General features: G+C 50.9%; 243 protein-coding genes, 3 tRNA genes and 5 pseudogenes (2 of these 251 running past the window's edge). 86 read left to right on the forward strand and 165 right to left on the reverse strand.

Features of this window, described 5'->3' with window-relative positions; all coding sequences use genetic code 11:
• From HV311_RS13840 to HV311_RS13850, 3 genes are all read left to right on the forward strand, one after another.
• Positions 1-1,177, forward strand: partial view of a thiamine ABC transporter permease gene (locus HV311_RS13840; protein ID WP_191220087.1) — the 3' portion only. The gene continues 359 nt to the left of window position 1, outside the view; only the last 1,177 of its 1,536 coding nucleotides appear in the window; its start codon lies beyond the left edge, outside the window; the stop codon is at positions 1,175-1,177.
• Entirely contained in the window at positions 1,177-1,809 is a 633-nt protein-coding gene (locus HV311_RS13845) for an ATP-binding cassette domain-containing protein (protein ID WP_047417900.1), read from the forward strand. The genes HV311_RS13840 and HV311_RS13845 overlap by 1 nt, the downstream gene beginning before the upstream one ends.
• An 86-nt stretch (positions 1,810-1,895) precedes the next feature.
• On the forward strand, positions 1,896-3,203 hold the full coding sequence (locus HV311_RS13850; RefSeq protein WP_047418447.1) for a sulfurtransferase: 1,308 nt from the start codon (positions 1,896-1,898) through the stop codon (positions 3,201-3,203).
• 100 nt (positions 3,204-3,303) lie between these two features.
• On the opposite strand, the gene HV311_RS13855 is transcribed toward HV311_RS13850, so the two are convergent.
• Together HV311_RS13855 and HV311_RS13860 are read right to left on the reverse strand one after the other, a co-directional pair.
• Positions 3,304-3,927, reverse strand: a complete 624-nt coding sequence (locus tag HV311_RS13855) for a CDP-alcohol phosphatidyltransferase family protein (RefSeq protein WP_047358607.1) — start codon at positions 3,925-3,927, stop codon at positions 3,304-3,306.
• Entirely contained in the window at positions 3,920-4,489 is a 570-nt protein-coding gene (locus HV311_RS13860; protein ID WP_016156315.1) for a carboxymuconolactone decarboxylase family protein, read from the reverse strand. The genes HV311_RS13855 and HV311_RS13860 overlap by 8 nt, the downstream gene beginning before the upstream one ends.
• A gap of 79 nt (positions 4,490-4,568) precedes the next feature.
• Between HV311_RS13860 and HV311_RS13865 the strand changes: the two genes are divergently transcribed.
• Positions 4,569-4,982 carry a pyrimidine (deoxy)nucleoside triphosphate diphosphatase gene (locus tag HV311_RS13865; RefSeq protein ID WP_032947020.1) on the forward strand — a complete coding sequence of 138 codons (414 nt, stop codon included), beginning with the start codon at positions 4,569-4,571 and terminating at the stop codon, positions 4,980-4,982.
• Here the strand turns inward: HV311_RS13865 and HV311_RS13870 are convergent.
• Positions 4,942-5,217, reverse strand: a complete 276-nt coding sequence (locus HV311_RS13870) for a YnjH family protein (RefSeq protein ID WP_016152834.1) — start codon at positions 5,215-5,217, stop codon at positions 4,942-4,944. The genes HV311_RS13865 and HV311_RS13870 overlap by 41 nt on opposite strands.
• 237 nt (positions 5,218-5,454) lie before the next feature.
• Here HV311_RS13870 and gdhA point away from each other — a divergent pair, with 237 nt between their 5' ends.
• On the forward strand, positions 5,455-6,798 hold the full coding sequence (gene gdhA / locus HV311_RS13875; RefSeq protein WP_016152833.1) for an NADP-specific glutamate dehydrogenase: 1,344 nt from the start codon (positions 5,455-5,457) through the stop codon (positions 6,796-6,798).
• 63 nt (positions 6,799-6,861) lie between these two features.
• On the opposite strand, the gene topB is transcribed toward gdhA, so the two are convergent.
• From topB to HV311_RS13890, 3 genes are all read right to left on the reverse strand, one after another.
• The gene (gene topB, locus HV311_RS13880) at positions 6,862-8,808 is read right to left on the reverse strand and encodes a DNA topoisomerase III (protein WP_191221197.1); all 1,947 of its coding nucleotides are present in this window, start codon (positions 8,806-8,808) and stop codon (positions 6,862-6,864) included.
• A 4-nt stretch (positions 8,809-8,812) separates the two neighbouring features.
• Entirely contained in the window at positions 8,813-9,856 is a 1,044-nt protein-coding gene (gene selD / locus HV311_RS13885; RefSeq protein ID WP_016152831.1) for a selenide, water dikinase SelD, read from the reverse strand.
• A gap of 116 nt (positions 9,857-9,972) precedes the next feature.
• Positions 9,973-10,524 carry an NAD(P)H nitroreductase gene (locus HV311_RS13890; RefSeq protein ID WP_016152830.1) on the reverse strand — a complete coding sequence of 184 codons (552 nt, stop codon included), beginning with the start codon at positions 10,522-10,524 and terminating at the stop codon, positions 9,973-9,975.
• A gap of 175 nt (positions 10,525-10,699) precedes the next feature.
• Here HV311_RS13890 and sppA point away from each other — a divergent pair, with 175 nt between their 5' ends.
• The 5 genes from sppA (at position 10,700) to yajD (ending at position 16,233) form a co-directional block, all read left to right on the forward strand.
• Positions 10,700-12,556, forward strand: a complete 1,857-nt coding sequence (gene sppA, locus HV311_RS13895) for a signal peptide peptidase SppA (protein ID WP_016156312.1) — start codon at positions 10,700-10,702, stop codon at positions 12,554-12,556.
• Between the two features lie 55 nt (positions 12,557-12,611).
• Positions 12,612-13,628: an asparaginase gene (gene ansA / locus HV311_RS13900; protein WP_016156311.1), complete on the forward strand. Its 1,017-nt coding sequence runs from the start codon at positions 12,612-12,614 to the stop codon at positions 13,626-13,628.
• A gap of 14 nt (positions 13,629-13,642) precedes the next feature.
• Positions 13,643-14,281 (forward strand): bifunctional nicotinamidase/pyrazinamidase, encoded by a 639-nt coding sequence (gene pncA, locus HV311_RS13905; RefSeq protein ID WP_046275890.1) that lies wholly within the window; start codon positions 13,643-13,645, stop codon positions 14,279-14,281.
• Positions 14,282-14,541: 260 nt separating this feature from the next.
• The gene (locus HV311_RS13910; protein WP_191220088.1) at positions 14,542-15,795 is read left to right on the forward strand and encodes a glycoside hydrolase family 18 protein; all 1,254 of its coding nucleotides are present in this window, start codon (positions 14,542-14,544) and stop codon (positions 15,793-15,795) included.
• Between the two features lie 93 nt (positions 15,796-15,888).
• Positions 15,889-16,233 (forward strand): HNH nuclease YajD, encoded by a 345-nt coding sequence (gene yajD / locus HV311_RS13915; protein WP_003832478.1) that lies wholly within the window; start codon positions 15,889-15,891, stop codon positions 16,231-16,233.
• A 44-nt stretch (positions 16,234-16,277) separates the two neighbouring features.
• Here the strand turns inward: yajD and HV311_RS13920 are convergent, their stop codons facing one another.
• Together HV311_RS13920 and msrB are read right to left on the reverse strand one after the other, a co-directional pair.
• Positions 16,278-16,553: a YeaC family protein gene (locus HV311_RS13920; RefSeq protein WP_191220089.1), complete on the reverse strand. Its 276-nt coding sequence runs from the start codon at positions 16,551-16,553 to the stop codon at positions 16,278-16,280.
• Between the two features lie 42 nt (positions 16,554-16,595).
• Entirely contained in the window at positions 16,596-17,009 is a 414-nt protein-coding gene (gene msrB / locus HV311_RS13925; RefSeq protein WP_016152816.1) for a peptide-methionine (R)-S-oxide reductase MsrB, read from the reverse strand.
• 341 nt (positions 17,010-17,350) lie between these two features.
• Here msrB and gapA point away from each other — a divergent pair, with 341 nt between their 5' ends.
• Both gapA and HV311_RS13935 read left to right on the forward strand, forming a co-directional pair.
• Positions 17,351-18,346, forward strand: coding sequence for a glyceraldehyde-3-phosphate dehydrogenase (gene gapA / locus HV311_RS13930; protein WP_003030697.1), 996 nt, complete (start codon positions 17,351-17,353; stop codon positions 18,344-18,346).
• A gap of 199 nt (positions 18,347-18,545) precedes the next feature.
• Positions 18,546-19,430, forward strand: a complete 885-nt coding sequence (locus HV311_RS13935) for a D-hexose-6-phosphate mutarotase (protein WP_181628772.1) — start codon at positions 18,546-18,548, stop codon at positions 19,428-19,430.
• A gap of 95 nt (positions 19,431-19,525) precedes the next feature.
• Here HV311_RS13935 and HV311_RS13940 read toward each other — a convergent pair whose 3' ends face one another.
• From HV311_RS13940 to HV311_RS13955, 4 genes are all read right to left on the reverse strand, one after another.
• Complete coding sequence (locus HV311_RS13940; RefSeq protein WP_137352128.1) at positions 19,526-20,380, reverse strand: aldo/keto reductase; 855 nt, start codon at positions 20,378-20,380, stop codon at positions 19,526-19,528.
• Positions 20,381-20,558: 178 nt separating this feature from the next.
• Positions 20,559-20,912 carry a hypothetical protein gene (locus tag HV311_RS13945; protein WP_191220090.1) on the reverse strand — a complete coding sequence of 118 codons (354 nt, stop codon included), beginning with the start codon at positions 20,910-20,912 and terminating at the stop codon, positions 20,559-20,561.
• Positions 20,913-20,922: 10 nt separating this feature from the next.
• Complete coding sequence (locus tag HV311_RS13950; protein ID WP_019076610.1) at positions 20,923-21,165, reverse strand: hypothetical protein; 243 nt, start codon at positions 21,163-21,165, stop codon at positions 20,923-20,925.
• Between the two features lie 578 nt (positions 21,166-21,743).
• A complete protein-coding gene (locus HV311_RS13955) occupies positions 21,744-22,490 on the reverse strand; it encodes a MipA/OmpV family protein (protein WP_016152811.1) in 747 nt (248 codons plus the stop codon).
• A 434-nt stretch (positions 22,491-22,924) separates the two neighbouring features.
• On the opposite strand from HV311_RS13955, the gene yeaG reads away from it, so the two are divergent.
• Together yeaG and HV311_RS13965 are read left to right on the forward strand one after the other, a co-directional pair.
• Positions 22,925-24,859, forward strand: a complete 1,935-nt coding sequence (yeaG, locus tag HV311_RS13960) for a protein kinase YeaG (protein ID WP_016152810.1) — start codon at positions 22,925-22,927, stop codon at positions 24,857-24,859.
• Positions 24,860-24,982: 123 nt separating this feature from the next.
• Complete coding sequence (locus HV311_RS13965) at positions 24,983-26,266, forward strand: YeaH/YhbH family protein (RefSeq protein WP_016152809.1); 1,284 nt, start codon at positions 24,983-24,985, stop codon at positions 26,264-26,266.
• A 75-nt stretch (positions 26,267-26,341) separates the two neighbouring features.
• Here HV311_RS13965 and HV311_RS13970 read toward each other — a convergent pair whose 3' ends face one another.
• From HV311_RS13970 to HV311_RS13980, 3 genes are read right to left on the reverse strand one after another with little or no spacing between them, the layout of a single operon-like run.
• The gene (locus HV311_RS13970) at positions 26,342-26,980 is read right to left on the reverse strand and encodes a CatB-related O-acetyltransferase (RefSeq protein ID WP_016156305.1); all 639 of its coding nucleotides are present in this window, start codon (positions 26,978-26,980) and stop codon (positions 26,342-26,344) included.
• Between the two features lie 35 nt (positions 26,981-27,015).
• On the reverse strand, positions 27,016-27,426 hold the full coding sequence (locus HV311_RS13975; protein ID WP_094761885.1) for a hemerythrin domain-containing protein: 411 nt from the start codon (positions 27,424-27,426) through the stop codon (positions 27,016-27,018).
• A gap of 14 nt (positions 27,427-27,440) precedes the next feature.
• Complete coding sequence (locus HV311_RS13980; RefSeq protein ID WP_016156303.1) at positions 27,441-28,211, reverse strand: class I SAM-dependent methyltransferase; 771 nt, start codon at positions 28,209-28,211, stop codon at positions 27,441-27,443.
• A 165-nt stretch (positions 28,212-28,376) separates the two neighbouring features.
• Between HV311_RS13980 and dgcJ the strand changes: the two genes are divergently transcribed.
• The 3 genes from dgcJ to HV311_RS13995 all read left to right on the forward strand — a co-directional run bounded on the left by dgcJ (position 28,377) and on the right by HV311_RS13995 (position 30,999).
• Positions 28,377-29,867, forward strand: coding sequence for a diguanylate cyclase DgcJ (dgcJ, locus tag HV311_RS13985; RefSeq protein ID WP_181545689.1), 1,491 nt, complete (start codon positions 28,377-28,379; stop codon positions 29,865-29,867).
• A 44-nt stretch (positions 29,868-29,911) separates the two neighbouring features.
• The gene (locus tag HV311_RS13990) at positions 29,912-30,415 is read left to right on the forward strand and encodes a YbaK/prolyl-tRNA synthetase associated domain-containing protein (protein ID WP_049041633.1); all 504 of its coding nucleotides are present in this window, start codon (positions 29,912-29,914) and stop codon (positions 30,413-30,415) included.
• A 137-nt stretch (positions 30,416-30,552) separates the two neighbouring features.
• Positions 30,553-30,999 (forward strand): DUF441 domain-containing protein, encoded by a 447-nt coding sequence (locus tag HV311_RS13995; RefSeq protein WP_016152803.1) that lies wholly within the window; start codon positions 30,553-30,555, stop codon positions 30,997-30,999.
• Here HV311_RS13995 and HV311_RS14000 read toward each other — a convergent pair.
• Positions 30,976-31,774: pseudogene (locus HV311_RS14000) on the reverse strand (AraC family transcriptional regulator). The gene HV311_RS13995 and the pseudogene HV311_RS14000 overlap by 24 nt on opposite strands.
• 99 nt (positions 31,775-31,873) lie before the next feature.
• Between HV311_RS14000 and HV311_RS14005 the strand changes: the two are divergent.
• Positions 31,874-33,061 (forward strand): CynX/NimT family MFS transporter, encoded by a 1,188-nt coding sequence (locus HV311_RS14005; protein WP_191220091.1) that lies wholly within the window; start codon positions 31,874-31,876, stop codon positions 33,059-33,061.
• A gap of 37 nt (positions 33,062-33,098) precedes the next feature.
• Here the strand turns inward: HV311_RS14005 and HV311_RS14010 are convergent, their stop codons facing one another.
• Positions 33,099-33,806, reverse strand: coding sequence for a CTP synthase C-terminal region-related (seleno)protein (locus tag HV311_RS14010; protein ID WP_016156299.1), 708 nt, complete (start codon positions 33,804-33,806; stop codon positions 33,099-33,101).
• 198 nt (positions 33,807-34,004) lie between these two features.
• Between HV311_RS14010 and HV311_RS14015 the strand changes: the two genes are divergently transcribed.
• Positions 34,005-34,352 (forward strand): DUF488 domain-containing protein, encoded by a 348-nt coding sequence (locus tag HV311_RS14015; protein WP_016152799.1) that lies wholly within the window; start codon positions 34,005-34,007, stop codon positions 34,350-34,352.
• 7 nt (positions 34,353-34,359) lie between these two features.
• Here the strand turns inward: HV311_RS14015 and HV311_RS14020 are convergent, their stop codons facing one another.
• Positions 34,360-34,608, reverse strand: a complete 249-nt coding sequence (locus HV311_RS14020) for a putative hemolysin (protein WP_016152798.1) — start codon at positions 34,606-34,608, stop codon at positions 34,360-34,362.
• Between the two features lie 186 nt (positions 34,609-34,794).
• On the opposite strand from HV311_RS14020, the gene HV311_RS14025 reads away from it, so the two are divergent.
• Genes HV311_RS14025 through yoaJ form a run of 3 tightly spaced genes read left to right on the forward strand, consistent with a single transcriptional unit; the run spans position 34,795 to position 36,043 of the window.
• Complete coding sequence (locus HV311_RS14025; protein WP_080858684.1) at positions 34,795-35,820, forward strand: sensor domain-containing diguanylate cyclase; 1,026 nt, start codon at positions 34,795-34,797, stop codon at positions 35,818-35,820.
• A gap of 47 nt (positions 35,821-35,867) precedes the next feature.
• On the forward strand, positions 35,868-35,966 hold the full coding sequence (locus HV311_RS14030) for a YoaK family small membrane protein (protein ID WP_032941789.1): 99 nt from the start codon (positions 35,868-35,870) through the stop codon (positions 35,964-35,966).
• 2 nt (positions 35,967-35,968) lie between these two features.
• Positions 35,969-36,043 (forward strand): protein YoaJ, encoded by a 75-nt coding sequence (gene yoaJ / locus HV311_RS14035; RefSeq protein ID WP_101700011.1) that lies wholly within the window; start codon positions 35,969-35,971, stop codon positions 36,041-36,043.
• 49 nt (positions 36,044-36,092) lie between these two features.
• On the opposite strand, the gene HV311_RS14040 is transcribed toward yoaJ, so the two are convergent.
• The gene (locus HV311_RS14040) at positions 36,093-36,341 is read right to left on the reverse strand and encodes a GlsB/YeaQ/YmgE family stress response membrane protein (protein ID WP_016152796.1); all 249 of its coding nucleotides are present in this window, start codon (positions 36,339-36,341) and stop codon (positions 36,093-36,095) included.
• 359 nt (positions 36,342-36,700) lie between these two features.
• Here HV311_RS14040 and fdhF point away from each other — a divergent pair, with 359 nt between their 5' ends.
• Positions 36,701-38,848 carry a formate dehydrogenase subunit alpha gene (gene fdhF, locus HV311_RS14045; protein WP_181628783.1) on the forward strand — a complete coding sequence of 716 codons (2,148 nt, stop codon included), beginning with the start codon at positions 36,701-36,703 and terminating at the stop codon, positions 38,846-38,848.
• Between the two features lie 49 nt (positions 38,849-38,897).
• On the opposite strand, the gene HV311_RS14050 is transcribed toward fdhF, so the two are convergent.
• The 10 genes from HV311_RS14050 to HV311_RS14095 all read right to left on the reverse strand — a co-directional run bounded on the left by HV311_RS14050 (position 38,898) and on the right by HV311_RS14095 (position 46,722).
• The gene (locus HV311_RS14050; protein ID WP_016156293.1) at positions 38,898-39,545 is read right to left on the reverse strand and encodes a hypothetical protein; all 648 of its coding nucleotides are present in this window, start codon (positions 39,543-39,545) and stop codon (positions 38,898-38,900) included.
• 215 nt (positions 39,546-39,760) lie between these two features.
• On the reverse strand, positions 39,761-39,943 hold the full coding sequence (locus HV311_RS14055; protein ID WP_191220092.1) for a DUF1869 domain-containing protein: 183 nt from the start codon (positions 39,941-39,943) through the stop codon (positions 39,761-39,763).
• Positions 39,944-39,946: 3 nt separating this feature from the next.
• Positions 39,947-40,309 carry a DUF1971 domain-containing protein YeaR gene (yeaR, locus tag HV311_RS14060; RefSeq protein ID WP_005120376.1) on the reverse strand — a complete coding sequence of 121 codons (363 nt, stop codon included), beginning with the start codon at positions 40,307-40,309 and terminating at the stop codon, positions 39,947-39,949.
• Positions 40,310-40,482: 173 nt separating this feature from the next.
• A complete protein-coding gene (gene leuE, locus HV311_RS14065; protein WP_016152793.1) occupies positions 40,483-41,121 on the reverse strand; it encodes a leucine efflux protein LeuE in 639 nt (212 codons plus the stop codon).
• A 140-nt stretch (positions 41,122-41,261) separates the two neighbouring features.
• A complete protein-coding gene (zinT, locus tag HV311_RS14070; RefSeq protein WP_230330239.1) occupies positions 41,262-41,873 on the reverse strand; it encodes a metal-binding protein ZinT in 612 nt (203 codons plus the stop codon).
• Positions 41,874-41,997: 124 nt separating this feature from the next.
• Positions 41,998-42,588, reverse strand: coding sequence for an ATP-binding cassette domain-containing protein (locus HV311_RS14075; protein WP_101699982.1), 591 nt, complete (start codon positions 42,586-42,588; stop codon positions 41,998-42,000).
• Positions 42,572-43,366, reverse strand: a complete 795-nt coding sequence (locus tag HV311_RS14080) for an ATP-binding cassette domain-containing protein (RefSeq protein ID WP_191220093.1) — start codon at positions 43,364-43,366, stop codon at positions 42,572-42,574. Before HV311_RS14080 ends, HV311_RS14075 begins: the two co-directional genes overlap by 17 nt.
• The gene (locus tag HV311_RS14085) at positions 43,360-44,172 is read right to left on the reverse strand and encodes an ABC transporter permease (RefSeq protein ID WP_191220094.1); all 813 of its coding nucleotides are present in this window, start codon (positions 44,170-44,172) and stop codon (positions 43,360-43,362) included. The genes HV311_RS14080 and HV311_RS14085 overlap by 7 nt, the downstream gene beginning before the upstream one ends.
• Positions 44,162-45,136: an ABC transporter permease gene (locus HV311_RS14090; protein WP_016152788.1), complete on the reverse strand. Its 975-nt coding sequence runs from the start codon at positions 45,134-45,136 to the stop codon at positions 44,162-44,164. The genes HV311_RS14085 and HV311_RS14090 overlap by 11 nt, the downstream gene beginning before the upstream one ends.
• Positions 45,136-46,722, reverse strand: coding sequence for an ABC transporter substrate-binding protein (locus HV311_RS14095; RefSeq protein ID WP_191220095.1), 1,587 nt, complete (start codon positions 46,720-46,722; stop codon positions 45,136-45,138). Before HV311_RS14095 ends, HV311_RS14090 begins: the two co-directional genes overlap by 1 nt.
• Positions 46,723-47,154: 432 nt before the next feature.
• Between HV311_RS14095 and HV311_RS14100 the strand changes: the two genes are divergently transcribed.
• On the forward strand, positions 47,155-49,242 hold the full coding sequence (locus HV311_RS14100; RefSeq protein ID WP_046275917.1) for a TonB-dependent receptor: 2,088 nt from the start codon (positions 47,155-47,157) through the stop codon (positions 49,240-49,242).
• 284 nt (positions 49,243-49,526) lie between these two features.
• Here HV311_RS14100 and htpX read toward each other — a convergent pair whose 3' ends face one another.
• The 4 genes from htpX to HV311_RS14120 all read right to left on the reverse strand — a co-directional run bounded on the left by htpX (position 49,527) and on the right by HV311_RS14120 (position 53,949).
• Positions 49,527-50,408 (reverse strand): protease HtpX, encoded by an 882-nt coding sequence (htpX, locus tag HV311_RS14105; RefSeq protein WP_003034964.1) that lies wholly within the window; start codon positions 50,406-50,408, stop codon positions 49,527-49,529.
• Between the two features lie 192 nt (positions 50,409-50,600).
• Positions 50,601-52,649: a carboxy terminal-processing peptidase gene (gene prc / locus HV311_RS14110; RefSeq protein WP_029139508.1), complete on the reverse strand. Its 2,049-nt coding sequence runs from the start codon at positions 52,647-52,649 to the stop codon at positions 50,601-50,603.
• Positions 52,650-52,668: 19 nt separating this feature from the next.
• Positions 52,669-53,355: an RNA chaperone ProQ gene (proQ, locus tag HV311_RS14115; RefSeq protein WP_003833781.1), complete on the reverse strand. Its 687-nt coding sequence runs from the start codon at positions 53,353-53,355 to the stop codon at positions 52,669-52,671.
• A gap of 96 nt (positions 53,356-53,451) precedes the next feature.
• Positions 53,452-53,949, reverse strand: a complete 498-nt coding sequence (locus HV311_RS14120) for a GAF domain-containing protein (RefSeq protein WP_016152783.1) — start codon at positions 53,947-53,949, stop codon at positions 53,452-53,454.
• 128 nt (positions 53,950-54,077) lie between these two features.
• Between HV311_RS14120 and yebS the strand changes: the two genes are divergently transcribed.
• From yebS to HV311_RS14145, 5 genes are all read left to right on the forward strand, one after another.
• On the forward strand, positions 54,078-55,361 hold the full coding sequence (gene yebS / locus HV311_RS14125; RefSeq protein ID WP_016152782.1) for a membrane integrity lipid transport subunit YebS: 1,284 nt from the start codon (positions 54,078-54,080) through the stop codon (positions 55,359-55,361).
• Entirely contained in the window at positions 55,330-57,963 is a 2,634-nt protein-coding gene (locus tag HV311_RS14130) for a PqiB family protein (protein WP_019076590.1), read from the forward strand. Before yebS ends, HV311_RS14130 begins: the two co-directional genes overlap by 32 nt.
• Before the next feature lie 116 nt (positions 57,964-58,079).
• Positions 58,080-59,468, forward strand: a complete 1,389-nt coding sequence (gene rsmF, locus HV311_RS14135; protein ID WP_326928897.1) for a 16S rRNA (cytosine(1407)-C(5))-methyltransferase RsmF — start codon at positions 58,080-58,082, stop codon at positions 59,466-59,468.
• 100 nt (positions 59,469-59,568) lie between these two features.
• Positions 59,569-59,805: a YebV family protein gene (locus tag HV311_RS14140; RefSeq protein WP_029139506.1), complete on the forward strand. Its 237-nt coding sequence runs from the start codon at positions 59,569-59,571 to the stop codon at positions 59,803-59,805.
• 102 nt (positions 59,806-59,907) lie between these two features.
• The gene (locus HV311_RS14145; RefSeq protein ID WP_016152779.1) at positions 59,908-60,099 is read left to right on the forward strand and encodes a YebW family protein; all 192 of its coding nucleotides are present in this window, start codon (positions 59,908-59,910) and stop codon (positions 60,097-60,099) included.
• On the opposite strand, the gene pphA is transcribed toward HV311_RS14145, so the two are convergent.
• A complete protein-coding gene (gene pphA, locus HV311_RS14150) occupies positions 60,100-60,741 on the reverse strand; it encodes a protein-serine/threonine phosphatase (RefSeq protein ID WP_075847284.1) in 642 nt (213 codons plus the stop codon).
• A gap of 109 nt (positions 60,742-60,850) precedes the next feature.
• Between pphA and HV311_RS14155 the strand changes: the two genes are divergently transcribed.
• The 3 genes from HV311_RS14155 to HV311_RS14165 all read left to right on the forward strand — a co-directional run bounded on the left by HV311_RS14155 (position 60,851) and on the right by HV311_RS14165 (position 63,164).
• Entirely contained in the window at positions 60,851-61,831 is a 981-nt protein-coding gene (locus HV311_RS14155; RefSeq protein WP_064349473.1) for an IS5-like element IS5 family transposase, read from the forward strand.
• A gap of 544 nt (positions 61,832-62,375) precedes the next feature.
• Positions 62,376-62,729: a gp53-like domain-containing protein gene (locus HV311_RS14160; RefSeq protein ID WP_191220096.1), complete on the forward strand. Its 354-nt coding sequence runs from the start codon at positions 62,376-62,378 to the stop codon at positions 62,727-62,729.
• Between the two features lie 9 nt (positions 62,730-62,738).
• Positions 62,739-63,164, forward strand: coding sequence for a tail fiber assembly protein (locus HV311_RS14165; RefSeq protein ID WP_191220097.1), 426 nt, complete (start codon positions 62,739-62,741; stop codon positions 63,162-63,164).
• Here HV311_RS14165 and HV311_RS14170 read toward each other — a convergent pair.
• The 25 genes and pseudogenes from HV311_RS14170 to HV311_RS14285 form a co-directional block, all read right to left on the reverse strand.
• A complete protein-coding gene (locus HV311_RS14170) occupies positions 63,136-63,549 on the reverse strand; it encodes a tail fiber assembly protein (RefSeq protein WP_326928866.1) in 414 nt (137 codons plus the stop codon). The two genes, HV311_RS14165 and HV311_RS14170, sit on opposite strands and share 29 nt — an antisense overlap.
• Positions 63,549-64,241: a glycine-rich domain-containing protein gene (locus HV311_RS28265; protein WP_442780722.1), complete on the reverse strand. Its 693-nt coding sequence runs from the start codon at positions 64,239-64,241 to the stop codon at positions 63,549-63,551. Before HV311_RS28265 ends, HV311_RS14170 begins: the two co-directional genes overlap by 1 nt.
• Positions 64,239-64,529 (reverse strand): annotated as a pseudogene (locus HV311_RS14175) (hypothetical protein); the annotation flags it as partial. The gene HV311_RS28265 and the pseudogene HV311_RS14175, both read right to left, overlap by 3 nt.
• Before the next feature lie 51 nt (positions 64,530-64,580).
• A complete protein-coding gene (locus HV311_RS14180) occupies positions 64,581-65,174 on the reverse strand; it encodes a YmfQ family protein (protein ID WP_001515583.1) in 594 nt (197 codons plus the stop codon).
• A complete protein-coding gene (locus tag HV311_RS14185; RefSeq protein ID WP_016237005.1) occupies positions 65,171-66,313 on the reverse strand; it encodes a baseplate J/gp47 family protein in 1,143 nt (380 codons plus the stop codon). The genes HV311_RS14180 and HV311_RS14185 overlap by 4 nt, the downstream gene beginning before the upstream one ends.
• A gap of 1 nt (position 66,314) precedes the next feature.
• Positions 66,315-66,752, reverse strand: coding sequence for a phage GP46 family protein (locus tag HV311_RS14190; RefSeq protein WP_001279799.1), 438 nt, complete (start codon positions 66,750-66,752; stop codon positions 66,315-66,317).
• Positions 66,749-67,333, reverse strand: coding sequence for a phage baseplate assembly protein domain-containing protein (locus tag HV311_RS14195; protein WP_023568807.1), 585 nt, complete (start codon positions 67,331-67,333; stop codon positions 66,749-66,751). Before HV311_RS14195 ends, HV311_RS14190 begins: the two co-directional genes overlap by 4 nt.
• Positions 67,330-68,415 carry a phage baseplate assembly protein gene (locus HV311_RS14200; RefSeq protein WP_001515585.1) on the reverse strand — a complete coding sequence of 362 codons (1,086 nt, stop codon included), beginning with the start codon at positions 68,413-68,415 and terminating at the stop codon, positions 67,330-67,332. The genes HV311_RS14195 and HV311_RS14200 overlap by 4 nt, the downstream gene beginning before the upstream one ends.
• On the reverse strand, positions 68,412-69,815 hold the full coding sequence (locus tag HV311_RS14205; protein ID WP_191220099.1) for a DNA circularization protein: 1,404 nt from the start codon (positions 69,813-69,815) through the stop codon (positions 68,412-68,414). Before HV311_RS14205 ends, HV311_RS14200 begins: the two co-directional genes overlap by 4 nt.
• A 343-nt stretch (positions 69,816-70,158) precedes the next feature.
• A complete protein-coding gene (locus tag HV311_RS14210) occupies positions 70,159-72,018 on the reverse strand; it encodes a hypothetical protein (RefSeq protein WP_191220100.1) in 1,860 nt (619 codons plus the stop codon).
• 141 nt (positions 72,019-72,159) lie between these two features.
• Positions 72,160-72,438, reverse strand: coding sequence for a phage tail assembly protein (locus tag HV311_RS14215; RefSeq protein ID WP_000807719.1), 279 nt, complete (start codon positions 72,436-72,438; stop codon positions 72,160-72,162).
• Position 72,439: 1 nt separating this feature from the next.
• Positions 72,440-72,811 carry a phage tail tube protein gene (locus tag HV311_RS14220; RefSeq protein ID WP_000896638.1) on the reverse strand — a complete coding sequence of 124 codons (372 nt, stop codon included), beginning with the start codon at positions 72,809-72,811 and terminating at the stop codon, positions 72,440-72,442.
• A gap of 3 nt (positions 72,812-72,814) precedes the next feature.
• Positions 72,815-74,317 (reverse strand): phage tail sheath subtilisin-like domain-containing protein, encoded by a 1,503-nt coding sequence (locus HV311_RS14225; RefSeq protein ID WP_001568795.1) that lies wholly within the window; start codon positions 74,315-74,317, stop codon positions 72,815-72,817.
• Positions 74,314-74,511 carry a DUF2635 domain-containing protein gene (locus tag HV311_RS14230; RefSeq protein ID WP_000497745.1) on the reverse strand — a complete coding sequence of 66 codons (198 nt, stop codon included), beginning with the start codon at positions 74,509-74,511 and terminating at the stop codon, positions 74,314-74,316. The genes HV311_RS14225 and HV311_RS14230 overlap by 4 nt, the downstream gene beginning before the upstream one ends.
• 3 nt (positions 74,512-74,514) lie before the next feature.
• A complete protein-coding gene (locus HV311_RS14235) occupies positions 74,515-75,060 on the reverse strand; it encodes a hypothetical protein (RefSeq protein WP_001083242.1) in 546 nt (181 codons plus the stop codon).
• Entirely contained in the window at positions 75,057-75,416 is a 360-nt protein-coding gene (locus HV311_RS14240) for a head-tail joining protein (protein WP_000537794.1), read from the reverse strand. Before HV311_RS14240 ends, HV311_RS14235 begins: the two co-directional genes overlap by 4 nt.
• 4 nt (positions 75,417-75,420) lie before the next feature.
• Entirely contained in the window at positions 75,421-75,801 is a 381-nt protein-coding gene (locus tag HV311_RS14245; protein ID WP_001118869.1) for a hypothetical protein, read from the reverse strand.
• A 1-nt stretch (position 75,802) separates the two neighbouring features.
• Complete coding sequence (locus HV311_RS14250) at positions 75,803-76,852, reverse strand: major capsid protein (protein ID WP_000427679.1); 1,050 nt, start codon at positions 76,850-76,852, stop codon at positions 75,803-75,805.
• 97 nt (positions 76,853-76,949) lie between these two features.
• Positions 76,950-77,354, reverse strand: a complete 405-nt coding sequence (locus tag HV311_RS14255; RefSeq protein WP_000371937.1) for a head decoration protein — start codon at positions 77,352-77,354, stop codon at positions 76,950-76,952.
• The gene (locus HV311_RS14260; RefSeq protein ID WP_191220101.1) at positions 77,354-77,944 is read right to left on the reverse strand and encodes a hypothetical protein; all 591 of its coding nucleotides are present in this window, start codon (positions 77,942-77,944) and stop codon (positions 77,354-77,356) included. Before HV311_RS14260 ends, HV311_RS14255 begins: the two co-directional genes overlap by 1 nt.
• Before the next feature lies 1 nt (position 77,945).
• Positions 77,946-78,812 (reverse strand): S49 family peptidase, encoded by an 867-nt coding sequence (locus tag HV311_RS14265; protein ID WP_001052909.1) that lies wholly within the window; start codon positions 78,810-78,812, stop codon positions 77,946-77,948.
• A complete protein-coding gene (locus HV311_RS14270) occupies positions 78,809-80,446 on the reverse strand; it encodes a phage portal protein (RefSeq protein ID WP_001045359.1) in 1,638 nt (545 codons plus the stop codon). Before HV311_RS14270 ends, HV311_RS14265 begins: the two co-directional genes overlap by 4 nt.
• Positions 80,446-80,709: a gpW family head-tail joining protein gene (gene gpW, locus HV311_RS14275; RefSeq protein WP_000483309.1), complete on the reverse strand. Its 264-nt coding sequence runs from the start codon at positions 80,707-80,709 to the stop codon at positions 80,446-80,448. The genes HV311_RS14270 and gpW overlap by 1 nt, the downstream gene beginning before the upstream one ends.
• 8 nt (positions 80,710-80,717) lie before the next feature.
• Positions 80,718-82,841, reverse strand: a complete 2,124-nt coding sequence (locus HV311_RS14280; RefSeq protein WP_191220102.1) for a phage terminase large subunit family protein — start codon at positions 82,839-82,841, stop codon at positions 80,718-80,720.
• Positions 82,783-83,352 (reverse strand): hypothetical protein, encoded by a 570-nt coding sequence (locus HV311_RS14285; protein WP_000210383.1) that lies wholly within the window; start codon positions 83,350-83,352, stop codon positions 82,783-82,785. The genes HV311_RS14280 and HV311_RS14285 overlap by 59 nt, the downstream gene beginning before the upstream one ends.
• A gap of 290 nt (positions 83,353-83,642) precedes the next feature.
• On the opposite strand from HV311_RS14285, the gene HV311_RS14290 reads away from it, so the two are divergent.
• The gene (locus HV311_RS14290; RefSeq protein ID WP_001472855.1) at positions 83,643-84,146 is read left to right on the forward strand and encodes a hypothetical protein; all 504 of its coding nucleotides are present in this window, start codon (positions 83,643-83,645) and stop codon (positions 84,144-84,146) included.
• Between the two features lie 10 nt (positions 84,147-84,156).
• Here HV311_RS14290 and HV311_RS14295 read toward each other — a convergent pair whose 3' ends face one another.
• From HV311_RS14295 to HV311_RS14315, 5 genes are read right to left on the reverse strand one after another with little or no spacing between them, the layout of a single operon-like run.
• Positions 84,157-84,795 (reverse strand): hypothetical protein, encoded by a 639-nt coding sequence (locus HV311_RS14295; RefSeq protein ID WP_191220103.1) that lies wholly within the window; start codon positions 84,793-84,795, stop codon positions 84,157-84,159.
• 59 nt (positions 84,796-84,854) lie between these two features.
• A complete protein-coding gene (locus HV311_RS14300) occupies positions 84,855-85,148 on the reverse strand; it encodes a hypothetical protein (RefSeq protein WP_001548472.1) in 294 nt (97 codons plus the stop codon).
• A gap of 30 nt (positions 85,149-85,178) precedes the next feature.
• Complete coding sequence (locus HV311_RS14305) at positions 85,179-85,721, reverse strand: hypothetical protein (protein WP_001548471.1); 543 nt, start codon at positions 85,719-85,721, stop codon at positions 85,179-85,181.
• A complete protein-coding gene (locus tag HV311_RS14310) occupies positions 85,721-86,293 on the reverse strand; it encodes a lysozyme (protein WP_326928867.1) in 573 nt (190 codons plus the stop codon). Before HV311_RS14310 ends, HV311_RS14305 begins: the two co-directional genes overlap by 1 nt.
• Positions 86,265-86,543, reverse strand: a complete 279-nt coding sequence (locus tag HV311_RS14315) for a phage holin (RefSeq protein ID WP_016150496.1) — start codon at positions 86,541-86,543, stop codon at positions 86,265-86,267. The genes HV311_RS14310 and HV311_RS14315 overlap by 29 nt, the downstream gene beginning before the upstream one ends.
• A 248-nt stretch (positions 86,544-86,791) precedes the next feature.
• Here HV311_RS14315 and HV311_RS14320 point away from each other — a divergent pair, with 248 nt between their 5' ends.
• Positions 86,792-87,202, forward strand: coding sequence for a hypothetical protein (locus HV311_RS14320; protein WP_181498268.1), 411 nt, complete (start codon positions 86,792-86,794; stop codon positions 87,200-87,202).
• A 157-nt stretch (positions 87,203-87,359) separates the two neighbouring features.
• On the opposite strand, the gene HV311_RS14325 is transcribed toward HV311_RS14320, so the two are convergent.
• The 20 genes and pseudogenes from HV311_RS14325 to HV311_RS14415 form a co-directional block, all read right to left on the reverse strand.
• Positions 87,360-88,190 (reverse strand): antitermination protein, encoded by an 831-nt coding sequence (locus HV311_RS14325; RefSeq protein ID WP_057064561.1) that lies wholly within the window; start codon positions 88,188-88,190, stop codon positions 87,360-87,362.
• The gene (locus HV311_RS14330) at positions 88,187-88,327 is read right to left on the reverse strand and encodes a YlcG family protein (RefSeq protein WP_001568781.1); all 141 of its coding nucleotides are present in this window, start codon (positions 88,325-88,327) and stop codon (positions 88,187-88,189) included. The genes HV311_RS14325 and HV311_RS14330 overlap by 4 nt, the downstream gene beginning before the upstream one ends.
• Entirely contained in the window at positions 88,324-88,932 is a 609-nt protein-coding gene (locus HV311_RS14335; protein ID WP_032931972.1) for a recombination protein NinG, read from the reverse strand. Before HV311_RS14335 ends, HV311_RS14330 begins: the two co-directional genes overlap by 4 nt.
• Positions 88,929-89,348, reverse strand: a complete 420-nt coding sequence (locus tag HV311_RS14340; protein WP_032931576.1) for a hypothetical protein — start codon at positions 89,346-89,348, stop codon at positions 88,929-88,931. Before HV311_RS14340 ends, HV311_RS14335 begins: the two co-directional genes overlap by 4 nt.
• A 2-nt stretch (positions 89,349-89,350) precedes the next feature.
• Positions 89,351-89,557 carry a hypothetical protein gene (locus tag HV311_RS14345; protein ID WP_181640983.1) on the reverse strand — a complete coding sequence of 69 codons (207 nt, stop codon included), beginning with the start codon at positions 89,555-89,557 and terminating at the stop codon, positions 89,351-89,353.
• Positions 89,557-90,159: a DUF1367 family protein gene (locus HV311_RS14350; RefSeq protein ID WP_191220104.1), complete on the reverse strand. Its 603-nt coding sequence runs from the start codon at positions 90,157-90,159 to the stop codon at positions 89,557-89,559. Before HV311_RS14350 ends, HV311_RS14345 begins: the two co-directional genes overlap by 1 nt.
• Before the next feature lie 34 nt (positions 90,160-90,193).
• Complete coding sequence (locus tag HV311_RS14355; protein ID WP_001568777.1) at positions 90,194-90,442, reverse strand: hypothetical protein; 249 nt, start codon at positions 90,440-90,442, stop codon at positions 90,194-90,196.
• A gap of 117 nt (positions 90,443-90,559) precedes the next feature.
• Positions 90,560-90,793 (reverse strand): DinI family protein, encoded by a 234-nt coding sequence (locus HV311_RS14360; RefSeq protein WP_016236996.1) that lies wholly within the window; start codon positions 90,791-90,793, stop codon positions 90,560-90,562.
• Between the two features lie 145 nt (positions 90,794-90,938).
• Positions 90,939-91,037, reverse strand: a pseudogene (locus HV311_RS28270) (DNA methyltransferase); the annotation flags it as partial.
• A gap of 62 nt (positions 91,038-91,099) precedes the next feature.
• Positions 91,100-91,267: a hypothetical protein gene (locus tag HV311_RS14365; protein ID WP_071845320.1), complete on the reverse strand. Its 168-nt coding sequence runs from the start codon at positions 91,265-91,267 to the stop codon at positions 91,100-91,102.
• 296 nt (positions 91,268-91,563) lie between these two features.
• Positions 91,564-91,938: a CDI toxin immunity protein gene (locus HV311_RS14370; protein ID WP_016150400.1), complete on the reverse strand. Its 375-nt coding sequence runs from the start codon at positions 91,936-91,938 to the stop codon at positions 91,564-91,566.
• A 216-nt stretch (positions 91,939-92,154) separates the two neighbouring features.
• Positions 92,155-92,316 carry a hypothetical protein gene (locus HV311_RS14375; protein WP_167469983.1) on the reverse strand — a complete coding sequence of 54 codons (162 nt, stop codon included), beginning with the start codon at positions 92,314-92,316 and terminating at the stop codon, positions 92,155-92,157.
• Positions 92,317-92,732: 416 nt separating this feature from the next.
• Positions 92,733-93,215 carry an ImmA/IrrE family metallo-endopeptidase gene (locus HV311_RS14380; RefSeq protein ID WP_048214406.1) on the reverse strand — a complete coding sequence of 161 codons (483 nt, stop codon included), beginning with the start codon at positions 93,213-93,215 and terminating at the stop codon, positions 92,733-92,735.
• Between the two features lie 17 nt (positions 93,216-93,232).
• Entirely contained in the window at positions 93,233-93,586 is a 354-nt protein-coding gene (locus HV311_RS14385) for a helix-turn-helix domain-containing protein (protein WP_048214407.1), read from the reverse strand.
• Between the two features lie 146 nt (positions 93,587-93,732).
• On the reverse strand, positions 93,733-94,161 hold the full coding sequence (locus HV311_RS14390) for a hypothetical protein (RefSeq protein WP_191220105.1): 429 nt from the start codon (positions 94,159-94,161) through the stop codon (positions 93,733-93,735).
• Positions 94,158-94,469 (reverse strand): hypothetical protein, encoded by a 312-nt coding sequence (locus HV311_RS14395; RefSeq protein WP_191220106.1) that lies wholly within the window; start codon positions 94,467-94,469, stop codon positions 94,158-94,160. Before HV311_RS14395 ends, HV311_RS14390 begins: the two co-directional genes overlap by 4 nt.
• Positions 94,470-94,487: 18 nt before the next feature.
• Positions 94,488-95,237 (reverse strand): ATP-binding protein, encoded by a 750-nt coding sequence (locus HV311_RS14400; RefSeq protein WP_191220107.1) that lies wholly within the window; start codon positions 95,235-95,237, stop codon positions 94,488-94,490.
• A 2-nt stretch (positions 95,238-95,239) separates the two neighbouring features.
• Positions 95,240-96,175, reverse strand: a complete 936-nt coding sequence (locus HV311_RS14405; RefSeq protein WP_191220108.1) for a DnaT-like ssDNA-binding domain-containing protein — start codon at positions 96,173-96,175, stop codon at positions 95,240-95,242.
• 167 nt (positions 96,176-96,342) lie between these two features.
• Positions 96,343-96,882 (reverse strand): toxin YdaT domain-containing protein, encoded by a 540-nt coding sequence (locus HV311_RS14410; RefSeq protein WP_191220109.1) that lies wholly within the window; start codon positions 96,880-96,882, stop codon positions 96,343-96,345.
• Between the two features lie 11 nt (positions 96,883-96,893).
• A complete protein-coding gene (locus tag HV311_RS14415; RefSeq protein ID WP_191220110.1) occupies positions 96,894-97,112 on the reverse strand; it encodes a transcriptional regulator in 219 nt (72 codons plus the stop codon).
• A gap of 72 nt (positions 97,113-97,184) precedes the next feature.
• Here HV311_RS14415 and HV311_RS14420 point away from each other — a divergent pair, with 72 nt between their 5' ends.
• The 3 genes from HV311_RS14420 (at position 97,185) to HV311_RS14430 (ending at position 99,011) form a co-directional block, all read left to right on the forward strand.
• On the forward strand, positions 97,185-97,610 hold the full coding sequence (locus HV311_RS14420) for a helix-turn-helix domain-containing protein (protein WP_191220111.1): 426 nt from the start codon (positions 97,185-97,187) through the stop codon (positions 97,608-97,610).
• A gap of 394 nt (positions 97,611-98,004) precedes the next feature.
• Entirely contained in the window at positions 98,005-98,595 is a 591-nt protein-coding gene (locus tag HV311_RS14425; protein ID WP_191220112.1) for a type II toxin-antitoxin system HicB family antitoxin, read from the forward strand.
• Between the two features lie 5 nt (positions 98,596-98,600).
• On the forward strand, positions 98,601-99,011 hold the full coding sequence (locus HV311_RS14430; protein ID WP_123969791.1) for a hypothetical protein: 411 nt from the start codon (positions 98,601-98,603) through the stop codon (positions 99,009-99,011).
• A gap of 27 nt (positions 99,012-99,038) precedes the next feature.
• Here the strand turns inward: HV311_RS14430 and HV311_RS14435 are convergent, their stop codons facing one another.
• The gene (locus HV311_RS14435) at positions 99,039-99,236 is read right to left on the reverse strand and encodes a hypothetical protein (RefSeq protein WP_040078467.1); all 198 of its coding nucleotides are present in this window, start codon (positions 99,234-99,236) and stop codon (positions 99,039-99,041) included.
• Positions 99,237-99,693: 457 nt separating this feature from the next.
• Here HV311_RS14435 and HV311_RS14440 point away from each other — a divergent pair, with 457 nt between their 5' ends.
• The 8 genes from HV311_RS14440 to HV311_RS14475 all read left to right on the forward strand — a co-directional run bounded on the left by HV311_RS14440 (position 99,694) and on the right by HV311_RS14475 (position 106,815).
• Positions 99,694-99,900: a phage encoded cell division inhibitor protein gene (locus tag HV311_RS14440; RefSeq protein ID WP_032935469.1), complete on the forward strand. Its 207-nt coding sequence runs from the start codon at positions 99,694-99,696 to the stop codon at positions 99,898-99,900.
• 11 nt (positions 99,901-99,911) lie between these two features.
• Positions 99,912-100,073, forward strand: a complete 162-nt coding sequence (locus HV311_RS14445; RefSeq protein ID WP_049259698.1) for a YdaE family protein — start codon at positions 99,912-99,914, stop codon at positions 100,071-100,073.
• 11 nt (positions 100,074-100,084) lie between these two features.
• Positions 100,085-100,582, forward strand: a complete 498-nt coding sequence (locus HV311_RS14450; protein WP_024192363.1) for an HNH endonuclease — start codon at positions 100,085-100,087, stop codon at positions 100,580-100,582.
• Positions 100,583-100,713: 131 nt separating this feature from the next.
• Entirely contained in the window at positions 100,714-104,046 is a 3,333-nt protein-coding gene (locus tag HV311_RS14455) for a RecE family exodeoxyribonuclease (RefSeq protein WP_191220113.1), read from the forward strand.
• A gap of 11 nt (positions 104,047-104,057) precedes the next feature.
• The gene (locus tag HV311_RS14460) at positions 104,058-105,143 is read left to right on the forward strand and encodes a RecT family recombinase (protein WP_191220114.1); all 1,086 of its coding nucleotides are present in this window, start codon (positions 104,058-104,060) and stop codon (positions 105,141-105,143) included.
• A gap of 38 nt (positions 105,144-105,181) precedes the next feature.
• Positions 105,182-105,424, forward strand: coding sequence for a DUF4060 family protein (locus tag HV311_RS14465; RefSeq protein WP_047415379.1), 243 nt, complete (start codon positions 105,182-105,184; stop codon positions 105,422-105,424).
• 64 nt (positions 105,425-105,488) lie between these two features.
• Positions 105,489-105,761, forward strand: coding sequence for an excisionase (locus HV311_RS14470; protein WP_016156226.1), 273 nt, complete (start codon positions 105,489-105,491; stop codon positions 105,759-105,761).
• The gene (locus tag HV311_RS14475) at positions 105,730-106,815 is read left to right on the forward strand and encodes a tyrosine-type recombinase/integrase (protein WP_191220115.1); all 1,086 of its coding nucleotides are present in this window, start codon (positions 105,730-105,732) and stop codon (positions 106,813-106,815) included. The genes HV311_RS14470 and HV311_RS14475 overlap by 32 nt, the downstream gene beginning before the upstream one ends.
• 336 nt (positions 106,816-107,151) lie before the next feature.
• Here the strand turns inward: HV311_RS14475 and HV311_RS14480 are convergent, their stop codons facing one another.
• The 3 genes from HV311_RS14480 to yobA are packed head-to-tail and all read right to left on the reverse strand — an operon-like array spanning position 107,152 to position 108,761.
• The gene (locus tag HV311_RS14480) at positions 107,152-107,490 is read right to left on the reverse strand and encodes a YebY family protein (protein ID WP_003833793.1); all 339 of its coding nucleotides are present in this window, start codon (positions 107,488-107,490) and stop codon (positions 107,152-107,154) included.
• A 20-nt stretch (positions 107,491-107,510) separates the two neighbouring features.
• The gene (gene copD / locus HV311_RS14485; RefSeq protein ID WP_191220116.1) at positions 107,511-108,383 is read right to left on the reverse strand and encodes a copper homeostasis membrane protein CopD; all 873 of its coding nucleotides are present in this window, start codon (positions 108,381-108,383) and stop codon (positions 107,511-107,513) included.
• Positions 108,384-108,386: 3 nt separating this feature from the next.
• Complete coding sequence (gene yobA, locus HV311_RS14490) at positions 108,387-108,761, reverse strand: CopC domain-containing protein YobA (protein WP_046276426.1); 375 nt, start codon at positions 108,759-108,761, stop codon at positions 108,387-108,389.
• A 143-nt stretch (positions 108,762-108,904) separates the two neighbouring features.
• Between yobA and HV311_RS14495 the strand changes: the two genes are divergently transcribed.
• The 3 genes from HV311_RS14495 (at position 108,905) to exoX (ending at position 110,584) form a co-directional block, all read left to right on the forward strand.
• Positions 108,905-109,135, forward strand: a complete 231-nt coding sequence (locus HV311_RS14495) for a DNA polymerase III subunit theta (protein ID WP_003034925.1) — start codon at positions 108,905-108,907, stop codon at positions 109,133-109,135.
• 106 nt (positions 109,136-109,241) lie between these two features.
• Entirely contained in the window at positions 109,242-109,898 is a 657-nt protein-coding gene (locus HV311_RS14500) for a nitrilase-related carbon-nitrogen hydrolase (RefSeq protein WP_191220117.1), read from the forward strand.
• 23 nt (positions 109,899-109,921) lie between these two features.
• Positions 109,922-110,584 carry an exodeoxyribonuclease X gene (gene exoX / locus HV311_RS14505; RefSeq protein WP_191220118.1) on the forward strand — a complete coding sequence of 221 codons (663 nt, stop codon included), beginning with the start codon at positions 109,922-109,924 and terminating at the stop codon, positions 110,582-110,584.
• Here the strand turns inward: exoX and ptrB are convergent.
• The 4 genes from ptrB to yebG form a co-directional block, all read right to left on the reverse strand.
• A complete protein-coding gene (gene ptrB, locus HV311_RS14510; RefSeq protein WP_181012487.1) occupies positions 110,566-112,641 on the reverse strand; it encodes an oligopeptidase B in 2,076 nt (691 codons plus the stop codon). The two genes, exoX and ptrB, sit on opposite strands and share 19 nt — an antisense overlap.
• An 86-nt stretch (positions 112,642-112,727) precedes the next feature.
• On the reverse strand, positions 112,728-113,387 hold the full coding sequence (locus HV311_RS14515) for a tellurite resistance TerB family protein (protein ID WP_016156220.1): 660 nt from the start codon (positions 113,385-113,387) through the stop codon (positions 112,728-112,730).
• A 101-nt stretch (positions 113,388-113,488) separates the two neighbouring features.
• Positions 113,489-113,842, reverse strand: a complete 354-nt coding sequence (gene yebF / locus HV311_RS14520; protein WP_016152770.1) for a protein YebF — start codon at positions 113,840-113,842, stop codon at positions 113,489-113,491.
• Between the two features lie 121 nt (positions 113,843-113,963).
• Complete coding sequence (gene yebG, locus HV311_RS14525) at positions 113,964-114,254, reverse strand: DNA damage-inducible protein YebG (RefSeq protein WP_003833810.1); 291 nt, start codon at positions 114,252-114,254, stop codon at positions 113,964-113,966.
• A 132-nt stretch (positions 114,255-114,386) separates the two neighbouring features.
• Between yebG and purT the strand changes: the two genes are divergently transcribed.
• Positions 114,387-115,565 (forward strand): formate-dependent phosphoribosylglycinamide formyltransferase, encoded by a 1,179-nt coding sequence (gene purT, locus HV311_RS14530; protein ID WP_046276424.1) that lies wholly within the window; start codon positions 114,387-114,389, stop codon positions 115,563-115,565.
• A 66-nt stretch (positions 115,566-115,631) separates the two neighbouring features.
• On the opposite strand, the gene kdgA is transcribed toward purT, so the two are convergent.
• From kdgA to zwf, 3 genes are all read right to left on the reverse strand, one after another.
• Complete coding sequence (gene kdgA / locus HV311_RS14535) at positions 115,632-116,273, reverse strand: bifunctional 4-hydroxy-2-oxoglutarate aldolase/2-dehydro-3-deoxy-phosphogluconate aldolase (protein ID WP_016152768.1); 642 nt, start codon at positions 116,271-116,273, stop codon at positions 115,632-115,634.
• A 34-nt stretch (positions 116,274-116,307) separates the two neighbouring features.
• The gene (edd, locus tag HV311_RS14540) at positions 116,308-118,119 is read right to left on the reverse strand and encodes a phosphogluconate dehydratase (protein ID WP_191220119.1); all 1,812 of its coding nucleotides are present in this window, start codon (positions 118,117-118,119) and stop codon (positions 116,308-116,310) included.
• Positions 118,120-118,351: 232 nt separating this feature from the next.
• The gene (gene zwf, locus HV311_RS14545; protein WP_003034896.1) at positions 118,352-119,827 is read right to left on the reverse strand and encodes a glucose-6-phosphate dehydrogenase; all 1,476 of its coding nucleotides are present in this window, start codon (positions 119,825-119,827) and stop codon (positions 118,352-118,354) included.
• 368 nt (positions 119,828-120,195) lie between these two features.
• Here zwf and HV311_RS14550 point away from each other — a divergent pair, with 368 nt between their 5' ends.
• Positions 120,196-121,065, forward strand: a complete 870-nt coding sequence (locus tag HV311_RS14550; protein WP_019076523.1) for a MurR/RpiR family transcriptional regulator — start codon at positions 120,196-120,198, stop codon at positions 121,063-121,065.
• Positions 121,066-121,183: 118 nt separating this feature from the next.
• Entirely contained in the window at positions 121,184-122,626 is a 1,443-nt protein-coding gene (gene pyk, locus HV311_RS14555; RefSeq protein ID WP_016152765.1) for a pyruvate kinase, read from the forward strand.
• Positions 122,627-122,671: 45 nt separating this feature from the next.
• On the opposite strand, the gene lpxM is transcribed toward pyk, so the two are convergent.
• The 3 genes from lpxM to znuA all read right to left on the reverse strand — a co-directional run bounded on the left by lpxM (position 122,672) and on the right by znuA (position 126,042).
• Positions 122,672-123,643 carry a lauroyl-Kdo(2)-lipid IV(A) myristoyltransferase gene (gene lpxM, locus HV311_RS14560; RefSeq protein ID WP_185654377.1) on the reverse strand — a complete coding sequence of 324 codons (972 nt, stop codon included), beginning with the start codon at positions 123,641-123,643 and terminating at the stop codon, positions 122,672-122,674.
• Positions 123,644-123,762: 119 nt separating this feature from the next.
• Positions 123,763-125,082 carry a murein DD-endopeptidase MepM gene (gene mepM, locus HV311_RS14565; RefSeq protein ID WP_016152763.1) on the reverse strand — a complete coding sequence of 440 codons (1,320 nt, stop codon included), beginning with the start codon at positions 125,080-125,082 and terminating at the stop codon, positions 123,763-123,765.
• Between the two features lie 15 nt (positions 125,083-125,097).
• The gene (gene znuA, locus HV311_RS14570) at positions 125,098-126,042 is read right to left on the reverse strand and encodes a zinc ABC transporter substrate-binding protein ZnuA (protein WP_019076521.1); all 945 of its coding nucleotides are present in this window, start codon (positions 126,040-126,042) and stop codon (positions 125,098-125,100) included.
• Positions 126,043-126,120: 78 nt separating this feature from the next.
• Between znuA and znuC the strand changes: the two genes are divergently transcribed.
• From znuC to roxA, 5 genes are all read left to right on the forward strand, one after another.
• On the forward strand, positions 126,121-126,876 hold the full coding sequence (znuC, locus tag HV311_RS14575) for a zinc ABC transporter ATP-binding protein ZnuC (RefSeq protein ID WP_191220120.1): 756 nt from the start codon (positions 126,121-126,123) through the stop codon (positions 126,874-126,876).
• Complete coding sequence (gene znuB / locus HV311_RS14580; protein ID WP_016152760.1) at positions 126,873-127,658, forward strand: zinc ABC transporter permease subunit ZnuB; 786 nt, start codon at positions 126,873-126,875, stop codon at positions 127,656-127,658. The genes znuC and znuB overlap by 4 nt, the downstream gene beginning before the upstream one ends.
• Before the next feature lie 153 nt (positions 127,659-127,811).
• Positions 127,812-128,483, forward strand: coding sequence for a two-component system response regulator PhoP (gene phoP, locus HV311_RS14585; RefSeq protein WP_003846709.1), 672 nt, complete (start codon positions 127,812-127,814; stop codon positions 128,481-128,483).
• Positions 128,483-129,946: a two-component system sensor histidine kinase PhoQ gene (gene phoQ / locus HV311_RS14590; RefSeq protein WP_191220121.1), complete on the forward strand. Its 1,464-nt coding sequence runs from the start codon at positions 128,483-128,485 to the stop codon at positions 129,944-129,946. The genes phoP and phoQ overlap by 1 nt, the downstream gene beginning before the upstream one ends.
• 92 nt (positions 129,947-130,038) lie before the next feature.
• Complete coding sequence (gene roxA / locus HV311_RS14595) at positions 130,039-131,160, forward strand: [50S ribosomal protein L16]-arginine 3-hydroxylase (RefSeq protein ID WP_016152697.1); 1,122 nt, start codon at positions 130,039-130,041, stop codon at positions 131,158-131,160.
• 104 nt (positions 131,161-131,264) lie between these two features.
• Here roxA and pepT read toward each other — a convergent pair whose 3' ends face one another.
• A complete protein-coding gene (gene pepT / locus HV311_RS14600; protein WP_016152696.1) occupies positions 131,265-132,491 on the reverse strand; it encodes a peptidase T in 1,227 nt (408 codons plus the stop codon).
• A gap of 250 nt (positions 132,492-132,741) precedes the next feature.
• Here pepT and potA point away from each other — a divergent pair, with 250 nt between their 5' ends.
• Positions 132,742-133,878, forward strand: coding sequence for a spermidine/putrescine ABC transporter ATP-binding protein PotA (potA, locus tag HV311_RS14605; protein ID WP_016152695.1), 1,137 nt, complete (start codon positions 132,742-132,744; stop codon positions 133,876-133,878).
• A complete protein-coding gene (gene potB / locus HV311_RS14610; RefSeq protein ID WP_016150058.1) occupies positions 133,862-134,725 on the forward strand; it encodes a spermidine/putrescine ABC transporter permease PotB in 864 nt (287 codons plus the stop codon). The genes potA and potB overlap by 17 nt, the downstream gene beginning before the upstream one ends.
• A 502-nt stretch (positions 134,726-135,227) precedes the next feature.
• Here the strand turns inward: potB and HV311_RS28275 are convergent.
• Positions 135,228-135,404, reverse strand: a complete 177-nt coding sequence (locus HV311_RS28275) for a YnfU family zinc-binding protein (protein WP_213083733.1) — start codon at positions 135,402-135,404, stop codon at positions 135,228-135,230.
• Positions 135,405-135,557: 153 nt separating this feature from the next.
• Between HV311_RS28275 and HV311_RS14615 the strand changes: the two genes are divergently transcribed.
• Positions 135,558-135,791 carry a hypothetical protein gene (locus tag HV311_RS14615; protein WP_029139493.1) on the forward strand — a complete coding sequence of 78 codons (234 nt, stop codon included), beginning with the start codon at positions 135,558-135,560 and terminating at the stop codon, positions 135,789-135,791.
• A 19-nt stretch (positions 135,792-135,810) separates the two neighbouring features.
• Here HV311_RS14615 and HV311_RS14620 read toward each other — a convergent pair whose 3' ends face one another.
• Together HV311_RS14620 and HV311_RS27865 are read right to left on the reverse strand one after the other, a co-directional pair.
• The gene (locus HV311_RS14620; RefSeq protein WP_191220122.1) at positions 135,811-144,393 is read right to left on the reverse strand and encodes a GH36-type glycosyl hydrolase domain-containing protein; all 8,583 of its coding nucleotides are present in this window, start codon (positions 144,391-144,393) and stop codon (positions 135,811-135,813) included.
• Positions 144,394-144,549: 156 nt separating this feature from the next.
• On the reverse strand, positions 144,550-144,714 hold the full coding sequence (locus HV311_RS27865; RefSeq protein ID WP_175299807.1) for a YnfU family zinc-binding protein: 165 nt from the start codon (positions 144,712-144,714) through the stop codon (positions 144,550-144,552).
• Positions 144,715-145,073: 359 nt separating this feature from the next.
• Between HV311_RS27865 and HV311_RS28280 the strand changes: the two genes are divergently transcribed.
• Complete coding sequence (locus tag HV311_RS28280; protein ID WP_367397984.1) at positions 145,074-145,139, forward strand: hypothetical protein; 66 nt, start codon at positions 145,074-145,076, stop codon at positions 145,137-145,139.
• Positions 145,140-145,401: 262 nt separating this feature from the next.
• Here HV311_RS28280 and HV311_RS14625 read toward each other — a convergent pair whose 3' ends face one another.
• The 5 genes from HV311_RS14625 to HV311_RS28285 all read right to left on the reverse strand — a co-directional run bounded on the left by HV311_RS14625 (position 145,402) and on the right by HV311_RS28285 (position 147,012).
• The gene (locus HV311_RS14625; protein ID WP_016152691.1) at positions 145,402-145,575 is read right to left on the reverse strand and encodes a GnsA/GnsB family addiction module toxin; all 174 of its coding nucleotides are present in this window, start codon (positions 145,573-145,575) and stop codon (positions 145,402-145,404) included.
• Between the two features lie 206 nt (positions 145,576-145,781).
• Positions 145,782-146,012: a hypothetical protein gene (locus HV311_RS14630; RefSeq protein ID WP_019076503.1), complete on the reverse strand. Its 231-nt coding sequence runs from the start codon at positions 146,010-146,012 to the stop codon at positions 145,782-145,784.
• 73 nt (positions 146,013-146,085) lie between these two features.
• Entirely contained in the window at positions 146,086-146,274 is a 189-nt protein-coding gene (gene ymcF, locus HV311_RS14635) for a cold shock small protein YmcF (protein ID WP_103766489.1), read from the reverse strand.
• Between the two features lie 10 nt (positions 146,275-146,284).
• The gene (gene cspG, locus HV311_RS14640) at positions 146,285-146,497 is read right to left on the reverse strand and encodes a cold shock protein CspG (RefSeq protein WP_016152690.1); all 213 of its coding nucleotides are present in this window, start codon (positions 146,495-146,497) and stop codon (positions 146,285-146,287) included.
• A gap of 284 nt (positions 146,498-146,781) precedes the next feature.
• Positions 146,782-147,012 carry a DUF2514 family protein gene (locus HV311_RS28285; protein ID WP_220131815.1) on the reverse strand — a complete coding sequence of 77 codons (231 nt, stop codon included), beginning with the start codon at positions 147,010-147,012 and terminating at the stop codon, positions 146,782-146,784.
• An 826-nt stretch (positions 147,013-147,838) separates the two neighbouring features.
• Here HV311_RS28285 and HV311_RS14645 point away from each other — a divergent pair.
• On the forward strand, positions 147,839-148,924 hold the full coding sequence (locus HV311_RS14645; protein WP_047359316.1) for an FUSC family protein: 1,086 nt from the start codon (positions 147,839-147,841) through the stop codon (positions 148,922-148,924).
• 203 nt (positions 148,925-149,127) lie between these two features.
• Here the strand turns inward: HV311_RS14645 and HV311_RS14650 are convergent, their stop codons facing one another.
• From HV311_RS14650 to cspE, 3 genes are all read right to left on the reverse strand, one after another.
• Entirely contained in the window at positions 149,128-149,298 is a 171-nt protein-coding gene (locus tag HV311_RS14650) for a hypothetical protein (RefSeq protein ID WP_223307937.1), read from the reverse strand.
• Positions 149,299-149,640: 342 nt separating this feature from the next.
• Positions 149,641-149,829, reverse strand: a complete 189-nt coding sequence (ymcF, locus tag HV311_RS14655; RefSeq protein ID WP_071600303.1) for a cold shock small protein YmcF — start codon at positions 149,827-149,829, stop codon at positions 149,641-149,643.
• A gap of 428 nt (positions 149,830-150,257) precedes the next feature.
• A complete protein-coding gene (gene cspE, locus HV311_RS14660) occupies positions 150,258-150,470 on the reverse strand; it encodes a transcription antiterminator/RNA stability regulator CspE (RefSeq protein WP_005127641.1) in 213 nt (70 codons plus the stop codon).
• A 552-nt stretch (positions 150,471-151,022) separates the two neighbouring features.
• On the opposite strand from cspE, the gene HV311_RS14665 reads away from it, so the two are divergent.
• Complete coding sequence (locus HV311_RS14665; protein WP_016152687.1) at positions 151,023-151,235, forward strand: KTSC domain-containing protein; 213 nt, start codon at positions 151,023-151,025, stop codon at positions 151,233-151,235.
• Between the two features lie 139 nt (positions 151,236-151,374).
• Here the strand turns inward: HV311_RS14665 and HV311_RS14670 are convergent.
• Positions 151,375-151,482 (reverse strand): annotated as a pseudogene (locus HV311_RS14670) (antitermination protein Q); the annotation flags it as partial.
• 238 nt (positions 151,483-151,720) lie between these two features.
• On the opposite strand from HV311_RS14670, the gene potC reads away from it, so the two are divergent.
• A complete protein-coding gene (potC, locus tag HV311_RS14675) occupies positions 151,721-152,500 on the forward strand; it encodes a spermidine/putrescine ABC transporter permease PotC (protein WP_003030794.1) in 780 nt (259 codons plus the stop codon).
• Between the two features lie 27 nt (positions 152,501-152,527).
• On the forward strand, positions 152,528-153,574 hold the full coding sequence (potD, locus tag HV311_RS14680; protein WP_046274797.1) for a spermidine/putrescine ABC transporter substrate-binding protein PotD: 1,047 nt from the start codon (positions 152,528-152,530) through the stop codon (positions 153,572-153,574).
• A 51-nt stretch (positions 153,575-153,625) separates the two neighbouring features.
• Here the strand turns inward: potD and cobB are convergent, their stop codons facing one another.
• The 5 genes from cobB to lolC all read right to left on the reverse strand — a co-directional run bounded on the left by cobB (position 153,626) and on the right by lolC (position 158,653).
• A complete protein-coding gene (gene cobB / locus HV311_RS14685) occupies positions 153,626-154,447 on the reverse strand; it encodes a Sir2 family NAD+-dependent deacetylase (protein WP_016152685.1) in 822 nt (273 codons plus the stop codon).
• Positions 154,448-154,462: 15 nt separating this feature from the next.
• Positions 154,463-155,374: an N-acetylglucosamine kinase gene (gene nagK / locus HV311_RS14690; RefSeq protein ID WP_191220123.1), complete on the reverse strand. Its 912-nt coding sequence runs from the start codon at positions 155,372-155,374 to the stop codon at positions 154,463-154,465.
• A gap of 141 nt (positions 155,375-155,515) precedes the next feature.
• Positions 155,516-156,760, reverse strand: coding sequence for a lipoprotein-releasing ABC transporter permease subunit LolE (gene lolE, locus HV311_RS14695; RefSeq protein WP_016152683.1), 1,245 nt, complete (start codon positions 156,758-156,760; stop codon positions 155,516-155,518).
• On the reverse strand, positions 156,760-157,461 hold the full coding sequence (lolD, locus tag HV311_RS14700; RefSeq protein ID WP_003832278.1) for a lipoprotein-releasing ABC transporter ATP-binding protein LolD: 702 nt from the start codon (positions 157,459-157,461) through the stop codon (positions 156,760-156,762). The genes lolE and lolD overlap by 1 nt, the downstream gene beginning before the upstream one ends.
• Positions 157,454-158,653: a lipoprotein-releasing ABC transporter permease subunit LolC gene (gene lolC / locus HV311_RS14705; RefSeq protein ID WP_003030806.1), complete on the reverse strand. Its 1,200-nt coding sequence runs from the start codon at positions 158,651-158,653 to the stop codon at positions 157,454-157,456. Before lolC ends, lolD begins: the two co-directional genes overlap by 8 nt.
• Before the next feature lie 261 nt (positions 158,654-158,914).
• On the opposite strand from lolC, the gene HV311_RS14710 reads away from it, so the two are divergent.
• The 3 genes from HV311_RS14710 to ldtC all read left to right on the forward strand — a co-directional run bounded on the left by HV311_RS14710 (position 158,915) and on the right by ldtC (position 164,658).
• A complete protein-coding gene (locus HV311_RS14710) occupies positions 158,915-159,979 on the forward strand; it encodes an acyltransferase family protein (RefSeq protein ID WP_191220124.1) in 1,065 nt (354 codons plus the stop codon).
• Positions 159,980-160,097: 118 nt separating this feature from the next.
• Positions 160,098-163,544 carry a transcription-repair coupling factor gene (mfd, locus tag HV311_RS14715; protein ID WP_016152681.1) on the forward strand — a complete coding sequence of 1,149 codons (3,447 nt, stop codon included), beginning with the start codon at positions 160,098-160,100 and terminating at the stop codon, positions 163,542-163,544.
• Between the two features lie 148 nt (positions 163,545-163,692).
• Positions 163,693-164,658 (forward strand): L,D-transpeptidase LdtC, encoded by a 966-nt coding sequence (gene ldtC / locus HV311_RS14720; protein WP_016156209.1) that lies wholly within the window; start codon positions 163,693-163,695, stop codon positions 164,656-164,658.
• A gap of 84 nt (positions 164,659-164,742) precedes the next feature.
• On the opposite strand, the gene bhsA is transcribed toward ldtC, so the two are convergent.
• Positions 164,743-165,000 carry a multiple stress resistance protein BhsA gene (gene bhsA / locus HV311_RS14725; protein WP_029139491.1) on the reverse strand — a complete coding sequence of 86 codons (258 nt, stop codon included), beginning with the start codon at positions 164,998-165,000 and terminating at the stop codon, positions 164,743-164,745.
• Between the two features lie 243 nt (positions 165,001-165,243).
• On the opposite strand from bhsA, the gene comR reads away from it, so the two are divergent.
• Both comR and HV311_RS14735 read left to right on the forward strand, forming a co-directional pair.
• Positions 165,244-165,879: a TetR family copper-responsive transcriptional repressor ComR gene (gene comR, locus HV311_RS14730; RefSeq protein ID WP_016156207.1), complete on the forward strand. Its 636-nt coding sequence runs from the start codon at positions 165,244-165,246 to the stop codon at positions 165,877-165,879.
• A gap of 255 nt (positions 165,880-166,134) precedes the next feature.
• Positions 166,135-168,315 (forward strand): TonB-dependent siderophore receptor, encoded by a 2,181-nt coding sequence (locus HV311_RS14735; RefSeq protein ID WP_019076496.1) that lies wholly within the window; start codon positions 166,135-166,137, stop codon positions 168,313-168,315.
• A 57-nt stretch (positions 168,316-168,372) separates the two neighbouring features.
• Here the strand turns inward: HV311_RS14735 and HV311_RS14740 are convergent, their stop codons facing one another.
• From HV311_RS14740 to hinT, 8 genes are all read right to left on the reverse strand, one after another.
• The gene (locus HV311_RS14740; protein ID WP_003030814.1) at positions 168,373-168,912 is read right to left on the reverse strand and encodes a glycine zipper 2TM domain-containing protein; all 540 of its coding nucleotides are present in this window, start codon (positions 168,910-168,912) and stop codon (positions 168,373-168,375) included.
• A gap of 167 nt (positions 168,913-169,079) precedes the next feature.
• Entirely contained in the window at positions 169,080-170,384 is a 1,305-nt protein-coding gene (gene ndh, locus HV311_RS14745) for an NADH-quinone dehydrogenase (RefSeq protein ID WP_191220125.1), read from the reverse strand.
• A 236-nt stretch (positions 170,385-170,620) separates the two neighbouring features.
• On the reverse strand, positions 170,621-171,163 hold the full coding sequence (gene ycfP, locus HV311_RS14750; RefSeq protein ID WP_003030817.1) for an alpha/beta hydrolase YcfP: 543 nt from the start codon (positions 171,161-171,163) through the stop codon (positions 170,621-170,623).
• 21 nt (positions 171,164-171,184) lie between these two features.
• The gene (nagZ, locus tag HV311_RS14755; RefSeq protein WP_047359323.1) at positions 171,185-172,210 is read right to left on the reverse strand and encodes a beta-N-acetylhexosaminidase; all 1,026 of its coding nucleotides are present in this window, start codon (positions 172,208-172,210) and stop codon (positions 171,185-171,187) included.
• A 10-nt stretch (positions 172,211-172,220) separates the two neighbouring features.
• Entirely contained in the window at positions 172,221-173,045 is an 825-nt protein-coding gene (gene thiK / locus HV311_RS14760) for a thiamine kinase (RefSeq protein ID WP_191220126.1), read from the reverse strand.
• Positions 173,026-173,667 (reverse strand): penicillin-binding protein activator LpoB, encoded by a 642-nt coding sequence (lpoB, locus tag HV311_RS14765; RefSeq protein ID WP_016152673.1) that lies wholly within the window; start codon positions 173,665-173,667, stop codon positions 173,026-173,028. Before lpoB ends, thiK begins: the two co-directional genes overlap by 20 nt.
• A gap of 13 nt (positions 173,668-173,680) precedes the next feature.
• Positions 173,681-174,055 (reverse strand): YcfL family protein, encoded by a 375-nt coding sequence (locus HV311_RS14770; protein WP_019076489.1) that lies wholly within the window; start codon positions 174,053-174,055, stop codon positions 173,681-173,683.
• A 2-nt stretch (positions 174,056-174,057) separates the two neighbouring features.
• A complete protein-coding gene (gene hinT, locus HV311_RS14775; RefSeq protein WP_016156204.1) occupies positions 174,058-174,417 on the reverse strand; it encodes a purine nucleoside phosphoramidase in 360 nt (119 codons plus the stop codon).
• Between the two features lie 348 nt (positions 174,418-174,765).
• On the opposite strand from hinT, the gene fhuE reads away from it, so the two are divergent.
• The gene (fhuE, locus tag HV311_RS14780; protein ID WP_191220127.1) at positions 174,766-176,952 is read left to right on the forward strand and encodes a ferric-rhodotorulic acid/ferric-coprogen receptor FhuE; all 2,187 of its coding nucleotides are present in this window, start codon (positions 174,766-174,768) and stop codon (positions 176,950-176,952) included.
• Positions 176,953-177,050: 98 nt separating this feature from the next.
• Here the strand turns inward: fhuE and HV311_RS14785 are convergent.
• Positions 177,051-177,126 (reverse strand) — tRNA-Asn (locus HV311_RS14785).
• Positions 177,127-177,286: 160 nt separating this feature from the next.
• On the opposite strand from HV311_RS14785, the gene HV311_RS14790 reads away from it, so the two are divergent.
• Complete coding sequence (locus HV311_RS14790) at positions 177,287-178,774, forward strand: EmmdR/YeeO family multidrug/toxin efflux MATE transporter (protein ID WP_317985456.1); 1,488 nt, start codon at positions 177,287-177,289, stop codon at positions 178,772-178,774.
• Between the two features lie 99 nt (positions 178,775-178,873).
• Positions 178,874-178,949, forward strand: a tRNA-Asn gene (locus tag HV311_RS14795).
• A gap of 42 nt (positions 178,950-178,991) precedes the next feature.
• Here the strand turns inward: HV311_RS14795 and cbl are convergent.
• Complete coding sequence (cbl, locus tag HV311_RS14800; RefSeq protein WP_016152661.1) at positions 178,992-179,942, reverse strand: HTH-type transcriptional regulator Cbl; 951 nt, start codon at positions 179,940-179,942, stop codon at positions 178,992-178,994.
• 101 nt (positions 179,943-180,043) lie between these two features.
• Positions 180,044-180,961, reverse strand: coding sequence for a nitrogen assimilation transcriptional regulator NAC (nac, locus tag HV311_RS14805; RefSeq protein WP_016156200.1), 918 nt, complete (start codon positions 180,959-180,961; stop codon positions 180,044-180,046).
• A 60-nt stretch (positions 180,962-181,021) separates the two neighbouring features.
• On the opposite strand from nac, the gene HV311_RS14810 reads away from it, so the two are divergent.
• The 7 genes from HV311_RS14810 to HV311_RS14840 all read left to right on the forward strand — a co-directional run bounded on the left by HV311_RS14810 (position 181,022) and on the right by HV311_RS14840 (position 187,650).
• The gene (locus tag HV311_RS14810; protein ID WP_191220129.1) at positions 181,022-181,174 is read left to right on the forward strand and encodes a hypothetical protein; all 153 of its coding nucleotides are present in this window, start codon (positions 181,022-181,024) and stop codon (positions 181,172-181,174) included.
• Positions 181,175-181,287: 113 nt separating this feature from the next.
• Positions 181,288-181,363: transfer RNA gene (locus tag HV311_RS14815), tRNA-Asn, on the forward strand.
• Positions 181,364-181,524: 161 nt separating this feature from the next.
• Positions 181,525-182,787, forward strand: coding sequence for a tyrosine-type recombinase/integrase (locus HV311_RS14820; protein ID WP_046481272.1), 1,263 nt, complete (start codon positions 181,525-181,527; stop codon positions 182,785-182,787).
• A 498-nt stretch (positions 182,788-183,285) separates the two neighbouring features.
• The gene (locus tag HV311_RS14825; RefSeq protein WP_046481273.1) at positions 183,286-184,329 is read left to right on the forward strand and encodes a nucleotidyltransferase domain-containing protein; all 1,044 of its coding nucleotides are present in this window, start codon (positions 183,286-183,288) and stop codon (positions 184,327-184,329) included.
• The gene (locus HV311_RS14830; RefSeq protein WP_046481274.1) at positions 184,326-186,062 is read left to right on the forward strand and encodes a ThiF family adenylyltransferase; all 1,737 of its coding nucleotides are present in this window, start codon (positions 184,326-184,328) and stop codon (positions 186,060-186,062) included. Before HV311_RS14825 ends, HV311_RS14830 begins: the two co-directional genes overlap by 4 nt.
• A complete protein-coding gene (locus HV311_RS14835; protein WP_075212272.1) occupies positions 186,055-186,525 on the forward strand; it encodes a Mov34/MPN/PAD-1 family protein in 471 nt (156 codons plus the stop codon). The genes HV311_RS14830 and HV311_RS14835 overlap by 8 nt, the downstream gene beginning before the upstream one ends.
• Before the next feature lie 27 nt (positions 186,526-186,552).
• On the forward strand, positions 186,553-187,650 hold the full coding sequence (locus HV311_RS14840; RefSeq protein ID WP_191220130.1) for an HNH endonuclease: 1,098 nt from the start codon (positions 186,553-186,555) through the stop codon (positions 187,648-187,650).
• 45 nt (positions 187,651-187,695) lie between these two features.
• On the opposite strand, the gene HV311_RS14845 is transcribed toward HV311_RS14840, so the two are convergent.
• Positions 187,696-188,619 (reverse strand): IS5-like element IS903B family transposase, encoded by a 924-nt coding sequence (locus HV311_RS14845; RefSeq protein WP_001118619.1) that lies wholly within the window; start codon positions 188,617-188,619, stop codon positions 187,696-187,698.
• Positions 188,620-188,719: 100 nt separating this feature from the next.
• Here HV311_RS14845 and HV311_RS14850 point away from each other — a divergent pair, with 100 nt between their 5' ends.
• On the forward strand, positions 188,720-189,211 hold the full coding sequence (locus tag HV311_RS14850; RefSeq protein WP_191220131.1) for an SAVED domain-containing protein: 492 nt from the start codon (positions 188,720-188,722) through the stop codon (positions 189,209-189,211).
• 122 nt (positions 189,212-189,333) lie between these two features.
• Here the strand turns inward: HV311_RS14850 and mobH are convergent, their stop codons facing one another.
• The 4 genes from mobH to HV311_RS14870 form a co-directional block, all read right to left on the reverse strand.
• Positions 189,334-191,148, reverse strand: a complete 1,815-nt coding sequence (gene mobH, locus HV311_RS14855) for a MobH family relaxase (protein WP_065366073.1) — start codon at positions 191,146-191,148, stop codon at positions 189,334-189,336.
• Between the two features lie 12 nt (positions 191,149-191,160).
• Entirely contained in the window at positions 191,161-191,373 is a 213-nt protein-coding gene (locus HV311_RS14860; RefSeq protein WP_191220132.1) for a toxin-antitoxin system HicB family antitoxin, read from the reverse strand.
• Positions 191,374-191,430: 57 nt separating this feature from the next.
• The gene (locus HV311_RS14865; RefSeq protein WP_046481277.1) at positions 191,431-192,060 is read right to left on the reverse strand and encodes a ParA family protein; all 630 of its coding nucleotides are present in this window, start codon (positions 192,058-192,060) and stop codon (positions 191,431-191,433) included.
• A 317-nt stretch (positions 192,061-192,377) separates the two neighbouring features.
• On the reverse strand, positions 192,378-192,860 hold the full coding sequence (locus HV311_RS14870; RefSeq protein WP_046481278.1) for a JAB domain-containing protein: 483 nt from the start codon (positions 192,858-192,860) through the stop codon (positions 192,378-192,380).
• A gap of 271 nt (positions 192,861-193,131) precedes the next feature.
• On the opposite strand from HV311_RS14870, the gene HV311_RS14875 reads away from it, so the two are divergent.
• On the forward strand, positions 193,132-193,473 hold the full coding sequence (locus tag HV311_RS14875) for a DUF3742 family protein (protein ID WP_046481279.1): 342 nt from the start codon (positions 193,132-193,134) through the stop codon (positions 193,471-193,473).
• A 4-nt stretch (positions 193,474-193,477) separates the two neighbouring features.
• Here HV311_RS14875 and HV311_RS14880 read toward each other — a convergent pair whose 3' ends face one another.
• The 5 genes and pseudogenes from HV311_RS14880 to HV311_RS14900 form a co-directional block, all read right to left on the reverse strand.
• Positions 193,478-194,974 carry a conjugal transfer protein TraG N-terminal domain-containing protein gene (locus HV311_RS14880; RefSeq protein WP_046481280.1) on the reverse strand — a complete coding sequence of 499 codons (1,497 nt, stop codon included), beginning with the start codon at positions 194,972-194,974 and terminating at the stop codon, positions 193,478-193,480.
• Positions 194,971-195,288: a hypothetical protein gene (locus HV311_RS14885; protein WP_046481281.1), complete on the reverse strand. Its 318-nt coding sequence runs from the start codon at positions 195,286-195,288 to the stop codon at positions 194,971-194,973. Before HV311_RS14885 ends, HV311_RS14880 begins: the two co-directional genes overlap by 4 nt.
• Before the next feature lie 2 nt (positions 195,289-195,290).
• A pseudogene (locus HV311_RS14890) lies at positions 195,291-196,648 on the reverse strand (integrating conjugative element protein).
• 33 nt (positions 196,649-196,681) lie between these two features.
• Positions 196,682-197,611: a TIGR03756 family integrating conjugative element protein gene (locus HV311_RS14895; protein WP_046481282.1), complete on the reverse strand. Its 930-nt coding sequence runs from the start codon at positions 197,609-197,611 to the stop codon at positions 196,682-196,684.
• Positions 197,608-198,021, reverse strand: a complete 414-nt coding sequence (locus HV311_RS14900; protein ID WP_046481283.1) for a TIGR03757 family integrating conjugative element protein — start codon at positions 198,019-198,021, stop codon at positions 197,608-197,610. Before HV311_RS14900 ends, HV311_RS14895 begins: the two co-directional genes overlap by 4 nt.
• Positions 198,022-198,049: 28 nt before the next feature.
• On the opposite strand from HV311_RS14900, the gene HV311_RS14905 reads away from it, so the two are divergent.
• Positions 198,050-198,283, forward strand: coding sequence for a hypothetical protein (locus tag HV311_RS14905; protein ID WP_148675904.1), 234 nt, complete (start codon positions 198,050-198,052; stop codon positions 198,281-198,283).
• Positions 198,284-198,629: 346 nt separating this feature from the next.
• On the forward strand, positions 198,630-199,181 hold the full coding sequence (locus HV311_RS14910; protein WP_182279903.1) for a hypothetical protein: 552 nt from the start codon (positions 198,630-198,632) through the stop codon (positions 199,179-199,181).
• Positions 199,182-199,289: 108 nt separating this feature from the next.
• On the opposite strand, the gene HV311_RS14915 is transcribed toward HV311_RS14910, so the two are convergent.
• Both HV311_RS14915 and HV311_RS14920 read right to left on the reverse strand, forming a co-directional pair.
• Entirely contained in the window at positions 199,290-199,478 is a 189-nt protein-coding gene (locus HV311_RS14915) for a hypothetical protein (protein ID WP_046481285.1), read from the reverse strand.
• Between the two features lie 265 nt (positions 199,479-199,743).
• Complete coding sequence (locus tag HV311_RS14920) at positions 199,744-200,061, reverse strand: hypothetical protein (RefSeq protein WP_191221222.1); 318 nt, start codon at positions 200,059-200,061, stop codon at positions 199,744-199,746.
• On the opposite strand from HV311_RS14920, the gene HV311_RS14925 reads away from it, so the two are divergent.
• A complete protein-coding gene (locus HV311_RS14925; RefSeq protein ID WP_064349473.1) occupies positions 200,060-201,040 on the forward strand; it encodes an IS5-like element IS5 family transposase in 981 nt (326 codons plus the stop codon). The genes HV311_RS14920 and HV311_RS14925 overlap by 2 nt on opposite strands.
• 37 nt (positions 201,041-201,077) lie before the next feature.
• Here the strand turns inward: HV311_RS14925 and HV311_RS14930 are convergent, their stop codons facing one another.
• The 18 genes from HV311_RS14930 to HV311_RS15015 all read right to left on the reverse strand — a co-directional run bounded on the left by HV311_RS14930 (position 201,078) and on the right by HV311_RS15015 (position 216,033).
• Positions 201,078-202,100 carry a hypothetical protein gene (locus HV311_RS14930; RefSeq protein ID WP_326928868.1) on the reverse strand — a complete coding sequence of 341 codons (1,023 nt, stop codon included), beginning with the start codon at positions 202,098-202,100 and terminating at the stop codon, positions 201,078-201,080.
• Complete coding sequence (gene gapS4a, locus HV311_RS14935) at positions 202,090-203,016, reverse strand: GapS4a family protein (RefSeq protein ID WP_046481287.1); 927 nt, start codon at positions 203,014-203,016, stop codon at positions 202,090-202,092. Before gapS4a ends, HV311_RS14930 begins: the two co-directional genes overlap by 11 nt.
• A 194-nt stretch (positions 203,017-203,210) precedes the next feature.
• Positions 203,211-205,913 carry a conjugative transfer ATPase gene (locus HV311_RS14940; protein ID WP_046481288.1) on the reverse strand — a complete coding sequence of 901 codons (2,703 nt, stop codon included), beginning with the start codon at positions 205,911-205,913 and terminating at the stop codon, positions 203,211-203,213.
• The gene (locus HV311_RS14945; RefSeq protein WP_046481289.1) at positions 205,913-206,314 is read right to left on the reverse strand and encodes a TIGR03751 family conjugal transfer lipoprotein; all 402 of its coding nucleotides are present in this window, start codon (positions 206,312-206,314) and stop codon (positions 205,913-205,915) included. The genes HV311_RS14940 and HV311_RS14945 overlap by 1 nt, the downstream gene beginning before the upstream one ends.
• Positions 206,314-207,735 (reverse strand): TIGR03752 family integrating conjugative element protein, encoded by a 1,422-nt coding sequence (locus HV311_RS14950; RefSeq protein WP_046481290.1) that lies wholly within the window; start codon positions 207,733-207,735, stop codon positions 206,314-206,316. Before HV311_RS14950 ends, HV311_RS14945 begins: the two co-directional genes overlap by 1 nt.
• Complete coding sequence (locus tag HV311_RS14955) at positions 207,735-208,565, reverse strand: TIGR03749 family integrating conjugative element protein (RefSeq protein WP_046481291.1); 831 nt, start codon at positions 208,563-208,565, stop codon at positions 207,735-207,737. The genes HV311_RS14950 and HV311_RS14955 overlap by 1 nt, the downstream gene beginning before the upstream one ends.
• Positions 208,562-209,203 carry a PFL_4703 family integrating conjugative element protein gene (locus HV311_RS14960; protein WP_046481292.1) on the reverse strand — a complete coding sequence of 214 codons (642 nt, stop codon included), beginning with the start codon at positions 209,201-209,203 and terminating at the stop codon, positions 208,562-208,564. Before HV311_RS14960 ends, HV311_RS14955 begins: the two co-directional genes overlap by 4 nt.
• The gene (locus HV311_RS14965; protein ID WP_046481293.1) at positions 209,200-209,559 is read right to left on the reverse strand and encodes a TIGR03750 family conjugal transfer protein; all 360 of its coding nucleotides are present in this window, start codon (positions 209,557-209,559) and stop codon (positions 209,200-209,202) included. Before HV311_RS14965 ends, HV311_RS14960 begins: the two co-directional genes overlap by 4 nt.
• A complete protein-coding gene (locus HV311_RS14970) occupies positions 209,559-209,897 on the reverse strand; it encodes a TIGR03745 family integrating conjugative element membrane protein (RefSeq protein WP_046481294.1) in 339 nt (112 codons plus the stop codon). The genes HV311_RS14965 and HV311_RS14970 overlap by 1 nt, the downstream gene beginning before the upstream one ends.
• Before the next feature lie 27 nt (positions 209,898-209,924).
• Positions 209,925-210,158, reverse strand: a complete 234-nt coding sequence (locus HV311_RS14975; RefSeq protein ID WP_046481295.1) for a TIGR03758 family integrating conjugative element protein — start codon at positions 210,156-210,158, stop codon at positions 209,925-209,927.
• Positions 210,155-210,466 carry an integrative conjugative element protein, RAQPRD family gene (locus HV311_RS14980; RefSeq protein ID WP_226991638.1) on the reverse strand — a complete coding sequence of 104 codons (312 nt, stop codon included), beginning with the start codon at positions 210,464-210,466 and terminating at the stop codon, positions 210,155-210,157. Before HV311_RS14980 ends, HV311_RS14975 begins: the two co-directional genes overlap by 4 nt.
• 143 nt (positions 210,467-210,609) lie before the next feature.
• Positions 210,610-211,311: a TIGR03747 family integrating conjugative element membrane protein gene (locus HV311_RS14985; RefSeq protein WP_046481296.1), complete on the reverse strand. Its 702-nt coding sequence runs from the start codon at positions 211,309-211,311 to the stop codon at positions 210,610-210,612.
• The gene (gene traD / locus HV311_RS14990) at positions 211,304-213,415 is read right to left on the reverse strand and encodes a type IV conjugative transfer system coupling protein TraD (RefSeq protein ID WP_046481297.1); all 2,112 of its coding nucleotides are present in this window, start codon (positions 213,413-213,415) and stop codon (positions 211,304-211,306) included. The genes HV311_RS14985 and traD overlap by 8 nt, the downstream gene beginning before the upstream one ends.
• A complete protein-coding gene (locus HV311_RS14995) occupies positions 213,412-213,900 on the reverse strand; it encodes an integrating conjugative element protein (RefSeq protein ID WP_046481298.1) in 489 nt (162 codons plus the stop codon). The genes traD and HV311_RS14995 overlap by 4 nt, the downstream gene beginning before the upstream one ends.
• A gap of 26 nt (positions 213,901-213,926) precedes the next feature.
• Positions 213,927-214,457, reverse strand: coding sequence for a transglycosylase SLT domain-containing protein (locus tag HV311_RS15000; RefSeq protein ID WP_046481299.1), 531 nt, complete (start codon positions 214,455-214,457; stop codon positions 213,927-213,929).
• The gene (locus HV311_RS15005) at positions 214,433-215,116 is read right to left on the reverse strand and encodes a TIGR03759 family integrating conjugative element protein (RefSeq protein WP_077259939.1); all 684 of its coding nucleotides are present in this window, start codon (positions 215,114-215,116) and stop codon (positions 214,433-214,435) included. Before HV311_RS15005 ends, HV311_RS15000 begins: the two co-directional genes overlap by 25 nt.
• A 10-nt stretch (positions 215,117-215,126) precedes the next feature.
• The gene (gene pilL2, locus HV311_RS15010) at positions 215,127-215,615 is read right to left on the reverse strand and encodes a PFGI-1 class ICE element type IV pilus protein PilL2 (RefSeq protein WP_075212271.1); all 489 of its coding nucleotides are present in this window, start codon (positions 215,613-215,615) and stop codon (positions 215,127-215,129) included.
• A 133-nt stretch (positions 215,616-215,748) separates the two neighbouring features.
• A complete protein-coding gene (locus tag HV311_RS15015) occupies positions 215,749-216,033 on the reverse strand; it encodes a hypothetical protein (protein ID WP_046481300.1) in 285 nt (94 codons plus the stop codon).
• 333 nt (positions 216,034-216,366) lie between these two features.
• Between HV311_RS15015 and HV311_RS15020 the strand changes: the two genes are divergently transcribed.
• Positions 216,367-217,380, forward strand: a complete 1,014-nt coding sequence (locus tag HV311_RS15020; RefSeq protein ID WP_046481301.1) for a DUF4917 family protein — start codon at positions 216,367-216,369, stop codon at positions 217,378-217,380.
• A gap of 292 nt (positions 217,381-217,672) precedes the next feature.
• On the opposite strand, the gene HV311_RS15025 is transcribed toward HV311_RS15020, so the two are convergent.
• The 3 genes from HV311_RS15025 to HV311_RS15035 form a co-directional block, all read right to left on the reverse strand.
• Entirely contained in the window at positions 217,673-219,475 is a 1,803-nt protein-coding gene (locus HV311_RS15025; RefSeq protein WP_046481302.1) for a DNA topoisomerase III, read from the reverse strand.
• Positions 219,476-219,634: 159 nt separating this feature from the next.
• On the reverse strand, positions 219,635-219,808 hold the full coding sequence (locus tag HV311_RS15030) for a hypothetical protein (RefSeq protein WP_155403988.1): 174 nt from the start codon (positions 219,806-219,808) through the stop codon (positions 219,635-219,637).
• Between the two features lie 162 nt (positions 219,809-219,970).
• Positions 219,971-222,205, reverse strand: a complete 2,235-nt coding sequence (locus tag HV311_RS15035) for a DEAD/DEAH box helicase (protein WP_306463071.1) — start codon at positions 222,203-222,205, stop codon at positions 219,971-219,973.
• A 258-nt stretch (positions 222,206-222,463) separates the two neighbouring features.
• On the opposite strand from HV311_RS15035, the gene HV311_RS15040 reads away from it, so the two are divergent.
• Positions 222,464-223,692 (forward strand): IS3 family transposase gene (locus HV311_RS15040; RefSeq protein ID WP_163428417.1). Its coding sequence is split into 2 segments (ribosomal slippage): positions 222,464-222,779 and positions 222,779-223,692, totalling 1,230 coding nucleotides; the frame shifts between segments, so codons are not numbered across the junction.
• 286 nt (positions 223,693-223,978) lie between these two features.
• On the opposite strand, the gene HV311_RS15045 is transcribed toward HV311_RS15040, so the two are convergent.
• The 4 genes from HV311_RS15045 to HV311_RS15060 form a co-directional block, all read right to left on the reverse strand.
• Entirely contained in the window at positions 223,979-224,281 is a 303-nt protein-coding gene (locus tag HV311_RS15045; RefSeq protein ID WP_049106072.1) for a hypothetical protein, read from the reverse strand.
• A gap of 15 nt (positions 224,282-224,296) precedes the next feature.
• Positions 224,297-224,563 carry a hypothetical protein gene (locus HV311_RS15050; RefSeq protein WP_046481306.1) on the reverse strand — a complete coding sequence of 89 codons (267 nt, stop codon included), beginning with the start codon at positions 224,561-224,563 and terminating at the stop codon, positions 224,297-224,299.
• Positions 224,564-224,607: 44 nt separating this feature from the next.
• Positions 224,608-225,711: a DUF6094 domain-containing protein gene (locus HV311_RS15055; protein WP_046481307.1), complete on the reverse strand. Its 1,104-nt coding sequence runs from the start codon at positions 225,709-225,711 to the stop codon at positions 224,608-224,610.
• A gap of 70 nt (positions 225,712-225,781) precedes the next feature.
• Positions 225,782-225,964 carry the 3' portion of a hypothetical protein gene (locus HV311_RS15060; RefSeq protein ID WP_182279900.1) on the reverse strand. Its footprint extends 432 nt past the window's final position, so 183 of the gene's 615 nt are visible here — the last part of the coding sequence; the start codon falls outside the window, past its right edge — the gene reads right to left on this strand; its stop codon occupies positions 225,782-225,784.

Consider the following 225,964-nt stretch of genomic DNA (forward strand, 5'->3'; position numbering starts at 1 on the left):
GCTCCCGTTTCTCAGCTCCCAACCTGACCGCTACGGCATTGGGCTTGGCGTGACGCTGGCGGTAAAAGAGAGTGCCTTTTTGTTATGGATCCTCTCAGCTCTGCTGAGTGAAAAACAGCTTTCGCAGCAGGTTATCGTCCTGGATTCGCTGGGTTACAGCCGACTGCAATGCCTGAACTGGCTGGTTCTGCCCTCTCTCGCCCCCGCGTTAGGCAAAGCCATGCTGGCGATTGTCGCCTGGTCGCTCTCGGTAGTGGATGTAGCAATCGTCCTTGGTCCCGGAAACCCACCAACGCTTGCCGTGTTGAGCTGGCAATGGCTCAGTCAGGGCGATGCCGAGCAACAGGCTAAAGGAGCACTCGCCAGCCTGCTGCTGGTACTGCTGCTACTCATCATCGCGCTGGCGGGGTATCTGCTCTGGCGCGCCTGGCAACGCACTATTCCCGCAGTAAACGGGGAACGCCTGCGTTTTTCATCCTGTACAATCGGACGTTCGCTGGTACAACTTTTGCCCTTTGGCGGTGTGGTGTGCGCGCTGGTTCTGGCGCTGATCGCCAGCTATTCGTCGCTAAATAGCGAGGCGCTCAGCACTAGCCTGCAACTGGGGTTTCTCTCCAGCGTGCTGGCGCTGCTGATACTTTTTGCCTGGCTGGAATGGGGTCCGCAAACCGGACACCGTTGGGTCTGGCTACCGCTCATTTTGCCTGCGCTGCCGCTGGTAACTGGACAGTATCTGTTGGCGTTATATGCCGGACAGGATGGGCTGATGATAACCATTGTCTGGGGACACCTGCTGTGGGTGATGCCATGGATGCTGTTTGTGCTCAAACCGGCGTGGCAACGCATTGACCCACGATTGATTTTGATTGCGCAAACGCTGGGTTGGACCCGGGGCCGCATATTCTGGCAAGTAAAATGTCCGCAGCTGGCGCGCCCGGCGCTGGTTGCCTTCGCGGTAGGGTTCTCAGTCAGTATCGCCCAGTATATGCCGACGCTGTGGTTAGGCGCCGGGCGCTATCCCACGCTGACCACCGAAGCGGTGGCATTAAGCAACGGCGGTAGCACTGCCATTCTGGCAACCCAGGCGCTATGGCAGCTTCTGTTACCGCTTATAATTTTCGCACTGGCGGCGTTCCTCGCTGCGTGGATTGGCCGCTTTCGACAAGGACTCCGCTAATGCTCATTGTACAAGGCGTTTCGTTGTACCAGGGTACGACAGCGCTACTGAAGGACGTTAATTTCCAGGTTAATAAAAGTGACATTGTCACCATTATGGGACCTTCCGGCAGCGGTAAGTCTTCGTTATTTTCGTGGATGATCGGGGCGTTGTCTCCTCAGTTTCAGGCGTCAGGCGAACTGTGGCTCAACGAACAGCGCGTAGACACACTGCCTACCGCGCAGCGCCAGATTGGCATTCTGTTTCAGGATGCGCTGCTGTTTGACCATTTCAGCGTTGGGCAGAATTTACTGCTGGCCTTACCCGCCAGCGTGCAAGGTCCCGCCAGACGCCATGAGGTGGAAAGCGCCCTCGCACGCGCGGGCCTGGCAGGATTTTATTCACGCGATCCGGCTTCGCTCTCCGGCGGGCAACGCTCACGTGTCGCCCTGCTTCGCGCGCTGCTGGCGCAACCCCAGGCGCTGTTACTCGATGAACCCTTTAGCCGGCTGGATGCGTCGCTGCGCGATACCTTTCGCCAGTGGGTCTTCACCGAGGTACGTAAACTGGGTATTCCGGTGGTACAGGTTACCCACGATGCGCAGGACGTTCCGCCAGCAGGTCGCGTATTACAGATGGAAAACTGGGCGTGAATGTGGCGATATGCTGCGTTAACGCAAGGTTTTTACTTAACTGGCGGCACAGAATGTCGTCCTCTTTTTCAACGTCGGGCTATTCGATGAAACGTGTTTCTCAAATGACCGCGCTGGCACTGGCTTTAGGGCTCGCTTGCGCTTCTTCCTGGGCTGCTGAAACAGCACAGACGCTCACCCTCAACCAGTTACAGCAAAAGCAAGGCGCGGCGATCGATACCCGTCAGAGCGCTTTTTATAACGGCTGGCCGCAATCGCTTAATGGTCCTTCAGGACACGAGCCTTCCGCACTGAACCTGTCTGCCGCCTGGCTCGACAAGATGAATGATGAACAACTCAGCGCCTGGGTTAAGGCACATCACCTGAAAACCGACGCGCCGGTGGCATTGTATGGCAGCGATACTGACATGCAGGCCGTCAAATCCCGCCTGCAGAAAGTCGGCTTTAACGCTATCTCAACCCTCAGCGATGCGCTTACGGACCCTGCCCGCCTGCAACGTCTGCCGCACTTCGAACAGTTGGTTTACCCGCAGTGGCTGCACGACCTTCAGCAGGGTAAAGAGGTGACCGCCAAACCGGCCGGTGACTGGAAAGTGATTGAAGCCGCCTGGGGCGCGCCGAAGTTGTATCTGCTCAGCCATATCCCTGGCGCGGGCTACATTGATACCAACGAAGTCGAAAGCGAACCGCTGTGGAATAAAGTGTCCGACGCGCAGCTCAAAGCGATGCTGGCGAAACACGGCATCCGCCACGACACCACGGTGATTTTATACGGCCGCGATGTCTATGCCGCCGCGCGCGTGGCGCAAATTATGCTGTATGCAGGTGTGAAAGATGTTCGTCTGCTCGACGGCGGCTGGCAGACCTGGTCTGACTCAGGTTTACCGGTCGAACGCGGTACTGCACCAACGGTGAAGCCTGAACCTGATTTCGGCGTGACGATCCCTGCCCAACCGCAACTGATGCTGGATATGGAACAGGCTCGCGGTCTGCTGCATCGCCAAGATGCGTCTTTGGTGAGCATTCGTTCATGGCCGGAATTTATCGGTACGACCAGCGGCTATAGCTACATTAAGCCAAAAGGTGAGATCGCAGGGGCGCGTTGGGGCCATGCAGGCAGCGACTCCACCCACATGGAAGATTTCCATAATCCGGATGGCACCATGCGCAGCGCCGATGACATCGCCGCCATGTGGAAGCAATGGAATATCCTGCCAGAGCAACAGGTCTCATTCTATTGTGGTACCGGCTGGCGTGCTTCGGAAACGTTTATGTATGCCCGCGCAATGGGCTGGAAAAACGTCTCCGTCTACGACGGCGGCTGGTATGAGTGGAGCAGCTCTCCGAAAAACCCGATCGCCAGCGGTGAACGGGGTCCGGACGCCAGCAAGTAAGATTGCCATTGTTGCCGGATGCAGCGAGAACGCTTTACCCAGCCTACATAAACCATCGTTGTAGGCCGAATAAGCGAAGCGCATCCGGCAACGCACTGCGTTACGCCTGACGCTGGACCGCTTTCAGCGTCAGATATCCGCTCCAGATCCGGGTGAACGTCGTCATCCAGCACAGCGCGCCAAAGACCCACGCCATTACGGCAAAATATTCCGGGAACAGACATCCCAACACAAACAGCAAAATCGTCTCGGTTCCTTCGGTCAGTCCGCCCAGATAATAAAACGATTTATGCGCATAACCGGGGTTATCAATCTGATGCTTTGCCGCCAGCGCGGCGAAGGCCAGGAAGCTGCTGCCGGTGCCAATAAACGCGAACAACAGCCAACCGCCTGCCAGCGCATTTTGCGCCGGCGCAGCAAGAATAAAACCAAACGGCACTAAGGCGTAAAACAGAAAATCGAGCGAGATATCGAGAAATCCTCCCGCGTCCGTTAGTCCTCTGCGCCGTGCCAGCGCCCCATCCAGCCCGTCAAACAGCCGATTGAGTACAATGGCCACCAGCGCCGCCATATACCAGCCTAACGCCAGAAATGGCAACGCCAGCACGCCAATAGCAAAACCGACCAGCGTAAGTCCGTCCGGGGTAATCGCCGGTTGATCAATGATGCCCACGCAGCGATGCAAAAGCGGTTTTAATCGCGGATGAAGATGGCGGTCAAGCATGCGGGCGTCCTTTAAAACTGTCGCACAGTCCCTGGGAGGGAATATCGAGAGCGGCATTAAAACGCGCCGAGAGATTTTGAAACGCAATCAGCGCGGTCATTTCAGTAATGGCGTCATCGGTAAAATACTGCTTCATCTGCGCTTTCAGCGCATCGTCAACCTGTGGTGGCGTTGCGGTGACCGCATCAGCATAGGCCAGCCCTACACGTTCTTCTGCGCTAAATAGCGTCGATTCTTGCCAGTTGGCAACCTGTAAGACTTTATCCAGCGCGCCGCAGCGTTCAGCCAGCCGTAAACTGTTGGCGTCAACGCAGAAAGCGCAGTGGCACACCTGAGAAACGCGGGTCATCAACAGCGCGCGCATCACCGGCGACAGGCGCGCCTTTTTACGCTCCAGAAACCCGACAAACAGCGCCACCAGCCAGAACAGGAACGGCATCCGCCCCCACCAGCGTGTGGGATGCAGCACATCACCATAATGTTTTTTCTGCGTAGCAACGAGCGGTTGCAAACTGGAAGGGATACGCGTTAACGGTTTTACCCACGACTGAGGATCGTTCAACGGTGGCTCCTGAATACTTTAGATAAAACAAAGATAACGATAGTATGTCATTTTCTGCCGTTAGATATTGATGAATATAATGAAAACCCTCGACGTGGTCGCCGCTATCATTGAACGTGATGGCAAAATTTTACTGGCTCAACGCCCGCAGCATGCGGATCAGTCAGGTATGTGGGAGTTTGCTGGCGGTAAGGTTGAGCCGGGGGAAAGTCAGCCAGAGGCGCTGGTCCGTGAACTGCGTGAAGAGTTGGGCATCGAGGCGGTCGTTGGGCGCTACATTGCCAGCCATCAACGCGAGGTTTCAGGCCGACTCATTCACTTACATGCCTGGCATGTACCGTCATATCAGGGGGAGCTGAAAGTGTATGAACATCAGGATATCGTCTGGTGTTCACCCGAAGAGGCGCTGCGTTATCCGCTGGCGCCTGCCGATATCCCGCTATTAGAAGCGTTTATCCTTTTACGCGACGCCAGACCAGCGGATTCGTGCTGATCGTTTTATCATCACGCTGGCACTGAAGCAAAACGCCATCCGCTTTAATCACCGCCCCTTCTGAGTAGTTTTGATCCTGATAAATACAGCACTGACTACAGGGTTGCGCCCGCTGACCGCTGGAACTGAACACTTCCGGCGGGACATTCACCTGCACGTCCGGGCGATAGAGCTGATTTGCCAGCGTCGCGCTGGACACCAGTGCCAACGCTCCTGCCATGATTATACGGCGCATATTCTTTCCTTTTTGACTGACAGTTATGCTCAGTATAACGGTATAAACCGGCAGAAACTTTAGCCCTTGCCATCATCGCTTTTGGTTATGACCCACGCCGCAATATTAATTTACTTAGCGCGGTTAATTTTTTCTTGCGTCCCGTCACACTGCTGATGTTATAGTCAAAAACTGCAAAACACTTAACACAAAAATCAAAAATATAACCATATCAATACATAAGAGGTACTTATATCTATGGATCAGACACGTTCTCTGGAGTCATTCCTTAACCATGTGCAAAAGCGCGACCCGAATCAGACCGAGTTCGCGCAAGCCGTTCGTGAGGTAATGACGACACTGTGGCCCTTCCTCGAGCAAAACCCGCGTTATCGTCAGATGTCGTTGCTGGAACGTCTGGTTGAACCGGAGCGCGTGATCCAGTTCCGCGTCGTCTGGCTGGACGATCGCAATCAGGTGCAGGTCAACCGCGCGTGGCGCGTGCAGTTTAGCTCCGCCATTGGCCCATACAAAGGCGGGATGCGTTTCCACCCTTCCGTGAACCTGTCGATCCTGAAATTCCTTGGCTTCGAGCAAACATTTAAAAACGCCCTCACCACGCTGCCAATGGGCGGGGGTAAAGGCGGGAGCGATTTCGATCCTAAAGGTAAAAGCGAAGGCGAAATCATGCGTTTTTGTCAGGCGCTGATGACCGAACTGTTCCGCCATTTAGGACCCGATACCGATGTTCCGGCGGGCGATATCGGCGTAGGCGGTCGTGAAGTCGGCTTTATGGCCGGGATGATGAAAAAACTGTCCAACAACAGCGCCTGCGTCTTTACCGGTAAAGGTCTCTCTTTCGGCGGCAGCCTGATTCGCCCGGAAGCTACTGGCTACGGTCTGGTGTACTTCACCGAAGCGATGCTCAAACGCCATGGCCTGGGCTTTGAAGGCATGCGCGTGGCCGTCTCTGGTTCCGGTAACGTGGCGCAATTCGCCATTGAGAAAGCCATGGAGTTTGGCGCGCGAGTAGTCACCGCCTCAGATTCCAGCGGTACCGTGGTCGACGAAAGCGGATTTACCAAAGAAAAACTGGCGCGTCTGTGCGCGATCAAAGACAGCCGCGACGGCCGCGTGGCGGATTACGCCCGCGAATTTGGCCTGACCTATCTGGAAGGCCAACAGCCGTGGTCGGTTCCGGTTGATATCGCCCTGCCGTGCGCCACCCAGAACGAACTTGATGTCGATGCGGCACGTGTGCTGATCGCCAACGGCGTGAAGGCTGTCGCCGAAGGCGCAAACATGCCTACCACCATCGAGGCCACCGATCTGTTCCTGGAAGCGGGTGTATTGTTCGCGCCGGGTAAAGCGGCCAACGCGGGAGGCGTAGCGACATCCGGTCTGGAAATGGCGCAGAACGCCGCACGTCTGGGCTGGAAAGCGGAGAAAGTGGATGCGCGCCTGCACCACATCATGCTGGATATTCACCATGCCTGCGTCGAGTACGGCGGCGAAAGCAAGCAAACCAACTACGTACGTGGCGCCAACATCGCGGGATTCGTGAAAGTTGCCGACGCGATGTTGGGCCAGGGTGTGATTTAATTCAGATCTGTTGTTCCCGTAGGCTTGATGCGGCACACATGCCTTATCCAGCCTAAGAGCGCATTACAGGCCCGCCTCTTCAGATGGCGGGCTTTTTTTCGCCGTGCGTTTCCGCGGCGCGCTCTTTTTCTTGTCACCACCACTACTACCCGGTGCGGCAATACCACGGAAGCGTCGTACCGGCGTGCTGCGCGCCTGATCGATTAGCTGATACAGCGTCCCCACCAGCGGCTGCATGAAATCCTGATATCGACACTGCTTTTCGCTGATTTGGGTCAGGATAGATTCCCAGTGCGCAGTCATATCCGGACGCGTCGCCATTTCAGGCAGCGAATGAAACAGCGCTTTTCCGGCATCGGTAGAATGGATATAGCGCCCCTTCTTCACCAGGAAACCACGCTTAAACAGCAGCTCGATAATCCCGGCGCGCGTCGCTTCCGTTCCCAGTCCGTCCGTTGCGCGCAGGATCTTTTTCAGATCTTTATCCTGCACAAAGCGCGCGATTCCGGTCATCGCTGACAGCAGCGTGGCATCGGTAAAGTGCCGCGGAGGCTGGGTCTGTCGTTCAACCACTTCGCCTTTTTCGCACAGCAGCTCGTCGTCTTTTGCCACCACCGGCAGCGGCGTCCCGTCGTTATCTTCGTCGCGCTCTTTGTTGCCTAGCAGCGTACGCCATCCGGCCTCCGCCAGAAAACGGGCTTTGGCGACAAACTTACCTTTCGCGATGTCCAGCTCAATAACGCACTTCCTGAATACCGCATCCGCGCAAAACTGCATCAGATATTGACGGGCAATCAGGTTGTATATCTTCGCTTCATTATCGTTCAGGTTGATGGACGAACTGCGCGCAGTTGGAATGATGGCGTGGTGCGCATCCACTTTTTTATCATCCCAACAGCGGTTTCGCGTATCGGGATTGACCGCCGGTTGCGGAAGCAGATCCGGCGCATGGACGCTAATCGCGTTCAGCACCGCGTGACGTCCGGCAAAGTGTTCTTCCGGCAGATAACGGCTATCCGAACGCGGATAGGTGATCAGTTTATGGGTTTCATACAGCTTCTGGCAGATATCCAGAACGTTTTGCGCACTTAAGCCAAAGCGTTTCGCCGCTTCAATCTGCAACGCCGACAGCGAAAACGGCAGCGGCGCGGATTCTGATTCCCGTTTATCGTTATAGCTGGTGACGATCGCCGGCTGACTGTTAATGCGGTTTACCACGTGTTCAGCCAACGTGCGGTTTAGCAAGCGCCCTTCTTCATCCTGATACGGCTCACACGCTTCGCTCGGCTGCCAGATAGCGGTAAACCGCTCATCGGCGGGCGTCACGATATGCGCTTTCACCTCGAAGAAGTCTTTGGCAACGAAGTTTTCAATCTCTTCATCGCGACGCACAACCAGTCCGAGCACCGGCGTTTGCACGCGCCCGACCGAAAGTACGCCCTGATAGCCCGCGTTACGCCCCAAAATGGTATAAGCGCGCGTCATGTTGATACCGTACAGCCAGTCCGCCCGCGCTCGCGCCAGTGCCGACACGCAAAGGGGGATGAACTCACTGTTGGCGCGCAGACGCTCAATCGCCCGCTCGACGGCCTGCGGGTTGAGGTCGTTAATCAGGCAGCGTTGCACCTGCTGGCGCTTTTCAGGGGCCAGTTGCAGGTAATCCAGCACTTCATCCACCAGCAGCTGTCCTTCACGATCGGGGTCACCTGCGTGAATGACTTCACTGGCCTCATGCAAAAATCGCTTAATAACGTTGAGCTGTTTGGTCACCGAGGGACGCGGCTGCAGTTGCCACTTTTCCGGGACAATCGGCAGATCAACCAGACTCCAGCGAGCATAACGACTGTCATAGGCATCAGGCTGCGCCTGCTCAAGCAGGTGACCAATACACCAGGTCACCACTTGCCCGTTTCCGCACTCGATAAAACCGTCACCTTTGCGATGCGGCTTCGGCAGCACATCGGCGATAGCGCGCGCCAGACTCGGTTTTTCGGCAATAAACAACCGCATCGAGTTAACGGATCTCAACCATGGCGCGACCGCCACGAGCTTCCACTAACTCACCAATCGCAGTGAGGTCGATGCCAAACTGCGCCGCTGCCGCTTTAACTTCGGCTTCAGCTTCCGGCGTTACCGCTAACAGCAGACCACCGGAAGTTTGCGGATCGCAGAGCAGATCGCGAACCGACTGCGGCATTTCACCCATCAGATGTCCGTAGCTGGCAAAGTTACGCTGGGTACCGCCCGGCACCGCGCCCTGCGCGATGTATTCTTCAACACCTGGCAGCTTAGGAATAGCCTGGTAGACGATCTGCGCCTGAACGCCGGCCCCCTGACACATCTCGCTCAGATGCCCCAGCAGCCCAAAACCGGTAACGTCGGTCATGGCTTTCACGCCGTCGATATCGGCAAATGCCGCCCCGGCAATGTTCATCCGGCACATCACTTCCGTCGCCAGCCCTTTGTGCTCGTCCTTCAGCAGCGATTTTTTCTCTGCGGTGGTCAGGACACCAATACCCAGAGGCTTGGTCAAAAACAGCTTGCATCCCGCCTCGGCGGTGCTGTTTTTCTTCACGCGTTCGGTTGGAACAACGCCGGTTACCGCAAGACCAAAGATAGGCTCAGGGGCATCGATAGAGTGCCCCCCCGCCAGCGCGATACCCGCCTGACGGCAGGCAAAGCGTCCGCCTTCGGTTACTTCGCGGGCGATTTCCGGCGCCAGCTTATCAAGCGGCCAGCCCAGGATAGCAATTGCCATAATCGGTTTGCCGCCCATGGCGAAAATATCGCTGATGGCGTTGGTGGCGGCGATGCGGCCAAAATCAAACGGATTATCGACAATCGGCATAAAGAAATCAGTGGTGCTGATTACGCTGGTGCCGTTCCCCAGATCGTATACAGCCGCGTCGTCGCGGGTTTCATTACCCACCAGTAAGTTTGGATCAACAAACTTCGCCTGCTCACTGTGCAGGATGGTTTCCAGCACTTTTGGGGAAATTTTACAACCGCAACCGGCTCCGTGGCTGTATTGCGTTAAACGAATAGCTTGCTCGCTCATGGACATCTCCTGTCATTGCAATCCGGATATGGTAGCGCTCATTCCATGATGTGGTAAGAGTGACTGTCTGAATTCGGGTGCCTTTGCTCATAATCCAGACAGTTTTGCCGTTGATATCAGAAATAACGGACGAATGCGCTCGGATCGGCAAGGGTAATCGTCGTGGAAGCTTTCAACTGTGGTGTGCCCAGATAGAGAAAACCGACGATTTTATCCTGTGGGCGACAGTCAAACGCTTCGCGGACGACCTCACTTTCGGTTAATGCGCCACTGCGCCAGATACCGCCAAAGCCCTGGGCAATGGCAGCCATCTGCATGGCCATCACCGCACAACCGGCAGACATTTCCTGTTCCCATAGCGGAACCTTGTCGTTTGCTTCACATTTCGCTACCACGGTAATAATCAGCGGTGCGCGAAACGGCGCGCTGCGCGCTTTTTCCTGGGCCTTCTCATCGCTGCCAGATGCAATAGCGCCTTTTTCAAGCACGGCGGCAAAGCGTTCACGCCCTTCGCCCTCAATGACAAAGAATTGCCACGGTTGCAGCGTTTTGTGGTCCGGCGCGCGCATTCCCGCACGCAGAATATTTTGCAGTTGCTCTCCTGCCGGGGCCGGTTCGACGAGACGAGAGGCGCTACGACGGGTCATAAGTAATTCAAGTGCATCCATTTGCTTAACTCCAACAATGAAATTTGTTCACAAAATTAACACGTGAGCGGATTTTGTTACAGCACAGGCGGTGATTCCTGCTGACAAGTGCCTGTCGGGTCATTACGATAGCCTCATCTTATCGCCTTTCTCCGGGATTTCGGGGTGGCGTGTTGTTAATTGGTAGGGAGAATACATGCGAACCCTGTGGCGATTTATTGCCGGATTTTTTAAATGGACATGGCGATTACTCAATTTCGTCCGTGAATTTGTGCTTAACCTGTTCTTCATCTTTTTGGTGCTGGTTGGCGTGGGCATCTGGATGCAGGTCAGCAGCAGCAACACCAGCGAACACGCTGAGCGAGGCGCGCTGCTGCTGGATATCTCCGGGGTGATTGTCGATAAGCCTTCGAGCACCAGTCGTTTAAGCGTTATTGGCCGTCAGCTGTTTGGCGCCAGTTCCGATCGTCTGCAGGAAAACTCTCTGTTCGATATCGTGAATACGATTCGCCAGGCAAAAGATGATCGCAACATCACCGGCATCGTGATGGATCTGAAAAATTTTGCCGGGGCAGACCAGCCTTCCATGCAGTATATCGGCAAAGCACTGCGGGAATTCCGCGACAGCGGTAAACCGGTCTTTGCCGTGGGCGATAACTTCAGCCAGGGGCAGTATTACCTCGCCAGTTTTGCTAACAAAATTTACCTCTCTCCGCAGGGTTCCGTTGATCTGCACGGCTTTGCCACCAACGGTCTGTACTACAAGTCCCTGCTCGATAAGCTGAAAGTTTCCACGCACGTATTCCGCGTCGGGACCTATAAGTCTGCCGTAGAACCGTTTATCCGCGATGATATGTCTCCTGCCGCGCGTGAAGCCGATAGTCGCTGGATCGGCGAGCTGTGGCAGAACTATCTCGACACGGTCGCCGCCAACCGCCAGATCCCAGCTCAGCAGGTGTTCCCTGGCGCACAGGCGATGCTGGACGGTTTGACGAAGGTCGATGGAGATACGGCGAAATATGCGCTCGACAACAAACTGGTGGATGCACTCGCCTCCAGTGCCGAAGTCGAAAAAATGCTGACCAAACAGTTTGGCTGGAGCAAAGCGGATAAAAACTATCGCGCCGTCAGCTATTACGATTATTCGCTGAAAACACCGGCGGATACCGGAGACAGCATTGGCGTTATCTTCGCGAACGGCGCGATTATGGACGGTGAAGAAACCCCAGGAAATGTGGGGGGCGACACCACTGCCGCACAAATCCGCGAAGCGCGTCTCGATCCGAAAGTGAAAGCTATTGTTCTGCGCGTGAACAGTCCTGGCGGCAGCGTCAGCGCCTCGGAAGTCATTCGTGCTGAGCTGGCTGCGGCAAAAGCGGCGGGTAAACCGGTTGTCGTGTCTATGGGCGGCATGGCGGCCTCCGGTGGCTACTGGATCTCCACCCCAGCCAGTTACATTGTGGCAAACCCCAGCACTTTAACCGGTTCAATCGGGATCTTTGGTGTGATCAACACCGTAGAAAACAGCCTGGATTCCATTGGTGTACATACCGATGGCGTGGCCACTTCCCCGCTGGCGGATATCTCCATAACCAAAGCGTTACCGCCTGAAGTGCAGCAAATGATGCAATTGAGCATTGAAAATGGCTATAAGCGCTTTATCACGCTGGTCGCGGATGCACGTAAGACAACCCCTGAGCAGATTGACAAAATCGCGCAGGGTCACGTCTGGACCGGTCAGGATGCGAAAGCCAACGGACTGGTAGACAGCCTCGGTGATTTTGACGACGCCATCGCGAAAGCGGCTGAGCTTGCCAAGCTGAAACAGTGGCACATTGCGTATTATCAGGATGAACCGACATTCGTCGATATGGTAATGGACAGCATGTCAGGCTCCGTTCGCGCCATGCTGCCCGAAGCTATTCAGGCCATGCTCCCGGCGCCGCTTGCTTCTGCGGCCAGTGCAGTTAAAGCGGAAAGCGATAAGCTGGCCGCGTTTAACGATCCGCAAAACCGATATGCGTTTTGCCTGACCTGCGCCAACGTTCGCTAACAATTGCCCCCTCTTCGGGATGAAGAGGGGTTTTCATTGAGACAGAAGAAAAGTCATGCAAAAGAAATCGATTTACGTTGCCTATACCGGCGGTACCATTGGTATGCAGCGCTCAGAACAGGGTTATATTCCTGTTTCTGGTCATCTCCAGCGTCAACTGGCATTGATGCCTGAATTCCACCGCCCGGAGATGCCAGACTTCACCATCCACGAATACGTCCCGTTGATGGATTCCTCCGACATGACGCCGGAAGACTGGCAGCATATTGCGGAAGACATTAAAGCACACTACGACGATTACGATGGTTTTGTCATTCTGCACGGCACCGACACCATGGCGTTTACGGCTTCGGCGCTCTCTTTTATGTTGGAGAACCTGGGTAAACCGGTCATTGTGACAGGGTCACAAATTCCGCTGGCAGAGCTACGTTCAGACGGGCAAATCAATCTGCTCAATGCGCTGTACGTTGCGGCAAATTACCCGATCAATGAAGTAACCCTGTTTTTCAACAATCGACTGTTTCGCGGCAACCGTACCACTAAAGCGCACGCCGATGGCTTTGACGCCTTTGCCTCACCCAACCTTGCGCCGCTACTGGAAGCCGGGATCCACATCCGTCGACTGGGAACACCGCCAGCACCGCACGGCGCTGGTGAACTGATTGTTCATCCTATTACTCCACAACCGATTGGCGTGGTCACCATTTACCCAGGTATCTCCGCTGATGTGGTGCGTAACTTCCTGCGCCAGCCGGTGAAAGCGTTAATTTTGCGCTCCTACGGCGTGGGCAATGCACCGCAAAATAAAGAGTTTCTGCAAGAACTTGAAGATGCGAGCTCACGTGGCATTGTTGTGGTGAACCTGACCCAGTGTATGTCCGGCAAGGTAAACATGGGTGGCTATGCGACGGGTAATGCCCTCGCCCACGCTGGCGTGATTGGCGGCGCGGATATGACCGTCGAAGCCACGCTCACCAAATTGCATTATTTACTCAGTCAGGGACTGGATGTGCAGAGCATTCGTGAAGCTATGACGCAAAATCTGCGCGGCGAGCTCACCCCGGACGAATAAAGGAGTCTATGCCCATGGCCCGAGCCTTACTGTTGGTCGATTTACAAAATGACTTTTGTGCCGGCGGCGCTCTCGCTGTTCCGCAAGGCGACAGCACAATCGAGATTGCCAACCGTCTGATTGACTGGTGCGCCCTACGCGGCGACACGGTTGTTGCCAGTCTGGACTGGCATCCGGCTAATCACGGTAGTTTTGCCAGCCAGCATCAGGTCGCCCCCTACAGTCAGGGACAACTGGATGGTCTGGCGCAAACGTTCTGGCCCGATCATTGCGTGCAAAACAGCGAAGGAGCGGCCCTGCATCCGCTGCTGAACCAGCGTGCGATAGCGAAAACCTTCACCAAGGGCGAGAACCCGCTGGTCGACAGTTACAGTGCGTTTTTTGATAACGGTCGTCGTCAGGCAACCGCGCTGAACGCCTGGCTGCTCGAACACCGTATTGCTGAGCTTATTATCATGGGTCTGGCTAGCGACTATTGCGTTAAATTCACCGTTCTGGATGCGCTCGATCTTGGTTATACCGTCAGCGTTATTACCGACGGCTGCCGTGGCGTCAATATTCAACCCCAGGACAGTGCAGAGGCGTTTATGGAAATGGCCGCAGCGGGCGCAACGCTGTATACGCTTGATGACTGGCTGGAAACCCATCGCTAATACTTTAAAACGCCTTATCCGGCCTATTGAATTTGTGCATGTATGCAAATCTGTAGGCCAGAAAAGGGACTTGCGTCAACACTCAGTAATGTTTGCCCCAACCGATACAACCTACCAGAAATGGTTTGCCGCTTCGCCGACATGACGTGAACCTCTTCGCATTTTTCCTGTTATGAAACTGTTAACCTGCAGATGCTGTTTTTTTCGCCACGCCATTTCCGTGGCGTGTTTGCTTGTTTAAATGTCAAAGAGGAACACCGATGAAACTATTGCCTTTGTTGGCAGCATTACCCCTGCTTTGCGCCAGCGTTGTTTCCGCCAGTTCACTGATGTCAGTTGGCTACTTCAATGGTGGCGGCGACGTCACTGCCGGTCCTGGTGGTGACATCAATAAACTGGATGTTCGCCAGATAACCCATCTCAACTATTCGTTTGGCCTTGTCTACAACAACGAAAAAGACGAGACCAATGACGCCTTAAAAGACGCCGGCAAGCTGCATCAGATTTGGCTTTCACCGAAAGTGCAGGATGATTTACTGAAAATTCCACAGCTGCGTAAACAGAATCCGAACCTGAAAGTATTGCTTTCCGTCGGTGGTTGGGGGGCTCGTGGATTCTCCGGCGCGGCAGCAACGAAAGAATCGCGGGCGGTGTTTATTGAGTCTGCTCAGGAGATAATTGCGAAATATGGCCTTGATGGCATCGACCTCGACTGGGAATATCCGGTCAACGGCGCCTGGGGACTGGTCGAAAGTCAACCGGCCGACCGAGCTAACTTTACCGCGCTGTTAAAAGAACTCCGCGCCGCATTGGGGCATAAAAAACTACTGACTATCGCCGTGGGCGCAAATGTGGAAAGCCCGAAAAGCTGGGTGGATGTGAAAGCCATTGCGCCATCGCTCGACTACATAAACCTGATGACCTATGACATGGCTTACGGTACGCAGTATTTCAACTCGAACCTGTACGATTCGACACAATGGCCGACAGTCGCCGCGGCGGATAAGTACAGCGCTGATTTTGTGGTCAACAACTATCTTGCTGCCGGTCTAAAAGCGAGTCAGATGAACCTGGGCATTGGTTTTTATGGTCGCGTACCGAAACGCGCTGTTGAGCCAGGCATTGACTGGAGCAAACCTGACGCACAGAAAAATCCTGTTACCCAGCCCTATTTCGAGCCCGCGCAAATTGAATTGTTCAAATCACTGGGCGTCGATCTGAGCAAAGATACCTATGTGAAGTACAACGATATCGTGGCGAAATTGATCAACGATCCGCAAAAGCGCTTTAGCCAGCATTGGGATGATGAAGCAAAAGTGCCGTGGCTGTCAGTGCAGTCTGTGGATGGAAAAGCGCTCTTTGCCCTCTCCTATGAAAACCCGCGCTCGGTAGCGATCAAGGCTGACTATATCAAGAGCAAGGGGCTGGGAGGCGCCATGTTCTGGGAATACGGTGCGGATGACCAAAACCAGTTGGCGAAGCAGTTAGCCGATTCGTTAGGCATCAAACACTGATCCCAACGCCTGACACAATAGGTTATGATTATCGCATTCTGCTGCGCCAGCTTTTGGCGCAGCTTTTCATTTTCTACTGGAGGCATGAGCTTTATGGCTTTTATCCCTAAAAATTACGCCCGTCTGGAAGTCGGTTACCGGGAAAAGGCGCTTAAACTCTTCCCCTGGGTCTGCGGACGTTGTTCCCGTGAGTTCGTGTATTCAAATTTGCGCGAATTGACGGTACACCATATCGATCACGATCACTCCAATAACCCGGAAGATGGTAGCAACTGGGAAATGTTGTGCCTGTACTGTCACGATCACGAACATTCCAAATATACGGAAGCGGACCAGTATGGTTCAACGGTGGTTGCAGGCGAAGATGCGCAGAAAGCGGTGGGCGAAGCGAAATATAATCCGTTCGCCGATCTGAAGGCGATGATGAACAAGAAATAACTTCAACTGCGGGCCCGACATAGATGTTTGCCGGGCCTAAGTAATCAGGATTTAAACGTCGCAATGGTTTCGGGCGTAATACCAAACTCCACTTTCAACTGCTGCTTACTCTTCATCACCATCTCACCATTGGTATCAATCGTCATATGCTGCGCGTCAATATTGTTTCGCGCCTGCCACAACATCACCAGCTGTAAGCAGTTCTCTTTTTGTTCTGCCGTTAGCGCCACGCCATCCGGCCATTTTCCGAGTTCAACGGCAGTTGATAAGCGCTGATAAACTTCCGGCGTCATGCTGTTGATCATCTCATCAAGATTCATGTTAAATCCACTCTCCGTAGAATAATTTGCTGAATCGTTTCTTCAGCCTTTGGTCTGCTCACCGTTTTCACCATCGGTGAAGTTCAAAGACGCAGAGTTAACGCAGTAACGTTCACCTGTAGGTTGCGGACCATCCGGGAAGACATGCCCCAGGTGCGCATCACAGTTACCACAGCGGATTTCAATGCGCTGCATACCGTGTGAAGTATCTTTAATGTAACGGATAGCCTCTGCGCTGACAGGCTCGTAAAAGCTGGGCCAGCCGCAGCCAGAGTCATATTTTGTCTCGGAACGAAATAGCGGTTTGTCACAGACCAAACAGTGGTAGATTCCGTCACGCTTGTTGTGCAGCAAACGCCCGGTAAATGGCGGTTCTGTCCCGTGATTCTGCGTCACGTAGAACTGCATTTCGGTTAAATTTTTTTTTAGTTCTTCTGGAGAAGGTTGATTAGCCATTTGCTCACATCTCGCTTTATCTAAACTCACATCGCGAGACAGATTCTAACAAAACATTAACACCAGAGTGCGAACTTTTGTTCTAAACTTGATCCGTGCGAAATGGCAGCCTGCAATTCGTGATCACAATCACGTTTTTATCTTGATTGCCCTTTAAAATTCGGGCCGCCGACCCCATGTGGTTTCAAGCCCAAAGGAAGAGTGAGGCGAGTCAGTTGCGCAAAGCTTAAGCAGCAGATTGATTTGTCGCAATGATTGACACGATTCCGCTTGACGCTGCGTAAGGTTTTTGTAATTTTACAGGCAACCTTTTATTCACTAACAAATAGCTGGTGGAATATATGACTATCAAAGTAGGTATCAACGGTTTTGGCCGTATCGGTCGCATTGTTTTCCGTGCTGCTCAAGAACGCTCTGACATCGAGATCGTTGCAATCAACGACCTGTTAGACGCTGACTACATGGCTTACATGCTGAAATATGACTCCACTCACGGCCGTTTCAACGGTACCGTTGAAGTGAAAGACGGTCATCTGATCGTGAACGGTAAAAAAATCCGTGTTACCGCTGAACGTGATCCGGCTAACCTGAAATGGGACGAAGTTGGTGTTGACGTAGTAGCTGAAGCTACTGGCCTGTTCCTGACAGATGAAACCGCTCGTAAGCACATCACTGCTGGCGCGAAAAAAGTGGTTCTGACTGGTCCGTCCAAAGATAACACTCCGATGTTTGTTAAAGGCGCTAACTTTGACAAATACGAAGGTCAGGACATCGTTTCTAACGCTTCCTGCACCACTAACTGCCTGGCTCCGCTGGCTAAAGTTATCAACGACAACTTCGGCATCATCGAAGGTCTGATGACTACTGTTCACGCGACCACCGCTACTCAGAAAACCGTTGATGGCCCGTCTCACAAAGACTGGCGCGGCGGCCGCGGCGCATCCCAGAACATCATCCCGTCCTCTACCGGTGCTGCTAAAGCTGTAGGTAAAGTACTGCCAGAACTGAACGGCAAACTGACTGGTATGGCGTTCCGCGTTCCTACCCCGAACGTATCTGTTGTTGACCTGACCGTTCGTCTGGAAAAAGCTGCTTCTTACGAAGAAATTAAGAAAGCAATCAAAGCTGCTTCCGAAGGCCCGATGAAAGGCGTTCTGGGTTACACCGAAGACGACGTAGTATCTACCGATTTCAACGGTGAAGTTTGCACTTCCGTGTTCGATGCTAAAGCTGGTATCGCACTGAACGACAACTTCGTGAAACTGGTATCCTGGTACGACAACGAAACCGGCTACTCCAACAAAGTTCTGGACCTGATTGCTCACATCTCCAAATAAGTTGAGATGAAACAGTAATCTGTAAGAGCGACTCAGGTCGCTCTTTTTTTTGCCTGAAGATACCCGTCATACTTCAAGTTACCGGTGTGTTGGCAATGCTCTCTCACCCGAATCACTTACTTCTGTAAGCTAATCGGGATCGTTCACTTGCCGCCGTCCTGCAACTCGAATTATTTAGGGTAAAAAAAAGGATTGCATAATGATTAATAAAATTTTTGCACTTCCGGTAATCGAACAAATTACCCCGGTCCTCTCCCGCCGCCAGCTTGATGAACTTGAGATTCTTGTGGTCGATCATCCACAGGTTAAAGCATCTTTCGCACTGCAGGGCGCACATTTTCTTTCCTGGAAACCCAACGGCGAAGAGGAAGTCCTGTGGCTAAGTAACAATACCCCGTTTAAAACCGGCGTAGCGCTGCGTGGCGGCGTACCAATTTGCTGGCCGTGGTTTGGTCCGGCTGCTCAGCAGGGCCTGCCTTCTCATGGTTTTGCCCGCAACCTGCCATGGACGCTGAAAGCGCACAACGAAGACGACAATGGCGTGGCGCTAACGTTTGAATTGCAAAGCAACGCTGAAACGCGTCAGCTATGGCCGCACGAGTTCTGCCTGCTGGCCCGTTTCAAAGTAGGTGCCACCTGTGAAATGGAACTGGAAGCCCACGGTGAATTTGAAACCACCTCTGCACTGCATACCTATTTCAACGTCGGTGACATTGCGGCAGTAAAAGTCAGTGGACTTGGCGATCGCCTGATCGACAAAGTGAATGATGCTAAAGAAGATGTGCTGGCTGATGGTATCCAGACCTTCCCGGACCGCACCGATCGTGTCTATCTGAATCCGCAAGCGTGCAGCGTTATCCATGATGATGCGCTCAACCGCAATATCGACGTCGTCCATCACCACCATCTGAATGTCGTGGGCTGGAACCCGGGTCCGGCGCTGTCCGTTAGCATGGGCGACATGCCGGATGACGGCTATAAAACGTTTGTTTGCGTAGAGACGGCTTACGCGACCGCGCCGCAGAAAACCCGCGAAGAAAAACCATCACGCTTGGCACAAACTATCCGCGTTGCTAAACGCTAAAATTGTGTCTGTAGCCTGACGGAACTTGCGCCTTATCCGGCCTACCAAACATTGCGTTGGCCGGATAAGAAGCGTGAGCATCGCCATTCGGCAAATCAGGCCATATCCAGCGCCGTTTTACCCTTTGGCGCTGGATATGCCTTATCTAACTGCTTCAGCTCATCAACAGAGAGCGTTATCTCCAGCGCGGCGGCATTTTGTTCGACATGCGCTACGCTTGCCGCTTTTGGAATCGCCATCACGCCCGGCAGACGAATCACCCATGCCAGCAAAATCTGCGCAGCACTAACATTGTGCGCGTGCGCGATGTCGTTCACCACAGAGTGAGAAAGCAAGTCACCGCGCAATCGCCCCGCCTGAGCCAGCGGACTGTAAGCCATGACCGGCATCTGCTGCTGCTGGCACCACGGCAGTAAATCATATTCAATACCGCGCGATGCTAAATGATAAAGCACCTGGTTAGTGGCACATTCCCGCCCACCTGTGACTTGCCATAACGCCTGCATGTCATCGTAATCGAGATTAGAGACGCCCCAGCGGCGGATTTTCCCCTGCGCAATGAGTGCTTCCATGGCATCAACGGTCTCAGCAAATGAAAAACTGCCCGTCCAGTGGAGCAAATAGAGATCCAGATAATCGGTTTTTAGTCGACGCAGGCTCGCTTCACAGGCGGCAATGGCTTTCTGACCACCGGCATTCCAGGGGTATACTTTCGAGACTAAAAAAGCGCTATCACGACGCCCGATTAATGCTTCACCCACTACCTCTTCCGCTGCACCATCTGCATACATTTCGGCGGTATCGATCAGCCGCAGACCGAGATCCAGACCAGCCCGCAGCGCAGAAACCTCTTCCCGACGTCGGCCAGGATCCTCGCCCATGTACCATGTTCCCTGCCCAATAGCAGGCAGCGATACCTGCTTTGTAAACATCACCTGTTTCGCTGTCATCGCACCCTCCTGTGTTAATGCACCACAGTAAAGCAAAACAACTGGCATGTGTCCTGTTAGGGTGCACAAATTGCACCTTCTAAGATTGGAAGTTGACCGCTATGGCAACGGCAATAAAAAACCCGGGAACAAACAATGCTCCCGGGCCGAATGACAGAAAATCTTAACTGCACTGCGGTTATTTTAAGCGACCTAAATATTTCCCTTCTTTCATCGCGTTAATTTTCCCGTTTTTATAGACAATGACGGAAATCAAGCCCACGCTATACGACTGAGCGTCTGCATTGTTCTCATCATTTGCCGCAGCTTTGCCATTAATATAAGCAATACCATCAGCGCCACGTTTAAAGTCTACGCCCAGTTTATTCACATGCACGGGTGTGATTTTACTGGCGTGCACCGGAGCATTAGCATCGCTGACCATCATTTTATGTTCATGCTGTAACTGCTGACGGTAAGCCTCGCTGATGGCATAGGCTGGTGCAGCCGCAGATGTTGCGACCAGTGCAGCGATAATTATTAATTTCTTCATAAGTTACACCTTAATAATTATTGTGTTTGTGGTGATGACTGGAATTAGTATCATTTGAGTTATATACGTTTTGCGCGTTCTCCATAGCTTGTTTTTCAGCTACGGCATTGATTGTCGCCTGACGGTTTTGCTCAGCGATATAGCAGGCATCGCGGCTCACGCCCTTGCTTTCGCAAGCACTCATGCGTGAAGCCTCGGTGGAACATCCCGTCAGAATCCCACCCATCACTGCTATCATGATTAACTTTTTCATTATCTCTACCAGGTTTATTCGCAAGAAAACCACATGACATTTAATATCTGAGCCATGCAGCGTTACTGTCTTTACTTATTAAGTTGGAGTAATATCTGCAATCGCTTATTTAATGTCAATTTTAATTTTTTCAGATAAATACCTAAAAGATGTAAAATAAAAATTAACTTAATGATTTTATTTTTTTCAAATGAAAGTTAACTTTCATCGTCACACAAAAATAATAAAATAGTTATCTTGCTATTTTTAGTGGCGAGAGTTTCACGATAAAATTATACCGTGATTATAAAATAGAATATTATCAATATATTGCGAAACCAGAAATCACTCTCCCAGAACAATGATTCGTGAAACTGTACAGATACTCCTCCATTCACAAACGAATAGATTTCAGTCTCATCAAACAACAGGTTTAATTTTGGTAATTGCGGCAGGAAAAATACGTTAACTATTTGTTGCGGCCGATGTAATGCCAAAACAGCACAAAAAATCAAATCACATGTTTTGGATCAATATTCATCTCTGATATGCACAAAAAGCCCGCATCTCTGCGGGCGACTGTTTGACACACAGTGGTATCAGAACTTGTAGGTAACACCCGTTGAAATCAGACCCGTCCAGGATTTGTCCACCATCGGGCTGTCTGTCACTTCATCAGACAGGCGGGTATAACGCGCAGTACCGTATACGCTCCAGTTGCCCAGGAAGTTATAGTTTGCGCTGAGCTCCAGATACGGGTTCCAGGAGCTTTCAGGATCGTAACTACGCAAACCGCTACGGGCAGATTCATGGCGTGAAACACCATAATAGTATTCATTCTGGTTTTCACTGTTCCACTCGACACCAATCCCCGGAGTCAACGTCAAACCGCCATTGGTATAGCGGTATAACCACGCCAGATCCCATACAATACCATTGCTGTTATCCAGCGTATCGCCTGCAAGGCTGGTACGCAGGAAACCGTATTGCGTGTTGTGAATGTAAGAAAGGCCAGCCATCATGGTGCTCTTACGTTTATCCAGACTACGCAGACGGTTGTCGTCGCTGTCACCCGGTTTGAAGTACATTGGCGACCAATAGGCCATCACCGACAGCTTATCGGTATCGTCATTCCACAGGTAGTAACCACCGCCCAGACCACGGAACCAGAAGTTATCGCTTTCATAAGTCACAACCGGGACCGGGTAAACGTCACTATCGTAATCTTTGTAAGGGTGCTCAACCACACCAACGCCTGCGCCCAGCGTCAGGTTGCTCTCTGCCTGTGCGACGTTAGCGGAAGTGGCGATAAGCACGCTAAGTGCCAGAAGTTTGAGTTTGGTCACAGTCAATAATTCCTTATTTAAATGTGTAGCGGTCAAAGTTTAACCGTCAATACGCTTCAGCCCAACTATTTTACGGATTCGCCCCAGAATGTAACCCCCTAATTTCTCAGCGAGTGATGACATTTTGCTTGCAGGACAGTGAACACCGCATGAATCCTGCCCCATAGATTTACAAAAGATGTGCTTTTTTTGCTGATGAGTTATTGATATGCCATTGAAATTCATTTGCGCACACAGGCAAGTTTTGCAAATGCCATCTACGCTTAATTTTAGAAGGTGTATCACCGAATACGTTGATCTCCTGACCACCACAATGGCATGAGAGTTGCTTATTTCTTCAGCAGCGACGTCGTTCAGTTTACCTCTTCAGGGGCCTCTACTATTCATATGAACGGCTCTTAACATGTGCTAAAAAAACGAAAGGACGGCATACCATGAATATATTCGATCACTATCGCCAGCGTTATGAAGCTGCCAAGGACGAAGAGTTCACGCTGCAGGAGTTTCTTACCACTTGTCGGCAAGATCGCAGCGCTTATGCCAATGCGGCAGAGCGGCTATTAATGGCTATTGGTGAGCCTGTCATGGTCGACACTGCCCACGAACCTCGTCTTTCTCGACTCTTTTCGAATCGGGTGATTGCACGATACCCCGCTTTTGAAGAGTTTTATGGCATGGAAGAGGCCATTGAGCAGATTGTTTCTTATTTGAAGCATGCGGCTCAGGGTCTGGAAGAGAAGAAGCAGATTCTGTATCTGCTGGGGCCTGTGGGAGGGGGGAAATCATCTCTTGCTGAGCGGCTGAAGTCGCTGATGCAGCGAGTACCGATTTATGTCCTGAGCGCCAACGGCGAGCGTAGCCCGGTAAACGATCATCCGTTATGCCTGTTTAACCCCCAGGAAGATGCGCAGATCCTGGAAAAAGAGTATGGGATCCCGCGTCGTTATCTCGGTACGATCATGTCGCCCTGGGCTGCAAAACGTCTGCATGATTTTGGCGGGGACATTACAAAATTCCGCGTTGTCAAAGTCTGGCCGTCTATTCTGGAGCAGATCGCTATCGCCAAAACGGAGCCTGGTGATGAAAACAACCAGGATATCTCTGCGCTGGTCGGGAAAGTGGATATTCGTAAACTCGAACACCACGCCCAGAACGATCCTGATGCCTACGGTTATTCGGGCGCACTGTGCCGCTCAAACCAGGGGATTATGGAGTTCGTTGAGATGTTTAAAGCACCGATTAAAGTGCTGCATCCTCTGCTGACCGCAACCCAGGAAGGAAACTACAACGGGACAGAAGGTATCTCTGCCCTGCCGTTTAACGGAATTATTCTCGCCCACTCGAACGAGTCCGAATGGGTGACGTTCCGTAATAATAAAAACAATGAGGCGTTCCTTGACCGTGTTTACATCGTCAAAGTGCCTTATTGCCTGCGGATCTCCGAAGAGATCAAAATTTACGAAAAACTGCTTAACCACAGTGAGCTGACCCATGCGCCTTGCGCACCGGGCACGCTGGAAACGCTCTCTCGCTTTACCATTCTTTCTCGCCTGAAAGAGCCTGAGAACTCGAGCATTTACTCGAAGATGCGTGTTTACGATGGGGAAAGCCTGAAAGATACCGATCCAAAAGCGAAGTCCTATCAAGAGTATCGGGATTACGCCGGGGTCGATGAGGGAATGAACGGTCTTTCCACGCGTTTCGCGTTTAAGATTCTCTCACGCGTCTTTAACTTTGACCACGCCGAAGTGGCAGCTAACCCGGTGCATCTGTTCTACGTACTGGAGCAGCAAATCGAGCGCGAACAGTTCCCGCAGGAGCTGGCAGAACGTTACCTTGAGTTCCTGAAAGGCTATCTGATCCCGAAATATGCTGAGTTCATTGGCAAAGAGATCCAGACGGCTTATCTCGAATCCTATTCCGAATATGGACAAAACATTTTCGACCGTTATGTCACTTATGCGGATTTCTGGATTCAGGATCAGGAGTATCGCGACCCGGATACCGGTCAGTTGTTTGACCGCGAGTCGTTGAACTCAGAACTGGAGAAAATTGAGAAACCGGCGGGTATCAGTAACCCCAAAGATTTCCGTAACGAGATCGTCAACTTTGTTCTGCGTGCCAGAGCGAATAACAGCGGTCGCAATCCAAACTGGACCAGTTACGAAAAACTGCGCACGGTCATTGAGAAGAAAATGTTCTCCAATACCGAGGAGCTGCTGCCAGTCATTTCGTTCAACGCCAAAACCTCAACTGACGAGCAGAAAAAACACGACGATTTTGTCGACCGGATGATGGAAAAAGGCTACACGCGTAAGCAGGTACGTTTACTGTGCGAATGGTATTTGCGCGTACGTAAATCGTCTTAAAAAAAGTGCCCGGAGGCGTGTACGCTTGCCGGGCCTACAATACACATCCGTAGGCCGGATATGCTCAGCGCATCCGGCGTTACTGATGTAGCATAAAGTTGGCAAATGCAGTACGGGGGGCTTATGACCTGGTTTATTGACCGGCGTCTTAACGGCAAAAACAAGAGCACGGTAAACCGCCAGCGCTTCTTACGCCGTTATAAATCGCAAATTAAACAGTCGATCTCCGAGGCCATTAACAAGCGTTCGGTGACTGATGTGGATAGCGGCGAATCTGTCTCTATTCCGACTGATGATATTAGCGAACCGATGTTCCATCAGGGGCGTGGCGGCTTGCGCCATCGCGTGCATCCGGGTAACGACCATTTTGTGCAGAACGACCGCATTGAACGCCCGCAGGGCGGCGGCGGTGGTTCAGGAAGCGGACAAGGCCAGGCCAGCCAGGATGGCGAGGGTCAGGATGAATTCGTCTTCCAGATCTCTAAAGATGAATATCTCGATCTGTTGTTCGAAGATTTAGCACTTCCTAACCTGAAGCAGAATCAGCAGCGTCAGTTAACGGAGTACAAAACGCACCGGGCAGGTTTCACCTCTAACGGCGTGCCTGCCAACATCAGCGTGGTGCGCTCCCTGCAAAACTCACTGGCGCGCCGCACAGCGATGACGGCAGGTAAGCGTCGCGAACTGCATGCGCTCGAAGCGGATCTGGAAACCATCGCGAAAAGTGAACCAGCGCAGTTGCTGGAAGAGGAACGGTTACGCAAAGAGATTGCCGAACTACGGGCAAAAATCGAACGCGTGCCGTTTATCGACACCTTTGATTTACGCTACAAGAATTATGAAAAACGGCCCGATCCTTCCAGCCAGGCAGTGATGTTCTGTCTGATGGACGTCTCCGGTTCAATGGATCAGTCGACCAAAGATATGGCCAAGCGTTTTTATATCTTGCTGTATCTGTTCTTGAGTCGGACCTACAAAAACGTGGAAGTGGTTTATATTCGCCACCATACCCAGGCGAAAGAGGTGGATGAGCACGAGTTCTTCTACTCTCAGGAAACCGGGGGAACTATTGTCTCCAGCGCGCTGAAGTTAATGGATGAAGTGGTAAAAGACCGTTACGACCCGGCCCAGTGGAACATCTATGCCGCACAGGCCTCGGACGGTGATAACTGGGCGGATGATTCCCCGTTGTGTCATGAGATTCTGGCGAAAAAACTGCTGCCGATGGTGCGATATTATAGCTATATCGAAATCACCCGCCGCGCGCACCAGACCTTGTGGCGTGAATACGAACATCTGCAATCAACGTTTGAAAACTTTGCGATGCAGCATATCCGCGACCAGGATGACATTTATCCGGTATTCCGCGAACTGTTTCATAAGCAAAGTACAACCAGCAATAGCTAACCACATACATAAATCAGCCAGAGGTTATCTCCTCTGGTTGATTTTTATGACCTCGCGTTTCGACCACATGTTATGTCATTTAGCATTTTGTCTCAGGCTAGCCACTTCCACTTCGAGCGCGGAAATATCGCCAGAAGACAACAGCGGTTGCATTTTCACGAGCGACTCTTCCGGAAGTTGATACAAATTAAGGGCCAGTATTCGTTCAATATCCCCCACCGGCAGGCGATATTTTATTATTTTTGCCGGATTGCCGCCGACTACCGCATACGGTGGCACATCTTTAGTCACCACCGCACCTGCTGCGACAACAGCGCCCTCCCCGAGCGTAACGCCTGGCATGATCATGGCGCGCATGCCTAACCAGCAACCATCATGCAACACCGTGTCACCCCGAAACTCGTAGGCATCTTTGATCGACGCCATAAAGGGATAAAGACTGATCCAGTCAAGCCGGTGCGTACTATTTCCCCCCATCAGAATAACGCTCTCAGCGCCAATGCAGACGAAATTCCCAATAATCAACTTATCCAAATGCCCAAGCGGTTCCCAGTCCCGGCTGATCTCATCACCGAGTAAATACCGCACCACCGAACGTTCGAATCCATGATCCCAGCAGTCACTGTAATAGCTATGCGTACCCTTAATAACTATATTAGGGTTGGTTACTGTCTGATGAAGGTACTCCATTCTCGACCAGTGTTTTTCTGACACTTCGCCATCCTTTTATCATTGTGTTTTAAAACACCCTACATCCTTTCCACCAGCGGATAGAAGTCTTTATTTTCTTTTTGCATACGCACATACACTTTGCGTAGAACATTGTTGGCATCACGTCTGAATGCCTCATCATTACCTTTTAATTTACTGGCAATATTCCAGCGCCGGGAAAAAACTTCATATTCGCTGACGATATCCGTCATTTCACGTTGAAATTTTGAGCTAACCTGTCTGAGCGTACTATTTCCATCCTGCTCAATATGTGGATAAAGGAACTGATCTTCAGCAGACAAATGTGTTTTTATAATGGCACTCATGCTAACGATCGCAGTTGCAATTTCCTGGGCATTGGATGATACGCCTGCATGGCTCAACGTACGTAGAAATGATATTTTTTCCAGAATTTCAACATGCTGATCTTTCATTTTATCAATATTCATCCGTTTATCCTTTTTTATTTTCCCTTTACGGAGCAGCAGGCAATGTAGTTTAGCTGGTGACGTTGCGAACGGAAGAAGCGAAACATTTTCAGGAACCGGCGACGATTTTCGCGTGTGCGTAAGCCGTTAAACACAATTTTAACCGCCCCAGTCAGCCCTTCATCACGAATTAATCCTCGCGGCGACATCAGCGACATATCGCCATTCTGCTGCAAGACCTGTGCAAACCCACCGTTCAGAAATAAATCGCGCCAGCCTTGTCTGGTCATCGGGCTAACGTTTGATTTCACTACCTCTACAAGCTGGCCCTGCTCGCCCGCGCCCAGTTTTTGTGCGGTGAACATAATGTCGTGAGTTAACAGACGCCCGCCGGGCTTCAATACGCGATAATACTCGGCAATTAACTTCGCCTTCGCTTTATCAGCATACATTGTCAGCATGGCTTCGTTGATCACAACGTCGAAACTGTTATCCGCAAATGGAAGGGTGTTAGCGTTAGCTGCCATAACGTGAATGTGATTTTCCAGACCATTTGCCGCCACGTTATTTCTGGCGTTTGCCAGTGCGGTTTTATCCATATCAATGGCGTATACCGTACAACCAAAACGTTGAACTAACTCTATCGCCGTCGTGGCCATGTTACACGCCACTTCCAGCACCTGGCTGTCGGGCGTCAGTTGTGACTGGCTGAACAACCACTCTGTTGCTTCAACGCCCCCCGGACGCAGACGGGTTTTGCCCAGGCTGGCTAAGAACGTATGGCCCGCTTTATCAGTCGCGCTCATCTGCTTGTCTCCTTTCTTATAAGTTGCATTATAAATACAACAATAAGAGTTAAAGGTGAAGCACGCGAATGATTTTTATTACAAAATGCCCTTCCCAGTAGCGTTAGAGCGGATGTATGCCGTGTGATAGACTGAAGTATCAGACTTACAGGGCTGTACATCATTATGCAATTGCATCATAAAGCGCTCAGGCTCTTTATCTCCGTCAGCGTAGTTGTTTTGACATTTTCTTTTTTGGTTTATGAGCTCATTGCCAGCGATAAAGCAATGAATGCGTACATGCGCTATATCAATGAGAAAGCCGACTCATCGTTTCTCTATGATAAGTATACTAATCAAAGTATTGCAGCCCATCTGATGCGCACATTTTCATCCCCCCAGGAACCCGCTTCTATCGAGCAACAAAAAGCACTTTGCAACGCTTTCGACAGCGTTAACGGCACTCATGGGCTTAACCTCACCCAGCATAACTACCTACCATTACACGGTACGTTGCAAACCCCCACCACAAAATGTAGCGAGAAACTTGAAGACATATTTCTACTGCCATCTTTTGACCGGGCGGTAAACGTTAATCGTGAGCAGAAAGATTACGGTCATGGTTTAGGTATGCAGGAGTATAAATTTCGATATTACGTCGATCTCAAAAATAATTACGTCTATTTCTTTGATCTGGTCGACTCGCGGAAATTTGCGATACACAACTGGTCGTTTTTGCAAAAAGGAAACCTGGGTATCAACCAGAATGATATTGACGGTATTTTCACTGGCCGCACGGTAATCTCCCGTATTTATGAAGATAACCTGACCGAGAAAAAAGTGATGAGCTTTTTAACACCGGTCTACTATGCCGGTAAGTTAAAAGGCGTGGTGATGGTGGATATTAACAAAGAGAATTTAAAGAATATTTTCTATACCAGCGACCGCCCTCTCGTCTGGCGCTATCTTAACGTGACGCTTTCGGACATCAACTCAGGTAAAGAGATACTCGTTCACCAAAGTGAGAACAATCTGTTTAGCTATGTTCACTACCAGGAGGACATGCCCGGCGGTATACGCATCACCTTATCGCTTGATTTTATGTACTTTATTGTCTCCTCCTGGAAAGTATTCGCCTTTTATCTGCTGGCGACAATACTGTTGCTGAATATGGTCAGAACGCATTTTCGGCTGTATCACAACGTCACGCGTGAAAATATCAGTGACGCGATGACCGGGCTCTACAACCGCAAAATTTTAACGCCGACGCTCGAACAGCGTTTACAGCAGTTAGTAAACGCGGGAACCCTCGTGACCTTTATTGCCATTGATTGCGATAAACTAAAAGTCATTAATGATACGCAGGGGCATAAGGAAGGCGATCGCATTATCACCATTCTGGCTAGAGCCATTCAAACCTCGATTCGCAAAAACGACTATGCCATCCGCCTCGGTGGGGATGAGTTTTGCATTATCCTCATCGATTACCCCGCTGAATTAACGCCTCGTCTGCTGGAGAGGATTCGCTATAACTTACAAATTATTGCGCAAGATAGAGCAATCAGCTTCTCCGCAGGGATTTATAATATGCAGCCAAACGACACCATTGATGATGCCTACAAAGCATCCGATGCACAGCTCTACCTGAACAAACAGAAAAAACGCGCGGATGCGTAATCATTTTTCTGACAGGATTTTCATTGTTGTACCAGGAGTAAGTCATGACGGAAGTGAACAAAGGTAACGCAACGCATCAGCGTTTAATTTCGCTGTTGTCAGAACAAGGCGCGACGTATCGCGTGGTAAGTCATGAAGCGGTCGGCAAATGTGAAGCGGTTTCTGAAATTCGCGGTACCGCACTGGGCCAGGGAGCAAAAGCGCTGGTTTGTAAGGTCAAAGGCAACGGCGTTAATCAGCATGTCCTGGCGATTCTTTCTGCCGACCAGCAGGCCGACCTGAGCCTGTTAGCCAGTCATATCGGCGGGTTAAGAGCATCACTTGCCAGCCCGGCGGAAGTCGATGCACTGACTGGCTGCGTATTTGGCGCTATCCCACCGTTTAGCTTCCATCCAAAACTTAAGCTGGTCGCCGATCCGCTATTGTTTGAGCGTTTTAATGAAATTGCGTTCAATGCCGGAGTGCTGGAAAAATCCGTGATCATGGATACCGCAGATTACCTACGTATCGCGAAACCGGAATTACTCCCGTTCCGCCGCGTACAATAGCCGCCCGAGTCAGGTGTAAAAGCGTAGCATCGTGCATTAGCCCAAAAAAAATCATAATCATTAAAAAAAGCCTGTTCCGTCACGCGTTTACGCGTACAGTAAGCAGGCTTATTTTTTCTTTTGGCAAGGAAACTACGATGTTTGATGTCACTCTGCTGATCCTGCTCGGACTGGCAGCTCTGGGCTTTGTCAGCCACAACACCACTGTCGCTGTTTCAATTCTGGTGCTGATCATTGTTCGTGTTACCCCTCTGAATACTTTCTTTCCATGGATAGAAAAACAGGGCCTGACCGTCGGGATTATAATTCTAACCATTGGCGTCATGGCGCCGATCGCCAGCGGAACGCTCCCCCCCTCCACGCTCATCCACTCCTTTGTGAACTGGAAATCACTGGTCGCTATTGCCATCGGGGTATTCGTCTCCTGGCTTGGCGGGCGCGGTGTCACGCTCATGGGTAGCCAGCCTCAGCTTGTGGCCGGTTTACTGGTGGGTACGGTACTGGGCGTGGCGCTATTTCGCGGTGTGCCGGTGGGACCGCTCATTGCGGCAGGTCTGGTGTCATTGATTGTTGGGAAGCAGTAGCCAGTCCAGCCAGATAACGGCCTGGCGTCTGTCCCAGGCCTTTTTTGAACATGGTGATAAATGCCGTGGTCGAATCGTAACCGAGCATGTGCGCAACCTGTTGCACGTTATGACCATCTATCAGCGCCTGCAGCGCCAGAATCAATTGAAGCTGGTGACGCCAGCGGCGAAAACTCAACCCCGTTTCTTTAACGACCAGACGGGCAAGGTTCCGCTCACTCATCGCAAATACGCTGGCCCACTGTCCCAGCGTCTGCCACTGCGCGGGCTCCCGCGCCATCGTCGCGACCATTCTGCGGATTTTCGGATGATCTGAAACCGGCAACTGCATTTGCTCCTGCGGCTGCTGCGGGAGTTCATCAAATAACACTTGCGTCAGCCGCTGGGTAGACGGCTCCAGCCGTTGATCATCCGTTTTGGACGCCAGCGCCAGAATGAGCTCCCGACATAACGGGGCGATTTTCAGGGTGCAGCAGCGTTCAGGCATCACTACTGCCTGCGGCTCAATAAACAAAAAGCACAGTTGCGCCCCAACGGTAACGTGGTTGCTGTGTGGAATTTCACCGGGGATCCATACCGCATATTGTGGAGGCACCATCCACATAGCATTTTCAACCTCACAGGTGATCGCGCCATGCAAGGCCAGAATCAACTGCCCCTTACGGTGCTGATGCAGCGGACTGAAGAGTTCATCTTCCCGGGCCTGTATACAAAACGCCACCGCCGCATCGTGGTAAAGGTCGGGCTCATACCCATCCAGCCTCAGTCCTAACATAAAAATGTCCGTTTTTAGCGATAAACTGTCATTTTAGCTTGATTCATCCATTGAGTAAAAACGCTAAAGTATCGCCTCGCCTGACGATATGAGAAAAAAATGACAAATATGCCTTCCTCCCGCGGCAAAAACGCAGCCTGGCTGATCGCGGGGATCCTGATGATTGCCACCACGCTGCGCGTCACCTTTACCGGAGCCGCCCCGTTGCTGGATGCAATTCGCACCGACTACGGCCTGAGTACCGCCCAGACGGGACTTCTGACCACCCTGCCGCTGCTGGCCTTCGCACTGGTATCGCCTCTGGCCGCCGCCGTTGCACGCCGTTGGGGTATCGAACGCAGCCTGTTTGCCGCAATGCTACTGATTTGCGCTGGTATTGCGATACGTTCTCTGCCCACGCCAGGTTTCCTGTTTAGCGGCACCGCTATCATTGGTTGCGGAATCGCGCTGGGAAATGTGCTGTTACCTGGGCTGATTAAGCGTGATTTTGCTCAGCATGTGGCAAAACTCACTGGCGCATACTCGCTGACTATGGGCGCAGCGGCGGCACTGGGTTCAGCTATTGTGGTTCCGCTGGCGCTGAACGGGTTTGGCTGGCGCGGTGCGCTGATGGTACTGATGGTCTTTCCGCTGCTGGCGCTGATTATCTGGTTACCCCAATGTCGCCAGACGGCCAATGCCAGTTTGAGCAACTCGCGCGCGTTGCATTCCCGCGCGATCTGGCGCTCGAGCCTCGCCTGGCAGGTGACGCTGTTTCTCGGGATCAATTCACTTATCTACTACGTGATCATTGGCTGGCTACCCGCCATTTTAATCAGCCACGGCTACAGCGAAGCGCAGGCCGGTTCGTTGCATGGTTTACTGCAACTGGCAACCGCCGCGCCGGGGTTATTGATCCCTCTCGTCCTGAACAGATTTAAGGATCAGCGCGCCATCGCCGCACTGGTTTCGTTAATGTGCGCCGTCGGCGCAGCGGGATTCGCGGTAATGCCCGGGCAGGCTTTGCTGTGGACCTTACTGTTTGGCTTTGGCTCAGGCGCCACGATGATCCTTGGTTTGACCTTTATTGGCCTGCGCGCAAGCTCAGCGCATCAGGCCGCGGCCCTGTCCGGCATGGCACAGTCCGTCGGGTATTTACTGGCTGCCTGTGGGCCACCGCTGATGGGTAAGATTCACGACCTCAATGGTAGCTGGCTGATTCCATTAGCTGGGGTCGCCGTGTTAGCGATACTGATGGCAGTGTTTGGTCTGTGCGCAGGGCGTAATCGGGAGATCGCAAGCGCATAATGCAGCGGGCAGGTTTGAGTATAACCTGCCCGTTTTTTTATCCTCGCGCAGCGCGCAGCATTGCCTGAACTAACGGCACGGGTTTTCCCGCCAGCGCTCCACGTTCATGCTGAAAGAGTGTGCCGACAAAAAAAGGATGCGTCACCAGCTCAATGGCACGGATATCACCAGCCTCATCCCAGCCAGTCACACGAAGATCACCGCTCTCAAGCTCGGCGGCAAAATCTTCCGATACGCCATAGTTACAGTGATACCCCTCGGAGATAACACCCCGTCCGTAGGCTTTGGCAATCAGCGTATTGGCCCTCAGTTCAATATCATCCGTTTTTTCTACCAGCGAGCAGGTCAACGGTGCGATGACCATCCGCCCCGTGGTATCCGTTTCCGCATGGGCAGCATCACTCCAGCCCAGCACGTTGCGGGCATACTCCAGAATCGCATGTTGAAAACCGCCACAGGTCCCGAGGAATGGGATGCTGTTTTCACGCGCGTAGCGTATCGCGATCAGTGCGCCTTCCAGGTGCCGATATGGACTGCCAGGAACGACCCAAATAGCATCATAGCCAATCAGATCTTCACTGCTGCTAATATCAGAGGTGGTTAGCCAGTCATAATCAGCCACTAATTCCAGAACGGCAGCGGCATCATCGATAGCAAGAGGAATGGCCTGATGCGCCACAATATCAGGGCTGTAATCACCCACCAGCGCAATGCGAAGCGTATCTTTAAACGGGGAAATTTCCATTAAGCTTTCCTTATGTCCAGACAATGAGGGACAATATAAGGAGCCTCAGCCTACCGATTTTTTGTTGGTATCACAATCCCTTAAATTGGGAGTCAGGACGGGCAGAATGTTACAATTGTCACGTTTTACGATCTTATTTAACCGTAATAAAGGTGTCGAAATATATCAAAGCAGTGGATTAATGGAGCGGATGAAAAGATGAAAATTCAATGTAAACGCGTATATGACCCAGCAGAAAAAAATGATGGTTATCGCGTACTGGTCGACAGGTTGTGGCCTCGCGGGGTAAAAAAGACCGACCTTATTTTTAACGAATGGAATAAAGCGCTTACGCCGTCATCTGATTTACGCAAGGCGTTCCACGCAGAATTGATTGATTTCACACACTTTTCCGAGCAATATCGCGCTGAACTCGCCCTACAGCAGCAGGAAGGAAAGCGTCTCGCAGAGATTGCCCGACAGCAAACCTTAACGCTACTGTATGCGGCGAAAAACACCCAGCAAAACCACGCGCTGGTGCTGGCTGAATGGATACGTCAATGCTAACCGGATTTCATTTGCCCGTTGTCGGATGATCTCTGCGCCAGAGCGCCCATTCATCAATCACTTCCCCGCCCGGTAATTTGCAGTCCGACCTTACGCCTTGCGGGGTCTGCACCGCAATCAGCGAGCCGCCCTTTTGTTCGCAATATACCGATGCCGGATTCGCCAGACCAATCTTCGGCGGTTTGGGGGCTTCGGGCTGAGTGGTACATCCCGCTAACACCAACAAGCCGGGCAAAATAATAGACGCCAGTTTCATATCGACTCCTGTTAAAAACCTTATCCCGGCAGGTTACCCCGACTTTCCATCTATCTCCATGTTTTACTGCCGGCTTTCAATTTAATGTTTAAATTTTGAGCGGGATGGCGTGTTTCATCTTTCATCTTGATGTTCTATCATGCGGGCCACGTTAGCCCAGTCATTACTCAGGAGCATTTACACCTCATGTCGGACATGATCCTTGCCAGAGTCTCACAATCCTTAGCCACGGAGCAGTCAGTTGAGAGCCTGGTTCGGCAACTTCTGGAGATGCTGGAAGTGGTGACTGAGATGGAATCCACCTATTTAACCAAGGTCGATTTAGATGCCCGCCTGCAGCATATTTTGTATGCGCGCAATAGCAAGCAGATGCAGATCCCTGAAGGGCTGTCCGTACCCTGGGATGAGACGCTATGCAAACGCGCCATAGACGAAAACTGTCTGTACAGCGACAACGTCCCCGCTCGCTGGCCGGAGTGTACCGCCGCCCGCGCGCTGGAGATAACCACTTTCCTGAGCACGCCGGTTCATCTTCCCGACGGAACGTTTTACGGTACGCTCTGCGCCACCAGTCGCCATCAGCACGCATTAAGCCAACGTGGCGAACAGGTGTTACATCTGTTTGCGGGCCTGATCGCCCAGTCAATTCAAAAAGAGTCGCTGGTTGCTCAGTTACGCGAAGCGAATGCCGCGCTGATTGCGCACTCTTACACCGATGCCCTGACCGGATTACCGAATCGGCGCGCCATTTTTGAAAATGTTGAGACTCTTTTTTCCCTTGCCCGACATCTCAGGCAGAAGATTATTTTTGCCTATATTGATTTGGATGATTTCAAATTGATCAATGACCGCTTTGGCCACGAGGTTGGCGACCAGTTTCTGATCCAGATTGGTCAGCGTCTGCTTCGCGAATGCGGTGACAATGATATCCTTGGGCGACTGGGTGGTGACGAATTTTTAGTCGTGAGCCTGTCACCGGAAGATGACAGGGATCCGCGGGACCGCCTGCAGCAGGTGAAAAATCAGCTACAACAGCAAATTTGCGGTGACTACCACCTGGGTGACATTCATCTATTTTATCCTGGCGCCAGTCTTGGCATCGTGGAAATTAATCCGTTGGAGACTGATGTAAACTGCGCGCTTCACCTCGCAGACAGCGCAATGTACAAGGATAAAAAGCGTCAGGATAAAACCACTTTTGTCGTACATTAAGCCCTGCTATGCTAACCCGTCTTTAAATAACTCTGGCAGATAATCGTATGCGACTCGGTATTATTTTCCCCGTCATCATTTTCATTTCCGCTGTCGTTTTCTTATCCTGGTTTTTTATTGGCGGCTACGCTGCGCCGGGAGCATAACGATGAAAAAAACAACGCTTATTATGATTGGCGTGGCTATCATCGTCGTTCTGGGAACAGAATTCGGCTGGTGGTGACCTAAGAAAAAGGCCACATATTAGTGGCCTCTATTGTCTGTATGTTTACTTAGCTTTTGATTTTTCTGTAGATAAACAACACCACAATCGCACCGATCACCGCCACGGCGAAACTGCCGAAGTTGAAACCATCGACTTTACCAAAACCAAAGAAGGTGCTGATCCAGCCACCCACTACCGCACCGACAACCCCTAAGATAATGGTCATAAAGAATCCGCCGCCATCTTTACCCGGCATAATCCATTTTGCCAAAATCCCAGCAATAAGACCGAAAACCACCCATGAAATAATGCCCATAATTTCCCTCACTTATGTTTTTAAATTAACGATTCACTCGTCGTATAAAAGCATAGCATAGCGCTGAAAAATTAAAATTTGTGATCGCTATCACTTCTGTTTTTCATCTTTTTCTGATGTTTCATAAGGTTACACCGCTGACCGGCAGACTAATTTTGTCGCGCCTCGTCATTAATGTCGAATCGTCAGTCATTCTGCTTAACGCTTTGGCCGTCAGCCCCTGCTATTGCTGGGTTTTCACTTCTGGCACACTTTATGCTTAAACAGCCCGTCACTACGACACATCGTAGTCCGCGATGCGTATCGCGTGACTGCGTCTACAATTCGCGCTATTTCAGCATTTAACAGGTCTGTTATTGATGAAAAAAATCACCAGTGTATGCCCATACTGTGGGGCCGGGTGCAAGCTCAAGCTTGTTGTTGAGAATAACAAAATCATCCGCGCTGAGGCCGCAGAGGGTGTAACGAACCAAAATCAGTTATGCCTGAAAGGCTATTATGGTTGGGACTTTCTTAACGACACTCGCCTTCTGACTCCCCGTCTGACCCGCCCGATGATCCGTTATGAAAAAGGTGGAAAATTCACTCCCGTTAGCTGGGATGAAGCCATTCGCTACACCGCAAAACGCTTAACTGAAATCAAAAATACCTATGGCCCTCGTGCCATCATGACCACCGGATCTTCCCGTGGAACAGGGAATGAGACCAACTACGTGATGCAAAAATTCGCACGTGGCGTGCTCCATACCAACAATGTCGATTGCTGTGCCCGCGTCTGTCACGGCCCTTCCGTGGCCGGGTTACAGGAAACGTTAGGCAATGGCGCCATGAGCAATTCCATCAGCGACATTGAAAACTCAAAATGCCTGCTGATCTTTGGTTATAACTGTGCCGATTCACACCCAATTGTGGCCCGCCGGGTAATTAAAGCTCGCCAGAACGGCGCAAAAATCATTGTCTGCGACCCACGCCGGATTGAAACTGCCCGTATCGCTGACCAACATTTGCAGTTGAAAAACGGTTGCAATATGGCGCTGGTCAACGCGTTTGGCCATGTTCTCATCGAGGAGCAACTCTACGATCGCGAGTATGTACAAAAGCATGCGGAAGGACTGGAAACATACTGGGAAACCGTTAAGGAGTATGCGCCTGAAGACGTTGAACATTTAACCGGTGTTCCCGCACAGCAGGTTCGTCAGGCGATGCGTACATTTGCTGCGGCGCCATCGGCCACCGTGATGTGGGGGATGGGCGTCACCCAGTTTGGTCAGGCCGTTGACGTGGTTCGTGGTTTGTCGAGCCTGGCCTTGCTAACCGGAAATCTGGGACGCCCTAACGTCGGTGTTGGCCCGGTGCGCGGGCAAAATAACGTGCAGGGCGCGTGCGATATGGGGGTGCTGCCTAACCAGTTTCCAGGGTATCAGGACGTAACCGATTTCGCCGTCAGGGAGAAATTTGCCGCCGCATGGGGTATTGACGTTAATCAGATGGATGACAAGGTTGGAACCCGCATCACCGAAGTTCCGCATCTGGCTATCGAAGGCAAAATCAAAGCCTACTACATCATGGGAGAAGATCCGCTGCAAACCGAGGCCGATTTGGGTCTGGTCCGCGAAGGATTTAACGCGCTCGATTTTATCGTCGTGCAGGATATCTTCATGACCAAGACGGCGGAAATGGCCGATGTCCTCCTGCCTGCCACCTCATGGGGCGAACACGGTGGCGTCTTTACCTGCGCCGATCGCGGTTTCCAGCGTTTTGAGAAAGCGATTGAACCCACTGGTGATGTAAAGCGTGACTGGGAGATTATCAGCCTGCTGGCCAGCGAAATGGGCTATCCAATGCAGTATCAAAATAACCAGCAAATCTGGGATGAGATGCGCGAGCTGTGTCCACTGTTCTACGGCGTGACCTATGAGAAAATGGGTGAGATGGGTCATGTTCAGTGGCCATGTCCGGATCTCGATAGTCCTGGTACACCCTACCTTTACGCGCACAGCCAGTTTGATACCGCCAATGGCAAAGGCAAACTGTTTGCCGCACCGTGGCGAGCGCCAGCAGAAGCTCCTGATGAACAATATCCGCTGGTTCTGTGTACCGTGCGTGAGGTTGGGCACTACTCCTGCCGTTCGATGACCGGTAACTGCGCAGCGTTGCAAGCACTGGCAGACGAGCCTGGGTATGTGCAAATCAATACCCATGATGCTGAAAAATTGGGTATTCGTCATCGCGATCTGGTATGGGTCAGCTCGCGCCGCGGTAAGGTCATCAGCCGTGCGGATGTCTCCGAGCGCATCAATGCCGGAACGGTCTATATGACCTATCAATGGTGGATTGGCGCGTGTAACGAGTTAACCCAGGACAATCTCGATCCTATTTCGAAAACGCCGGAAACCAAATATTGCGCCGTAAATATTGAGCACATTACCGATCAGGGTTGGGCAGAAAAATATGCCGCACAAACGTATAGCGATATGAAGTCACGTCTGTGTGAGGCTATTGCGTAAGTCACCGCCATCATCGCCTGAGTCTGGCTTTCCAGACTCAGGCCTTATCTCATGACTTCGCCAGCTGTGGTTCACTGAAGCGGATGGATGCAGCTTCCTCCTGCTTATCCCGCCGCATAAAGCCGAGATTCATCAGAAACAATCCCGCCATAAACGGTAGTTCGTACAGTTCTTCAATCAGATCGCCATACTGAGCATTGTGCAGAAAGATGGGAGCCAGCAGACGATGATGCTCTACCGTATCGGAGATCAAAAATGCACAGGTGGTGATCGCTAACAGCCACAGAGGTAGCGGTTCATTGCGAAAGCGACGGGCAATATCCTGGCGTAAGCGCTTCGAAATCAGCACTGGCAGAATAATCATGGCAATCAATACCACTGAGATAGCCCGGAACAGGAGTTTAGGATGCTCAGGAAAATAATCGCGGCCCCAACTTGTGCTTCGGCCCAGTAATACCAGCCACCACGCTGCCGCCCAAAGCCAAAATTGCTTCTCGCCTTCGGGACGTGATAAGGGCCTGATGTAGCTGAGTGTAAATATGGCACCAAACAGCAGCCATAGCGCCTGGCCATTTTCAATCCAGCTGACGACAGTACCGTTGAGTAGCGGGAGATGCCAGTTCGCGGCGAACGGGATCGCCACGATGGCTAATCCGAGAATGATTGTGGGTAATGTAAGTCGGGTATTGAGTTTCATAAGCGCGATGTTCTGTTTTATATCTGTTTCGCGATCATAACCCCTGTGAATGATCAACTATTAGCAATCAATGCGAATCTCTTAAGGTATTCTTAAGGAATCCTTTCTGGATATTTCCCTGTTTCGCCCACAAAAAAAACGCACTGCGCCGTCAAAGCGCAGTGCAGTTTTTAGATTAAAAACTAATATACTCAATCAGTAGCAGTGACTAATGCCTACCACCCGCAGACTTCGTGCTCATTTTCGGTATCGTACGAACGCACGGTATTGACCAGATCTTTGACCACTTCAGCTGCCACATCCGACACCAGTAATGTCATTGGCGTCTCTGTTTCATAATCAACAGAAACACCGTTGCTGTTATTGGTCACGGTTACGGTATAGGTTGCTTTACCCATGATTTACTCCTTGCCGGTGCGCACGACTTTTCGTTGATTTGCACTCTCCATCAGAACTTCCGGGGCGACGAAAAAATCGATATTAAAGTAAGTGTCGTCGGTCATCACTTCGATGTTATGCCATTTTTCCGGTGGAAAAACGCCAAACTGACCGGCTTCAATAATCATCACCTCTACTGGCTCCGGACTGTGTTCGTCTGCGTATCCGAGATATTTGACCGCCCCCTGCATAACCGAAAGTCGAGGATAAACCCCGGCACGGGTCCCTTTATCAAGGTGGCGTTCGAAAATTCCGGCAGGCGCCGTTTCTTTGTTCCAGAATGGCGTAGAGCGTGTATGGATATGATTCTGTGGAATTTGAAGCATTTTTCTTCCCTTTTCCAGTCGACAACCAGCGAGTCATATTGAACCGCTGCTGTACACAGGGTACGCCTCAAAATATACATTTAAAATACCATTTATTGGTTATAACCCTACGATTATAAATGAAAAGCAGAGCGCAATATTAAAGGCCCGCCGCACTCAGCGGGCCGATGGCATCACGATTGAAGCGTGGCCAGACGGGCGGCAAAACCAACGAAAATCAGGCCGATAAGGGAATTCCCCACTTTCGCCAGTTTCTTCTTCGTACGGATATATTGCGTCACAAACGCGCCGGAGAAAATAAGGAAGCTCAAATAGAAAAAGCTCACTATCTCAAGCGTAATAGCCAGAATAAAGAATGACAGCCCTGAATGCGGCGCATTGACATCAATAAACTGCACGAAGAATGACACATAAAACAGAATAGCTTTGGGATTGGTCAGGCTCAGGATTAATGCGCGCTTAAAAATAGCGCCAAACGGGACTTCCTCAGGCGCGGCGTCGCTTGCTTTCGATTTCAGTGTTGCATACAGGATCTTCGCGCCAAGATACAGTAAATAGAAAGCGCCAAGATAACGAACGATATTGAACAAAACGGGCGTTGTTTTAATCAATGCAGCAACACCGGCATAGGCCAAAAACATCAACACGGCATCACCAATAAACACACCGCTGGCGGCGAGATAACCCCCCTTTACTCCCCTACCGACGCTGTTTTTCAGCACAAATATCGTATTTGGCCCCGGTACCAGCACGATAAAAATAGCCCCCACCAGATACGTCCAGTAATTCAGAACTCCATACTCTGCGAACACGTTAACCTCTTCCTTAAAAAACACATGCACTTGCTGCGATACAATATGCTAACGAATGCGACAGGTGATGGAAAGAGCAGGTTATTAATTAAAAAAACCCGCCACTGGTGGCGGGTGTGTACAGATAAGGTTAGCCCAGATTAATGGTGCAGCATCTCATCCACTACTTCTTCGCCCTTTAGCTGATAAGGGTAGTAGGTAGGCCAGTTTTCCATCTCCTCAAGCAAGGCGGCCTGCGAGGTATTTCCCATAAAGATATGGAAGTGGCTCGATTTACGCGGCGCGATAATATGATCGCTGAATTGCACGTATTTAGGCGCTTTGCTGTCAGCGGCTTTACACTCAAACAGATACCGTACACCTTTCTTGCCTGATTTATAGTGCAAGATTTTATACCCGGCATAATCGTATTTGCACGATGCGACCTGATTACCGGTGTGAAATTCCATCACGCCATCTTCGATGCCGATGGTGTCTACATTGGTTGCATAGCCTGTACGGTAATAAGCTTTAATTTGTTCTGCCGTTTTGCTTTTATCTTTCTCCGCTTTCTTTTTGAAAACCGGATCAAGTTCGCCACTGACCAGATACGGATAGACAGATTGCCACATGCCATCCCAGTCGGACAGCGCCCGGTTCTGCACCTGGTTATCATCAAATACCCCTTCCGACGCCTTTTGTTCTGCTTCACTCATCGGCGCACCATGGGAATGATGACCATGCGCCAAAACCTGCCCACTGACTAAAAGCATCCCCAGAGCGATTGTCAGTTTGTTAAAACGAATAGCCAAAATTTCACCCTCAAATCGTTTGCGAGTGAATTGTTATAATATAACATAACAATTTAATCAATAGACATTACTGCACGTTATTGCCTCACGCTTCAATGAGTTTTCTGGAGCAGATCTGATCAAGCAGAGCCTGCTGATGGCTGATAATGAGCATACCTAATGGCCGACGCTGGCACTCTTCAAGCAGCAATACCCAGATATCTTTTTGAATGGAAGGATCGAGCTGGGCGGTAATTTCATCGGCAATAAGAAAACGTGTCCGCGGATCCAGCGCGCGAAGTAAAGCAATTCGCGCCAGTTCACCGCCAGAAAGCTGTCCGGGACGGCGAGTTAACCACTCAGGGTTGATGTGAAGACGGGTAAGCAGTTCAGCATCAGGTCGCCAGGCATCATGAACCGCATCGCCGGTGCTACGCCGCGGGTTAAAGGTTAATTCCGGATGCTGTGGCACCAGTTGCACCGGGCAATACTGGTGCAATGGCAGCGGTTGGTCATCAACCAGAATGTCACCCGAGGTCGGTTTTTGCCAGCCCGCCAGTACGCGTCCCAGCGTTGTTTTGCCGGTTCCGCTGGGTGCACAAACCCCAATGCGTTCTCCGGGGCGCAGAGAGAAGGTCAGATTTTGCCATAGCACCTTTCCTCCCTGACAAATCGTCACCTCACGACAGCACAGCATCGCGCTCTCCAAAAAGTTGATTTCTTTCAGGCAGCGCACGCCATTGGCGTTGCAGATGCTCGCTGATCTCTCCGCGTAACAGCTGTTCCCGGCTGACGTTATCCGACACCCTTCCCTGATGCAGCGCGACAATGCGGTCCGCGTGGCGAGCGGCCAGCGTGAGGTCGTGCGTTACCCATAAAACGCCAGCCCCTTGCTCACATTGCTCACGTAGCTGTTCAAGCAGTTGATTAGCCAGCGGTGCATCAAGCCAGGCGGTAATTTCATCAGCCAGAATATAGCGAGCCTGGCTCAGCGACGCGTGACAGGCCAGAACACGTTTCGCCATCCCCCCCGAAAGCTGGCGTGGGAAGGCATCTAATACGCGACTTTCCAGTTGGCTACGCTGGAGCAATCGTTCAATTTTTCCGGCATTCCAGGCCTGGCCGGAGAGCTGACTTGCCCTGCGCAGATGCTTTTCAATCGAGAGCAGCGGGTTAAGCGCCTGAACACCTTGCGGGACATAGCTGAAAGTATTGCCACGACATTTGCGAATATCATCACTGTCCAGCGTTTTCCCTTCCAGGGTGATGAAGCCGTTGAAACGCAAATTGTCCGGTAAGAGATCAAGCAGACATTGCAGCAACAGGCTTTTACCTTCCCCACTTCCCCCGACTAACGCCACCATCTGACCAGGCGCTACGTCGAAAGAGATATCCTGCAACAGCGAAGACCAGTTTCTCGCGCCGTACCAGCGATAACGCGCCACGTCCAGCGAGACCTGTCTTAAACTCAACATGCGTCACCTCGTAACCATAAACGATGCACTGCCCTTGCGAGCTGATCGAATAACATAACCAGACTGAATAGCATCAGCCCGGGAAACAGCACTAACCACCAGTCGCCATGACTGATAAACCTCAGCGCATCAGCCAGCAACAGGCCCAGCGATGGTTCATGCGGTGCCAGCCCAAAACCGAGGAAGCTCAACGCCGCGCTGTGCAACACCGCGTGGGGAAACATCAGCAAGGTTCCCGTTAACCACTGGGGTAACAATGCCGGGAGATAGTGATGCCGCCAGCAGTAAAAATGTCCGTGCCCCAGACGCCAGGTCAACATCAGATAGTCACTGTGGGCCACGCGCTGCGCTTCGGCACGCAGGATTAACGCCAGACGCGGCCAGTGGGTCAACGCAACCGCCATAATCACCCCATTTTTTCCGCCGCCCAGCGTGAAACAGATCAATATGAGCAACAGCAGATGCGGCATTGACAGCATGGCATCGGTAATCAGACGCATTAGAACATCCAGACGCGGATGTATACGTGAAACCGCCGCCATCAGTAATGCGATGAAGCCGCTGCAAAACGCTGCGCCAATACCAATTTGCAGACTGGTTAACGCGCCCTGAAAGCAACGAATCCACAGATCGCGACCGAGGTTATCGGTGCCAAACCAATACAGCGCATCAGGCGGTAAATGACGGGCAAGCAGATTAACGCTCAATGGGTTATCCAGCGTCGCTGCGCCATACACCGCAATGCATAGCAGGCAGCTAAAAGAGAGCAGAAGACGAATCAGCGTCGGCGTCGGATTATAGAGCATCAGGTCGCTCCAGAGCACGGTTCAACACATGGACAAGCCAGGTAGACAGCGAGTTGCCAATGAACACCAGTATGGTACTGAACAACACAATTCCCATCAGTAACGGCAGATCGCCGCGTAATCCGGCATCAATAGTTGCCTGTCCCAGTCCCGGATAAGCAAAAACTTTTTCCGCCAGCAGTGCGCCGCCCAGCAATTCTCCCAGCGAGGCAAACTGCAGGCACAGCGCGGGCGTGATAGCATGGCGCAGAACCTGATGACGCAGCAGCGACCAGCCTTTATCTCCCTGAGAACGCGCAAAACGGACAAAATCGCTTTTCATCACGCTGGCGATACTTTCCCGTGTATGAAGTGTAATTTGGCCAAGTCCCAATAAACTTAGCGCGCAAACGGGCAGCACTAAATGGCGCAGACGCTCAGCCAGCGTGGCCATATCACCACTGTTGCCCGGCTCCCACGCGCAGCAGACCGGAAATACCGGCCAGCGCACGGCAAATAACGCCAGCAGCAGCATGCCAATCCAGAAGGTCGGCAACGACGAAAGCAGATAGCTGAGTCGACAGATTGCTTTATCCGGCCAGCGATTCAGATAACGACCCGCGACAAACCCCATTGCCGTTCCCAGTATGCCGGAGAGCAGCCACGCGCCGCCAAGCAAGGCAAACGAAGTCGCAAAGCGCTCCTTGATTACGCTGGCAACCGGTGCATTAAACAACATTGAGTAGCCGAGATCGCCCTGCAATACACGTATAAACCAGTGACCAAAACGCTCCCATAACGGCTGGTCTAATCCCCAGCGAGCAGCGATACGCGCATATTGTTCCGGCGGCACGTGCAGGAGATCGTTGCCGATATAGGCGCGAATCGGATCGACAGGAGAAAAGCTGAGCAGCATAAAAGTGCCAGCCGCAACCAGCACTAATAACACTATCAGCCGTAGAAAATGGCCTACAACAGACTTCATCAACGGCAGGTCCAGGTCCATTCATCCAGATTATTGAGCAGGGACCAGCTACCGTGAATCTCCGGCGCGCCTTTGCCTAAGTCAATACACGGATTTGCCAGATAAGTGTGCTGAATGTTCAGCAGCCATGCCCAGGCGGCATCGCCCTGCACCCCAGCCCCTTGCTTGCCATCCCACTCCACCTGTTGCCAGAAAGGCAACGCTTTTTGCCAGTCCGGAGCATCAATGGCCTGTTTAAGATGTTGTTCAACGACGGGATTGCTGTAATAGCCTGGATTGTAGTATTCCACGCCCGCGGCCTGATTGCTGTAGTGATGGAAAAGCTCCATCGGATCCAGGCTTCCCCAGCCAAACAGCGTCGGATTCGAATGCATATGCCGCTCAACGGTTTCCCAGCTTCCGGATTGCAGCGAGACCTGAATACCCACGGGCTCCAGCATCGCACGTACGGCCTCGGCTAGATCCCGGCGCGTACTGTCACCGCTGGCGTACCACAGAGTCAGGCGAGCCTCTTTACCGTCTTTCACGCGTACGCCGTCTTTCCCCACCTTCCAGCCGGCTTCTTCCAGAATCATCCGCGCTTTTTCGCTGTCGCCATCTTTGAACGCAACTGACTGTCCCTGCCATGGCAGGCCCTGAACCGCGCTATACGCCGGAATCGCATGACCTTCCATGACCTGATCGGCAAGTTGTTTACGATCGATGGCGTAGTTGATGGCGCGTCTGATGGCGATATCAGCCGTAATATCGTTACCGATCGGATAACCATTGGCGTCTTTTTTACCCGCAGGAACCATCGGGAACACAATGCCACGGTTTTCCACGCTGTCGCGTACCCAAAGCTTCAAATTCTGCTGTTGAGGGGCGACCGCCATCGAAGGCGCGATACGCACGAGTCCCAGTTGACCACTGCGCGCTGCGGCATAAGCGTTATCTTCATCAAGGAAGACAAACACCAGCTTACTGAAATCATTTTTCTTACCGGCATACCAGAGGTTCGCCTCCACGATCAGCTGTTGCCCCGGCTGAAAACTCACCAACCGATAAGGGCCCGCGCCAATCGGATTTTTGGCGAATGTTTTTTCGTCATACCGTTTTTCCGGAACAATACCCAAAGAGCCCAGCACGTTCACAAAGGTGCTCTGCGGGCTGCGCAGCGTGATTTCTACCGTGCGGTTATCTTTCAGGCTGGCATGAGTAAAGTTACCCATGTCGATTTTGCCGCCGCTCTTTGCGGCTTTATTATAGGTGAACACCACATCTTCAGCGGTTAGTGGGGAACCATCGGAGAATTTAAGGTCGGGTTTTAACGTCAACGTCCAGGTTTTGCCGTCAGCACTGGTTTCAACTTTTTCCGTCAGCAGGTTACCCCAGCTCATATCTGCGTTTTGTTTTAATAATGGTGCATGCAAAAGCAAATAGCTGCCATGACTCCAACCCAGCATCGGGTCAAACCCTTCCGTTGGCTCAGGTCCAATTGCCAGCTTCAACGTCTGCCCCTCGCTCACATTTTGCGCGGCGAGAAGTGGTGAGGTTAATGCGAGAGTCAATGCGCACGTAAGCAGTGCCAGCTTGCCTTTAATCATTATGTTATCCAGATTTGCGTTATTTTTATGCCGCTCAACGATTCATTGCCGTTAAACGGTCTCCTGGGGAAGGGATTATGGCGGACTGAAATGACGAAAAAAATGATGCGGCGCAGAAAAGTATGACGATTCTCTAAAATTATCATACTTTTTTCTGATACTCCTAATTGAGTACCCTCTGAATCACAGAAAATAGATTAAATGTTAGCCATTCAATTAATGGCAAATTAATTACAACCTAATGATTACAAATACTAATTATTGGTCATTTCAGCTATTTACTTAGCTAAAATTAATGACAATTTATGTATATTTATTCAAGAAAAACACCAGAAGTGATAAGTTATGTAAATATATAATGATAATTATTTTTATTATCATTCCCATCAATTATCTTACTTCCTTTGAATTTTTAACAAAGGAAGTTTGACTATGCGCTTAAAACCTGTTGCTTCTGTTGTTCTGTCCTGTTTAGGATTTTCCAGTCCCCTGGCCTTTGCTGAAGATGTTATGGTGGTAACCGCTTCCGGTTACGAAAAGAAAATCACCAACGCTGCCGCCAGCGTCTCCGTTATTTCACAGCAAGAGTTACAAACCAATAAATATAATGATTTAGGCGAAGCCTTGCGTTCTGTTGAAGGGGTGGATGTCGAAAGCAGCACCGGTAAAACCGGTGGTCTGGAGATCAGCATTCGTGGCATGCCCGCCAGTTATACCCTGATCCTGATTGATGGTATTCGTCAAAACGGCAGCAGCGATGTGACGCCAAACGGCTTCTCAGCTATGAATACCAGCTTTATGCCTCCACTGGCGGCAATCGATCATATTGAGGTGATCCGCGGCCCGATGTCGACGCTTTATGGCTCCGACGCAATCGGTGGCGTGGTGAATATCATCACCAAAAAAAGCACCGATAAATGGAGCACCTCCATCAATACCGGCGTTAACCTGCAAGAGAGTAATAAATGGGGTAACAGCACGGTCGCCAACTTCTGGTCAAGCGGCCCGTTAATCGCTGGCGTACTGGATATGCAGGTTCGGGGTAGCACCACCCAACGTCAGGGTTCCAGCGTTACCTCCCTGAGCGATACCTCCTCCACCCGCGTACCTTATCCTACCGAGTCAGAAAACTATAACATCGGCACGCGACTCGACTGGAAAACGAATGAAAGCAATACGCTATGGTTAGATCTCGACTCCGCCAGACAGCGCTATGATAACGATGACGGTCAGTTGGGTAACCTGACGGGGGGTTACGATAAAACGTTGCGCTATGAGCGTAACAAAGTCACCCTCGGCCACGATACCGCCTTAACGTTCGGCACCTGGAAATCCTCACTCGGCTGGAATGAAACTGAGAACAAAGGACGACAACTGGTCTCCTCCGCACTCACGCCAGAGAACGCAGGCCGGGCCGGTGACGCACGTGAACTGAAGAACACTAACGTCATTCTGGACTCAGTACTGCTGACGCCATTAGGTGATTCGCACCTCTTAACCCTCGGCGGGGAATATTGGGATGCGCGCATGAAAGACGGTGTGGTGCTGGCCAATACCGGCGAAACGTTCCATCAAAAAACGTGGGCAGCCTATGTAGAAGATGAATGGCATATTCTCGACTCGTTGGCCTTAACCGCAGGGACACGCTACGAGCATAACGATGTCTTTGGCGGTCATCTCAGCCCACGCGCGTATATGGTTTGGGACGTATCCGACGAATGGACGCTCAAAGGCGGCGTGACGACAGGTTATAAAGCGCCATCACTGAGCCAGTTACATAACGGGATCAGCGGCGTAACCGCGCAAGGAACCGTGAATACGGTCGGTAATCCGAACCTAAAACCTGAGGAAAGTATCAGCTACGAAACCGGGCTGTATTACGAGAACGACACCGGGCTGAACGCCAACATTACCGGCTTCTATACCGAATACAAAAATAAAATTGTCTCGTATTCTATCGATGATAATACCAACAGCTATACCAACAGCGGCAAGGCAAGGACCGATGGTGTTGAATTTGCCAGCACCTTCCCTCTGTGGTCGGATGTGCTGACTTTATCCCTCAACTACACCTACACCCAGAGCAAGCAAAAAGATGGTGACAATAAAGGCGCGCCGTTAAGCTACACGCCAAAACATATGGCTAACGCTCGCCTGAACTGGCAGGCAACGGAAGATATGAATGCCTGGCTGAGCGCACGTTATCGCGGTAAAGCTCCACGCTTTACCGAAAATTACAACAACCTCAGCGCAGTACAAAAGGCCGTCTATGACGATAAAGGCGCTGATTTAAAAGCCTGGACCGTTCTCGACATGGGAATGTCTTATAAGCTGACCAAAGATCTGACGCTGAATACGGCGGTCAATAACGTGCTGGATAAAGACTTTAGCGAGGTTAAACTTTACCAGGTGGGCCGTAATAGCACCTACGCAGGAGATTACTATCAGACTGCACAATCCACTACCGGATACGTAAACCCGGGCCGTAACTATTGGGTATCATTAAACTACCAGTTCTGATTTAGTTTTTTCCTACCAGACGGGCTGTCAATGATAGCCCGTCTACCACTGGGTTTCATCAAATGCCTGGCACTGTTCTTTTTGGCAGCCAGCGGGGCTCTAATGTTTTTACCAGAGATAAAGCGACAAGGAATATTTTCGTTCCCGGCAGAGAAAAATGACGGAATGAGAGGTAAAGCTGAACTGGGACAGAATAGTCTGGGCGAGGCTTTAATCGATAGCTTTAAATAGCCATTATGTTTTATGAGTCACGGAGCAACGAGTGCCCCGTGACAGTCATTAACTTACTTCAAATACTCTCCGCTGCGCAGCGCTTCAATACGTTTATCCAACGGCGGGTGAGTCATAAACAGCTCACTCAACGACTTGGATTTACCGTTGATGCAGAACGCCATCATGCTGGTCGCTTCCTGCGGCTCATAGCTGGTTTTCAGACGCTGCAGCGCGGCGATCATTTTCTCACGCCCCACCAGTTTTGCTGAACCGGCATCCGCATGGAATTCACGATGACGTGAGAACCACATGGTAATAATGCTCGCCAGAATACCAAACACCAGTTCCAGCACCGTCGCCACTGCGAAGTAGATCAATGGGTTGCCGTTACTGCCCTCACCCTCATCGCGGTTTCCGCCCATAAAGCCAGCGGCAATTTGCGCCAGAATACGTGAGATAAAGATAACGAAGGTGTTCACCACACCCTGAATGAGCGTCATGGTAACCATATCGCCATTAGCAATGTGGCTGATTTCATGCGCGATAACGGCTTCGGCTTCGTCCGGGCTCATGTTTTGCAACAGGCCTGTACTCACAGCCACCAGCGAAGCATCCCGGCGCGCACCGGTAGCAAACGCGTTAATATCTGGCGCATGGTAGATTGCAACCTGCGGCATAGCGATCCCAGCCTGGCGAGCCTGATTCGCTACCGTATTCATCAGCCAGCGTTCTCTTTCATTGCGAGGCTGTTCGATCACTTCCCCACCAACGGATTTTAACGCCATCCATTTGGACATCAGCAGCGAAATGAAGGAACCACCAAAACCAAACAGCAGTGCCATGATCAACAAGCCTTGAACGCTGCTTGACTGAATCCCTGTCAGGCTCAATACCAGCCCGAAAACGACCATCACAGCCAGGTTCGTCAGCAGGAAGAGCGCGATTCGCATCATAATTTTCTTTTAACCTCAATTTAACAAAACGCACTATGCGATTACCCATATCGTATGGGTCTTATGGCTATTTTCAAGCATCCATAGGTGCTAAGTCACCAGAAAGACACAACTTTACATTTTATCGTATCACACTGACGTCTTCATGCGTTTGTTAAAAAAACAGGCACAATTTCTTGTGCCTGTTGGAGGTTATTTACTGGTTGCGGGCTGTTCCGCTGGCTTTTCTTTTTCAAGATGCGCCAGGTCAAGCGCTATTTTTACCGTTTCATCCAGGTAGGGATCTGGTTCCTGGTAATCCTTCGGTAAATCGTCCAGTTTTTTCAGCGGCGGCTTACCTTCTCGCTTAAACCGATCGTTGATACGCGCCAGACGCATTGCGTCATCTTCGTTATTCTCTTTCTCACGCTGAGCGTAATTGAGAGAAGCGATGTTGCGTTTATCCTTCATCGCATTGAAACGCGCAATATCCTTCATGATGTACTGGAACTCAGGATCGTTGGCAATACGTGCATTGTGCTCTTTTAACAATTCAGGTCCGAACGGCGTCAGATTCTCTGATTTGGTGTAGGTCGCAGCATCAATGCTATCCCACGGCAGCGCGTTATCTTCAAACTTCTCACCGGTTTCCGTTTCTTCATTACCTGTCGGCATGATGATGTCCGGCGTAACGCCCTTACGCTGTGTACTGCCACCGTTTACACGGTAGAATTTCTGGATCGTATACTGAACAGAACCCAGCGCCGGCCATTCCGGACGCAGCATCTGATCATAAATACGGTTCAGAGAGCGATACTGCTGTACAGTGCCTTTCCCGAAAGTCGGTTCACCAACGATCAGCGCACGACCATAATCCTGCATTGCCGCAGCAAAAATCTCTGATGCCGAAGCACTGAAGCGATCGACTAACACTACCAGCGGGCCTTTGTAGTACACAACGCCGTCGGTATCGCTGTCTTCACGCACTTTACCGTTATTGTCACGAACCTGAACCACCGGGCCGGAAGGAATGAACAGACCGGAGAGCGAAACGGCTTCGGTCAGCGCGCCGCCACCGTTAGTGCGCAGATCGATAATGATGCTGCTGACGTTCTGTTTTTCCAGCTTCTGCAACTGAACTTTGACATCATCCGTCAGGCCAACATAGAAGCCAGGGATATCCAGTACGCCGACTTTTTCTTTGCCAACGGTTTTCACGGACATTTTCACGGCGCGGTCTTCGAGACGAATACGTTCACGCGTTAACGTGACGGTACGCGTCTTAGTACCTTTACCGGCAGGCAGGATTTCAAGGCGAACTTTGCTGCCTTTGGGTCCTTTGATCAGCGCAACAACGTCATCCAGACGCCAGCCAATCACGTCGACCATTCCCTTACCGGTCTGACCCACGCCGACAATACGGTCGCCAACGCTTATTGCTTTGCTCTTGGCTGCCGGGCCGCCCGCCACCATGGAGTTAATGACGGTGTAGTCATCATCCATTTGCAAAACCGCGCCAATACCTTCCAGAGACAGGCTCATTTCAGTATTGAACTGTTCGGTATTGCGTGGAGAGAGATAATTAGTATGCGGATCGATCTCACGGGCGAAAGCCGTCATCGCCAGAGAGAACACATCTTCGCTGTTGGTCTGCGCCAGACGACGAATCGCAAACTTGTAGCGACGCGTCAGCGTTTCACGAATTTCCGCATCGGTTTTGCCGGTCAGCTTCAGGCTGAGTTCGTCAAATTTAACCTTGCCGTCCCACAGCGCGTTAAGCTCTGCTTCGCTCTTCGGCCATGGCGCTTTGCTCCGGTCGAGGTTAAAGGTGTCGGTACCGGTGAAATCCATTGGACGTGCCAGTACGCTTAAAGCGTACTGATAACGTTCAAATCGGCGTTTTTGCGCCAGATTATAGAGATCGTAAAAGACATCCAGCTTGCCGGTACGCAGTTCATCGCCAAGGACCGTTTTCTTTTTTGCATACTGTTCGATATCGCTCGCCAACAGCACGTTGTGGCTGTAGTCGAGCAGATTCAAATAGCGGTCAAAAATTTTTGCCGAAAACGCCTGATCCAGATCGAACTGGCGATAGTGCGAACGCGTAAAACGCGATGTCACACGTTCACTTACCGTCGCATGCTGGGTTTCTTCCTTTAAAACGGGGATTTGATCGGCACGCGTGATATCTTCCACAGCAAGTGCCTGGCCTGCTAATGCAAGCAGACCAGCTAACGCAGTAAGCCTAAAAAAAGTGTTCATGCCAGGCCTGGCCTCCGTTTCAGAACACCAGGTGTTCTGCGCGTACAATCAAAGACATACCCGAATTCAGCTGTACACGGACGCCATCTTTGGTGATTTCTAATACGGTGGCATCCATCGCATTATTACCTGCTTTCACCTTCAGAGACTGCCCTACCGTCAGTACTGAAATATCAGATACCGGGGTATGCTGTTCTTCACGAGGAGCACGCGGTGCTTTTGCTGCTGGTTTCTCAGCGCGAGGTTTACGCTCAGCGCCTTCTTTACGACGCGGTGCGGGACGCGGCTTACGCTCGCGACGCGGTGCGTCTTCTTTTTCACCGGCAGCAGCGGCTGCTTCGCGTTTTTTCGCCTGTTGCTCTGCACGTTGCGCCTGAACGCGGGCTTTAGCTTCTTCCAGCTGTTTGCGAGCATGTTCAACGTGCTGCTCATCCAGCTCACCACAAGGGTTGCCGTCGAGATCAACACGCGTTGCGCCCAATTTAACGCCATACAGATAGCGCCAGCTTGAAGTATAGAGACGTAAGGCAGAGCGGAGCTGAGTCTTGCTGAGGTTCATTTCGCCCTCAACACGCTCTACCAGATCCTGAAAAATGCCAATTTTCAGTGGGCGCGCTTCGCCTTCCGCACTAAAACACTGCGGGAAGCGTTCGGCCAGAAACGCGATGACTTCTTTACTGCTATTCAACTTAGGTTGATTTTCCATGAAATTTCCTGATTACAACGGACGTAGCCAACAAGCGCAGGCATGAACAGGCGACATTATAATGACGTCATCAGTAATTGCTACGTTATCCGTTGATTATCCTGCGACGCGCGCAAAGAATTTTTTGTAATCCGTCGTTGCAAGCACGGTTTCAAGCTGTGCCACCAGCGTTCGCAGCCCCTGTTCATCCTCGTCAGTAAAGCGGCCAAACGCCGTGCTATCGATATCCAGCACGCCGATTATCTGATTTTCGACGGTGATTGGCAGGACGATTTCAGCGTTGCTGGCGGCATCACATGCGATGTGTCCGTCAAAAGCATGAACGTCCTCAATGCGCTGAACCTGGTTCTGCGCTACTGCGGTCCCACACACCCCGCGTCCTACCGGGATCCGCACGCAGGCGATTTTTCCCTGGAAAGGCCCCAGCACCAGCGTATCGTTTTCGAGCAGATAAAAACCGGCCCAGTTTACTTCTGCAAGACGTTCGTACAACAACGCGCTGGTATTTGCCAGCGTTGCCAGAAAACTGGTTTCACCTGCCATTAATGCCTGAAAGTCACGGTTCAGATCCGTGTATAGCTCTGTTTTGTTCATTATGTAATCACTTAGTTGTCTTACTTAAAGCTGCAGCCTACTAAAATAAACATTAAATGCGTTAATGCTCAAGATCATTCCCGTCATGAGTTAAGATAACATTACTTCAACAATTTGATTCGCGATACATGGCCTTAACGACACCACGCATCACGCCGACTAAAAAAATAGCCATCAGGTCCATTGGTGATGCACTCCCTCGTGCGCATTACCATCGTTGCCCTGAATGTGACCTGATCTTTAGCTTGCCTAAAATGCGTTCGCACCAAAGTGCATTTTGCCCACGCTGTCAGGCAAAAATTCGTGACGGACGCGACTGGTCATTAACACGACTGGCGGCTATGGCTTTCACCATGCTGCTGCTGATGCCCTTTGCCTGGGGAGAACCACTCCTGCACATCTATTTATTAGGTGTGCGCATTGACGCCAATGTGCTACAAGGCATCTGGCAAATGACCCGACAAGGAGACCCACTCACCGCATCCTTTGTACTCTTTTGCGTTGCCGGCGCGCCCATCATTCTAGTGACCTCAATCGCTTATCTGTGGTTTGGCAATATTCTTGGGATGAACCTGCGCCCAGTGCTGCTAATGCTGGAAAGGCTCAAAGAGTGGGTGATGCTTGATATCTATCTGGTGGGCATTGGCGTCGCATCAATCAAAGTTCAGGACTATGCTTTTTTGCAACCCGGTGTAGGTCTGTTTGCTTTTATTGCGCTGGTGATCCTCAGTGTTTTGACGCTGTCGCACCTTAACGTTGAGCAGCTTTGGGACCGTTTCTACCCGCAAAGACCAGCCCGTCGGCCCGATGAAAAACTTCGCGTCTGCCTCGGCTGCCACTTTACAGGTTATCCGGACGCCCGAGGTCGCTGCCCTCGCTGTCATATCCCGTTGCGCTGGCGCAGGAATCAAAGTATCCAAAAGTGTTGGGCTGCTCTGCTGGCCTCGATCGTCCTGCTTTTGCCTGCTAATCTGCTGCCCATCTCGGTAATTTATGTCAATGGCGGCCGCCAGGAAGACACGATCCTGTCAGGCATAATGTCCCTGGCGAACAGCAACGTTGGCGTAGCGGCGATTGTTTTTATTGCCAGTATTCTGGTGCCATTCACCAAAGTGATTGTGATGTTTACGTTGCTCATCAGCATCCATTTTAGATGTGAGCAAGGATTGCGTACCCGCATCAAACTGCTGCGTATGGTGACCTGGATTGGTCGCTGGTCGATGCTGGATCTCTTTGTTATCGCTTTAACCATGTCGCTGATTAATCGCGATCAGATACTTGCTTTTACTATGGGGCCAGCTGCGTTTTATTTCGGCGCAGCGGTAATATTGACTATTCTTGCTGTGGAATGGCTGGACAGCCGCTTACTTTGGGATGCACATGAGTCAGGAAACGCCCGCTTCGCAGACTGAAGCGCAGATTAAAACTAAACGCCGTATCTCTCCGTTCTGGCTGCTGCCGTTCATCGCGCTGATGATTGCAGGATGGCTTATCTGGGGAAGCTATGAAGATCGCGGCAATACCGTAACCATTGACTTTATGTCTGCTGACGGCATTGTGCCGGGCCGTACTCCCGTTCGTTATCAGGGCGTTGAAGTGGGCACCGTGCAGGATATCAACCTCAGCGAAGATCTACGCAAAATTGAAGTACGCGTCAGCATCAAATCGACCATGAAAGATGCTCTGCGCAAAGATACCCAGTTCTGGTTGGTCACGCCGAAAGCGTCGCTGGCGGGGGTTTCTGGTCTGGATGCGTTGGTTGGCGGCAACTATATCGGCATGATGCCCGGAACCGGCGAGCCGGAAGATCATTTCGTCGCCCTCGATACGCAGCCCAAATATCGTCTGGATAATGGCGATTTGATGCTGCACCTGCGCGCCCCTGACCTCGGGTCGCTCAATAGCGGTTCGCTGGTTTATTTCCGCAAGATTCCGGTGGGCCGGGTGTATGACTACACCATCAACCCAAATCATCAGGGCGTAACCATCGACGTGCTGATCGAGCGTCGCTTTACCAACCTGGTGAAAAAAGGCAGCCGTTTCTGGAACGTGTCCGGTGTGAATGCGGATGTCAGCCTCAGCGGAGCGAAGATCAAGCTGGAGAGTCTGGCGGCGCTGGTCAATGGCGCCATTGCTTTTGATTCGCCCGAAGACTCTAAACCCGCGGTGGCCGATGACACGTTTGGTTTGTATCAGGATCTCGCGCACAGCCAGCGGGGAGTGATCGTCAAGCTTGATTTACCCAGCGGCGATGGACTCAAGGCCGGCTCAACATCGCTGATGTATCAAGGATTAGAAGTCGGGCAACTGACCAAACTGGATTTAAATCCAGGCGGTAAAGTGACCGGCGAAATGACAGTCGATCCCAGCGTCGTAACGCTGCTGCGCGACAATACGCGGATTGAATTACACAGCCCTAAATTATCGTTAAACGATGCCAATATCAGTTCGCTACTGACGGGCAAAACTTTCGAGCTGGTACCTGGCGAGGGCGAGCCGCGTAACCAGTTTGCGGTTATTCCTGCTGAGAAGTCGTTGTTACACGATCCGGGCGTCATGACGCTTACGCTGACCGCGCCAGAGAGTTACGGTATTGATGCCGGTCAGCCACTGATTCTTCACGGCGTACAGGTCGGTCAGGTGATTGATCGCACGCTCTCTGGCAAAGGTGTTTCATTTACCGTTGCCATCGAACCACAGCATCGCGCCCTGGTGCAAGGTGACAGTAAGTTTGTGGTCAACAGCCGCGTTGACGTCAAGGTCGGGCTTGATGGCGTGGAATTCCTTGGCGCCAGCGCCAGCGAATGGCTCAGCGGCGGCATTCGTATTTTGCCCGGTACCAAGGGTGAAATGAAAAAAAGCTACCCGCTGTATGCCAACCTGGAAAAAGCGATTGAAAACAGCCTGAGCGATCTGCCAACTACCACGCTCAGCCTGAGCGCCGAAACGCTGCCTGATGTGCAGGCCGGTTCGGTGGTGTTATACCGCAAATTCGAGGTCGGTGAAGTGATTAGCGTTCGCCCACGCGCCGATGCGTTTGATATCGATCTGCATATCAAACCGGAATATCGCAACCTGCTGACCAGCAACAGCGTATTCTGGGCCGAAGGCGGGGCAAAGGTTCAGCTTAACGGTAGCGGATTGACCGTACAGGCATCTCCCCTGTCGCGAGCGCTCAAAGGGGCGATTAGCTTCGATAACCTCAGCGGCGCCAGCGCCAGCCAACGCAAAGGCGACAAGCGTATTCTGTATGCTTCCGAAACCGCTGCACGTGCGGTGGGCGGTCAGATAACCCTGCACGCGTTCGATGCCGGTAAACTCGCGGCCGGCATGCCAATTCGCTACCTGGGGATCGATATCGGCCAGATCCAGACGCTTGAGCTGATCACCGCCCGTAACGAAGTTCAGGCAAAAGCAGTTTTGTATCCGGAATACGTGCAGACTTTTGCCCGTAGCGGTACCCGCTTCTCCGTTATCACACCGCAAATCTCAGCGGCAGGCGTCGAGCATCTGGATACGATCTTACAGCCGTATATTAACGTTGAACCAGGACGCGGTAACCCGCGCCGTGATTTTGAACTGCAGGAAGCCACCATTACCGACTCTCGTTACCTCGATGGTCTGAGTATTGTGGTAGAAGCGCCGGAAGCAGGTTCGCTTAATATCGGTACGCCAGTCCTGTTCAGAGGCATTGAAGTGGGGACCGTCACCGGGCTGACGCTGGGCTCGCTTTCTGACCGCGTGATGGTGGCGATGCGCATTAGCCAGCGCTATCAGCATCTGGTGCGGAACAACTCCGTGTTCTGGCTGGCATCCGGATACAATCTCGACTTTGGTTTGACCGGCGGCGTCGTGAAGACCGGTACCTTCAATCAGTTCATTCGCGGCGGAATCGCCTTCGCGACGCCACCGGGTACGCCGCTGGCCCCGAAAGCACAGGCAGGTAAACACTTCCTGCTGCTCGAAAGCGAACCAAAAGAGTGGCGTGAATGGGGAACCGCCCTGCCACGTTAATCTCTCCCCTTGCTCCGGCGTACATACTCGCGCCGGAGCACTTATGCTACACTGCGCACCTGTTTTTTTGCCGGTGGTACCAAGTGGCTTATTTTCCCGACGCCTTTCTAAACCAAATGCGTGAAGCAATGCCTTCCACGCTCTCATTTGATGATTTTCTCGCTGCCTGCCAGCGTCCGCTGCGTCGCAGCATCCGCGTCAATACGCTGAAAATCTCCGTTGCCGACTTCCTCACTCTGACAGCACCTTACAACTGGTCGCTCACTCCGATACCCTGGTGCGCTGAAGGTTTCTGGATCGAACGCGATGATGAAAAGTCAGTACCGCTCGGCAGTACCGCGGAACATTTAAGCGGCCTGTTTTATATTCAGGAAGCCAGCTCAATGCTGCCGGTCGCCGCGCTGTTTGCCGATGGTAACACTCCGGATCGCGTGATGGATGTCGCGGCAGCCCCCGGCTCCAAAACCACGCAAATTGCCGCAAAAATGAAAAATCAGGGCGCGATTCTGGCAAATGAGTTTTCCGCCAGTCGCGTCAAAGTCCTGCATGCCAATATCAGCCGATGCGGGATAGCCAATGTCGCGCTAACCCATTTTGACGGGCGGGTATTTGGCGCAGCGTTGCCAGAAGCCTTCGATGCCATTTTGCTGGACGCGCCGTGTTCCGGTGAAGGCGTGGTGCGTAAAGATCCCGATGCGCTAAAAAACTGGTCGCCAGAAAGTAATCTGGAAATTGCCGCAACCCAGCGCGAACTTCTCGACAGCGCCTTTCATGCCTTGCGTCCCGGCGGCACGTTGGTTTACTCGACCTGCACGCTGAACCGTGACGAAAATGAAGACATTATGCAGTGGCTGATTGAGACCTACCCGGACGCCGTCGAGTTTTTACCACTGGGCGATTTATTCCCGCAGGCTGAACGCGCCCTGACCCCGGAAGGATTCCTGCATGTGTTCCCGCAGATCTACGATTGTGAAGGTTTTTTCGTCGCGCGTCTGCGCAAAACCGCCGCGATCCCTGCACTACCGACGCCAAAATACAAAGTCGGTAACTTCCCGTTCAGCCCGCTTAAAGGGCGTGAATCCGCGCTTGTCACTCAGGCCGCTAACGCCTGTGGATTGCAGTGGGAAGACACTCTGCGCCTGTGGCAGCGTGATAAAGAGATTTGGCTATTCCCAACCGAGATTGAACCCCTGATCGGCAAAGTCCGCTTTTCCCGACTCGGCATCAAACTCGCTGAAGCGCACAATAAAGGGTACCGCTGGCAGCATGAAGCCGTCATTGCTCTCGCCAGCACAAATCACAGCCATGCGTTCGAACTGACCCTTGCCGAAGCCGAAGAGTGGTACCGCGGACGGGATGTCTACCCGCAGACCGCACCGACCACCGACGATGTGCTGGTTACGTTCCAGCATCAGCCGATTGGCCTGGCGAAACGTATTGGATCGCGATTAAAGAATAGCTACCCGCGCGATCTTGTCCGGGATGGCAAACTCTTTACAGGATAACGCACGTTTTTACTGGCGCTTTTGCTAACGTTGACTACGCTGAAAAATGGACGGCCTAACTGGTCGTACCACAACCAGCAAATAAACGGAGAGCACGATGATGAAAACCAGTGTGCGCATTGGCGCTTTTGAAATCGACGACGCCGAGTTACATGGCGAATCGCCAGGGGACCGAACGTTAACCATTCCATGTAAATCCGATCCGGATTTATGCATGCAACTTGATGCCTGGGATGCCGACACCAGCGTCCCGGCCCTTCTTAACGGAGAACATTCAGTTCTATTTCGCGAGCACTACGATCGTAAGTCAGATGCCTGGATCATGCGCCTTGCCTGATTCAAAAAGAACCCGTCGCCAGACGGGTTATTTCTTGGTTAATTTCCCTCATCTATCAACATCTTCTACACTACAGATATGGCTTTACCATTTGAGGATGGAATGTTCACGCTGGTTCTTTTTGTGTGCTACCTGGGTGGCGGTTGTGAAGATATCGTTGTTGATGTCTACAAAACTGAGCAGCAGTGCCTGATATCGATGGACGATCAGCGTATTCGTAACGGCGGATGTTTACCCGCGGATGACTACATAGACAGCTTCTGGCGTCCGGCCCAGGAATACAGCGATTTTTGATTATTGCAGTTGCACCAGCGTCAACTCGCCACCAAACACCGCACCGGTATCAATATAGTGCAGATTCTCGTGATCCAGCCGCTGACGCAGAGGCGTATGGCCAAACCAAAAGTGATCCGCGCCGCGAATGCCGTTGCCTTTATTCATCAGCCTTGTGCGATCCCACAGTACCCGCTGTAAATCGACCTCTTTTTGCCACTGATAATTATCATCAGGGTAATCTGCGTGAGCAATAACGTGTATGCCGTTCTGGCAACGCAGCTCCAGAATCCAGGGTAATTGCCGACACGTTTCAAGAGCGGCTGTCGCCGTTGGCTGCTCCGCCTGCGCAAACCACGAACCGCCATTCATAAACCACAGGAATTGCTCCCCGGTTGCCAGCGCGTCCAGCCCCATCTGTTCATGATTCCCTCTGACCGCGATAATCCAGCGTTTACGCAGTAGTTTCAGGCAACGCAAACTGTCAGGTCCGCGGTCGATAACATCCCCCACTGAAACCAGCAGGTCCTGCCACGGATCAAAATGACACAGGCGCAATTTCGCCATCAATAATGAGAAGCAACCGTGGATATCCCCGACCACCCAAACATGTCGCCAGCGCGTCGCTTCCACTCTTTGATAAGCATTGTCAGGTAGTCCCATTTGACCTCCTGTACACAGTTCTCATGCAACTTTAATTTTAGGGAAGGTGCGAACAAGTCCCTGATATGAGATCATGTTTGTCATCTGGAGCCATGGAACAGGGTTCATCATGAGTCATCAACTTACCTTCGCCGACAGTGAATTCAGCAGTAAGCGCCGTCAGACCAGAAAAGAGATTTTCTTGTCCCGTATGGAGCAGATTCTGCCATGGCAAAACATGGTGGAAGTCATCGAGCCGTTTTACCCCAAGGCTGGTAATGGCCGGCGACCTTATCCGCTGGAAACCATGCTACGCATTCACTGCATGCAGCATTGGTACAACCTGAGCGATGGCGCGATGGAAGATGCTCTGTACGAAATCGCCTCCATGCGTCGGTTTGCCCGGTTATCCCTGGATAGCGCCTTGCCTGACCGCACCACCATCATGAATTTCCGCCACCTGCTGGAGCAGCATCAACTGGCCCGCCAATTGTTCAAGACCATCAATCGCTGGCTGGCCGAAGCAGGCGTCATGATGACTCAAGGCACCTTGGTCGATGCCACCATCATTGAGGCACCCAGCTCGACCAAGAACAAAGAGCAGCAACGCGATCCGGAGATGCATCAGACCAAGAAAGGCAATCAGTGGCACTTTGGCATGAAGGCCCACATTGGTGTCGATGCCAAGAGTGGCCTGACCCACAGCCTAGTCACCACCGCGGCCAACGAGCATGACCTCAATCAGCTGGGTAATCTGCTGCATGGAGAGGAGCAATTTGTCTCAGCCGATGCCGGCTACCAAGGGGCGCCACAGCGCGAGGAGCTGGCCGAGGTGGATGTGGACTGGCTGATCGCCGAGCGCCCCGGCAAGGTAAGAACCTTGAAACAGCATCCACGCAAGAACAAAACGGCCATCAACATCGAATACATGAAAGCCAGCATCCGTGCCAGGGTGGAGCACCCATTTCGCATCATCAAGCGACAGTTCGGCTTCGTGAAAGCCAGATACAAGGGGTTGCTGAAAAACGATAACCAACTGGCGATGTTATTCACGCTGGCCAACCTGTTTCGGGCGGACCAAATGATACGTCAGTGGGAGAGATCTCACTAAAAACTGGGGATAACGCCTTAAATGGCGAAGAAACGGTCTAAATAGGCTGATTCAAGGCATTTACGGGAGAAAAAATCGGCTCAAACATGAAGAAATGAAATGACTGAGTCAGCCGAGAAGAATTTCCCCGCTTATTCGCACCTTCCTTAGATTGTTGTAGCAGGCATAAAATGCCGCACAAAGAATTTCGTGTGTTTTGGCACCGTGCTTTCTAACCTTTTGGTTTTTAAAGTACATAAAAAGAGACCGAATACGATTCCTGTTTACAACTCAAACCGTAATAATCCATATACTTCAGTAAGTTAACACCAAAAACCCACTAAAAAACACCTCCTGATACTTACTATTGCACCCATTCAAGATCAATAAGTTGCCATTGGTTTCGTGGCACCGTCGGGAAATCTTCGGGATCAAAACTCCAGAACAGAAATTTCTATGGCACACCGTTACGCATGCCATCGGCAATATGAAAAATCAGTGGGCCGAGCTAACACAACCAATATGACTGCACGCGCCCATTCCATCAAAGGTTGGTCTGGGAGAATTGGCTCTGGCAGGGACGATCACCGGCGTTTTTGATACCAATGGCTACCTGAAAATCCCTGTAATTATTGGCGGTGCTAAGCGAACCCTGATGGTCCAGTGGGGCAACGCTGGAAACGCAGCTTCAGCAACTACAGAAACGTTTTATCCAGTCCCGTTCCCGAACAAGGTTTTTCAGGTAATAGCTGGCGGGTTTCAGGTCGGTGGTAATCAGCAGGCATACGTGACAGTTAACAGTTCGAACCCTTTGAACAGATTTGCGTGGAACGGCTTTTACGCCAATGGCGGACAAGCACCAATCCTCAGCACCGTTGCTAATCAGGTTGGTTGCCAATACATCGTTATCGGGTGGTAAGGAGAAAATATGTTTCAGTATTCACCATCAACAAATTCGTTTTATCCGGATGACTTGCTTTCTGTATATGAAGAAGCAGGGACTCTACCGAATGATTTGATCCCAGTTTCTGAGGATGTATTTCATGAGTTCACCGCCACGCCCGAACCGGGCAAAATTAGAGTTGCAGGCAGTGACGGCCTGCCTGCATGGGGTGATATTCCTCCTCCCACTCATGAAGAATTGATCACCATCGCCGAACAGGTGCGCCAGCAACTACTGACTCATGCTGACGCGGTAATGCTCGACTGGCGAACGGAACTGATGCTGGGTGAAATCAGCGACGCCAACAGAGCGAAACTGTCGGCATGGCTGGCTTATAAAAACAAAGTTAAGGCGGTTGATGTGGCAACCGACCCTAAGCATATTAACTGGCCTGCTCCCCCGGAGGCGTAAGCCATTCGATATCGGGTGCGGTGCTGATATCTATTGCTGTCAGCGCATCGATATAGTCCATCCAGGCGTTAAGGCTGGCAAATTCATCATCCGTTAGCTTACGCCCCATCAGCAGCTTGGTTTGCCAGACGACAATTCGGCTGGTCGCCGCATCAATACGGGCGCGTTTTTCTGCTTCAGCCTCTGCGACTAATTCATTGTGCGATTTTTCTTGTTGTGGTGGGGCAGAAAACTGGCCGTTCGCATAAAACCAACCGATACCCACTTCAGGGTTGTTGATGCAGATCACCGTTTCATCGGGAAACAGAGACTGCGCGATTGTGTCATCTTCACAGACAAAGATATTTTCAACCGTTCCGTCTTTAATAAGCGCGAAATTAGACATTATGCAAACTCCCATACGATAACAATTCCATTAGCACCCGCTCCCCCCAACTGTGCAGGCGCTGCAACCAATGAATCTCGCGAGCTTACAGCGCCAGAGCCTCCGCCGCCTGGTGTGGATGAAGGGACACCGTTTGCAGAGCCACCACCAATAGAAATGCCACCGCTACCAAGTTTAGAAGCCCCTCCTTTCCCTGAGACGACATTTAAGTTATTTGAAACAAAGCAACTTCCTCCCATCTCTCCGGCCGCATTGATATCACCACCAACAGCCGAACCACCCGATGGCCCACGAACATTTGTGATAACACTGTTGGTGTAATATGCCCCTATGTAACTACCTCCAGCGCCACCATACGCTACGATACTGCTGTTAAATGATGATGCACCACCTGGATTACCTGTAGCATATGTTGCTTGTCCACCAACCCCGACAATAACAGGCGCTGTTACTGGAAGTTCTTGATAAAACTTAAAGGCATATGCGCCGGCACCACCACCAGAACCAACAACGCTATAATTAATATCAGTTGTATTGTTGATTCCTGGGCTACCCGCTCCAGCCCCTCCAGCCCCAATAACTTCAACGTAGCCGAATGTAGCCTGTGGTGAGCGTGTATACGTCCCAGACGTATTGATAATTTTGATGTTAACCAGGCGTCCAATTTTGTTGGGGATAACCCCCCCTATCAAACCAAGGTTTGCGAGAGCCGTAGAAATCGCCGCTGCACCATCTGATTTGATATCGGCAAATGGGTTTGCACGGCTCAGTGTGAGTTTTTGAATGGCTTTTAAAACCTGAGTCATATCGTTAATGTCGAGCACCAATCCTGCTGACTCTGCGATATGCGCTAACTCTTCCTGCATGGCGTTAAACGCTGCTGCCCGCAGCCTCGTTGCGGCAATACCACCAGCAACACTTCCATCAGTATATTTGCCATCCTGCGTTGCAGTGGCTTCGACTTGCCCGATTCGGAGCATAGTTAATCCTCACTTAGTGTTAAGAGATAAAATCAGAGGGGGAAATATCAGTTATGAATAATTGAAAATGATGTTCAGATGGGATGGGGCAATTTTGTTGATTGAACACTCCAGTTGTTTATTGCCCCACGATGCGAGCGGATCTCCGCAGTAGGACGCGCCAGCAAGCGAATACTTGATCGTTGTTTGTGGCGCATTTATCCGCCAGGTAAATGGCCACTCGTCACCGTTAAGCGCATCACCGCATACTGACATGCCACTCATAGCGGGCCGGAACTGTGTGATAGTGATGGTATAACCAAGAGCTGCAGCCACCCGGATGTAATAATCGCGGTTCAGGCCGCCGGTGCTGATTAACTTTGCCACCACGGCGCGCTGGCGATCGCTGACGCCACCGGATTCACCAATCGCACAATCATCTGGTAACCCCAGAGAGCTTTCCCATTCTGACAACATTACCGTCGCTGTAGGGGGGAAAGCACCAGTAATCAGGCTTTGCGCATCGTTGTCAGAACGCTGAAACGCGCTGCCCAGTGCCCGTAATACCGCAGCCTGTACCGTTTTTTGCGATCTGGGCCACGCCCTGCCCGTCGGCAGCAACGCGCCAAGCGCACCGGCATAATCATTTTTTGAAAAGAGGCTCATACAAAATTCACCCCACCAAGCACCGGAATTTCGCCAACAGCAAAGGTGATATTGGCCATCGGAGAGTTAAGGATATAGCCCGTCGTGCCACTAACACCGCCGATACTCCCGTTAATATCAGAGAGGTAAACTTTCCCGGAACCATCAGGGTTAGCCTCATCAAAAAACAGCGCCGTCAGCGCGTCTTTTATACCCTGAACTGTGGTGCTGTCGGCATTTTTGATACCAGAGATTTCAATATTGATGACTTTCTTGATCGGGGAACATACGAAAACAATGGCAGTGTCTGTCTGCTGCGGATAGATGTGGTCGGCGACAGCGAGCTGGTCTCCGGTGGCTTTAACAGCCCCCCAGTCCTCAAGTTGGGATATTCCATCGGTACCGACCGGAAACCCACCATTGTCATTCCGATCACACATGATATACACGCCAACGGTCCCGGCCCCGTTCAGACGCCGCTTTACCCACGCGCGGGTGACGCCCGAAACCTCAAGCGCCCATTTTTTATAATCGGCGTCGCTTCCACCCTGAGGCGGATTCTGCCATGCCAGCAAGCCACGACTGCGAAAGTCCTCTTCCGTTTCAATATCGGCTCCGCCGGTCGCAGCAGACAGTAACGTTACCTGTGGATCCACGCCAGCAATATTCGCGTCCAGGGTCATTATGGTCCCGGCATCAGCGTTACCGCGCGCGCCTCCACCCGTTACATCACTGGTAATATCCGGCAGGATGGCCGTCACCGCGACGATACCAAATCCATCTGCCTGAATTTTAAGATCTGCATCCGTCCGGTACTGGTATCCGTCCCCGCGGTTAATGATCGAGCCAACAGGGATAATACTGTCAACACTGCCACTAGCCTGTACCGCAGGCGACTTCGCCGCTGCAGCTGGTTTTCTGAATACCTGCTTAAGGGCCATCCACCCGGCGAGATACTCATCGGTAGAGGTAAACGGGTTTGTCTGCAGGGCAATATAGTCAAGGTAGGCGTAATGCAGATGCCCCATCCCCGCATCCATGTCAGCCAGTACCTTCAGGTTCGCGAAGCGCAGGAGCGCACCAACATCCTCAAGCTCCGCCTGCATAAATTTCCGGTTTCCGTCGCGGAGTTCGCTCAGCGTCGGTCGTTTAAACGGCATATTAACGTTGCTCCCATATCCAGTAAAACCTGAATTCCTGCCAGTCCTTCCCCGGTGCCTGATAGCGGATAATGAGATTGAGCCGGTCAGGCAGGACGATCCTGGCAACAGGAATAACCTCGCTGACAACGCCATCAACCTTTAACCAGTTGAGCGCTTCACTCGAGTATTCCTCCGCTTTTTTTGCTACATCCGGGGTCAGTTTTTTCCGCCGTAGCAGCCACAGCCGGGATCCCAGTTGGGATTCCTCCCCAGAATCCCCCCACCAGCCGCGGCGATCGCTATCCTCATAATCATCGTCAGCGCGCGCCAGCCTGTCAGTAAACAGGCTGTCCAGTATTGCAGTCTGTAAATCGTTCCCCGTGGTGAGTTCGCCCAGCCCTTTCTGCCAGTCAGCAAACATCTCATCCACATTCCAGAATGAAGCGATGTCACTCATGTCACCTGATCCTCTGTTTTTTGGCTGCGGATATTGTCATTGCCACTCTGGGCATTTTTAACCACATGATCATGGTCATTATGTGCATCCCGCAGCTCTTTCAGTGTTCGGGTATTGGTTTCACAGTTATCAACAATGTCACCCGTGCACCTCAGGATCGGGGTATTTGCAAGAATCCCCTGGCTGGCATTGATGGTCACGTTAGTGGCGTTATTGACCTCAACATTCTGGCCCTTTGCATCTAGGAAGATCCCCTTCTCCGTCAGGAGAATATTAAGACCCCACTGGTTATACATGACCGTTTCGCCCGCTTTCAGGCCTGTATGACGGAACCCCTGATGGTTGGACGCAATTACCACCGCGCTGGAACGATCACCGCCAATAAAAGCCAGAACCACGTCAGTCCCTGACGGCAGGCCGGATGAAAAACCAAATTCAGCCATCCGCGGTGCGCTGGCCACCTCCAGCGGAGTCTGGTACTGGATTGACTGCACCACCCCACCATCTTTCATAGCCGTGATCCGGCCAATCCCCAGCATGCCGGCGATCCTAGTCGCTGCATGTTTAAATAGTTGCTTCATGTATTGAATCCCGCCAGGTTCTGGTAGAAGGCATATGGCTGAACGGCGAATGCTTCAGGCGGCATCAGCGTCATGCGTGCATGGGTGCCGTAGTCATCGCGCATATAGGTGACTTCTGCCAGTAGCAATTCAGTCTCCGGCAACCGTAAGGTGGGAAGATCAACGGGGATCAATGTGTTTGGTTCCCACAGTTTCCCGTCTTTATCCCGCCAGGAATCGATGGTTACCGAGAGCTGTTTTGAACGTCCGTACCGCCGGTTCATTTCCCAGTCGATCGCACTTTGTGCCTGTTGAGTAGCCATCAGGGTACTTTCCACAATCGATATATGTTTTCGGTACCGCATACGGGCGGCCTCCGGATCTCTCGCCGTTGCCAGAGTCACAGCGTCATAGGCCGTATCAGGCGAATACCCTGCAATTGGAGAAACGCTCATTGATACACCGACATAATCTGAAAACCTGTCAGCCATCGATTTGCGGTAGTATGCCTGCTCGACATTTACCCCTTCGGCTATCCCACTCGCCGCACGACGTGTTCCCACCCGGGTCAGTAACAGGTTTCCATCGGGCTGATCATAGTAAAGCAGAGCAGACCATCTGGCCACCCGATCGATGACTTCTTGCGGAGACTCACCCCAGTTCAGAGTGAACTGGGGTACCTTCACAAGTTCATCAACATCCGTGGTTACGGTGATGCCGTAGTAGGATGCCAGGCGAGAAGCAATTTCAAGTGCATTACTGGCATTAATGACGTTGTTAGGCCACTCAGCTGAGCAATCCACCAGGTCCTGACATTTGCTCCTGCCCGTGGCGCGGACCTCATGGCGGGAGCGCGATAGTGCGGGTTCCCAGTCATCAACATATCCCGTCAGTGTCAGATCATCTCCGATACGAACTTCACAAGACATTCCCTCTTCAACGAGTTGACGATCTTCGTTGCCAGGGAAGTAATCCATTAGCCCAAGATCGAAATCAGAGGGAAAACGCTCAATACCCCGCGTTACCCGGACAGAATCCCACCCCTCGATGATTTTGCCGTCGACCGTCAAAGAAACAACATCCAGATCGCTGTCTGCATTCATTGCCTCAGTACCTTCATGGTTGTCGGCATAAACGCCGGATGCGGTACGCGCGCTTCCTGTACCAGTTCATCTGCACGGGTGGCATCCTGGTATAATCGGTTTGCCAGCGTCAGCGCCGGAAGCGGCTGAGCGGTAGTAACCTGCAGAAGCTCGCTCAGACCAGAAGCACGCTCACTCATCGTAGAAAGGAATGCCGATCTGACGGCGAGAAGCGCGTTATACATATCATCGTCCGCGCGGTCTCCAGCCAGAACCAGCGCCGTATCAAGTTGCACAGAAACTCGTTGAGTTAACTCTTCTGCCTCGTCTGTACTGGCTGGTCTGGAGTCCGCAGCGGCACTGGTCATGGCACCAGTACATAGCACAACAATCAGCGTGTTCATGGTCGCCGAAATCGCTTTGCTGCTGTCGGACCGCTGGTACTCCGTGCTGATTGAATTAGCCAGTTTTTCCAGCGCTGTGATTCGGTCATTAACGCTGCCGGCGCTGTTAAGAATTGCGTTTACCACGTCGGCGACGCCCTGGACAAACTCATCAGGTGTGTTGGATCTGCTAAGCTGGCTCGACCTGTCGGTAACATTTTTCCGGTCCATTACCGACTGGGCTGTTACCTTGTCAGCCAGTGCTCTCTCATCATCCACATCAGCAACTGACGATTTGCCAGCAACAGCAGAGGAACTACCGCCCACAGAGCCTTTACTGTAACGTCCGTACCGGGTATTCCCGAACGTGGAGTTCAGGACATTGCTGAGATTCGTGACCTGACTGATGGTGCTGTCAACCATGTTAGTCCAGAACGTGACCGTGCCTCTGATGGTGTTTATAGCCTGTGTGACACCGCGGATTTCACTCTTAACCCTGGCAATCGTGCTCAGCACAGCAGTGCTGACCAGTTTCAGATAGTTGGTTTTCACCGTGGCGCCTGCAACGGTACTGCCCGTGACAGCAAACACTTTAAGCCCTGATTCAATTGCCATCAGGGTAAATTCAAATACTCGCCCGTTCTCCATCGAACCGGAAATACGCAAACCATTCTCAGGGATGGAAACCGTTAATTCGCCCAGTGTCGGATGGACAAGCGTACCGCTACCTTTTTGTTCACAGGCTTCAATCAGTGACTGACGCTGCGTGATAGCATCGCCGCCGCCGTAAACCTGGCTGTTCTGGATCAAGAAACCGCGAATAACAAATCGCCGTGTTGCCCGCCCGATATCCTCTATCCAGGCTGTATCACGGTAGGGATATTCATGTACCGCCTGGCGTCGGCCGTGGCTCCCTTCCTCAGCAACAATTGCAAATGGCACACCTCTGAATGAGCTGGGCCGTAACTGCCCCTGCCAGTCATCGCTGGTATCTCCCCCCAAAAGAGAAGTTATTGCGTCCTGGATAATTGACGGCATCACGCCTCCGGAAATAAAAAAACCGCCATGTCGGCGGTTTACATATGCACTGAAATGACTTATCTATTTATCGCTGGATCCATTACGGTCAAGAGATTCGGCGATCCTGTAAAGATGCTCAGTCGCCTTGAATGAGTTCATTAGGAACTCATAAAGCACACGTAAAAGCAATGCACTTACCACCGATATCGTAATCGCCGTGAAATTCATTGAGACAACAGAAAAAACGAGGAAAATGCCAATTACCAGGTAAACAAGCGCAAAAACCTTTGGAGTCTAAATGGCTTTTGCTCCAAAAACTTTTTCATTCATAACTTCTTCCTTAACGAAATGACGACAGTGATCAGTAATTCATGGCCGTTGTTATTCTGCCATTATTTTCCGCATTATAGGTTTTACGCTCCCCCTTATCATTGACCATCGTGATTTCAAGCTTGAGAGACTGATCGGACATGGCCTCCTTAAACGACCGCGCCAGATTTTCACTAAGGGCAACTTCATCACTTTTCCCTTGTTGTGTTCTGAGTATCGTGGGTTCTTGATCCACGCCGCGTGATCCAGAGATAATGTCATACCGCTGCTGGGCCAGCACATCCGGATTTCTCTTCCCTGACCACCGATCATCAGTAATGGCGGTCTGGATGGCGTTTAGCAGTTGTTCCTCAGTATAAGGTTGTGCGCCATTCTCATGTTTAATCATGGCTGCCATTATCGTTTTTAATGTTTCCGGATCGTGCAGATTTACTTGCTCTTTGGCTCCATATCCAGTGGCTTTTGAGACGGAGTCAATATATGCACGAGTATTATTCTCTGATTGCGGAGCATAGGTATGAATAATCCCATCCAGAGTATTATTCCCCCTGTCACCATACAACATCAGCTGCCTCGCCATTGCAGCTCTTCCGTCGGCATCATTCGCAAAGGTAGAAAATCCGCCATTTTTACCCGTTGCGTTTGCTGCAACCCTCAAATTACCGGGATTATTATTTCTGAAGCCAATTGCGTTATTCCTTGTTTCCCCGTAAGGAACATTGCCGCGTGCAGCGTTGGATTGTGGCTGGCTGATAGCGGATAAGTCATTCTGCAATTGAATCGCAGAATCGGTCGCGCGGTAATTCGCATCGTACCGCTTTCTTACAGCATCAGTCATGAAACCCGCGTCAACCTGCCCACGTTCACTGCGGGGTAAGCTGTTATAAAGTTCCTTATCGTTCTGAATGCGCCGTAGTTTCTCAGCATCATTGCTGTTGATAAAACCGAAAGCATGAGACAGCCCAGTAAAATCACCATTAGTGAACAGATCGGTAACACCTTCAAGGCCGTCTTTGACTGAACCATCCGAAAGAATGGTCTTAAGTGCCTTGTTTTTTGAACGTTGCCACAGACCATCCCAGGATGCGCTGAGCTCATTCATAGTGCCGTTCACTTCACTCAATTGCTGATTTAGTGCCGGATCCACAGTCAGACCAAACTCATCAGATTTAGCCAGCAGCGTTTTCATGCGCTCACCTTCACGCATTAACGCCAACATTTCTGGCGTCAGCCCAAGAGCATCCGCTACGGACTTTTGTTGCTCAGGCCGCAACGAAGGGAAGACACGAGCAATCTCCTGTAATGTTTTTAGCGTATCAACAGAACCATCATTATTTTTCTGTATCTGAACACCGATCTGTGCGAGCGCACCAAGTACCTGCCCATTCGCGCCACTGGCGGCTTCTTTCAGCGTTTTCGCCATACCATCGATAGAAGCATTGGCACTTTCACTATCAGCGCCAAGGATGCGCATCGCTCCAGCAAGACGGGAAAAATCGTCTACACGCATACCGGCATTCTTTGATGAAACGTCCAGGTTATACGCTTCCCTGGACGCTTCGCGAAAACCGTAGGCAACCTGTTTGAGTCCATAACCGGCAGCACCAACAACCCCAAGCGCACCAAGTTTACCGGAAAGTTCCCCCACCATTTTCAATGGAGGAACCATATCCCCGATAAGCTGCACGTTGTCCCGCGCGCTCTTCGACATATTCTCGAGGCGAGAAATAAAACCGCTCAGTCCGTCGGCTGTTTCCTGACCGCCTAACTTGAGCCCTTCTTTAGTTTTATCTAGCTTCGGCTCCAGGTCACGGACAGCCTCATTAATGCGGTCTATAGCCTCGCTAACCTGGTCGCTGGCCACCAGCTCAAAATCAAAAGAATTACTCATCGTCTTCAGGTTTCCTAAGCTTGTTTATCCGGGATGCCTGCGCCACCCACCATTTCAGCCGGGCGCGGGTCATTCCCCACGCCCTGTCCTCAGACCAGCGGAAATAGAAGGTGACGTCAGCGGCCATTTCCTGCCAGGTTGTCAGGGCTTCCAGGTCAAAAAACTGAGCAGATACTCCTCACACTTACGGAAGTCGAGAAAATCCATCGGCTGCAGTACGCTTTCACGCGTACCGGAAACCAGCGCAATAAGCAGGCGCATCGCCGCGAGCGACGTTGACGCAGCCTGTTTCTCATAAAACTGCTCAGCCTGGCTTAGCGTGGGTGCTTTCAGCTCCAGCTGCGTATAAGTGGTCTTCTCCGCAGCATCATCCAGCGCTACGGTTAATGGAATGGTTTTAACGCGTTCAATCTCAGCCATCTTAGTTCTCCGTTACGTCGCGGCCTTCCCAGCGAACATCAAATACTGCATCTTCGCTTTCCACTTCCTGGACGTTGACCGTCCAGAGTGAACGGCCAATGATAGTTTTCCCGTTAGCCAGCTCGGCGATCACGTTGACGTTCGTCTGCTGGTTAAAGCCCTGCACATTCGTTCCGCCACTGTCACGCAGTCGGGCAGAAATGTATGGCGCCACAGGTTTTTCCTTATATCCGTGCACACCATCCATCCCTGTCAGGGTGGTACGGTTTACGGTGGCAGCCTGGTATTTAAACGAGCCCTCCACCATTACCGTCACACCGTTAACAGTGACATAGGCGGTTCCCGCCAGGCGGTTAGTAGTATCACCTGCCATCGTTTAAGCTCCTGTTGATTCAGCCCGAGTGCGGAACTGATTGAGCAGCGCGAAAATGCGCAACTGGTTCATGAGGGTTCCCGGCCACAGCACATCGACGCGGTTCGGATTTTTGGCGTTCTGCTCGACGATGATATTTTTTGCGAATGCCTCCGCATCCTGCGCATAACCGTTCCATACCAGAGTCTGGTACTCGGCAATCTGATCGGCCTTGATAATGTTTGGCGTGACGATCGCCGCGCCAGGTGCAAATCGGGTTCCATCCGCAGCAAGCTTCATACGGCCAAACTTGCTGGTCACCGCTGTGCGCAGGTAGCGGGTCACAAACATCAGGCTGAACAGCGTCTCCACTTCCAGATAACTGTCATCTGCATCGCCATAGCTGTTTTTCTGGTAGGTGGTGATCAGGTTTTCAATGCGCACCGTGCCATCGTCATCGACCGTAAATGTCGAAATGCCGCTGTACAGCAGATTGTTACGCTCGGTCAGCTCAAAGCGATCCTGCAGTTCTGGCGCAAGCACCCCCTGAACAGCGAGCGACTGTAGCGGGCGGCCGGGGTCATTACGCAGACTCACCGCAGCTGCGCCGGTGTAAGCTGCAGACCATGCCCAGGAAGGGGACGGCGATTTATTTACGCCCAGCAGGGTCTCATGCTGGTTATTGCGCAGCTCACCTTTGGTACCGAGCTGGGCGTAAGTCCCGGTGGTGGTACCAAAGGAATGGCCATAAAGCTGCTTGTCCCATGCCCAGCGACCGCCAGTGTCTGACAGGAACTCCTTCATCACATTCAACGAGGTTGTATCGTCGTAAGGGTTGATGATGAAATCGAATGTCCGATCCTGCAGGTTTGCCAGCGCGCCGGTAATATCCGGAGCCCCGACTCCGTTAGACATAGCAGTAATCGTCAGTTCCAGGCCTGCAGGTGTGGACTCGCCTCCAGGTAAGCCGAGGAAGTTCAGGCGAATGTCGATCCCATTACCCGTAGCACCAAGATTCTTCGCGGTCAGGGTTACGGTATCCGTAGTCGCACTGGCGGTTACAGGTAGCGTGGTTTTTGCGTTAATCGCCGCGGCCAGAGAGGTGGCGATCGCTGCCACCGTATCTGTTGCTACAACGGTCAACTGAATGCGCTCACCAGCAATATAAAGGGAGATCACTCCGGTTGCCGTCGGTGCGCTGCTCACTTTAATGGTGCCGGTTGCAGCCACCATGGAATCGGAGTCTTCCTCCAGCGGCAGGATCCAGACTTCGGCTGCGGTATCATTTTTCTGATACGCCGCCATCATGGCCTGCAGAATTCCCCCTTTTCCTGTCAGCTCACCGACGGTATCCGAAGAGGAAACTCGCTGCGGAATACCAGGGAGGGTTGAGCCGGTACTGAGCATCCCACCGATAAGCAGGGTGCGCTGCGTGGCAGTGGCGTTATTCGCCATTGAGTTATCAAACTCAACGAAGAAAAGCCCTACCCGCAGGTTATCGGGAACACGAGCGAAAGGTACGGTCATTCATTTTCTCCCGCTTTTTTAGGTAATGATTGTTTCTCTGGCGCGCCCTCATCCTTTTTAGAGAGGATCACGTCCCCATCGCTCAGACGGCGACGCCAGAAAATATTGTCAGGTACTTCAGCACCCTCTTTAGGCAATGGGATGCCCTTGACGGGGCAGCGAACGCTGAGCCCGTTGTTCGGCTTAACAAACATGGATTACTCCTGAAGATTGAGGCTGATACCCGGTTTAACTGTGCCGTCTGGCATGTCGACCGCAATATCCATGCCCTCAAGGGGAACCGACTGGACAGGATAAAAATCTTCCGGCCCCTGGTAATGCTCTATGTCGATCTCGAAAAGAAGCTGCCCCATATGGGCCTCTCCTTCTGAATCAACATTGATGGTTGAACGAACTTCCGCGTATTTCTGAATATTCCGCGTCAGTTCGTAGCTGTTGATCACCGCGCGCTCCACCTGCTCGCGAAGGCTTTCAAGCGCCAGCTCTGCCCGCATGGCTCCATCATCCACTGTATCGCCGTCATACTCCTGAACGCGCCCAGTGATCCTGACAGTGGTGAGGGTGGTAAAAGCAGGGGTATTACGCCCCTGTGATTTTTTCTGTTCAAAAGGCGTCTGAACCAACAACACAGGATACATATCTGGTGAAGTTGACCAGTCGCGTGGAGAGAATACGCGGTCGCCCGCGCTGGTTGTCCCGGTTAGTGCAGTGACAACCATTTGCCGAATCGCTGCTGAATTCATCGCGGTTTTACCACATTGAGGACAAGACGAGATCCGCCATGACTGTCGGGTTCGACGTTTGACACAACAAATAACTGATTGATGATGTGACCACCGACCGTCTTTATAAATACCCGGTCAGATACAGCAGGTTGCGATTTACCCAGCTTGCGAAATTCAGCATCGCGCACACCCAACATCGGGCTGGAGGTGTTAATTTCTGAATCGCCATCAAGGTTTTCAGCAACCTGCGCATAACCACGGTCAAAAATCCCGTTAATTGTAAAAGGAGTACCGTTACGTGGACGGTACTCGTGCTCATCGCCAAAGACATCATGCAGCGGACTCAGAAGATGAGAATCCCAGTCCACGCCCATGTCATTACCCTGTCGTAACTGAAACTGATGGCTGAGAAGCAAGAACTCGCTTACGAAGCACATCAACATCAGCAATAACGCCGGACTGCAGAAGACGCTCAGCATCTTTGCCGGTTACAGGGATGCGCATATTTTCGCGGTACATCTCCCCGTCATGACGAATGCAATTCCCTTTCAACACCACATACTCCTGCGATTCAGTGTCTCCGGATTTTTCGTCACCACCATCGTCATCAACAGACAATTCGGCATCATCTGTTTTGCTCAAAGGCTGTTTTTCCTGGGTGTTATCGCCAGCATTCAGGTCGTCAACGCTCAGGCCGTCTTTGGCAGATCCTTCTGCATTCAGATCATCAGCCAGCCCGGTATTAGGTTGTTTTGCCATATCAGACCACCGTTGCGCAGAGGGATGCATTTACCCGGCTCGGAATAACCAGCGGGGAGGATTGCATCAGGATAAGACGCTGGGCTGGATCTTCTTTCACCCAGGATTTTGGCGCATAAGCCAGCGGACCGTAGTTGAAAGCCGGGTCCAGGATAACGCCAAAGGCGCGGGTACCCATCAGATCGGCACCACTCATAATGACAGCGCCATCGGGGATCATAGGCTTCTCGACGTTATCCAGCGGGTCAATAAACCAGTCGTTATATAACCAGAGGTCAAAGTTACCCCAGCGCCCTTTATAAATTGCGCCCTTCATTACCTGTGGGCCGGCGTTAATCTGGTTACCAAACGGGCTCAGCGCCGGGAATGTAATGGCGTTATCCTTGATGGTGGTATCCAGTCGGAATGCACGCCATGACTTATTCGTAAAGACCAGATCCGTGGCGACAGAGCCGGACTCTTTCAGGAAAGTAGTCTGCCAGATTTCAATGTCATCTGATGGCTGGGTATTGGTAGCGCCAGCTGCAACGGTCAGTGGCCATTTATCCGAGCCGCTAAGAGTGATGGTCAGATCCGAAGCACGCCCGAAATCCACCACCTGAGTTTCATAGCCCTCCCCGGCGACGGTTACGGTCCCAGACACCAGCGCACTCGCCGCCATCCATTCCAGACGACGGTTGATCATGTCAATCTGGTCAGTCATTTCAAACTGAAGGTTCAGCATTTCGCGCTCGGCAGCGGTATATTCCCCGCCAATACGCTCACCAATCTGGCGGCGGATAGGTTTGCGCAGGTCCGGCGCGCGCTTATCTTTGATGTATGCCGGTTTGAAGGTATTGGTCTGGTATTTACGGGATTCGACCAGCTTACCTTCCACCAGCGGGGAGACGAACGGCGCCATACGACGCAGGCCGACATCAACATCAATCGCCACTTCTTCAGTCTCGTAAGTTACGACATTCGGGAAGAAGCGATCGAGCAGCCAGTTCTGACTGGTTTTCAGGTTAGGAACAACCTGCACCAGCACGCTGGTATCAAAAATATTTTCCATATTCAGTCTCTTGATAGTGCCAGCCGCAGCTGGCAAAAAATTTAAACGAGCCAGCCCCTGCCGGTTAAAGCATTCGTCAGGAGAGCCGTGGGGGAAATCAGGAGGTGGTTACAGGTGCCTGGTCACTGTCTTTCAGGAAGATAGCCAGCGGTCGGAGCGCTTTTTTCAGGTCAGCGGTCGTCCAGGAGTTATCAAAAATAATTCGGTGCTGGTTGAATTCCCCCATCAGATACAGGCCGCCGTTCTGATCGAAAGACGATGCATCAACATCATCAACCAGAATAGCAACGGGTAACTGACTGCCATCTTCAGCCGTTTTCACACATTGCGTGTATTTCCCGCTGGCAGCCACCAGGCCCAGGACAGTACCACGCTTAAAGGCACCGCCCGTAATGATCCCGGTGTCAGTCACCAGCTGGAGCGTGCCAGCGACAAGCTGATCCGGAACAAACAGCGCGCTCTTCATGCCAGGCGCAAACGCATTCTGACCAAACTGATCCATTATTTCTCTCCTCTTGTGGAGTTGTAGAGGCCGGTCATTTTACTTACCAGCGCAGACTTTCCGGTCTCTTTCTGTCCGCTATCCGGATTAAGCCGGACCTGGTGGCTTTCCTGCATACGCTGATCGAGAGAGCGTTTACGGGATGGCTGAGATGCGGCTGCGGCCGGAGCCGAAGAGGCTAGGACATTAATTGCTGCCGCAGAACTCATCCCGGTATTGAAAGCCAGTGACGCGGCCAGTGAAGGATTCGCAGCTGCATGCTTACTGCCGAAAATACGGGCGCAGCGTTTACGCTCAGCAGCGCGTGCATTTTTTACCGCCTTACTCTCTTTGCGATCGTCGTCGCCGTCGTCTTCAGAATCATCATCTTCTGACGCATCCGGATCATCGCAGTCATCTTCAGCATCATCGTCGCGTTCGTCTTCTTCCGCGTCGTCGTCGCGGTCATCATCATCGGCATCATCTTCGCGCTCATCCTCTTCCGCGCGACGGGCTTTCGCTTTTTTGGCTTTTTTATCCTCTTCTTCCTCAGAAGCGGAAGGGCCAAGACCAATGAGGTGAGCAAAACTAAACGTCTTTTTCTTTGCCATTTCAGGCTCCTGTTTTTTCAAGTAAGTTTTTGAACGCAGCGTCAGGAGGACACACCTCATCAGCCAGTCCAATTTCAACGCCATCAGCAGCCATAAAACAGGCGGCCTGGGTACTTTTTATAACCTTTGCGCTAATCCCCCGGTTTCTGGCAACAGTGTTCACAAACAATTCGCCCATGGTGTTAATGTCCTGCTGGATGGCGGCCAGCGCTTCATCTGACAACTCTCTCAGCGGCGAACCTTCAGCCTTGCGGGATCCATAGGTGATGATCGTAACTTTAAGACCGTCATCTTTAATCCGCTGCGTCCAGTCAAGGTGCATGGTGATCACACCCACAGAACCCACTCCGCCGGTGCGCGGAACAGAAATCCGGTCCGCTGCACTGGCAATGGCATACGCAGCGGAATAAGCGCTTTCCGTCAGAATGGCATGGATAGGCTTTTTCCCCCGGGAGCCGTAAATGACATCAACCAGATCGAAGCATCCAGCGACCTCGCCGCCGGGTGAGTCGATATCCAGGCAAATGCCCGAAATGTCGGGATCTTCCATCGCAGTAAGAAACGCCTGACGAATGCCGTCATACCCTGTCATTCCACTGTACGGACGCAGACTGCCCAGTTTTTGCACCAGCGTTCCGCATATCGGGATGACGGCGACACCCAGCACATTGTCATAACCCGGATCACTACGGGATTCACGTCCCCGGTTATCGTCATATCCGTACCAGTCATCCTCCATGGCAAGAGAAGATTCGATTTTACTGATACCAAATCGGTCCATTACGGATGCCATGATGACTTCGGCTTTACTCGGGTGCAGCGCCAGCGGGGTGTTAAATAATCGCTGGGCCAGATGGGGTAGATTCACTTTTCCTCCGGATCGGTAATGGTCTGGCTCGCAAACTGGTCAGCCTGTGCCCAGCTCGGAAGCGGTAATCCGCGTTTAAGACATGACTCAATTTCTCTCTGGCGCTGATCAAGCACTTCTTCCCAGTCTTCACCGACGTTTTCACCCACCTCAATCTCGAGGGTGGAAAGTCCGGCATCCAGACCAAGAATGGCGCCTTTTTTCTCTGCAACCGGATCCACCCAGCCGCGCCCTGGCCCCATCCAGCGCGCGCGAGAATACGCGGCTCTGGCGTCAACAAAATCAGGTGCGCCTGCGGGCAGGGGTAAATCCTCATTGTCGTGAACTTCTTCAACAAAGGCGGTGAGAATGGGCTGAGCGAAGCCGGTAGAAAAATCGTCCCGGCGGCGAGTCAGTGTTTTCCATGCCTCCAGCAACGAGGAGCGTGCAGAACTGTAGTTAACGTCAGACCAGTCCTGGGTGACCTGCTGTGGGGACAACCCTGTTCCTGAAGAAAAATTACGGAGAACAGCAGATTCGAAGACTTCAAAATTGCTGTAGGGCCGCGCCGCGTTAACCGTCGTGATTTTCTCACCAGGATAAAGAATGGGCATTCGGGCACCATTCTGAAGTGTCAGACGCCGATCGTTATGGAACTCAACACGCCCGTCCTGATAAGTGCCTAACTCCGACTCGTCATAGGTCTCGCCCAGGGCAGACTGAACCATCGCAGGGTCATAGGGTGACTCAATGTAAGCGGCGAATATGGCATTAAGAATTGCTGCCTCAAGCTCACTCTGGTCATACTTCACCAGCATTTTCAGACGCTGAATAACCGGAGTCAGGATGCCGTTACCGCGGTGCTGCGCGCCACGCTCATGATCAAAATCGTGAACCACATGCGGGCGGCCCCAGTCAGTTTCACGCGGGATACGCTGCCACGTCATGGTTTTAGCCCCGCTCCACCAGTCACCGATATGGGCCTCCCTGATGTGGTAAGCAACCGGCGCACCGTCCGCATCAATTTCAACGCCACCACGGACATTTGGCATATCGAAATTCTGCTGAGGATTACTGAGGCGGTCAGGATCGACAATCTGTACCGTGGTGGCGTAACGCCCTCTTCCGGGACCAAGCCTGTCAGTTCTGTACTGGAGAATGGCCAGAGCATCCCCGTCAATAAGCTTGTGACGAAATCCCAGGCGCAACATCTGCGACACGGTGAGTTTTCGTTCAACATCACAATACCGGCCAGGATCGTTACTCCAGGTCCGCCAGTGCCCGTCCAGTGCTTTTCCGTACTCTTCCGCCCAGGACGCATCAAACGCCTTGTTTCCGGTGATCATTCTGAGAACACGGTAATCGGGTTTCATGATGGGGCGGAAGTTGGCACCAACCGCATTATCCAGCAGACGTGTGACCGCACCGTTTGCCCAGCCGTCATTACGGACCAGATCGCGTGCGCGGGACACGATGCGATCCCGGTAAATGTTAATTTCATTGTCCGGGGACCACAGCGCGGGTTGCCAGTTCGCCAGTTGATCGCTGAAAGAGTCAGCTGCGTCATAAGGTACGCGGCTCCCCCCCACCAGCATAGAGGGACGCTGCTGTCGCAACGGCTGCCCATCAGAGCCCAGTATCTGTACTTTATTCATCAGAATCTAAACCTCGCTGGTTTCCGGGGACGAGAGATAATCCCCAGTTGCGCCTGCAGAAGTTGAATCAGGGCCAGCAGATCAGCCAGGGTGCTTTGCTGATAGGACACTGATCGCGTCCCGTCTCCCTGCGTATAGGAAAACGAAACACCGTGGCTCCCGGTTGCTAAATCAATGTACGCCTGCTGAGCTTTCGCAAGCGCATCCCTGAGCTGATCGTCAGTCATTGCGCCGGCAAGCAGGCTGGTGTTCCGGTTGAACATGATTTTCCTTATTTCGGCAGGAGTTGCGATATTCGCTTACGTTTGACCGGCGCTGGTTCTTCAATAACCGCACCCGGCAGCTCGTAATTGATTTTTTCTTCCTGTCCAACTGGCGCTGGCAGGAACTTATCCGGATCGGCTTCGAGGTTGGCGGCCCGGACGTTGAGTTTTAACCCCATATGTTTGAGACCGCACAGCGCGGCATAGCTGTAAACGAGGCAGTCAAGCGCTTCGTTAGCTCGTCCTGGTATTGCTTCCCAGATACTGTACCGCTGCCCGGAAATGACTTTGTAAACCAGTCGCTCCGCCAGCAGCTGATTGAAGTACCCGAGATCGCGATCGTCAGGAAAATGCATATAACCCGCAGCGGCGGCGCCAGGTTTGGGTGGCTCAAGATGCAGGCGACCGCGTATCACGTCTTTCGCTGAGTTAACCCCCAGAATGACAGGGCGGAAACTGGCTTTGCTTTTCGATGATGGTCGTTTGGTCGGCCAGACAGGATTGCGTTTGCCTCCCTGTGCAGACTCCCCCTTAATTGCCCAGACACGACGGCCAAGACGCTCTTTGGCGAATTCGTATACCTTCTGCGTATGGTGGCCGCCGGAGTCCATGCACGTTGCCATGATATTCAGGCCGCGCCCGTCACCACGTCGCCAGATCTGTTTCAGGTATGCATCCAGTCGCTTCCAGGGTTCTTCCGTCTCAAGGTCACCATAAATAACGTCATGCGCGACCGACCACGATTCTTCATCTCTCCCCCAGCCGGTGATCGTAATTTCGAAGCGATCGTCCTGGGTATCAACTCCAGCTGTTAACAATGCCACCCCGTCCGGAACGACGGCCGGAAATATTTCCCGGCGCGCCAGCAGAACATCAACAGGGAGCTGTTTCCCATGATTAGGTCGGTGCGGAAGCCCCATCTGGGTATTCCACCACGCCTGTTCCTTATCCGGATCGCCCTTCGCATCGATATATTTTTTCGCAATATCCGACGGCTTATCTTTTTGCCAGGGGCTGAAAAGCTTGGATGCCTGGTACCCCGCGTGGTGGTTATCGACTGCCTCCTTTTCACAGGAGGGGCAGATTGCGCGATAGACCGCATGCCGTTCCGACTCTGACCATTGCCAGACCTTTTCAACGCTGCCCTCGTCTGCCGCCCGCCAGGCAAGGTCATAATCCATCAGCGGTGAGTGCCGCTCCCCGCAGCACTCAAATGGGCGCGTCTGATGCCATCGAATAGTGTGCAGAGCTCTGAGGCGCTGTCCTTCGGACCAGCCACTACCACAGCATTCGCAATAGAGCATCGCCGATTTAGTCAGGTGTTTATCTCCCTCTTTCGGCCACTGAACGTGTTTGAAAAAGTCGGGGAACTGGCGGTGACCACAGTGCGGGCAAACCACAGATGCCCGGCGCTGATCGGAGTCGGCGTAGCTGTCAGCAATGCGGCTCTCATCCTCCACCGTCGGCGAACAGGCGCGTACAGACAGCCAGGTCAGGCCAAATGTCGCTGTACGCTCTTCGGCCAGCGCAATTGGATCGCCTTCGCGGGTTATCGGGTACTTGTCCACTTCATCCGCCAGCAGGACACGAATCGGACGACGCGCAAGGTTATCAGGGCTACCAGCACCCGCCAGCGCCAGAAATCCGCCAGTGAATGCCTTGTAAAGAATGGTTTCTTTCGAGCTTTTCTGTTTCGAATCACCGATGATTTTACGCAGTACCGGCGTCACCCTTACCAGCGGGCTAATACGCTCTTTCGAAAACTGTTCAGCGGCTTCTTCTTTCGGCTGCAGCAGCAGTATCGGACAAGGATCGAGGTGGGCAAAATAGCCAAAAAGGTTTTCCAGCAGTGCTGTCTTCATCAACTGGGTACAGCACATTACAGTGATGATATGAACCCCGGACTCCGTCGCGGCAAGCATCGGTCCGCGGGCAATTTCTACCGTCGATGTTTCCCAGTTTCCCGAAGTGCTCCCAGCCTCTTTTGCCAGCTTACGATAGTCATCTGCCCACTGCGGCACACTGATACGCGGCGGGGGTGTCCAGCCTTTGCGGACGCTTAATTCAAGACGCTCAATCTTCTGCCGGGTTAAACTCTGGCTCTCCGAGGACTGAGATGTGTTTGTGGACATGTTCAATCAGCACCTCTGTCATCCTGTCCGCCGGTACATCCAGATCAGCAGCCATTAGCGGCGCCACCCTGGACGGCCAGTTAAGCCAGGCATCACGCTGTTGGCGAAAGGCGTTGAATAAAACCTCCTCGGCTGCTGTCAGCTCAATAAGCTGGCCGCTGTCTTTTTCATACTGCAGCTTTGCCTGCAGGGCCATGTAATTCTCGCGGATACGTCCCGCTTCCTCTCTCGAAAGATCTGCCCCTTCAGTGAGCATTATCTGGCGGACAGTTTTATTGATTTCATCACCGTCATCATCGTTATCGCTAACGACGGGAGTTTTCTTTTTCTTCGCGTTCGAGGCGCGCGGGTCTTTGCCATCGCGGTTTTTCTTCAATGCCGCATCGCTGGCCTCTACGTCAATCAGGTCTCCGTCCATCACAATGAAGCGCCCGGCTTTAATCCACCGGCCAATTGTTTTGCGATCCACACCTGAATGTTGTGCGTACTGACTCTGGTTCATCGTGGTCATGGGACATCACCTGGGACATTTTCTGGGGTGGGACATTCTGGTGGGACATGGCAAAAATGTCCCAGGCGAATGTCCCACTGGAATAAACTGGAATAGCCAGAGCTGGCGAGGTGTCCGTAATGATCGCCAGAGGTGGGACATGGGACACAAATCTGAAAGTTGTAGCTAGGAAAACACCGCGGCGCGCAATGCCCGTACCTTACAAAAGTCTCAGGAAGGACCCATTTTTTTAATGGCTTCGACCATTCGCTCCGACTATGATTATTCCTATTCAATACAAGGAGAATGTAATGGGTAACAATATAATCAAAATAACTTTCGTAGCCGCAGTGCTGGCATCACCAATTGCTCATGCCCAGTGGGTAACTAATACTGAAGATGACCTTTTCTCTGGTGGTAAGAAAGCAATGATGCTTGGCGAGGTTTCATCCGACAATGGCGCCATTGTGTTTGACTGCACTAAAGAAAAGCTATCGGCGGCATACGTTGAAATGGATAAAAGCACCGAATCACTATCAGAGGTACCAATGGACCTGATAATGAAGGTCGACGGGAATACCGCAGTGAAGCTCGATGCTACCCTTTCAAGACGTAATGTTCAGAGCCTCCAGATTCAATCGGATGACGCGGACCAACTAAAAACAGTGCTTAAGCAGCTTCAGGGGGCGAAATCCAAAGTGTTAGTTGGTGTGCAAACAAAGGATGGCGGAAACCAGCATTCCATGTCAGCCAATGTTTCTGGATCGACAACTGCAGTAAACAGCTTCATAAAAGCTTGCGAAATTAACTTATAAGTTACTGCTTTTATTTTGCCGTCCTGATGGCTTCTGCTATCGCCTGATTTAAAGCAGACGGTAGCAGTGCGTTCGCCATGGTACGGGCCCTATCCATATACCCCAGCACTGGAGTCACAGGTAGCGCATCACCAAACCGGATCAAAAGCTTTGGAGAACGCTGTTTACGTTTCGGTCTTCGCGTCCCATTAGCGGAGCGCTTGGCCCGTCGCTTCTTAGCTTTCATCGGTTTCTTACGCTGCCAGACAGCGTTAACGCCATCCACCTCACCTACGAATACATTTTCCTTTGCTTTAAGCTGTGAGAGCTTATTGCGCGGCATGTTGCCGTATTTGTTCAGCTTGACGTTCTTGGGGTTCAAAAGAGCCTGGCTATTGAGCTTGTGCTCTCCACCAAACTCGAATGGTTCCAGATAGCCAGCCGCAGTATCACGGACAAAAACCTTTGCGGTCAGGTTGTTCTTTCTTGCCGCCACCGAACCAACTGATTTAACGGTAAACGGCGTGGGGCTCTCCAGATGCCGTTCGAATGCCGTTTTCTGAGCCACCTCAATCTGGCGTACAACTTTTGTCATCGCTTGAGCAGTGGCGAACGGTATCTGTTTCTGAATTTGTTTCAGCTGTTGAGACAAGCCTTTAAGAGTTGGCATTCGTGAATCCTTACCTAGGGCATTATCGTAGACATTCAGTGAATGCCTACTGTAATGCCTTACTCTTCAACCGCCGCACCTTCCGGCAACTCAACACAACCAAAGACAGGCATACCCGGCGAACGGTCATCTTCCACCGCTACCAGTTGCGATTCGGAATACCAGCGCTCAGTCGCACATTTATTGGCGGCCTGGTAGTAAATAAAGTACTGGTTCTCACCTGTCACATGCTGGGAGCGGGCCTGTACCTCGCCGAACTCATCACTAATGCGCAAGTTCACTAGTTGCCCAAGACAGAATTTAAAGTCTTTTGCTACAGGAAAGATTGCAGCGCCGTTTTGTTCTTTTTCCATTACTCCCTCTCTTATTGTTAAAGAACCCCGCTATTGCGAGGCTCTTACGTTCTCTATTTCCCGTATTCCGGAAAAATTGCCATTACCCTTTTCTATCGTTGCCAGCAAAGGTTCAATCCAGAGGACGGCCTGGCAATACGTCATTGAGCTGGCGGCAGCGGTACTATCATCGGTTGCGTTAGTGTTCCCGGTATCGGGGTGCATTGCGCTGGCACGTAAACGGTACGCGTATTTGAGCAGCCCACCAGCGACATCAGCAGGAACAGGCAGATCACAGGTCTTTTCACGTCGGAGAATCTCCCGGTATTCGATGACAGTTTTCTCAGTACCGGCATCGATCAGCGAGTTAAGGCGGTTGGCGTTCTCTGCTATCTGGTTAAACCGATTGAAGTTGAAAGCCTGTGTAGTTATCACCGTCGCCTGCAGCGCGTTATCATTACGTAATACCCGATTCTCACTCTGTTCTGTTTCAAGAGCTGAGCGGCTACGAACCAGTAATACGCTAAGCACTGCAATAATGATTACGACAGCCACCAGCAGAACCGCAACAATCGTAATTTTTCTGGGTTTCATCAGAATACCCCCGGAACTGATACCGGAATGCCAGGGTTAAGCGGCCCGAGTCCATCCCCCAGAACCTGAGGTTTCTCTGCCCACAGGCAAACTTCACGCTCAATCTCACGCCTCGTGATTAAACCCTTCCACTGTTTGTCACCAGCATAGATCCAGCGCCGCAGTTGTTCGCATGCGCCTTTCGAATCACCCTGGTTGATTTTTCGTAACAGTGTGGAGGTTTTGAAGTTTCCCGCGCCTACGTTATACGCAAATGAGTACAGCGCCCCTCTCATCGTTTCGGGGATCGGAGCATTGATATATGGGTTAATCTGTCGGGCGACAATATTCAGGTCTTTATCCAGCAGCGCCTGGCACTCTGCTTTGGTGTAGGTCTTGCCGAGCATAATGTCTTTACCAGTATGCCCGTAACACACGGTCCAGACGCCAACCACATCCTGATAAGGCTGATAGCGCACACCTTCAAGGCCATCATTACCCGTTGGGCCAGTAATCAACGCCGCAGCGATAGCAATAGCGCCAGCGGGTATAGCTGCAATAACGCTATTCTTCAGCTTTGGTGACATTGCCATTAAGCCGGTCCTCCCTTTCCTTTTGCCTGTAATACCAGTTCACTGCACAGGTGATAACAGTACATGCGATACCGACAATAATTGCCCAGTCGCTCAGGCTTAACCCTGCAATTCTGTCGGCCAACATCCAGGACACCTCTTTTGCTGTTTTAGCTGTTTCGGCATATGCCTTCGCTGATACACCGCAGCCGGTCAGCGTGGTGCCTGTTCCATATGAAAGTCTGCTGTAAATGGTGCTCATTCTGGTCATAGCCTCACCTCCGATTTTTCGGATGGCGCTGTGTGAGATGAAAGGGTCAGGCTTCACGAGCTGGATTTATCAACAAAGCACGTAGCGGATGATTCCCGTGAGCCTGAAATGAAAAAGGCCGCCATGCGGCAGCCAACAGTCGATTCAATACCGGGATATTTATCCACGCCCGGCACGTGGTTTCCCTGCTTTCCACAGACAAAGGAAATTGCTAAATTGGTCATTCCACAGACAATTAGGGAATGACCATGGATGTAGGATTACTTATCGCGTCCCTTAAAAACGGGATCGGCGCGCTTTCTGCTGTGCAAAGTAACGAGGTCCTGCGCGAGCGCATCGCTTTCATTGGAGAGCAGATCGACGTACTTCAAAAAGCCCATGCTGCCACCATAGAAGAACTTGCCGAGGCGAAGGCCAAATGCGTAGAACTTGCGAAGGAAGTAGCGGCTTACCGGGCAAAGGATGAGTTTGTCGAGCACATGGGTGCGGCCTTTAGAAAAAATCCCGCGGGTGGGTATATCAGCGCGGTTTATTGTCCCAACTGTCTTAAACAAGTCGGAAGCGGGTTCGATAATTTTCCGTACCATTGCGGCTCCTGCGGCTGGACTTCAAGATTTGAAGGAAGGGAGATTGATAGCGTAATGAAAACCCTCCCTTAATGTTAAGGCGAGGGTAGCGCCTCGCCGTTACCTCCAGAAACGCAAAAGCCCCACGGTGTTATCCGCGGGGCTTGAAACGAAGGCATTAACCCATCGTTGGGATAAAATTAACACAGATTCGGGAAAAGTAAATAGCTGGAATTAACTTCCATAACCGTTATCGTGTTATTTGTTTCAGTTGGTTTTCTGCCCATGCCTCTTCAATATCGAATTTCGTAATCAGCTGATCATAGAACGGTTTAACGGACTTCTTCCACGTATCCAGGCTGATTACATCCGTAATCTGGCAAACAGCTGCGTGGGCCTCAGTTGACGGGATGCGCTCATATCCGCGACCGCCACAGCGCTTGCAGGTGCTGAATACTGGAACGCCTTGCTGCTTCGTTTCCTTCTGATTCACCGCTTTCCCACGGCCACGGCAATCACTACATGCGCAACTGATGGCTTTTTTCCCTTTGCACTGAGGACAGAGAACGCGCGTTATCTCTTTTACCTCACGCCTGTTTTGGTGCTGCGAAGGTATCACCTTCAAACCAAACGCTTTTGATGCCTTAATGATTTCTTTTGCATGTGCCGGCGTATTGGTTTTCATACTGAATACCTCAGCATCAATAAAGCCCTCACCGTTGCAGCAATCGCACCGTTTTACACTGGCTGCGCTGCGGGAATAATCCTCAAATGCGAAGGTGGCCAACTGGTGCATCACCTGAGGCTTAACCCCGAAATCCAACTTACGCAGCGCGGCAACCTTGTCACATTTGGTCATCGCGTACTCAGCCAGCAGTCCGATAGCCCGATCCCGGTCGTTATTGCTTATGCCCATCTTGCCGAGGAAAGCACTGTACCCCATAGCAGCGCGTTCCTGAGTCATGCCTATTGCCGCCATGATGTCGGTACCGGTCAGTGAATCGGAGGCGGTAGCGCGCGGAGAATCGCTAATCAGCGTGGATTTTGCGAAGTGGTATTTCACTGTGTTTTCAAGGTTCATAGCGCTTCTCCAGCATAAGTTTTCACGTAATTCTTCAGTATTCGGTAGTCCGTCAGCACAGAGCCGGGAAAGTGATATAAGCGCAATCGTTGCCAACGAACGCGGAGGTGATCGGCAAAGTAGGATTCGAATGTCATGCGGCCTCCCTTGCTTTGACGAGTTGTCGCCTCAGCGCGCTGTAATGCTTTCTGATGGCTTCGAGTTCTTCGATGGTGTATCGGTGCGGGGTGTTATTGTTTTCGAGCGCCTCAACGCGTTCAGCCCCAATTTTCTCTATAAGGCCAAGGCGGTACTGCTGCTGATTGCCCGACAGCTGAACGTTACAGTGGTGGCACTGTTTACTGATATTGTCTTCGTGATAGCGGAGATGTGACGCTTTCCCACGTGAGCGGTAATGCCCAGCTTCCCACTGGACGGTGTCGAACGTCCCGCAACTGATGCATGGCAAATCATGGTCACGCTCGCGAATATAGTCATTGACGACGCGCTGGGTTAAATCCTCCCAGTGCTTCAGCGGCTTAACTGCAGCTTTACGCTGGCACCAGGCGGCTCGCTCTTTCTTCTCAGTAGCGCGCTGTTTGGCGGACTCTTTGCGCTTAGCGTCTTCACGGGCTTTTCTGGTCTGCTCTTTCCCGACTGCGCTGGCGCATTCGTAACCGCAGACGGTCTGCGTATCGCGTACAGGGTGGAACCACTGGCGGCATTCTTTGTTGGCGCACTTGCGGCGAGGTAACTTTTTCAGAATGGCAGGCATTGTTGTCCACCTCCCTGAATGGCGTTTAACTCTCTACGATGCGCGTTTAGATAGCTATTCCAGTGTGCTTGCCGGATGATGGCGGCCTGCTCTTTCTGAAGGGCTGGCTCACGAATGGCTTTTCCTTTTCGGTTGTGATCCTCCCGGATAACTTCACCCTTAACATGAAGGGCCTCGCATAAAGGGCAATAATCACGGGTCTCCATACCACCCGCTCTGCCTGAGAAAAAGATATTGCCGTGCCATGTTCCGCAGTCAGCGCACATCGGCGCGTCGCACGTGAAAATTCCCCGAGCATTGCTGAGGTGGTGGTTTTTGTCCTCATCAGCATCCCAGCCAATGATCCCATCGCATAGCAGGGTTGCAGGTTTACCGCAGAACAGGCATTTCGCTGATTTAGCCATGCTCACCCCCAGACCTTTTGCCGAAAGGTTCTTGGTGTGCGCGCCGGATGCTCGCATTCAGGCAATTTTGCGCTGACAGTCCAGGTGATGTTGTCGCGGTTCAGGCTGCGTTCTACCGTGGCGCCACGACGACGGTATCTGGCCACCAGCTCGTCGGCCTGCTCGGTTGTGCATTCGTGATGGTGAAACCAGGAATATTTCATCGCCATCACCCCGCAAAGCTCATGAGCTGCGATGCGGCATTTTCCGCTTCTCGCTGAGTCTTGAATGCCCGGGACAATACCCAGCGCCACAGAACATCGAGCGCGGCTTTGTAAAGTTGCTGGAACTCGGTTTCGTGCATGTTGGCGAAAGCTATGCTGCGGGGGTGTTTACGAAGAGTTCCGTCAGGTAGTTGAATTGCATCGTAGTGACCGGCCTCGACAATTACCCAGGCACGGTACGCGTCAAAGGATTTACACAGGCTGATCCCATTGGTAATTCGGCGACTGGCTACCTGCTCCAGATACTGCTCGGCAGCATCCAGCAGTGCGCCTTCGTTTCCACCAAATGCCGCGAGGAATTTAGCATAACCATTTACGAGCTTGCGCTCATTGCTGGAGATAGCCCCGCCAGTAGGTTCCCAGTATTCAAACCCGAGATTCAGGAGCGCAAAGAAACGGCGATGGAATGCGGGATTCCTCACCTGACGAAATTCGGCTACCAGTACGGCGCCGAGTTTGATTTTTGATTGCAGAATATCGCTGGTCTCCGGCGTCGCGGGGATCAGGATTCCTGATGACTGCTTGATGAGTTGTAGTTCGTGCGCCATGGTTTCTCTCCGTGGCGCAGTAGGTTACGGTTGTTCAGACCGTTGATTTCATATTATCAGAAGGTGGGGTTACCCGGTAGCCGAGACGGTGAATAAACTGCATAAAACCATTAGGAGTAAAGACCTCTTCATCATCCAGCAAAGGCCGCATAGAAACCATGCCATTGACGCGATAAATTAGATGCCTGCCCGATGAAGGAAAGCTAAACACCACGCAGCCGTCAGACCTTCTTACAATGTCATACCAGTTGTCTTCTGACGTTTGCAAAGCTGAATCACTCACATTTATGTTCTCCCTTCGAGCGACTAACAGACGCGATTAAAGATTGTCGGCAGCAGCATCAGAGGGTTACGCAAATTGCGGTATTCTGAAAAATGCGCGCCAGCCTTAAGCGCAATTCTAATAAAACCAGTCGTCAGCGCTTTCCCAGGTATCCTGGAGGATTGATTCAATTTTCTTTTTATCGTCCTTGTCACCACCAAAAACACTTAACCCATCGGACCCGGCACGGCGGATTGTGAGCCTGCAATTGTCATAGTGATCATTCAGGCGCTTAAGCAATTCTTTCTCCAGTGCTGGTACTGCGCCTTTAGGAAGTTCTTTCATGCGATCAATGGTTAATTCAACTTTCATAATGGCCTCCATTGCATTTACTGTGTTTTTATACAGTATACCTATGCACGGAAATGATCAACGTTTTAAGAGCACAAATTGTTAATTTTCTGTCAGTAGTAAAAAAAGAAAACCCGCCGTAGCGGGTTGAATTAGCAATGTTTTATTACGCCGCTATTTGTTTCTGCTGACAAAGCTCCGGCAAATTAGCACGCACCAGCGCTTCAGAGAACGGCGGTGGCACAGCGTTACCACAGCCCGCTACCAGAAAGAAAAAACCCGCATATAGCAGGTTTGATTTTGACGGCAAGAGCCATTCATCGGCAACTATTTCTGACAAACCTTTTTAGACTTGCTGATAGTGCCATCATTACAAACAAACTTTTCACCGGAACAATGCGATATTCCGCCTTTCTTACCTGAGCATGGCTTGTTTGCTGCCGTTGCTGTCAGTGAGAAAAGTGACACCAATAAAACAACAAGAACTTTCTTCATATCCCTATCCCCATCAGTAAAAGACAGGGGATCGTAGCAGGGATTGATGAAGCAAAAAAGAAAACCCGCCGTAGCGGGTTGAATCAGCAATGTTTTATTCTTTCTGCGGCACAATCCCGTAAGATTCGCCCTCACTAACGCCTCATCAATGATCAACTGTGTGACCATGAGGTAAAGTGTTAACCAACTTTCATTCGCCTTTTTCAATCAGCAAAGGGCTGGTTAGTGCCATTAGCGGAGGTTGTCAATAACAAGTCTTAGTTGAACAACGGGGAGCTGGTCAGTATTTCTGCTCATCACTTTCGCAGACCAAACCGTATATAATTATGAGGGAATAAAGGTTTAATCATTATTTTATCATTAAAAATAAATAGGTTAGGTGATATGGCGATGACATCGTAGATATTATCCACAATGAGTTGTAGATGGGTTCTGAACACGGGTACATTCGCATCATCCGCTATGACAAATACAGTTTCATTGCCTAAACCGCCCCCGTTAAACATATCATGACTAAGTTCATAATCGCTGAAGTCCATTTCCGACCATCTGAGATTACCGCTATGCCATGGATATTGATGAAAAATATCCATTATCGCGCTCAAATCATCCCCTTCCACAACATTAAAATCTGTCTTGAGCAGTTCCTTACACTCCTCAAACAATGTCATGTCCACTCCCTTTAGGCTTTATGGCTGTATCTTTTATCATAACCTCCCTGGAGGATTGTCTAAAGGGATTACGAACTTCTGCTCCTCGCTCATAGCGGACCAAAATTAAATTCTAAAACGACGTGGCTAAGTGGGAGTCCATAGTGAATGACGGGACGCTCCCGGCAGCGTCATACTAAATTTGTTCCCGCTAGAGGTAGACGTTGTTTCATGATGCTATGAACGCTCTTGCCAGACAATCCAGGCAACAGCCGCTTCCCATGAAATATATCCGTTATTGCCATGTTTCGCCCTGCGAAGATCAACCGTATCACCAAACCTTTCAATGATGAATTTTTCAAATTCTATGCGTTTCTCTTCGTCGTCCGTTAAATCCATGTTCTCCCCAGCAGCATCTTACTAATCGCTCTTATTGCATAATAAATAACATATCTGTTAGAAAGTGAAAAACCCGCCGAAGCGGGTTCACGTTAATATTATGCAACGCTCTGTTCAGAGCAGGAGCATACAGGAATGGGGAAAGGGTGACCCTTTCTCGCATGACGCATAACCCCATTAATACAAACAGAGTAGCGAAAAATAATTTCGCACGTCTTCCCGCATTTACTACAGGTTCCCATTGCCATAGCTTCGGTTTCCCTGCATACCTGTAAATCCACACAGGTTGCGCTTTGTTTGGAGAACCACTACACTTCGGCTGTCTAAGAAGAGTGTCGTGGCTGGATTGCCTCCATACTTTGTGGAATGTGTTAGCGCATACTCCACCCCCGAAAGCCCTGTTAGCGCAGGGCTTTTCAATAAAACTCAAAGCAAAGCTGTCTTGTTTGATAACCAAGCTTATCCAGCATTGTTTCTGCAAACAAATCCGCTTGCCATTCAGAGTCTTCATTTATCTCTGGTTGTTTATTAGCAAAGTGTAAAACAGGCTTATGCTGAAGAAGCAAATGACCTAACTCGTGAAAAATAACGAACAACGCCGACTGTTCTCCTGCACATGCCATTTCATAAATGTGGTTTGGTACCCTGATGGTTAAATTTTCTGGTTCACAGTGTCCGATAGTCAATCCCAGCGTCTCTTGGAACCATTCATCATCATCCATTGGATCAAGAACAATATTCCATTCAGAAAGCTGTTCCAGCGCAATATCAAATCTGCGTGGTCTACGTTTATATTTATATTTGCTTGTAAAACCTAATGCAAAACAGGCATTTACTGCTCTTAATTTAATATCAAGTTCGCCTAAAGGACGAACACGTGTACCACGCATTTGATGCATAAAGATTACCTACATAATTATTTCTTATTAATTTCTGCGAGTAACTCAGCGAATTTTTTTAATTCCTCATGAGTAAACTCCGATTTGGCAAATCCAGCCACTAGCATTTGTTGTTGCTTTGAGAGGCCTTCAATTGGTACAGACTCGTTTGAAATGTTAGCCAATACATCCAAGTCCTCAATATAATAACCTTGCTCAGCGAAAAGCTCATTGATTGCCGATACCCACTTAGCAGGAATTTTTTTTGAGCCAGTCTCTAAACCACTTAAAAATGCAGAGGTTGTTCCCAAAGCCTTAGCCATAGTGAGTAAGGTGTACCCAGTATCTATCCTCGCTTTTCTGACGGCCTTACCGAATTCAGTGAGTGCCATAGTCCAATCCTCAGTTTGCTTATGTGTACAGGTTTGATAATAACCGAACCTGTTAAATACCAAATGTTATGATGAAGAATTTACCATACAACATGATTTTGTAAACCATTTTGGTTAATTTTTTTCTCGAAATCGCTACTTCGATTCTAACTATCATGTTCTACCGATGCTAGCTGCGCTTTTATATGCAGGCGCGGCTTGCGAAGTTGGGCGGCGAACTCATCAACCGCATCAGATAGCGACCGATAGTAAGCTTTAGCCTCGACAAATACGGAATTTTCCTCACCGCAGAACGATAAGAACCCTTCCACACCCTGCACCCGCACTTCAGCCAGGAAAGCGTCTGTAGCAGGGTTTTTTGCATATACTGAATCCACCGTTTGCAGCAGTTCGGTGGCGTCCTCCATCGCGCCACGCCAGTCCATGCGGCCGCCGCTATGCTCAAGAATCGAAACTGCCAACGCACGGATGAATACATGGCGCTCACGCGCATGAGCATTCTCCGCCGCCAGCTCCCTGCACTTGCTCTCCGCGTTAGCGAGCTGTACTGCCAGTTCTTCGTAGGTTTGTTTCATGCTGATGCTCTCCCGTAAAATGCCAGAACTCGCTTCATCGCCGGACTTGTACGGCATACTGATGTGACCATGTTTTTTCGCACGCTCGATTTGAGCTGCTTGATATTCAGTTCCCCGCCGGGCTGCAACGAATAGACCGGGTGATGCGGCTCGCCAGCGCGAATAACTACCGCTCTGCGTACCAGGTGAAGCAGCAGGTTGTGTGCCTTCTTGCTGTCGCATCCCAGCAGGTTCTGAACCTGACGCGGCGTGATCGTCTGGTTAACCCGAAGAAAATCGACAATTGCCCACAGTGATTTGCTTGCCATAGTGTTTTTCCCTCGAAGTTATTTAACGATCCGGAGATGGCTAACGTTCTTGCGAAAGCTTTTCCAGTCAAAGTTCACCCACATCCCGCCATCCATCTGGAGGCGATCGATAACCCGCGCTCCCAACGCACCGAGAAGCTCATTGTGGTTTAGGTTCGTCAGGATCCCTACCGGACGCATCGATGACAGGCGACGGTCTATAACCTGATTCAGAATGACTTTCTCGCCACTGCTACCGCGCTGAATACCCACTTCATCCAGCACCAGCAGATCGACTTTGCAGAGGTCATCCAGAAGCGAAGCCTCTGACTGTCCACCGTCGTAGCACTCGCGAACGCGCAGCATCAGGTCAGGGATAGTCACTACCAGCACGCTATGTCCGCCAGAAAGCAAATGATTTCCGATTGCTGCAGCGAGATGGTTTTTCCCGGTACCAGGGCCACCGCTAAACACGAAGCTCGCGAACCCAGCACCGAAATTCTGTGCGTAGCTCTTTGCCATCGTGAAGGCTTTGCGCTGCCCTTCCCCGGATACATGGTAATTCTCGAAAGTGCAGCTGCGGTGCAGGCTTTGAATTCCTGAGCGACCGAAAATTTTCTCTGTCCGGGCTTTCTGATTCAGCCTGTCCAGTTCTTCACACCGCTTCAGGCCTTCTTCCCTCTGCCATGCCAGCAGCTCTTCCGCGCTGGTGAACTTCGGCTGAACTCCTGGCGGAATGAGTTTCTTCAGGCGCTCAAGAGCGCTGCCAGAATTAACAATGTTTTTCACCGTTACCCCCTGAACCCGGTCGGGATGGTTTTATCTGGCTCAGAAATTCGGTTGGGATCTCGCTGTCCAACATGGACGGTCCTTTGGCCGTGACCACGCGATTGCAACAGACTGTTGGCAAAGGTCTGCTCCCAAGCCAACTGGTGTTTAACCTTGCCGTCAGGTATCCAGTAATCACGGAATTGCTGAAGTTCTTCAGCGGTGTAACCCGGCTCAGTGCCGACGTTCTTACCCCAGAGCGCAGCCTGACGCACGAAGTCTGGAGACGGGGTCCATGAGTCAGTGATCGGAAATTTACCCAATGGGCCAAAATCCAGACCGGGCCCAAAATCCTCGTTCTGAGGTTTGGGAGGGATAGCTGGCAGAGGTGGGTGATTTCCAGAAATATCATCCCCAGAATGACTTCCGCCCGCGCGTTCTCTCTCTGGGTTTAGATCTTCTCTTCTCTTCTCTTCTCTGTGGTTACGCGTTACGTTACTCGTTACGTTACTTTCCTGGAGTTTTTTCCGTTCACGAAACTCCTTCTGGCGCTGCGCATTTGTCTTGGCCGTAGCTGAGCGCATATCACCTGACGTATTGTATTCATTGAAGTTTGGAAGAATGACGCAGTTATTCTCCGCATCATAAATGGCCCAGCCTACGGTTGATAATGCAGCCCCAAAACCGGGTACTCCGACAATATCATCTATATCAGACAGGTCTGCATTTTCAAATACACCGTTACGCGAGTGTTCATTTGCCGCAGACCAAAACGTTACTAGTAACGACACCGTAACGTTACGGGTTACGTTACGCGTTACAACGTCTGATAACGTGGTGTTATGCGAAAGTGTGAACATTTTTCCCACCTCCGGTGAACGCTCCAGTATTCGCGCAATTCCGTTCACCTTCGGGCTGGTGACCAGTGATGTACGCATCTTTATCCAGTCCCCGGCCATTAAGTCCTCCTGAAGAATAATTAAGGGAAGATTTATCCAGTCGCGGTCCGACACGCTGGCAAAACAATTTGTGGTTAGGCATACTTACCCCGCAATGATTTCGCAATGAATTGCACCAGAAAGCCGTTGGTGTTCGCGCACCGCGGCTTTCGCCATTTTTGAACCGGTCATATAGCCCCCAGCATCATCTGCACCATCTCCATCAGTGGGCCGGTTAAGCCAGGGTCAACGCGGAACATCTCGACAATCCCTTCGCTCAACTCCTTAAGCTTCTGATGACGTGGTGCATCCATTGCGACTGCAATTTTTGCTTCGCTGGTTTCTTTCTCCATACGCGCCAGACGAGCCATAACGTTGTCTTCTGGTAGCAGACGGTTGCGGAACTCGAGTGGAAGGACAGCAAGAATTGCCGGAGTCAGTTGGCGAACATTCTCGCGGTACCGTTCGCTGTTAAAATGGTTGTCCAGAAAGCGGAAAAACTTCTGACGCTGTCGGCTGAGGTCGTCAGGGAAAGTAATCTCGTCACCACCCTGCAGCCGGTACTCTTCGACGATCAGAGCCGTAACTACGTCCTGGCCATCAGCTCCTGCCCAGGAACGAACCGCATCACGAATATCTTCATGGCTTGGCCCCCTGCACGCTTGAGCGCGATTTATCATTACCCCTTGAGTAATGTCGCTATCATTCTGATAAGTAAGTGTCTGCATAGTTAATTCTCCTACTTAGGCAAACCGTCTGTGGGATTTGGGTAGAGATCTGGCCTGAGTTCATGGGGAGTTACGCCGGTCAGGTTGAAGATGGAAAAAATGTAATTTGGTGGGACGATTCCTTGGTCACGATTTTTCCAATGACTGACGGACATACTCGTCACACCCAGTGCCAGGCTGAGCTTTCTGGCAGAGCCAGCGGCTTTGATTGCTTTATCGAGTGCGGACATGTGCTTCTCCTGCTTATTGATAGCAAGAGTAAACCACAGATTTATACTTCGCGCAAACTTTGGATTTATTGCGTGTATAAACCAAATATTTACAATGACGATATGAGAAAAGAAGAACCCAACCTCGCTCTGGTAGAGCGCCTCACCGAGATCACTGATCGCGGCGTTACCAAAGCTGACATGGCACGCATAGCCGGAGTAACCCCTCAGGCGGTAAACGGCTGGTTCAAAAAAGGCGTGATTAGTAAGAAATCAGCACTGGCCATAGCCGATGCTGTTGGAATCTCTGTCGCGTGGCTACTTGGTGAGGATGTTGGAGAGAAGGACGGTCTTAAGCCTCACGAGCAGCGCCTGCTGGAACTCTATCGCCAGCTGCCGGAAGAAGAGCAGCAGAACATGTTGCGGATCGTATCTCTGCGCCTCAAGGAACTCGACGAGCTGTACGCCAAGTACATGAAGGGGCGGATAAAAAGTGATATGTCATCTAGCGAGCGCTGACTGAATAACGCCCCAAAACTGATGCTGTGCAAAAAATTACAATTTTCAGAATGACACCATATGTAGTGTCATCTAGTATAAGCATAGAGAAATGACCCGACTTGAACTTATCATTGAAGATCTTACACGCAGAACAGCCAGCATTGGTTGCGGGACACGTACAGGTTTGATTTTTTACCTTGAGGAGCTTGGGTTCACGTTAAATTCAGGCAAGAGCCCTAATCATAAGGTGATTACTCACTCAGCTCTTTCAAAGGTAAGTGATTTCCGAACAATCGGAATTGACTGTGGGCACGGTACAGCCAAGGCCGTTAAACCTTGTTATGGGCGTACTGTACTGAACACTCTAAAAAATATAAAGAAGAGTTAGAAATTATACATAAGGCGAAAAATCATGTTTAACGCAGAAGAATATACCATTTCCGTTCGAAAAGAACGAATGGATGGTGACGTCTACTGGGTTGCAAGAGTTGAGGAACTCCCTGATATTATGGAGTTTGGAGACACCCGGGAAGACGCATACAATCTTGCAATTGACACTTTGACTGTCGGTCAAGAGATGTGCCTTGCAGAGGGCACTGCATTTCCGGCTCCTAAAGTGTTCCAAGAACCTAACGTCTCAGGAAGAATTACTCTTCGCCTGCCTAAATCTGTACATGCAAATTGCATTCGCCGTGCAGAAGAGGAAGAAGTAAGTCTTAATTCATATATTTTAACCTGTATCACATCATATCGTTCAGTGCAGGAATCCAATTTTAGTACGTCACTCTTTGAAGATTTTAAGAGAAGCGTAATGGCGCTAGCAAACCCAAGAGGCCACTTACAACTCCTTGAGCACGCAGGATATGCCTACTCTAAGAAAGGTCATTTTAACGTTGTAGTAAGTAATACAGACACTGAGGAGTTTGGTGTTAGGGCTTTAAATGCTCAAAGTGCTTTTAGAGAGATTAACTTAAAAAGATGGGATGTAGTATCGCCATGTTAAATTTTATGAATAGCTTTGAATTACAAGCTATAAGTACTAATAAGCAATTTATCGATTTCTCCCGTGACGCAATTCCAAAGGAAGAAAGTATTAACCTCGGTTTCAGTTTAGATATGGGGATGAATGATGATAAAGAAAAAAATGAATGTTGTTTGATACTCGCTTGCAAAAGCCAAGTTAATGATATTCCAGAAGAAAATATCAATCCACTCACCCTTGAGATTGCCATCACATATCGATTTAATATAATTGAGCAAGATGTATTCTTTGGACAAAATGAAGAATTCAGAGCGAAGATTTTATCTAACCTTGTTTATCTTGATTTTAGAAGAAAATTGTCATTAGCTTTTGCAAGTGTTGGACTAGGAAGTCTTAAATTCCCGCTTGATATTGAAAAATTAAAAACCATGTCTTGATTGAAACCCGGCCATCGCGCCGGGTTTTTATACCCCTTTACTCACCAGCTCCGCCGCCTTCTCAAACACCTCATCCTGAACGCCATCGCCCTTCTGTCTCCCCAGTCTCACCAGTTCGTCAATGATGCTCGCCCGGTTAATGGTTTTTTGAGCTGATACCAGGCCAATCACTGCTGCGCCAATCGCCAAGCCAACTAACCCAGTCTGTTCGTCTTTGTTCTTCATCGTTCCGCTCCGTTGTGCCCCTCCAGAAAGATTAGCACCGAGTGACGTACATGCTAAATGCCTGCTCCTCACTCCGATCCCAGCCATCGTGCCGGTTTTTTTTCCTGCAAACCGGCAGAGCCCTCACAAAACACACCTATATAAACCAGCGATTTACAATTAATATTAACCCTGCATTGACACAACTATAAACCAGTGATTTAATAACTATCACCAAGACGCACCACGAACCACCCAGGCAGGACGCCCACGAAGTAGCCGTCCGGGGTATACGAAAACCGGAATGAGGTGGTGAGATTAACGCGCAGTAGGTTTGAAACGTTCCGCCAGCCTGGCGACAAGGGCAAAGCACAGAGTGAGCTTCGCGGTGGTGAACTGCAGAGTTAAAACGCTCAACTGTGAAGATCAGCGTCACGGCACCACCAGCGAAGTTCACTCAGCAATAGTGGAGAACATCATGGTTCATCAGCACTACGGTACACAGACGGTAAACCGCGGCGCAGTTCAGCCTGGAATGCTCGTCAAACACAAAGACTCAACCTGGACGGCATCAGCTAACGCTCGTGGTCGTTTGTATCTGCATCGCGGCGTTGAGATGACTTACACCAGGGATTTGCTGGTTGAAGTTTATCTGAACGGTCTGGGGCATGGACTCAGCCACTAGCGGAGGATGTCATGTTAGACAAGAAATGCGGATATTGCGGCAAGCCGGTTAAAACGGAGGAAGTAATCAAGAGCACCCTTCTCTATCGCAACGGCTCACAGCTGGCGCGCAAAGAAAAAGAGTATTGCTCCAGACGTTGCGCTTCGCACGACCAGATGGCTCACGAAGGCTAACGGTGATGAATATGCGAGAAAAATTATCACTGGCACGACTGAAGGAATTGCTCAGCTACTCGCCTGAAACAGGAGCATTCACATGGCTCAAAAATCGCGGACGGATAACCGCAGGTGATTTTGCTGGAAATTTAGATACGCGCGGCTATGTACGAATCATCATCGATGGAAAGAAATACAGAGCACACCGCTTGGCCTGGCTTTATACACACGGAAAATGGCCTGAAGACCAGATTGACCATGTGAATGGAAATTGCTCTGACAACAGGCTGGAGAATCTCCGCGAGGCTACTTGCTCACAGAATAACTTCAATAAACCGCTTCAGAAAAATAATACGAGCGGAGTGAAAGGAGTTTATTGGCACAAAGGGAAACAACGCTGGACAGCCATGTGCCGAGTTAATGGCAAAAGATTCACGGTAGGAACTTTTATTGAATTAGAAAAGGCTGCGGAAGCAATACGCGACTTCCGCAAAGCGAATCATGGTTCATTTGCCAGGAATTCATAACCCAGCGCAATGCTGAAAGGCTCCGGTGGTACCGACCAAAGTTACACCGGAAACAACATTAAAACCAAAGTTAACCCAATGGGCGCTATCAATGGCCCGGGGATTCTAACACCCAAAAATGAGGATCTCACATGGAATTCTTTTATGTGGTTAAAGCCACTCAGAAATCCGGAAAGCAAGATGCAGTGGTCTGGTTCACTGCCAAAACCGAGGCTCGCGCTAACCTGCAGCTGGATGTTGCTCTGGAAGATGCAGGCATCGAAACGGGCCGTGGTAAGGACTACGCCAGGCCGATTCGCACTGATTTTCCGGTTGTTGACGGCCTGCCGGAAGAAGGTGAAGTTGATTTCACCTGGTGTGATCGTTACGAACTTCAGGACGATGGGCACACCTGGCTGCCAAAAGCTGCTGGTGAGTCTACTGGCGCTGTTGACGCACCATCCATTCCTACTCCGACCGTAATCGTTGAAGACGCGACTGCGTCCGAAATTGTCCCGGTAGAAAACCGCACTCCAGCAGTCCGCTTTGCTGTCCATCTGATGAACGATAAATACCAGACTCATATAACTAAAGAGCAGCAGCTGGCTGCCAGCGAAATGTCACTGGACGAAAGCAATACCTATCTCCAGAACCTGCTGAAGGTGAAAAATGATGTTCCTGAAGTTGGCGAGCTCAGTCTGAATGCTGAATGGAAACTGATTCAGGCAATTAAAAGCATCTTCGCACAGGATGAAAAACACGAACCTGAAGTGATCGCTGCATTCATGTCTGACTGGGTGAACACGGATGCCGGTGACCGCAATCAACTGATAGAAGACTGGCGCAGTGGTAAGTTGCAGTTGCTCAAAACTGAAACCAGCAGCGGTGCTAACGTTACAACGGGTCAAGATCTCACTGTTGAGGACGGCATCCAGGCCGACGAGAACGGCCGGGCAGAAGGTGGCGTCGTTGATAGTGAAGTCGATACCGAAGAGCAATCCCAGCAGATACAGCAACCGAACCTGATCGTTGTTGCCACCCTGCCTTTCCGCCAGCGCGTACTGGCTCAGTTCATCGGTGATGGTGAATATCTCTATCACGTCGATGCCGCGCAGAAAAATGAGATTGTCCGCCTTGAGATGGACACCGATGACGCGTACGTCCAGAACCTGCTGCTGGCTGCTGAGAATGTGGAAGCATTCAAAAAAGCCATTGAGCACGATATTCATAAAGTCGTGAATGCCGTTAAGAAAGTCTTCCCTGTCGACGGTAAAAAAACGGAGCTGGCAACAATTATCCAGTTCCTGACGGTGTGGTTCAAAACAGATTACATCGATCGCGGCCTACTGGTTAAAGAGTGGAGCAAAGGTAATCGTGTAACAACCATTAATCGCACACCTTCTGGTGCGAACGCCGGTGGCGGCATTGCCTCTGACCGCAAATTCCCGCAAACCATCCTCGGGCTGGAGCATGAAATTGCTCTGGCGTTACGTGCCCGTGACCGCGAATTTGATATTTACAACGTCCCTCTGGATATAGAACTACAGGCAAACTCCATCATGAATAAGATGGACGATCCTGAATGGCTGGCTACTCGAGAGAGATTCGTTTCAATGCCTGGTAGCCTGGACTACTCACGTGCCTGCATTATCGCAACAGTAAAAACTACACCAGAAGGACTTTATGAAGATCCCGTCAAACATCAGGAATATTTGAATAGAGTACTGACAGAAACTGACCACGCTAATCCAGATCCGCTGCTCGTTGATATAGCCTGCGGTCGTTCGTCTATGCCTGTACCGATGAAACAGGAAAAAGTAACGGCTGAAGAGGTAAACAAAATTCTTGCGGTTTCGCGCGGTGACTTCGTTGAAGGCATTAGTGACCCGAACGATCCGAAGTGGGTTCATGAAAGCTACAACGCCGCCTCAAATGAGGAAGATAAAACGGAAAATGAGGACGCCGCCGATGTGCAGATGGAAGAAACTGTCAGTGATGAAGACCAAGCTGGTGATGCGCTGCATACAGGCAAGAGCTGTCTGGAAACTGGTGAAGAGTCACATACCAGCCAGCAGGCCGATGTAAACCCAAATACGGATTCTGTCGCCCAAAATAGCGATTCTGTAAACCAGACTGAACCAGTTTTGACGCAAACCGAACCCGAAGCGCAATCTGACGAACCAGTTGTTGTTTACCCCGCTTACTTCGAGCCAGGTCGCTATGAGGGTTTGCCGAACGAGGTTTATCACGCAGCGAACGGTATCAGCTCTACCCAGGTGAAAGACGCACGTGTTTCGCTGATGTACTTCAATGCGCGTCACGTAGAGAAAACCATCATCAAAGAACGCTCTCCGGTTCTGGACATGGGTAACCTGGTACATGCGCTGGCGTTGCAGCCAGAGCAACTCGATGAAGAATTCAGCGTTGAACCCGTAATTCCGGAAGGCGCATTTACCACCACGGCAACGATCCGCGCGTTTATTGATGAGTACAACGCCAACCTGCCAGCGCAACTGAGCGCAGACGATATCAAAGCTTTGCTAGAAGAACACAACGCCACGCTGCCGGCACAACTGCCGCTCGGCGGGTCGCTGGAAGAAACCGGCCAGAGTTATATGTCGCTGCCCGAAGAGTACCAGCGTATCGAAGCGGATCAGAAGCAGACCGCAGCGGCGATGAAAGCCTGCATCAAAGAATACAACGCCACTCTGCCTGCTCAGGCGAAAACCAGCGGTAGCCGTGATGTGTTACTCGAGCAGTTAGCAATCATCAATCCTGACCTGGTGGCGCAGGAAGTGCAGAAGCCTGCACCGTTGAAAGTGTCCGGTACTAAAGCAGATCTGATTCAGGCCGTGAAGTCTGTTAATCCGGACGCCGTTTTCGCCGACGAACTTTTGGATGCGTGGCGCGAGAATCCGCAGGGGAAAGTACTGGTCACCCGCCAGCAACTGAGCACTGCACTGAGCATTCAGAAAGCCCTGCTCGAGCACCCGACCGCGGGCAAGCTGCTGACACACCCGGGCCGCGCCGTTGAAGTGAGCTACTTTGGCTTCGACGACGAAACCGGTCTGGAAGTCCGAGTTCGTCCCGACCTTGAGATCGACCTTGACGGGGTGCGCATCGGCGCCGACCTGAAAACCATCAGCATGTGGAACATTAAGCAGGAAGGCCTGCGCGCCAAACTGCACCGCGAAATCATCGACCGTGACTACCATCTGAGCGCGGCTATGTATTGCGAGACCGCAGCACTGGACCAGTTCTTCTGGATTTTCGTCAACAAAGACGAGAACTACCACTGGATCGCCATCATCGAGGCTTCCGCCGAACTACTGGAACTGGGCATGCTCGAGTACCGCAAGTCGATGCGCGCTATCGCTACCGGCTTTGACACTGGCGAATGGCCAGCGCCGATCACCGCTGATTACACCGACGAACTGAACGACTTCGACCTGCGCCGCCTTGAAGCGCTGCGTACTCAGGCATAAGGGGAATGAATATGCAAAACACTAACGTAACTGTAGCTGACCAGAACGCCGTAATTAACTCCAACGTGGCCCTGTTTGATTCCCAGTATTTGAACGCCATCAGCGCATTTGCTCAAATTATGGCGCAGGGTGCGGCGACAGTCCCCAGACACCTGCAGGGAAATCAGGCTGACTGTATGGCAGTAGCGATGCAGGCGGCACAATGGCAGATGAATCCCTTTGCCGTAGCGCAGAAAACGCACCTGATTAACGGCGTTCTCGGATACGAGGCGCAACTGGTAAATGCCGTGATTTCACGCAGCGGCGTACTGGCAAACCGCTTTGAATATGAGTGGTACGGGCCATGGGAAAAAGTAGTCGGGAAATTCCAGATTCGTAAAGGCGACAAAGGAGAATACCGTGTTCCTGGCTGGACCCTTGCTGACGAAACGGGCATTGGCATCATCATCCGCGCAACGCTGAAAGGTGAAGATCAACCGAGAGAACTTGACCTGTTACTGGCACAGGCCAGAACTCGTAATTCAACGCTTTGGGCTGACGACCCTCGCCAGCAGCTCGCTTATCTCGCAGTTAAACGCTGGGCAAGACTGTTCTGCCCAGATGTAATTCTCGGCGTGTATACCCCTGATGAACTGGATGATCGCCGTGAAGAGCGAGAAGTTAACCCAGCTCCAGTGCAACACGTTAGCCTGTCTCAAATTTCAGGTGACACCGTCACAACCACGCAGAGCGCGCAGGAATCGTCAGCAAATATCGACTCTCTTGCCGATGATTTTCGCGAACGCATCGATGCTGCGCAGGATGTTGATAGCGCCAAAGCACTGCGTGCTGATATCGAAAGCGCGAAGGCCACACTCGGATCTGCCCTGTTCACCGAGCTGAAGAATAAGGCAGTGAAACGCTATTACCTGGTTGATTCACGTAACAAGGTTGAGGCCGCGATCAACTCCCTGCCGTCTCCGGACGAACCGGATGCAGTTGAACGGTTTGGGGAAGTTGAGCGAGTTCTTGCAACGGCGAAACGTCATCTTGGCGACGAGCTGCACGATCAGTTCAGCATCACCCTAGCGGATATGAAACCGGAATACGTTGGCTAACTGGGTTGGGAGGGTTCGCCTCCCACTGAGGAGATGTAATGCGACTAATTAACCGTGCAAATCAGCAATCCCCGTTAGCGCGTCAGGCATGCGACATAGCACTGGCCACTCATGCAGAACGTTACGGCGACTATGGCCGCAGCAAGATGAAGGAGACGTACACGGTGAGAGTTGAAGGTGTGAAGGTCTGGGTGGAAGTGGTGAACCGTAAGGCGAGCTACGTGGCCACAGCAATGACAGGTATGCGCCGGTTGCGCGCACTGCCGGGTCAGGTGAGTTGATAACGATATTTCATTAACAGTTTTCCGGCAGCTCTATAATAAGTTGCCGGAAGCCGGAGGTAGTATGGCCAAGCTTCTTAATCTACTGGAATGGGCGAATTCAACTTATTCAACCCCACCGTCTCTTTCAACACTTCGCCGCTGGGCGCGGGAGGGGCGTATTTACCCTGCTCCGGAACTTCACGGCAAAGAATATAAGGTTCAGCCAGATGCCATCTATGTGGATCCGAGCAAAAAGAACCTTCGTCACAAAGCAAAACGCATATCGCTGCCAACTGGCGGCACTCTACTGGAGAGACTGACTCATGGCGAAAAGGCCAGTTCGTTACGACGCTAACCTGCCCCGTAACCTGACCTATCGTAAAAGAGACAGGCTTTATAGCTGGCGAAACCCGATTACCGGTCAAGAGTTATCTCTTGGCCGGATCGACAGAAAGGACGCCATTTCTCAAGCCATCGAAGCCAATAACTACATTGAACAGAATTACCTTCCGTCAGCGCTGCTGGACCGCATAAAGGAAACACCAACATTTACGGTGAAAGCGTGGCTTGAGCGCTACGAAGTAATTCTTGAGCGAAGAGAATTGAAGCCCAACACGATGAAGGTCAGGCGCAACCAGATCGCCACTATCAGTGATGAATTCGGGTGCATGCCGCTATCGGCGGTCAGCACAAAGGACATATCTACTTTCCTGGAGAGTTACATACTCTGCGATAAGAAGAGCATGGCCTCCGGCCTGCGTTCGGTATTGTTGGATATTTTCAGGGAGGCGATCGTCGAGGGACATATTGAAAGGAATCCGGCAGAGCCGACAAGAACGCCGACACCCAAAGTGAAGCGTGAGCGTCTTCTACTTGAACAGTTCGAGATAATAAGGGATGCCGCAACCGCCCATTCCGAATGGGCTGCAAATGCATGTGACCTGGCACTTGTCACCGGGCAAAGAAGAGAGGACGTATCGTTGTTCAGATTCAGCGATATCAGGGATGGAAGGTTGTTTGTCACGCAGGAAAAGACAGGTCACAAATTGGCGTTGCCACTTGATTTGCGACTGGACTCTGCTGATTTGGTATTGCAGGATGTTATCGACCGTTGCCGGAAAAACAACCCGTCAGATTTCATGCTGTATTCAGCGGTGAGACGTGGCGGAAGGAAGCCTGGTCCGTTAACTCCTGACGGCATTACTCAAGCATTTTCTGATATCAGAGATTCTACAGCGTTAAAGTTTGGTCCCAACCCTCCTCCGTTCCATGAAATCAGGAGTTTGGCGAGTAGACTCTATGAAAGGGAGCGCGGAGAGGATTTCGCACAGAGGCTGCTGGGGCATAAAAATTTAACAATGACCAAAAAATACCTGGACGCACGTGGTGCAGAATATGTTATGGTTTAGACAGGATATGGAAATTTCGAGTAATTTTCGTGGGATTTCGTGAAAGCACCGAAAAAACCCAACGAAAACAATAATATAAAAAGAGACCGAATACGATTCCTGTATTCGGTCCAGGGAAATGGCTCTTGGGAGAGAGCCGTGCGCTAAAAGTTGGCATTAATGCAGGCTAAGTTACCCTGCCATTTAAGAATAGATGACAGCGCCAGGTTTTCCAGTCCGCGACTAAAGTGGCCTGAAAAAAAGGACGATTGTCACACATCCAAACGTAAAAACCGCAAGTTCTCCTGAGAGAGCCTTGCGGTTTTTTATTGGAAATCAGAACGCTACATCTGACAATTAGCAGAGCTTTTCTGCACGCTCCACAAACGGTGCGAGGCTCATTTTTTCACCCGGTTTCGCCGGGTCGTCAATCTGGATAATCTCGATCGGCTTCGCCGTAGTTTTCCCACTCTCTACCTGCTGTCTGGCAACATCATTCAATGGGTATTGCACCAGCGTACTGGGATTGATGACATACAGCGCGTTACCCGGACGGCAGGTCAGCATCACCTCTTCCCGATTAAACGCCCACTTATCTTTGCCAACCTCAAAACGGCTGACGGTGATGACCTGTGGCGCAGCCAGCGCGGCCCCTGAACTTGCCAGTAGTAATAACGAGATAATGATTTTTTTCATGCGTTTTGCCAATCCATCAATCAGAAAGGTTCAAGGGTTGCAAACAGGCTGACAATCGCCAGCACAACGGCCCCAATTCCCCATTCCAGCTTAGTCATCCAAACAAAATAGAGTGTCATACTGCGGTTATCCTGCCGCATGCGTGGTACCAGAACATACCGATTCACCAGCGCAATCGCCACCATTAGCATCACCAGAGCACCTTTTAACAAAAGCAGTTGCCCGTAAGCCATGTGCCAGGGAACAGAAAAACCAACAATAAACAGCGCATTCATGATACCGGTAAGTAAAACTCCGATAACGAAAAGATGCCCGTAGCGGGAGAAACGCATCATAGTATTGATGGCCTGTTCCCGCCAGCGGCCTTGCGCCATTTGCATACAGTAAAGTACGGGCAGCAAACCACCGAACCAGGCGGCAGCGCATACCAAATGCAAGGCGTGGTTAACCTGCTGGATTGCCCCTGCGATACCGCTATGCAGCGTCGCGTGTCCGACGCCAGCCAGCAAAATAAACTGCGCAATCGTCAGCATTAACAGCAGTCGCGGCATGCTGCGCGGTACTATAATTACCACCACCAGCGTGACCAGCGCGAGGATAATCTGCCATAACCAGACGCCGCCAAACTGCGTTTGCAACACGGCGCCCCATACGTCACCAGAGATAACATCCCGCCAGCCTGAGCCCATTAACCCCCCCTGGATCGCCAGCATCAGCGTCGCGCTAATGAAGCTCCACGCTGCGGCATGTCGTTGCAGACGCAAAAAACGACGCATCATTAAACGACGAACCGAAACGGGAGCCAGCCATGCGCCGTAGAGCGCACAGCCAAACACCAGCATCAACGTGGTAAAATGGATAAACCGTAGTGCAACCCAGGTAAATTCCAGCATTGGTTATTTCACGCTAAAGGTATATTGCCCCTTTGTCTTATGGCCATCCACGGAGACGACGTGCCAGTCGACAGTATATTTTCCGGCCTCAAGCGTTTGAGCAAGCGGAATAATCAGTTGTGTTTTGTCCTGTTCACTGCGTGATGCCTTGCCCGTTTTGATCTGTTCTTTGTTTGGGCCTGTCAGCGTTGCGCCGCTGAATCCCGGCTCGACACCTTCAGAGAAATTCAGCGTCAACGCCTGAGGAGATACCGCAACATCGGCATTAGCCGCCGGGCTTTGTTTTGTCAGGTGAGCATGAGCCAGAGCGGCGGGAGTTGCCAGAACGCTGGCGAGTACGATGAGAGCGTTACGAAGCATAGATGCAGATGAAGCCATTTCAACTATTCCTTTTTGTTATTTCTAATCTATAGAGAATAACCTTCTACAATGATCGAGTCGAGAATCATCATTTCGGTCTTGCCATTAATGCACACTCTTAGTAACTTTGCGCGCCGAAAGACAGAGAAAAGGAGAAGCCCATGAACATCAATCTGGCCAAACTTGAGCAAGCTGAAATGGATAAGGTCAATGTTGACCTGGCCGCGGCGGGTGTCGCATTTAAGGAGCGATACAACATGCCGGTTGTTGCCGAAGTCGTTGAGCGTGAACAGCCCGAACATTTACGCGACTGGTTTCGGGAAAGACTGATCGCGCACCGTCTGGCATCCGTTTCCCTTTCACGTTTACCCTACGAGCCTAAAGTTAAATAAAACTTATATTACGTTACGATTCCTTACATGATGCCTGCTACAGTATAAGTATATTCTTAATCTATACTTTAAAGATGGTTGTAGACACTATGAAAAGGAAATCATTATGTCACACTGGAAAATCGCAGCAGCACAGTACGAACCTCTTCAAACCTCAGTTACCGAACATGTCGCGCATCACCTGCAATTCATTCAGGCAGCCGCTCAATGCCAATGTGAATTGCTGGTTTTCCCCTCCCTTTCCCTGTTGGGTTGTATTGATGAGAATGACGCGCTCCCTGCCCCACCCGATGAAGCGTTGTTAGAACCTCTCGCGCATGCAGCCGTGACTTATCGCATGACGATTATTGCGGGGCTATCGGTAGAACATAACAATCGGTTCGTAAAAGGTATCGCGCTTTTCTCTCCCTGGATGACCTCCCCCTTAACGTTTCATCAGAGCCACGGGGCCTGTATCGCCAGACAGCAAAATGCCATCAGCGTTGTGAATAGCCAGCCGGAAGGTATCGATATCGACCCAGCGTACTCGCTATTCACCAGCAGTCAGTCTGTCAGTGAGCCCGAATTGCTCTCCTCCACATCTCGTCTACAGAGTTTCTCGCATAAATTTGCCATCGCGGTATTAATGGCCAATGCGCGTGGCAGCAGCGCGTTATGGGATGAGCAAGGTCGATTGATTGTTCGCGCAGACAGCGGTTCCTTACTCTTAACCGGTCAACGCACGCCACGGGGTTGGCAAGGTGATATCATTCCTTTACGCTAATCGTTTTGGGTCAGGAGCATGGCATGTTGCGCATAATAGATACAGAAACCTGTGGTCTGCAGGGAGGCATTGTTGAGATTGCTTCTGTCGATGTGATTGACGGAAAAATAGTCAATCCCATGAGCCACCTGGTGCGTCCTGACCGCCCCATCAGCCCTCAGGCGATGGCAATTCATCGCATTACGGAAGCGATGGTGGCCGATAAGCCGTGGATTGAAGATATCATCCCCCAATATTACGGCAGTGAATGGTACGTGGCGCACAATGCAAGTTTTGATCGCCGCGTATTACCCGACATGCCCGGGGAGTGGATTTGCACCATGAAACTCTCCCGTCGTTTGTGGCCAGGAATCAAATACAGCAACATGGCGCTGTATAAATCGCGCAAACTGAGCGTGCAGACGCCAGCTGGCCTGCATCATCACCGTGCCCTGTACGACTGCTACATCACCGCGGCACTGCTGATCGACATCATACAAACGTCAGGCTGGTCAGCAGAACAGATGGTCGATATTACCGGCCGTCCTGCGTTACTCACTACTTTCACTTTCGGCAAGTACCGCGGAAAACCTGTATCAGAAGTGGCTGAACGCGATCCGGGCTATCTGCGCTGGTTATTTAATAACCTCGACAGTATGAGCCCGGAGCTGCGCTTAACGCTAAAGCACTATCTGGATAACGCCTGAGCAGATGCCTGCCCAGGCAGTGTCCCCTGCGCCAGTCCGATCAAAAACGCGTATTCCAGGGCCACGCCTTCGTATGATTTAAAACGCCCGGATTTTCCGCCATGCCCGGAATCCATATCCGTGCAGAGTAACAGCAGACGATCGTCCGTTTTCAGCTCGCGCAGTTTTGCCACCCATTTTGCCGGTTCCCAGTATTGCACCTGGGAGTCGTGTAATCCCGTCGTAACCAGCAGATGAGGATAATCTTGCGCTGTAACATTGTCATACGGGCTGTAGCTTTTCATGTAGGTGTAATACTCTTCGTCCTGCGGATTCCCCCACTCTTCAAACTCACCGGTCGTCAGGGGAATGGACTCATCCAGCATCGTGGTCACCACATCGACAAAAGGCACTTGCGCAATGACGCCATGGAAGAGTTCCGGGCGCTCATTAATGGCAACACCCATTAACATTCCTCCGGCGCTCCCCCCCATGCCATAACACAGCGAAGGCGCGCCATAACCCATTTTTAGCAGCGCGTCGCAGACGTCGAGGTAGTCATTGAAGGTATTTTTCTTGAGCAGAAACTTACCGTCTTCGTACCACTGCTGTCCTAACTCACCGCCGCCACGCACATGAGCAATGGCATAAACAAAGCCGCGATCCAGTAAGCTCAAGCGGCTGCTGCTGAAATCGGCGTCCATGCTGGCGCCATACGAGCCATAGCCGTAGACCAGTAACGGATTTTTCCCTTTCAGGAAATACTTTTGATGGTAAACCAGCGAAACCGGAACCTCGGTGCCATCACGCGCGGTGATCCAGACGTGTTCGCTACGGTAGTTCGCCGCATCAAACCCTGGGACTTCCGTCTGTTTGAGTACGCGACGCTCTCCGGTGTCCATATCCAGTTCAAACAGCGTGTCCGGTGTGGTCATGGAGGAATAGCCATAACGCAGACGCGATGTCTCCGGCTCTGGATTATAGGCAAGCCATGTCACATACGCCGGATCATCAAAAGCGATACCGACCACTTCGCGCGTTTTACGATTAATCTGTCGCAGGCTGGTTAAGCCCCGCTGACGCTCTTCCACCACCAGCCAGTCTGTGAACAGCGTAAAGCCCTCCAACATGACGCTGTCGCGCGGCGGGATCAGCGTCTCCCAGGCTTGTTCATCACGCACACGGGTACGGTACAGGCCGAAATTTTTACCCTGACGATTGGAACGCAGATAAAACGTATGCTGATAGTGATCGAGACTGTACTCGTGATCTTTGCGTCGCGCTAAAAAGACTAACGGCTCGGCATCCGCCAGTTCTGCGTCAAGCAGCAAAACCTCACTGGTGGTCGCGCTGGCGATATGAATAACCACATAATGTAACGAGGTCGTTTTATGCAGACTGACATAAAACATGTCATCGGCTTCTTCATACACTAGCTCATCCAGTGATGACGGCGAGCCGACGGTATGCCGCCACACTTGATACGGGAGCAGCGTCGTTGCGTGTTTGCGCACGTAATAGAAGGTTTGCGAGTCATTCGCCCAGACCAGATCCGCTTCAACGTTTTCCAGCACTTCCGGATACCAGTTACCGCTTTGCAGATTGCGAAAACGCACGCCATATTGCCGACGAGAGAGATAATCTTCGGCCAACGCCATGATGGTGTTATCCGGAGATATCGCCAGTCCCCCCAGCGTATAAAACTCACTGTGGGCCGCGCGCTGGTTACCATCCAGCAAGGTGTCCCATTCATCCCACTCTTCACTGAAGGCAGACTGACGCTGATAAATGGCATATTCGCATCCCGGTTCATAAATATGCCGGTAGCGATAACCATTCTTCACATAGGGGGCGGAAGCATCCTGAGGCGGGATACGGTCGATAATCTCTTTCAGGACGCGATCCTGCAATGCCTGCTGCGAGGCCATAATCTGGCGGCCATACGCATTTTCTTGTTGCAGATAATCCAGCACTTCTGGCTGCGAGCGGGTGTCATCTCGCAGCCAGTAATAATTATCAACGCGGGTATCGCCATGATTCGTCATGGCGTGGGGAATACGAGAAGCTTTTGGTAGCATGTCATTGTTCTTTTGCTTAAACATCCTATAAGGGTGGCAAAAGACAGCAATGATGCAAGCGAAACATGCGCCTTAACGGTAAGTAATTAACCCGGTAAAGCCTGTTTTTGTTCCTTGAGATCCTGTTCAATGCCTTCACGAACATCCTGCGGGATCTTCAACGCATCGCCCAGCGCGTTCAGATAGCTACGCTCCATAAAGTGGTCGATATCAATCGCCGCACAGCTCAGGAAGTAAATTTCCAGCGCCTCTTCTTCGTTGCGGATCCCTTGTGCCAGGCGCTGAGGATCTAACGGTTGTTCAATGGCGCGTTCGATCAGAACACGGCCCTGCTCTTCCACGCCTGCTTCACGGAGCTGCTGCTCAATGGCGGTACGTTCTTTGGCATCAATATGACCATCGCTTTTCGCCGCAAAAACCAGCGCCAGGATCAGTCGTTCGGTTCGCTCATCCAGCGGCGAGCTTTGTGCACCGAACTGCGGTTCACCCTGATGCGCCGCGCGAACCTTATCTTTGTATTTGTTCCATAACACGGTACCGGCAACCGCACCGCCGCCCACCAGAAGCGCGCTGGTGCCGTATTTACTCAGTAACTTACGTGAAGATTTGTTGGCAACCAGTAATCCTGCCAGACCGCCTAACGCGCCGGGAACCAGAAGTTTACTCAGCCCTTGCTCACCAGAAGATGACGCGGAAGATCCTTTTTGCCCAAGAAGAGATTGAAGTTGATTCAGCCAGTTAGCCATGTTGCCCCTCAAGTACAGACGAATAATCATCAAAGCGTACCCGAGGGGATGTCAGGAAGTGTTCAGGTCATCAAAAGAAGTGCAAATACATTCTACCTTCGTTACTGCGACTGATACTCCGCCGTTCCGGCTTTGCAGTCGACTTTTACCTGGTAGTGAATATCCGCGCTTTTACCGCGAACCGTGAGGGGAACTGACCATTTCCCATCTTTGCCCGTAATATCGGGCGTGTTGACCCAGGCGACAGGATCGGCTTGCCCGACGCGTTTTTGATCGTCAGCCCAGCGCGCAATGCGATTTTGCTGATAATCACGTTTCACGCTCGCCGCGATACCGTCAGCATTCAGTCCTTCGCACTTGGGGAACTGAACTTTCTTGCTTTCCATATTTGCCGCAAATACAGATACGCTGGCAGATAACAACAGCAGGCTCAACAACGCTCTTTTTTTATACATTCTTTTCTCCTTAATCTCCCCTTCGTCCTTCAGGTTGCCTGTTGCAACGTGAAAAGACGTCAGGGATTGCACAATGATTCAGGGAAAAGCATGGTACAAAACGTCAGGAGCGCAAGTCGTTTCAGGCAGCCTGAGTATCATCCTCAGCGTGCGCATCGTTTTCGACCGCCTGCGGAGAGGGCAGCTTGCCGTTTTTCAGAATGGCGCTCAGCACATCTTTCTGCTCAGCCAGCCACAGGGAAAGCGCTTCGCGCTGCTCGTCTTCCAGCGCTACCGGCGATTGCTCCAGCCATGTGTCGAGCAAATCTGCTGTATCAAGCATTTTGTCATACGCATCGGCTTCCTTTTTGCTGGTAAACGACATTTTTTCCTCACCTTCCCGAATGACTACGTATTTAACTTCAACCGCCATTTTTGCAGCCTCTTAAATTACCTGTATTTATGTACAGTAAATTCTTTTTGCGCCTTGAAATCAACCTGGTAATAAAGACAGACGCAAACGTTTTCGTATATACTGCGCCCAGATAAAACAGGGGATTAATTTATGACGTTATTAGGCACAGCGCTGCGTCCCGCAGCAACGCGAGTGATGTTATTAGGTTCAGGTGAACTGGGTAAAGAGGTGGCGATTGAATGCCAACGCCTGGGTGTGGAAGTCATTGCCGTGGATCGTTACCCCGACGCGCCAGCCATGCACGTTGCCCATCGCTCATACGTAATCAACATGCTGGATGGCGATGCTTTACGCCAGCTCGTCGAGCGTGAAAAACCACATTATATCGTGCCGGAAATAGAGGCGATTGCCACGGATATGCTGGTAAAACTGGAACAGGACGGTCAAAACATCGTGCCGTGCGCCCGGGCGACGCAGTTGACCATGAACCGCGAAGGAATCCGTCGTCTCGCCGCCGAAGAATTATCTCTACCGACCTCTTCTTACCGCTTTGCTGACAGCGAAGCCCGCTTTCGCGAGGCCGTCGCCGAAATCGGCTATCCCTGCATCGTGAAGCCGGTAATGAGTTCCTCCGGTAAGGGACAGAGCTTTATTCGTTCCGCCGATCGACTCACTGAAGCCTGGAATTATGCTCAACAAGGCGGCCGAGCAGGTGCCGGACGCGTTATCGTCGAAGGCGTAGTGAATTTTGATTTTGAAATCACCCTGCTTACCGTCAGCGCCGTTGATGGCGTACATTTCTGCGCACCGGTAGGACATCGTCAGGAAGATGGCGATTATCGCGAATCCTGGCAGCCGCAGCAGATGAGTGACCTGGCGCTGGCTCGAGCGCAGGAGATTGCCCGTAAGGTGGTGCTGGCGCTGGGCGGCCACGGTCTGTTTGGGGTAGAGCTATTTGTCTGCGGTGATGAGGTCATTTTCAGCGAAGTTTCCCCTCGCCCTCACGACACGGGTATGGTGACCTTGATTTCGCAGGATCTGTCTGAGTTTGCCCTGCATGTACGCGCATTTCTCGGTCTGCCGGTTGGCGCAATCCGTCAGTATGGGCCTTCTGCTTCCGCCGTTATTCTGCCGCAGCTTACCAGCCAGAATGTCACGTTTGATAACGTACAGGCCGCTGTGGGCACAGGTATGCAAGTCAGATTCTTCGGCAAGCCAGACATCGACGGGAGCCGTCGTATGGGCGTTGTGCTGGCCACAGCGCAGAGTATTGAAGACGCAGTAACACGCGCGAAAGACGCGGCGGCACAGGTGAAAGTCGCAGGATAAAAAACGAGCCAGATGGCCCGTTTCAGACTCGCAGGCCCGGTAATGATTACCGGGCATTTTGCGTTATTACAGCTTCGCGCCTTCTACTGCTTCACGAGCCAGCTTGGTAATGCGTGCGTAATCACCAGCTTCCAGGGCATCTGCCGGAACCAGCCAGGAACCACCGATGCACAGCACACTTTTCAGTGCCAGGTAATCACGGTAGTTCGCTGGAGAGATACCGCCGGTTGGGCAGAAACGGACCTGAGAGAACGGACCCGCAATTGCCTGCAGCGCTTTAGTACCGCCGTTTGCTTCCGCCGGGAAGAATTTGAACTCTTTCAAACCGTAGTCCATACCCAGCATCAGTTCAGAAACGGTGCTAATGCCTGGGATCAGCGGAATAGTGCCTTCAGTTGCAGCTTTCAGCAGCGGCTCGGTCAGGCCCGGGCTGATAGCAAACTGCGCACCCGCTTCAGTGACTTCAGCCAACTGCTGTGGATTCAGTACGGTACCCGCACCAACGATAGCGTCCGGAACTTCTTTTGCGATCGCGCGAATGGCATCCATCGCACATGCGGTACGTAAGGTCACTTCCAGAACGCGCACGCCCCCTGCAACCAGCGCTTTTGCCATTGGCACCGCGTGTTCCAGTTTATTAACCACGATAACCGGTACAACCGGGCCAGTGGTCAGGATTGCTTCTGCACTTGTCTTCCAGTTTTTCATCAGAGTTTTCTCTCGCCTGATTACAAAATAAGTCTTAAAAAGTGATACAGGTTGCGCCCTGCTCCGCACCGGACAGCTTTTCACGCAACGCGCTGAACATTTCACGTCCCGTACCCACGCGCGATGCGCTGAGATCAGGAATGTGTGGCTTACGGGAGGCAAGTTCCTCTTCATCCACCAGCAGCGTCAATTCACCTGTCTGTCCATTCACACGAATGATGTCGCCATCGCGTACTTTTGCCAGCAGCCCGCCATCATAGGCTTCCGGGGTTACATGGATTGCTGAAGGCACTTTACCTGAAGCACCTGAAAGTCGTCCATCGGTAACTAACGCAATTTTGAAACAACGGTCCAATAATACACCAAGTGGCGGCATGAGTTTATGTAATTCTGGCATTCCGTTCGCTTTTGGTCCCTGATGGCGTACAACCACCACGCAATCCCGGTCAAGCAGACCGGCATCGAAAGCGGGTAACACATCATGCTGACTTTCAAAGACGACTGCCGGCGCTTCAATAATCTGGTTTTCTACCGGTACCGCCGACGTTTTCATCACCGCACGCCCGAGGTTACCGCTCAGCACTTTGGTGCCGCCGTGGTGGGAGAATGGTTGGTCAAAGGTGGCGATCACGTTGCTGTCCAGAGACTTCGCTGCCCCTTCGCGCCAGTCCAGTTCACCCTCGTTAAGCCACGGTTCCATGGTGTAGCGGGATAAACCGAATCCGGCAACGGTGTTCACATCTTCATGTAGCAGACCCGCATTGAGCAGTTCACGCATTAACACCGGCACGCCACCCGCCGCCTGGAAGTGGTTAATATCTGCCGGACCATTCGGGTACAGACGCGCCATCAGCGGCACGATATCGGACAGATCGGAGAAATCATCCCAGTTAATCAGAATCCCGGCCGCACGCGCCATAGCCACCAGGTGCATCGTATGGTTGGTAGAGCCCCCGGTCGCCAGCAGCGCCACAATACCGTTCACTACCACTTTTTCATCGATCATTTTACCGATCGGCATCCATTCATTGCCATTGCCGGTCAGGCGTGTTACCTGACGGGCTGCAGCCGCGGTCAGCGCTTCACGCAGCGGCGCATCAGGATGTACAAATGAGGAGCCAGGCAGTTGCATACCCATAAACTCCACTACCATCTGGTTAGTGTTCGCCGTGCCGTAGAACGTACAGGTACCCGGAGCGTGATAAGACGCCGCCTCGGATTCAAGAAGCGCCATGCGATCGACTTTACCTTCAGCATACAGCTGACGGATACGCACTTTTTCTTTGTTCGCCAGACCGCTCGCCATCGGACCGGAAGGAATAAAGATTGACGGCAGATGACCAAATGACAGCGCAGCCATTACCAGGCCCGGGACAATTTTGTCGCACACGCCGAGGAACAACGCGCCGTCGAACATGTTGTGGGAAAGGCCCACTGCAGCAGACATCGCAATCACTTCACGACTGAGCAGCGAAAGCTCCATCCCATCCTGTCCCTGGGTCACACCGTCGCACATTGCAGGTACACCGCCAGCAACCTGGCCTACTGCATTGGCTTCATGCAGTGCTTTACGAATGATGGCCGGATAGTGTTCATACGGCTGATGCGCGGAAAGCATGTCGTTATAGGAGGTAATGATCGCGATATTGTTACGCAGCATGCTTTTCAGCGAGGCCTTATCGTCCGGCTGACACGCAGCAAAACCATGCGCCAGGTTACCGCATGCCAGTTGCGAGCGATGAACGGTAGTTGATTTCGCTTGTTCAATACGGGCGAGGTAGGCGGAACGTGTGTCACGAGAACGTTCGACGATACGTTGTGTTACGCGTAACAAATTCGGATTCATAGAGGCTCCTAAAATTTATCTGTCAGAGCGTTGGATCAACAATGTGTTTCAGTTGGGTAAAAATAGCTGAATCGCTTGTTGGCCGTAGCTCAGGGGCAAAATCGTTTCAGGCAGTGTAATAAAAAAAGCCCCGCGGGTGAATCCACGCGGAGCTTAAAAGTGCAAAAATTATTCTACAATCTGTGTTAGATCATGTTACCGGTAAAATAACACCTATGGGCTAGATGATATTTTACTCGAATTCGTTCCAGGAACGACCATCTCGGGTAATCATCGCCACAGAAGCAACCGGGCCCCAGGTCCCTGCCTGATACGGCTTCGGCGCGTCGTTGTCCATCGCCCAGGCTTCGGTAATTGAGTCGACCCACTTCCATGCTTCTTCAACTTCATCACGACGCACAAACAGCGCCTGAATTCCGCGCATTGTTTCGAGCAGTAGGCGCTCATAGGCGTCGGCAAGGTGCGTCTGGTTGAAGGTTTCGGAATAGCTCAGATCAAGCTTGGTAATTTGCAGATTATGCTTGTGATCCAGACCCGGCACTTTGTTCAGTACCTGGATATCGACACCTTCATCAGGCTGCAAACGGATGGTCAACTTGTTCTGCGGCAGATCCTGCCAGGATTCTCTGAACAGATTCAGCTCAGGCGTTTTGAAGTAAACCACCACTTCAGAGCACTTCGTCGGTAAACGTTTACCGGTACGCAGGTAGAACGGAACTCCCGCCCAGCGCCAGTTATCGATATCCACACGGATCGCCACAAACGTTTCCGTGTTGCTGCTCTTGTTCGCGCCTTCTTCTTCCAGATACCCCGGCACTTTTTTGCCCTGGGCAAAACCCGCGGTGTACTGACCGCGAACCGTTTTTTCACGTACGTTCGAACGATCGATACGGCGCAGCGATTTCAGTACCTTCACTTTTTCATCACGAATGCTGTCGGCGCTCAGATCGGACGGCGGAGACATCGCAATCATGCACAGGATCTGCAGCAGGTGGTTCTGAATCATGTCGCGCATTTGACCTGCCTGGTCAAAATAGCCCCAGCGGCCTTCAATACCCACTTCTTCCGCCACGGTAATTTCTACGTGATCGATAGTGCGGTTATCCCAGTTGTTCACAAACAGGGAGTTGGCAAAACGCAATGCCAGCAGGTTCAGGACCGTCTCTTTGCCAAGATAGTGGTCGATACGATAAACCTGACACTCTTCGAAATACTCGCCGACCTGATCGTTGATTTCACGGGATGTTGCCAGCGACGTACCCAGCGGTTTTTCCATCACAACACGGGCTGGTTTAGCATTCAGCTTTGCTTCACCCAGGCCTTTGCAGATCGCGCCAAAGGTGCTCGGCGGCATCGCGAAATAGTTAATGGTGGTACGTGATTTTTGATCCAGCATTTCGCCCAGACGGCTAAACGCGGCGGTGTCATTGACGTCCAGATTACAAAACTCCAGACGACCGCTGAGAGTCTCCCACAAACCTTCGTCGATTTTTTCTTTCATGAAGGTTTCGAGCGCTTCACGCACAACCTTGGTATAGGCTGCTTTGTCCCAGTCGGCACGCCCTACCCCAATGATACGGGTTTCCGGGTTAATCTGGCCGGCCTTTTCCAGTTGATACAGGGAAGGCAGCAATTTCCGCCGCGCCAGGTCGCCCTTCGCGCCGAAAATGACCAGATCACATGCCTGGGCTGTTTGCGTTACCGCCATGTCATTCTCCTCAATTAAGTGCCTGGTGCTTTTGCCAGACACTGGTTGTAATTTTATTACAGTGCACTGTACTGCTTTTACGTGAATCCGGAAACCGTAAACGCTTATCCAGCCGTGCTGTTACCGCGAACAGTCGCTTTATGGGCGTTTGTCGTCGCAAATTGGACAAAAAAGTCATCTTTTTTCGTACCCCTGAAGACGTAAGAAAACCCGACTCCGATCATGTAATGAAAAAAAACAACAACTATTCTGTCCATTTTGCCCCGTTGCTGCATTAGCAGGGGTAATATCTATACACGAAATTATGCCCCGATTTCTCCGTATCATTGAAATCGTTTTTGCCCATGACCCATGAGTCTACCTACATCATGAATATGCTGGAAAAAATCCAGTTAAAACTGGAACAGTTGAGCAAGTCAGAGCGTAAAGTCGCCGACATTATTCTTGCCTCTCCCGAGCGGGCAATCCATTCAAGCATCGCCACACTTGCTGTGGAAGCCAATGTCAGCGAACCGACGGTGAACCGTTTCTGTCGCAGCATGGATACCCGCGGCTTCCCTGATTTTAAACTGCATCTGGCGCAAAGTCTGGCAAATGGCACCCCATATGTTAATCGCAATGTGGATGAGGATGACAGCGTAGAATCTTACACGGGGAAAATCTTCGAGTCAGCGATGGCAAGCCTCGACCACGTCCGCCAGTCTCTGGATAACGCAGCGGTAAACCGGGCAGTAGATTTATTAACTCAGGCGAAAAAAATTGCCTTCTTTGGCCTCGGTTCTTCTGCCGCAGTGGCGCATGACGCAATGAATAAATTTTTCCGGTTTAACGTACCGGTAATCTATTCCGACGATATTGTTCTGCAACGCATGAGTTGCATGAATTGTAGCGACGATGACGTCATTGTGCTTATTTCTCATACCGGAAGAACCAAAAGTCTGGTGGAACTGGCGCAGTTGGCGCGGGAAAATGACGCCATGGTTATCGCCCTCACCTCTCCCGGCACGCCACTGGCGCGTGAAGCAACGCTGGCAATTACTCTCGATGTACCGGAAGATACTGACATTTATATGCCCATGGTCTCTCGACTTGCTCAACTGACCGTGATAGATGTGCTGGCTACAGGATTTACTTTGCGCCGTGGAGCAAAATTTAGAGATAACTTGAAGCGTGTCAAGGAAGCGCTCAAGGAATCGCGTTTTGATAAAGAATTACTCATCAAGAGTGATGACCGCTAAAAGCAATAACAATGTTCTACCCTTTTATCATCCGGGTCGTTCATTTACCGTTAATATTTGAGAACGACCGGATTAATGTTCACGCAACACCAAGTTGTTTCAGTCAACGGAGTATTACATGTCCAGAAGGCTTCGCAGAACCAAAATCGTTACCACGTTAGGCCCGGCAACTGACCGCGATAATAACCTTGAAAAGATTATCGCCGCGGGTGCGAACGTCGTACGTATGAACTTTTCTCACGGCTCTCCAGAAGATCACAAACTGCGGGCGGATAAGGTCCGTGAAATTGCCGCAAAACTGGGACGTCATGTAGCTATTTTGGGTGACCTGCAGGGACCTAAAATCCGCGTATCAACCTTTAAAGAAGGTAAAGTATTTCTTAACGTTGGCGACAAGTTCCTGTTAGACGCCAACCTCGGCAAAGGCGAAGGCGACAAAGAAAAAGTCGGTATTGATTATAAAGGACTGCCTGCTGACGTCGTCCCAGGCGATATCCTGCTGCTCGACGACGGCCGCGTACAGCTTAAAGTGCTGGAAGTTCAGGGCATGAAAGTCTTCACCGAAGTTACCGTCGGTGGCCCGCTGTCCAACAATAAGGGCATTAACAAACTGGGCGGCGGTCTCTCTGCTGAAGCCCTGACCGAAAAAGACAAAGCCGACATCGTCACCGCCGCGCAAATCAGCGTTGACTATCTGGCCGTCTCCTTCCCGCGCTGCGGCGAAGATCTGAACTATGCCCGCCGTCTGGCGCGCGACGCTGGCTGCGATGCGAAAATTGTCGCCAAGGTAGAACGTGCAGAAGCCGTCTGCGACCAGAATGCGATGGATGACATCATCCTTGCCTCCGACGTGGTGATGGTGGCGCGTGGCGACCTGGGCGTTGAAATTGGCGATCCTGAGCTGGTAGGTATTCAGAAAGCGTTGATTCGCCGCGCACGTCAGTTGAACCGTGCGGTCATTACCGCCACGCAGATGATGGAGTCGATGATCACCAACCCAATGCCGACCCGTGCGGAAGTGATGGACGTGGCTAACGCCGTCCTCGACGGTACCGATGCCGTTATGCTCTCTGCAGAAACTGCAGCAGGTCAGTACCCGGCTGAAACCGTCGCGGCTATGGCACGCGTCTGTTTGGGTGCTGAGAAGATCCCGAGCATCAATGTTTCTAAACACCGCCTTGACGTGCAGTTTGATAACGTTGAAGAAGCGATTGCCATGTCAGCGATGTATGCCGCTAACCACCTGAAAGGGGTCACCGCTATCATCACAATGACGGAATCCGGTCGTACTGCGCTGATGACTTCACGTATCAGTTCTGGTCTGCCGATTTTCGCCATGTCTCGTCATGAACGTACGCTGAATCTTACTTCCTTGTATCGCGGCGTCACCCCGGTTCACTTTGACAGCGAAACAGACGGCGTCGTTGCCGCCAGTGAAGCAGTGAACCTGCTGCGCGATAAAGGCTATCTGGTTTCCGGCGATCTGGTCATTGTGACGCAAGGCGATGTCATGAGCACCATCGGCTCAACGAATACCACGCGTATTCTGACCGTCGAGTAACGCCCCGTTTGATGTAAAAAAGCCTCTCGTTTGAGAGGCTTTTTTTTATTTCTTCGGATAAAGATCTTTGCGCTTATAAGGCTCAATTTCACCGGGTTTGCGCGTCTTAAGCAGTTTTAGAATCCAGGTGTATTGCTCGAGATGCGGCGTCACAAAGATTTCCACTTCTTCGTTCATTCGTCTGGCAATGGTGTGGTCATCCGCCGTCAGGATGTCATCCATCGGAGGACGAACCTGAATCGTTAAGCGATGCGTTTTCCCATTGTATACCGGGAACAGCGGCACCACACGGGCGTGACACACCTTCATCAGGCGGCCAATTGCCGGTAACGTGGCTTTATAGGTAGCAAAAAAGTCCACAAACTCGCTGTGCTCAGCGCCATGGTCCTGATCCGGCAGGTAGTATCCCCAATATCCCTGACGTACAGACTGAATAAACGGTTTGATGCCATCATTACGCGCATGCAAACGACCACCGAAACGACGGCGCACCGTGTTCCAGACATAATCGAATACCGGATTTCCCTGATTGTGGAACATCGCAGCCATTTTCTGTCCCTGGGAAGCCATCAGCATCGCTGGGATATCTACGCCCCAACCATGAGGAACCAGAAAAATCACTTTTTCATCGTTGCGACGCATCTCTTCGATGATTTCCAGCCCCTGCCAGTCGACCCGATGCTGAATTTTTTCCGGGCCGCGTATGGCGAGTTCCGACATCATAACCATCGCCTGAGGCGCAGTCGCAAACATCTCATCGACAATAGCTTCACGCTCAGCTTCGCTGCGCTCAGGAAAGCAGAGGGATAAATTGATTAGTGCTCTGCGACGCGAGCTTTTTCCCAGCCGCCCGGCCATTCTTCCGAGCTTTGCCAGAATTGGATCGCGAAATGATGCCGGCGTTAACGAAATACCTGCTATCGCCGCCACACCAAGCCATGCACCCCAGTAGCGCGGATGGCGAAATGATTTGTGAAACTCGGGGATATATTCAATATTCTTTTTTTTCGTTTCCATGCTCTTCCAGTGTCTGGTGCGGCGAAAAGTAGATCTGCTGATAGTGTAGCGGCGCGCGATGCGCCGTACAAAATAAAAAAGCCGGCACGCATAGCGTACCGGCTCTGTCAGCGTGTTAATTAATCGAAACGCAACTGAGGAACAACCTCTTTCACCTGTGCCAGGTAATCGGTGCGATCCGACCCGGTCAGACCTTCTGTGCGCGGCAGTTTCGCCGTCAGAGGATTCACTGCCTGCTGGTTGATCCAGACTTCGTAGTGCAGATGCGGACCCGTTGAACGCCCGGTATTGCCAGACAGCGCGATACGATCGCCACGTTTCACTTTTTGTCCTGGTTTGACCAACAACTTACGCAGGTGCATATAACGTGTGGTATAGGTGCGACCATGACGAACCGCAACATAGTATCCGGCTGCGCCGCTGCGCTTCGCTACAACCACTTCGCCATCACCCACCGACAGCACCGGCGTCCCCTGCGGCATCGCAAAGTCGACACCTTTGTGCGGCGCAACGCGTCCGGTCACCGGGTTCAGACGACGCGGGTTAAAGTTGGAAGAGATGCGGAACTGCTTAGCCGTCGGGAAACGCATAAAGCCTTTCGCCAGTCCGGTACCGTTGCGGTCATAGAACTTACCGTCTTCAGCACGGATTGCGTAGTAATCTTTACCTTCAGAACGCAAGCGTACGCCCAGCAGTTGGCTTTGCTCACGTTTACCGTCCAGCATTTCGCGAGACATCAGTACCGAGAACTCATCGCCTTTTTTCAGTTTGCGGAAATCCATCTGCCACTGCATGGCCTTAATCACTGCGCTGATTTCAGAGCTGGTCAGTCCGGCATCTTTGGCACTGGCGACGAAACTTCCGCCCACGGTGCCTTTGATTCGGCTGTTAACCCAATCGCCCTGCTGCATTTCGCTGCTCATTTTGAAACCCGTCGCGGTGCGATCGTAAGTACGGGTTTCACGACGGGAGACTTCCCAGGTCAGGCGCTGCAAGTCACCTTCCGCGCCTAACGTCCAGGAAAGTTGCTGACCAATTTTCAGGTTACGCAGTTGTTTGTCGGAAGCCGCGAGCTGGCTGATGTCACCCATATCGATGCCGTACTGATTCAGAATACTGCTCAGCGTATCGCCCGTGGAGACAACATACTCATGCACGCCGGCTTCACCAGACGTTTTGTCATCCAGTTCGTCCTGTGGGATAGCTTCGTCTTCCTGAGCGGCCTGATCGATAGGTTCGCTGGCCTCAGGCAATAGTGAGCGAATCTCGCTTTTTTCCAGCTCGATAGTTTTGACGATGGGTGCAGAATCAGGATGGTAAACATAGGGCCGCCAGACAGCGACGGCCAATGTCAGTACGGTAAGCGACCCCAGCATAACGCGATGGGGCCGCGGCAGATTATTAAATGCCAGAGCGACAGAGCGGGCTATCTGTTGCACGTAATCACTTCCTCATTAATCTCCTTTCAGGCAGCTCGCATACTGGTTGGCTAATTGGTTCAAAAACGCTGAATAGCTTGTTTTACCCAGTTTGATATTCGTTCCGAGCGGATCCAACGTTCCCATTCGAACGGATGTCCCTCTCGCGACGGCTTCAACGACCGCTGGCCTGAACTGTGGCTCAGCAAAAACGCAGGTTGCTTTTTGCTCAACCAACTGTGTTCTTATTTCATGTAAACGCTGCGCACCAGGTTGAATCTCAGGGTTCACGGTAAAGTGACCAAGCGGTGTTAGTCCGTAGTGTTTTTCGTAGTAGCCATAGGCGTCATGAAAAACGAAGTAACCTTTTCCCTTGAGCGGCGCGAGCTCGTTACCTACCTGCTTATCGGTTGCGGCTAATTGTGCCTCAAAATCCTTCAGGTTGGCGTCAAGTTTGGCTCGACTTTGCGGCATAAGTTCCACTAATTTTTCATGGATTGCAACCGCTGAGGCCCGTGCTATCTCTGGGGAAAGCCAAAGATGCATGTTGTAATCGCCGTGATGGTGATGCTCGTCACTTTTTTCACTGCCGGCATCATTATGTCCATGATCGTCATCATCGTCGTCAGCACCTTTCATGAGTAACGGCTTCACGTCATTGAGCTGCGCAATCGTTACCTGTTTTGCGTTAGGAATATTCTTGACTGATTTTTCCATAAACGCTTCCATCTCAGGTCCAATCCAAACGACTAAGTCCGCGCCCTGTAAGCGTTTTACGTCTGAAGGACGCAATGAGTAATCGTGTTCGGAAGCCCCGTCAGGCAACAGAACCTGGGTGTCAGTAACCCCGTCAGCAATGGCTGAAGCGATAAACCCCAGCGGCTTAAGAGAAGCCACGACAGCGGCATTTGCCGACTGTGTTGCACTACCCCAAAGAGCAGCGGATAATGCTGCGAAAAGAAGCGTATTTTTATGTAACATAATGCGACCAATCATCGTAATGAATGTGAGAATTGTGATATTATAACATTCTATAACTTCTGCAAGACTAAAATTGATATGGCGACTTTGGTTTCACTGGAAAATGTCTCGGTCTCTTATGGTCAACGCCGCGTCCTCTCTGACGTATCGCTTGAACTTCGACCCGGTAAAATATTGACGCTTCTCGGCCCAAATGGTGCCGGGAAATCTACGCTGGTGCGCGTTGTATTAGGGCTGGTAGAGGCTGATGAGGGAGTTATCAAGCGTAATGGTCGATTGCGGATTGGCTATGTGCCGCAAAAACTGTACCTCGATACTACGCTTCCGCTGACGGTAAGTCGGTTTATGCGCCTGCGTCCCGGCACCAAAAAAGAAGATATCCTTCCGGCACTGAAGCGTGTTCAGGCCGGACATCTGATGAATGCGCCGATGCAAAAACTCTCTGGCGGGGAGACACAACGCGTCCTGTTGGCCCGTGCTTTATTGAATAAACCTCAGCTACTGGTGCTTGATGAGCCAACCCAGGGCGTGGATGTCAATGGGCAAGTCGCGCTGTACGATCTTATCGACCAGTTGCGACGTGAACTGGATTGCGCCGTACTGATGGTTTCTCATGACCTGCATCTGGTGATGGCAAAAACCGATGAGGTACTGTGCCTGAACCATCACATTTGTTGTTCTGGTGCGCCGGAAGTGGTTTCCATGCACCCAGAATTCATCTCAATGTTCGGACAACGCGGTGCCGAACAACTCGGAATTTACCGTCATAATCATAATCACCGCCACGATTTACAGGGTCGTATCGTCTTACGCCGGGGAAATGGTCACTCATGATTGAATTGTTATTACCCGGTTGGTTAGCCGGGATCATGCTGGCCTGTGCCGCTGGCCCGCTCGGCTCGTTTGTGGTCTGGCGTCGAATGTCTTATTTCGGTGATACGCTGGCCCACGCTTCGCTACTGGGGGTCGCCTTTGGCCTGCTGCTGGATGTAAACCCTTTCTATGCGGTCATCGTCGTCACCTTATTGCTGGCAGGCGGTCTGGTATGGCTGGAAAAACGCCCTCACCTCGCGATTGATACCTTACTGGGCATTATGGCCCACAGTGCACTGTCATTAGGCTTAGTTGTCGTCAGCCTGATGTCCAACATCCGTGTGGATCTGATGGCCTACCTGTTTGGTGATTTGCTCGCCGTGACGCCAGAAGATCTTATCTCCATCGCCATTGGGGTGGTTATCGTTCTGGCGATTTTGTTCTGGCAGTGGCGCAACCTGCTGTCGATGACCATCAGTCCGGATCTGGCATTTGTGGATGGCGTGAAGCTGCAACGCGTTAAGCTACTGCTGATGCTGGTCACAGCATTAACTATTGGCGTGGCGATGAAATTTGTCGGGGCATTAATTATCACCTCACTGCTTATTATCCCTGCGGCAACCGCCCGTCGCTTTGCCCGTACGCCAGAACAGATGGCAGGGGTTGCCGTTGGTGTGGGAATGATAGCGGTTACAGGCGGGCTGACCTTCTCGGCCTTCTATGACACCCCGGCAGGTCCTTCCGTGGTGCTGTGTGCTGCGCTGCTGTTTATCTTCAGCATGATGAAAAAACAGGCGAGCTAATGCGTATTTTAGCCGGATGGAGGCTATCGCCTTATCCGGCTTTTTATTTCATGAGCGAAATGCTTCCCTTCCCGCGGTTTATTAAATGTTTATCCCCACAGCCACATAATCAGCGTTAAACTATTTATACCGTTATTTTAGGGAGAAACGATGATGCGCGTACTGGTTGTCGAGGATAATGCTTTATTACGCCACCACCTCAAGGTTCAGTTACAGGATTTAGGGCATCAGGTGGATGATGCAGAAGATGCGAAGGAAGCGGACTATTATCTGAATGAACATCTGCCGGATATCGCGATCGTTGATTTAGGACTCCCCGATGAAGACGGTTTGTCATTGATCCGCCGTTGGCGCAGCAATGAGGTTTCGTTGCCGATTCTGGTGTTAACCGCGCGTGAAGGCTGGCAAGACAAGGTGGAAGTACTCAGCGCCGGAGCCGACGATTACGTCACCAAACCGTTTCATATCGAAGAGGTGGCTGCGCGCATGCAGGCACTGATGCGTCGCAACAGCGGTCTGGCATCGCAGATTATCTCTCTTCCTCCTTTCCAGGTGGACCTCTCTCGGCGCGAGTTATCCGTCAATGATGAAGTTATCAAGCTCACGGCGTTCGAATACACCATTATGGAAACACTTATCCGTAATAACGGCAAAGTGGTCAGTAAAGATTCGCTCATGTTACAGCTTTACCCGGATGCCGAGCTACGTGAAAGCCACACCATTGATGTTCTGATGGGGCGTCTGCGTAAAAAAATACAGGCGCAATACCCGGATGATGTTATCACCACCGTGCGTGGCCAGGGATATCTTTTTGAACTGCGCTAATGAATAAATTATTGCGTCATTTTTTCCCGTTATCACTGCGGTTGCGCTTTTTACTGGCAACCGCGGGCGTGGTATTGGTGCTTTCGCTGGCCTACGGCATGGTTGCCCTGGTGGGCTACAGCGTCAGCTTTGATAAAACAACGTTCCGCCTGCTGCGGGGTGAAAGTAACCTGTTCTATACCCTGGCAAAATGGGAGAACGGTAAGATAAACGTCGAGCTGCCTGAGAATCTCGATATGCAAAGCCCAACAATGTCGCTGATCTATAACGAAGACGGTGAGTTGTTGTGGGCGCAGCGCAATGTTCCCTGGCTGACGCACAGTATCCAACCGGAATGGCTAAAAGCGAACGGTTTTCATGAGATTGAAGCCAATGTAGATGCCACCAGCACCTTACTGGTCGAAGATCACTCCGCTCAGCAGCAGCTAAAAGAAGTCAGAGAAGATGACGACGATGCCGAAATGACCCACTCGGTCGCCGTGAACGTCTACCCCGCCACTGCCAGAATGCCACAGTTGACCATAGTGGTTGTCGATACCATTCCTATTGAGCTAAAGCGCTCGTATATGGTCTGGAGTTGGTTTATTTATGTGCTGGTCGCCAATCTGTTGCTGGTCATTCCGCTGTTATGGGTAGCCGCCTGGTGGAGTCTGCGGCCCATCGAATCACTGGCGCGTGAAGTCCGTGAGCTTGAGGAACATCATCGAGAGATGTTAAACCCCGCCACCACGCGCGAACTGACCAGCCTGGTCCGCAATCTTAATCGACTTTTAAAAAGCGAACGCGAGCGCTACGACAAATACCGTACGACGTTAACAGACCTCACCCACAGCCTGAAAACACCGCTGGCGGTATTACAGAGTACGCTCCGCTCGATGCGTAATGAAAAAATGAACGTAAGCGACGCGGAACCCATCATGCTGGAACAAATCAGCCGTATTTCCCAGCAGATTGGCTATTACCTGCATCGCGCCAGCATGCGTGGCAGCAGCGTGCTGCTTAGCCGCGAACTGCATCCGGTCGCGCCGTTGCTGGATAAACTCACCTCAGCGCTAAATAAGGTGTATCAGCGTAAAGGCGTCAACATAAATCTCGATATCTCACCCGAAATCAGTTTTGTGGGCGAACAGAACGATTTTGTCGAAGTGATGGGCAACGTGCTGGATAACGCATGTAAATATTGTCTGGAGTTTGTCGAGATTTCAGCGCATTTGTCTGAGGATCAGCTACACATTCTGGTTGAAGATGATGGTCCTGGTATTCCGCAAAGCAAACGGGAAGTGGTGTTTGACCGTGGACAGCGTGTCGATACGCTACGGCCAGGTCAAGGCGTTGGACTGGCGGTGGCACGAGAAATCACCGAACAGTATGACGGGCAGATTATTGCAGGCGATAGCCTGCTGGGTGGCGCGCGCATGGAAGTTATTTTTGGCCGCCAGCAGCCGGGGCAAAAAGACGAGTAATCGCCGCATGTAATAAATATGTACTGATTTCCCGCTTGCGGTTAAGTATCCGTTATAATCGGTTGCAGATACCAGCCTGCGGGATGCTCATTATGGAATACCAACTCACACTTAACTGGCCCGATTTTCTTGAACGCCACTGGCAGAAACGCCCGGTGGTCTTAAAACGCGGGTTTAACAACTTTATTGATCCACTCTCTCCTGACGAACTGGCTGGACTGGCAATGGAAAGCGAAGTCGACAGCCGACTCGTCAGCCACCAGGACGGTAAATGGCAGGTTAGCCACGGTCCGTTCGAAAGCTATGATCATCTCGGCGAGAACAACTGGTCGCTGCTGGTACAGGCGGTCAATCACTGGCATGAACCCACCGCCGCGCTGATGCGTCCGTTTCGTGAACTGCCGGACTGGAGAATCGACGATCTGATGATCTCCTTCTCCGTACCCGGCGGCGGCGTTGGCCCACATCTTGATCAGTACGATGTGTTTATCATCCAGGGAACCGGTCGACGTCGCTGGCGCGTGGGCGAAAAACTGCAGTTGAAGCAGCACTGCCCTCACCCGGACCTGCTGCAGGTCGCCCCGTTTGAAGCCATCATCGATGAAGAGCTGGAACCCGGCGATATCCTGTACATTCCACCAGGATTCCCGCACGAAGGCTATGCGCTGGAAAACGCCATGAACTATTCGGTCGGTTTCCGCGCGCCGAATACTCGCGAACTGATCAGCGGGTTCGCCGATTACGTTTTGCAACGTGAGCTGGGCAGCACGTATTACAGCGATCCTGACCTGCCGCCGCGCGATCATCCGGCTGACGTTCTGCCACAGGAAATGGACAAGCTGCGTGAAATGATGCTCGGACTGATTAATCAGCCGGAACATTTCCAGCAGTGGTTTGGCGAGTTTATATCTCAGTCTCGTCATGAGCTGGATATTGCTCCACCGGAGCCGCCGTATCAGCCAGACGAAATTTACGATGCCCTGAAGCAAGGGGATGTGTTAGTGCGTCTGGGCGGATTGCGCGTATTGCGCATCGGCGATGACGTCTACGCCAACGGTGAGAAAATTGATTCACCGCATCGCCCTGCCCTGGAAGCGCTTGCCAGCCATATTGTTCTGACGGCCGAGAACTTTGAGGATGCGCTGGAAGATCCGTCTTTCCTTGCCATGCTTGCCGCACTGGTTAACAGCGGATACTGGTTCTTCGAAGGATAATACGAACGGTGCCTGATGCGACGCTAGCGCGTCCTATCAGGCCTTCTGGAGTGAAATACTGTAGGCCGGATAAGCGAAGCGCTATCCGGCATCTATCGATAAATTTACTGCTGCTTTGCGGTTAACTCCGCAATACGTACAATCACCCGCACCGCTTTTTCCATTCCTTCCAGAGTTACAAACTCATGTTTACCATGATAGTTGTAGCCTCCGGTGAACAAATTCGGACACGGTAATCCCATAAACGACAGCTGCGCGCCGTCGGTGCCGCCACGAATAGGTTTCAGCACCGGCTCAATATCGCAATCGCGCATCGCCTTCTGGGCGATATCCAGCACGTGCGGATGCTCAATCACTTTTTCGCGCATATTGTAGTAGCTGTCTTCAATCACCAGTTCGATATAGCAATCCGGGTGTAACCCTTTGCCGACCTTTTTGGCGATCTCCATGATCTTGCGTTTGCGCGCTTCAAACTGCTTGCGGTCAAAATCACGGATGATGTAGTGCATATCCGCCCGATCGACCGTCCCTTTCATGCTCGCCAGATGATAAAAGCCTTCGTAGCCTTCCGTCGTTTCCGGGCTTTCGTCTGCCGGAACCTCAGCATGAATACGAGCAGCCAGCGACAGCGCATTCACCATCACCCCTTTTGCGGTACCGGGATGCACATTGTTGCCGACAATTTTGATATTAACCGACGCGGCGTTGAAGTTTTCAAATTCCAGCTCTCCCACGCCACCGCCGTCAACGGTATAGGCCCACTGCGCATCAAATGCCGCAACGTCAAAATGCTTCGCCCCTTTACCAACCTCTTCGTCCGGCGTAAAGGCCACGCGGATATCACCGTGCGGAATATCTTTTTGGATGAGCACCGCCAGCGCGGTCATGATTTCCGCCACGCCAGCTTTATCATCCGCGCCCAGCAGCGTTTTACCGTCTGTGGTGATCAGCGTCTGGCCCAGAAGTTGATGCAGCACCGGGAACATCACCGGCGACAGAACTTCATCACCAATGCCTAACGCAATATCGCCGCCGCGATAGTTTTCAACGATTTGCGGATTAACGTTTTTACCGCTGAAATCCGGTGAGGTATCCACATGGGAAATAAAGCCGATCGCGGGAATATTGCCAGCAACGTTAGCGGGCAACGTGGCCATCAGCGTCCCCTTTTCGCTCAGTGAAATGTTAACCAGCCCCATCTCTTCGAGCTGTTGTTTGAGCAGTTGTAATAATTTCCACTGTCCTTCGGTGCTGGGTACCTGCCGCACGCCCGATTTTGATTGGGTGTCCAGCGACACGTAGTGTAAAAAACGCTCAAGTAGTTTATCCATGCAGTCACCCTCACTTTTTGTGACAACATTATCAATAAGCAACAAAAGACAAATATTGCGTCAGGTCACTTTTATCCCCGCAAGTGAGAATATTTCGCCCTGACATCCCCTCTGACTATAGGGCTAAGTCAGTAATTCGCAACAAGGATTGGCGATTACCATGGTTTGCCGTAGAATAACGGCCCTCATTAAGAGTCATCAAGGTGGTTAACCACGAACCCCGCAGCGGTCAGCCATCCGTTGCGTTTACATGGGACAGAGTAAAAAATTGAATAAACAACCGCGTTCGCTTTCTCCACTGGTGCAATTAGCGGGAATTCGCAAAAGTTTCGATGGCAAAGAGGTGATTTCCAGCCTGGATTTGACCATCAATAATGGCGAGTTTCTCACGCTGCTTGGCCCCTCTGGCTGCGGTAAAACAACCGTTCTTCGCCTGATTGCCGGTCTGGAAACGGTTGATTCCGGTCATATCATGTTGGACAACCAGGACATCACTCACGTTCCTGCGGAAAACCGCTACGTGAACACCGTCTTCCAAAGCTATGCGTTATTTCCCCACATGACCGTTTTTGAGAATGTGGCCTTTGGCTTACGCATGCAAAAAACGCCCGCAGCCGACATTCCTCCCCGCGTTACCGAAGCTCTGCGCATGGTGCAGCTGGAAGAGTTCGCCCAGCGAAAACCGCATCAACTCTCCGGTGGACAGCAGCAGCGCGTAGCGATTGCCCGAGCGGTGGTCAATAAACCCCGTTTACTCCTGTTAGACGAATCTCTCTCTGCGCTGGACTACAAACTGCGCAAGCAGATGCAGAACGAACTGAAAGCGCTGCAACGTAAGCTTGGTATCACCTTTGTCTTTGTCACTCACGATCAGGAAGAGGCGCTGACCATGTCAGACCGTATCGTGGTGATGCGCGATGGCAAGATTGAGCAGGACGGTACGCCGCGTGAAATCTACGAAGAGCCGAAAAATCTGTTTGTCGCCGGGTTTATCGGTGAGATCAATATGTTTAACGCGACGGTGATAGAACGTCTGGACGAACAGCGCGTTCGTGCTAACGTTGAAGGTCGTGAGTGCAATATTTATGTCAACTTCGCGGTGATTCCCGGGCAGAAGCTGCACGTCCTGTTACGCCCTGAAGATCTGCGCGTTGATGAAATCAACGACGACAATCATATCGAAGGCCTGATCGGCTACGTGCGTGAACGCAACTACAAAGGCATGACGCTGGAGTCGGTTGTGGAACTGGAAAATGGTAAGATGGTGATGGTCAGTGAATTCTTCAACGAAGACGATCCTGACTTTGACCACTCTCTCGACCAGAAAATGGCGATTAACTGGGTAGAAAGCTGGGAGGTCGTACTGGCTGATGAAGAACACAAGTAAATTCCAGAGTGTGGTGATCGTCACCATTGTCGGTTGGCTTGTGTTATTTGTCTTTCTGCCCAACCTGATGATCATCGGCACCAGCTTTTTGACCCGCGACGACGCCAATTTCGTCAAAATGGTCTTTACGCTGGAAAACTATACACGCCTGCTCGATCCGCTCTATTTTGAGGTACTGGTTCACTCCCTCAATATGGCGCTGATTGCCACGCTCGCCTGTCTGGTGCTCGGCTATCCGTTTGCCTGGTTTTTGGTGAAACTGCCGGAAAAAGTGCGTCCATTGCTGCTGTTCCTGCTGATTGTTCCGTTCTGGACCAACTCGCTTATTCGCATCTACGGACTCAAAATATTCCTCAGTACCAAGGGCTACCTCAACGAATTTCTGTTGTGGCTCGGCGTGATCGATACCCCCATTCGCATCATGTTTACCCCCAGCGCGGTGATTATCGGCCTGGTGTACATCCTGCTGCCGTTTATGGTGATGCCGCTCTATTCCAGCATTGAAAAGCTCGATAAACCGCTGCTGGAAGCCGCGCGCGATTTGGGCGCCAGTAAACTTCAGACCTTCACCCGCATCATTATTCCGTTAACGATGCCGGGAATTATCGCCGGATGCCTGCTGGTTATGCTGCCCGCAATGGGGCTGTTTTACGTTTCCGATTTAATGGGCGGGGCGAAAAACCTGCTGATTGGCAACGTGATTAAAGTTCAGTTCCTGAACATCCGCGATTGGCCGTTCGGTGCTGCCACCAGCATTACGCTGACCATCGTCATGGGTCTGATGCTGCTGATCTACTGGCGCGCCTCCCGCTTGCTGAACAAGAAGGTTAGCGACATTGATAGTTAACCGATATTACTCAAAAAGTTAAAATGATCATGGCATGCAGTTTACCCTCAAGTAAACTGCATGCCAGGTCAGGAACGGGGATAAGATTTGTAAAATCAGAAAGGAATTGTAAACCCGCCAAAATATGCCGTCATGATACGCATGAATTTATTATCGATATTCAAGAAATTGTCTTCTGGATTCATCATCTTCAAGGTACTCAAATGAGAGAAGGCGAATTTTGGTAAGGTTATAAAACCACTCGCAATCGTTTCGTTGAATAATTTCGCCAGGCTTGAAACATATTCCGGATGCTTCCCGGATAATCGCATATTTACCATTATTAAACCTGGCCCTGTGGATACAGAAAGATTGACCAACCTGCCCATGACAGCTGTTCGAAAGGATATGTCCTTCAATAAAAATAGATTTTTTAGATTTCATCATCATATCCTCTCAAACTACAGTACAGGAGCAATATTGTCATTTCCCAACATCACTCACGTTAGGTGGCAGAAGCCGATCAGCCGCCGATACACCAGCATTCTGATGGTCTGAACAACAGCCCGCAGGCAGGGCACTCCAGAACCGCATCTTTTCTTAGTTTACCTGCTTTCTGATCGGCTCTGTATGCGCATACCGGGCAGGCAACATGTACCGGTCTTTCTTTAAAGTGCCTGAGTCCTTTTGTATAAGACATAAATAATTCTCTGAGGAACACAGTAATTATTATACGCCTTAATATAAAAATAACTGGCTTAAGTTATGTTAATTTATGATTAAATCAGGATATCAGATATTGAAAATTAAACGTCTGATTTATGATATAATACCCTTCCGTGAGAAATTTATCATGAAATCAGAAGACACCCTTGACTGGTACCCGGCCCAGTTGCCACCAGTGAAAATTATTCTTGGCGAAGCCGTGCTGGCAGTGGGCAAACAGGGCCGACCTATTAATACCCGAACTTTGCTGGAATACCTTCAGGTCATGCAGGACAAGCAAAAAAAAAGAGATGACAAAATCGCCATGCAGACAGCAATTGAGGTTCTCAGGGATAATCAGCGCATTAACGGCAGACGTTAATGCGCGTCCGGACTCAGTATCAGTTCTGAATAATCTCAACCGTATGGTTTTGTCCATCATCCCGCAGCGATATTCTGTCATCAGGGAGGAGAGCACCATCCAGTGTAACGCGATATTCTGCATCGCCGCGTGAGACACTAATCTGATAATGGCTTTCGCCATATTGATAAGCCATAGAAAAAGACGGCCAGCCATCCGGCAACCGGGCATGAACCGTAAGATCAGCACCGGAACGTTTTATCCCCAGTAATTCCTCGGTAAGTAAACGCCAGGCCCAGCCTGATGAACCGGTATACCAGCTCCATCCGGCACGTCCGATATGGGGAGCGACGCTGTAGACATCAGCGCTCATGACATAAGGCTCGGCTTTATAGATCCCGACTGAGTTCACATTCAGAGTATGATTTATCGGGCTGAGCATCGACCAGAGTTGCCAGGCACGTTCGGCATTCCCCATTCGGGAAAATGCCATTACAGCCCAGATAGCGCCATGTGTATACTGCCCTCCGTTTTCCCGCACACCAGGCAGGTAACCCTGTATGTACCCCGGATTTGGACCGTGCCCATCGAAAGGCGGCGTTAATAGTTTTATCAGTCCCCCCTCGCTATCCACAAGGTGCTTATCCAGCGCCTGCATGGCCTTTGCGCACCGTCCCGGGCTAGCGGCCCCGGACAATACTGACCAGCTCTGGGCAATCGCATCAATACGGCAGTCCTGTGAGGCTTTCGACCCCAGGGGAGTACCATCGTCAAAATATCCACGCCGGTACCATTCACCATCCCAGGCGTGGGCTTCGAGATTGTTTTGCAGGCGCACAGCCTGCGAACGGCACATTGAGGCGACGCTTTCATCCAGCCTGCGATCAGCCAGCGCCGCAAACCGCTGCAAAATGTCGAACAGGAAGAAGCCCAGCCAGACGCTTTCACCCTTGCCGTCGATCCCCACCCGGTTCATGCCGTCATTCCAGTCACCCGCACCCATCAGCGGCAGACCATGCTCCCCGAACTGTTGTCCATACTTAATGGCTTTGACGCAGTGTAACCAGAGTGTCTCTTCGGTACCGCTGATGACCGGCGTATCATAGGCAGACTCTTCACCAGGCTGAAGCGGACGTCCCTCCAGATAAGGAATACGTGTTTCCAGTACATCCATATCCCCCGTCGTTTCAACATAGTGGCAAACGGCAAGCGGAAGCCACAGATAGTCATCGGAACAGCGGGTGCGCACCCCGTTGCCGTGTGGCGGGTGCCACCAGTGCTGTACATCACCCTCAATAAATTGCCGTGATGCACACAGGATTATCTGTTCTCGCATCCGGTTCGGATCAGCATGGCTCAGCGCCAGCGTATCCTGCAGTTGATCGCGAAAACCAAATGCGCCGCCGGACTGGTAGTAACCGCTGCGAGCCATCAAGCGACAGGCTACCGTCTGGTACAATAGCCAGCCATTCACCAGTAAATTTACCGATGTGTCGGGAGTGTTAACCACAATTTTATCGAGCACATTGTGCCAGTGGTTGTGAACCCGGTTCAGCTCCTCGCGGACCGTCTCCTCATTCATATAACGGGCAAGCGTCTCCTGAGCTCGAATATGATTCTCCTCTGCGCCGAGGATAAAAATAAACGTCCTCTGATCGCCATCAATTAATGTAACCGCCGATTGTACTGCCCCGCAGGGATCCAGACCGGCGCCCGTTTTACCTGAAAGCCTGCGTAGCTTCATGACCGACGGGGCGTGCAGAGAACCATTACGACCGATAAATTCCCGGCGGTCCCCGGTCAACGAACAGTCATTACCGCTGACGGCAAAAAAGGCAGTACGACCGCTACCGTTATCACCATAAAAATTGTTTGCCAGCACTCCGCAGCCGCCAGGCGGTCTGGTCGCATGAGTCACAATGTGAGGGGCTGAGCGAGTTCGTGTTCCTCCGAGCGTCCACTCCACATAGCCGGTGACGGAAAGTTTTCGTGTCCGCCCCGAAGAGTTACTGAGCGTCAGGAGCGCTAGCTTAACCGGTGCCTCTTCGGCAACCAGGACCGTCAGCTCGCTGTCTATACCATTCTCTCGATGGGCAAACACGCTGTAACCGAAACCATGGCGGGTCAGGTAATCACCATGTCCGCGAACAGGTAAGGCCGTCGGTGACCAACACTCACCGCTCTCTTCATCGCGCAGATAAAACGCCTCACCGCTGCGATCGCTCACCGGATCGTTCTCCCACGGTGTCAACCGGTATTCATGTGCATTCTCATACCAGGAGTAGGCCTGTCCCGCCTCTGAAATCACAGTGCCAAAACGGGCATTTGCCAGTACGTTTGACCAGGGAGCCGGTGTCTGCGCATCTTCCCGCAGAACAATCTGATATTCCCGACCATCCTGAGAAAATCCACCGTACCCATTGAAATGACATAACTGACTGATATCGGGACTCCAGTCCGTATGTTGATTACGCTCGCGTACAGCCCGTGGAATGAGTGCTCTGGCCTGAGGTTTAAGGGTATGAGTACGCTGATTAAGCTGCTCATTGATACTGCCTGTGCGGTCATCAAGATAAAGACAGGCCACGCTCATCAAAAGCAACTTATCTTCAGCAGAGAGATGCTCGCCATTACGAACAAAAATACCGCCCGTTTTGTCCAGCAGACTGGCTTCAGACCCGGCATAAATTAAGTCCATAATCTGATTTTGTAAGCCCTGCTGGTAGCCGCCGGGGCTGTTATTCAGGATAACCAAATCAACATCCAGCCCTTTCTGTCTCCAGTAACGGTGTGCCTGAATCAGTGTGGTCACTGAGGCAATACTTTCCTCGCTGGTAATACTGAGCAGCACTATCGGCAGATCGCCTGAAATTGCCCAGCCCCACAGACCGGACTGACCACGCCGGTTGCGGCTGATCGCCTGGCCTTCGGCGCGCAGCTCCTGGACAGGGTAAAGCACCGCGCTGGCAAGACGATTAAACAAAGTGGCATCATCTTCACTGGCGTTCATCTGGCGTAACACCACCAGACTGTGAGACCAGGCCAGTTCAAAGACGCGATCAGCGATAGGGTAATCGCGGTATTTTTCCAGCAACGCCAGGCTCTGCTGGCGGGTCTCGCTGATGCCATAAATGATATCAATCGTGACCGGCTGCCCCGGCTGCAGAGTGATGGTGTGGCGTATTGCCAGGATCGGATCCAGCACTGACCCCGACGTGTTGCTGAGCGCCCCGCCTGCCTTTATTGCCTGGGCATCCGCAGGGTTTCTGCCACGACCAAGAAATTTTGCCCTGTCTGTTTCAAACGAAACGTTATGACGGTTATCGCCATGCACCACCATCATGTGAAACAGGCAGGGACTCGCTTCACCCGGAGAACGCGGGCGCCGGTGGCAAAGAATAGCGTCACGCTCAGGATCCAGTTCCGTCTGAATAAACAGATTGCTAAATGCCGGGTGTGCCAGATCGCTGGCTTCAGGCGCCAGTACTACTTCGGCATAGGTTGTCAGTTCCAGAGAGCGAGGCTGGCGACCACGATGAATCAGTGTGAGCCGTCGCAACTCAATATCATCCTCCGGGGAGATCACAACCTGAGTTTTGACGCTGAGCCCATCGAAAGAGCGTCTGAATTCAGCACTCGCATCGGTGAATATCACTTCCTCGTCATGCCCGCTGGTGTGGGCTGTCGGTTGCCAGGTATTGCTCGACACATTCCCCGTCTGTATATCGCGGATATAGCAGAATGCTCCCCAGTTATCGCGGGTGGTATCACTGCGCCAGCGCGTGAGCGCAATATTATTCCAGCGACTATAGCCGCCGCCGCCCGTGGTCAACATCAGATGATAATGGTTGTTGGACAGCAGTTGAATATCCGGGGCCGGCGTGTCCACGCCATAGAAAATACGGGGTTCATAGCGAACGGGTTTGACCCTGCCCTCATGAGATTCAAAATGACGGCGCGGACTGTACAGATCGACCGCATCTGGCACGCGTTCCTGTAACAGCAGGCTCGCTGAGCGGAAGACCGTACTGGACATGAAGCGTTCAGTCATCGGGGCGTCAAGTAGCACATGAGCCAGCGCCTGAAATGCCATGCCCTGGTGATGCGCCATCCAGGACTGAACCACCGCATAGAGCTGACCGGTTGCGAGGCGTGAGGGAGTATAGTCCAGCGCTTCATAAAAACCGTATTCACCATGTGCGCCATTTTTTTGCAGCCTGATCAGGTTCTCACAGGCTTTCTGTGGCGAGACCATTAACGCCAGCAGTGTGGCGTAAGGGGCGACAACCATGTCATCAGCAAGCCCCCTGCGCAGACCGAGACCCGGCACACCAAATGCCTGATATTGATAATTATGCTGAACATCAAAAGCATGATAACCAGACTCTGAAACGCCCCACGGTACTCCGCGTTCTTTCCCCCAATGAATCTGGCGCATAACCGCCGACTGACTCATTTCATCGAGCAGGCTGCCAGGCCAGGTGGGCATTACCAGATTCGGCATCAGGTATTCAAACATTGACCCGCTCCATGACATCAGGGCGGTTTCATTGTCAATGGTAGTGAACAGTCGTCCCAACGCGTACCAGCTTTTAAGTGGTAGCTGATTAGTGGCAATGGCAAGAAAGCTGGTCAGGCGGATTTCGGACGGCAGAAGATCGTAGTGGCTCTTGTCAGGCATATTCGTGTCACAGTTATAGCCAACACTGAGCAGACTGGTTGCTTCGCTGTACAGAAAGGCGAAATCCATCCGGGCATGCTCATCCAGCCGTTGTTCAAGTTCAGTGATAATATTGAGTCGCATCCGTGCCTGCTCCGTCGCTGACGCCGGGGGGGTTCCTACACCAGTAAATGTTGCGCGCGCAAGCTCGCATAAAGTCGGCAGCGTCTGTTCGTTCCAGGATGCAGGTAACCAACCAAGCAGCAGCGACCACTCATGGCAAAGCTGAACCAGTTGATGCTCCAGATGTCCTGCCCAACGCATCTGAAGAGGAGATCCCTGATGGCATAGCGTGTTCAGGTGATTGCACTGGGTGCGCATATTTTTCAGCTCGCTGAAAAATGTCTGCGGAGAGAGCGACACCGCGCTCAGGCAGTGTTTTCGCAGCAACCGCAAGCTGTCAGGCGGGTTCTGACCCCACTGTTTTTCCAGAATATCCAGCGTATCGTTCAGTCCTGCCAGTATCTGTTGGCGATTTAAAACTGGCTGATGACGCATGGCGGACAGCCCTGCACGCAGCGTCAACAAATGCCCTGCCATGTTGCCGCTGTCGACGCTTGAGATATAGCGTGGGCTGAGGGGGGCCAGCGTACGAGTGTCATACCAGTTGTAGAGATGGCCCCGGTAGTGCTCCATTTTATCCATTGTGTCGAGCGTGAGCGACACGCGCCGGAGCACTTCCCCGCCGGGCAGGTAGCCAAAGTCCCATGCCGTCAGGTTAGCCATGAGGGAAAGGCCAATATTGGTAGGAGAAGTTCGATGGGCCACCGTCGGCTGCGGTATTTCCTGGTAGTTATCAGGCGGAAGCCAGTTCTCTTTTTCTGTGGCAAAGGTTTCAAAAAACGCCCAGATTTCACGGCTTGTCTGGCGCAACAGCTGTTTTTGTTCCGGATTGGGCGAAAACACCTTACGCGCAGGCTGACGACTCAGCCAGCTCATCAGCAGCGGTGCCACACACCATAACAAACCGATCGGCAACGCAATCCCCAGCAGTTGTGGAGCAAATTGTCCGGTCAGTATTATCAGCATCACACCACATGCAACATTCAGCCACATCGCCTGATAAAAACGCGCGACAGTGGGTCCGGCCTGATTGCTGTCCAGGCTGTAGCTGACCCACTGGCTGAGGTGACGCCTGCTGATCCCCAATCGCCATAACGTCACGGCGATCGCTTTTAGCGAATATCCGGCTTCATGCGGCAGTATCGCAAAATTAAGGCCGATACCTGACAAACGCTTCAGCGCGCCCGCCCCTACCAGTAACAGATGCGGCTTCAGGCGGCGACGCAGAGGTTTATGCAGAAAGTCATGGGTGATGCAGAGGATGGTTGGCAACAGCCATATCAGCGACAGTACGCCCAGCCAGTAAACCGGATTAGGTACCCCAAGCAGGGTGAAGAACAGCAATACCAGTAATGAGGGGGCGACCAGACTGCGACGCAGATTATCAAGTAATTTCCAGTAAGAAAGCGCGGTCAGCGGATTCCTGGTCCGGGTTCCATCGGCTCTTCTGACACGTGGTTTCAGCCAGTTAAGCAGTTGCCAGTCACCCCGGATCCAGCGTGAACGACGTGCAACATCCGACAGATAATTATTCGGGTACTGTTCATAGAGTAACACCTCACTCAGCAGCCCCGAACGTGCATAGCATCCTTCGAGTAGATCATGGCTGAGAACCAGGTTTTCCGGGCAGGTGTTGGCAGTGGCCTGCATAAAAATGTCAACATCGTAAATCCCTTTGCCCACGAACGATCCTTCCCCAAAAAGGTCCTGATAGATATCCGAAGACATCATCGAATAGGGATTATTGCCCGGTATGCTGCTGCGCATGGCGGCGTAACGTCCCTGACCGTTGCGTGGTATCTCCTCCGCAAGGCCGGGTTGTAAAATGCCAAATCCTTTGACAACCCTCTGGCGTACCGGATCATACTCTGGAGTATTCAGCGGATGCGCCATCGTCGCGACCAGTTTGTGCGCCGTATCGCGCGGCAACACCGTATCACTGTCCAGGGTAATGACGTATTTAATATGGCCCGGTAAAAGGTTAGCAGGCATGTCTGCAACGCTGACGAATTGTGTCCCCGGATGGCGCAACCAGCTGTTCAGTAACGCCAGTTTTCCCCGCTTGCGTTCATAGCCCATCCACGTTCCTTCAGCGGGGTTCCATTCAGGCTGGCGGTGTAGCAGGTAAAAACGCGGGCGGCTGGAGGGATAGCGGCGATTCAGCGCCTGCATATCGGCGATCGCCTGTCTGAGGAGCATCTGGCTTTCCGGCGAGGGTTCATTTGCAGAATCAGCGAAATCAGTGAGCAGCGCAAACCTGAGATTTTCGTTTTCATTCCCCAGCCAGCAGACTTCAAGACTGGTGAGGAGTTGGCTGAAACTTGCGTGGCTGGTCAGCATGCAGGGGATGACTAACAGAGTGGCGCTGTCAGGGGGAATGCCGGTTGAGAAATCCATCCGCGGCAAGGGGCGAGGAACGCGAAAACGGGTGGTGGCGTCACTGAGTAAATCGCTCATTAACTGAGTTACAGCGATAATCAGAGGGAATATCACCGCGATCAACAGCCAGTCTGCGCCCTGCATGGCTGTTTCATGCAAAATTGCCGCGGTCGTTGCGGTTGTCAACAACGCCAGGCTTCCAAGCCATGACAGCAGGGTTATTCTGTTGAAACTGTGCCGCAAGCGCATGAGCCTTGAGGTGTCTGCTAACAGATGAATTTCCAGCGCCTGCCGACCTTCGCCTGCGAGATAATAACCAACATGATGTTCCAGTGTATCGGGAGCACTGTTTCCTGAAAGCGTCAGCACCCTGTCAGCAACTTCAGGCTCGCTGAGACCACTGTCTCTGGCCAGGACCTCAACAACGTGCCGGTAATGATCCCGGGTATTGAAGTGCATCCGAGGATAGATACCGGCAGGATCATTGCGTAATGCCTGTTCGACGACACTTATCGTTTCGGCGAAATCAGCCCAATCCGTTTCACTCAGTAATCGCAGACCCGCGATGCTGTTACTGACAGATAGCTGGCTGGCAGCAAGCTGTTGATTGAAATTATGTATGAGAACGTCGGTGGTGATCCCCTGTTCCCGAAGGCACTGATCAACCCAGGTCAGAGGTAACGACAGCGCATTGCCATGCCCCTGCAGACGCCGCACCAGCTCTGCGACAAACGCACTGGTTAACGTAGGTCGGGAGCGTGCCATATCGGCAACCACCATGATTAAATCGCCAGGGGCATTCTCTGCACATCCGAAAATCTTTGTTATCCACATATCAGCCAGCGTTCTGTCCTGCTGCGCTTTGATCACTTCGATACTGATACGACGAAGATTTTCAATCAGCGCCAGGCGCAGCATTCCCGGTAACGCCCAGACTTCACCTAATGTCAGCGGGGTCACCTGTTGATAGGCGGTGAGATAGCTGGTCAGGCTGGCAGCATCCCAGCGCCCGTCACCGTGAGCAATGGCCTCTGATGCAATATTGTAAATTCGTGGGCAATTCAGCGGCGACATCAGCGACGGGAGACCTTTACCAAAGCTTTTCGGCAAGTGCTGGCGGACAGTGCGGATTTGTTCCTCAATCAGATAATAATTGTCCAGCAACCACTCCCCGGCAGGCATGATGCTGGTCTTTTTACCCGCGTTAAGCTCATAACAGCTTTGGGTAATGATGGCCTCATTCTCGCCGAGTCTTTTTAGAAGATAATAAGGATGTTTATCCGGCGATAATTTATGGGTCCGTGCGAGCTTCTGACCGTAGCGTTCCATCTGGGCGGTCGAAAAGAGTTCTGACTGCAGAGTGCTTTCACCGGCAGGATCGTTCGCCGAAAACGTTACGCTTTCGGTAGCATTCATCGGAATATGGGAGCGGTTAAACCACGCCCTGGGGTTCATTTTCATAGCATTGCTCTGATGCAGAGTTAGCATGCAGGAGCAGTTGCGAAATCAGTTCAGAAACGTTCTCTCAGGATGGGCGTAAGGCATCAGGGATTTAACAGCTGCCGGGATTTGACTTAAGTATAGAACACCGGGTTTAGGTGCAACTAAGTGTCAGGGTTATCGTGGTGAAACAAACAGTGTTTTACAGCCAGGGCAAAGCATTGTCTGCTTAAGGCGAATTTTAGAAATAGATTGGGATGAACGTAAGCCACAGGCCGGGCAGATGACAGTAGTCGTCGATACGCCGCCGAGGTACTTCATTGCGTAATCGATGAGAGACATGATGATTACCCTTTCGATGAATGAGATTCACTGTACCACGTTTGGATAAAATTTAACCATTTAATTTATCGTCCTATTCTTTATCCAAAAGGGGGATAACACAGGGTAGATGACGACGTTTGCCAAGATAGATATTTGCAGCCGTTGAGACCGTTGATCCGCCACTCTTCGATACGGCTCCCTGCAGTCCGCTCTGGTATACAATGACCCGCTTCGATATTTTTCCGGGAAATACTATGATATTTACCCTGAACTTTTCCTTTATGTCTTAGTCTAATAATCAAATCCATCTGAAATGAAGAAAATTTATGATTACCAGCCTTTCATTGGTATTTACCGTCATTACCGCTCTGTGCATTATGTTGTTTGCTGCGGTAAAAGTAGGAGTTGGGTTATCTAACAATCCCGACCGAAATGATAATTAACCCATTCGCAGGCTACTACGTCACCCCACTCCCCTCAATGTGATACCCACTGACCACGAAATATTCGACAAGTGCATTCCCTGCCCTGAGCCAGCAGTAGCCCGATAGCGCGGGCTGGCATCGGAAAGGCCCCATTAAAAAGTCAGGCCTTGTCTCTATGGTTAAAAATGAAGGTTTTGACAACATCCAAATTTTTTGACAGCAATAAAAAAGCATTACCTTTTAAGATAATGCTTTTCATTCAAGCTGGGTCTTTTAACAATTAGATCAATGTAATTTTAATATCATAGCTTTCAAGCCCAGTCATTTTTTCACGAGCAGTAAACTGGATGTCGGAAACTTCTTTTCCTGTCTTTTTTTTGAGTTCAACAATTTTTTTTGTAATGAATTCAGAAATATCCGCTTCAGTTTTTGTTTTTAACTCTTCGACGTTCATTATTTACCTCTCTTGATCTCTAACGTATCAACGTCAAGTATGTAACATTCCCCGTGGAGCACTTATAACAGTGCTGACATGTTTAAAAGATAGAATGGAAAGACTCAATAATCAAGAGGTTGCAGTACAATCTTCATACAAGAAAAGCGCAAAACATCTGCAAACCACTGGACTACTATCTCGGTCGGTAAAGAAACAATCAGATGTCACTTCAAAAGCTTCGATGCTGCCTCGAGAATCTCTTCGGAACTGACATCGCGATCAGAGGCGACATAAACTATTTTATGGTCTCCTGTCAGAGATGGAAATCCTGCTGACATCACGGACAGGTGTGCTTTTTCCCCATTGGGAAACTCACGCATTATCGAAGTAATTCCCTTCATTACGGATACAACAACTGCCGGTTCTGAGTTAAAAAAAACGATTACTTTTTTCATAATGATACCGTGATGGTTCGTACAGAGATGAACGGTTTAGCATACAAAAAAGGCTCCATAAGGAACCTGAACTTTATTTTCTAAAATCTAACGAAGTCTGACCAGAACGAATGTATAGCGCAACATTGTCAAATGTAATCATTACCGATTTGCAAAAAATACATTTTGCTCCGAAAGGATTTTTTTCAGTAACATCAAAGCTCGACGTTCTGTACTGAGATCCGTGGCAACACGGGCATCTGAAGTGAATATGATGTGTAATAACAGTTACCTTATACAACCACGACATTAACTGCTGAGGGGCCTTTAGGTCCCTGTTCAACACTAAACTCAACTTCCTGATTCTCATTCAGCGTCTTGAAATCGTTACTCTGGATAGCAGAAAAGTGTACAAACACATCTTTACTGCCATCTTTAGGGGTGATAAACCCAAAACCTTTTTCAGGATTGAACCATTTAACTAAGCCAGTCATTTTATTAGACATAATTATTACCTTTCTTGAGTAAGCCCTTGGGCAGAATGGTCCGAAAAAAATCATCAGAGAGAAAAGCCAGCAAGGAAATCTCAACAGGAACAAGAAATAAAATTAATACAGCACTTGCTTTAGATAAATTCGTTACAAACCAAGAATTCATTAACGCATGATTAACCAAACATAGCAAGATTTAGTTTTATAGGGAAATCGCACATGATTCTTATCATAAAAATGAATTTAAATAGCTTAAATCGAAAATTATGTCATGCTGCTTAAGACCTTTATCTATCACCCTAAGTTTTCAGGGATTTTGACTCACGGAAGAGTCGTATTTCCTCCATCTCAGCATAATATTTAGCATCTACCACGAAATTTCCGAGCATGTCAGAGAGGATTACAACGTCAGCTCCGGCTGTTTTACTTTTGGCAGGAACGGCAAGATTTCCGGTGTGCTTTGCGGCATTCAGGCGGCGGGCAAGCTTTGTGGTATCGGTGTGCGGCTGGCAAAGAGTAACAGACAGGATAGAAAAAGCCGCATATGGCTGCCTGGGTTATATTTATCAGTAGATTGATCGCGTCTTAATGCCCGGCTGACACTAAGCTCACCATAACAATGCAAGAATCCTATTGTTGGTGCAAACGCACCGTCATAGCGCATCACTGAAACAATATGAAACAATCAAACAATCAATGCCCATGCTTTTTTGTTTGTTGTTGACATTTAAATCTGCCATTAATTAGGAACCGAATCTGTGGAGGATATTTATGCTCAAACTTTTCCATTACCATTCTCAATACTGGATATTTCTCGCACTTGCACTTTCTGTTTACGTAGTTGCTTTTCGATAACACATGAATAGGTTGTGTACTGCTTCCATCTAATGTAGCCAGAACTTATATCTCATGAGCTTTGGTCCGGGCCTTAGCTCATCAAAGTGCATATGTTATAAATATAATGATACCGTTGCTGATATAAAGCCGTGCACAGAAACCATCTGACCTGTTTTGCTTAGCCTTATAACAACCTGAAAAAGAAAACGTTTTAAACATGCTAACCAGTATTTTGGAAGTCCACAACTTTTTAATATCTGTCAAAGTCAACATGTTGAATTTAAGTCATGGGCCACTCAATATGTGTAGAACCGCTTACCACCATAATGGCAAATCCAAAGATAATGTGGGTATTAAAATATTACGTCTTCTTTCGCTACTGCATTAGCAATTGATTAACAATAACCTATATCAGGTATCGCCCTCCTTTTTATAAGTTAAAAAAGTAAGACGAGATTATTTTTTCAGTGTATATCTGAACATCCTCTATAATTCTGTCTATGTTAAAGATTTTAACCAATGAAAAACAATATTTTTTCCATTGAACGGAATAAACCGATAAGTCCTTTAGAACTTAAGATTTACCGCAACTATCGTGTAGTTCATGGGATCCGTATTGCTTTAGCATTTGTTATAACTTTCTTATTGATAAGAATGTTGAATTTACCAGACCACTCCTGGCCCCTGATTACACTGGTTGTGGTCATGGGACCAATTAGTTACATGGGCAATGTGATACCCAGGGCACTTGAACGTATGGCGGGAACTGTAGGGGGTGCGATTTTGGGGATCATCGCATTACACATTGAAATGTATTCTCTCACTATGATGATGCTGTGGTGTGGATGCGCAGCTTTCCTTTGTGGTTTTCTGGCCATGAGTAAACGTCCCTATGCCGCATTATTGATTGGTATCACGCTGGCGGTTGTCAGCAGCGCTCCTGCAGGAGACTTACAAACAGCATTGTGGCGAAGCACCAACATTATTATAGGATGCATTCTGGCGATGTTGTTTACCAGCATTTTTCCCCAAAGAGCATTCATTAACTGGCGTATACAACTTGCTGACTTTCTTTCTGATTATCTAAAAATAACAACTGCGGGAGTCTCCCGAAACGTTCTTGCGCCCCCGAGAATGGCCAAACTTCAAACGCGAGCGCTGAATAATGTAGTAAAAATGCGCAGCCTTATTACACCAGTAAATAAAGAAACAAAGATTGCGAAGAGTCTACTTGAAGATATTCAATCGATAACCCGCGATATGATAGCGGCGCAAAAATTTCAGATAAATGCCCACTGGGCATCCCGTGGCAGTCGATTTCTCATATTGAATACTCACACGCTGTCAGATATGGAACAAATGACCCGTAGCACCCTCAACACCCTCGCACATGCCTTGCATGAAGGAAACCCAACGCCGATAGCATCAAATAGCGAGCATCTTCTCGAAATTACTAAAGAGTTGCATTGTCTTTTACTCGCCAATGAGGGCGAGGAAATCATTGAAAGCGCCGTTCACGGATATGTTTGGTTGAGCATTCAGCTTGCTATCCAACTTGAAGCACTATCAACCCTAATCACAAAAGCGCTTACAGAAAATAATTAATTTCAATGTCAATCGACAAATATGTAATCATTATTGCCTCACACCGTCCAGATATCACAACCTATCTTTTAGTAATGAAAAAGGCCCATTCTATTGTGTGGGCCAGAAAAGAAGAGTTTTGCACTACCAGGCTGGATGCCTCTCAGTAGGTCTTTGATTGAGAAACCATAATCCGTGAGCACCGTAGGTGATTTATAACTCGTTTACAGAACAGATTTTTTCCTGATAAATATCAATATTTCTCTTATCTCATCGGCTTTTTGACCGTGCAAGGCATGACTTTTCCGTTCGATCAAATCAATGATATTCCCTGTCGTAACCCTTTTGCCATTTTCAAGTAGCTGGATAACTGTTTCACCAATTTCCTGGGCCATAATATGGTTTTGTATGATTCTCAATGCGTTGCCCTTTATATGGTTATTAGTAATACCGTTACACATCAGACATGATGTTAATAGCAAAACAAAAAATACAATTCTTTGCCCAACTTACTTGTATGTTGCACGGATACCCCTGAAATGACAAAACCCCGTTAGAACGAGGTTTTTATTCATGGTGTAACCATAGAGGATCAAACCCTCGTCTCCTGCAAGTTCAAAAGTCGCCCGCTCAATTCGATGAGGTAGTAGCTGACTGACGGCCCTTGTTGGACTTAAACCAGTGCCTGGCAATGATAATGAATCTTGCCGCCTTAACTGGAAGGTCAGAGCCAAATGTTACTTTCGCAACACCTGTTCATTTGATTTACTGGAAGTATATGGCGCATAGTTATCTGGTGTGATCATTGATGATTTACAAAAAATACACTTTGCACCAAAGGGATTTTTCTCAGTCACATCAAAATGGGAAGTTCTGTACTGTGACCCATGACAACAAGGGCACTTAAAATAAATATGGTCGGTCATGATGTTAGCCTTTATTTGCTACAACACTCACTACCGCAGTGATATCCAAAAGATCTATTTAACTAATAATTTCTCTTGGTTTTCAGTATCAGGTTACAACTCACTATTAAAAGCAATAAAAAATAAATATTTCTTATCAGTTCACATGAGGAATCTAAAATAATATAATTTTCTTTATATTATAGCACCAGCGATTTTTGGGATGTTGTTAGCTTTTACGAATGCACTTAAGCGTGCAAGAAAAACTACAGAGGTAAAACAACAAATGACATTCATAAAATAATCATTTCAACTGTTCTACCCAATGATTAGACTCAAACATCTGTTCAGCTTTATGTCGACAGATGTTGAGTTTCTGAAAAACTAATATATCTACTCAGGCATTCACCGTCTTCGCTATCGTATATCAGTTTACATCAGGAAAAATATCAGGCAGCTACAACGTTTTCAGCTGACGGCCCTTTTGCACCAGCAGTAATGCTGAACTCAACTTTTTGGCCTTCATTCAGCGTTTTAAAGCCACCACTCTGAATAGCAGAGAAGTGTACAAACACATCTTTACTACCATTGTCAGGGGTAATAAAACCAAAACCTTTAGACTCGTTAAACCATTTTACTAAACCAGTCATTTTATTAGACACAGGTAATTCCTTAAATTCTATGTAGCCTTACGGCGAAAAGGGCTTCGCACACAATCTAATTAGTAACGATAAGAAGGCTCAAAAGAAAGGATTATCTGTGGATAACGCTTGAGATGAGAACTGCTTTACTAAACCGCTTTAATGGGTCTGTGTACCTAACCAACCCCTCATTAATCACACACCCCACAAACAATAGCAAGTTATTTTTTCATTTAATTTTTCGCAAAATCTTAGAAATGGAAACTGAGACAGCATAATCAAAGAGTTCTGTTCACCCGCAATAACATACAGCCGGTCGTCCCCTGGATAACGAAAAATAAAATAAAATATATTTATCAGTCACTTAAAGGAAATCCCATTTCAATCCGTAAAAATCCAGCAACGAATTTTCGTGCTATTTTTCGCAACTGAGGAAATTAAAGCAACAAAGAAAATCATTTCATCCAACCAGTAAATTCTGAAACAGCCATAACATTTACAAAACTATGCTCCTTTTGTTTCATATCAGTGTATTATCAGAGAAGGAAAATTAAAAAATTTGAAGGAGAAAAAATGCAACGACAGGCAATGATTTCATCAAAAATAAAATTTATTGGTTACTACCCATTAGAAAAGATACTGGAGATTGGGTTCGTAAATTCTTCAACTTTCCAGTATGTGGGCGTTCCTGAAAGCATCTATAACTCTTTTCTCACGGTGCAATCTAAAGGCCGTTTCTTTGACGGTGTCATTAAAGGTAAATTCTTGTGTCGTAAAACAGGGTGATTCAAGAAATTTACGCTGTAGATAGCGTAAAACGCCGTTCTGGTGTTTTCTGTTTTTTGTTACCACCGGGCCAGGAAATTGATATCCCAAAAACCACTATTCCCGTCAATTTCGTTACCCTTCGTTAAGCATGCTCCCTGCAGCGTTCACAGGTTTCAAACACTGGGACGCCATGCTCTTTCGTGGCTTTGCAGTCAAGTACCTCCCCTTTACCACTACAGCGGTAGCGTGCGCTAATTGTTCCCTGAACCGATTGCTATACCGCCACTCGCAGTCAGCAATGAGTAAAGCTGGTCATTTAAATGGCCTTTTTTTCCCGATCATCCTAAAAATTGTTGTAAAATTCGCGGCCTTAGTGATAGCTGCTTCTTTTTGGCTATCTGTTTTGGCGGGAAGTTTTGGAGAGATTTTGGAGAAGAGAAAAAGTTGATTATTTTCAATACTCTGAAAACATCGCGCCTTCTGAACAAGAAGGTGAAACGCGAATGATCGGTCGGCTGCTCAGAGGCGGTTTTATGACCGCCATCTACGCGTATCTGTATATTCCAATCATTATTTTGATTGTGAACTCCTTTAACAGCTCGCGCTTTGGCATCAACTGGCAGGGTTTTACCACCAAATGGTACGGCCTGCTGATGAACAACGATAGCCTGCTACAGGCAGCGCAACACTCGCTGACGATGGCGGTGCTATCCGCCACGTTTGCCACGCTGATCGGCTCACTCACAGCGGTTGCACTGTACCGCTACCGTTTTCGCGGTAAACCGTTTGTCAGCGGCATGCTGTTCGTGGTGATGATGTCGCCGGATATCGTAATGGCGATTTCTTTGCTGGTGCTGTTTATGCTGATCGGCATTCAACTGGGTTTCTGGTCACTGCTGTTCTCGCATATCACTTTTTGTCTACCTTTTGTGGTGGTGACGGTTTACTCACGTCTGAAAGGTTTTGATGTACGAATGCTTGAAGCCGCCAAAGATCTCGGCGCCAGTGAAGTGACTATTCTGCGCAAGATTATACTGCCTCTGGCAATGCCTGCAGTGGCTGCCGGCTGGTTGCTGAGCTTTACGTTGTCGATGGATGATGTCGTCGTGTCGTCCTTCGTTACCGGGCCTGGTTATGAAATTTTGCCGTTAAAAATCTACTCCATGGTAAAAGTCGGCGTATCACCAGAGGTGAACGCGCTGGCGACCATTTTGTTGGTTCTGTCGCTGGTTATGGTGATTGCCAGCCAGCTTATTGCACGTGATAAAACCAAGGGCCGCTAAGGCCCTTAATTCAGGGGACGTTAAATGATGAAAAAATGGTCACGCCACCTGCTCGCGGCGGGTGCTCTGGCACTGGGCATGAGCGCCGCTCACGCTAATGACAACAACACGCTCTATTTCTATAACTGGACCGAGTATGTCCCGCCTGGACTGCTGGAGCAGTTCACCAAAGAGACCGGCATTAAGGTTATCTATTCGACCTACGAGTCGAACGAAACCATGTACGCCAAGCTCAAAACCTATAAAGACGGCGCATACGATCTGGTGGTTCCGTCCACCTATTACGTCGATAAAATGCGCAAAGAAGGCATGATCCAGAAGATCGACAAGTCGACGTTGACCAACTTCCACAACCTCGATCCGGAAATGCTCAACAAGCCATTCGACCCCAACAATGACTACTCTATCCCGTATATCTGGGGTGCGACGGCCATTGGCATCAATAGCGATGCCATCGACCCGAAAACAGTAACCAGCTGGGCCGATCTGTGGAAACCGGAGTACAAAGGTAGCCTGCTGTTAACGGATGATGCGCGTGAAGTGTTCCAGATGGCGCTGCGCAAGCTGGGATACTCCGGCAATACCACCGATCCTAAAGAGATTGAAGCCGCCTATAACGAGTTGAAGAAGCTGATGCCTAACGTCGCGGCATTTAACTCTGACAACCCGGCCAACCCGTATATGGAAGGCGAAGTCAATCTGGGGATGGTGTGGAACGGCTCCGCGTATGTTGCGCGTCAGGCAGGTACTCCGCTGGAAGTGGTATGGCCGAAAGAAGGTGGGATTTTCTGGATGGACAGCCTGTCTATTCCAGCGAACGCAAAAAATAAAGAAGCTGCGCTGAAGCTGATTAACTTCCTGCTACGCCCGGACGTGGCGAAAGAAGTCGCGGAAACCATCGGTTATCCGACGCCAAACCTGGCAGCACGTAAGCTGTTAAGCCCTGAAGTCGCGAACGATAAAACCCTCTACCCTGATGCAGAAACCATCAACAAAGGGGAATGGCAGAACGATGTCGGTTCCGCCAGCGCTATCTATGAAGAGTATTATCAGAAGCTGAAAGCAGGACGTTAATTCAGCGTTGTAAGGAATGCCCGATGGCGCTGCGCGTATCGGGCATAAAAATCACAGTCCTTTCAATAATTTCTCAACAAACTCAGGCACCACCTGGCTTGCCGGACCGTAATACTTCTCTTCAAACTCGCTTCCTACCTGGCTCGGTTCGAGATTTAGCTCTACCGTATGCGCCCCATGTAGTCGAGCTTCATGCACAAACCCCGCTGCCGGGTATACATGGCCCGATGTACCAATCGCAATGAACACATCGGCCATTGCCAGTGCCATATAAATTTCATCCATGCCCAGCGGCATTTCACCAAACCACACCACGTGCGGGCGCAGTGGCGCCGGAAACTGGCAACAATGGCATTTATCTTCCGCTGTCACATCGCCAGTCCACTCCAGAATCTGCCCGCTTTGAGAACAGCGAACCTTGAGCAGTTCACCGTGCATATGGATTACGTTCTGGCTGCCCGCACGTTCATGCAGGTTATCAATATTCTGCGTCACCAGTAAAAAACGGTCGCCCAGCTCGGCTTCGAGTTTTGCCAGCGCGATATGCGCCGCGTTAGGCTGGATTTCTGATTGTTGCAACTGATGACGACGGGCGTTATAAAACGACTGGACCAGTTGCGGATTACGACTAAATCCTTCCGGAGTCGCAACGTCCTCTACCCGATGTTCTTCCCAGAGACCATCCGCCGCGCGAAAGGTTCGAATTCCTGACTCAGCGGAGATTCCCGCTCCCGTCAGTACCAGCACTCTTGGTTTTTCCATCAATTCAGGCACCACTCTGTCTCTGAAAAAGATTCGTTGACGCAGGCGATCGCGCATATGGCGTTTATTTTTACGAAAGCGGCTTAACCGATGACCCCGGCGCGACAGCATAACAACCTCTTTGTATTAATCGGTAAGATGTAGGAAAGCGGCTCCGCGCATCCCGCCCGCATCACCGTGCCGCGCCTGCTCAATACGCGGCACCCGGGCAACCGGCAGCAGATGACGTGGCAGTCGGTCCGCCAGTTGCGTCGTAATAGCGGTAAAATTCGACAAGCCTCCGCCAATCACCACCAAATCAGGATCGACGATAGTCAGGATATTCCCAAGGCACACCGCCAGCAAATCCAGATAGCGTTCAACATGGGCACGTGCTTGTTCATCACCCTGCTCCCACAGCGCGATAATTTCACGGGCATCCAGCGATTGATGGTAGTAATGCTGATACAACCACGCAAATCCACCGCCGGAAAGATAGCTTTCGATGCATCCCAGTTGACCGCACCCGCAGCGGCGCAATGGGAAATCAAAGCCCATCAACGTCAGCGCATCGACTGGCAAACGGATATGACCAAACTCGCCGGTGATATAGCTGCGCCCGGTGATGGATTTCCCGTTAAGCACCAGACCGCCGCCAACACCGGTACCGAGGATCAACCCCATCACGAGCGGATATTGGGTGAACTCGTCATCCCAGGCTTCGGAGAGGGCAAAACAGTTAGCATCGTTATCCAGACGCACATCGCGGTCAAGGCGAGCGCTGAGATCGGCGCGGAGCGGCTTACCACTGGCAGCAGGAACGTTGGCCGCATACAGCGTACCGTCTTCCGTTTCTGGCATACCAGGAATGCCGATGCCTACCGAACCTTTAACGCCGAACCGCAGGTCCGCTTCCGTCACCAGATTGCAGACCGCATCAAGGAAAGCGTCATAGCTGTCGCGAGGCGTAGGGACGCGTGTTTCCCATTGCAAACGACGTTGCTTATCAAACACGCCCAGCGCAATTTTGGTCCCGCCGATGTCAAATCCGTAATACATCACCGCTCCTTGATACACGTCATCCTTCAAGATGCCTTGGGGTCGGCTGCGCCCTCACCCTCCAGTCACATCGTTATCTATGCTCGTGGAGATTTCGGTTTGCCGACTTACCGCCGCATGAATGCTTTCGTGTATATATTGTTATTGGCCGCTAAGTACTCTCGCAGGATCAATATTGCTGGCGCGACGCGCCGGATACCAACTTGCCAAAAGACTCAGCACGAGTGCTGTCACCAGCACGTAAATCACATCCAGCCAGTGTAATTCCGATGGCAGGAAGTCAATGAAATAGATATCGCCGGACAGGAACTGATGGCCGATAAGCGCCTCAATCCCGTTAATGATCGGCGTCAGTTGCAGCGAGACAACCACCCCAATGACGACGCCTATCAGGCTACCGAACAGCCCCGCCAGCAGGCCGTACCAGACAAAAATGGCACGGATAAGGCCATCTTTAGCCCCCAGGGTTCTTAATACCGCAATATCGCCGCTTTTGTCTTTTACCGCCATCACTAACGTGGAAACGATATTAAAACAGGCCACGCCAATCACCAGCACCATCGCCAGATACATAATGGCGCGGATCATCTGGATATCGCGATACATATAACCGTAAGTACCGATCCAGCTCTTAATGTACACATAGTTATTGGTGACTTCACCCGCGTCTCGCACCAGCTTATTAGCGTTAAACACGTCGTTCACTTTCAGCGCGATCCCGGAAACGCTGGATCCCATATCCAGGTATTGCTGCGCATCTTCCATTGGGATCATGGCAAAGCTGTGATCGAGCTGACCGCTCAGTTGCAGGATCCCCGTGACGTGCAAACGCACGCGTTTAGGCTGCTGTAACTTATGATCCGCACTGGCGTTAGGGATCATAATCGATACCCAGTCGCCCTGCTTCACCTTCAGCGCATCGGCAATTCCCTTACCAATAATGATTTGTTGCTCACCCGCTTTGAAATTATCCCATGCGTGGTTTTGCACAAACGAGGGTAGCGCGCTTAAACGCTGCTCCTGCTGCGGATCAACGCCCTTCACCTGCACTGCGCGTAGGTTCGCCCCACTCTCCACCAGCCCGGTAAAGTTAATATAAGGCGCCGCAGCGGCAATGCCTGGTACCTTCTGTACCTTGTCGAGCGCTTCCTGCCAGTTGTTCCACGGCTGATTCACGGCTTCAATCTCACCGTGCGGCACCACGGCCAGAATACGGTTGTTAAGCTCACGCTCAAATCCGTTCATGGCGCTTAAGCCGACGATCAACACCGCGACGCCCAACGCAATGCCAACGGTGGAAATCACGGAAATCAGCGAGACCATGCCGCCGCGCCGCCGACCACGGCTAAAACGCAGACCAATCAATAACGATAAAGGCGAAGCCATTACTCAGCTCCCATCAGGCTCAGTTCAGCCGTCAGGCGACCATCGCGCATTTCAAGCTGGCGGCTCATGCGCTTCGCCAGTTGCAGATCGTGTGTCACCACCAAAAATGCCGTGCCCTGAGAGCGGTTCAGCTCACCCAGAAGCTCGAAAATGCTGTCCGCGTTACGCGCATCAAGGTTACCCGTTGGCTCATCCGCCAGTACCAGGCGCGGGTTATTCACCAGCGCACGAGCGATGGCCACGCGCTGGCGTTCACCGCCTGAAAGTTCAGACGGACGATGGCTGGCACGATGGTCCAGCCCTACTGCTTTCAGCATATCCCGTGCGCGCTCGGTGATTTCAGCCGGTTTTTTCTTGCCGATCAGCAACGGCATCGCCACGTTTTCCAGCGCGGTAAAGTCCGGCAGCAGATGGTGGAACTGATAAATGAAGCCCAGCTTCTGATTGCGCAGTTCCGCTTTCGCCGCCGACGAGAGTTTGCTCATCGGCTGACCGCTAAAAATGACATCGCCGGAAGTTGGCGTATCCAGACCGCCTAACAGATGCAGCAACGTACTCTTACCGGAACCGGAGCTGCCGACAATCGCCATCATCTCACCTTCACCGACGCAAAAACTGACATCGTGCAGTACATCGGTCTGCACTGTGCCTTCCTGATAGCGTTTGCACAGGTTGTCGCATTGCAACAGGATCTTATTCATAACGTAAAGCCTCAGCGGGTTGAGTGGCGGCAGCGCGCCAGGAAGGATAAAGCGTAGACAGCAGCGCGATGGCCATCGCCACCAGCGCAATGACGATAACCTGCAGCGGCTCAATGGCGACCGGCAGCGCAGCCCCATCCAGAAGCACACCGATAATTGGCATCAGGTTGTTCAGTTGACTGGCGAGTAATGCGCCCAGCACCGCGCCCAGCAGCGCGCCGATAATCCCGGCACTGGCCCCCTGAACCATAAACACCATCATTATCTGCCGCGGCGTCAGCCCCTGCGTTTGTAGAATCGCCACTTCCCCTTGCTTCTCCATTACCATCAGACCCAGCGAGGTAATAATATTAAATGCCGCCACCGCCACGATCAGGCTAAGCAGCAGCCCCATCATGTTTTTCTCCATACGCACGGCCTGGAACAATTCCCCTTTGCGCTCGCGCCAGTCCTGCCATTTGGTGCCTTGCGGCAGCGTTTGCTGGCTCAGCGTATCAACCTTTAACGGTTCGTTGAGCCACAGACGCCAGCCGGTAATATTGCCCACCGGGTAACGCATCAGACGTGACGCATCCTGGATGTTGGTCAGCATCTGGTAGCCGTCGACTTCGCTGTTGGCGGCGAAGGTGCCAATTACCGTAAACAGACGCTGGCTCGGCAGACGCCCCATCGGGGTAAACTGGCTGGCTGAGGGCACCATCACGCGAATTTGATCGCCACGATTAACACCCAGTTGCCCGGCAAGCTGCTCTCCGAGGATGACATTATACTTACCCGGCTGCAGATCTGTTTGCTTCACATTGACCAGATATGGCGTTAATGGATCTTTTTGCGCCGGGTCAATACCCAGCATCACGCCGACTGCCACGCTACGCGCACTTTGCAGTACCACATCCCCCGTGGTTATCGGTGCGACGCGGTTGACGCCGTTCAACACCACCGCTTTTTCCGGCAACTGTTGCGGGTTTAGGGAACCCTGTTCAGACGAGAGGACGGCCTGAGGCATCAGGCCAAGAATATTGTTTTGCAGCTCGCGCTCGAAACCGTTCATCACCGACAACACCGTAACCAGCGCCATTACCCCGAGAGTAATGCCAATGGTGGAGAGCCAGGAAACGAAGCGACCGAAGCGATCTGCTGCACGCCCACGCATATAACGCAGGCCGATGAATAGAGCGACAGGTTGGTACATGAAATCCGTCTGGTTGCTGTTAGCAAAGTCACGAGTATATAAGCGAAAGCGGAATGGGTAAATGACTGAACCGTAAGTGTTCGTCAGCACTATTCTTAAAAGTATAAATAAATCAAACCGCTAAAGTTGTCCCTCTTCCCTACAACCCCGATCCCTGACCTTTATCCTAAAAAAACAAAATGCAGACAGTTACGCATTACAGCGCACAGCGGGTTGCGCAGGATGGCAGGCTATTGCAATCAATATGGATGCGCCGTCTCAATGAATAAAAAAGAACTATGGATTAATCAAATCAAGGGGTTATGCATTTGCCTGGTGGTGATTTACCACTCGGTGATCACATTTTACCCGCACCTCACCACTTTTCAGCATCCACTGTCAGAGGTGCTGAGCAAATGCTGGATTTACCTCAATTTGTACCTGGCACCGTTTCGCATGCCGGTGTTTTTCTTTATTTCGGGGTATCTGATCCGCCGCTACATCGATAACGTCCCGTGGACAACCTGCGTGGATAAACGGATCTGGAGTATCGCCTGGGTGCTGGTGCTTTGGGGAGTGGTGCAATGGCTGGCGTTGGTGGCGCTCAATAACTGGCTCGCCCCGCAGCGCGATCTGACCCATGCCGCCAACGCCGCTTATGCGGATTCGATTGCGGATTTTACCCACGGGATGCTGACCGCCAGCACCAGCCTGTGGTATCTGTACGCGCTGATTGTCTATTTTGTTCTGTGTAAAATTTTCAGCCGTTGGGCGATACCGTTGTTAGCATTATTTGTGGCGCTGAGCGTGGCGATCAATTTTTTCCCGACCCCGTGGTGGGGAATGAACAGCGTGATTCGCAATTTGCCCTGGTATAGCCTCGGCGCATGGTTTGGTGCAACGCTGATGGCGTGGATCAAGGAGGTGCCCCTGCGCCGTCATGCGGTCATTGTTCTGGGTTGCACAATCGTCGCCGTCGTCGCGTGGCTGGCAAATGTCTCGCTATTGCTTTCTCTCCTTTCCATTGTGTTGATCATGAAGCTGTTTTATCAGTTCGAGCTCCACTTTGGCATGCGCGCGTCCAGTCCGTTAAGCGTGATTGGCGCCAATACCATCGCCATCTACACCACACACCGTATTCTGGTTGAGCAGTTCAGCTTAACGCTTATCCCCAAAATCAATCATGCCGCCTGGCCTGCATACGCGGAGCTGGCCCTGCTACTGGTGTATCCGTTCGCCTGTCTGCTGCTGTGCACCCTGTTTGGCCTGCTGGTGCGTAAGATTTCACAAAAAACCGTGGCCGATCTGCTCTTTTCCCCGCCCTCTTTATCGCTCGCCTCGCGCTAACCCCTACGCGCTTTTTGCCCCCATTCGGGGGCGAATCAATTTGCTTATGAGAAACGATCACGGATAATAAAGAACATTGCTTATCAGATGTATATCTAAATGAGATCCTGACAACCGAATGCCTGAACAACATCGTTACACGCTCCCAACGGGCGCTTCCGATCAGCGCCAGTTGGGTGAGCTTACGGGTGCCGCCTGCGCAACGCTGGTCGCCGAAATCGCCGAACGTCACGCGGGTCCAGTGGTGCTGATCGCGCCGGACATGCAAAATGCTTTGCGTCTGCATGATGAAATTCGTCAGTTTACTGACCAGATGGTGATGAACCTGCCCGACTGGGAAACGCTTCCCTATGACAGCTTTTCTCCCCATCAGGAGATTATCTCCTCACGGCTCTCCACACTGTATCAACTGCCCGCCATGCAACGCGGCGTGCTGATCGTTCCGGTAAATACGCTGATGCAGCGTGTCTGTCCGCACAGCTATCTGCACGGTCATGCGCTGGTCATGAAAAAAGGCCAGCGGCTTTCGCGCGACGCCCTGCGCGAACAGTTGGACAGCGCTGGCTATCGCCATGTTGATCAGGTCATGGAACACGGCGAATACGCCACGCGTGGCGCATTGTTAGATCTGTTCCCGATGGGCAGCGAATTGCCTTATCGTCTGGATTTCTTTGATGACGAAATCGACAGCCTGCGTCTGTTTGATACTGACACTCAGCGCACGCTGGAAGAAGTCGATGCCATTAATTTGCTGCCCGCACACGAATTCCCGACTGACAAAACGGCCATTGAGCTGTTCCGTAGTCAGTGGCGTGATACATTTGAGGTAAAACGCGACGCCGAGCATATTTATCAACAGGTCAGCAAAGGCACGTTACCTACGGGGATTGAATACTGGCAGCCGCTGTTTTTCAGCGAGCCGCTGCCGCCGCTGTTCAGCTACTTCCCCGCCAATACGTTGTTGGTAAATACCGGCGATATCGAGACCAGCGCTGCACGCTTCCAGGCCGATACCCTGTCACGCTTTGAGAATCGCGGCGTTGATCCGATGCGCCCGCTTCTGCCACCGGAATCGCTGTGGCTGCGGGTTGATGAGCTGTTTTCTGAACTTAAACGCTGGCCGCGTGTTCAGCTGAAAACCGAGAGTCTGCCGAAGAAAGCGGCGAATACCAACCTCGGGTTCCAGAAGCTGCCGGATATCGCCGTTCAGGCACAGCAAAAAGCACCGTTAGATGCATTACGTAAATTCCTTGAAGGCTTTACCGGTCCGGTAATTTTCTCGGTGGAAAGTGAAGGACGCCGGGAAGCGCTAGGCGAACTGCTCGCCCGCATCAAAGTCGCGCCGAAGCGGATATTGCGACTCGACGAAGCCGTAGACAACGGTCGTTATCTGATGATTGGCTCAGCCGAGCACGGCTTCATCGATAGCAAACGCAATCTGGCGCTGATTTGTGAAAGCGATCTGCTCGGTGAACGCGTGGCGCGCCGCCGCCAGGATTCTCGTCGCACCATCAACCCGGATACGTTAATTCGTAACCTCGCGGAGCTGCATCCCGGTCAGCCAGTGGTGCATCTGGAGCACGGCGTGGGTCGCTATGCCGGTATGACCACGCTGGAAGCAGGCGGCATTACCGGTGAATACCTGATGCTCACCTATGCCAACGACGCCAAACTGTATGTGCCGGTGTCGTCGCTGCATCTGATAAGCCGCTACGCCGGCGGCGCGGAAGAGAATGCGCCGCTGCATAAACTGGGCGGTGATGCCTGGTCACGCGCCCGACAGAAAGCCGCTGAGAAAGTCCGCGATGTCGCGGCAGAGCTGCTGGATATTTATGCCCAGCGCGCAGCGAAAGAAGGCTTTGCCTTTAAGCATGACCGTGAACAGTACCAGTTGTTTTGCGACAGCTTCCCGTTTGAAACCACGCCGGACCAGGCGCAGGCGATCAACGCGGTACTCAGCGATATGTGTCAACCGCTGGCCATGGACCGCCTGGTGTGTGGCGATGTCGGCTTTGGTAAAACCGAAGTCGCGATGCGTGCCGCCTTCCTCGCCGTAGAGAATCACAAGCAGGTTGCCGTGTTGGTACCGACCACCCTGCTCGCTCAGCAGCACTTCGACAACTTCCGCGACCGCTTTGCCAACTGGCCGGTACGCATTGAGATGCTGTCCCGTTTCCGTAGCGCCAAAGAGCAAGCGCAGATTCTGGAGCAGGTTGCCGAAGGTAAAATCGATATTCTCATCGGCACTCACAAACTGCTGCAAGCGGATGTGAAGCTAAAAGATCTGGGGCTGCTGATTGTCGATGAAGAGCACCGTTTCGGCGTTCGCCACAAAGAGCGTATCAAGGCAATGCGCGCGGATGTAGATATTCTGACTCTGACAGCAACGCCAATTCCACGCACGCTCAACATGGCGATGAGCGGCATGCGCGATCTGTCGATCATCGCCACACCGCCCGCTCGTCGTCTGGCGGTCAAAACCTTCGTGCGCGAATATGACAACCTGGTGGTACGCGAGGCTATCCTGCGTGAAGTTATGCGCGGGGGACAAGTTTATTATCTCTTTAACGACGTCGAAAATATCCAGAAAACCGCTGACAGATTAGCGGAACTGGTGCCGGAAGCGCGCATTGGTATCGGCCACGGGCAAATGCGCGAGCGCGAACTGGAACGCGTGATGAACGATTTCCACCATCAGCGTTTTAACGTGCTGGTGTGTACCACCATTATCGAAACCGGGATCGACATTCCCACTGCCAACACCATCATCATTGAACGAGCTGACCACTTCGGTTTAGCGCAATTGCATCAGCTACGGGGTCGTGTGGGACGCTCACACCATCAGGCATACGCCTGGCTGCTAACGCCGCACCCAAAAGCGATGACCACCGACGCACAAAAACGCCTGGAAGCCATCGCCTCGCTGGAAGATTTAGGTGCAGGTTTTGCGCTGGCGACCCACGACCTCGAAATTCGTGGCGCAGGGGAACTGCTGGGCGAAGATCAAAGTGGCTCCATGGAAAGTATCGGTTTCTCACTGTATATGGAGCTGCTGGAAAACGCTGTCGATGCGCTCAAAGAAGGGCGTGAACCGTCGCTGGAAGATCTCACCAGCCAGCAAACCGAAGTCGAACTGCGCATGCCATCGCTTCTGCCGGATAACTATATCCCGGATGTCAACACGCGACTGTCGTTCTACAAGCGCATTGCCAGTGCGAAAGGCGAAACCGAGCTGGAAGAAATTAAGGTCGAGCTGATAGACCGTTTTGGCCTGCTGCCCGACCCGGCCCGGACGTTGCTGGATATTGCCCGTTTACGCCAGCAGGCGCAGAAACTGGGGATCAGAAAGCTCGAAGGCAATGAAAAAGGCGGTACTATTGAGTTTGCCGAGAAAAACCACGTTAACCCGGTCTGGCTAATTGGTTTACTGCAAAAACAACCGCAACACTTCCGTCTGGATGGTCCAACACGCCTGAAATTCATGCAGGAGTTGGGCGAGCGTAAAGCACGGATCGACTGGGTTCGCCAGTTTATGCGCCAGCTTGAAGAGAACGCCGTAGCCTAGCGTCAAGCCGGGTGAGCCCTCCGCTCACCCGGCCTGATGAATTTACAAACTCTTTGCACTTCCCTGCACTTCCCGACACTGCAAACCGCCATAATTCTTGTTTACTTTTACATAATAAAAACCACGTAAAAACAATGGATTTATGGTGATGTTAAACAATAAACGACTCTCTCGCTGGTTAGCATTTTTTACGCTTGCCGCGACCTTCGCGTTAGCACTTCCGGCCCAGGCAAACACCTGGCCGCTACCGCCACCGGGAAGCCGCGTGGTGGGTCAGAATGCCGTTCATGTTGTCGAAGACAATGGCGGTTCTCTGGAAGCGATTGCGAAAAAATACAATGTCGGCTTTCTGGCGCTGCTACAGGCCAACCCCGGCGTTGACCCTTACGTACCACGTCCGGGCAGCGTGCTGACTATTCCGCTGCAAACCCTGCTGCCGGACGCGCCGCGCGAAGGCATTGTTATCAACCTCGCCGAACTGCGTCTTTATTATTACCAGCCGGGGACAAATTCGGTGACCGTGTATCCTATTGGTATTGGCCAGTTAGGCGGTGACACGCTGACGCCCACAATGGTAACCACCATCTCTGATAAACGTGCCAACCCAACCTGGACGCCTACGGCAAATATCCGCGCGCGATACAAAGCGAACGGGATCGACCTTCCTGCCGTGGTGCCTGCCGGGCCGGATAACCCGATGGGCCATCATGCCATTCGCTTAGCGGCATACGGCGGTGTGTACCTGCTGCACGGAACTAATGCTGACTTTGGCATCGGAATGCGCGTCAGTTCCGGCTGTATTCGTCTACGCGACGGTGATATCGAAACTCTGTTCCGTCAGGTGAAGCCAGGAACCAAGGTCAATATTATCAATACGCCAATCAAAGCATCCGTTGAACCTAACGGCGTGCGCCTGGTTGAAGTACACCAGCCGTTGTCCGAAAAAATCAATGACGACCCGCAATTGCTGCCGATCGTGCTGAACGCATCCATGCAGACGTTTAAGAATGCGGCGCAAACGGACTCTGCCGTCATGGAACATGCGATGGAGATTCGCTCAGGCATGCCGGTCGATGTCACCCGTCATCACGACGTTGCTCAACAACCGCTGTAATTCAGCGCATAAAAAACCCCCGCTGGATTTTATTCCGCGGGGGTTTTTTATTTAACTCGCAGTGGCATTGCGATGGGTTAAATCTTATTTGTAGATAACTGCAGTCCCGTGGAGGGTGTTAGGACCGGTAACGGAAGTAATACGGAAAGACTTCGCCCCCATCTCATCCGCTTTCTGCGCCAGTTGATCTTCCAGAGAACCTAAGTTAGTCCCCGCATTCGCAGAAATAGTACCGACTTTCTGTTGGCCCGCAGGTGTGGCCTGAACTTCAACGGCAGCAAAGCTTGCAAATGAGAGTGAGCTAAGAACAGCAGCAACAAACAGAGTTTTTACGTTTTTCATGATAGTGACCTTTAGCAGATGAATGTGTGTCGCAAAGATTAACTTAACGATCGATAGGTAAATCATAGATGTGATCCAGGTCACACGTCAACATTTTTTTATAATGATCGTTATATAAAACACAAAGACCTTATTTTTCATATCAATAGCGTTAAATTATTTTTATCGCTAATCAGCTGGAGTGTGCAGTCGAATATTTTTATAATGGTTATTCAATAAACCCAACAAAGGTACATCGGCGCCATGACAACTGAAATGACAGGTTGTGCTAAAAAAAGCCGTGGCCGACCAAAAGTGTTCGACAGGGAAGCCGCGCTTGATAAGGCCATGACACTCTTCTGGCAGCACGGGTATGAAGCGACATCGCTCGCCGATCTGGTAGAAGCAACCGGCGCAAAAGCGCCCACGCTGTATGCGGAGTTCACCAATAAAGAGGGGTTGTTTCGTGCCGTACTGGACCGCTACATCACCCGCTTCGCGGCGAAACATGAAGCCCAGTTATTTTGTGAAGAAAAAAGTCTTGAGTGCGCGCTGGAAGACTATTTCACCGCAATAGCGACCTGCTTTACCAGTAAAGACACCCCGGCGGGATGTTTCATGATTAACACATCCGCGACACTGGCGGCCTCTTCCCGGGATATTGCGCACACGGTGAAATCCCGCCATGCAATGCAGGAACAGACGCTTACCCAGTTCCTTCACCAGCGCCAGCAACGAGGCGAAATTCCGGCCCATTGCGACGTGCAAAAACTGGCCGAATACCTGAACTGTATTTTACAGGGTATGTCGATCAGCGCCCGTGAAGGCGCGACGTTTGAAAAACTGATGCAGATCGCACACACGACTCTGCGACTGTGGCCTGAACTTATCAAAGTTTAACCCTTTCCCGCTATTTCCCCGCAGTACTGACACCACCGGGAGCTGATTAAGCCCCCGGTTAGATTCCCGCGGATTACCCCTACATTATTCAGTGTTTTCATCATCTTACCCGATCATTTTTTGTAAAATGTATTGATAACAACAATTATTATCAGCAATATTCGCATTTGTTTTAACGCCTGTTTCACAATGTAACCATCGGTTTCTCTACCGCCATAACAAAAACAGATCGACTCTTTTTTAAAAGGAATACAAATGCATAAGCGTCTCTGGGTGCTCAATCCTCTCTTGTTGTCTTTAACTCTCCCAGCCATCGCGGCTGAGGAAGATAACCTCATCGTCAGTGCCAACCGTAGTCAACGCACCGTGGCAGAAATGGCACAAACGACCTGGGTTATTGAAGGAAGCGAGATTGAACAGCAGGTTCAGGGGGGGAAAGAGTTCAAAGATGTTCTTGCTCAGTTAATCCCAGGAATCGATGTCAGCAGCCAGGGGCGCACAAACTACGGCATGAATATGCGCGGTCGTGCCATCGTAGTACTGATAGACGGTGTCCGTCTGAACTCCTCGCGTACTGACAGTCGCCAACTGGATTCTATTGACCCGTTTAACATCGCACACATTGAAGTCATCTCAGGTGCAACCTCACTGTATGGCGGCGGCAGTACCGGTGGGTTAATCAACATTGTCACCAAAAAAGGCCAGCCGGAGCGTGAAGTAGAACTCGAACTGGGGAGTAAAAGCGGCTTCAATAACAGTAACGATCATGATGAACGCGTTGCCGCGGCGGTGAGCGGAGGAACCGATCGCGCTTCCGGGCGCATGTCCGTCGCGTATCAACGGTTTGGCGGCTGGTATGACGGCAATCACGATGCCCTGCTGCTGGATAACACCCAAACCGGCCTGCAGCACTCCGATCGTCTGGACGTGATGGGCACCGGAACGATTGAGCTTGACGACAACCGTCAGTTACAACTGGTTACGCAGTATTATAAGAGCCAGGGGGATGACGATTACGGACTGGATCTTGGCGAGAACATGTCCGCCGTGACGGGAAACGGTAAGGCTTATACCAGCAGCGGACTGAATTCCGATCGTATTCCCGGCACCGAGCGTCATCTGATCAGCCTGCAGTATTCAGACGCGGATTTCTTCGGCCAGAACCTGGTCAGCCAAATCTATTACCGTGACGAATCGCTAAAATTCTACCCCTTCCCTACGCTAAGCAAAGGCAAGGTCACCAGTTTCTCCGCATCGCAGCAGGACACAGACCAGTTTGGTGCCAAAATCACCCTCAACAGCCAGCTGATGGATAACTGGGAGCTGACGTGGGGCGTCGATGCCGATCACGAAACCTTCGATTCCAATCAGAAATTCTTCGATCTGGCCTGGTCCCTGCCCTCCGGCGGTATGGACAACCGAACCGCTTATACCACCGGGCGTTACCCCGGTTACAGCATCACCAACTTCGCGCCTTTCCTGCAGAACAGCTATGACATTAACGACATCTTTACCCTCAGCGGCGGTGTGCGCTATCAATGGACCGAAAACAGGGTGGATGATTTCGTTGGCTATGCCCAACAACAGGGAATTGCCACCGGCCTGGCAAACTCCGCCGATACCATTCCTGGCGGTAAAACCGATTACGATAATTTCCTGTTTAACGCCGGTATTCTCGCCCACCTGACCGACCGTCAGCAGACATGGTTTAACTTCTCTCAGGGCGTGGAGCTTCCGGACCCGGGGAAATATTACGGTAACGGCACCTATTCCCTGGTTGGCGATCATTACCAGCTCCAGCGCAGCGTCAACGTGGCGGACTCACGCCTGGAGGGGATTAAAGTTAACTCCTACGAACTGGGATGGCGCTACACTGGCGACAGTCTGCGCACGCAACTGGCCGCTTACTACTCTACTTCGGATAAATCGATCGTTATCAACCGCAGCGATATGACCATTAACGTCCAGCCCGACGATCGCCGTATTTATGGCCTTGAAGGTGCGGTGGATTATTTCATTGCGGATACGGACTGGAGTCTGGGCGGCAACTTCAACGTCATTAAATCGGAAGTGAAGCAAAACGGTAAGTGGCAGAAATGGGATGTAACCCTGGCTTCCCCGTCCAAAGCCACCGCGTGGGTCGGCTGGGCACCTGAACCGTGGACATTGCGCGTACAGAGCCAGCAAACATTTGATCTGACGGACGCCAGCGGCAATAAGCTGGACGGCTATAACACGATGGACTTTATCGGCAGCTATCAGCTCCCGTTGGGTAAACTGACCTTTAGCGTGGAAAACCTGCTGAATGAAGAATACACCACGCTGTGGGGACAACGCGCGCCACTGCTGTACAGCCCAACCTACGGTAGCCCGTCACTGTATGAATACAAAGGCCGGGGCCGCACGTTTGGTCTGAACTACGCCTTAACCTTCTGATAAAAAAAGCCCCCCAGCCTGAGCGAATGGGGGGCTAATGTTCAGGATAATGCTATTTTACGCTTTGTTATTTAGTACCAACTGTCCGTTGTTATCCAACGGAATTTGCGCGCCGGGGTCCTTATCCATACGGATTTTCCCCTGCTGATCGCCAATTTTGTACGTCACGTCGTAGCCCAGCATTTTTTCAGATTTGTCATACACCGTTTTACAACGCTGCTGCGTAGTAGTGTAAGTATCATTTTCCTGCATCGACCCCTGGATCTGGTTACCTGCATAACCGCCGCCTAAAGCGCCGGCCACGGTAGCAATATCTTTACCGCGTCCGCCGCCAAACTGATGGCCGATAACGCCACCAGCAACCGCACCCAGCACGGAACCCGCGATACGGTTTTCATCTTGTACCGGCTTACGGTGTGTGACCGTCACATTCCGACACTCCTGGCGCGGTGTTTTTACCGACTCTTTAATCGGTGTTGCAGAGACAACTTGTGCATACTGTGGGCCACGCTCGAAAACGTTAAGACTGGCCACCGCTGCAACACCCAGCGCAGCAGCTACGCCAATCCCTATACCCGCCAACATAGATTTATTCACGGGACTTCCTCCTTTTTTGCTATTAGCAACAACTTTGCAACAGAAGGTAAGGAATGCCAATCAGATTACGGATGAAAATAGCACGAGGAGGAGCGAAGGCAGGATGATTCGGAGAACTCTGAAGGAAGGCGCCGGATAAGTACAAACATCCGACGCCATAAGCCGTATTAATGTAGTTTCAGACGCGGGCGGATCACCCGGTTAATGCTGCCAACCAGCATCATCAGACCGGTTTTAAAGTAACCGTGCAGAGCAATCTGGTGCATGCGGTACAGTGAGATGTACACAAAGCGCGCAATACGCCCTTCTACCATCATCGAACCACGGGTCAAGTTACCCATCAGGCTACCCACGGTAGAGAAGTTAGAAAGTGAAACCAGAGAGCCGTGGTCTTTGTACTGATACACTTTCAGCGGCTTGCCGTTCATCTGCGCCAAAATGTTGTTCATTGCGCAGCTTGCCATCTGGTGCGCAGCCTGAGCGCGCGGCGGCACAAAACCACCTTCCGGGCGAGCGCAGGAAGCGCAGTCGCCAATCGCGTACACGTCGGGATCGCGCGTGGTCTGCAGAGTCGGCTCAACCACCAGTTGGTTAATACGATTGGTTTCCAGACCGCCAATGTCTTTCATAAAGTCTGGCGCCTTGATCCCCGCAGCCCACACCATCAGATCGGCTTCAATGTACTCGCCATCCTTGGTATGCAGTCCGCCTTCATCAGCGCTGGTTACCATCGTCTGGGTCAGTACGCGTACGCCCAGTTTGGTTAACTCATTATGCGCAGCACTGGAAATACGTGGCGGCAACGCAGGCAGAATACGCTCCCCGGCTTCTACCAGCGTAACGTTCAGCGCTTCGTTGGTCAGCCCTTTGTAACCATAGCTGTGCAGCTGTTTTACCGCATTGTGCAGCTCGGCTGAGAGTTCAACCCCCGTCGCACCGCCGCCGACAATGGCGATATTTACTTTGCCGTTAGCGCCCAGATTCGCGGAATACTTCAGGAACAGATTCAGCATCTCCTGGTGGAAACGACGCGCCTGATGCGGGTTATCCAGGAAAATGCAGTTTTCTTTGACGCCCGGCGTATTGAAATCGTTGGAGGTACTGCCCAACGCCATCACCAGCGTGTCATACGGGACTTTGCGCTCAGGAACCAGCAGCTCGCCCTTCTCATCACGCAGCTCGGCAAGAGTAATGGTTTTCGCTTCGCGATCGATATCCACCACCGAACCCAACTGAAACTGGAAACCGTGGTTACGGGCATGCGCCAGATAGCTCAGCGCATCCACGCCTTCGTCCAGGGAACCCGTCGCGACTTCATGCAGTAACGGTTTCCATAAATGGCTGTGGTTTCTGTCCACCAGCGTGATTTTGGCCTTTTTCTTGCGCCCCAGCTTTTTACCCAGCTGTGTCGCCATTTCCAGTCCGCCAGCACCGCCGCCGACAATCACGATTCTTTTTAATGGTGTAGTCAACGTGACCCCCTTAAATTTATTAACCAATTGTTAATTAAAAGTTATAGGCATAGCCTTTAATTAACAACAAGTTACGATAATGAAAATGTTCTTCGAGAGTGAGAATAACACGAACGGTGCATTGGTCATACCAAAATTGATGTGTATCAAGTTTTGATGCTGAAAAGATAGACAACACGAACTTTAAGAACAAAAAAACCAGCCCGAAGGCTGGTTTTTTACACGTTCATGGAGGATTAACCTAACGTCTTGAACGCTTTGATGCGCTGCAAATGCGGGGAGATATTCTTAAACTTGTGCGTCTGCTCTTCGTCCCAGACTATCTCGTAAAAATGATGCAGCTCTTCTGACGAACGCTGACTATTGAGCGCTTCATCATGACGTGACAGGATCACCAGGCAGCGATCGCGATTCTTTTCGCGGAAATTGGTCACGCATTTTGTCGCGATATCGGCATACTCTTCAGGCCTGTCGATTTTTCCTTCCATGTTCTCATACGGGAACAGGTTGGGATTAAACACTACCTGACGAATATCACACAGGAAACCAATCCGTTCAGCCCAATATCCCCCGAGCCCCACGCCACAAATCAGCGGACGGTCGTCCACATTAAGCTGCAGCATTTTGTCCACTTCTTTCAGTAGATGCTGCATGTCATGTTTAGGATGCCGCGTACTGTAGCTAATCAGCCTGACATCCGGGTCGATGAACTGCAGCTGCAACACCTTTTCGTGGTTGCCCGGGCTGTTAGAGTCAAAACCGTGTAAATAGATAATCATCGCATCCTCGCCAAACTTGCGTTAATGACCTGCTTTCTCTTCCTGCCAGCGCTCATGAAGCTGGTTGAGCTGGGCGCTTACCGTCTTCCAGCGTGCCGAGTCCATCAGTTCCTGACGTGAAAATGAACCTTTATGATACAAACGTGTAACACGTTCTGCATTGATCGGCGACAGATTATCTAACACACTGACCGCGCCTTTACGATTATTGCAGACCAGGATCATATCGCAACCCGCATCCAGCGATGCCTGACCACGCTCCGCATAGCTTCCCATAATCGCCGCCCCTTCCATCGACAAATCATCGGAGAAAATGACGCCATCGAAACCAAGCTCCTGACGCAGCACCGTTTTCAGCCAGTGTGGCGAACCGCTCGCCGGACGCGGGTCCACGTCACTGTAGATGACATGCGCAGGCATAATGGCATCGAGTTTGTTTTCCGTAATCAACGTCTGGAACACGGACATATCTTTTGCACGAATTTCGGCTTCTGAACGTGGATCGGTTGGGGTTTCTTTATGCGAATCCGCCGTCACTGCCCCATGCCCGGGGAAATGTTTACCGGTAGTTTTCATGCCAGCAGCATGCATACCGTCAATGAAGCGGGTCGCCATAGCCAGCGCTTTCCGCGGATCGGCATGGTAAGAACGTTCGCCAATCGCCGCGCTGATATGCCCCACATCCAGCACCGGCGCAAAACTTATATCTATATCCATTGCGATCATTTCGCTGGCCATTAGCCATCCGGCGTCCTGAGCCAGATTGCCGCCTTCTTCCAGACCGTGCAGTGCTGCAAAGGATTGGGCCGCGGGCAGACGCGTAAATCCTTCGCGAAAACGCTGTACCCTACCGCCTTCCTGATCTACCGCCACCACCAGATGATTGCGTGATGCCGCGCGAATCTGGCGCACTAATTCACGCAACTGTTCCGGGTCATGATAATTTCGGGTAAAGAGGATCAACCCACCTACCAGCGGATGCGCCAGAATCTCACGCTCTTCAGCGTCCAGCTCATACCCTTCGACATCCAACATTACTGGGCCCACACTACTCTCCTTATCCTTTCATTATTAGCTGCCGCCAGGTTTCATCGGCCAGCCTGATAAATTGTCGATCGCCGGTTTGTCGCCAGCGATACTCAAACCACCCCGCTTTCAGCATTATGACCCAGGGCCGCCATCGTCTGACCTGCCGCCACAGCGCGTTTTGTTCAATGTGCGCTCGTTGGGCGTAGGCGCGAACCAGCCGTTGGTGCTGAGATTCGTCGTTGACCCAAACCACCGCCAGCTCCAGAGCGATATCACCGTCTCCGGCATATTCCCAGTCAATCAGCCGCAGCCCTGATGCTGTACGTACGATGTTGTCACCGTGGATATCCATATGCAGAGGCCCCAGACGCAAAGGTCGAGGCTCACCGCTTTTCCTGAGTCGCTTCAACGCTCGCAACCAGCATGGCGTCCGACGCGCCGGATCGCCACACTGCCAGTACTGTTCGAGTAGCGGCAGCAGACTGATTCGCCAGCCCAATTGGGGTTGTTGGTGCAGATGATACAATAAGCCAGCGAGTTCGTCGGCGTCCGGCAATCTGGATTCTACCTTACCGTGAAAAAAGTCGACCGCCATCCACCCACGTATATAAAAGCGGGGGCGCGGCGCAAGGCTTTCAGGCAGGTGCTTTAACGCGTGATAGTGGCGCAAGAAATGCGATTCCGGCGCGTCAGAGTCGTGATGACAGCGCAACACTAAGCGGTGGGTATCGTGTTCGATGATGCAGCTCCCGCCGCTCAGGCCGCTCTGGTTGGCTACGACGGGATGATACTGCGGGAAATAGCGCGACAACACCTCGTCGCGCGTCAGCCGGTTATTGTTGCTGTACGGCACCTTTACCTGACCAGATTATCTCGCCAGTTTGTACCAGCATTAATTGCATTTGCAGCGCCGGCGAATTGACGTTGCCGGAGGCGCTGGAATAGAGCACATACTGTGCGCCAACGTTACGGGCGATACCAATCGCTTTGCTGCGCGTTCCCAGACTGTCGTTCGGCGACAGACCTAACTGCTGTTTGGCGACAGCCAACTGCTGGGCGGAAACCAGGGTAAACTTGCCGTTATTCGCCAGCGCGTTCCTCAAGGTCTCGGTGGCTTCACCGGCGTTCAACGAGCCGTTGGTCCGGTTATTCACGCTATCAACCAGCAGAACGCCTCCCGCTTTGACGCCGTCAGCCTGCAGCATTTTACCGACCATCGGCTGCATAGCCCCGTTCCAGTCATAGTGACGTTGACGTGGCGTCGGCTGCGCCGTTTGGTCCTCGTGCTCAATCGGACCCGGCTGCTGCGGTATGCTTGGCACCGTTGGTACAACCGGCACCGGCTGTTGCGGCTGCGCGGGCTGTTCCGGCACCGGCTTCACTTCCTCTACGGGTGCGGGCTCACGTTGCGCCACACAGCCAGAGAGAAACATCGCCAGCGCGGCAATCAGTGCGTAGCGATTCATTTTGATCATCAAGATTCACCCCTTACAAATAAAGATAAAGTCTAACCTTGTGCGCCCCCAGAAAATTGGCGCTGCCGTACAGCGTCACCGACGAATGAGCCGGGATAGTCACGCTGCGTGGCGCTTCCAGAGGATGCATTTCCAGTCCTCTGGCGTCATACCAGTAAAACCGATAATGAACGGTAACGGGTTCTTGTCTTTCGTTATAAAGTCGCGAGGATGCTGAGGCCTGAATATCAGACGTGGTTAACGTCGGCTGTTCTGCTGTAATGCCCGACGCCAGAATCGTTGATTCCATCACCAGCGACTGTTCATCACTTACCGGAATTTCAGGATGTGCCCGACAGCCAGCCAGTAGCAGCAAGCTCAGTGAAAGTGCAATGCATCCTCTGGTCATGCTTAGAGACCTTTATGCGCAAGCATTGGACCAAGCGCCCGCCCGCCCAGCAGGTGCATATGAATGTGATACACCTCCTGACCGCCGTGACGATTGGTATTCATGATTAAACGATACCCATCCGCAGCAATGCCTTCCTGCTCGGCGATTTTTGCCGCAACAGTGATCATGCGACCCAGCGCCTGCTCGTGTTCCGCCGTCACATCGTTGACGGTCGGGATCAGGACGTTAGGAATGATCAGAATGTGCGTAGGTGCCTGAGGGGAAATATCACGAAACGCAGTGACCAGTTCATCCTGGTACACGATATCTGACGGAATTTCACGACGGATAATTTTGCTGAATATAGTTTCTTCTGCCACGACGTTTTCCTTTTTCATTAACAGCCCAAGCGTTATGCCATGCTACGCCGGGTCACTCTGCGAGTATAGAGTATGAGCGAGTTACTCACGCTCTTTCAACTTTAACCCTCGATTTTTTAAGCAAAAAGCCCTGCCACTGCTGTTCTTATAACCATTTCCCGTCGCTATTGCTTAATCATAGTACTGAAACAACATTTCACTTATGCCGTAGCATCTGTTTACACATTGAATGTGAATGCGTATATTTCGCATTTGTATTCGCGTGCGAACTTAATAATTTACAACCAAAGGGTTCATCACAACCTCAGTGATTCGAACTTAATATTAATAATTATCAAGGACTTTTCGATGTCTTTCACAACACACAACGGGGATGACCAGCGCCAATCGGGGCTTGCCCCTTCTGTACTGGCAGCCTGCATCACGTTAGCACTATTGCCTTCCACCAGCCTCGCAGCCCCTGCTGAAGAGACGGTTATCGTTGAGGGCTCTGCTCCAGCCACATCCAGCGAGGAGCAGGATTACAGCGTTAAATCAACGACTGCTGGCACCAAAATGCAGATGACGCAGCGCGATATTCCGCAATCGGTCAGCATTATCAGTCAGCAGCGCATGGAAGATCAGCAACTGCAAACGCTGGGCGATGTGATGGACAACACGTTGGGGATAAGCAGAAGTCAGGCGGATTCAGATCGCAGTAGCTATTACTCTCGCGGATTTCAGATTGATAACTATATGGTCGATGGGATTCCGACCTATTTTGAATCCCGCTGGAATCTCGGTGATGCCCTTTCCGACACGGCCCTTTTTGAGCGTGTCGAAGTGGTCCGTGGCGCAAACGGGCTAATGACCGGGACGGGTAACCCCTCAGCGTCGATTAATATGATCCGTAAGCATGCCACCAGCCGCGAGTTCACCGGTAATGTTTCTGCGGAATATGGCAGTTGGAATAAACAACGATATGTGACCGATCTTCAAAGCCCGCTCACGGCAGAGGGCAACGTGCGCGGGCGCATCGTGGCAGGCTACCAGAATAACGACGCCTGGCTTGATCGCTACAATAGCGAAAAAATGTTCTTCTCCGGGATTGTCGATGCCGATCTGGGCGACACCACCAGCCTGTCTGCGGGTTATGAATACCAGCGCATTGATATCAACAGCCCAACATGGGGTGGATTGCCGCGCTGGAATACCGACGGCAGCAAAAACAGCTATGACCGCTCGCGCAGCACTGCGCCGGACTGGGCGTACAACGATAAAGACTTCAACAAAGTGTTTGTCACCATCAAGCAACGTTTTGCCGATACCTGGCAGGCGACCATGAATGCCACCCACTCCGAGGTCAAATTTGACAGTAAAATGATGTACGTCGATGCCTATGTCAATAAAGCCGATGGTACGCTGATTGGCCCGTATGGCAGCTATGGTCCGGGCTATGACTACGTCGGAGGTACCGGCTGGAACAGCGGCAAGCGTAAGGTAGATGCCGTCGATCTATTCGCCGACGGCGGTTACGACCTGTTTGGTCGTCAGCATAATCTGATGCTGGGCGGCAGCTACAGCAAACAGAATAACCGTTACGAAAGCGCGTGGGCGAACGAATTCCCCAACGAAATCGGCAGTTTCTATACCTTCGATGGTAACTTCCCGGAAACCAACAGGGTCCCGCAGTCATTGGCCCAGGACGATACCACGCACATGAAATCGCTCTACGCCGCAACACGTATTTCTCTGGCCGACCCACTGCATTTGATTGTCGGCGCGCGTTATACCAACTGGCGTATCGACACCCTCGCCTACAGCATGGAACAAAACCACACCACGCCGTATGCGGGCCTGGTGTATGACATTGACGATAACTGGTCTACGTACGCCAGCTATACCTCAATCTTTCAGCCGCAGAACAAGCGCGACAGTTCCGGTAAATATCTTTCCCCAATTACCGGCAATAACTATGAACTTGGCCTGAAGTCCGACTGGATGAACAGCCGTTTAACCACCACCCTCGCGGTGTTCCGCATTGAACAGGATAACGTGGGCCAATCAACCGGCGTACCAATTGCCGGTAGCAATGGCGACACGGCCTATAGAGCGATGGATGGAACGGTCAGCAAAGGGGTCGAATTCGAAGTTAACGGTGCGATCACCGATAACTGGCAGATGACGTTCGGCGCGACACGCTATGTTGCTGAAGACAACGAAGGCAATGCGGTAAACCCGAACCTACCGCGTACCACAGTAAAACTGTTTACCCGTTATCGCCTGCCAGCCATGCCGGAACTGACCGTGGGCGGTGGGGTTAACTGGCAGAATCGTGTTTATAGCGATAAGGTCACGCCGTATGGCACATTCCGCGCGGAACAGGGAAGCTACGCCCTGGTCGATTTATTCACTCGCTATCAGGTGACGAAAAACTTCTCTGTGCAGGGTAACCTCAATAACCTGTTCGATAAAACCTACGACACCAATGTCGACGGATCTATCGTCTATGGCGAGCCGCGCAACGTCAGCGTCACCGCCAGCTATCAGTTCTGATTCGAAACACATCACGCTCCACCTGCTCGTCAGGTGGATGCACTGGACTGAGAAAACAAAAAGCCCGCTTAAGTTTCCTTAAGCGGGCTTCTTAAATATGGCTCCTCTGACTGGACTCGAACCAGTGACATACGGATTAACAGTCCGCCGTTCTACCGACTGAACTACAGAGGAATCGTTGTGGAGGCTTATCTTAGCGGCGAAAAAATTTTTGTCAAACCCCATTTCCCCGAATAAGTTTCAATTGATGCTTCTCTCGACAGTTTGTTGCATTTCCAGACATTTTAAATGGAAAAAACTTTGCAGCTTTTTGGATTCTCCCTCATCATTTGAAATGAGGTTTCAACTTTCTTCTTTAAGGTCCACTTTGAACGTCTCCGCTGCCTTACGCCAGGTCGCTTCCCGCACGCCCTGGTATGCTAAACGCAAGAGTTATAAGGTTCTCTTTTGGCGCGAAATCACTCCGCTTGCGGTCCCCATTTTTCTGGAAAACACCTGTGTACTGTTGATGGGCGTACTGAGTACCTTCCTTGTTAGCTGGTTGGGAAAAGAAGCAATGGCTGGCGTTGGTCTCGCCGACAGTTTCAATATGGTCATCATGGCGTTTTTTGCCGCCATCGATCTGGGAACCACGGTGGTGGTAGCATTTAGCCTGGGAAAACGAGATCGTCGACGGGCAAGGGCAGCAGCCAGACAATCGCTGGTGATCATGACGATTTTTGCTACCGTGCTGGCAGTGGTCATTCACTATTTTGGTGAACAGATTATTGACGTTGTCGCCGGTGAAGCAACCCCCGATGTTAAGGCTTTGGCACTCACCTATCTGGAGCTAACGGTGCTTAGCTACCCGGCGGCAGCTATTGCTTTGATCGGTAGCGGCGCACTCCGCGGAGCCGGAAATACCAAAATTCCGCTGTTGATTAATGGCGGTATGAATATCCTAAATATCATTATCAGTAGCATCCTGATCTACGGGGTCTTTTCCTGGCAAGGGCTGGGATTTGTGGGGGCAGGACTCGGGCTGACCATTTCACGCTACATCGGTGCGTTCGCCATTATCTGGGTGCTGATGATTGGTTTTAATCCGGCGCTGCGTATTCCCTTCAAAAGCTATTTTAAGCCGCTCAATCTCGCCATTATCTGGGAAGTTATGGGGATCGGTATTCCGGCAAGTATTGAGTCAGTGCTATTTAATGGCGGTAAACTGTTAACGCAGATGTTTGTCTCCGGCATGGGAACCAGCGTAATTGCCGGAAACTTCATTGCATTTTCCATCGCCGCGCTCATCAACCTGCCGGGGAATGCTTTAGGCTCCGCGTCGACAATCATTACCGGCAGGCGTCTGGGAAATGGTCAGATTGCCCAAGCGGAAATCCAGTTACGCCATATATTCTGGCTCTCAACAATCGGCTTAACCGCCATCGCCTGGCTAACCGCCCCTTTTGCCGGCGTTATGGCCTCATTTTATACCCACGATCAGGATGTAAAAGAGGTCATAGTCATCCTAATTTGGCTCAACGCAGCGTTTATGCCGATATGGGCAGCATCCTGGGTGCTACCATCAGGGTTTAAGGGCGCACGTGATGTGCGTTTTGCGATGTGGGTATCGATGTTGGGCATGTGGGGCTGTCGCGTTGTGGCGGGTTACACCTTGGGAATTGTATTAGGATGGGGCGTAGTCGGCGTTTGGTTAGGGATGTTCTTCGACTGGGCCGTGCGCGCCGCGTTATTTTACTGGCGTATGGTCACAGGCCGCTGGTTATGGAAATACCCTCGCCCCGAGCGCGAAAAGTGCATAAAACAACCGGTTGCGTCTGAATAAGCGGCGAAATGGGGAATATTTCAGCAAACAATCGCATTTATCTATTCAGGCTTTGACAACGCTGAGTGGCATCGCTAATATTCGCCTCGTTCACACGATTCCTCTGTAGTTCAGTCGGTAGAACGGCGGACTGTTAATCCGTATGTCACTGGTTCGAGTCCAGTCAGAGGAGCCATATTTAAGAAGCCTGCTTAGGAAACTAAGCAGGCTTCTTGCTTTATATCTGATAATCAATCACGGCTTCATCTGGCTCCATCGCCTGGCGCTTGATTTCATCGACGGATAACCCTGCGTTGCATAGCTCAATGAATCGCCAAACGTAGTTGCGCTGCAGTTGCCCGCGTTTCAGGCCCAGCCAGACGGTATTTGCATCAAATAAGTGCCGGGTATCCAGACGGGTTAAGCTCCCCTCCTCCTGCTCTCCACTGGATTGTTCTGCCACCAGCCCGATTCCCAGCCCCAGCGACACATAGGTTTTAATCACATCCGAGTCCTGGGCGCTGAGGATAATATCCGGCACTAACCCTTTACGGGCAAATGCCTCATCGATACGGGAACGCCCCGTAATCCCCTGACGATACGTAATTAATGGCCAGTGGGCGATAGATTCCAGTGTGAGAGGAGACGTTTTCACCAAGGGATGGTCGTGAGGAACAAGCAGGCTGTGGTGCCAACGAAACCAGGGAAAAGCTACCAACAGCGGATCGCTGCTCAGTCGCTCGCTGGCAATCCCGATGTCTGCCCCACCGTTTTGCAACAGTACGTCAATCTCCTGCGGTGTACCCTGGATCAGTTCCAGACGCACCTCAGGGAAGAGCTCACGAAAGGCTTTAATCACCGCGGGCAGGCTATAGCGTGCCTGTGTATGCGTGGTGGCAATCGTCAGTACACCGGACGTGTCATTGGTAAACAGATCCGCCAGTCTGCGAACGTTGCTGGCCTCATTCAGAATACGCTCGGCAATAACCAGCAAGGCTTTGCCCGGTTCGGTCATGCCCAGCAGGCGTTTACCGCGACGGATAAAAATCTCAATGCCAAGTTCATCTTCAAGTTCACGAATATGTCGGCTGACTCCCGACTGCGAGGTGTACAGTATATTCGCGACTTCCGTCAGGTTGTAATCCTGACGGGCCGCCTCGCGGATTATTTTAAGTTGCTGGAAATTCACTTTTCGCTCCGGGCGCATCAGACATTACGCTATTGTTAAAGTCTGATGCCCGGCATAACAAATAATAAAAACCCGCATCTTATTCCTGAAGGGAATAAGGTTTAGCTGACCAGCTGTAGCTCGCGGTTTTCCAGTGCCGGACGGCTTACCAGCGACAACAGGATCTCCTTCACGGCCTGTGCCTGCGGCGATAAGCTCCCTCTGGCTGAGACGTTCAGCGATAATGGCAGATTCATCGACGGGGTTGTTATCCGCGCCATCCAGCCGTTCGCGGCATTACATAATGAACGGGCCGCTGACTCAGGCAACACTGTGACGCCCATCCCGCTGGCGATGGCAGCTGTTAAGGTGGCGATAGATTCAATTTCGCCAATCACTTTGGCCGTCAGGCGACGAAGCGAAAAAGCTTCATCTACACGCAGGCGAACTGCGCTGTAATCCCGTGGCAAAAACAGATTCATCTGCGCCACCGCGGCTAAATCGACGCTTTGCCCTGGGCAATCACGCGTCCCGACCAGGTACAAATCCTCTTTAAGCAACGGTTGACTGCTGATACCCGCCACGGGTGAGCGCTCGTAGAGCACCGCCATGTCTAAATGCCCGCTGAGCAGCTTGTCATTCAGCACCGCCCCACTGTTTTCATGCAAATAGACCAGCACATCGGGCAGCTCTGCTCGTACTGTCTGTAATAACGGCATAGTGATGGCTGACGCCGCCGTCCCCGGTGCCAGGCCAATAGAGACCTGTCCCCCCAGGGTCTGACCCACGTTATTGACCGCAAGTTGCGCCTGCTCGCACTGGCGTAAAATCGTCCGCGCATGGGCATACAACACTTTCCCCGCTTCCGTCGGTGTGACACCGCGTTTGGTGCGAATCAGCAGTTGCTGATCCAGTTCGCCTTCCAGCGTAGCAACCTGCTGGCTCAGCGCGGGTTGCGCGATATGCAACACTTCCGCTGCCTGGGTCAGGCTACCTATATCGACGATTTTCACGAAATATTTCAGTCGTCTGAAGTTCATTTTGCCTCCTGTCGGAATACCAGAACCCGTGCTGGCAGTCATTAATTTCAGGATTGCAAGATGCTTGCCAGTTTAGTCAGCAGCCGTGTTGTACGGTTAAAACCGCGTAAAGTCAGGCTCAAAGGTGAAGAATGGACTTTTTGCACACCTGAATCTCTCATTCTGGCTGCCCTGGAAGAGGTAGACGCGCACCAGAATGGGGCAAAAGCATAAAAAGACGGAAAGATCGCCGCTTTGCTGATTTTGTCAGCAAACGAACGCACAAATGTATTTCCCCCTTTGACAAGCCTCATCGCCCTCGCTAATATGCGCCTCGTTCAAACGATTCCTCTGTAGTTCAGTCGGTAGAACGGCGGACTGTTAATCCGTATGTCACTGGTTCGAGTCCAGTCAGAGGAGCCAAATTCTTGTTTTCAGGCGTACTTAAAAGTACCTATATGATTAGGTTTCAATAAGTTAGCGTGAAAACCTTTCCCGATGCGTATCTGGTTTCCCCTGCGCATCCGGCGAAATTGGTGGTCTGATTTGGGGTCATTTCAGTTCGATAATGGAGTGACCACCATATGTCCCTGTCCGACGCGAAAATCCGCAGTATTAAGCCTTCCGATAAACCCTTTAAACTGACTGATTCTCAGGGCCTGTATCTGCTTGTCAATCCGGGCGGTTCACGCCTCTGGTATCTCAAATATCGCTTCAACCGAAAAGAATCCCGTATAGCATTAGGTGCCTATCCGCAGGTCTCCCTTTCTGACGCCCGCCAGCAGCGCGACGGTATTCGTAAACTGCTGGCGCAGAATATCAATCCCTCACAGCAACGCATGACTGAAAAAGCCGCTGCTTCACCAGAAAAATGCTTTGAAGTTGTCGCTCTGAAATGGCACAAAACCAACAAGAAATGGTCGACTGACTATGCGGAGCGCATCCTCGCCAGTATGAAAAATCATATCTTTCCGGCAATCGGTCATCTGCCCGTCACGATGCTGAAAACGCAGCATTTCACGGCACTGCTGAGAGTTATCGAGGATAAAGGCTTTCTGGAAGTCGCGTCCCGAACCCGGCAGCAACTCTGCAACATCATGCGCTACGCCGTGCAGCAGGGACTGACCGAAAGCAACCCAGCGCAGCATCTGGAAGGCGTCACCGCGCCGCCGGTGAAAAATCACTATCCCGCCCTGCCGCTGGAGAGGTTGCCCGAATTGTTTGAGCGTATTGGCGACTATCAGCAGGGACGGCAGCTTACGAGACTGGCGGTGGTGTTGACTCTACACCTGTTTATCCGCTCCAGCGAACTGCGATTCGCCCGCTGGAGCGAGATAGATTTCAGACACAAAATCTGGACCATCCCCGCCACCCGAGAGGCGATAGATAAAGTTCGTTTTTCAGGTCGTGGGGCAAAAATGCGCACTCCGCATATTGTGCCATTGTCCCGGCAGGCTATAGCTATTCTGAAGCAAATACAGGAAATCTCCGGTCATCTGGAGCTGGTCTTCCCCGGCGACCATAACCCATATAAGCCGATGAGTGAAAATACCATCAACCGGGCGCTGCGTCTGATGGGCTACGATACCAAAACCGACATCTGCGGGCATGGCTTCAGGGCAATGGCTTGTAGCGCACTGGTGGAATCTGAACTCTGGTCGCGGGATGCCGTGGAGCGGCAGATGAGCCATCAGGAGCGCAATAGCGTGCGTGCGGCGTACATTCACCGCGCTGAGCACCTCGACGCCCGCAAAGCTATGATGCAGTGGTGGTCGGATTATCTGGACGTCAGTCGTGACGGGTACACTGCCCCATATATTTATGCACGACTGCATGGGATGGTCTAAGTAAGGTGACTGCTCCTGTAATAGTTTAGCCCTGCAACACCCGAAAAATCTCATCGGGTGTTCTCATTGCTGCAACAGATTTAGGTACTCTATGCTAGCTTACTCCACCACCTCGCTGACCCTTTTTCTTGTTGTTCGAAATTTCCCAGGCTCCCGAGCAGGCATTCCATTTTTGATATAACTCACCTACTCGGCCTATGACTTCTGATGAAAATCACGCCTGTCAATCATTGATGGCATCATGACATGTCATTGATAAAAATGATTATTCCCCTATAGTCGTTACGTCACACCTCATATTTCCTCAGGTTTGTCGTACAATCCTTCATCACGGGGATATCTCACTTATAACTGTCGGCGTTTTACCTATTTGAAAGTTTAGCTTTATACAAATTCGCGATATGGCAATCAGAACTGACTTATTTTTTCGCATTAGTACTTGAAAACAAGCGAAGCGGCCTCACTATCGATCCTGTTCACAACAAATGTGGGGTTACTATGAGTCTTCAAAACAAATTCATGAATTTTCATGATGCTATCAAGTTAGGCAGACAGGATCTAGAGTACACAACGGCACGTCTGAAGGACGACAGCATCACAGCGGATATCAAAAAACGCTTCAAAGAAGATGGCTATCCAGTCGTTGAGGATTTCATTCAGGGCTCATTGGCGACCAGCACAGGTATCCGGGAAAAAGGTCAAGATTTTGATATTGATCGTGCTATCGTCATTGAAGCCGATTTAGCGCCAGAAAATCCCATTACACCTAAGTTGGCTGTTTTGGAAGTGCTTGAGGATCGGGGCTTTAAAAACGCTAAGATAAAAAAGCCTTGTGTCACAGCTGATTACAAAGCCGATGACCTTCATGTTGACATCCCCATTTATCGTAAATACGAAAACGGACAGTACGAGCTTGCGGTTGGTAAAAAACATTCTGATGAGAACAATCGAGAGTGGTCCCGGTCTGCACCCCACGAACTGATCGATTGGGTAAATAGTTACGATAAAAATGGGGTATATGGTTCCAAAAAACATGACCAATACCGCCGCATTGTCCGGTATCTTAAGCGCTGGAGAAACGTCACATTTAGCGAGGATGTTCGGCGCAAAATCTATTCAATAGGTATTGCTGTTATGGTCAAAGAGTGCTTAGCCTCTTCAATCAATGATGAAGGCTTCCCGAATGATCTTTCTGCTCTACGTTCGACCATAAATAACATTCTGAATTATAGCAACTATTTTACTTTGGTTGATGTGGATAAATACAAGGTTAAAGTTGCTCTGCCGGTCAGCCCTTTCAGAGACATTTTTCATAGTAGTAGCACTGCTACGGGCACGCAACTCCGTAACAAGTTTAGCTCGTTATCAAAAACACTTGGTAAAGTTGCTGATGAAGAAGATGAGTCCAAACAATGTGAGCTGTTACGCAGTGTATTTGGAGATGATTTCCCTAAGTGTGCTTCGTCATCATCTGCATCGTCGGTTGCTAAAAAAACAGTGTATGCGTCCGCAGGCGCGGTAGGGACATCTCAGGGCGCATGAATTATTCAGAAATTCAAACACATTTAACAGAATGCGGATACAAAGTATCCGTCTTCCCTTACGGCTCTGCGGGAAATGATTCTTTCACCGTCGAACTTGAGATTAATAATTTTTTAGTTACTTTGCTTCATATTGCCGTCCCTGAATTAACCCAAATGCCCAGCTTTCTTTTAGGAGACCCATCGGCATTGCCTAGGCTCGCGCATACTACAATTCATGCAGATAAACGCTACGCGAGTATCTGTGTAAATGTTCCTGATGCTGTATCCGTAAACTATGAACGCCCAGAACTGGCATTTGAGGAGTCACTCACAAGGCACATCGCATTGCTGACTAATGCTTTATCAGATAGCGAATGGAATAATTCTGAGCTAATTAGAGAGTTTGAAGCTGGTTGGCTAAATATAGTTGCCCAAAACACTGCTCCATTTCTCTGCTTGACTGAAAGCAAAAAGATGGAAGAATTATGTGTTTTAAAGCCACGTAAAAATATTGTCAGAGGACTGGGATCATACTATGTGGGATATGCAGCTGAATGTGTACCAGACAACATTTTTTCACCGATTAATCAGCTCATAACAGATCGAGAAGCAACTAAGGGACGAGGATTTGTTATACCCCTTAGTATCGCGACACCTGCACCTAAGCAGAGAGAAGACCTTGCCGATTGGTATCTTTCCCTATTAGCTGATTTACCGGTGGCAGTTCGAACCAAATTGACGCAACAATTCTCTCAGCAACGCTCCCATGAATTTTGGCTCATTTTTAATTCCCCTACCCCATCAGGAATGACATGGTTTGGTATTTATTTTTCACTAAAAAGCTCTGTAAAAGGCAGGAAACACCTACCCTTTAAAGGATCTCATTTAGTGGAGTGGGAGCTAACGCCCTTAGAAGTATCAACTTTTAACCAAGATAGACTTATGCCAAGGAGTGGTGCCGAGCAATGTCTTCTTCGTAAAAAGGTGTTGCTTGTAGGATGCGGCTCAGTTGGTGGTGAAATTGCAGACAAACTTGCAGCCTCTGGTATCGGTCATATTACGTTATGTGACCCTGATTATCTTTCGCTGAATAATCTTTATCGGCATATTCTTCCTCCTGCATATGCTTTATCTCGAAAATCACTCGCGCTTTGGCACAGCCTGACAAGTAAATACCCCTGGATTGCGATCGAACATTATACTGACAGATTACTTGAGTTAAGGCATAGGGCATTTCTGTCGCAATTTGATATTATCATCATAGCGATAGGCTCACCTACCCATGAACGATTATTTCATGACTACTTGCTTAAGGAAAAAATTGGTACTCCAGTTATTAATACTTGGGTTGAAGGATATGGTATTGGTGGGCATGCAGTTCTGGATATTCCCGCCCAAAAAGGCTGTTTGCGGTGTGCATATGTTGACCCTTCCGACTTCTCTCGAGGACTCGCATCAAACCTGAACTTCCTGGCACCCAATCAGGATTTGACAAAAAATCATGCTGGATGCGGAGATGCTTTTTTGCCATACACTTACATCGCATCAACTCAGACAGCCCTTATTACTGCAGATCTTGCTGTTAAATATCTTCTTGGTAAAGTCCATGATTCATCAAAAATTAGTTGGAAAGGAAGTCCAGTTGATGCGAGCGAGAATGGATTTAAGCTAAGCGATAGATATCAAGCATTTAACCGCTCATTAGAAATATTACCCCTGTACAATACTGAATGTGATATTTGCAATGAATAATTCTGAATCAATTACTATTGACACTACAAACTTCAGGATTAACATCCCAAAGACAGTGAGTGATACCTGGCTAAGTTACCGGCAAAGTCGCTCAACGGCCCCCGAAGCATTTGGTGTCCTCATTGGTAATAAAGATCTTGGAGTGGAACATTATCACTTAGTCGAAGTTACCGTTCCTCAGAATGGGGATCGATGTTCCAGATTGAGTTTTACGCTTCAAGATCCTGAACATCAACGCAGAGTTGATCATCTGCATCAAAGCTCCAGCGGTCAATTGATCTATCTTGGTACATGGCATACTCACCCGGAAAAAGTACCCCATGCTTCATACACAGACATTAGGGACTGGAAAGAGTGCAATTCACGGAATAAAGAGAGGCAACTTTTTTTCGTAATAATTGGAACAGAACAAAATGCATTATATTATTTCTTAGAGGGAAATCTTCTACGGCAAGAGTTCTAATATACAATCATAAAAGAAGGTAGAACAATGAATACTATTGATAAAGAATTTTTCAACCAAACTCACTTTCCTCCTTTTGATACGATAATCAATGTTAATGAATATATTAGACTTCTTGATGAGAAAGTAAAATGGGATGAAGTTATTTACTTCACTGATGACAATAATAAAAATTCACTTATCGCTCTCCAATTTGAATCGAATGTAGTGTCTGCAATGCGTTTTAATTTCCCTTTGGATGAACTAATTTTAATAATTCAACGTTTATGCCAAGGAAAGAAGCCTCTTAAGTTGGCTATTCTTCAGGGAATATCATTAGAAAGTGCACATGTAGCCAATTTGAGATCAATTCAGCAAGTTCTTCAACTATGCCAATTTCAGACAATAAAAATTACTACAAATGAGATCAGGAGATTCCTGAAATCCACGGGTGGAACTAAAGCAAAGGGACGCGGCGAAAATTTTAGCAAACTAACGAAGGATGAAGTATGGAAAGATAGTCACGGTCGATGTATGTTTACCGGTTGTGGACTGCGTCTGAATATGGATGAATTAACCGGTGCGCATGGAAACTTTAGTTATCTAGCACATAATGTTGCGTCATCAGAAAGGGGGGAGCGTGGGGTAGCTGTTCTATCAGAAAAATTATCCAATGATCCCAGCAACGTACTTTTACTCTGTGACAAGCACCATCGATTGATTGATAAAATTGCTGGATGCGATTATCCTGCTTCTCGCCTTTCCGAAATGCGCTCAAGACATTGCCACACATCTGAGCTGTTGTTAGATGGCTTAAGCTATGAACCAGTAGATGTCTATGTCCTACTTTGGCCTGTCAATGCCCAGGTTATTTCTGCTCCTGGTTCAAAAGAAATAGCAGCCTCGCTATCATCAATGCGGCTTAGAGCTTTAGGTGCTTCTAATATTATTGAAACTTGCGGAGAAAGTTTTTTCCTTCAACATGGCTCTGACAGGGAACAGATAATTTCTCTGATTGAGAATTCAGCTCAGCAGATTCGAAATCAGACACGTAATAAAAATTTTAAAGCTGCATTATTTGCGTTTGGCCCTATGCCTGCTCTTGTTGGGCTCGGTGCCCTTTTAGGGAATAAAGGGCTTTGTTGAATAAATCAGATTTCGGGTAAGTCTCCCCCGTAGCGGGTTGTGTTTTCAGGCAATACGCACGCTTTCAGGCATACCTGCTTTCGTCATTTTGTTCAGCGCTCGTACCAGGGCCATAGCCTCTGCAACCTGACCATCGTAGTCACGCAGTGTCAGTGAACCCCCGAACAGCTGTTTTACCCGGTACATCGCCGTTTCCGCTATCGAGCGACGGTTGTAATCTGTTGTCCATTTCCACCGCGCATTACTCCCGGTCATTCGCTGATTAGCCACTGCACGGTTACGGTCTGCATATTCACCGGGCCAGTAACCCGCACCTTTTCGGGGAGGGATAAGCGCGCTGATTTTCTTACGCCGCAGTTCATCGTGACATAGCCGGGTATCGTAAGCGCCATCGGCGGCGGCTGACCTGATTTTCCGGTGGGTTTGCCGGATTAACCCGGGGAAGGCCTCTGAGTCCGTAACGTTGTTCAGCGACAGGTCAGCGCAGATGATTTCATGTGTTTTACTGTCAACGGCGAGATGCAGCTTACGCCAGATACGGCGGCGTTCCTGGCCATGCTTTTTGACTTTCCACTCGCCTTCACCGAAGACCTTCAGCCCGGTGGAATCAATTACCAGGTGTGCGATTTCACCCCGGGTGGGCGTTTTGAAACTGACATTAACCGACTTTGCCCGCCTGCTGACACAGCTGTAATCCGGGCAGCGTAGCGGAACGTTCATCAGAGAAAAAATGGAATCAATAAAGCCCTGCGCAGCGCGCAGGGTCAGCCTGAATACGCGTTTAATGACCAGCACAGTCGTGATGGCAAGGTCAGAATAGCGCTGAGGTCTGCCTCGTGAAGAAGGTGTTGCTGACTCATACCAGGCCTGAATAGCTTCATCATCCAGCCAGAAAGTTATGGAGCCACGGTTGATGAGGGCTTTATTGTAGGTGGGCCAGTTGGTGATTTTGAACTTTTGCTTTGCCACGGAACGGTCTGCGTTGTCGGGAAGATACGTGATCTGATCCTTCAACTCAGCAAAAGTTCGATTTATTCAACAAAGCCGGAATAAAGGACAATTTTTCCCAATGCTCCGCTACAGAGATGGCGGATGCTGGATGTGGCCTAAACCTGAACCTGTTGGAAATTTTTACTCTGTTGAGGGCTTGGAATCACTTATTGTTCATGATGAAATTGTTGTTTGTATAAATTTTACTGCCATAGTTCCCAAACTTGTAAGCAAAGCACAAGAGCTAAAATCCTTAAAGGGTTGCTGTATTGTCAGCTACACTTCAACAGTAGATTTCATGGGAAATGGCGCAATACCTCATCCAGAAGATGGCATAGCATTCTGTGCACGATTACAACAAGATTTGCATAATTTTAAAAACCAATATGGGGTAAATCGAGTCCATCTTCTGATTTGTGCATCCAACGCAGCCTCAGTTTTTGTCGGTCAGGCATGTGATTTACATCATCCAGATATTCTTGTTTATGATTTTTCTGAGGAAGGGATGGAACCAGCATTGTTGATTCAGAACAATTCAGTAATAACAAAAGTGTCACATCCCGGTGTTTGATATACTATCTAGTCCTGTTGCGCCTATTCAGGCGCAACAGGATCGACTTAATTAGTCTGTAACTAATTTTTCGATAATCATCACCAAAATTTGCGATACACCGCCAGCAGAGACAATCAATATTAGGTTCCAACAAACATAGATAAATATGGGTTATCCTCCGGAACAACATCACCAAAAATAAACTCTGGTTTTTCCAGAAAGTACCCTTTCAGCCGCCGTGTTTTACGGGGCCCCTTCACTTCACAGGTAAAAATATTTGTACCATCATTGTCGTAATAGTGAAGTGACAGTCGCTGAAACGCCCTCTGAACAGGTTTCCACTGTTCTCCAGTCTCTCCCGTCGTGGACTGGATATACAGCTTAAAAATTCCCGGTGAGACCAGGAATACCCTACCGGCAACCATATGAACTGGCGCACCGGATTCATTAATCATCATCTTCCGGGTCCGAATACCTTCCCGCAACCAGTCGACAAACCCCTGGCCTGATACGGAACGGCTAGTAGTCCTTGGCTCCGCACCAGTCAACTTTTCTTCAGTGATGTCTGTTCGCTGAGTCAGAGAAATTCCGCCCATCGGCTCTTCTATCGGCGAGACAAAGTCATTGATAATTTCCTCATCCGATAGTGCAGGTGCAAATAGAGAAAGTGTCAAATCTGCCAGAGATTCCCCTTTTCCGGTAATCTGTCCAACGGGAATCTCTAATGCTATCTCTGGTTCGGCGTTTTCATCCAGGTTGGAAGTTTGCGGCGCTGTCGCGTCTGGAATAACCTGACCAGCAAACAGTGTCGGCCGCTCCTCCTGCGTCCCCCAAATTCGTGACGGCGATAATCGCAGTAACGTTAACGGGCAGCCCGGCGCCCAGCCACCGTCAGCTTTAATCTCACATGACCAGACAGCCTTATCTTCCGACGTCGGGATAATCAGCCCATGCGCCTGCATTTCATCAAACAGCCGAACATTGCTATCAGGCACGCTGGTCACCCCCTGTTGTAGCAGCCAGGCCCGAACCCTGTCAGCAGTAGTTTTACTGATAAGCCACAGGGCATCTTCAGTCAGCCAGCCGTCTGAGCCTGAATGGGGATTACTTAGTTTAAACTGAGTCTGTACCAGTTGACGCAAAGCCGTCAGCATCTGCTTCGCTAGCGACGGTTGCGGACGTTCCAGTGCGGTGCTGGCATTCGCCCCCATAAACTGAGCCACCGATGCTCGATCTGCTTCCTGTACCAGTTCGCCCATAATACCCGCCCGGTCGTAATGCCCGTTGATACAATATAAAAATGACGTGTATAACTCCTGATACTGTGCCAGCCAATTAAGAGCAGTAATGGGCAGAATATGAGTTGCCAGTAATCCCCCAACTACCGGATGAAGCTGATGATCACGTTTCTTGTGGTACTTCAATCGGTACGGTTTACTAAGTACTCCTTGCCACGGATACCAGGGCTGCTCATCATCCGTCGTCACCAAGATATCTGTGGCTATCTTCCCGACATCATGCAGTAATGCCGCGTAGATAACCCCCGCCGTCCACGCCTCCGCTTCTCGGGCCTGATCTTCAGGCGCAGCACCTGCCGGGAGAAGATGGCGCTGACGTAATTTCGCGGCAAACGCCATAACTTCCAGAGTGTGGTCCAGTAGACCACCGGGATGGGAATGATGGTGGTATTCCGAAGCGGGTAGTTGCTGCACCAGTTCTGCAAATCGCCTGACCGGGATCTGATACAACTCCGTGAATAACGCCCCGGAGAGTGAGGTTCGCTGCCAGATAATTCGCATCAGTTGCTGCCGTAATGGGCTTGCCAGCAGGCTCTCAGCCGACATGGGATTCATCCAGCCTGGTCTGGTTTCCGGTACCATTGCTGCGGCAACCGGTCCAGACGGAATATCTGATCTTCTGAGCCATCTCAGCTTTGCATGAATGCCTGTTTTCATGAGTCCAGCCTTTCATTTATTCATTCTGCTCCAGAACTGATAGCACTCCAGCAGGAATGCCGTGATTGTTTTACCCTGCTCTGTCGCTGCAATCTTGATTTCGCGATGTAATAGCGGATTGATACGGATCTGGATCGGTTTTGTTTCGCCGGTTTGATGATCGGTAGTCGTAACTTCAAGCGGACGGGGCATTACGGGAGATAATTTCAGTGGTTTCTTTGCCATAAGGGATCCGGAGTCTGAAATCATGAAATGCAATGTTCATGATTTCAGTTTGCTGGTTCAGGGACGGCTACTGACGCGAGTGCCAATTTCGTTGATGACATTTCTGGCCTGCTGATTAAGCGTTTTCCAGGGCGTTTCAGTAATAGAATATCCGGCATCCAGCGCAATACTGTAGCCCGGTTTGAACATAAGGAACGACGTGGCGCAGGCAAACTGCCAGGCGGAAATCGTCTGAATGGCGCTGCGACCTTCGGCCTGACTCGGCGCTTTACCGACCACATAGAACAGGCGACTATGGGGAATCCCTTTATGCACCAGCTCACGCCCCAGCAGCAGTGAGGGTTCCAGATCGTCGAGTGAGGTTCCGGTAGCAATCACCACAAGATTTGACTGACGGGAAATATCAAGAGAGGAAATATCGACAAACGGTCGGGTATCAACAATCAGGAACTGGTAATTGCTGGCGGCTTTGAGTGCCACATCATGTCGGCGATAAACCCCCGTTTCTACAGCAGGATAAATCCCTGCGTTATCGCGACGTTCCGACCACTTTGCGGAAGTCTGTTGCTGGCTGTCGAGGTCTGCCAGATGCACTTTTTTGCCGGAACGGGCAAATTCAACGGCAGTCGCACGGGCGAGAGTGGAGCGGCTGACACCGCCTTTCTGGCTGATGAAGCTGATAATCATACTGCCTCCTGACGCAAAATAATGAATGCAGGGGGAACATTGCCGAAAAATAAACCGCATGGCGGCAATAAACTGTATTCACGTCGGACATAATTTTATGAAAACACACTTTCATGAAAATCGGTTTTCTTGTTCAGTGAGATATCCTTTATCTCCAGGTCTTTTCTGGTAAAGCCTGTTACCTCTTAACCCCCTTTACCCTTGCCCTTTCCTTTAAATCCTTTCCTGCGAGGAATAAATTCATGAATATCTGTTTTCATGAAAAAAAAATGGCAAAAAAAACCCTCCGTAAAGAAGGGTATTTCGGTAATAATGAATCACAACAAACCATGTTCAGCGAACGAATAATGATTCTCACCAGGGGAGACAATCATATGGTCCAGCGTTTTAATATCCAGCATAGAAAGACATTTCACGATATGCTCTGTCACCGTTTTATCTGTCTGACTGGGATTAACTTCACCTGATGGGTGATTGTGGGCCAGAAGAACTGCCGCAGCATTTCGCAGCAATGCTTTGCGAGCAATAATACGGGGATGAATGCTTACATGATCCAGCGTGCCGCTGAATATAATTTCAGCTTCAATAATCCGGTTCTGATTATCGAGGAATATTACGCAGAAATGCTCCCGTTCATGATCGCTTAACTGCAGACGCAGATAATCAACAAACATTGCCGGACTCACAATTCCTGGTTCCGACTCTGCTGCCATAAAATCACTTTTTATCGCTCTGAGGGCGCGTTCAACCAGTTCTTTTGTTGCTTGAGAAGTTGTGTATTGCAGTGTAATTTCGGACATAGTAAGACTCCGGTGTAAAAAAGAGGGATTGAGTTGGAATAAGGAGGACACCACGCGTGATGCGTTGCTCGTTTTCAGGTGCGTGAGCATTAAAGGGCGTGAACTGAGTTCACCAGGGCGCTGCTACAGCAGCAATATGCAGAGCCAGTATGCTGATGGCTGTATAGAGTAAATACCGGGAATTAATTCTCAGAAATAAAAGAAACCGTTGTCTGATTTTTGTACCAGTGATAACCTGTGTTCATATTTTATTCAGTACAGGAAGTGCAGAATGAAACAGCAGAATATTGGATATCGTCTTGGTTTCCGGACCCGTCAGTTTGTACGCTGGCTCAGCGTACAGGAAATCCGACTGCAGCAGCGTGGCGTACCGTACTGGATAACAAAACTTCCTCTGTATCTTTGCATTGCCGCTGCGGTGGGATTGCTGCTTGCTGGCGCACTGTTTGCCGCGTTATGCCTGGCACTGATGATATTTATGGCTTGGTACCTGAATACTGCGGCTAATGGAAGAAGCGAAGGCCCAAAGGGAGACGAACCTTCGGATGGTTATAATGCAACAGGACCCGAAGGCCCTGGATTTTATTACAGCGGTAGGAGAATCGACGACTAAGAAGTTATCTTCCTACTTTCCGTGCGATAACATCACCCATCCTTCCACCTGATTTATTGGCGTCGGCTGATCCTGTAATAGCAGCCCGTTCGATCACCCCTCCCAGTTGAACTCCAGCCCATCCCAGCGCCCCCATCCAGAATGCAGGGAGCACGATAAACATCGTTCCCATCACAAACTGCATAATCAAATCGTCCTGGGTATTCTGTATCCCGGCCAGATTCCATGAACTGTGGGCATCGCCATCGTACAATAACGTCAGCATCCAACCGTCCAGCCAACGAGCCAGCTCCCACCAGAAAGTCAGGAACATCAGACCGAACTGCGCGAACGTCAGCGTCAGCACCGTTTTGATGCTGTAGGCAGAGAACACCGTCACCAGGGGGATGCAAATCACCAACACCATTAACAGAATAGCCTGCACCATTGGTAATGCCTGACGTAGTGAATCAAAAGCCGGAAACGCCGCCAGTGATGCCAGCGAATGGCCCAACGCCGCCCCCGTTCTGGCAAGACTATTGGTCAGAGTCGGGTCAACGTTACCGCCATAGCCCCTATACACCAGCCCGTCCTGCGATACCGTCATATTGCGCGGACTGATCAGCGCTCGCAGTACCGCCTCTTCATAGTTTTCCTTGCTGTAAGCCATTTTCTTAAATGACTGCCAGACATCCGGCTTAACCTGTGCCAGCAGTCGGGGTTTCAGTCCCACATCCGCATCAGACCACCACTGTTTGCAGGTCGGGTAGCCACCATTTCCCGTATTCACCAGTCCTGCATCCCGATTACTGTCATACGGCCAGGCGCTTCGTGGCGAACGGGCATGGTCAGTATCGTAATACCCTACCTGCGTCATAAATCGCGAGGAACCCGGCCAGGCCACATCCAGACTTTCGCCCAGGGTAAGTTCACCACCGCGCTGCTTCAGCCGTGAAAGTGATGGGGAATAGCACTCCATTACAAAATCACGCAGTTCCTGCCCTAACACCGGGTCGCTGATGCGGGTATGCTGCACTTCAAACCTGAGTTGTCGCAGGTCCGGTTTACACGGCAGCGTGGCAGTGGCAGCGCTGACCATCCCTTTGGATACAGCATGGATCAGATACCACCACACCGGCACCGCCGCCGTCTGACCGGAAATATCACTCACCAGTGGCGCATAACCTGACTGCTCCGGCGCGACAGGCATGGTGAAATTGCACTGTTTCGAGCGGTCGGTGTTGTACTTCATTTGCGTGATATCGATATTCAGCAACGGAACGCAGGTAAACATAATGACCAGTAGCGCCACATAAATCGTATTCTCCATCCAAGCCAGCGTCAGCCCGCCCGCATCACCTTCATCGGCACCCTGTTCCCGCGCTTTCAGCCAGAGGGATAACAGTTTCATCAGCAGCGGCAGCGCAAACAACCCCGTCGCCGTAATGGTGTCCCATATTCCGTTACTGATAAGCCAGCCCAGCAGCGTCAGGGCATACTCCAGGTAGCTGTATGTCGTCATGCGCCGTTCCCCTGTTGCAGCAGGTTACTGACTTCATTAACCGCCAGCAGAACCAGCGACCAGCCAGCAATGCGTTTCAGATGCGCCCTGCTCTGAACAGATAAACGCCGGTACAGAGAAAAACCAATGACGATACCCGAGATGTAGAGGCTTAACCGCCAGGCCAATAATCCATATCTCACCTGATACAGCGTATTTTGCAAAGACATCTCCGGGGACGTGAAGCGAAGTGTCAGTCCAGCGATAATCGCTACCCCGGTTAGCAGACCCACAGCCATCAGCGTAGATCTTAAACGTATCCATATAACATACATGGTTACTCCTCCCCGGCGGATTTGCTGAGATCATTCACTCGTTTGCTACCATCATCCTCCACGCTGACAGCCTCACCACGGGTGGCATCACGCAGCGTCTTACGTGTCAGAACGGAAGTACTGGCGTTATCTGCCAGCATTCGCCGCATCTCAAGTTCGAGCCGAAGCTGGTTCAGTTCCTGGTCAAGCTGCATCGTGGTCTGATTCAGTTGCGTTTGCGCCTCTTTTTCCGCCGCAATATTGGGTTCCCGCGCCCCAGCCAGAAGTGTGCGCCGGGCCATCAGCGCCTGTTCCATCACGCGGGCCAGCGCCATCTCACCAGATAAACGCTGTACCAGTACCGCTGCATCAGGATCGTCACGCAACGCCTCCACTACGCCACGTGTCAGTTGCAGGCTACCTCCAGAAGCTTTGCCGAGGTTCTCATAAGTGGGTTTTATGCTGCCGTTAACCAGTTCGGTCAGTACCTCTGCAATTTTTCCTGCTCTTCGGCAATCAGTGGCGACAGCCCCACCCCAGCCTGCGCACCGGTTTTATCTTCACTGCTGCCAGAAACATCGTTATCCGGCGCGACGTTGATGGTCTGTTCACCGACGACTCTGGTCATCCAGGACGCCGCCTCTTCTGGTTTGCTCCAGACCTGACAGAGCTCTCCCTGGCATTGTGACGGAGAAATACTGCCGGTATCGGTCACACTGCGCTGGTTCAGGATGTTGTACCCAACCCTGGTCGTATCGCCAACCAGCCTGATGGGTTGCTGCCCGCTCCCCCCTCGCTTCTGTCCTCCTACCCAGGTTTTTCCCTTACTGGCAGCTTCCTTCGCCACCTTCTTTTCTGCCCGCACCGCATCTGCTTCACTGACAGCAACACTCTGATAGTTTTCCGCCTTTGCACTTTGAGTCCATGCCGAACCGTAGGCAAAATCGGTCATCTTCTCGGCCATTTTCTGGCAGGTCAGCTGCGATTTATCAAAATCAATACGCCCCTGTAGCACCCCGTTAGTTAGCAGGTCGTAAAGCTGGGGATTAGCACGCTGAATGATCATCGCGGGGAGACTGGCAACAGCAGAAGTGGCAGACTGAATAACGTTGCCCATTAAATCCTGAAACCCCTCAGTTACACCATTCAGTTGGTTACGCACTGTGGTGCTGATATCGAAATTTCCGCACATCAGGTCGGCATTCCAGCCAGCCCGTACATTCAACAATTGCGTGTTACGCCGCGTCAGCGCCGGGGTTATCACCGAGCCTCCGCCAATCTGATAGTAAAGTGCGTCAGCAATCGCCCCCTGCTGATCCACGCTGTAGTTGTTCTCTGCCGCCAGCGCTGTATGGCAGAAAATGCTGGTCAGCATAGCCATCAGGACCGGTTTTATTTTTGATGCCATAGTGATTTAACCTCCGGTACTGCCAAGAAGAGTCTGCCCACGACGCTGACAGCATGAATACGGACGCCAGAGCGTCCAGGCGTAACTGCCATTTGTTGACAGCCGGTCGGCATAGGTATTGATTAGGGTGCGGTCAGGAAAAATGGCGCAGCTCATGCTTATTTGTGGGGTAAGTATCTGCCAGGTGTGATTTCCGGACTTGACTTCCATTACTGGCGATGGCGGCCAGTAACCTGGGCGGGAAGAAGCAACCAGCGGCAGGTAAACATGAAGCTGCCCGGCGCGGGTGACAATATCGGCAGTGCGCTGAGCGACAACGGCCCCGGCCTTATAATCATGCGTTTGCCCCAGCGCACCGGCCCGTGGATAAACATTGCCCCACAGATCACCAGGCTGACCGACTTCACGCAGGCCCGGCGTTAATGCTTCGGGATACAACATCTCCGGTACGCCACTGCGCCACGCCAGCATATCCAGCGTGCTGACAAAATAAGGCTGGAACGGCACGACATTGCTGCTGCAACTGTAGCCGTATGAACTCAGGAGCTTAAAAAAGGTGGCATCTGCCGGGTGACCGAAAGCATCCGAATTTTTGAAACGGATTTTGGTTTTGCTATTTCCGATGCGCGGGTTAGTGTCACCGCCTCCTTCTGCACCAGAAATGGCACTACCGGCAAACGCCATTTCACGCCATGGACTATCACCGGGCGTGTTATAGGCCGATACCACCAGCTCCGGCAGATTGTGTTTCACTCGTACCGAGGTTTTGACCGTACAACCGAACGGTGTACACAGGAGCCAGTAACAGATGCCGACAACACGATACTGCAGGCAGTCCGGAGCAAGAGCGGAGGCAATTATTTGCGGCGTGGTGATGGCGGTGGCTGGCAAAGTCACAGCCAGCAATGACGGAATAAGCGAGCGCAGTGCTTTCATGGCTGCTGCTCCCGCCACATTTCCAGCTTCTGCTGTGCCAGAGCGACATCAGTCGTGCCGTAGACCACAAATTTGTCATCGAACACCACTGCCGGAACCTTTGCGATATCCAGCATCCGGGCATCAAGCAACGCCTGATACGCGCGGTTCAGTCGAGCCTCCTGTAACTGCCAGTCAGGTTGTTGCATTCTCTGCTTTGCCTGATGCTCGGCAACTGCCGGATTATCAGACAGTACCGGAAACAGCGACTGCTCCAGTACCTGAACATTTTCCAGAATCTGCACCAGCACGCCGGGCTGCGGGTCAGCTACCAGAAGTTTTGGTGTGGAATAAACCACCGTCTGAGCCAGTGCGCCGGAGGCCACCAGCGCAGCAGACAGCATAAAAAAAAGGTGTATTCGTAAACGCATTTTTCTCCCTCAAATCATGAAGCGATCTGTGGGATTTAATGCTCAAGAGGCGCAGGCAACAGCAGAGAACTCAAATCCTGAAACGAAGGAAAATTCACAAACAAGTGAACCCGGAAGGGAGATACACTACACCATCGTATTTACCAGCAGAGAACAAACTGCTTTTGCTGAAACGGAAATGAAATTCAAAATATTACTATTATTTTCCGGGTTGGCCGGTCAACCTGAACGAATGATATGCAAAGTTCTGACAGGTAGCTAAGAGCGAGGAACGGCTATTCTTGTACAAACTTCGTCGCTAAATAGCTGCGTCTAATCCCGCTGCACTTGCCATTTATTGACTTGTGGCAGTTACACAAGAGCAACACATCGCGAGATCGGCGTAGTGCCGCTTAGCGGGGAAAACAGCTCCAATCCCTTGTCCTGCAAGGGCTGGAAAAAGTGTAGCACTATTGCGCGCAGCTATTTAGATTGCAGTGAAGCCATTGATTGACAAGTGAGCCGAATCAGACGAGTAGCCAATGAAAGTAAAACTTCGCCAACGATGATATTCTCAGTAAGTCATTTTACTATAAATTTTCCATCTAGTTCGAATATAAGGGAATACTATGCACCACCCAATACCCGCACAGCTAAATGCGCCTGAAACCCTGGATTTTTGTCTACAAGTTGTTCCTGATGCTCACGCAGTATTGATTAACAATGAACCTTTTCCGGGAGCGGAAGTTATGGACTGCTTTCCGAATGTTGAAATGGTAATTGAACAGAATGGTGGCAGGGCTGTTTACGGTTGGGCTATCTGGCAGGTACCAGGAGTTTATATTGAAGCTGAGTTCCACTGTATTTGGGAGAGTGATGATGGTGAAATGCTGGATATTACCCCATATCCTTATCGTACGGACAACATTCTTTTTCTCCCTGATAGTTCGCGGATTTATAAGGGTCAGCAGGTAGATAATATCCGTCAGGCTCTGGTAAATGATCCTGAGGTGATCAGGTGGTTGTACCTTGCCAGAAAACGTTTTGAAATCTTAAATACAGGTGACCTAGCGAACAAGCATGGACGTATTGAATTGCCACCAAAATTAGCCAAAGAGTTCAGTAAAGTTATTGAAGAGACAGAAAGGCTGGATTCCCGACTAAAACGACGGTATTCATGACGAGAGGACATCACTATTACCAGTAACCATTGGGAAAATAATACATACGGAGGTGATGTACGAGTTAGTTGTGTTATGGCGGCCTATGCCGCCATTTTTAATCAGTGATTAGCAAACCCACGAAGTCATACCCGTAATTACGGCTTTAGTTAATGCAATTAACTCCTCGTCAGAAAGATCTTCTAGCTCCTTTCCCGGGTATAGGGCTGGCATCATTCTATTAGCAACATGTTCCAGTTCAATATATTTCCCTAAAAGTAAGGCGTCTTTGTATAGTTCAATCAGTTCTGCTTTCATCAATAAATCCATCATTATATTCAAAAAAACAACAGCCAGGGAAAATTATGTAACTAGGCGATACTGCCTGGCACCGTGATTTCTGTATGTAAACAGTTGGCCTTTCTCTAATTGATTAACTTACAGTGATGTTAAAAATATCGGCTCTTGGCACTTAGCGGTTGGGGTGCAGGCCCGCTAAGACTACAATGAGCGAGGAGCGGAAGGTCGCTTTTGCTCCCGTATTAATAGTGGGTATTAATCAATCGGGAGCAGAACCATAGAGTTAGCTGTTTGATTCAGTATCAGCAACTCTTCTATATTTAGTAAGCAATTCTACTTTACGTAATTCAATCTCACGCATAATGTTTGATTGAATATCATGTATTTTAGAGGGCGACGCACCTTTAACCTTTATATTTATAAAGGTAATGCACAATTCAGGATTCACAGGGGTTTTTCTTCCATATTCACTAAACTCGTATGCAACCTTACATTCACCTGAATAGGATTCATAGCTAATTGTATAACTAGGGAAGGTGCGAACAAGTCCCTGATATGAGATCATGTTTGTCATCTGGAGCCATGGAACAGGGTTCATCATGAGTCATCAACTTACCTTCGCCGACAGTGAATTCAGCAGTAAGCGCCGTCAGACCAGAAAAGAGATTTTCTTGTCCCGTATGGAGCAGATTCTGCCATGGCAAAACATGGTGGAAGTCATCGAGCCGTTTTACCCCAAGGCTGGTAATGGCCGGCGACCTTATCCGCTGGAAACCATGCTACGCATTCACTGCATGCAGCATTGGTACAACCTGAGCGATGGCGCGATGGAAGATGCTCTGTACGAAATCGCCTCCATGCGTCGGTTTGCCCGGTTATCCCTGGATAGCGCCTTGCCTGACCGCACCACCATCATGAATTTCCGCCACCTGCTGGAGCAGCATCAACTGGCCCGCCAATTGTTCAAGACCATCAATCGCTGGCTGGCCGAAGCAGGCGTCATGATGACTCAAGGCACCTTGGTCGATGCCACCATCATTGAGGCACCCAGCTCGACCAAGAACAAAGAGCAGCAACGCGATCCGGAGATGCATCAGACCAAGAAAGGCAATCAGTGGCACTTTGGCATGAAGGCCCACATTGGTGTCGATGCCAAGAGTGGCCTGACCCACAGCCTAGTCACCACCGCGGCCAACGAGCATGACCTCAATCAGCTGGGTAATCTGCTGCATGGAGAGGAGCAATTTGTCTCAGCCGATGCCGGCTACCAAGGGGCGCCACAGCGCGAGGAGCTGGCCGAGGTGGATGTGGACTGGCTGATCGCCGAGCGCCCCGGCAAGGTAAGAACCTTGAAACAGCATCCACGCAAGAACAAAACGGCCATCAACATCGAATACATGAAAGCCAGCATCCGTGCCAGGGTGGAGCACCCATTTCGCATCATCAAGCGACAGTTCGGCTTCGTGAAAGCCAGATACAAGGGGTTGCTGAAAAACGATAACCAACTGGCGATGTTATTCACGCTGGCCAACCTGTTTCGGGCGGACCAAATGATACGTCAGTGGGAGAGATCTCACTAAAAACTGGGGATAACGCCTTAAATGGCGAAGAAACGGTCTAAATAGGCTGATTCAAGGCATTTACGGGAGAAAAAATCGGCTCAAACATGAAGAAATGAAATGACTGAGTCAGCCGAGAAGAATTTCCCCGCTTATTCGCACCTTCCCTAGCGACAACCTTAGTAACACGTACATACGGGTGTATGTGTTTCCATTTGACAGATATTATATTCTCTAGATTTCCTTTGACTCTATACTGGTCAATATCTTTTTCGAGGAAATTAGTCACAGCATCTGATTGTTTTTCATAACCAGTAGAATGATCAGGATTAAAATGAACATCATCTATTTTTTGATGGTAGAATAAGTATCCAATATGAAGGGAGGCTAATTCATTAAGGAATTTCACTCTATTTTCATTTTCAAAATCATCCATCAGAACTCTACCTCGATGAGGCGAATGCTCAATTATATTATTGCTTTCCAAATGCCCCTCTATCAAGGTTATGACATTTTCAGCTATTTCTTTAGTTTCCGGAGATGTGTGATTTAGTTTGACATTCATTAAAAGCTGGGAGTTACCAGTGATGCCATTAAAGTCTTTCTTGATTTCCACAGATCCTTTAAAGAATTTCTCAGTTATATACCAATCATCTAGAATATCTGTTTTACAAATTTCGAACTCCATTATTACGGAATTATTACTTCTACCATCTAGGGATGTAAAATCGCTAAAATCTGATATTTCATAATTAATATAACCATTTTTTGTAATTTTACCAACATCTACAAAACCACTAACTTCCTCAAGTAAATCAACATCTTGCTTAAGATCGAAATTCCTAAAATTTACTTTATCTAGTTTTTCCTTTGTTTTAATGCTGCTTAATAAATCATAAGATTCATCAGGGCTTAGTAAAGAGGTGATCAAGTTTGGAACTGTGCCTGATTTTTCAGACACTCCGCAAAAAAGCCCTCTTTCTTTAAGTAGATTATTGATCATTGTAGAGCTACAGTTCTGCTGGCTCACAAGATTTTTCAGTTCATCTCCGGAGGGAATGAAATCAATATCATTTTTCATCAGAAATGCTCCTGAAAGTGCTATTATAAGAATCAACGATTAATGTAATATCCCCTACGACATCCTCAGTGCCATCTTCAAAACCCTGTGCCATTTTGACTTCATCAACTGAAGGGGAGTCTGTGAGTTTATTATATTTATTGAAATAAATCTCATAATGATTTGCGAAATCGGAACAAAGTTTTCTAGCTAATTTATATACCAACCCTAGTGATTCCTTACTATAATTAAAATCGCAAAGTAATATAAACTTTCGCCCATTATCATCAGGCACAGAAATAGGAATTATTGGAGAGGTAATGTATTCAACAGGCATTATCTTAGAATGTCTTGTTGAAGATGAAACATTTAAGGTAGTGTTAAGGCAGAAAAAAGATATTTCACCATGCTTTTTCTTGATAAAGCTTATCGAGTTGTATAAAAATTTAGCTCTTGCGTTATCAACGAGATGTATGGCGTTGAACTTGAGGGTAGAATCGATTCTATGATTGATGATTTCACCTTTAATATTATCATTTGAATCGCTTTCATCATTATTTAAATAAAACAAAACCCCAATATCTTCTTTTCTTGAACTACCTGGAAATTGTTTTGTTATGGTTCTTTTAAACTGGGATTTTGAATAACATTCAATGGTATGTGCCAAGTCTCTGAAATGTGAACGAAAAGTAGTTTTGACTTTATCGTAAGGTACTGATGAATATTTTGCAGAAACAACAACGCTTACTAATGATTGTTTTTGAAGCATAGAGTTGTAGACATACAAAGCATCTATTCCATGTGTCTTTTTAGCATGCTCTCCCACGCAGCAATCTAATTGCTTGTTACTACATAGGTTTTTCCATCCAAAGAGTTTCAGAAAGTCATTGACTATCTCTTCTCCCACCTCTCCGACATATTTTGAGAACTCGCCCATTACCTAAACCGCCGTCTATTAAATTATAATTCTTTATAGTATTAATCTTATTCACATTTATCAACATTAGGAGTAAGCAAGACGAATTTGTAGTGAGTCATCAATCGACTTCTGCCTCTGGCACAGAGCAGCCTGTCAGATTAGGTTTCGCCCTGTGCCGTAACAATGTCAGCTCTTACATGAGCTAATACAATTTATGCGAAAGTATTCAGCCCTCTCAGACTGTCAATCCGCTTGGCAACCTGAATAGCCGCATCCAGTTCACTTATCTCCTGCTCACGCATCAGCTGCGCACGTTCGGCTTTCTCGTGCTTTTCCGTCATCCCCAGCGCCAGAAATAAACTCGGGGGAACGACCCGAAATAGCGCTTCAATTTTCGTCGCCAGCACTACGCCTTCGGTATATTTCCCGGACGCTTTCGTGGCAGACAACAGCAACTGCTTCTGCTCCTGTGTCAGGTTTTTAAACCGCTCCAGTTGCTCAACTTCCTCCGGGGGCATAACCAATAGCTCCCACCATTCAATCATGTTGAGTAGCTTCTTCGCATCGTCCGGGAAGTCCGACAGATTCTGTGTAGCAAGCCATAGCCAGATACCGAGCTTGCGCCACATCTTGGAGCCTTTAGTCAGGAACCGCGCCAGCAACGGGTTAACAGTGATGATGTGCGATTCATCGGTAATATTGACGATGGAGCGGGAGAGATGCTGGTCACGCTCGCCGATATTGTTGATATGGTTAATCAGCGAGATATAGGCAATTGCCAGTTGCGCTTCGTAGCCCTCGCGGGCAAATGTCGCCAGGTCCACCAGCGTGATATCCGCATCCGGCCAGGGTTCACCTTCCCGGTTGAATAGTTCCCCTTCAAAACCAGAGCAAAACATGTTCATACTTTCCGCCATCTCATAGGCACGGACACGGCGGTTCTCTGGCAACGTCGGGGCTTTTGCCAGAGTAAACAGCGCATCGCGCACATCCTGCGTCAGCGTCTGGCGTTTTGCCTGGTGGCAGATCCGGGCCGCATCCAGAATTGCCTGACGTATCATCGCCCGATCCGGACGGGTCAGACGCGCATCCTCCTTCACCTCACCACCAGTTATCATCAACCGGGCCGTGATTTCCATCTCACCCAGAATGTCGCGCTGATCATCGCCATCCTGTTCAGGCTGATCCTCATCATCAGGAATATCGGCGCTGACGGGCTCCTCCACCAGCCGCCAGGCATCAGCAAACAACGGCAGAGTCACGCCACTGCCCGGTTTCAGGCTGATCTTGTTGACGGTCAGGCCATAACGCTTTGCATAATCCGCAGTCAGACCAAAGGAGTTACCGGCTTCAACAATAAACAGACGAGGGCGATGTAATGCCATCAGTTGCGCGATTTTACCGTTGAGCGTGGCAGATTTACCTGCACCGGTCGGCCCCAGCAGAAGCAGGTGACCATTTTTGGAGCGATCGTCTTTATTCAACGGATCAAAATCCAGTGGCGTGCCGCCCCGGTTGAAATAGCTGATGCCTGGATGCCCGGTACCGGTCTCCCGCCCAAAGACTGGCAACAGGTTGGCGATATGCTGGACAAAATTAAACCGTGTATAAAGATTGCGTTTATCCCGCGCCGGATCGAAGTTCGCAGGCAGCCAGCGCAAATAACTGCTCAGCGGTACAACCTCGTCACCGTCCTGTACCGGCACCAGCCCAGCGTTAAGCAACACGCTGTTCAGTTCACGGTTCTGTTTGTTCAGCGCAGAAATATCAGAAGCTGAAAGATAGAATGCCAGCGTGCTGCGATACATCTTATGACCGTCTTTCAGCCACGTTTTCACCTCCTGGCAGTCGGATTTGGTGTATTCAGAGTCCACATTTTCACCGATGGCACGATCTGCCAGGCGGTTAAGATGCGCCTCCAGTAAGTCCTGGGGGTGCACTACCATTGTCAGCGACATCACCGTGGATTCCGGCAGCAGATCAAACAGCGCATTAACAGCATCTCCACGCCGGGTCTCTCCCGTCAGATGCCCCGGTTGCGGCGCTTTTCGCAGGCGGTCAACGACAATCACTTTGTGCGGCAGATTATCAAAATACCAGAGGCCTTTCTCAGCATCCGACACCGGTTCGCTAAACAACAGATTCTCGGCGAAGTCATTCAATATGGGAGGGACGCCCGTTTCCTGCACATCAGGTTCGGTCACTGTATTATAAAACGCCAGTCGGTCATCCTTTACCGGAGCCGGGTTCAACCAACGAACCAGCCAGCGTGAAATGTCGGTTCTGTTCTGGCGACAGGCAGTCAACCCGGCCCCAGCCAGCGCAGAAACCAGACGTTCACAGGCATTATTCAGCGCCTGTTCCGGGGATTGTTCACCATGTGCCATTTTTGCTGGCAGGTAACGATAAACTACCATCCGGGTACGACGTATCTGCCCGCGCCACGGCGTTTTTGTCACTACGTCATCCAGAAACAAACCACCTGATCGGGTAATACTTCTCAGGTGGCGATCCATCTCATCGAGCCATGCTTCACTAAAGGCAGAACCTTTTGCCTCAGGTGTAACATAATCACGCAGCTTCTGCATATAACCACTGAAATCATCCTCGTTCTGGCAGAAAAACTGTATCACCCATGGATGCATGTCAGTTTCGTCAAATGAGTCCTGGAGGGCATCTTTAACGATATCGCGTACGTCCTCCAGATAATGCCGGGAGCGGCCTTCGGTACCCACTGGCGTAATATCGTAGATCGCGGCAACTGAGCATCCGTCATCCAGCAGCAGCGTCTGGCTGTCATCCTGAAACTCCACCCACGGCAATAAATCGGCGAATGAAGGACCTTTCTGATATGCCGCATTTGCTGCCTGCTGCGTCAGTTTTCCGCTGCGTGGTCGGCTTGCATTCTCTCTCATCACAGCGCCTCCGTGCGTTCGCCAGGAAGCGCATAATAAGTGCGGGAATGAAGTGGGAAGACCGTGGTATAACCGGGCACCGGCACCCCCTCACCTTCGGTCAGGTGTGGAAATACATACATAACCATATCGGGGTTAGGCAGACGTTTGAACTGTGTCTGGATCTCATTCTCCGCTGTGCGGGTGTACTTATGTTGCTCCTGGACTGAAATCTCTGTCAGCGGGCGACGTAACTGGCTGCGCTGGTCGTGCAGTGTGGCGCTGCCGCCGGTCTGGCGGCCCCACAGTGATAGCATGGTGGTGTTTTTATCCACGGGTAACAGCGTTTCCTGGGATGTACTGCATCCAGTGATCATCAACACCAGCAGCAAGGGCGTAAGGTGTATAAAGTGATTTTTCATCAGTCCAGCTTCCTTTTGTTCGCTGAGGATTGCGCATATTTCACCTTACGACCCTGAATCTCATAATCAACGGGGATTTGTCGGGTGATATGGATAGCGACGGGGTGACCGGGAGGAACATAGATGGCATCGAACATCTGGCCGTAACGCTGTTTAAACCAGTCAGCGCTCTCTTTCAGCCCGCCACCGAGCGCTTGCCCCAGGACGTATTGACCGCTGCTACCTGTAACTGCAGACGTGACCGAGCCACCATCCACTGTCGTGGTGGTCTGCCCGTTGGAAAAAGCGTCTGCAGCAGCGGAAGAACCCGCCAGCAGGAATTGCGAGCCGATATACTCAGCCGCGTTGGATTTTCGTTCACCGGGAATACACGGCAGACCGTGCGGATCGGATAGCCAGCCAATTTCGCTGCCCTGCCCTTTGTTGCTGTCACTATTAGCTTTGTTACCCGCTGATGGCACAGTGCGAATGGTGCCATCGCGAAAAACAAACGTCATGCTGTGAACCGTGCCACGCACGCAGGAGAGCGTCCAGTCGCCGGAAGCCGTGCCGGATATCACCGCGCCCTCAACATCCGGTAATTCGATACCATTGGCAGTGAGGTTATCCCGGCCAATCAGCACTTTAAACGGATACGGATCGCTCACCGTACCGTTGACCGGTACCCGTCCCAGCAGTGCTGTCATCGCCACTGACCCCGTAAGCGTGCTGTTTTCCGGCAGAGTATAAACGGGTGTTGCTTCGTCAATAGCACGCTCGCCTTTTGCCACCGCCAGAAATTCTTTCTTCTGCTTGCTGATGGCATTTTCTCCGGCATTGCCAAAAGACGATGGAAACTGCACGCCAGAGGCAGCAGATTGCCCGTGTTTGTCTAACGGCCTGGCATCTGCAGGCTCCACCCAGCGTACCGCACCAGCCGGAACATCCTGGTTATCCAGTCCCAGCCCCGGAGGAATATCACCGCCCACGCCAGCACCGGCCAGTGTGCCGGACTTCTGGCTTAGCTGGTTCAGCTTCTGCTGAAAGCTGTCCAGCATTGAAGTCTGTTGTTGCTTCAGCTCTTTGTTAAATGTCTCCCGTTCCCGGTTAAGGGCACTGTTGATTCGCCCTTCAACACTAGTGTCGCGCTCCCGCAGCCGCTGATTTTCTTTCACCAGCGCAGCGCTGTTAATGCGCATTTCCTCCATCTCTGCCCGATATTGCTTCATTTGACCCACCAGCGTAGCAACCGTGTCACGTGGGGTATCGCCATCGATACCCAACGCCTTCATTTCATCACCAGTGAGATCAGCCACCACGTTGCGGTCCACGGTCTGTGTTTCATTGCCGGAGGTACGACAGGCTTTCAGACCAATGAAACCCGCGCCGAGCAGAAGTGACGGGACAAGGATTTTCAGCAGGCTATTCGCTTTAAGCTGCATCACTTATCCCCCTTCGTCTTTTCCAGCACGGGCTCGGGCACAATGGCGCTGTCGGCGCTGCCATCCGTCACCAGATACACGACGGTGGTGTCCTCCGGCGTGCCGTGCGCACCCAACCAGCGGTGCTGAAATGTTGCTGTCAGAAAATTGCCCTGCAATGTGCGAGGATCGAGGTCAATGCGTCCGCGACTCTGGTTTTGCAGCTTAATCGCAGTAACCGTGACGTCTCCCAGTCGCCAGGCATTCAGCGGTGTAGCGGTAGCCAGTTCACCGGGCAAAAGAGTGGTGACAGCGGTGGGCAAACGTACCGGCACTGGCGTGATCCCCGCCACCGGCTCCACTGTGCGCAGCGGTGCATAGAGCATCTGCGCGGCATAACGAGTGAGCACCACCGGGAGCGGACCGGCGAATTCTTCCGGCGTTCCTGGCTTAACCTGATGTTCCGTGTCGTCTGGCATGACGGTATCGCTGCGCCAGACCGCATCGTTATAACGCAGCTCCAGCGGCTCCAGCTCATCACCCGCTGTCGCACGAATATCCAGCAAAATCAGCTCACCGCTATCTATATCAAACAGTTGCAGACGCGTATCAGGAAAATCTTCGGCGGCACGCAGGTAGACCGTGCCGCCGCTACTTTGAATGCGCAGTTTGCCGTCCAGCGCTACCGGATAACCCACCCGCACATTTTTGTTAACGAAGACCACCCGTTCATGTCCGGTATGTAGTTCAACCTGCAGCGGCAGGCGTTGCCATTGCACCAGTTCAGTGGCCTTAGTTGCACAGTGACAAAGCATGAAAGTCAGGAACAAAAAGAATCTGAATGGCTTCATGATTTTGCCTCCGTTGTTGCTGCTGCTTCCAGTTTCTGCGGGTGTCCAGCGAAACAGTCGAGCGCCATTCCCCAGGGATTTTTCTCTGCATCGACGTCATAACGCACAATATTCAGCGGGTAACGTACCAGTGCCCTTTTGACTGGTTCAGCGCGGTAGTATTCATCCACACTCAAATCGAGCGTCACTGTCCAGCGGTCACGACCAAGCACCTGTACCCGCTTGTTATGAAATCCACGCCCAGGGATTTCGTATACACCACGTACACGGTCGCGCAGTTCCCCACGGTCGCGACGCTGGCGATAATCATCTTCAAGCTGTAGATAGCAAGCAGGCGTCAAATAGGCCGTCAGCGCATTGAGGTTACGCGAGTAGTCTTCCTCACCATTAGTTGGCCAGCGGTTAATTTGCTGAAAGATATAAAAACTGAAGGCATAAACCTGTCCGGGCGGGATTTCCCACCACGGACGGGTACTACCCGCTCGTAAATCGGGGGGATTATGGATGGTCAGATGACGGGGTGCGCTCTGCCAGCCATACCACAAGGCAATACTGACCAGCAACATCAGGCCAATCACCAACCGTAGCGTCATAATATGGGCATCCCGCGCCGCCAGCGCATGTTTGAACTGGCTCATACTCTCTCACTCCTGCGTATCACCCATACGGCGCTTTCCTGCACCAGTTTCGGATCGCCAAAGCCGTAGCGTGCAAACCGGGCCCCCATCATCCGATACAGCCACGTATCCGGACGCCCGCGCTTAAGGCGTGCCAGCCACTTACCGCCGACCATAATAGCCAGCGCGGCACCCGCCAGTGCGCCTGTAGGGATCAACGCCCAAATCTTCAGCAAAACAGCGGGAAAAATTCCCCCCACAACACCAGTGACCAGGCCACCTCCCAGAGCAATAAACAACTCGGTGGTGGTCATACCCCGGAAAACAACCGGCTCCCGGTTCAGTCTGTCAGGCAGAAATTCAATAGTCTGTGCCATTACAGGACATCCCCCGCCTGAGTGAGCAACCAGATGATGATCACCAACAAAATCGCCCCAACACCCGCCATCGCGCCCAGGTCTTTCCACTGCTTTTTACCCGCCTGAATCTCGGAATAAGTGGAAATACAGCTATTGGCGACCACCAAAAAACCAACGGCACAAATCCCCAGCGACAGCAGGATCACGATGTCATAGCCATAATTTTTCAGGGTATCCATGATACCGCTGCCTTTGCCACGTGAAGGGTCTTCCATCGTTGGCAGATCGGCTCGCGCAGAAAGGGAAAATGCGAATGCAGAAGTCATAAGAGAACGCAGAACCGCTTTTTTCGTCATGGGGTTGTTCCTTTGCAGAAGAGATAATTAGCTGAGCACCAGCCAGAAGCTGACCAGCAGAAGGAGCACGGTACGGGCAACAATGCTGCCGAGTTGTTTCAGGGAAAGATTTCCGGTTGAGAAGGCGCGAAGTGAGCGCATACAGACCCACGCAGCCCAGAGAAAAAGCGCTGCGCACAGCAGACTGAGAAACAGCAGATTAACTTCGGCGGGTTTTGCCGAACTGCCTGCCTGAAAAGCCGTCATCTGGGCATCCGTCACTGCGCATTCTCCCGCCGGTAGTGCCCTGCAAGCGGCAATACGGGCTGAGGCTGGGCGCGGGAAGGTGTCAGGTATTGTCCAACACCTGAACGGATCGCACGGATATCGGCATATGCCTGCGGGTAATCGAAGAAAAAGCGCTGTTCAGGTGCAACAGATGCCTGCTTCTCGGCGCGCTGCAGTGTGGATTCAAACTGATTTAACTGATTCAGCAACAGCGACAAATTTTCCCGCTCTGTTGCCGGGGCTGCTATTGGATGACCTGCCAGCAAACATCCGCACAGGCACAAATATGAAAAACGTTTCACGGTACTCTCCATAAATGAATAGCAAGGAGAGCACCAGCATGCCGGGACCATTATATTCATTCCGCAATGAACTGTTTTCCCGGTAAAAACAAAAAATCCCGTCTGCGGAGAAAAGGGATTATAAAATTACCCCCCCCGGTTGACTACATATATTTCTTGAAGAGACCAAACATAATACTGACCATCAGACCACAAAATGATGCTGCCGGTAATAAAATAAAGCAGGGGTTAACGGAAAATGGCAGAGACAGATAAACCACCCACGCCAGAAAAAATACTGGCATAACCGATCTTTTAGCATGGTGATAAATAAATCCGGACTCATAGCCGCAGCCAAACCGACGAATATCACGCCGCACCAGCCCATCAACGATTCCCACCAGAACCGCCAGAATAAATAAAGGAGCAGTGAGCAGCAGAATAAAAACCCGCAGCACAAACGTCAGAGTGATCCAGACCGAAGCCTGAATATAGGTGTCGATCCAGTATATCCAAGCGTTATCTGGCCTGTTTCGCAATTTTTCCAGCCAGGGGATAAATCCGGTGTCGATAAAAACCCACTGCCAGGTCTGGTGCAGAATAATTTCCAGTTTCCCGGCAGGGTCAGTCATCAGCAGACTGTGTGTGACATTTTCAGCAAACCAGCTTAACTCTTCGTTCATCATCAGATGGCTGTGTTCTGCCCCCTGTTCGGGCCAAATAAAAGCAATGCCCAGCCACTCAACCGCCAGGCTGAAAAACAGGGAACCAATCAGCGTAGCGCTGGCCTTCCCCAGCCAGGACAGTGGCGTGCTAATCAGTCCCTTCTTCGGCGGATTGTTGTTCTGAACCGGTGCATCACTCATTCAGTCCCTCCTGCAGGGCGGTAAGCAGAGCAGAATGGTCCACAGGGATATCCGGCATGGCTGTATTATTCCACCACTGTTCGCCGGTGTGGTAATTCGTCTGCATATATTCCGCGAGCTGCGCGATACTGTCTGGCATCAGCTTATCGTTATCCGCAGCGGGCAGCGGCATGCGGATTTTCCACAGTTGTCCCCCTTCCAGCAGGGCAAATGCCTGGCCCTTCGGAAGCTGTATCAGTGCAGCCGGATCAATCAATGGTACGCTGACAGAACTTACCCTGTCCTGGGTGTTGCTGGTGAAGTCCGTCCCTGTTTCCGGGTTTGAGGAGTCCGTAACGCCGGAAATCACCGTATTCGTCAGCACATCCACTTCATGTAATTGTCCCGTCATCAGTTCCGCCGTGGCGGTTTCGCGCACGCGCAGCATAATCAGGTTGTTGAAGTTGCCTATGACCTGGCCTGCTTTCGCTGCATTGCCTATCCGCGCCTCAATATCACTCAGCGTCTGGGTATAGGCGGTCACCTGGATGCCTGCACCACCGCCTTTGTTGATCAACGGAATAAACTCATCCCCCATCAATTCGTTGAACTCGTCACAGTGGAGGTTTATGGGGATTTTTGCAGGATTATCTCCGCCCGGCAGGCCGTCATTGACACCGAATTTATAGATATAACCAGCGATGGAGACCAAATCGGCGAACATACTGTTACCGACAGCGGCTGCGATTTCGCTATCAGACAATGCATCCAGACCCACATACACAACACCACGTTTGCGGATAATCTGCTGCCAGTCGAAAATCGGACGTGGATCTTCCAGATCACTGTAAGACGGGGCCAGAAGCTGCGCAGTTTTTCCGGTTGTCAGTTTTTCCAGTAAGGGCAGCAGGGAGGCCACAATTTTGTCGAAATAGGTCTTGTCATAGCGCACAGCAGAACGCAGGCCATCAAGGATCGGGTCGTAAATTTTTGTGGCGGCCAGATACTGTTCCAGCGCGACCACATGTTTATCCCGCCCCTGCAAATTTCGCGGCGTATTTTTCTCGTTCACCTTCCCGGCGATCTGCGCAATGATTTCCCACGCTTTCGGCTCGTGCTTTGGCAGGTAGTACTGGGCATAGCTGATAAACAGATCATCAATGTTAATAACGTGGCGGCTGATTTGCAGATAATCCGGACGCTGGCCCAGCTCAATGAGTGCGCGAGAAATGATATTGACAAACCGCCAGGCAAATTCTTTAAACGCGGCAGAGTTTCCTTCCCCGGAAAGCTGACCGGCTATGCGGCTCGCCACTTCCGAAATTCGTCCGAAACGGCCTACAGCGTTATAGCGGGCACTGATATCCGGCCAGCCAAGGTGAAAGACATAAAACTCATCCTCTCTCCCCGCCCGTTTCGCCTCCGCATATGCTCGTTTCAGCAGGTCGGCATCGCCTTTCGGATCAAAAATAATGACCACTTCTCCACGTCGGATATCCTGGGTGATAAACAACTCCGCGAGCCGGGTTTTACCGACGCGGGTGGTACCCATAACCAGCGTATGCCCAACGCGTTCACCCAGCGGCAGGGTGACATCAGCCTCATCCAGTTCAATACCGTGCAACAGCGCACTACCGCCGACGGGCGGCAACGGGCGTACCGGATTCAGCGGGCTGTCGCAGGACAGAATACGCCGTATGGCCGGCAGGCTTGCTTCAAAGTTTTTTTCCAGGCTGCGGGCCTGACGATAAAACCAGCCGGGGTGGATATAACCCGCCACCTCCGGGCGGCGGCAGGTATGCAGACGCTGAGTATGTTTCTGCTCCCAGCGAAAACCAAGCCCGATAAAAAGGTTGTGGCGGCTGACAGGTACCTGGCTGCTTGTCATTACATAACGCGGCAGGCGGCGAATATTGCGACGGTAGCGCAAAATCGTCATTCCCTGTCGGGCACGAATACCGGCGAACAACAAAAATCCCCCTGCCAGCGGATAACTGACGGAAGGGGCCAGCATCACCGACCACGGCGCAATCAGGCAGACAGCTCCCGCAGCCAGTCCGGCTGTGGCACTGTATAGCTCCACAGCCGGGCGTAGCAGCGCTTCAATCACATGGCGGTTACTCATTGAGACAGCCCGGTATCTGTGATCAGCACCGGGTATGTATCCAGTTGCAGGCGCTGCGCCAGATCGTCGCCGCTGACCGGCAACAGCGGCAGTCCCTCTGCCTGCTGGCGCAGTGCATTCAGATCCGCTTCTGACGCCACGTTCACCACCAGCCCGGTGGCATTCAGCGATTTAAGCCGGGACTTATGCTCTGTCAGCCAGCGTACCGACAACGGATCGTCGCCCAGAATAAACAACGGCGTCATTCCTGGCAGCGACAGCGGGCGGGATGATACGACTCCGGGACGCAGAAGAGTGGTCACCACAGGGAATACGGCGCTTTCCAGCGGAATAACCTGCGAAGGTGTCTGTTCTCTCTCCGGTTCCGGTGCAATGACCTCAAATAATGGAGCGGTTGACTCGCCGCCCAGGTCGGCCACTACGATCAGCGCCTGAGTGGCACAGGAGAATGCAAGCAGTAAAGCAGGAATAGCTATTTTCAGCATGTCATGAATTCCTTCTTTATATTGGTTCATGAGGAAATTTTTTGCAGATAGCGAAGCACTTCAGTGCGATAGCGCTGTGCAGGTTTACCCCCTGCCGGATGGTGATAGCGACCAGCCGCTTCCTGCCAGCTCTGCCATTGATCGTAATGACCACGTAGCAAACGGGCTGCGACCTGCAAATTGAGGTAAGGCGTCAGTGCATCACACGGCGTGGTGAAGTGATGCCCGTTCCAGCCAAGATTGATTTGAGCCAGCCCCGCATCAATACGCTTTGGATTGATGGTGCGCATAAACTGATTCAGTGCCGCACAGGCATCCTGACGAGTTGAATAGCGGTAGCCTTTCCCGGCGATATTCAGCGTCCACGGCCACGGTCGGATCCCCTGCGGTACGTGGGAACCGCTTTCGGTCAGCGCCATGGCATACAACAAATCAGCGGGAACGCCAGCCTGCTGAGCTACCCGCCGGTAACCTGAAGGAACATCCTGCTCAGCGTGAGCAAAAGGCAGAGGCGACAGCAGAATCAGCCATATCAGGGAGCGGTAATGGGTAGCCATGTGTCCCCCTGCTTTTCCAGAACCACGGGCATTTTTCCCTGCCCGTAGTGCAGCCAACGACCAGCGTCATGGTTCAGCGTGACTTCCCGGCGCTGTACCCGCGTATTATCTATATGCTGTGAAACCGCCCAGCGCCGCAGACGACTGTCGTTGTTATCGCTGCCTACCAGCCAGATATCCAGTGGGTTTCCGGCATTAAGCAGCGTTTTCAGACGAGTATCGCAGGCGGTGCAATCTTCCCGGACAAACACCGCCAGTCGCGAAGTCCTGTCCGGCGTGGTTGCCACAGCGGGCATCAAACCAGGAAAGCGGCGTTTCCAGGCTGCATCATAGGCTCGCTGAAATGCGAGTTCTTTCTCCACCCGCTGAGACTCTTTTTCCACCAGCAGATCGGCGTATCTCTGGCGTTCGGCATCCGTTGTTGCCTCTACTCCTAGCAGGGTCAGCGGATCAAGCGACGGTGACCAGATGCCGCGCTCGCTATGTTTCAGCGTTTCATAGCGACTCCACTCTTCCAGAGTCAGCCCCCACTGCTGTGCTGCGGGATGGGAGGAAAGCGGCGTTTCAGTGCTGTTCTGCACAACGGAGGTCGTTTCGTTTCCGGCCTGCGCAAGAGGTGTTGCCAGCGTCAGCAGAAGTGCCAGATATTTACCTTTCATCAGGCTCACCTCAGCTCAGGTTATGAGTGGCAGATGAAGGGGCAAAACAGACCGTACGGGTGACTTCGTCAACTGCCATTGTCCACGCCGGACCGGCAATAATTTTCAGGGCATCGTCAATGCGAATCGGTCCTGCCGAGCGCTGAATATCCGGCAGAGGACTGCTAAACAGTTGTCTGGAATCATCTGTTACGGGCAGGCATAAGCCGTAGCCGGTTCCCGTCAACCAGAGCTGCAGGGCGTCACCGCGCGTCGGCAATTTCCCGTTTTTTTTCGGTGCAGGAAAAGAATGGCTGGCAACCTGGCGCAGTGGATAACGCAGCACCTCATCCTGAGTGAGGCTGACCAGCGTGTAGCGAGCTGTATGGACTACTTCAACGGGTGTCGGTGAGGCAGAAATAACAGGGGCGGACTCTGGTCTGGTGACCGATTTAGGGGCGCAGGCTGTCAGCAAAATCGTAGTAATAACTGCTACGGGCCAAAATAGATATTTTCGCATAATAAACTCTCCGGCTAATAAGACCGGGACAGCATGAGAAAATCAGTCTGAAAAAACCGCAGTAAACTGAACAGAGATAATGACAAATAAAAAATGACGCCCCGGAGAGCGTCAGCGATACAAAAAATTGTTATTACTGATACCACCAGGTATCAAACTGCTCAGCAAAATCATTTGCCTGCTGGTAATGAACGCCAAAGTTATGGGTAAAATACCCGTCAGAAGTAGCATAACTGACAAAACAATCACCATTACGGTGTTCCATCAGTGCCGCACTGGTCTGATATTTTTGTGCCAGCGTAATAAGTTCATCAAGCTGAAAACCATGCTGTAATGCCGTCAGCAACATAGACTGAACCGCCTGCATCTCTGCATTACGCATGAAATTCAATTGAGCCTGGTAACTTTCATCATTCATATCATGCTCCGGGAAATAAAAGGGCTTACTCAAAGGGCGCCGTCAACGACAGCAAATTGCCGAAGCAATAAAAACAAACTACAGCTGATGAAATAATAAAGAACTCACTTTCCATAAAATAAGAAGACTACCGATTCTGACCGGTAGGCTATTTAAAAAATAATGTAGAGTGATGATTAACTCATCATCGTATTGGTATGAAATGAGTTGATGCCCCAGTGCTATTGGAGTTGCACCAATTTAATCTTATATTTTTGCCTATTGGATCACATTTCATAAAGCCATAACAAATAAAATACAACAGTTTGCTTACACAATAAATTGGAGTCTGATATGCCATATCCCATTATGTCATGGGCACAGATTGCACCAGCCTACTCACGAGGAACGATTCTACTGGGCAACGGTGCCAGTATTGCCATATCACCAAGCTTTAGTTATGGCTCATTACTTGAACATGCCCAAAATACACATCAACTTTCAGAAGATGTATATCGTTTATTTGATTTTTTTGGAACACACGATTTTGAACTCATACTTCGGTTGGTATGGCAGGCATCGAATGTTAATAGGTCTCTTCGAATACCAGACGCTCAAACACATCAAGCCTATCAGAATGTCAGAGAGTGCCTGATTCAGGCTGTACGTAATGTGCATCCTGCGTATGATCAGATAAGTCATCATTTACCTAACATGTACCAATTTCTTAAAGGATTCGACACGATCTTTTCATTGAACTATGACTTATTGGTCTACTGGACAATGACATATGGACTAGACATCCCTGATGGCCATATGTTTAAAGATTGTTTCATCCGCAGCATGTTCGACGATGACTGGCGGAGATTTCGTGAACGTTACAGAGAGCGGAGCAATACTCTTGTTTTCTACCCGCATGGCAGTCTGGCTTTATGCCGAAATAGGGTTGAACAGGAGTTCAAAATATCCAACGATGGAGAAGGACTATTAGAGGCTATCCTTGACGAATGGCGCAGTGAAAGAGTCGTTCCACTGTTTGTTAGCGAAGGCAGAATGGAACAAAAGATTTCCTCGATTCAAAATAGCTATTATTTATCAACAATATACAGGGAGGTTTTGAAATCACAGAGATCTTCGTTGACACTCCTAGGCTGGGGACTTGGGGAGCATGACCTACATTTACTGCATCGAATGCAAGGAACTGGAATCCAGCGGGTAGCTGTCTCCGTTTTTCGCCGTGATCAGGTCTATTGTAACTATGCGTATCAAACCATTCAGGATGCACTAGCTCAGCTTGAGCCTGTCCAGGTTGACTTCTTTGATAGCGAAAGCCCTGGATGCTGGATTCACCCTATGCCTCAAATATAGGTAAGTATAAAAGGAAAGCGCCGCAGGGCGGCGCTGACAGGTATTCACCTGAATGAGAATGAATAAGAAAACAGACAATTAAACCATCCCCCGGTATGGCCTGACTGACCATACCGATCCGCTATGGGGAAACGGATCGACAACATGGCGCTTTCGCACAAACGGCTCCGTTTGATTGCCGGTCGGCCCCGGCACAAGGCAGGATGCTGCATCAGCCATGTCTGCACATTCTGCCTGACAACTGGCGGCTGAGAGGCCATCAATTCGTTACCGGCATAAAAGGAAATCGATATCATCGGGCCTGCTCGACCATCGTAGCGATCCATACTGACTGTTTTTGCAAAAATACTGCCAGCGGCAGTTTACCGGCGGCAATATCATCCAGCGCCTGCTCCCACAACGCTGTCATTCCAGGGTCTTTGACAATATCCGGCAACATCGCCATCAGCGTGACAGCATTGTCTGTGGCAATAAGATAGTGCTTCTCTTTGCGGATATAGCCACGTTTCAGCAGGGTTTCAATAATGCCTGCGCGGGTCGCTTCTGTTCCCAGCCCGGCACTTTCTTTCAGTCGCTGTTTCAGTCGTTCATCTGTCACAAAACGGGACGCATTTTTCATCGCCGCAATCAGCGTCCCTTCGGTGTAATGTTCAGGCGGGCGGGTTTTCTGTGCCCGGATTTTTGCGCCGGTAACAGTACATTGTGTATTTTCCGCCAGTCGCGGAAGTGACTGTTTCTCATCAGTCTCAACTGTATCTTCGCTGAACAGCATCTTCCAGCCCGGCGTGACAACCACGTTTCCGGCGGCGGCCAGCGTATGCCCGGCACATTCCAGCCGCATCTTCGTTTTGTCCGCCTCATACAACGGCAGAAACTGCGCCAGATAATGACGGCGTATCAGGTCATAAACGCAACGTTCATCCTCACTCATTTTGCTGATATCCGCAGGCTGCATTGTCGGAATAATCGCGTGGTGAGCGGTGATTTTTTTATCGTCCCAGACGCGGGATTTTTGCTGAATATTGCACTGTGCCAGCAACGGTTTTAACGCCGGGTCTGTTTGTTGCAGGGCACTGAAAACCTGTGACACTTCGGCCTGCATGGACAGAGGAAGGTATCCACAGTCGGTGCGCGGATAGGTTGTCGCTTTGTGGGTTTCGTACAGACTCTGGGCGATATCCAGCACCTGCTGCGCCCCCATCCCCCATTTTTTCGAGCAGACCTGTTGCAGAGTGCCGAGGTCAAACGGCAGGGGGGCGGATTCTTTGATGCGCTTCGTTTCCGTGCTGATAACGCGGGCCTGCCTGGTTCGGTCAATATCCATCGCTGCCTGTTGCAGAACTGACTGATTAATACAGCGCCCTTCTTCATCGCATATTGCTTCAGATGCCAGCCACTGTGCCTGAAACGGAGTATTCTGCCCGGTCAGTGCAACGGTCAGCGCCCAGTAGTCGCGGGGGATAAAACGGGCTATCTGCTGGTCACGATTAACAATCAGATTCAACGTTGGCGTCTGTACTCTCCCGACCGAAAATACGCAGCCCTTCTGCCCAGGCGTTTGCCCTTTGAGGGTATACAGCCGAGTGAGATTCATCCCGCACAACCAGTCCGCTCTGGCGCGTCCCAGTCCCGCCTGGTACAACGACTCGGTAGCTTCGCCGGGTTTAAGCGATGCCAGCGCTTTACGGATGCTCGCATCGTCCAGCGCAGAGAGCCATAAACGGGAAACCGGCCCCCGGAATTTGCATGCATCGAGAATTTCACGCGCAATCATTTCGCCTTCCCGGTCTGCATCCGTTGCGATAGCAACTGAGGAGGCTTTTTTTAGCAACTTCTGAATAATGGTAAATTGTTTTTTTGTCGCTGGTTTTACCATGTTTTTCCACTGTTCCGGAATAATGGGTAAATCTTTCAGCACCCATTTTTTATATTTTAAGTCATACCCTTCTGGTGACTCCGCTTCCATTAAATGACCAAAACCCCAGGTAACAATAATATCTTTACCAATAAGACACCCATCACCTCTTTGCGTTGCACCAAGAATGCGGGCAATATCTCGCCCCTGAGACGGTTTTTCGCACAGAAATAATTTCATACGGCACTCCTGAAAAAAAAGGGCATCAGAAGATGATGCCCTAACGGGTTGGGAACCCATGTATGACGGGAAGGAAGATCAACCGCAGGATAACGTGATGAGAATTATTCGGGCAGGGGAAACTGTTTTCAGAATACGAAATTAAAGTAAGGAGATAGTTCAGATATGTGTCCAGGCTATCAGTCGGGCAAACTTAACCAGCTCAGGGTCATATATATGACTTTCAATATCACCGATTTCTGAACATCGGGACATCACCGTCATCACCTCATAACCGCAATCCACCAGCCACCATGTAATATGCTCGTCAAACCGGGTAATTAATTCGTCCATAATATATGCCTGATATTCAGCCAGAATTATATTATTCTCTCGTTCAGAACCTGTATATTCCATAAATAACCTCATGGTTAACAAAAAACGATGACGGTTTCCGCAAAAGCAGAAACCATCGTTGTGGGTTAATAAAAGTGTCAGAAAGATATGAAGAGGACATTATTTCATCAACTGTTTCGCGAGAGCGATTTCAACTGAGTCACCGTCTGAGTTAAGAATATCAAGCCCCGACTCAGGTAAATCGCCAGCCGTACTTTGCGCCACAGCAATTTTTCGCGCCATCAGGTCAAGGCAGGCCATCTGGGAGCTTCCGGCATAGCCGAGAAAAATCACCCTGACAGCCAGTTTTTGACCGATACGCCAGGAGCGACGAGCCGCCTGCAACAATGTGTACAGGTTAAATCCCGTCTGCATAAACACGATGGTCGGAAACTCCAGGAGATCCAATCCCGTTTTTACGAGCTCAGGATTGGTGACGATGACATCAATACCCCGCTCTACTTGCTCTGCCACCCAGTCTTCCCGTTGTTCAGGGGAAACCGTAGCGCGCAAGACGGCAACTTTAAGCTCGGCCTGTGTCAGCAGGGCTTTCAGCCGTGAAGTGGTATCACGCGTGCCGCTGTATGTGGAATAGGCCAGTACCTTACGGCCAGCAACTTTTTCTTCAAGACAGAGATTTATCAGCTCCTGCTCTTTCGGCGTGGCCTGCAGGTCCCCAAACAGCGAAGGCACAAAGGCCAGCGTCTGCCGGGTGCGCGGATGTTTCACCGTTTCCGGACGGAAACAACATTCTGGCCATGCCAGTAACACGTTGAGCACAACGCCGAGTAGCGTGGTATCACGCTTTCTCAGCGCCTGCTGCAGCGTTGCTGTCAGCGTACCGGACAGCTCCTGATAAGCATCATGCTGCACTGGTGTCATCTCCACTTCCCGGAACTCTTCCTGGTACGGCGGCAGAACACCGCTGCCCAGGTCTTTGAGCTTGAGAAAAACAGTGTATGGCAGGAGGCAACGCAATACTCCTTTCGGCCCGAATCCTGGCGCTTTAGACACACGTACGGACGTTTTTTTGCCCTTCGCGGTTTTATGCGCGTCGGTACTTTCAGACAGAACCTCTCGGAGCACACCGTGGTCGCGCATAAACTGCATGGCTGCGGCATTCAGACTACCATTGCGACCGGGGCGATAACCTTCCTCCAGCATCCGCTTTGTAAGAACCCGGAACAGAAGAAAGAAGATATCGTCGGCATAGCCCCCTATTAGCGTTCCCGTTAACAGCAGGATTTTTCTTACCTGTGATGCAAGGACTCCCATCGCCTGGCCCTGAGCAGAAGCGCCGCCTTTGTATTCGTGGCCTTCATCTATCACCATCAAATCGAACGTATTTTTAGGCAGGTGCTTTTTGATGAACTCACTGGCCTGGTAATTCCCCTCGCCGAAGCCAAACTCCATATTTGCCATCGCCCGCTCCATTCGGTTTGCCTGGCGGTCAGAGAAGACCAGTTCGCCATTGCTGTCCATCAGGTTGATAAACTCATACAGGTTATCGCCCAGCATAGAAGCCAGAAACTCATCACCAAAGGTGGTTTTCAGTTTCCTGGCAGTGGCCTCTCCTACTGTCGGAATTCGCTTCAGCGCCTTACTGACCATCTGCGACTGTAAATCCTCCGACAACCGGTTCGGGCGCATCAGCGTCCAGAGTGAAGTACGACAGTGCGCACATTTACGGGGGTTTTCTTCCTGTTGCAACCTGGAGGCAGAAATCCAGTGTCCATCAGTATCAGTGATGTGCTGCCCACAGTCAGGACAGACCCCAAAAGCAAATTCACCCCGGTGTCTTGTCGCAAATGCAGGTTTCCAGTGCCAGCCCATGCGCATCCGCACACGACCGAGGATAAAGAACTCCGGTCCGGTAGCGGGCGCATGAAGCTGATCGCGCAGAGCCATCAACTTAATCAGCGTATCAGGGCCGTTGAGAACCCAGACGCGTGCATTTTTGACAGTAGTCTGAATTTCCCGACGCCATTTATAAACCAGATGCGGAGGGGAAAGTACAAGAGTACGGCGGTAACCTTCATGATACAGGACTGTAGCTGTAGCAATCGCCATCAACGTTTTGCCCGTTCCCATTTCGGCATTAATGACAGCCGCACTCTCATTGCGATCGATAAGTAATCGGGTCACCGCCTGAACAACTTCAGCCTGTGCCGGGAAGGGCTTACGTATCAGCCCGTCCATCACAGCTTGACGTTTCGCATCAGGCGTTCCGTCATAAACAGGCGGGTGAGACAGATTCAGGGAATCCAGGAGGCTGTCACCGAATTCATCAATAAACGCATTCAGGGACAGAATGTTCGAAGGAATATCGGGTGTGGTCAGGTGCGTTACGGTCATGGTCATAATCCTTAATAAAAACGGGACAGACCATCCCCTGCGGGGAATGTTGTCCCGCTTGGGTAAATAACAGTAGAGGAATAATTTATTTCATCGGCAGCATAATGACTGTCTGCCCTGCTTTCGTGGTGATCCAAATAGTTATTTCCGGCGTAACCTGATGTATGTAGACTGGCCCCCTGAATCTCCAGACAGTTGGTATCACTTAAGTTAGTGATAGTCTTAATACTAGTTTTTAGACTAGTCGTTGGAGTCCGGATGATTGATGTTTTAGGTCCAGAGAAGCGCAGACGTCGCAGCATTCAGGAAAAAATTGCCATTGTTCAGAAGAGCTTTGAACCCGGCATGACGGTGTCGCTGGTCGCCCGTCAGCATGGTGTCGCTGCCAGTCAGTTGTTCCTGTGGCGCAAGCAGTACCAAGAAGGCAGCCTCATAGCCGTTGCCGCAGGAGAACAGGTTGTGCCCGCGTCGGAACTGGCATCTGCGATGAAGCAAATCAAAGAGCTGCAGCGCCTGCTGGGCAAGAAAACCATGGAAAACGAGCTGCTGAAAGAAGCCGTTGAATATGGTCGACAAAAAAAGTGGATAGCGCACGTGCCCTTGTTGCCGGAGGATGGCGAATAAGCCTTGTCAGCCGTTGCCTCCGGGTGTCGCGTGCGCAGTTACACGTCATTCTCAGACGAACCGATGACTGGAAGGATGGGCGCCGCAGCCGTGGCACTGATGATACGGATGCGCTTGCCCGTATACACCATGTTATCGGAGAGCTGCCCACGTATGGTTATCGCCGGGTGTGGGCTCTGCTCCGCAGACAGACCGAACTTGATGGTGCGGCAGTGATCAACGCCAAACGTGTTTACCGGATCATGCGCCTGAATGCACTGCTGCTTGAGCGTAAACCCGCCGTCCCCCCATCGAAACGGGCACATACCGGCAGAGTGGCCGTGAAGGAAAGCAACCAGCGGTGGTGCTCTGACGGGTTCGAGTTCCGCTGTGATAACGGTGAAAAACTGCGTGTCACGTTCGCGCTGGACTGCTGCGATCGTGAAGCACTGCACTGGGCGGCCAGCACGGGCGGCTTCGACAGTGAAACTGTACAGGACGTCATGCTGGGAGCGGTGGAGCGTCGCTTCGGCAGCGGCCTTCCGGCGTCGCCGGTGGAGTGGCTGACGGATAACGGTTCCTGCTACCGGGCGTATGAAACACGGCAGTTCGCCCGGATCGTGGGTCTTGAACCGAAAAACACGGCTGTGCGGAGCCCGGAGAGTAACGGAATAGCAGAGAGCTTCGTAAAAACGATAAAGCGTGACTACATCAGTATCATGCCTAAACCCGACGGGTTAACGGCAGTAAAGAACCTTGCGGAAGCGTTCGAGCATTATAACGAATGGCATCCGCATAGTGCGCTGGGTTATCGCTCGCCACGGGAATATCTGCGGCGGCGTACCAGTAATGGGTTAAGTGATAACAGGTGTCTGGAAATATAGGGTCAAATACAGTATGGATAAAACGTGGCCTATATTATTTTCAAGAGATTCAATATTTCTAACTCTTTCTGCCTCGTTAATACCGCCCCAGTCACCACGAAGGTGCATGGCGACAAAAGGCCCAAAGTTTATTCCCTCAAGCATAAGGTCATGTACTTCTGGTGTGACACTTACCTGTGTGGATGGAACGTGAATCATAAATATATTCTCCGCAATGATGCGACAGTTAAATAGTATGTGTGGGTTTATTATCCGGAAGTGAAATTATGACTGAACAAAAAACTCATCAGGCATGAACAGAAATTATCGTCTGGCTACGATCCGCACTGGTGCTGATTGTCACCATTCGTATGCCGCCGAAAGGATGAAAGTAGCAGGACAACAGGCTGTTGCTGTATTCCAGCGCATACCGGTTAGTCTGGCGCAAAGTCCGCGGAACGTCGCCCCAGTCACCGGAGGTATGTCTCTTCAGTAATTTCTGTATATCATCACCGCTGAGTTTATTTTCACTGTCATCCAGCAATAGATTTCCGAATAAAAAGGCAGTTTTATGCGTAAATTGTGGAAGTTCAAAAAAGCGAAGTTTCATAACAACAACCCATAGCTATCGTTCAGAAGATAACATGATCGTGGTGCTTCCACCTGCGGTCAGTATCCAGACTTCAGTTTTCGGAGTGACGTAATAAACCGAAAGAATTGTACCACCAGAACTAACTGCGCGGTTATTGGCATCTTTAGCCTCATCGCAGATATCTCCCCAGTCACCACATAAATGCCGGTTCAGGAAAGGTGGAATATCTGCACCTTCTATAATCATTTCGCTGATGCCAGGGGTAATACACAGACAACCGGGGGAAAATAAACGTGTCATAAAAAGTTCCTTAATAAATGACGGATTAAATAATTCAGAGTGATTTAGCGAATGGAAATCAGTTCACCGAAGGTTTGAGAATCCTGTGTCATATCCCATGCCGAAATAGCTGGTATAAAGCGGTCGGTCATAATGATGGTTTCAGTAATATTACCGTCATCATCTTCGGTAAATTCCGTTTTCCTGTTTTTCGTCTTGTAAGTGTCACCGCGTACAACCAACGTGCGGCCTGCCGGAGAGGTGATAACACCAGTAATAGCGCCAGCAGCGAGTGCCAGTGCAAGATGCCAGCGTGAAAGCTGCCGGACAGGCGGACGTGGAGGCTGAGGCTGAACACAAAGCTGCGTGGAGAATGACGGCCAGAGTCCCTGAACATGCAGGATCTCTTCTGCAAGTTGCACCGGCTCCATTGTCACACGGTAAAAATGTTTCAGCTCTTGTCGGACAACGGGGACGGTATAGGGAACAGACCACATTTCGGGAAGTGGCACCGCCGTTTCATCGCCTTTGCCAATAGCAATCAGACTCTGATAAATCTGTCTGACGCTGTTCTGGTTCTGTTGATTCTGACGAATACGCCGACCAAAGATCACCACCTGTTTGAACTGGTCTGTCGCTGCAGAAAACACCTGTACATCAGTGAAGCTGTTTGCCAGCCAGCCGGAAAATTCCTTATCGAGCGTGTAAAAAGGAATAACCATTACCAGAATACCGTTGTACATCAGGTTATCCACAACGCGCCGGTAGAACTGCTTTTCCAGACGGGCACGACCTTTTTTACTGAACTCAGGATCATTATCCTTCACCAGATCGCCGTAGGGTGGGTTAAGAAACAGTAATGAAAACGTCTGCTGCGAAATAATGGTGTCCATCAGATCGCTGTGCAACGTCACATCAGCCATCGTGGCACAATGGGCGGCGCGTTCTGCATCGTACTCTACGGCGTAAGCCTTCGCCTGTTCACCGAGGTGGCTGGCGATTTCCGTCACAGCGACGCCCTCTCCTGCACAGGGGTCCAGGAGCCGAATAGTACCGGAAGAGTCATCAGGAGACAGCGCAGTAAGAATGTGTTCCAGCGTGGTGTCATCGGTGGGAAAATATCCATTGCGTATAAAATTTTGTGCAAGGCGGGGAAACATCAGAGCCATAGTGAGTTGTCCTGAAATAAGAATAAGAAATCGGAACGTACCCGTGGTACAGGTACGTCCGTGATTACGGTCAGGCGGCACGAAAATAATAATCAGAGGCATGTGGTGTGGTGGAGAGTTCTCTCATAACAATAGCTTCGCTGATAAGTCTGGTCAGCACAGGCGTATCAAGAGAAAGCTGCCACCCCGTGAGTTCGCCGTAACCCCCAATGGGGATTAACATCTGCGAGGTCTGTATCAGCGTCAGTACCCG

Origin of the sequence: Citrobacter sp. RHBSTW-00881, assembly GCF_013728515.1 — a bacterium.
Taxonomy (GTDB): domain Bacteria; phylum Pseudomonadota; class Gammaproteobacteria; order Enterobacterales; family Enterobacteriaceae; genus Citrobacter; species Citrobacter braakii.

What these genes read in the sequence shown, in the direction of transcription:
- HV311_RS14970 (WP_046481294.1), bottom strand. Translation starts at nt 209,897, where the DNA reads ATGACGAAAAAAGCGGTTCTGCGTTCTCTTATGACTTCTGCATTCGCA.
- HV311_RS14985 (WP_046481296.1), bottom strand. Translation starts at nt 211,311, where the DNA reads ATGAGTGATGCACCGGTTCAGAACAACAATCCGCCGAAGAAGGGACTG.
- HV311_RS13870 (WP_016152834.1), bottom strand. Translation starts at nt 5,217, where the DNA reads ATGCGCCGTATAATCATGGCAGGAGCGTTGGCACTGGTGTCCAGCGCG.
- HV311_RS14350 (WP_191220104.1), bottom strand. Translation starts at nt 90,159, where the DNA reads ATGGCGCACGAACTACAACTCATCAAGCAGTCATCAGGAATCCTGATC.
- HV311_RS14295 (WP_191220103.1), bottom strand. Translation starts at nt 84,795, where the DNA reads ATGCCAACTCTTAAAGGCTTGTCTCAACAGCTGAAACAAATTCAGAAA.
- HV311_RS15045 (WP_049106072.1), bottom strand. Translation starts at nt 224,281, where the DNA reads ATGAAACTTCGCTTTTTTGAACTTCCACAATTTACGCATAAAACTGCC.
- dgcJ (WP_181545689.1), top strand. Translation starts at nt 28,377, where the DNA reads ATGCAATTGCATCATAAAGCGCTCAGGCTCTTTATCTCCGTCAGCGTA.
- HV311_RS14050 (WP_016156293.1), bottom strand. Translation starts at nt 39,545, where the DNA reads ATGAAACTCAATACCCGACTTACATTACCCACAATCATTCTCGGATTA.
- lpoB (WP_016152673.1), bottom strand. Translation starts at nt 173,667, where the DNA reads ATGATCAAAATGAATCGCTACGCACTGATTGCCGCGCTGGCGATGTTT.
- HV311_RS28275 (WP_213083733.1), bottom strand. Translation starts at nt 135,404, where the DNA reads ATGTCTTATACAAAAGGACTCAGGCACTTTAAAGAAAGACCGGTACAT.
- mobH (WP_065366073.1), bottom strand. Translation starts at nt 191,148, where the DNA reads ATGAAAACAGGCATTCATGCAAAGCTGAGATGGCTCAGAAGATCAGAT.
- HV311_RS14365 (WP_071845320.1), bottom strand. Translation starts at nt 91,267, where the DNA reads ATGAAGAAAGTTCTTGTTGTTTTATTGGTGTCACTTTTCTCACTGACA.
- yajD (WP_003832478.1), top strand. Translation starts at nt 15,889, where the DNA reads ATGGCTTTTATCCCTAAAAATTACGCCCGTCTGGAAGTCGGTTACCGG.
- HV311_RS14290 (WP_001472855.1), top strand. Translation starts at nt 83,643, where the DNA reads ATGGGTAACAATATAATCAAAATAACTTTCGTAGCCGCAGTGCTGGCA.
- HV311_RS14225 (WP_001568795.1), bottom strand. Translation starts at nt 74,317, where the DNA reads ATGACCGTACCTTTCGCTCGTGTTCCCGATAACCTGCGGGTAGGGCTT.
- HV311_RS14455 (WP_191220113.1), top strand. Translation starts at nt 100,714, where the DNA reads ATGGAATTCTTTTATGTGGTTAAAGCCACTCAGAAATCCGGAAAGCAA.
- HV311_RS14770 (WP_019076489.1), bottom strand. Translation starts at nt 174,055, where the DNA reads ATGACCAGAGGATGCATTGCACTTTCACTGAGCTTGCTGCTACTGGCT.
- prc (WP_029139508.1), bottom strand. Translation starts at nt 52,649, where the DNA reads ATGAACACTTTTTTTAGGCTTACTGCGTTAGCTGGTCTGCTTGCATTA.
- HV311_RS14260 (WP_191220101.1), bottom strand. Translation starts at nt 77,944, where the DNA reads ATGGCAAAGAAAAAGACGTTTAGTTTTGCTCACCTCATTGGTCTTGGC.
- HV311_RS14310 (WP_326928867.1), bottom strand. Translation starts at nt 86,293, where the DNA reads ATGGCAATGTCACCAAAGCTGAAGAATAGCGTTATTGCAGCTATACCC.
- HV311_RS14380 (WP_048214406.1), bottom strand. Translation starts at nt 93,215, where the DNA reads ATGCATCAAATGCGTGGTACACGTGTTCGTCCTTTAGGCGAACTTGAT.
- HV311_RS14825 (WP_046481273.1), top strand. Translation starts at nt 183,286, where the DNA reads ATGAGTCTTCAAAACAAATTCATGAATTTTCATGATGCTATCAAGTTA.
- HV311_RS14100 (WP_046275917.1), top strand. Translation starts at nt 47,155, where the DNA reads ATGCGCTTAAAACCTGTTGCTTCTGTTGTTCTGTCCTGTTTAGGATTT.
- HV311_RS15015 (WP_046481300.1), bottom strand. Translation starts at nt 216,033, where the DNA reads ATGAATGATGAAAGTTACCAGGCTCAATTGAATTTCATGCGTAATGCA.
- HV311_RS14425 (WP_191220112.1), top strand. Translation starts at nt 98,005, where the DNA reads ATGTTTAACGCAGAAGAATATACCATTTCCGTTCGAAAAGAACGAATG.
- phoQ (WP_191220121.1), top strand. Translation starts at nt 128,483, where the DNA reads ATGAATAAATTATTGCGTCATTTTTTCCCGTTATCACTGCGGTTGCGC.
- HV311_RS14515 (WP_016156220.1), bottom strand. Translation starts at nt 113,387, where the DNA reads ATGGCTAACTGGCTGAATCAACTTCAATCTCTTCTTGGGCAAAAAGGA.
- HV311_RS14630 (WP_019076503.1), bottom strand. Translation starts at nt 146,012, where the DNA reads ATGAAAAAAGTAATCGTTTTTTTTAACTCAGAACCGGCAGTTGTTGTA.
- HV311_RS14155 (WP_064349473.1), top strand. Translation starts at nt 60,851, where the DNA reads ATGAGTCATCAACTTACCTTCGCCGACAGTGAATTCAGCAGTAAGCGC.
- HV311_RS13975 (WP_094761885.1), bottom strand. Translation starts at nt 27,426, where the DNA reads ATGAATATTGATAAAATGAAAGATCAGCATGTTGAAATTCTGGAAAAA.
- HV311_RS14140 (WP_029139506.1), top strand. Translation starts at nt 59,569, where the DNA reads ATGAAAACCAGTGTGCGCATTGGCGCTTTTGAAATCGACGACGCCGAG.
- HV311_RS15050 (WP_046481306.1), bottom strand. Translation starts at nt 224,563, where the DNA reads ATGACACGTTTATTTTCCCCCGGTTGTCTGTGTATTACCCCTGGCATC.
- HV311_RS14735 (WP_019076496.1), top strand. Translation starts at nt 166,135, where the DNA reads ATGCATAAGCGTCTCTGGGTGCTCAATCCTCTCTTGTTGTCTTTAACT.
- HV311_RS13995 (WP_016152803.1), top strand. Translation starts at nt 30,553, where the DNA reads ATGTTTGATGTCACTCTGCTGATCCTGCTCGGACTGGCAGCTCTGGGC.
- lolC (WP_003030806.1), bottom strand. Translation starts at nt 158,653, where the DNA reads ATGTACCAACCTGTCGCTCTATTCATCGGCCTGCGTTATATGCGTGGG.
- HV311_RS14120 (WP_016152783.1), bottom strand. Translation starts at nt 53,949, where the DNA reads ATGAACAAAACAGAGCTATACACGGATCTGAACCGTGACTTTCAGGCA.
- ptrB (WP_181012487.1), bottom strand. Translation starts at nt 112,641, where the DNA reads ATGCTACCAAAAGCTTCTCGTATTCCCCACGCCATGACGAATCATGGC.
- potA (WP_016152695.1), top strand. Translation starts at nt 132,742, where the DNA reads ATGGGACAGAGTAAAAAATTGAATAAACAACCGCGTTCGCTTTCTCCA.
- HV311_RS15030 (WP_155403988.1), bottom strand. Translation starts at nt 219,808, where the DNA reads ATGGACGAATTAATTACCCGGTTTGACGAGCATATTACATGGTGGCTG.
- HV311_RS14370 (WP_016150400.1), bottom strand. Translation starts at nt 91,938, where the DNA reads ATGACATTGTTTGAGGAGTGTAAGGAACTGCTCAAGACAGATTTTAAT.
- HV311_RS14410 (WP_191220109.1), bottom strand. Translation starts at nt 96,882, where the DNA reads ATGCAGACACTTACTTATCAGAATGATAGCGACATTACTCAAGGGGTA.
- HV311_RS14285 (WP_000210383.1), bottom strand. Translation starts at nt 83,352, where the DNA reads ATGACCACGATGAACCAGAGTCAGTACGCACAACATTCAGGTGTGGAT.
- purT (WP_046276424.1), top strand. Translation starts at nt 114,387, where the DNA reads ATGACGTTATTAGGCACAGCGCTGCGTCCCGCAGCAACGCGAGTGATG.
- HV311_RS13920 (WP_191220089.1), bottom strand. Translation starts at nt 16,553, where the DNA reads ATGAATCTTGATGAGATGATCAACAGCATGACGCCGGAAGTTTATCAG.
- gapA (WP_003030697.1), top strand. Translation starts at nt 17,351, where the DNA reads ATGACTATCAAAGTAGGTATCAACGGTTTTGGCCGTATCGGTCGCATT.
- HV311_RS14185 (WP_016237005.1), bottom strand. Translation starts at nt 66,313, where the DNA reads ATGCCGTTTAAACGACCGACGCTGAGCGAACTCCGCGACGGAAACCGG.
- HV311_RS14245 (WP_001118869.1), bottom strand. Translation starts at nt 75,801, where the DNA reads ATGGCAAAACAACCTAATACCGGGCTGGCTGATGATCTGAATGCAGAA.
- HV311_RS14920 (WP_191221222.1), bottom strand. Translation starts at nt 200,061, where the DNA reads ATGATGAACCCTGTTCCATGGCTCCAGATGACAAACATGATCTCATAT.
- HV311_RS14965 (WP_046481293.1), bottom strand. Translation starts at nt 209,559, where the DNA reads ATGGCACAGACTATTGAATTTCTGCCTGACAGACTGAACCGGGAGCCG.
- HV311_RS14615 (WP_029139493.1), top strand. Translation starts at nt 135,558, where the DNA reads ATGAAATCAGAAGACACCCTTGACTGGTACCCGGCCCAGTTGCCACCA.
- HV311_RS14835 (WP_075212272.1), top strand. Translation starts at nt 186,055, where the DNA reads ATGAATAATTCTGAATCAATTACTATTGACACTACAAACTTCAGGATT.
- HV311_RS13865 (WP_032947020.1), top strand. Translation starts at nt 4,569, where the DNA reads ATGAAAACCCTCGACGTGGTCGCCGCTATCATTGAACGTGATGGCAAA.
- HV311_RS14210 (WP_191220100.1), bottom strand. Translation starts at nt 72,018, where the DNA reads ATGAGTAATTCTTTTGATTTTGAGCTGGTGGCCAGCGACCAGGTTAGC.
- HV311_RS14850 (WP_191220131.1), top strand. Translation starts at nt 188,720, where the DNA reads ATGCTCCGCTACAGAGATGGCGGATGCTGGATGTGGCCTAAACCTGAA.
- HV311_RS14895 (WP_046481282.1), bottom strand. Translation starts at nt 197,611, where the DNA reads ATGAAAGCACTGCGCTCGCTTATTCCGTCATTGCTGGCTGTGACTTTG.
- HV311_RS14650 (WP_223307937.1), bottom strand. Translation starts at nt 149,298, where the DNA reads ATGGCCCAGGAAATTGGTGAAACAGTTATCCAGCTACTTGAAAATGGC.
- sppA (WP_016156312.1), top strand. Translation starts at nt 10,700, where the DNA reads ATGCGAACCCTGTGGCGATTTATTGCCGGATTTTTTAAATGGACATGG.
- HV311_RS14030 (WP_032941789.1), top strand. Translation starts at nt 35,868, where the DNA reads ATGCGACTCGGTATTATTTTCCCCGTCATCATTTTCATTTCCGCTGTC.
- HV311_RS14445 (WP_049259698.1), top strand. Translation starts at nt 99,912, where the DNA reads ATGTTAGACAAGAAATGCGGATATTGCGGCAAGCCGGTTAAAACGGAG.
- znuB (WP_016152760.1), top strand. Translation starts at nt 126,873, where the DNA reads ATGATTGAATTGTTATTACCCGGTTGGTTAGCCGGGATCATGCTGGCC.
- HV311_RS14075 (WP_101699982.1), bottom strand. Translation starts at nt 42,588, where the DNA reads ATGCTGTGCTGTCGTGAGGTGACGATTTGTCAGGGAGGAAAGGTGCTA.
- pyk (WP_016152765.1), top strand. Translation starts at nt 121,184, where the DNA reads ATGTCCAGAAGGCTTCGCAGAACCAAAATCGTTACCACGTTAGGCCCG.
- HV311_RS14180 (WP_001515583.1), bottom strand. Translation starts at nt 65,174, where the DNA reads ATGAGCCTCTTTTCAAAAAATGATTATGCCGGTGCGCTTGGCGCGTTG.
- HV311_RS14145 (WP_016152779.1), top strand. Translation starts at nt 59,908, where the DNA reads ATGTTCACGCTGGTTCTTTTTGTGTGCTACCTGGGTGGCGGTTGTGAA.
- nagK (WP_191220123.1), bottom strand. Translation starts at nt 155,374, where the DNA reads ATGTATTACGGATTTGACATCGGCGGGACCAAAATTGCGCTGGGCGTG.
- HV311_RS14820 (WP_046481272.1), top strand. Translation starts at nt 181,525, where the DNA reads ATGTCCCTGTCCGACGCGAAAATCCGCAGTATTAAGCCTTCCGATAAA.
- HV311_RS14625 (WP_016152691.1), bottom strand. Translation starts at nt 145,575, where the DNA reads ATGAACGTCGAAGAGTTAAAAACAAAAACTGAAGCGGATATTTCTGAA.
- HV311_RS14645 (WP_047359316.1), top strand. Translation starts at nt 147,839, where the DNA reads ATGAAAAACAATATTTTTTCCATTGAACGGAATAAACCGATAAGTCCT.
- phoP (WP_003846709.1), top strand. Translation starts at nt 127,812, where the DNA reads ATGCGCGTACTGGTTGTCGAGGATAATGCTTTATTACGCCACCACCTC.
- edd (WP_191220119.1), bottom strand. Translation starts at nt 118,119, where the DNA reads ATGAATCCGAATTTGTTACGCGTAACACAACGTATCGTCGAACGTTCT.
- selD (WP_016152831.1), bottom strand. Translation starts at nt 9,856, where the DNA reads ATGAGCGAGCAAGCTATTCGTTTAACGCAATACAGCCACGGAGCCGGT.
- HV311_RS14500 (WP_191220117.1), top strand. Translation starts at nt 109,242, where the DNA reads ATGTCACACTGGAAAATCGCAGCAGCACAGTACGAACCTCTTCAAACC.
- HV311_RS14460 (WP_191220114.1), top strand. Translation starts at nt 104,058, where the DNA reads ATGCAAAACACTAACGTAACTGTAGCTGACCAGAACGCCGTAATTAAC.
- msrB (WP_016152816.1), bottom strand. Translation starts at nt 17,009, where the DNA reads ATGGCTAATCAACCTTCTCCAGAAGAACTAAAAAAAAATTTAACCGAA.
- HV311_RS15055 (WP_046481307.1), bottom strand. Translation starts at nt 225,711, where the DNA reads ATGGCTCTGATGTTTCCCCGCCTTGCACAAAATTTTATACGCAATGGA.
- HV311_RS13950 (WP_019076610.1), bottom strand. Translation starts at nt 21,165, where the DNA reads ATGAAAAAGTTAATCATGATAGCAGTGATGGGTGGGATTCTGACGGGA.
- potD (WP_046274797.1), top strand. Translation starts at nt 152,528, where the DNA reads ATGAAAAAATGGTCACGCCACCTGCTCGCGGCGGGTGCTCTGGCACTG.
- HV311_RS14910 (WP_182279903.1), top strand. Translation starts at nt 198,630, where the DNA reads ATGCACCACCCAATACCCGCACAGCTAAATGCGCCTGAAACCCTGGAT.
- HV311_RS14900 (WP_046481283.1), bottom strand. Translation starts at nt 198,021, where the DNA reads ATGCGTTTACGAATACACCTTTTTTTTATGCTGTCTGCTGCGCTGGTG.
- pphA (WP_075847284.1), bottom strand. Translation starts at nt 60,741, where the DNA reads ATGGGACTACCTGACAATGCTTATCAAAGAGTGGAAGCGACGCGCTGG.
- HV311_RS15025 (WP_046481302.1), bottom strand. Translation starts at nt 219,475, where the DNA reads ATGAAATTATTTCTGTGCGAAAAACCGTCTCAGGGGCGAGATATTGCC.
- cobB (WP_016152685.1), bottom strand. Translation starts at nt 154,447, where the DNA reads ATGCTGTCGCGCCGGGGTCATCGGTTAAGCCGCTTTCGTAAAAATAAA.
- kdgA (WP_016152768.1), bottom strand. Translation starts at nt 116,273, where the DNA reads ATGAAAAACTGGAAGACAAGTGCAGAAGCAATCCTGACCACTGGCCCG.
- HV311_RS13940 (WP_137352128.1), bottom strand. Translation starts at nt 20,380, where the DNA reads ATGACAGCGAAACAGGTGATGTTTACAAAGCAGGTATCGCTGCCTGCT.
- HV311_RS14300 (WP_001548472.1), bottom strand. Translation starts at nt 85,148, where the DNA reads ATGGAAAAAGAACAAAACGGCGCTGCAATCTTTCCTGTAGCAAAAGAC.
- HV311_RS14020 (WP_016152798.1), bottom strand. Translation starts at nt 34,608, where the DNA reads ATGAAACTGGCGTCTATTATTTTGCCCGGCTTGTTGGTGTTAGCGGGA.
- HV311_RS13890 (WP_016152830.1), bottom strand. Translation starts at nt 10,524, where the DNA reads ATGGATGCACTTGAATTACTTATGACCCGTCGTAGCGCCTCTCGTCTC.
- HV311_RS14345 (WP_181640983.1), bottom strand. Translation starts at nt 89,557, where the DNA reads ATGGCGATGAAATATTCCTGGTTTCACCATCACGAATGCACAACCGAG.
- HV311_RS13850 (WP_047418447.1), top strand. Translation starts at nt 1,896, where the DNA reads ATGAAACGTGTTTCTCAAATGACCGCGCTGGCACTGGCTTTAGGGCTC.
- HV311_RS14375 (WP_167469983.1), bottom strand. Translation starts at nt 92,316, where the DNA reads ATGGATTTAACGGACGACGAAGAGAAACGCATAGAATTTGAAAAATTC.
- htpX (WP_003034964.1), bottom strand. Translation starts at nt 50,408, where the DNA reads ATGATGCGAATCGCGCTCTTCCTGCTGACGAACCTGGCTGTGATGGTC.
- gdhA (WP_016152833.1), top strand. Translation starts at nt 5,455, where the DNA reads ATGGATCAGACACGTTCTCTGGAGTCATTCCTTAACCATGTGCAAAAG.
- HV311_RS14205 (WP_191220099.1), bottom strand. Translation starts at nt 69,815, where the DNA reads ATGCCGTCAATTATCCAGGACGCAATAACTTCTCTTTTGGGGGGAGAT.
- HV311_RS14395 (WP_191220106.1), bottom strand. Translation starts at nt 94,469, where the DNA reads ATGGCAAGCAAATCACTGTGGGCAATTGTCGATTTTCTTCGGGTTAAC.
- HV311_RS14320 (WP_181498268.1), top strand. Translation starts at nt 86,792, where the DNA reads ATGGATGTAGGATTACTTATCGCGTCCCTTAAAAACGGGATCGGCGCG.
- HV311_RS14055 (WP_191220092.1), bottom strand. Translation starts at nt 39,943, where the DNA reads ATGGGTAAAGCAACCTATACCGTAACCGTGACCAATAACAGCAACGGT.
- potC (WP_003030794.1), top strand. Translation starts at nt 151,721, where the DNA reads ATGATCGGTCGGCTGCTCAGAGGCGGTTTTATGACCGCCATCTACGCG.
- HV311_RS14790 (WP_317985456.1), top strand. Translation starts at nt 177,287, where the DNA reads ATGAGGTTTCAACTTTCTTCTTTAAGGTCCACTTTGAACGTCTCCGCT.
- HV311_RS14840 (WP_191220130.1), top strand. Translation starts at nt 186,553, where the DNA reads ATGAATACTATTGATAAAGAATTTTTCAACCAAACTCACTTTCCTCCT.
- gapS4a (WP_046481287.1), bottom strand. Translation starts at nt 203,016, where the DNA reads ATGGGCGAGTTCTCAAAATATGTCGGAGAGGTGGGAGAAGAGATAGTC.
- HV311_RS14915 (WP_046481285.1), bottom strand. Translation starts at nt 199,478, where the DNA reads ATGAAAGCAGAACTGATTGAACTATACAAAGACGCCTTACTTTTAGGG.
- ymcF (WP_071600303.1), bottom strand. Translation starts at nt 149,829, where the DNA reads ATGACCGACCATATTTATTTTAAGTGCCCTTGTTGTCATGGGTCACAG.
- ansA (WP_016156311.1), top strand. Translation starts at nt 12,612, where the DNA reads ATGCAAAAGAAATCGATTTACGTTGCCTATACCGGCGGTACCATTGGT.
- HV311_RS14235 (WP_001083242.1), bottom strand. Translation starts at nt 75,060, where the DNA reads ATGAATTCAGCAGCGATTCGGCAAATGGTTGTCACTGCACTAACCGGG.
- ycfP (WP_003030817.1), bottom strand. Translation starts at nt 171,163, where the DNA reads ATGATTATCTATTTACACGGTTTTGACTCTAACAGCCCGGGCAACCAC.
- HV311_RS14360 (WP_016236996.1), bottom strand. Translation starts at nt 90,793, where the DNA reads ATGAAAGTTGAATTAACCATTGATCGCATGAAAGAACTTCCTAAAGGC.
- HV311_RS14810 (WP_191220129.1), top strand. Translation starts at nt 181,022, where the DNA reads ATGCTTGCCAGTTTAGTCAGCAGCCGTGTTGTACGGTTAAAACCGCGT.
- HV311_RS14665 (WP_016152687.1), top strand. Translation starts at nt 151,023, where the DNA reads ATGCAACGACAGGCAATGATTTCATCAAAAATAAAATTTATTGGTTAC.
- znuA (WP_019076521.1), bottom strand. Translation starts at nt 126,042, where the DNA reads ATGTTACATAAAAATACGCTTCTTTTCGCAGCATTATCCGCTGCTCTT.
- HV311_RS13945 (WP_191220090.1), bottom strand. Translation starts at nt 20,912, where the DNA reads ATGAAGAAATTAATAATTATCGCTGCACTGGTCGCAACATCTGCGGCT.
- HV311_RS14255 (WP_000371937.1), bottom strand. Translation starts at nt 77,354, where the DNA reads ATGGATCAGTTTGGTCAGAATGCGTTTGCGCCTGGCATGAAGAGCGCG.
- HV311_RS14620 (WP_191220122.1), bottom strand. Translation starts at nt 144,393, where the DNA reads ATGAAAATGAACCCCAGGGCGTGGTTTAACCGCTCCCATATTCCGATG.
- HV311_RS13990 (WP_049041633.1), top strand. Translation starts at nt 29,912, where the DNA reads ATGACGGAAGTGAACAAAGGTAACGCAACGCATCAGCGTTTAATTTCG.
- HV311_RS14190 (WP_001279799.1), bottom strand. Translation starts at nt 66,752, where the DNA reads ATGAGTGACATCGCTTCATTCTGGAATGTGGATGAGATGTTTGCTGAC.
- HV311_RS14550 (WP_019076523.1), top strand. Translation starts at nt 120,196, where the DNA reads ATGAATATGCTGGAAAAAATCCAGTTAAAACTGGAACAGTTGAGCAAG.
- bhsA (WP_029139491.1), bottom strand. Translation starts at nt 165,000, where the DNA reads ATGAAAAACGTAAAAACTCTGTTTGTTGCTGCTGTTCTTAGCTCACTC.
- yebS (WP_016152782.1), top strand. Translation starts at nt 54,078, where the DNA reads ATGGCCTTAACGACACCACGCATCACGCCGACTAAAAAAATAGCCATC.
- HV311_RS14925 (WP_064349473.1), top strand. Translation starts at nt 200,060, where the DNA reads ATGAGTCATCAACTTACCTTCGCCGACAGTGAATTCAGCAGTAAGCGC.
- fhuE (WP_191220127.1), top strand. Translation starts at nt 174,766, where the DNA reads ATGTCTTTCACAACACACAACGGGGATGACCAGCGCCAATCGGGGCTT.
- HV311_RS14165 (WP_191220097.1), top strand. Translation starts at nt 62,739, where the DNA reads ATGTTTCAGTATTCACCATCAACAAATTCGTTTTATCCGGATGACTTG.
- HV311_RS14095 (WP_191220095.1), bottom strand. Translation starts at nt 46,722, where the DNA reads ATGATTAAAGGCAAGCTGGCACTGCTTACGTGCGCATTGACTCTCGCA.
- HV311_RS14880 (WP_046481280.1), bottom strand. Translation starts at nt 194,974, where the DNA reads ATGACGACATACAGCTACCTGGAGTATGCCCTGACGCTGCTGGGCTGG.
- HV311_RS13935 (WP_181628772.1), top strand. Translation starts at nt 18,546, where the DNA reads ATGATTAATAAAATTTTTGCACTTCCGGTAATCGAACAAATTACCCCG.
- zinT (WP_230330239.1), bottom strand. Translation starts at nt 41,873, where the DNA reads ATGCTTTTAGTCAGTGGGCAGGTTTTGGCGCATGGTCATCATTCCCAT.
- pepT (WP_016152696.1), bottom strand. Translation starts at nt 132,491, where the DNA reads ATGGATAAACTACTTGAGCGTTTTTTACACTACGTGTCGCTGGACACC.
- lolD (WP_003832278.1), bottom strand. Translation starts at nt 157,461, where the DNA reads ATGAATAAGATCCTGTTGCAATGCGACAACCTGTGCAAACGCTATCAG.
- HV311_RS14480 (WP_003833793.1), bottom strand. Translation starts at nt 107,490, where the DNA reads ATGAAAAAAATCATTATCTCGTTATTACTACTGGCAAGTTCAGGGGCC.
- HV311_RS14955 (WP_046481291.1), bottom strand. Translation starts at nt 208,565, where the DNA reads ATGAAGCCATTCAGATTCTTTTTGTTCCTGACTTTCATGCTTTGTCAC.
- HV311_RS14430 (WP_123969791.1), top strand. Translation starts at nt 98,601, where the DNA reads ATGAATAGCTTTGAATTACAAGCTATAAGTACTAATAAGCAATTTATC.
- HV311_RS15035 (WP_306463071.1), bottom strand. Translation starts at nt 222,205, where the DNA reads ATGACCGTAACGCACCTGACCACACCCGATATTCCTTCGAACATTCTG.
- HV311_RS14940 (WP_046481288.1), bottom strand. Translation starts at nt 205,913, where the DNA reads ATGAGAGAGAATGCAAGCCGACCACGCAGCGGAAAACTGACGCAGCAG.
- HV311_RS14865 (WP_046481277.1), bottom strand. Translation starts at nt 192,060, where the DNA reads ATGATTATCAGCTTCATCAGCCAGAAAGGCGGTGTCAGCCGCTCCACT.
- HV311_RS27865 (WP_175299807.1), bottom strand. Translation starts at nt 144,714, where the DNA reads ATGTCTCTCATCGATTACGCAATGAAGTACCTCGGCGGCGTATCGACG.
- comR (WP_016156207.1), top strand. Translation starts at nt 165,244, where the DNA reads ATGACAACTGAAATGACAGGTTGTGCTAAAAAAAGCCGTGGCCGACCA.
- copD (WP_191220116.1), bottom strand. Translation starts at nt 108,383, where the DNA reads ATGCTGGAATTTACCTGGGTTGCACTACGGTTTATCCATTTTACCACG.
- mfd (WP_016152681.1), top strand. Translation starts at nt 160,098, where the DNA reads ATGCCTGAACAACATCGTTACACGCTCCCAACGGGCGCTTCCGATCAG.
- ldtC (WP_016156209.1), top strand. Translation starts at nt 163,693, where the DNA reads ATGTTAAACAATAAACGACTCTCTCGCTGGTTAGCATTTTTTACGCTT.
- nac (WP_016156200.1), bottom strand. Translation starts at nt 180,961, where the DNA reads ATGAACTTCAGACGACTGAAATATTTCGTGAAAATCGTCGATATAGGT.
- lpxM (WP_185654377.1), bottom strand. Translation starts at nt 123,643, where the DNA reads ATGGAAACGAAAAAAAAGAATATTGAATATATCCCCGAGTTTCACAAA.
- HV311_RS13965 (WP_016152809.1), top strand. Translation starts at nt 24,983, where the DNA reads ATGACCTGGTTTATTGACCGGCGTCTTAACGGCAAAAACAAGAGCACG.
- HV311_RS14130 (WP_019076590.1), top strand. Translation starts at nt 55,330, where the DNA reads ATGAGTCAGGAAACGCCCGCTTCGCAGACTGAAGCGCAGATTAAAACT.
- HV311_RS14950 (WP_046481290.1), bottom strand. Translation starts at nt 207,735, where the DNA reads ATGCAGCTTAAAGCGAATAGCCTGCTGAAAATCCTTGTCCCGTCACTT.
- HV311_RS15020 (WP_046481301.1), top strand. Translation starts at nt 216,367, where the DNA reads ATGCCATATCCCATTATGTCATGGGCACAGATTGCACCAGCCTACTCA.
- HV311_RS13910 (WP_191220088.1), top strand. Translation starts at nt 14,542, where the DNA reads ATGAAACTATTGCCTTTGTTGGCAGCATTACCCCTGCTTTGCGCCAGC.
- yeaR (WP_005120376.1), bottom strand. Translation starts at nt 40,309, where the DNA reads ATGCTTCAAATTCCACAGAATCATATCCATACACGCTCTACGCCATTC.
- fdhF (WP_181628783.1), top strand. Translation starts at nt 36,701, where the DNA reads ATGAAAAAAATCACCAGTGTATGCCCATACTGTGGGGCCGGGTGCAAG.
- HV311_RS14440 (WP_032935469.1), top strand. Translation starts at nt 99,694, where the DNA reads ATGGTTCATCAGCACTACGGTACACAGACGGTAAACCGCGGCGCAGTT.
- HV311_RS14960 (WP_046481292.1), bottom strand. Translation starts at nt 209,203, where the DNA reads ATGAGCCAGTTCAAACATGCGCTGGCGGCGCGGGATGCCCATATTATG.
- HV311_RS14875 (WP_046481279.1), top strand. Translation starts at nt 193,132, where the DNA reads ATGAAACAGCAGAATATTGGATATCGTCTTGGTTTCCGGACCCGTCAG.
- HV311_RS15000 (WP_046481299.1), bottom strand. Translation starts at nt 214,457, where the DNA reads ATGGCTACCCATTACCGCTCCCTGATATGGCTGATTCTGCTGTCGCCT.
- HV311_RS14450 (WP_024192363.1), top strand. Translation starts at nt 100,085, where the DNA reads ATGCGAGAAAAATTATCACTGGCACGACTGAAGGAATTGCTCAGCTAC.
- HV311_RS13855 (WP_047358607.1), bottom strand. Translation starts at nt 3,927, where the DNA reads ATGCTTGACCGCCATCTTCATCCGCGATTAAAACCGCTTTTGCATCGC.
- exoX (WP_191220118.1), top strand. Translation starts at nt 109,922, where the DNA reads ATGTTGCGCATAATAGATACAGAAACCTGTGGTCTGCAGGGAGGCATT.
- HV311_RS14015 (WP_016152799.1), top strand. Translation starts at nt 34,005, where the DNA reads ATGAAAATTCAATGTAAACGCGTATATGACCCAGCAGAAAAAAATGAT.
- HV311_RS14215 (WP_000807719.1), bottom strand. Translation starts at nt 72,438, where the DNA reads ATGGCTGAGATTGAACGCGTTAAAACCATTCCATTAACCGTAGCGCTG.
- HV311_RS14305 (WP_001548471.1), bottom strand. Translation starts at nt 85,721, where the DNA reads ATGAAACCCAGAAAAATTACGATTGTTGCGGTTCTGCTGGTGGCTGTC.
- HV311_RS14250 (WP_000427679.1), bottom strand. Translation starts at nt 76,852, where the DNA reads ATGGAAAATATTTTTGATACCAGCGTGCTGGTGCAGGTTGTTCCTAAC.
- rsmF (WP_326928897.1), top strand. Translation starts at nt 58,080, where the DNA reads ATGCGTGAAGCAATGCCTTCCACGCTCTCATTTGATGATTTTCTCGCT.
- yebG (WP_003833810.1), bottom strand. Translation starts at nt 114,254, where the DNA reads ATGGCGGTTGAAGTTAAATACGTAGTCATTCGGGAAGGTGAGGAAAAA.
- HV311_RS14085 (WP_191220094.1), bottom strand. Translation starts at nt 44,172, where the DNA reads ATGCTCTATAATCCGACGCCGACGCTGATTCGTCTTCTGCTCTCTTTT.
- yebF (WP_016152770.1), bottom strand. Translation starts at nt 113,842, where the DNA reads ATGTATAAAAAAAGAGCGTTGTTGAGCCTGCTGTTGTTATCTGCCAGC.
- HV311_RS14240 (WP_000537794.1), bottom strand. Translation starts at nt 75,416, where the DNA reads ATGGGCGTGGACTGGGATTCTCATCTTCTGAGTCCGCTGCATGATGTC.
- yobA (WP_046276426.1), bottom strand. Translation starts at nt 108,761, where the DNA reads ATGGCTTCATCTGCATCTATGCTTCGTAACGCTCTCATCGTACTCGCC.
- HV311_RS14435 (WP_040078467.1), bottom strand. Translation starts at nt 99,236, where the DNA reads ATGAAGAACAAAGACGAACAGACTGGGTTAGTTGGCTTGGCGATTGGC.
- HV311_RS14325 (WP_057064561.1), bottom strand. Translation starts at nt 88,190, where the DNA reads ATGAACCTTGAAAACACAGTGAAATACCACTTCGCAAAATCCACGCTG.
- HV311_RS14195 (WP_023568807.1), bottom strand. Translation starts at nt 67,333, where the DNA reads ATGAAGCAACTATTTAAACATGCAGCGACTAGGATCGCCGGCATGCTG.
- HV311_RS14885 (WP_046481281.1), bottom strand. Translation starts at nt 195,288, where the DNA reads ATGTATGTTATATGGATACGTTTAAGATCTACGCTGATGGCTGTGGGT.
- HV311_RS15005 (WP_077259939.1), bottom strand. Translation starts at nt 215,116, where the DNA reads ATGAAAGGTAAATATCTGGCACTTCTGCTGACGCTGGCAACACCTCTT.
- zwf (WP_003034896.1), bottom strand. Translation starts at nt 119,827, where the DNA reads ATGGCGGTAACGCAAACAGCCCAGGCATGTGATCTGGTCATTTTCGGC.
- HV311_RS14405 (WP_191220108.1), bottom strand. Translation starts at nt 96,175, where the DNA reads ATGGCCGGGGACTGGATAAAGATGCGTACATCACTGGTCACCAGCCCG.
- HV311_RS14025 (WP_080858684.1), top strand. Translation starts at nt 34,795, where the DNA reads ATGTCGGACATGATCCTTGCCAGAGTCTCACAATCCTTAGCCACGGAG.
- HV311_RS14040 (WP_016152796.1), bottom strand. Translation starts at nt 36,341, where the DNA reads ATGGGCATTATTTCATGGGTGGTTTTCGGTCTTATTGCTGGGATTTTG.
- potB (WP_016150058.1), top strand. Translation starts at nt 133,862, where the DNA reads ATGAAGAACACAAGTAAATTCCAGAGTGTGGTGATCGTCACCATTGTC.
- gpW (WP_000483309.1), bottom strand. Translation starts at nt 80,709, where the DNA reads ATGTTCAACCGGAACACCAGCCTGCTTGCCGGCGCAATGACTGACGAT.
- HV311_RS14470 (WP_016156226.1), top strand. Translation starts at nt 105,489, where the DNA reads ATGGCCAAGCTTCTTAATCTACTGGAATGGGCGAATTCAACTTATTCA.
- pilL2 (WP_075212271.1), bottom strand. Translation starts at nt 215,615, where the DNA reads ATGCGAAAATATCTATTTTGGCCCGTAGCAGTTATTACTACGATTTTG.
- HV311_RS14495 (WP_003034925.1), top strand. Translation starts at nt 108,905, where the DNA reads ATGAACATCAATCTGGCCAAACTTGAGCAAGCTGAAATGGATAAGGTC.
- HV311_RS14390 (WP_191220105.1), bottom strand. Translation starts at nt 94,161, where the DNA reads ATGAAACAAACCTACGAAGAACTGGCAGTACAGCTCGCTAACGCGGAG.
- proQ (WP_003833781.1), bottom strand. Translation starts at nt 53,355, where the DNA reads ATGGAAAATCAACCTAAGTTGAATAGCAGTAAAGAAGTCATCGCGTTT.
- HV311_RS14200 (WP_001515585.1), bottom strand. Translation starts at nt 68,415, where the DNA reads ATGAATGCAGACAGCGATCTGGATGTTGTTTCTTTGACGGTCGACGGC.
- HV311_RS14220 (WP_000896638.1), bottom strand. Translation starts at nt 72,811, where the DNA reads ATGGCAGGTGATACTACTAACCGCCTGGCGGGAACCGCCTATGTCACT.
- roxA (WP_016152697.1), top strand. Translation starts at nt 130,039, where the DNA reads ATGGAATACCAACTCACACTTAACTGGCCCGATTTTCTTGAACGCCAC.
- HV311_RS14930 (WP_326928868.1), bottom strand. Translation starts at nt 202,100, where the DNA reads ATGAAAAATGATATTGATTTCATTCCCTCCGGAGATGAACTGAAAAAT.
- HV311_RS14080 (WP_191220093.1), bottom strand. Translation starts at nt 43,366, where the DNA reads ATGTTGAGTTTAAGACAGGTCTCGCTGGACGTGGCGCGTTATCGCTGG.
- HV311_RS13980 (WP_016156303.1), bottom strand. Translation starts at nt 28,211, where the DNA reads ATGAGCGCGACTGATAAAGCGGGCCATACGTTCTTAGCCAGCCTGGGC.
- HV311_RS14340 (WP_032931576.1), bottom strand. Translation starts at nt 89,348, where the DNA reads ATGGCTAAATCAGCGAAATGCCTGTTCTGCGGTAAACCTGCAACCCTG.
- HV311_RS14330 (WP_001568781.1), bottom strand. Translation starts at nt 88,327, where the DNA reads ATGACATTCGAATCCTACTTTGCCGATCACCTCCGCGTTCGTTGGCAA.
- HV311_RS14710 (WP_191220124.1), top strand. Translation starts at nt 158,915, where the DNA reads ATGAATAAAAAAGAACTATGGATTAATCAAATCAAGGGGTTATGCATT.
- topB (WP_191221197.1), bottom strand. Translation starts at nt 8,808, where the DNA reads ATGCGGTTGTTTATTGCCGAAAAACCGAGTCTGGCGCGCGCTATCGCC.
- HV311_RS14270 (WP_001045359.1), bottom strand. Translation starts at nt 80,446, where the DNA reads ATGAATAAAGTACAGATACTGGGCTCTGATGGGCAGCCGTTGCGACAG.
- HV311_RS14010 (WP_016156299.1), bottom strand. Translation starts at nt 33,806, where the DNA reads ATGGAAATTTCCCCGTTTAAAGATACGCTTCGCATTGCGCTGGTGGGT.
- lolE (WP_016152683.1), bottom strand. Translation starts at nt 156,760, where the DNA reads ATGGCTTCGCCTTTATCGTTATTGATTGGTCTGCGTTTTAGCCGTGGT.
- HV311_RS14230 (WP_000497745.1), bottom strand. Translation starts at nt 74,511, where the DNA reads ATGTTTGTTAAGCCGAACAACGGGCTCAGCGTTCGCTGCCCCGTCAAG.
- HV311_RS14870 (WP_046481278.1), bottom strand. Translation starts at nt 192,860, where the DNA reads ATGTCCGAAATTACACTGCAATACACAACTTCTCAAGCAACAAAAGAA.
- HV311_RS14315 (WP_016150496.1), bottom strand. Translation starts at nt 86,543, where the DNA reads ATGACCAGAATGAGCACCATTTACAGCAGACTTTCATATGGAACAGGC.
- HV311_RS14415 (WP_191220110.1), bottom strand. Translation starts at nt 97,112, where the DNA reads ATGTCCGCACTCGATAAAGCAATCAAAGCCGCTGGCTCTGCCAGAAAG.
- traD (WP_046481297.1), bottom strand. Translation starts at nt 213,415, where the DNA reads ATGAGTAACCGCCATGTGATTGAAGCGCTGCTACGCCCGGCTGTGGAG.
- yeaG (WP_016152810.1), top strand. Translation starts at nt 22,925, where the DNA reads ATGAATATATTCGATCACTATCGCCAGCGTTATGAAGCTGCCAAGGAC.
- HV311_RS14945 (WP_046481289.1), bottom strand. Translation starts at nt 206,314, where the DNA reads ATGAAAAATCACTTTATACACCTTACGCCCTTGCTGCTGGTGTTGATG.
- HV311_RS13845 (WP_047417900.1), top strand. Translation starts at nt 1,177, where the DNA reads ATGCTCATTGTACAAGGCGTTTCGTTGTACCAGGGTACGACAGCGCTA.
- HV311_RS14830 (WP_046481274.1), top strand. Translation starts at nt 184,326, where the DNA reads ATGAATTATTCAGAAATTCAAACACATTTAACAGAATGCGGATACAAA.
- cspG (WP_016152690.1), bottom strand. Translation starts at nt 146,497, where the DNA reads ATGTCTAATAAAATGACTGGCTTAGTTAAATGGTTCAATCCTGAAAAA.
- znuC (WP_191220120.1), top strand. Translation starts at nt 126,121, where the DNA reads ATGGCGACTTTGGTTTCACTGGAAAATGTCTCGGTCTCTTATGGTCAA.
- HV311_RS14090 (WP_016152788.1), bottom strand. Translation starts at nt 45,136, where the DNA reads ATGAAGTCTGTTGTAGGCCATTTTCTACGGCTGATAGTGTTATTAGTG.
- HV311_RS14475 (WP_191220115.1), top strand. Translation starts at nt 105,730, where the DNA reads ATGGCGAAAAGGCCAGTTCGTTACGACGCTAACCTGCCCCGTAACCTG.
- HV311_RS14995 (WP_046481298.1), bottom strand. Translation starts at nt 213,900, where the DNA reads ATGCTGAAAATAGCTATTCCTGCTTTACTGCTTGCATTCTCCTGTGCC.
- HV311_RS14465 (WP_047415379.1), top strand. Translation starts at nt 105,182, where the DNA reads ATGCGACTAATTAACCGTGCAAATCAGCAATCCCCGTTAGCGCGTCAG.
- HV311_RS14005 (WP_191220091.1), top strand. Translation starts at nt 31,874, where the DNA reads ATGACAAATATGCCTTCCTCCCGCGGCAAAAACGCAGCCTGGCTGATC.
- HV311_RS14860 (WP_191220132.1), bottom strand. Translation starts at nt 191,373, where the DNA reads ATGGCAAAGAAACCACTGAAATTATCTCCCGTAATGCCCCGTCCGCTT.
- HV311_RS14280 (WP_191220102.1), bottom strand. Translation starts at nt 82,841, where the DNA reads ATGTCCACAAACACATCTCAGTCCTCGGAGAGCCAGAGTTTAACCCGG.
- HV311_RS14385 (WP_048214407.1), bottom strand. Translation starts at nt 93,586, where the DNA reads ATGGCACTCACTGAATTCGGTAAGGCCGTCAGAAAAGCGAGGATAGAT.
- HV311_RS14170 (WP_326928866.1), bottom strand. Translation starts at nt 63,549, where the DNA reads ATGTCTAATTTCGCGCTTATTAAAGACGGAACGGTTGAAAATATCTTT.
- pncA (WP_046275890.1), top strand. Translation starts at nt 13,643, where the DNA reads ATGGCCCGAGCCTTACTGTTGGTCGATTTACAAAATGACTTTTGTGCC.